Genomic DNA, 230,686 nt, shown 5'->3' with positions numbered 1-230,686 from the left:
CAAGCATCGGGCGCTGCTGGTCCGCGGCGCCAAACAGATCAGGATGATCTGGTATTTCATCGCGCTGCTCGGGCTGTTCATTCCGTTCGCGAGAAACAACTACTACGCGTATGCGACTTTCAGCGAGATGCTGAAGTTCATGCCGTTCATCCTGTCGCTGCTGATCTGCGTCAATTCGATCGAGCGCCTCAAGACCTTCGTCAAGTTCTACGTCGGCTTGATGATCTATATCTCGCTGTATGCGATGACCCATGGCGGCATGGGCTCGGGCAACTATTTCGCCGACGAGAACGACGTGTCCCTGTACATCAACATGGTCATCCCGTTCTGTTACTTCCTGTTCCTGATCGAGGAAAAGAAGTGGACCAAGGTGTTCTACGGCACGGCGCTGATGATCGGGCTGCTCACGGTCGTCATCTCGTTCTCCCGCGGCGGCTTCGTCGGTCTCGTGATCATGTTCTTCATCGTGTGGCTGGTCAGCCCGCGCAAGATGGTCACGGTCGTCGCGATCCTGTTCCTGGGCACCATCGTCTACTTCTACGCCGGCGAGACCTACCTCAACGAAATGGGCACGGTGACGGACACGAAGGAAAGCACGGCGAAGGCCCGTTTGAACTCATGGGCTTCCGGCTTGGACATGTTCCTCGACAATCCGCTTGGGGTCGGCGGCAACAACTTCCAGGTCCGCTTCCCGGAGTATCAGGGCGATCGGTTCAACCGGGGCATGTGGGGACGCGTTGCGCATTCGCTGTGGTTCACGCTCATCCCCGAGACCGGCATCTTCGGCATCGTCATCTATCTCAGGCTGCTGATCTACAACCTCAAGGATGCCCGGGCGATCAGGACCCGCAGGAAAGTGCTGAGTGGTGACGATCGCTATTTGAACGCGATGTCGATCGCGTTCCTCGCGTCGCTGGCCGGCTTCTTCGCCTCCGCGAGCTTCATCTCAGTGCTCTACTATCCGCACTACTGGTATCTCACCGCGATGATCGTCGCTACGGTGCGAATCCGAAAGAAGTTGAGCGAGGCGCCCGAGGACGACGCGCTGGAGAAGACGCCGGGCAAGCCGTTCGGCAAAGCCTTGCGCAAGGCGGTTGGTAGGACCGCCTAGCGCAGCATTTACGTCTGAGTCAGCACCTTCTCGTAGAAGTTCATCGTATTGATGAAGTGCGTCTCTTCGCTGAACTCGGTCTGACAGCGTTTCAGGCCGGCTTCGCCGAGGCGCTGCCGCAGGGCAGGATCGGACATGAGCCGATCGAGCGCGGCCGCCAGCGCGTCCGGATCCTCGGGCGGCACCAGAAGGCCGTCGACTTCGTCCTCGATCACCGTCGGGATCCCGTCGACGTTGGTGCCAATCCTGGGTTTCGCACAGGCCATGGCCTCCACCAGGATTCGCCCCATGGCTTCCGATCTCGACGGCAACACGAAAATGCCGCAGCTGCCGACGTGGGCAGGCATCTCCGGATGATAGACCGGAGGCTGGTGATAGATGCGCGGATGACCCGCCATGGCCGCATTGAGCTCGGTGGGATCGGGGAACCAGCCGAGGATCTTCAGCTTCCAGTCCGGATGTTTGTCGGAGATTTTCTTGAACGCGGCGATCAGCACGTCGACGCCCTTGCGCTTGAAGGGGAAGCCCACGAACAGAACTTCCTTTTCTTCGCGTACCGGCTTGAAGCTGCTGGTGCTTACGTGACAGGGGAAGCGGCCGATGACCTTGCCCTTCACCTTCTTGGCGAACGGATCGATCTGCGTGTCGAACAGCAGCTTGATGCCGTCAGCGCGCTTGAGCACCCAGCCCATGATCGCGGGGATGAGCACCTTTTTGACTTTCACGCTGAGCTTCTCGCCGCCATCCATATATTCGGCGTCGGAGGTGTAGAGGCCGTTGACCTCGGGTGCGAAGCGCGCGCCGAGGATCTTTGCGACGACGACACCGATCATTCCGGTCTTGATCGGATCGTAGGTGACCACTAAATCGAACTTCTCGCCGGCCAGGCGCCGCCGCAGCGCGTACATCATGCAAAACAGGGTGAACTTCAGGTTGGAATACATCCCGTGATGAAAGTGGTAGCGGGCGCACTGGAACTCGAAATCCGCCACCCGGGTCAACTCCAGGATCTTGTCGTCCATCGAGGTCGTCAGTACCGCGCCCTGGCAATACTTGCCCAGGTCCCGATAGTACTTCTCGTTGATGCTCATCTTCGGGCCGGGAGTGATCAACAGAATCTTGTGTGTCATAGGTGATTCTTATCGAGGCGCCGTGGCGGGCTGCTTTTTCAACGATCGGATGGAAGTAAGGAAGGTACGGTCGAACAGCCAGAAGAACAGTCCGTATCCCAGGGCCGAGCACAGGATCTTCACCGGTAGCATGATGCTCACGCCCAACCCCGAGTTCTGCTCGAGGCGTCCCAGGCCGTAGTCTATGGCTACGATGACGGCGACCCCGAGCACCGGCATGCGCAGGGCGCCCAGGTACCGCGAGGTGCTGATGCCGAGAGTGGCATTGGTGGTGCCGAGCCAGACCAGCGTGATCAGCAGGTAAGTCGTGAACCAGGGAATCAGGATCGCCTCTTTCTCGTAGTCGACCGCGAAAAAGTAGGAAACAGACATCAGCACGGCGCACGCCACGTTGAAATACAGTCCCTTGATCGGCTTGCCGAGCGCCATGTGCAGGAAACCCACGACCGCGTTCAGCGTGACCAGAATCTGCGCCAGACACAGGAATTTGAACAGCGTCGACATGGGCACCCATTTGTCTCCCAACAGGATGGGTATCAGCTGATCGCCGAGCAGGAAGCCCGAGACGAATATCGGAAACACCAACGCGGCCGTGAGCTTGATGGTCTTCAGATAGTAGTCGGAGAACGTGCGCAGATCGTCCTGGTAACGGGAGAACAGGGAATAGGTGACCTGATTGATGCTCGATGTGAGCTTCTCGGTCGGCACCTGGGCCAGTTGCAGGGCGAACAGATAAAAGCCCAGCGCCTCGGCCGTCCAGGCGCGCCCCGCGAAGAAGCGGTCCGCGACCTCGAACATGTAGTAGGCGGACGAACTCGCGGCCACCATGATGCCGAAGCTCAGATAACCCTTGGTCTCGGCGAAGTTCAGATTCAATTTCGGGCGCCAGGTCGTGGTGCGATAAACCAGCACCAGCCTGACCACGCCGCGGATCAACCGGCCTCCGATCAGCGTCCATACGCCGCCGCCGAAATAGGCGATGACCAGCATGCCGAGGCAGGAGATGATCGTGGTCTGCATCTCGATCAGCCCGACCGCCTTGTAATTCAAGTCGCGTTTCAGCAGCGACAGCGGCACGACCTGCAGCCCGGTGAACACGAACAGCACGGAGATGGACAGGATCAGCGGAATCACGTCCGGCTCATCGAAGATCTCGGCGGTGATGAACGCGATCGGGATGCAGGCCAGCGCGAACAGCACGCCGACGCCGAGCGAGAACCAGAAGATCGACGACAACTCGCTCTCGGTGGGCTCCTTCTTCTGGATGATGGAGGCGCCGATGCCCATTTCGCTCAGCAGCTCGGCGTAGCCGGTGATCAGCGTCGCCATCGCCGACAAAGCGTAGTCGACCGGCGAGAGCAGCCGGGCGACGACCACGGTGACGCCCCAGGAGAGCACCTGGCTGATCATCTTGAACAGTGCAAACCAGCTGGTGTGCGTTACCGCTTTTTGGGCAAGCGACACAGCCTCGGGTCCCGAGGCGAGGTCTCGTTCTGAAGCCGGAGGGATCGCAGGCGGAACCGAAGGCGGCGTGCTCACTTGGCTCGCCGTCCAGTCAGCGCCTCAGCGTGGCGCAGCAGAATGCTTGCGATGCGTGGCGCGGCCTCGCCGTCGCCGTAAGGATTGTGCGCGCGTGACATCCGCTCGTAAGCGTCCTGGTCATCGAGCAGTTCCTGTATCGACGTGACGATCTTCTCGCGGTTCGTGCCCACCAGCTTGACCGTGCCGGCTTCCACCGCCTCGGGTCTTTCGGTGACATCCCGCATCACCAGCACGGGCTTGCCCAGCGACGGCGCTTCCTCCTGGACCCCGCCGGAGTCGGTCAGGACCAGATGACAGCGATTCATCAGGAACACGAACGGCAGGTAGTCCAGCGGCTCGATCAGGTGAACGTTGGCGACGGCGCCCAGGATGTCCTTCACCGGCCGTTGCACGTTCGGGTTCAGGTGGACCGGGTACACAAAGCGGACCGACGGATTGCTCAAGGCCAGCTCGCGGATCGCTTCGCACAGCTCGGTAAAGCCGCGACCGAAGTTTTCGCGTCGATGTCCCGTGATCAGGATCATGCGGGTGCCCGGCACATCGATCTGCTCCAGCAGCGAGGGCTGCAGGTACTGGCGCCAGAAGCTCGCCGGGTAGTCCGCGATGGTGTCTCGAACCGACAGCAGGGCGTCGATGACGGTGTTGCCGGTGACGTAGATGCTGCTGTCGGCGACGTTTTCCTTCAGCAGGTTCTGGCGTGCGGTCTGCGTCGGCGAGAAATGAAACTGGGTGATGCGTCCGACGAGCGCCCGGTTGGCCTCTTCGGGAAAGGGCGCGCGCATGTTCCCCGTCCGCAGTCCGGCTTCCACGTGCGCAACCGGAATGCCCGCATAGAACGCCGCGAGGCCTGCAGCAAAGCAGGTCGTGGTGTCGCCGTGCACGAGCAGGACATCGGGCTTCAGCTGCGCCAGCGCATCTCGCATCCCGAGCAACACGCGCGCGGTGATGTCATAGAGATCCTGTCCCGCCTGCATGATGTTCAGATCGATCTGCGGCTCGAGGCCGAACAGCGTCAAGACCTGATCCAGCATCTGACGGTGCTGGCCCGTGACGCAAATCGCGCAATCCACTTCGGGTTGCTGCTTCAACGCCTTGACCACGGGGGCCATCTTGATGGCTTCGGGCCGGGTGCCGAAAGCAACGCAAACTTTAAGACTCATATCCGGGAGCGCAGCCTCGTGGTTCGATCAGTGCCCTGTCCATTACAGCGGTGACATCGGCAGGCGACGGATCGTCTGCGATCGCTGGGAGCCGCACCGCAACGGCTGCTTTGTTGTGATTCGGCCGCACTGACTGGAAGGCGCCAGGGACAGTGGTAGCCTCGCAGCAGGCCGGCCGGCCGACCCGGCCGCAGCCGCGAGCCTGGACTGCGGCTCGCCATCGGGCCGATTCTGCCATGAATTTCGCCAGTTACGTCGCATCCAGCATATTCTCAGGTATTGCGCCTCAAGTCGCGGCGGCCGAATTCTCACTTTGTGAGGCAGAGACTCGCGTGCCGAGCGGCCGATGATCCAGAGTAACTATTTTGGGCGCGCAATACCCTCGGCCATCCGGGAACGTTGGTAAATTCTCGAACCGTTGAGCCGCGGCCGGTCGCGCCTGCATGCACTTAAGTGCGGGCCGCGCCATCGTATGGAGCTGTCATAATTGCCATGGTCATTGAAAGGGGGCGCGAAGTGCCAGGAATGGCGGTCGGTCTCGCTCTGAGGTACGGATAGGCGTGATCAAATCGAGCGACAAGACCGATGTGGGCCGGATCAGAATTTGCCATGTCATATCCGCCGATTTGTGGGGCGGCGCCGAAGCTCAGGCTGCGGCGCTGATAGCCAGGCTGGCGGACCGCGCGGACGTGTGTGTGGTGGCGTTCAATCGTGGCGAGCTGTACTCCAGGATGGAAAGCGCCCGCATTCCAGTCGAGCTGGTTGACGAGAGAACTCTCGGATTTGCCGGGCTGGTTCGCCGCATGCACTCGGTGCTGGGCAAGTGGCGGCCCGATCTGGTCCACGTGCACGGTTTCAAGGAGAACCTGGTCGCAGGCATCGCGGCCCGGCTGCGCGGCATTCCCATTGTCCGGACTCATCACGGCCGCGGCATGATCGGGGCCGGCAAGCGTCATGCATACATCGAGCGATTCAACGCCGCGCTGCTCACCGATGGCTTGATCGCCGTTTCGAAGGACCTGGCCGAGTTCCTGCGCGCGAGCGGCATCTCATCGCGGAACTTGCACGTCATCAAAAACGGGATCGCACTCTCGGCGGAGGATCATGGAAGGGCGCCAGCGACGCGCACGGAGCGGCCATTCACTCTCGGCACCGTCGGCCGTCTGGTGCCCGTCAAGAATCACAAGTGCCTGCTCCACGCATTCAAGCTCATTCATGACGAAATCGATGCCGCTCGCCTGATCATCGTCGGCGACGGGCCGTTGGCGGCACAACTGGAGTCCTTGGCGGCGCAGCTGGGCATTTCCGGGCAGGTGCTGTTCACCGGCTTCCAGCGCGACGTAAACCAGTATCTGCGTGGCCTGGACGCATTCGTGCTGAGCTCGCTGCACGAGGGCGTGCCGATGTCGCTGCTCGAGGCCATGAGCATGTACATCCCGGTGGTCTGTACCCGCGTGGGCGGTATTCCGGAGGTGATCACCGACAACCACAATGGAATGCTGGTGGACTCCGACGATGCCGAGTCGCTGGCCGCGGCATTGAAGAAGCTCGCGGCCGATCGCAGCTTCGCCGAACGGCTCGCGGCGAATGCGCGGGCCACGGTAACGGGCGAGCTTTCCTTCGACAGCTGCCTGGCCAGCACGATTTCTTTGTATAGCGCGATGGTTGTGAAATGAACATTCTGTATATCTGGGACGCGGACTACCCCTGGGACGTCCGGGTCGAAAAAATATGCCATGCCCTGATGGCGGGAGGGCACGAGCTGCACGTGGCCGCGCGCAACCTGAAGAAGCGGCCGGTCTACGAAAACATCGACGGGCTGCACGTGCACCGGATCAGGAGCTGGAGCAGCGATCGATTCAACTACTTCGCCTCGTTCCCGCTGTTCTGCAGTCCTGTGTGGAAGGGCTTCCTCGATTCGATCATTCGCGAGCGAGGCATCGATCTCATCATCGTGCGCGACCTGCCGATGGCGATTGCGGGGATCTCGGCCGGCAAGCGGGCAGGCATCCCTGTGATCCTGGATATGGCCGAAGACTATGTAGCGCTGGTGCGCGATATCTGGCACGCCCGGAAATTCCAGGGTCTGAATCTGGTCGTGAGGAATCCTTATCTGGCGAAGCTCGTCGAACGCTACACCTTCAAGCACATCGACCGGATCATGGTCGTGGTCGAGGAGGCCGGCGATGTCGTGATCCGAGGCGGCGGCAAAGCGGACAAGATCACGTTGGTGGGCAATACGCCGGATCTGAAAGGCATCGAGGGCTCCCCCGGCGCCGAGCCCGAGGAGACTCTGCAGCAGATCCGCAATCACTACTCGGTGATCTACACCGGCGGCATCCAGATGGGCCGCGGCTTACAGGTCGTCTTCGACGCCATACCGCAGATCGTCCGCCACATCCCGGATTTCAAGTTCGTTGTCATCGGTGACGGCTACGCGAGCGAAACACTGAAGAAAATGATGCGGGAGAAGGGCGTCGAGCAGCATGTGTCGTGGCTGGGGTGGGTCAAGCACACCCAGTTGCCGAAGTATCTCAATGCGTGTCGTGTCGGGATTGTCCCTCACTTCACTTCCGATCATGTAAACACGACCATACCGAACAAAATCTTCGACTACATGGGTTGCGGGCTGCCCGTGCTCGCCTCGGACGCAAAGCCGATGGTGCGCATCCTGGAGCAGGAACAATGCGGCCGGACCTTTGCGTCCGGCGATGCGTTGCAGTTGACGAAGACCTTGTTGGCGATGCGCGGGCGCGAGGAAGAGCTCGGCGCGAACGGACGGCGGGCAGTGCTGGGGAAATACAACTGGCACGAAGACACCAAAAGGCTGCTGCACCTGGTCGCGGGCCTGGCATCGAAACGACCATAGATCGGAACAAACATAGGGTGGTTACGTGCACGGCGTGTACAGCACCAGGACGGCGGCCTTCGAGATCAGCGGGGAATCGGGCAAAGTCCTCTCTCCCGAAGTCGACGTTTATCTGAAGGGCAACTGCTATCTGCCGCAGCCGGAGCAACAGCAGGTGCTCGGCCGGATCGTGGCGGGCGGCGCGTCCCACGATGCGATCCGGGATCTGCCGGGCCAGTTCATCCTCGTGATCCACGACAAGAGGAACAGGAAGGTCGCGATCGTCAGGGATCACCTCGGCCAGCAGCCGCTTTATCACACCCTGGAGGACGATCGGTTGCTGTTCGCCTCCAGTGTCCGGGAGCTGCGAACGCTCGCGCGGCGCCCTTGGTCGTTCGACCGGCGTGGTGTGTACGACTATTTCGCAGTCAAGTACACGGTGCCGCCGGCGACTCTGTTCGAGGGCGTCTCGGAGCAGGTGCCAGGAACGATCGTCGAATTCTCCGACGGAAAGCTGCAGTCGGCGCACTCGTTCTTCAACCGGACGCCGTGCACGCCGTTGACGGACCAGGGCGCCAATCAGAAATGGGTGGCCCAGTTCAGTGCGGAGTTCGGCAAGAGCCTGCAGACGGTGTGCGCCGATGCGGACTCGCACCGGTTCGCGGTGCTTTCGAGCGGCGGCATGGACTCGAGCATGCTCGTGGGCGCCTATCGCAAGCTCACGCAACGGCGTTTCCCGACCATTTACGTCGGCTGCGACGGCTACAAGAACGACAAGGCGAAGGAGGCGGAGTTCGTCAGCCGGTTGTTCGACACCGATCATCGCAATGTCTACGTCAGTGCCGCCCAGTTCGCCGAGCAGTTGGAAAGAACGGTCGAGATCACGGATTTTCCGCTCGATTCGCCGAGCACGGTGCTGAGGAGCCATCTGTACGCCCGGCTTGGCGGCGAGGTCGACGTGCTGCTCTCCGGCGAAGGGGCAGACAGCCTCTACACCGGTTATTACATCTTCGATCTGGTGTACCGGTTCTATAGCAAAGCAACGGCACGCGAGCTGCTCGCCGTGCTGGTGCGTCTGCTGCCTCTGTCGATGCTTCCCGGCGACCGGGGCAGAAAGGCGCGCCTGGTCAGGCAGGCGATGATCAGTCCCCCGGATGAATACCTCCTGCAGAACGACATACTGATCAGCAACAATGCCGAGCGGCTGTCCGGCATGCTCGAGGCGTTCGACCCCGGCGATTACCTGCCGGAGTTCAAGCGGGACCTGTCGGGCCACAGCAAGGCCGACATCCTGAACCGCATCCTGGGGATCTACCGGTTTGCGTACCTGTCGGCCCAGGTCGGATCGCTGGCCAAACTGGATGACGCGTACGGACTCGAGCATCGGCATCCGTTCATCCATTGCCCGATGATCGACGCGTTCAACGAGATCTCCTGGGACCGCAAGGTGGGTGGGTTCACGCGCAAGCGCCTGGTCGCCGAGATGGCGAGGGAATACCTGCCGCCCGCGTTTTTCCGGATGCCGAAAGAGGGCTTCGGCGTACCCATTGCCGAGTGGTTTCGGGATCCGGCGAGCCTGGGGCAGTTCGTCGACCTGCTCAACAGCGCGGCGTGCCGGGAGCGCGGCATCTTCAGGAAGGCGTACATCGATCAGCTGCTCTCCGACTATCAGAACGACCGGCTCGAGGAGCCGATGTACGAGCAGGTGCTGTGGCCGATGGTGAATTTCGAGCTTTGGGCGAAGCGCGCTCTCGCCATCGGAGTGGGCGTGATCGGCACCGTCCAGAATGTATTGGCGACGTCCTGGAACTTCCTGACACTATCGACCAGCGTCAGTGCTGGCATGCTGTAGGTCGCGGCGCGGCCGCGCCCCCGGGTTATGACGAAAACGTGACTCCAACCCCGGAGGCGAGCGCACCGCCAGGTTTATTCTCATGGTGAGAGAAACGGCTTGGTGCCGGACATAAAATGCTCACCGAGTACAATTGGGTTTTTGTCGGGTTATCGACTCCGGGCGGTTCACGACATGATCGATAGATCCGCCGGACCGAACGAATAGCCCGGACATCCCAGGAATCACTGCATGCTTTCAGAGAGCCCCGTACCGGTTCGCAGCGCCTTGCGCTTTCTTGCCTTGCCGTATTGCTTTTTTTCCCTGGTGAACTGGAAAGAGTGCAGCCGATCCGCGTTCGGCGTCGTTGCCGACTTTCTCTATATCTTCTTTCGGCTGAAGTGCTACCCGGACAACTATTCGGCGTGCCGGCTCGATGAAAAGCCCCGGGACGCGTGGAGCTATTACTACGGTTCCAGCTACAACCCGCACCCCAGGAAGCGCCTCAGGAAGGAAGTTCAGCGCTACGACTATCAGGTGATCTTCAACGACAAAGCGGTGAGCGAGCTGGTCTGTCGAGGCGTGGACTTGAGGTTGCCGCGCTACTTTGGAGAGATCGAGCCGTCACAGCCGTATGCCGCCCGGATCGAGGCGATCTTCGCGGCCAATGAAAGTTTGAACAAGATCATCATCAAGCCGGTGATGGGGCACGCGGGCCGCGGCATCGAAGTCGCCTATCGCAGCGGCTCGCAGATTGTGGTCAAGACGGGGACCGGCGTCGTTTCCCTGCAGGATTATCGGTTGCAAGGCACTGCGATCGTGCAGGAATACCTGCAGCAGCATGCCAAGATCGCCGCCATCTCGAACACCTCGGTCAACACGATCCGGCTCGTTACCCTGTCGACCAAATCGGGGGAGACTATTCTGGTCAGTGCGGCGATGCGCTTCGGTGTCGGCAATGCGCACGTCGACAACTGGAGCTCGGGCGGCATCGCGGTCGGCGTCGATCATCATAACGGCCGGCTCATGGAGGTCGCCTTCGACAAGAATGGCAACCGCTTTCACGCGCATCCCGATACCAAGCACGCGTTCCTCGGGTTCGAGCTGCCGTTCTGGAAAGAAACGGTCGAGATCGCCACGAAACTGCAATCGGCCGCCAGCTTCTACAAGCTGATCGGCGTGGACGTAGCGCTCGCGCCCGATGGTCCGATACTGATCGAGATGAATGCGAATCCCGATATCGTCTTCCAGGAGCAGACCGCGGGTCCGTTGCTGCGGGATCCTCGCGTGCTGCAGGCATTCCATGAATATGGGCTGTTGTACAACGCGGCACAGCTGCGCTTGCTCGAGCGTCGTTGAGACTGGATCGCCGACCTTCACTGCCGGATCGAATATGCTCAAGCGCGCCGAAAAACTTCTTTACACGTTGCCCACGGGTTTGCAGAACGTGGCCCTGTCTCTGTACGGCATCAGCTTGCTGCGCAACCGGCATGGCGGCAACTACAAGGCCTACTATGAGCAGGCGGTAGCGAGAAGCCGCGCCAGCCGGCAGGAGCTCGACGGCTACGAAAATGAGACGCTCGTGCGCATGCTCGAGCACGCGGTCGCGACCGTGCCTTACTACCGGGAATTGCACCGGCAGGGCCAGTTTCCGATCGAAAAGGTCAAAGGCGTCGCCGATATCCAGTACTTGCCGACGGTGCCGAAGGCCGAGCTGAGATCGAATCCGGAGCAGTTCGTGAGCGAGCGCTATGCGCTCGAGGATCTGTCCGTCATCAGCACGACGGGCACGACGGGCACTCCGTTGCGGATCTTCTGCAATGCCAATGTCCGGCAGAGAAATTACGCATTTCACGACCGATTCCTGACGATGTGCGGCATCGACAAGGACGGCCTGCGGGCCACCATCGGCGGACGGATCATCGTTCCCTCGTCCGATAGGAATCCGCCGTACTGGCGACACAGCTATTTTCAGAAGAACGTACTGTTCTCCTCGTATCATCTGAATGACGGCACGATCGGGCTCTACATCGAGAAGCTGAGGGCGCTGCGGCCGGACTACATCGACTGCTACCCATCCAGCATCTATTCGATCGCAAGCCATGCAAAGAAGCACGGCATCCCGTTGCGTGGCATCACCAAGGCGATAGTGACGTCCGGTGAGACGCTGTTCGACGACCAGAAAGCGGTCATCGAGGAACAGCTGGGAGTCACGGTGTTCGACCAGTATGGCTGTGCCGAGATGAGCGTTCTGGTGACTTCGTGCGCGCACGGCAGTTATCACGTCCATTCCGATTTCGGCATCCTGGAAATATTGAATTCCAGCGGCGAGCCCGCCCGGGACGGAGAAGAGGGCGAGATCGTGTGCACCGGCTTTATCAACGACGCGATGCCGCTCATCCGTTATCGGATCGAAGATCGCGCAATCGCCGGACAGCGGCACTGTCCTTGCGGCAGCGCTCTACCGACCGTGGCGCGCGTTCTGGGCCGTGACGACGACGTGATTCTGACCCCGGGAGGGGATCGGATTGGCAGATTGAGTCCGGTGCTGAAAGGCTTTCCGGTCAGAGAAGCCCAGTACGTCCAGGACAAGCTCGGCGAGATGAAAGTCGTGCTGGTCCCCGATGCGGCCTATGGCCCGGAGGATGAAGCCAAGCTCGTCCGGGAGCTCAGGATGCGGGTGGGCAACGAGATCCGGATCGAGTTTCAGTACGTCGAGCGCATCGAGAGAGGCAAGGGCGGCAAGCTGAAGTCGATCGTGTCCAGAATCAAATGATCGTTCTCAGACTTGCTCTTTCGCATCGGCGCCCGGCGCTGCGACGGGCGTGTCCTGCCGCGAGCGTTGTTTGGAATCCCCAGGCACGAGCAGGTGCCTGTAAGTGAAGTACGGCCGCTCCAGCGCCACGAAGCTGAGTGACGACAATACAAATGTAATCGCAAACCCCACGACCAGGAGCGCGATACACCACGATACGCCGGCAAGTCCCAACGGCTCGATGGCATAGCGCGCGGCCAGCAAACCGATCGGCTGGACCAGATAAAAGCTGTACGAGACATTGCCGAGGACCCGCAGCGCGGGTCGGGAGAAAACCCGTTGCAGCACGCCTTTCGTATGCAGCGCGTGATCGACGATCAATGTTGCCGCCGGCACATAGAGCGCAGCGAACACGAGATACTTCTGCAGGTAGATCGTGCCGGTCGTGACCAGCAGATAGAATGCGATCGCGAATCGCTCGCTGGCCCAGGGTTGCGATGAGTCTCGCAGCCGAAGCCACACGCCGGCGAAGAAGAACATGAAGCGGACGAAGCGCGTGTCCAGATGGCCGAGCATGGCGATGAGCACTGCGCATATCACCATCGTGCGCGCCAGCCCGAAGTGGCGATACAGGAGCGGAAACGCTATATAAAAGCTGAACTCGAAGAACAGCGACCAGGTCACTCCGTTGATCGCCTGCACGCCGAGGCCGAACGCGCCGTTCAGAAAGAAGAGGTTGCCGACGAGGCGTTCGAAGCTGACATGCTCGCCCCGCAGCACGGCGAGCCCGATCAGACACATCAAGAGCGTTCCGAGAAACGCGGGATAGATCCGCAGCGCACGGTGGCTGAGATAAGTACCCAGTCGAAATCCCGGCTTCGAGGCGATGCCCGCGATCAGGTATCCGGACAGGATGAAGAAGATGTCGACGCCGTACTGAGAGTGCAGCATCCAGTCGATCACGGGCCCGGCGGCGTGCTGCTGCTCCTGCATGAGCAAGGCCGAATGAAACAGGAACACGATGCCAGCGGCGTAGGCGCGCAGCCCCTCCATGGCCGTCAGCCGGGACTCCGCGCCAGTTACGCTCAACCATCTCAACATCGTTCGACTCAGCGCAGTCGCAATGAGAACAGTGACTTGCTATGTGCGATATCGTCGTGAACGCCGATTCGCGCGATGGCGAACGGATCCGTCAGTTCCCGGGATTGCCGGCCGAGCTTCGTCGTGACGGCGGCCGAATATCCCGCTTCGATGACCAGCGACCGGATCTGCTCGTTATAGCGTCCGTTGGGATAACAGAACACCGGGACATAGTTCAGATCCGGCTCCCGGCTCCGCAGCTGCGTCATCGATCCTGTGATTTCCTCGGCGGCGGTGGCCAGATCGATCTGGGTCAGGATCCGGTGCTCGCAGGTATGCGAGCCGAAACTGATCCCGCTCTTGCCCATTTCACGGATTTCTTCCCAGCTCAACATCGTGCGCTCGTTCTCGAAGCTGATGCCCAGTCGCGCGGCCACGCGCTCCACGACCTCTTCGATTTGCGCAACGGGGAGCGATTTGAGGCCCTCGATGGCCGTATCGACGGCGGTCGCGGTGCCCTCCGCGGAGAAAAGATGGCGCATGAGCAGCGAGCCGGCCGCGTCGCTTTCGTGTGCCGACGGCGCCGGCTGCTTGCCGCTGCTACGGGCGAGATAAAACAGTTTGGACACTTTCTCATGCCAGAAAAGACGATGAGTGCCGACGAACGAGGCCGTGAGAAAGATCGTAGCGGGCGCCGAGAATTTCTTCAGTAGCGGGAAGGCGTATTGGTAGTTGTCCCGCCAACCGTCGTCGAAAGTGATGACGCAATACTGGCGCTCGCTCGACGCCCGTCCGGTCTCGATCAGCTCGAGCATCTCCTGCAGCGAAACGATCTGATAAGCGTCGGTAAGAAATTCCAGCTGCTTCTCGAACGAAGACGCGCGAACATACATGCCGGGCTGGATATAAGGGATGTAAGGATCGCCATCCGGCAGCACCCGGTGATACATCAGGATGACAAACTGCCCGAGATTGGCGCGCCTGTGATGCCCGCTCGCATAGTAGGCGTGCGATGCCCCGGAACGGAGGAGGCCTTTGACCCCGGACAGGGGAGACTTCAATGCCATGGCGTGATGAGTTGTTCGGTCTGTTCTGGTAGACGTCGCTGGCGCATCATACATAACGTTTCTGCGACGATTCCGTGGTCAAGTCTCGCTTTCGCGACGCATCTGTCGTCGGTCGGCGACGTCGTTTTTCGGCGCCGCCCAGTCGCCTGGGGCCGACGAATTCATAAGATTACGTTTCTGTTCTATTTTATAGACGCCGGGTTTGTGATGCCGGGATTTCAGGAGCTGTCCGATAGTGCCCCAGCGCGGAAGGGGCGTTAAATTGGCAGCACGTCAAGTGGGTGGCATGCAAGGCGTGACGCAACGCACGTCCGTAGGAAAGCCAACTGCATAGCATGAATATGTATCGAGTATGCTCGTTCGAGAGGTATTGAAAATGAAGTTGTTGAAATCCGCGCTGCTGATTGCCGTGCTGGGGCATGCATCGGGCGCCCTTGCCGCCCCGATCTTCAGCAGTGATCTGGAATCAGGCACGCTGGACTCGATTTTCTACGACGTCAACTCGTACGAGGGCGTGCAGGTTTCACTGTCGACGGAACAGGCGCACTCCGGTTCGCGGGCCGTCAAGATCGTTTACCCGAGGGATGAGGCGGGCGTCGAGCTGAAGCCGGCTGCGTTTCCCGCGACCAAGTCTCTGTACATCCGCAAGTACGAGTACTTTGGCCCGGGCTGGGAGGGCAACTGGCCGGTCGGTCTGAAGACCTCGCGCTATTTCACCCGTCCGGATTTCAGCTATGGCTCGGACGGCTCGGCATACGCCTACATGTCCGAAAAGCTGATCTGGCAGACCTATAGCGGCTCGACCAGCGACCAGTACGCCAGAGGCCTGTGCATGGCGGTCTACAACCAGGACATCGAAGCCACCTACGCCTCGAGCACGCTATTTGGCAACAATCTGCCGTACATTCGCACCGGCCATTGGTACAAGATGGAAACCTGGCTGGTCCTGAATTCGGGCGTGGATGTCGCCGACGGCGTCATGCAGGTCTGGATCGACGACAAGCTGGTCCTCGACCGCAAGAATGTGGTCTGGAAATCCTCGAGCCGTGGCGTGCCCAATGGCACGGGCTGGCAGAGCATGTGGTTCGGCGGCAATTACTCCGGCGCCGTGTTCGGCGGCCCTGGCACGTCGGTGAGCCGTTATATCGACGACCTGTACCTGTCGACGACCCTCGACCGCTCGTCGGGCCCGACCCCTCGGGCGCCTGCGAACCTGTCGGTGCAGTAACTCCAGCGCAGCGGATGCCCGGACTTCCGGTCCGGGCATCCGCGCAGGATCCGCCCGCAAAGTGTGATCCAGTTCTCGAAATCCCCTCCTGTGATGTAGCCGCTAGTCCGGCAAATCGAAGTCGACTACACTTCCGCTCCGCTTCGACGCCTCGATCAGACGCAAGAACAAGACCGATCCGGCGCAGTCTCGACGGGTCTTTTGTGCGTCCCCGATAAGCCGCCTTACAGCTACTTCGAGTGAAGACCATTTCCTATCCGGCAGGTTGTCGGGTGATGTTCCTCGCAGCGACGATTCCATGACGCTGCGTTCACTGCGTCCCGTGGGCAACCGCATCGTTTCGTCCGAGGACACGGACAGCCCCGCGGTCGAGGCGCTGGCCGAGGGCTATCGCGTCCAGCATCTGAGTTCGGGGACGGCGGCCCTGTCGTCGGCCATACGCATGGCGTGCAAGCGGGCAGGGGGGAGTAGCCCCGAAGTGATCCTGCCGGCGTATGGATGTCCCGATCTCGTCGCCGCCGCCGTGTACGCAGGTGCCCGGCCCATGCTCGCGGACCTGCGGCAGGACTCCCCGGAATATGACCTTGACGCCGTCTCTGCACTCCTGAGTTCCAACACCGCCGCGATTGTCGCCGTCACGTTTCTAGGCGTGCGCCCCGATCCCAGCAGGCTGCGTACGATCATCGGGGAGCGAAATGTTGTCCTGATAGAGGACAGCGCACAGTGGTTTCCCCGCGCGCCCGCACAGCGATTCTTCGGCGACTACGTCGTTCTCAGCTTCGGGCGCGGCAAGCCGGTCAATGTGCTTGGGGGTGGGGCCTTGCTCATCGCCGGAGGCATGGAAAGTCCGCCGGCGCCGCCGTCGCGCGCCGCAGGCGCTGTATTGGCGGATTCCGCCCAGGTGGCCATCTACAACACGTTGATCCATCCCCGGGTGTACGGCATCGCGGAGAAGTTGCCGTTCCTGGGCATCGGCCTCACGAAGTACCACCCGCTGGATGAGATCGCCGGGATGCCTCCCTCGCACCGGGAGCGACTGCCTGCCAACGTCAGGCGATATGTTTCCAGAAGACTCGACGTGCAGGAGAAGTGGCGCGAGGCGCTCGCTCGCGTGGGCCCCGATGTGATCGACCTTCCGCAGACGCACGGTGTGCCGTCCGACTACGCGCTCCTGCGTTATCCGATTCTGATGAGATCGAAGGTCCTTCGCGATGCAGCCTATGCTCGACTGCGGCAAGCCGGTCTTGGCGCATCGATCATGTACGCGCAGGCGATGCCCGACATCGAGCACGTGGGGCCGCTCGTCACGGTTCAGAGCGACGTTGCGCGCGCACGCGATTTCGCAGGTCGGCTGTTGACGCTGCCCGTGCACGAGGACGTCGACGATGTGACGATTCGGCGCGCCGCGAATCTCCTCGGGCATTGATACGAATTCTCAGAAATGACAGGAATGCCGGTGTCCTCCACTTCACCCGCCGCGCCGCGGCTGCGACTGTTACAGATCACTCACGACCTCGATCTGGGAGGGCTGCAGCAGGTCATCTACAACCTGTGCAGGACGCTGGATCGCGACCGCTTTGAAATTTTCGTCCTGTGCCTGAGATCGAAGGGCTTGTTCGCCAGCGATGTCGAGGCGCTGGGAATTCCTGTCTACCTGCTGGAGAAGAAACAGCGGGGCGCCGACTACTTCGCCTTCCGGAAAGTGGCGAAGCTGCTGCGCGAACTGCGCATCGACGTCGTTCACACCCACAATACCCAGCCGTTCTTCGACGGCACCATCGGCGCGATGCTGGCGGGAGTGCGCACCGTCGTTCACACCGATCACGCGCGCGCATTCCCGGACAAGCTGCGATACATGGTCGCCGAATGGGCGATGTCCCTGTATGCCTATCGCGTGGTCGGATGTTCCGAGCACACGTCTCAGCAGCTGATGCGCTATGAGAAGATCCCGAAGCGCAAGATCGTCACGATTCCCAACGGCATCGACGGCTCGCGGTTCGATCTCACGATCGACCGGCAGGCCAAGCGCCGCGAGTTGGGAATACACGAGCAAGGAAGCGTCATCGGGCTGGCGGTGCGCCTGAGCGATCAGAAAGGCATCACGTTCCTGCTTCAGGCGATGCCTTGCATTCTCGCGAAGCACCCCGACACGACGCTGCTCATCGCAGGCGACGGCGATCTCAGAAAGGATCTGGAGCAGGAAGCGCAGCAACTCGGCGTCGCAGCGCGCGTGAAATTCTGCGGCCCGAGAAAAGACATTCCCGAGTTGCTCAAACTGCTGGATCTGTACGTGCTGCCCTCCAAGTGGGAAGGACTGCCGATGGTCATACTGGAAGCGATGGCCGCCGGTTGCCCCATCGTGGCGACGGACGTGGGTGGAAACTCGAGCGCGGTGGTCGACGGCGTCACGGGAGCGCTGGTGCCGCCGCAAAATCCCGGCGCGCTCGCGGATGCGATCATCCGCCTGCTCGATTCGCCGGATCTGTTGCAGACCTATGCGACGAACGGCAAGAATCGCTTTCGCGAACGGTTCAGCGCCGAGACCATGGCGCGCGAATACGAGCGCCTGTATTTGCGGCGCTCCTGAGATCTCGCGATCAGGCGAGCAGCAGGATCACGGTGTTGTCGTAGCCCTGGATGACGACGCGGGCCGGATTGCCCATGCACAGCGTCTTCTCGGGAATATCCCTGAGCACGGTGGCCGCCGCGCTCACGGTGCTGCCGGTGCCGATCGTGTGAGGTCCGATGATCTGGGCATGCGCGCCCACCCAGACCCTGTCGCCGAGCACCGGCCCGACATCGCCGTCGCCGGCATGGATGCGGGTAGATTGCGAAACCGTGCAATGTTTGCCGAGCTTGCAGCGGTCGAGCAGGATGCCGCCGAAATGCCCGATGTATAGACCCGGACCGATATCCGCATTGAGATGCAGGCGGATGTCGTAGGAGACGCGGACGAAACCGGTCAACAGAAAATAGAACAGCCATCTGAACGGCAGCACCGGCCACAGGTAAGGCTTGCGTCGCGAGCGAAGCAGGAAGCGGCCCAGGCGATAGCCCATCAGCGCCTGCAGGCCGTACTCTCGCAGGACCGCTCGGATCGCTTTGCGCGCCGTCAGCTCCCGCTTGATCCCGACGAAGCGGTGGATGTCCTCGACGAACGCGTTTCTCATCGTGGTGTTTCGGAAGGAGGGGGCGGAAGCTCGGTGATGATCTCCATCGATCGCCGCAACGCCTCGTTATCGAACCCTTGGCGGATGACGCGGGCGGGATTGCCTTTGGCGACGGCATTCGGCGGTACGCTGAAAGTAAGGCAGCTGCCGGGCATCACGGTCGCGCCATCGCCGATCTCGAGCCCGCCGGCGATCACGCAGTCCGGGCCGATCCAGACGTTCTTGCCGATGGTGGGCCGGTCGGCCTTGCCATTGGCGACCGCCATGCCCAGCGTGACCCGGTGATGCAGGACCGAGCCTTCGCCGATGCCTCGGGCGCCGATCAGGAAGTAGCCCTTGTCCGAAAAAAACACCGGCCCGACGATCTCGCAATCCCCGAGCATTTCAGATCGGCACAGCAAGGCGCACAGATAGCGGCCGAAGCTTTCCAGGATGCGCGCCAGCCACCACGTCGGGCTCGCCAGATTGCGATTGAAACTGCTGTAGTGAGTGATGCGATGAAAGACCAGAAACCACCAGCCCCGGCTGGCCAGGGCAGTCGCCATCGCTCCGACACCGCCGGCGGGCTTCCCCGGATGTTTGAGCTGCCGATAGAAGCGCGCGTCCGCGCAGAACTGACGCAGCAGGGAATCGGCCATCGTCGCTACTCCGCCTGGTCGGGCCGTGCAACGTTCGCCAGGTGATGCACCAGCGCGTTGCCTATCAGGTGTTTCCCCTGGTCGTTGAGGTGCCCGCCATCGGAGGTGAGCTCGGGGCTCAGCGTCTCGACGGGCTGGCCATCGCGCTCGATGGTCACCTTGCCGAAGCCCGACTCGATCGAAGCGATGTCGAACAGCACATCGCGGTCCGCATAGTGTTGGCGCAGCGTCTCATTGAACAGCTGGCGTTTCGCGTTGGCCTCGTAGCCCGCCGGCTCCTTGCCCATCAGCTTTTTGATCAGCGCCTTGGGCCCCGTCTGTACGGTGGTGAGCGGCGCCGTGACCGGCACGAAAGTGGTCTGCGGGAAGCGCGAGGCGAGCCGATCCAACTCGGCGATGTAGTCCCGCGCGAGCTGCTGCGGATTCGGCTCCGAATCGAAATCCATGTAGCACAGCTTCATCAACGCGATATCGGCCGTGCCGGCGATGTCATTGGACATCGCCGCATCGAAGTCCTGCAGCTTGCTCTGCGGCTCGCCGTTGCGCCCGATCTTGAAATGATGGAGCCCCGGTGCGGCCAAAGCCTCGCGAGTCTCGGCGACGGAGACTGCAACGTCGTGCTCGCGCGCGAGCGCCTCGATGCCGGAGAGCACATTTTCTCCCACCGATTGATGTCCGAAGGCGATCTTCAGCTGCGAGAGGTTCTGCCAGTCCTGGGCGCTGGCCGTGGTCGGGATGGCCTTGGCGGTCGAGGAATTCGGGCGCTCTGCACCGTGCTGCCCGCAACCTGCGGCAAGAGCAATAAAGACCGCGAGCAAGTATGAAAGTGTCTTCGTCATTAGATCCCAGAAGCTTCGTCTGCGAGCCGGGGCACGCTAATCGGGAGGCAGGCCAGGCGCCGGCATTATAGCGTCGGACCGCGGATCCTGGCCAAGGGACCACGTCACGCATGCATGAGCATATGTCTGCGTGGATCGTGCGCTTCTGGTCGGATCCGTTGCCCCTCCGGGTTATAGCAAAAGAACCCGCTCGCGATAGAGTGCCCAAGCGCCGCTCGGCCATCTGCATGTCGAGTTATTTTACAGGGCGCAAATGCGTGGTTTTTTGTTCAGCCGAGGCCGGCCGCTCTGTGAGCGTCCTCACGTCTCCGGCAGGCGGAGAACCGCAGAATGGATACATTGCCGATCGGGCGACGGCGCTGCACCTACCCCGGCGGTTGAGGCCATCTGATCCACTATGTGCGGTCTTGCCGGAGTTGTGAATCTCTCTGACTCATCGCCACCGCAGAGGCGGACTCTGCAGGCGATGATCGAAACGCTTCATCATCGCGGTCCAGACGGCTACGGATTTTTCCAAGACGCCCGCTGCGGGCTCGCGCATGCGCGGCTGAGCATCATCGATCTGGCGGGCGGCGACCAGCCGATTCATAACGAAGCAGCGACGGTCTGGGTCGTCTTCAATGGCGAGATATTCAACTTCATCGAGTTGCGCCAGGCGCTGGAATGCGCCGGCCATCGCTTCGCGAGCAATTCCGACACCGAAGTGATCGTCCATGCGTACGAGCAGTACGGCATGAAGTTCGTCGATCACCTGAACGGTCAGTTCGCGATCGCGCTGTGGGATCAGACAAAACAGCGCCTGGTCCTGGCCCGCGATCGCACCGGCATCCGCCCGCTGTTCTATACCCAGGCGCGTGGGCGCTTGTACTTCGCATCCGAAGTCAAAGCGCTGTTCGCGCTGCCGGAAATCGAGCGGCGCGCGAACCTCAGCGCGATCGGCGATGTGCTCACCTACTGGTCGGCGCTCGATCCCGACACCGTGTTCGAGAACGTTTTCTCGTTGCCGCCCGGCTGCTGGATGTCGATCGAGAACGGCCGCTGCGAGATCGAGAAGTACTGGGACTGGGACTTTCCAACCACGCAGCCGAAGCGAGCGCGCACTGTCGCCGCGTATGCCGAAGAGTTACGGGAGCTGCTGATCGATTCGGTTCGTCTGCAGTTGCGTGCCGACGTTCCGGTAGGCGCCTATTTGAGCGGCGGATTGGACTCATCCGCCATCGCGGCGCTGGCCAAGATCTACAATCGCGAGCGGCTGCACACATTCTCCATCGCGTTCGAAGACGCCGAGTTCGACGAGAGCGCCTATCAACAAGAGATGGCCCGGCAGCTCGGTGCGCAGCACACGAGCGTCGTCTGCAAAACGAGCGATATCGCAGCGGCCTTCCCGAAAGTGATCTGGCATACCGAGTCGCCGATTGTCCGTACGGCGCCCACGCCGCTCATGCTGCTGTCGGAGACGGTGCGTCAGCATGGATACAAAGTCGTGCTGACGGGTGAGGGGGCCGATGAAGTGCTCGGCGGCTACGACCTGTTCAAGGAAGCCAAGATCCGTCGCTTCTGGGCGCGCTTCCCGCAGTCGAAAGCGCGACCGCGTTTGCTCGACAGGTTGTATCCGTACTTACGCAATTCTCCAACGGCAAATCGCGCCATGACGGAACGTTTCTACACTCAAGGAATGGACCGGGTCGCCGACCCATCCTTCGCGCATCTGCCGCGCTGGTCGACCACGCACCGAAGCTGGCAATTCCTCTCGAAGGAGGCACGGGCGGAGCTTGGCGACAGGGACTACGTCGCGCATCTGGGTGCTCGCTTGCCGAAGGAGGTTGCAGAGTTTCTTCCTGTCGGCCGCGATCAATATGTCGAAGCGCACACACTGCTCAGCGGTTATCTGCTCAGCTCGCAGAGCGATCGAGTGGCGATGGCGAATTCGATCGAGGGGCGCGTGCCGTTCCTGGACCATCGCGTCATCGAGTATGCGAGCCGTTTGCCGCCGTCACTGAAAATCAACGGTCTCACGGAGAAGTTCCTGTTGAAAGAGGCGATGCGAGGCTTCTTGCCCGCAGCGATCGCACAGCGCACCAAGCAACCCTACCGGGCGCCGGACAGCCAAAGCTTCTTTGCCGACGGGATCGCGTGCGATTACGTCGATGACTTGCTGAGCGCCGATCGCTTGCGCAGCGCGGGTTACTTCGATTCGGCGGCGGTTGGAAAACTGGTGGCGAAGTGCCGGGCGGGGCGGGCGAGCGGATTCTCCGACAACATGGCGTTCATCGGCATTCTGTCGACGATGCTGGTCGATGAGTTCTTCATACGTGGCCGACGTCCCGCTGACGTGGGGTCGAGCCAGGGCGTACGCTTGTCGCAGGCGATTTGATCGATGTGCGAGTAGTCAATGCTGTTGCACGAATGGTTGGAACAACACGCGCGCAATACTCCCGAGAAGGTCGCGCTCGTTTGCGAAAGCGAGCGCATCAGTTTCGGTGAGATCGACACGCGGGCACGAGCGCTCGCTGCAACGCTGCAGGCGTGTGGAGTTCAACGCGGGGACCGTGTGGCGATCTACCTGGAGAACTGCACCGAAGCAGTCGTGAGCATCTTCGCCGCGCTCAAAGCGGGTGCGGTGTTCATGCCGGTCAATCCGCAAACGAAGGCGGACAAGCTCACGTACCTGCTGAATGATTCCGAAGCCCGGGCGTTGATCACGAGCGGCGTGCTATCGAACATTGCGGGAATGGCGGTCGAGAAAGCCGCCAGCATCGCAGCATCCGTCATCGTGCAGCCGACGTCCGCCGAACCCGTCGGTGGGAGCAAGACGCTGTCCTATGAAGCAGCGATGCAGGCTTCGCATCCATGCTCGACGCCGCCGTCGATCGATCAGGATCTCGCCAGCATCATCTATACGTCCGGATCGACGGGCGAGCCGAAAGGCGTGATGGTCACGCATCTGAACATGACCAGCGCAGCAACGTCGATCAGCACCTATCTCGGATTGCGCAACGACGACGTCATCATCAATGTGTTGCCGATCGCGTTCGACTACGGGCTCTATCAGATTCTGATGGCCTCGCGGGTCGGCGCGACCGTCGTGCTGCAGCGATCGCTTGCTTTCCCAACGCGCGTGCTCGAGACCATGGTGCGCGAGCGCGTCACCGTACTGCCAGGTGTTCCCACCGTGTTCTCAATGCTGCTCAACCTGGAACGTTTGTCCTCGTACGAGCTGAGCACGCTGCGGATGGTGACCAACACCGCCGCGGCGCTTTCCGAAACGCAGATTCGCGATATCCGCAGAGCATTTCCGCAGGCAACGTTGTTTTCGATGTATGGGCTCACCGAGTGCAAGCGCGTGACCTATCTGCCGCCGGAGCAGCTCGATATCCGGCCGATGAGCGTCGGTCGCGGCATGCCGAACGAAGAGGTCTGGCTGGTTGACGAATCCGGCAAGCGCTTGCCGAACGGGCACGTGGGCGAGCTGGTCGTGCGCGGCAGCAACGTGATGCGTGGCTACTGGCGAAAACCCCGAGAGACTGCGGAGCGGCTCAAGCCCGGCGAGATTCCCGGGGAGATGTACCTGTACACCGGCGATATCTTCAGAACCGACTCGGAAGGCTGGCTGTACTTCGTCGGCAGGAAGGACGACATCATCAAGAGCCGCGGCGAGAAGGTCAGCCCGCGCGAAGTCGAAAACATTCTATATCGCCTCGACGGCGTGCTGGAGGCGGCCGTCGTCGGTGTGTCCGATCCCCTGCTGGGGCAGGCGGTGAAGGCGTTTGTGGTGCTCAAGCAAGGCTTCATCTACTCGGAGCGCGACGTGATCAAGCATTGCCTGTCGCATCTGGAAAGTTTCATGGCGCCGGCTCGCGTCGTCTTCCTGGACGCGCTGCCGCGCACCGATACTGGCAAGATCAGCAAGCGCGGACTGGACTAGTCCCGCCCATGATTATTAGAGGGCACGACGATGCATGACATCAAAAAAACGGTGCGCAGCTACATCCTCGAGAACTTTCTCATGGGCGATGGGGGTGAGCAGCTGACCGACGATCGATCCTTTCTCGATCATCACATTATCGATTCGACGGGCTTTATCGAGCTCGTGACGTTTCTGGAATCCACCTACCGGATCCGAATTGCGGATGAGGAGATGCTCCCGGAGAATCTGGACAGCCTCGAGAACGTCGCACGCTTCGTGGCGTCGAAAACCCGCGCGGCGTGAGTCGTCCCGTGTTCTCCGCAACGAGTGCCCTGGACGATGCACGGCGAGCTCTCGCCGGCCGCATCGAGTTTCTTCCGGACAAGCCGGAAGAGACGCTTGAAAGCACGATACGCGCGCTGTGGTTTGCGGCTGCTGGCATGCCGAGGTCAGCCGAAGCTGCGCTGCTCGGCGAGCCGCCGGAATTGGATGACGTCGCGGTGGCAACGTTCGAAGTGCTGCTGAACAAGCGATTGGACGGCGTTCCGCTGTCGCATCTCACGTTTCGGCAGCGATTCATGGGACTCGAGATGCTTGCGGATCCGCGCGCGCTGATCCCGCGCAAAGAAACCGAGTTGCTGGCGACGGCGGCGGTGCAAGCGACGAAGCAAAGCGCCTCTGTCCACGAGCGCCCGATCGTCGTCGATGTGTGCACCGGCAGCGGCAACGTCGCGCTCGCCATTGCTCATCATGTCGAGAGTGCTCACGTCTTCGGCGCGGATTTGAGCGGTGAAGCGGTTGCGCTGGCACGCGACAACGCGCGGCTACTGGGGCTGCAGGATCGAGTCGAATTTCGCAGCGGTGACTTACTGTCGCCGTTCGAGAGCGAAGCGTTCGTGGGGAAGATCGACGTACTGACCTGCAATCCGCCGTACATCAACTCCGCGAAAGTCAGCACGATGTCGTGCGAGATCTCGGATCACGAGCCGCGGCTCGCTTTCGACGGCGGCCCTTTGGGCATCGGCATATTGATGAAACTCACGCAGCAGGCGCCGCGCTTTTTGCGCCCTGGCGGCTGGCTCGCAATCGAAGTCGGTCTCGGTCAGGGCCCGGCGCTTGTCAAACGCCTGCAAGCGAATCCGCTGTTCACATATGTCGAGTGTCACGAGGGCGAGCACGGCGCCCTTCGTGTCATTGTTGCTCGTTGTTGATTACGAGCGAATCTGTCGATCGATTACATCCATGCCGCGCGACCAGGCGTCGTGCAGCTCTGCAAACATTGCAGATCCGTCGTAAGGCTTTTTGGAATTGACCGCGCGTGCGCCCTTGAGGATGAAGGCTTTGCAGGCATTCGAGATGTCGAGGAAAGCTTGCGCGGCAGGCTCCAGACCGGAGCGGCCGCAGCTTTCCAACCAGCGCAGGTTGAATGCCGCAAGCTCGAACGCAGAGCCGAGTTGCCGCGTCGCTGCGAACGCCCAGGCGTGATAGAACTTCAAGCCACGAGCCTGCATGGTCGGCAGGTCCGCGTTGAAGCGGTCACGGAAGCGTGCAATCGGATTCTCGCTGGGAATACGCCGGAAATGTTTGCGCAGCAACTCCCAGGACATCGCCGCGAGCTCGGCTTGTGAGCGCTGGCGCGCCCGCGTGACGCGCACGAATTCGCAGTACAGCGGCATGAACGCCGGATCTTCCGGCGCATCGAGCCGGAACGTCTTGATGAAGTCTTCGCCTTCGAGCGTGTAGTACCCGGCGTTGTGGAAATAGCTGAGGCGCTGCTGCTCCAGGTCGAGATCGTTCAGCACGATCGTCGTCTTGGTGTGCTGATTCCGATAGTCGGTGCCGGCGGTGTCGGGCAGCCAGAACGCGTCGGCTTCGGTGCTGACGAGCTTGCCGGCGCCGAGTTGTTCCTTGGCGTGCTCGAGCAGCGGGCGCCAGATCGTGAGCTCCTGCACATCGACGCCGTAGAGCTCGTAGAGCTCGTCATGCGAAGGTTTGAAGAAGGTCCATTGATCGCCTTCGAAGTCGATGGCGATCGTGAACGGCAGCATCGCGACCGGATCGAGGCGCAACGCGTGCAACAGCTCGATCCAAAGATCGGCGTAGCAGTTCTTCTCCGTCCAGACGCTCGCATCCGTGTGCAGGACGTGACGGGCGTAACGCGAGGAATCGAGATCCGGAATGACGACGCGGCGCATGAGTGTTCTAGATCGAGAGGCGGCGGCGGACGTCTGCAGGCCACTGCTCGACGTTGCAGCCGTGAGTCTTGAAAAGGGCCATCGCGATCCGCTCCAGCCCGAATCCCAGGCAGGCGGTGTTGGCGACTTCGCCGTCGGCGGTCTGGATCTCCCATTTGGAGCCGAAGTGGTCCTGATGGAAGTTGAACGAGCAACAGGCGGTGGGATTCTCGGCCGAGATCACCGGGATCAGCACTTCGAATTTCAGGCGCTGCTCGCGCTGGTTCTGCGCCATCATCTTGCCGCCGCGTCCGAAGAAGGGATCGGCCGCCACGTCTGAATTTGCATTCAGACCGAGCGAGCGCAGCAGCTCGAGGCCACGCTGCAGCCACATGTCACGCCACTCGACGACTTGGTCGGCGGTGCCGGCACGAATGAACTCGCGCATGCGGAAGGACTGCATGCGCGTCGGCTCGGTCGAAGGCTCGTGCCGATACGCCCAGCCGAGCAGCGAATACAGGCCGCCGCCGGGCGGCAGCTTGCCCTTGAGCGTCGGATACAGCGGATAGCAGATCGCCGGCGTCAGACACAGGTCGGTCACTTTGAGGTGCTCCGACCAGGTTTCGCCTTGAGCGGCCTTGCGTGCCATCTCGCGGCCTTCGAGCTCCTTGCCGAAGAAGCTGAACACCGTTCCGCACAGATGAGGAAACGATTCGAGATAGTTGTTCTTTTCGATGACCTTGCGGCTCACCACCGGCGGGTAGGTGCGCGTTTCGGCGCCGTCGTTGCGCGCGATCTCGCTGACCAGGTCGTTGAAGCGATCGACGATGCGCTCGAACACGGGACCGCGGCCGAACGCGCCTTGCACGCCGACCGGGTAGATGTGCCCGGCGGCGACCAGCTCGTCATAAAATTTCTGGGGATCGTAGTCGATGCTCATGGGCTGTTCCTGATACTCGCGGTCACTCGTCCTTGAACACCAGCAGCATGGAGGCGCTCTTGGAGAGGATGCGATCGTTGGAAATCATCAACGCGGCGGACAGAACGTCACGATAGTGGCGCGCCACGCTGAACTTCGAATCGTTCTTGTAGCCCATGACGCCGGTGATCTGCAGCGCCTGGTGCACGATCTGGGGCGCGGTTTCCGACGCGCTCACCTTGAGGCTGTTCATCTTCAGCGCCCAACCGATGCTCATCAGCTCTTCCTTGCCATCGGCGCTGCTGTCGATCTCATCGAATTCCTGGGCCAGCGCCAGCCAGTTGTGCTTCATGGTTTGCAGCTGCGTCCAGACAGCGGCCAGCCGGGAGGCGGCCGGAGGAACGGTGCCGGGCTTCTTTCGCGCTTCCCCACGAACCGTTGCAGCGGCGCGCGCAACGGCATCGGCTGCAATGCCCCACCAGAGCGAGGACCAAAGAATGTGCGAGTAGGGCACCATGCTCTGCGCCGACGAGTCGGCAAAGCTGCCCGGCACGATCTGCTGTTCGTCGCCGGACGATTCGAGGTTGAACCCGGGGCTGCACGTACCGCGCATTCCCATCGTGTCCCAGGTCGTGGTCTGAGTGAGCTTGTAGTCGCCTTCGCGCACCAGCACGAGCACCTGATCGTTGTTGGGCGCATCGGGCGCACGACGGCACGTGACCAGAATCGCATCCGCATGTCCGCAGTACGAGCCCGTGGTTGCTTGCTTGTTCAACACAAACCGGCCGTTGGAGCGCTCCACGGCACAGATGCTCGAGCGAGTGTCGCCGAACGTGCCGACCTCCGAGGTAATCGAGGCCAGCAAGTACTGGTGCTGGACCAATTCTCGCAGGTAGCTCACGAACCACGCCGAGCCGAGAGCGTGTCGCGTGAGGCAGGCGAGCTGACTGAAATGCATCGCCAGCACCATGCCGCTCGAGCCGCAGCCGTGCGCCAGTGTCGAACACAACTCGGCAGCCTCGCGCATGGAGCAGCCCGCGCCGCCCAGTTCCTTCGGAATCAGCGCCGAGAGGACGGATGCCTCCTTCAGCGCCTTGACCGATTCAATGGGGAAGCGGCTTTTGCTGTCCACATCTGCGGCGTTTTCTCGAGCCACGCCGTCGGCAATCGCCTTGACCGCGCTGAGCAGTTGTGGGAAGCCGGGATTCCGAACATTAGTTGTCATGCGCGTCACACGATGGAGAAAAGGGCGCTGTCACGAAAAGATCCGAGATCTGAAAAATGAGCAGCCGGTCGCATATTTGGCGCGCACTCTAGCATGCTGGAACGGAATGTCCGTGATCTGGTGGGCATTGTACGAGCGTCATGGCGCTGGGCGAACTGGACGGGCGTGCTAGTGCAGGCCCCGTAGGAACTGCTTGAACTGTCGCCAGACGGGCAAGGGAATTTCATGCCCGCCGTCGAACTCGACCCAACTCACCTTGGCCCCCGCGCCAGCCAGGAATTCGCGTAAGTGACAGCCAGCGTCGAACGCGAGATCGGAATCGTGAAGGCCGTGGCTGACGAAAGTCGGCAAGCCTTCGAGCCTGCTGGCGCGGGACTGCAAACGAGCTCGATCGATCAGGCACGACGAGAACAACGCCAGCGCTTCGAGCTGCGGCTGCTCCATGAGAAACAAATCCAGGGCGAGCATGCCTCCTTGCGAGAAGCCGCAAAGGATCGGGGGCCGCGCTTCACGACGCTCGATCTCGGACACCAATTCAAACATCCGCCGGCGCACGGGCTCGCGATCGGGGCAGGTGTGCGTCAGATCGCGCGGGCCCAGCGCCAGCGCTCTCGTCCGCTGCTCGTGGTCCACGGGCCACCACGTCCGACCGCCGTCCAGCGTAGGCAGCGGGGCGTGCGGAAAATAGAACGTCGCGTCGAGGCCGAGCGAGTGGGCGAAAGGCGACAGCGCCGCGGCGGACGTTGAGTAGCCATGAAGCACGATGATGTCGGTCGCCGACCGAGTCGCCGGCTCTACGACGATGGTCTCGAAGCCGGCGAGCGTGACGCGATGTTCACGCATGCCTGGGCAGTTCGGATTGCGAGGGCTCGAGGCGTGCTCGCGGAGTGAACCACGACTTCAGCCGCAGGAAATGCTTCTCATAAAGATGATAGGAGAAGAAAGCCGCGACATAGCTGGCCAGCCCCACGACGACCAGGAACGCAATCCCGGACCAGGCTGCAAAGCGCTGTTCGAACAGCGGCAGGAAGCTCTCCAGGCGCAACTGGATCGGGAAATGGAACACGTACATCGCGAAGCTGTATTTGCCGAGGGAACGCAGCAAGGACGTCGACAGGAACTGCCGACACCATCGATTGAGCTTGCTGGTGCCGATCAGGCACGCGAGCAGGATCAATGCAAAGAACACGGCCAGCAACGTGTAGCCGAGCGTCTGGGTAAACAGCAGGCTGCGTGTGTAAAGGCGCGAGAACACCGCTCCAAGCAGCACTATTGCGAACGCAGCTGGAATCAGCCGCGCAGCCGCTTTTTCCTGCAGCAGTCGGGTGCGATCCGGCGATTGCAGCCACACGGCTAGCAGCGCGCCCATCGCCAACGCGTCCATCCGGCAAAAGGTGAATTCGTAGATCATGTCCTCGGTCGCTCCGCCGAGCGCGAGAACGGTTCGAATCACGAGCGCGGCTGCGATCAGGGCGTAGCAGGTGCGTGCGAGTGTGGTCTGAGTCGCTTTGTAAACGATGAACGGCCAGATGAGATAGAACTGTTCTTCGACGGCGAGCGACCAGAAATGCGGAAAGCCGTAGGTCGGCAGTCCCAGCGGATGTACCCAGTTCAGCAGGAATGTCCAAAGCCAGACCTGGTGCGAAGTGGACGCTTCGCCGCCGGCAGGCTGCTGTGTAATGGCGGGAACGATCAGCAATCCCACGATGAGAGCGGCGTAGTAGAGCGGGAAGATCCGCAAGATCCGACGGCCGAAGAACACCGAGAAGTAGTTCGGTGCGTCTTGAGTCTCGAGCAGCTTGGCCGTGATCAGAAAGCCCGAGAGCACGAAAAACAGCTGCACGCCGACCCAGCCGATGGCGGCGATCAGCGCCGTCACCCAAAAGGCGCCCGAAGGATGGGCGCCGAAATGCCCGGCGTTGTGGATCAGGACCAGCAGGATCGCAATCCCGCGCAGCCCGTCCAGAGCGGGAATGTGCTGGAAGAAGTGCAGCTTTTGCACCGGGGCGACGGACACGCTGCTCTGTGCTGTTGTCATGGCGCTGAAAACACAATGGGCACTGCGCTCACACTGTTGAGCGCCCGAACGGTTCCTTCGATTCGTTGGCCGGCAAGGGCATGGGGGAAGCGAATCGTCCGCGATCCGCCGGGAAGAAGATGGAAGTAGTTGTCGTGAGGCACTGCGCCCGGCGTGTCGATGTACACGCTTTGAGCGAATTTCTTCGAGCTGACCCGGAGCGTCGGAACGCCCAGCTCGTCGTGCGTCAGCGCCGCGGCGATCTCGATCTCCGAGCCGCGCCGCAGGATCTCGCCACGATGGAAGTGGGCATGTTCGCTCAACAGGTCTCCACGCGGATCGCGCAACGTGGCGGCGATCACATCGTGAATCTTCGGCCCGAATCGATATGCATACGCCAGGTCGTAGAAGCCCTCGAAGAATTCGTTGGCCGCCAGCTCGAGCGTCTCATGCGCGCCAAGGGTCAATTCGCGTTGGACCTCTGCGCCGTGCGGCTCGCCATTTCGGTACAAGCTCACTGTGAGCACCGTCTTGAGCTCGTCGCGGCTGTCGTTGACTACATGGATCGCAAGTCCATTGCAGCCTTCATCACTGATAAACACGGCGACCGGCTGCAGCGCGCGACGCAGCGCATAGTACGCAGACTTCGGTTGTCCGAAAGAGTCGACGATGCCCCAGCCCGCGCCGGGGACAAGATCGCGCAGGAACCAAACGAGTCCGCCGGCACATGAAGAGCGTTTCCGGCGCCACTCGGGAAACGTCGCTGCCATGACTTCGGCAGTGGCAATCCGCCCGAGGTGAAGGTAGCGATCGTGATCGGAGTAGCGCAAGGCGGGCACATCGATGCCGAACAGCTCCTTCACGTAGTGGTCGCGTACGTCTTCGAAGTCCCAGCCGGCGCCGAGATCGCGCGGCGTGCGTGCTTTCCATTCGGGATGATGAACGCGAAGCGCCGCTCCTCTTGGCATCCGCGCGATCGTTGCATCTTCAGGAACGTTTGCGAACGCGAGACATTCGGAGGCGAACCTCACTTCGGAGCGGCGCGCATCTTCGAGCGCTCGCAAGTAAGCGCCCACACCGTAGTAGGAAGCGGTTCCAACGTTCGGTTGATGCGGAAAGGAGCCGCCGTGCGCACTGGACGGCCAGTACGGCATGTCCGGGCAGACCTCGCGCATCAACGCCGGGATGACTTCGTGAAACAGCGGCGGCGTCCATCGTTCGCGAGTGGCGCCGAACATCGCAGCCTGCTGTTCGACTTCACTGTTGCCGCATATCAGCGCGACCGAGGCATGAGAAATGAGCCGGCCGAGCTGTTGATGCAGCTCCTGCTGCACGGATCGATCGAACTTCGGGTCGCCTTGGGGGAAGTCCATGTTGGCGAACATCAGTTCCTGCCAGACCAGAATTCCGTGACGATCGCAGGCCTCGAGCAGCGCATCGTCCTCGTACACCATGGTGCCGCCGATGCGGATCATGTTCATGCCCGCAGCGCGCACCTGCTCGATCGCTTGTTCGTAGTCGCCAGCACTGGCGTGCAGCGACACGATGTCGAGCGGCGTCCAGCAGGCGCCACGGCAGAAGATCGGAACGTCGTTGACGATCACACGAAAGCCGCCGTCGCTCGCATCGATGCGCACGGCGCGGAATCCAAAATGGCCCAGGCCGATTTCTTGAGAGACCGTTTCGCCCGAGGGCGATTGCGATTCGAGAGAAAGCTGCGCCGAGTAGAGTGCCGGCTCGCCATGCGTGTGCGGCCACCATCGTTGCACATCGGAGACGACCAGATGCACATGAGCGCGGCTCTGGCCGGCTTCGATGCGCGTTGTTCCTCTGATGATCTGCTCACCTCGGCGGACCGTCAGCTGGGCTCCGATGGCCGCGGCGCTCGGCGACGCAAGCTCCAATTCGAGATCGACATTTCCGCTGCCGTTGTCGATGGACGTGCGCAGCTGCGCGTGCTTGACCGAGAGTGCCTTTCGATACTCGAGCCAGATGGTCCGGTACGGCCCGACGGCGGCAGCGGCGGGCGACCATCCGGGCGTGCGTCCGAGGACCGTCGTTCGGAACCAGCGCAGTTGCTGATTCTCGATCATGGGGGCTTTCCAGCGCGGCCGCGGGCGTTTGGCGGCGAGCGCTTTATCCAAGCTGCGAAAGCGCAGATACAGCGAGTTGTGCTGCTGGAGTCGACCGGTGACGTCGACCTCATGTGCGACAAACATGTTCTCGCTCGCGAGGATGTGCTCGCCGTTCAGCCACACGTCCGCGAGCGTCGCCAGGCCATCGAAGCCGAGCGTGCATTGCTCATTCGAGTCGGAAGCGGAAAAGTGACAGCGAAACCACCAGTCTTCCGCGTCGAACCGACGCGGCGCGCTGTCCAGGCTCCATTGTCCGAGCTCGCGCAACGCAGAGGCGGCCGTGCATGGCACGGTCGCTTTGAGCCAGGTTGTTTGTTCGCTCAGTTCAAGCGGCGAGAGCGCGCTGTCCGGCGGACGGGCGCAGAATTCCCAGCCCGAGGACAGTGATTCGCGGTGCTGCGAGTTTGGACCGCGAATCGCGCCGGGCATGGGCAACGAGGCTCAAGCTGCTTGCAGTTCGCTGACGGCTGCGCTGATCGCGGCGATCGAGCTGAATACGTTGCGCTTGAGCATCGCATCGGGAAACTCGACATCGAATTCGCCTTCCAGCGCCAACATGACGTTGACGCTGGCGTGCGAAGTCATGCCCGCCTGGTACAGATCGGCATGCGGATCGAGCGTGGCTGCATCGCCGCTCAGGCGGCCATGCTCCTTGAGAATGTTACGGATTTTGCTGACGAGATCGCTCATAGATTTACACTCTTCGACTATCGAGATCGCTCATAACGCGGCTAAGCAGACAACCACGGCGGTCGCATAGTCGCCCTCATGACTCAAGCTCAAGCTCATTTCGAGAATTCCTGCCTGGACGGCAGCCGCAAGCGCTGCGCCGTGCAGCCGCAACGTGCACGCACCGTTCGCGGCGCGCAGCACTTCGATTTGTTTCCAATCGAGCCCGTCCTCCGACAGCGACAGCGCTTTGATGGCCGCTTCCTTCGCCGAAAACCGGGCGGCAAACCGTTCGGCCTGCAAAGACTCGCTCGACGTCGCGTAGGCGATTTCACCCTCGGTGAACAACCGCCGGATGAACCGGTCGCCGAATCGCTCTATGGATTCGGCGATACGACTTATTTGAACCAGGTCCGTGCCGACGCGCAGCGTGCGGGGCCGGCCTGCGGAAGAGTCTTCCGAGCCCGAACTCATGAGCGCGCCATTTTGGTCAGCCGACCGGCCATTCACAAGACCCAAACGGACCTTGCCACTGTCAAGGAACTGTGAATCGGCACGCAAGTCCAGCCCTGACTATTCATCCAGTTCGCCCTCCAGGCTCGGCGCCGCCATCGGGGAGACCACCTGTGAGTCATTGACGATCTGGCGCAGGGCGTGCTTCAGCACGTGCGTTTGAGCGTCGTCGAGATTGCGCTGGGCATGATCTTCCGCCGCGCGGGCCGCCGCCACCAACTCGATCACGACTCTGCGGCCGGCGTCCGTGAGCTCGACGCGGGCATGCGGGTCATAGAAGCCGGCGAGCTTGACGAAGCCGGCGGCGCCGAGGCTGGCGAGCAGATCGTAAGTAATTCCCTTGCCGGTATAGGCGAGCAGCCGTCCCAGCTCATCCAGGGTGCGGTTGTTGGCGACGCCCAGCAGGCTCAGAACGAACCAGCCGTCTTCGCTGAGCCCGTAACGACGCAGGGAGTTGCGTAGCTGCAGGAACAGCTGGTGATGGGCGCGGCCGAGCAGATAGATGAGGAAGTCCTGGCTGAAGCTGCTGTCGGGCTCGGCGTCGCTCGGGGCTTCTGGAGTCTTGATTACCCGCACGGCCGACGCATACCGGCCCGCGTGGAAGACCAGCGGCGGGCGCTCCCAGTGATCGAAGGCTTCGACCTGGCCGACGAAAATCATGTGATCGCCGCCCTCGTAACGGAAGGCCGTCCGGCATTGGAAGCGCGCCGAGCAGTGTGTCAGAAGGGGGATGGCGCCGACGCCGCGGTCGATGGGGAGATCGGCGAACTTATCCGTGCCTGCGCGGGCGAAACGCGTCGAGAGCGCCTCTTGATCGGAGGCCAGGACGTGAACCGCGAAGTGCGACGAGGTCATGAAGGTGCTGAGCGCTTTCGATGTTTTCGCCAGGCTCCACAGGACCATGGGAGGGTCCAACGACACCGAATTGAAGCTGTTGGCGGTCAGGCCAACGTCGCCGCTTTCCTCGGACCGGGTCGTGACCACGGTGACGCCGGTCGCGAACGCGCCGAGCGCGTTCCGGAACGAGCGGATTTGATCGGCAGGAATACTCATGCGCTGGAACTGCTGAACTGCATCGAGTTGCTCCTGCGAGAGCAGCAAGCAGCCAAATTATGCCTTCGAGTAAACTGTGCAAACTGTGCTGCACGTCAGGTCCTCGTGCCCAGGGGCAGTATAACAAGCCCGTCGTTACGAAGGATTAGGAGACCGTAATGTCCGCCACTCTGACCGCCGCCGAGATCGCCGCCGTGGCGAGCCGACGGATCGTGTTTGCCCATCAGTCGGTGGGCAACGACATTCTCGACGGGGTGCAGGCGCTGACTCGGCAACAGGGCCAGGCCCTGCCCATCGTGGAAACCAGCCAGGCCCCCGGGCAGTGGCAAGGCATCGCGCATTTCAAGGTCGGCGAGAACGGCAAGCCGGAAGGCAAGATCGCGCACTTCGCAGCCACCCTGGGCGCCAACGCATTTGCTCAGGCCGATCTGGCCCTGCTCAAGCTTTGTTACATCGATTTCAACGGCGCCGTGGATCCGGAGAAGCTCGCGGCGACCTATGGCGAGACGTTCGGGCAGCTGCAGTCGCAGCACCCCCAAACACGCTTCGTCGCCATGACGGCGCCGCTCACGACCATTCAAACGGGCCCTAAGGCCTGGATGAAGAAGGTGCTGGGCAAGGCTCCGGCGGGCTATGAGCACAACCTGCGCCGACAGCAATTCAACCAGCGGATCCGCGAGCGTTTCAGCGCCGACGCGCTGTTCGATATCGCGCGGCTGGAAGCTGCCGCTGGCGCCCGGACCTTCGAGTACCGGTCGCGACAGATCGAGACGTTGGATCCGTCGTATACATACGACGGCGGGCATCTGGGCGAGCGGGGCAAGGAGGTGATCGCAACCGAGTTCATGCGATTCCTCGCCTCACAGCCGAAAACGAGTTGATAGACGAGGTGGGGGCCCGCATGGCGGGCCCGTCCGGACCGACGTTCACTCCACGTTCGGAGTGATCTCCTTCACAGACTCCATCAGCACCGGCGAGCGGTGCAGGTAGCGCGTCGTGCGGCGTTTGGTCTCGATATCCCGGTAGATGTACGCCGCGCGCTCTTCGGTGCAGCCGAGCACCTTGGCCAGTTGTGCCGCGGGCACCTGGTGGTTCAGCGCCCACAACGCCAGATCCATCTCGCGGTAGGGCAGAGCGAAGTAGAACTCATCCTGACCCTGCGGCAGGCTGTAGGTATCGGTCGTCGGCACCGCCGAGGTGATGCGCTCGGGCAGGCCGAGGTGCTTGGCCATCGCGTACACCTGCGACTTGTAGAGGTGCGCGATCGGCTTCACGTCCGCCGAGCCATCGCCGTTCTTCACGAAAAAGCCCTGGTCGTATTCCAGCCGGTTCGGCGTGCCGACCACGGCATAGTTGAGCCGGTCGGCATGGAAGTACTCCAGCGTCTTGCGCAGGCGCTGCTTGAAGTTGGTGGCAGCGACGATCTGCAGATAGTCGCGCAGGTTCAGGCGCTCATCGAACTTGCGTCCGTCGGGCGCCTCGGCGACTACATGGAAGGTGTTGACGCGGCCTTCGATGCCGCCGCTGATCACGATCTTCATGCGCCAGCCCGGACCATAGCCGGGCAGCGCGCGACTGATCGCCTCGTCGCGCCATTGATAGCAGCCGATTGCTTCCAGCGCTGGCGCGATGTCATGCACGTGGTACTGCACGCCGAGGTGCTCGGCCAGCAACTTGCCGCGGACCGCGCTGTCATCCGAGGAATCGCGTTCGGGCAGGATGAGGGCGAACACGCGCTCGGGGCCGATTGCGCGCACCGCCAGTGCGATCGAGCAGGAGCTGTCGATGCCGCCGGAAATGGCGACGACCAGGCCGCGACGGTTCAGCACGCGCGAAGTCACGTCGCGCAGGCGCTCCGTGATGCGCTTCGCTTCGGCTTCCAGATCGATATCGAGCACCTTCCAGGAAAAATCGTCGGCCTTGTTCGTCACGGTGAGTTCCTCTGTGCCAATTCCACACGGCGCACCTTGCCCGATGCGGTGCGGGGCAGGGCGGTTACGAATTCGATCGTCTTCGGGACCTTGTAGCTGGCGAGTCGTGCCCGGCAATGATTGCGGATCTGGAGCGCGTCGCCGCTGTGCCCGGACGCGGGCACGATGAAGGCTGCGACCGCCTGACCCAATGTTTCATCGTCGATGCCAACGACCGCGACTTCGGCAACCTGGTCGAGTTCTTGAATGACTTCTTCTACGTCATTGGGGTGCACACGATGCGCGCCCGTCTTGATCATATCGCTGCGGCGGCCGGACAAATACAGGTAGCCTTCCTCGTCCAGATGCCCCATATCGCCGGTGCGCAGCCAGCCGTCGCGGAGCACGCTGCGAGTCGCGGCCTCGTCACGCCAATACCCTTGCATGACGTTCGGTCCTCGGATCCATACTTCTCCGGGCTGCAGGCGCGGCAGTGGACTGCCTTCGTCGTTGCGGATCTCGATGCTCACGCCCTCGACCGGGATGCCCACCGACCCGAGCTTGTCCTCCAGCCGCTCGGGCGGCAAGTAGGTAAGACGTGCGGTGGCTTCGGTCTGTCCATACATTACAAACACGCGGGTGTGCGGCAATGTTTCGCGCAGCCGCCGCGTTAATACCGGCGCCATCGCGCCGCCGGCCTGAGTGAGATAGCGCAGCGCCGAGAGGTCGTACTTGGCGAGCTCGACGCGTTGGAGCAGGAGCGCGAAGGTCGAGGGAACGCCGGCGAATCCGGTAACGCGGTTGGCTGCCATGCGTTCCACGATGAGGTGCGGGTAGACCAGATTGTTTTCGAGCACGATGCGCGCGCCGGCGCGAATGTGAGTGTGAAGTACCGAGCTGCCGTATGAGTAATAAAACGGCAGGATCGAGACGATGCTGTCGGTGGCGGCCAACTCGAGGTAGCGGACGATTGCGTCCGTATTGCTCGCGAGATTGCCATGAGTGAGCACGACTCCCTTGGGATTGCCGGTCGTGCCCGAGGTATAGAGGATGCAGGCGGGCGCATCGGCACGCAGTGTCGGCAGGGCGGTTGCGACCGCATCCGATGCGAGCACGGCTTCGAGGGATTCACCATCGGCGAGCCGTTCATCGCGGCGCGCGGCGCCGGCAATGAGCAGCTTGGGCGATGTGCCAACTTCCGCGACGGCCAGCGCTGCCTCCCGGCGGTCACCTTCGGTGACCAGCCACGAGGCTTCGCTATGACGCAGCCACGTGGCAAATTCGCGGGCCTTGGCGGCGGCGTTCAAGGTCACAGCGATGCCACCCGCGAGCAGCGTGCCGTACAGCGCAGCTGCATAGTCGGGGGAATTGTCCATCAGCAATGCGACCCGTTCGCCTGGCTGCAAACCTTGCGATAGCAGGTGAGCCGCGAATGATTCGGCACGCTGGGCCAGCTGCGCGTAGCTCAGCTGGGTCTCGCCATGCTGGATCGCGCAGCGCTGTGGATGGCGCTCGGCAGTGACCCGGAGATTGTCGGTGAGCAGCACCGGTGCAGCCTCGACCGGTTACTTGCCCCGCTTGCGTTCGACGAATGCCGAGATGGCGGTGACCGAGTCGAGGTTCTGCGGAACCATCTCCTCATCGAGCACCTTGATGCCGTAGGTGTCCTCCACGTGCATGATGAGCTCGAGGATGCCGGTGGAATCCACCACGCCCTTCTGCATCAGCGAGTCGCTGTCGGCGAGCGCGGCATCATCTTCGGTGAACAGATAATTCTTGAGGATGAAAGATTTGACTTCGCTTCTGGTCGACATCCGTCCCGCCTATGCAGTCGTAGGAAACGTTTGAGGAACCGTGCTTGCGCCGGAGCGCCGGCTACGCACGAATTTGTCATCGAGCAGCATCGTCGAGAGAATCCCAACGAACGCCATGTTGTCCGCGAAGCCGATCGCACGGCCCTGCCGGCACTTCTCCAGCAGGCGCGCCACCGCCTGGGGATCGAAGTAGCCGCTCGCCGCCACGCGTTCCGGGCTGAGCAGCTCGGCGACGTAGTCGAGCGGCTTGCCGCCGGCAAAAAAGCTCATGCTGTCCGGCGCGCGGTACGGCTGCTTGACGCGGTTAAGCACCGCGTCGGGCAGCAGGCCATGCACGGCACGACGCAGAATGGCTTTCTCGTAGAGGCCACGCAGCTTGTAGCGCGCCGGCAGGCTGTTCAAGTACTCGATCACGCGATGATCGAGGAACGGAAAACGGCCTTCGATCGAATTGGCCATGGCCACGCGATCGCCCTGCGAGCTCAGCAGGTAGCCCGAGAGCAGGGTCTGGACTTCGATGTATTGATCCCGACCGAGCTCGTTCCAATTGCCGAAATCGTCGGGTAGCAGTGCACGCAGATCGGCGTGCGGGTCCCAGTCCTGCAGCGACGCACGCACGTCGGGCGCCAGGAAATTCCACAGCCGTCGCGTCGTGTTCCAGCGCGGCAAGTGCGCGTAGAACGGGTCATTCACCTCGCTGAGGCCTTGACCGTAGAAGTTGCCTGCGAACGCCGCATTGCCCACAGGAGAGTGCTTCAGATAAGGATACAGGCGAGTGAGCAGCGCCGCCCGTGCGCGCGACTCGGGCTGGCGCGCCCAGAAGCGACGCACCTTCGCTTCCTTGAACAAGTCATAGCCGCCGAAGATCTCATCCGCGCCTTCACCCGTGAGCACGACCTTGTAACCGGATTGGCGCACCAATCCCGACAACAACATCAGCGGCACAGGCGCCGTTCGTAGCACGGGCGTTTCGGCATGTTCGACCAGCCGTGGGAATTCGCGGCCGATGTCTTGTCGCGTGCAGCGTATGGTCGTGTGATCGGTGCCGGCGTAGTCGACCATCGCCTGCTGATAACTGCTTTCATCGAATTCCGCGTCTTCGAATGCGACCGAGAACGTGCGCAGCGGAGTGTCGGTGTAATTCTTGATCAGGCTGACGATGGCGGAGGAGTCGAGGCCGCCGCTCAGGTAAGCGCCCACTGGAACGTCAGCGCGCAGTTGCAGCCGGACCGAGTCGATGAGCAGCTCGCGTACGTGCGTGGCCGCTGCTTCGTAGCTGACGGGAGCTGGTGCGCCCTTCGGAGCAGCCTGCCAGTCCCAGTAGCGAGAAACACGTTCGGCGCCGTTTTCGATCACCATGACGTGACCCGCCGGCAGCGCACGCACGCCTTCGAATGAAGTTTCCTCGCCCACGGTGGACCAGAACGTAAACGTCTGGCCCAGGCCACGGGGATTCAGGCGCAGTGGAAAGTCGGCGGCGACGAAGGACTTGATCTCCGAAGCAAACAACAAGCGGCGGCCATCGCGAGCGAGATACAGCGGCCGGATGCCGACGCGGTCGCGAGCGAGCACCACGCGCCGGCGCGGGCGGTCCCACAGCACGAAGGCGAATTGTCCATTGAGTTTATCGAGAAACCGCTCGCCGTATTCCTCGTACGCATGGACGATTGTCTCGGTGTCGGAGTGCGACTTGAAACGGTGGCCGGCCTTCAGCAGCTCGGCGCGCAGCTCCAGGTAATTGAAGATCTCGCCGTTGAAGACGATCTGGATCGAGCCGTCTTCGTTGCCCATGGGCTGATCGCCATCGCTGCTCAGGTCGATGATGCTGAGCCGGGCGTGCGCCAGCCCGACGGGACCGTCGACCAGCACGCCGTAGCCGTCCGGTCCGCGATGATGCAACGCCTGGATCATGGCCTGCAGCGAGTGGCGCTGCGGCCTGTATTCAGCGTCGAGGCCGATGATTCCTGCGATCCCGCACATAATGGATTATTGCCGTAATAAATCTGCTCGTTGCGCTCGGGCGGCGCACGTGGCTCCCAGGATGCGCAAGGGCCCGGTAGCCAGGCCGCCTCTATTCTAAAGGGAAATTTATACTTGACCTGCCGAACTGCGTCACACGGGGGGGCGACGTGCCTGGCCGGCCATGCCCCGGACTTGACAGCAGAGTACCGACGCCGCCTGCGAACGCAACGCCCGTTGGTACCAGGAGCCGGGGCCGGCGCCGTTTCGAGGAACCGTTTTATCGGCGGCAGATTGTGCTTGCGAGCGGCGGCAACTCGTCGCCCCAGCAGCAGGGTCCGTCATGAAACAGCTCGACACCAAGCGCATTCTGGTCACCGGCGGGGCCGGCTTTCTGGGCTCGCACCTGTGCGAACGGCTGGTGGCGGACGGCCACGACGTGCTGTGTGTCGATAATTTTTTCACCGGCGCCAAGGTCAACCTTGCCCGCGTTGCGGATCGGCCGGGGTTCGAGTTGATGCGCCACGATGTCACGTTCCCGCTGTACGTGGAGGTGGACGAGATCTACAACATGGCGTGTCCGGCGTCGCCCATCCATTACCAGCACGATCCGGTGCAGACCACCAAGACCAGCGTGCACGGCGCCATCAACATGCTGGGACTCGCCAAGCGCGTGCACGCCAGGATCCTGCAGGCCTCGACCTCGGAAGTTTATGGGGATCCTTCGGTGCATCCGCAGGTGGAGGAGTACTGGGGCAACGTCAATCCAGTGGGCCTGCGTTCGTGTTACGACGAGGGCAAACGCTGTGCCGAGACGTTGTTCTTCGACTATCACCGCCAGCACAAGCTGCAGATCAAGGTGGCTCGCATCTTCAACACCTATGGACCGCGCATGCATCCCAACGATGGCCGCGTGGTCTCGAACTTCATCGTACAGGCGCTGCGCAGCGAGCCCATCACCATCTATGGCGACGGCAGCCAGACGCGTTCGTTCTGTTACGTGGACGACATGGTCGCGGCGTTGCTGGCGCTGATGAACAGTGCCGAGCACGTCACCGGCCCGATCAACATCGGCAATCCCTGCGAGTTCACCATGCTGGAGCTGGCGCAGGCGGTGCTCGACATCACCGGTTCGAAATCGAAGATCGTGCTGCAGCCGCTGCCGGTCGACGATCCGCGGCAGCGGCGTCCCGATATCGAAAAGGCTCAGCACCTGCTCGGCTGGGCGCCGAAGGTGTCGCTGAAGGAAGGGCTGTCGCGAACGGTGGAATATTTCGACCAGCTGTTGGGCGTGACGAAGATCGCCATCGCGTCTTCGCACGCTCCCAAACCCGTACCGGTCGAGATCGATGCCCGCGCGAGCGCGCGGGCGTGAGGATCAACGCTGCTTGAAGTCTTCCGGCGTCAGCTGGTGACGCGCGAGCAGCTTGTAGAAGTCCGTACGATTGCGCTTCGCCAGGCGGGCCGCCTGACTCACGTTGCCGCCGGTGATCTGCAGGATCTGCGACAGGTAGTTGCGGGTGAACTCGTCGCGCGCCTCGTCGAACGAGGGCAGGCGGGTCGGACCGCCGCCTAGCGCGGCCTGCACCAATTCGGCGCTGATGATCGGGCTGGTGGCGAGCGCGACGTTCTGCCGGACCACGTTTTCCAGCTGGCGCACGTTACCCGGCCAATCGGCGCTGACCAGCAGCTCGACCGCTTCCGGCGCGTAGATGTGACGTTGCTCGCCGGTCTCCTGCGCGACCTTCTCGAGGAAGTGCGACACCAGCAGCGGCACGTCTTCGCGACGCTTCGCGAGCGACGGCATTTCGATGTGCACGACGTTCAGGCGGTAGTACAGATCCTCGCGGAAATGACCGCCCATGATCAGTTGTTTCAGATCGCGGTGCGTCGCCGAGATGATGCGGACGTTGACCGTGGTCGCTTCGGTGCTGCCCACCGGACGGACCTGGTTTTCCTGCAGGACGCGCAGCAGCTTCACTTGCAGCCGCATCGGCATGTCGCCGATTTCATCGAGCAGCAGCGTGCCGCCATCGGCCGCCTGGAACAGGCCGCGATGCTCGCGGATGGCGCCGGTGAACGCGCCTTTCACGTGGCCGAACAGCTCGCTCTCGAGCAGGTTCTCGGCCATGGCGCTGCAATTGATGGCAACGAACGGACGGTTGCGGCGCGGGCTCGCCTTGTGGATGGCGCGAGCCAGCAGCTCTTTGCCGGTGCCGCTCTCGCCAGTGATCATGACGCGCGCGTCGGTGCCAGCCACCATGTGAGCCTGCGCCATGCGCTCTTCCATCACCGCGCTGCGGGTGATGATTTCGCTGCGCCAGTCTTCGGTGGTGTCGGCGAAGCCGGAAACCTTCAATGCCTTCTGCACCTGATCGAGCAGCTCCTGCTTGTCGACCGGCTTGGTGAGAAACGCGAACGCGCCGCTCTGGGTCGCCTGCACCGCATCGGGAATCGTGCCGTGGGCGGTGAGGATGATGACTCGCAGGCCGGGGGCCCGGCTCTGGATTTCCTTGAGCAGGCCGATGCCGTCCATCTGGTCCATGCGCAGATCGGTGATCACCAGATCCGGGCGGACGCGGGCGAGAGCAGCCAGAGCCGCGGCGGCGCTTTCGACCGCGTCGACTTCGTAGTTCTCGGCGCGCAGACGAATCGTGAGCAGCCGGAGCAGCCCCGGATCGTCGTCAACGACTAGCAGGCGGGCTTTGCGTTTCACTTGGGGCGGCATCGCGATTGCCAGGGGGCGTGGGACTGCGTTCAATGATAGACCTCTCGATTTCTTTGATCGCGTCCAGCTTCTGCTGGGCTTCGGCGAGGGCACGGCGCAAACGTGCGTTCTCTTCGATCTGCGCCTGAATGCGCTTATCCGAGTTTGCCTGCGACCGGTGACGGTCGTCGAGTGTCGCAAGCAACCGACGATTTTCAGCCTCGAGTTTCAATCTAACATCAGTTTCGTGCAGCAATACCGAGGCGAGCGTGCGCTCATCCTGAGTGAGCCGTTCCGGTGTGGCCAGCAGCGTTTCCAGCAAACGTTTGCCCTCCGAGGGACTACTTGCGGGATGGCCGGGCGTGACCAGTGCAACGGCATATCTCAGCGTGCTCGCGGTGGTCGGCGCGCGTGTGTATTCGCGCTCGACTTCATAAAACAAATCGGCCTGGCGCGCCGGATCCGGCGTGCTCAAGCCATTCATGATGTCCAGATAGGCAGGCGTATTGCCGCTCAGCGGCGCGGGCGAGGGTGGCACGCTCGCCGCGGAGTTTGCTGCCGATTGCTGGCGGAATTGATCCACGATCTCGCAGCCCTGTAACGACAGGGAGGCGACGCATACGCAAAGCAGCCCGATGATGTGTTTGAGCGTCATCATGCGCCGCTATGCCGGCTCGCCTTCGAGCGCGGGCGCCAGAGGCAGCCGGACGCGGAAATGGGCGCCAGGAAACATTCCATCGAGGATCTCGATGGAACCGCCGTGCGCCTGCACGAATTCCGAAACCACCGACAGGCCGATGCCGGTGCCTTTGAGATGGCCGGAGACCGGGGCACGCCCCGAATAGAAGGCGTCGAAAATCGCGGAGCGCTCATCCTTGGAAATGCCGGGGCCGGTATCCGCGACATCGAGCACCAGTTGATCCTTGTCCGCTTTGGCATGAATGAAAATGGTCCCGCCCCGGGGGCTGTATTTGAGCGCGTTCGACAGCAAGTTATCCAGGATCAGCTTGAGCTTGGCGCGGTCCGCGTGCAGCTCGATGTCTTGTACTTTCAGGTCCAGGTGCACCCGCTGCGCGAGCAGCGTCAGCTGATGCGTTTCCAGGGCCGACTTGATCAGCGGCCGCAGCCGGAACTCGGAAATCTCCAGCCCCGCGTGCCGCGCCTGCCAGGCGCTGAACTCCAACAGGTTCTCGATCAGTTGCTGCAGCTTGATGCCGTTGTCGCGCAGGATGGTGGTGACCTCCCGCTGCGCGCTGTCCAGTTCACCGACCGCGCCATCCATCAGCAGTTCCGTGCCTTCGCGAATACTGGCAAGGGGCGTCTTCAACTCATGCGACATATGTCGCAGGAATCGATTGCGCTCCTGCGCCAGCTCCAGCAAACGCACGCGCAGCCACTCCAGCTGCCGGCCGAGGTTCACCAGGTCCACCGGGCCGCGCACCGCGATCGACTTCGAGAAGGTGCCCTTGCCGAGCTGGCTGATCGCCATATCGATCTGGCGGATCGGGCGCATCAACAGGAACGTGAACACGCCCACCAGCATCGCGGTGAGCAGGATCAGCACCGCCGACTGCCAGAACAGATATTTCTGCGTATCGGAGGTCGACTGCTGCAGCCGTGACAAACCGGTCTCGACCTGCTCGCCGGTCGCCGCCGTCAGCGCGAACGCCGCCTGCCACATGGGCTGGATGGCATCGACCGCGTCGCGAATCACTTCCGGCGAGGCCGGCGTGGGCGACAGCAGGGCGGCGTCGATGCGCCGGAGCGAGTTGCGGATGGCCCGCAGCTGGACCGCGTGTTCCTGATCGGCCGCGGTCGTCTCGATACTGGCCAGCGTCGCAAGCAAGCGTTCGCGGCTGTCGCCATAAACGTCGAGCAGCCCCGGATCGTTCAGCACCTGGTACAGCTTGGCGCTGCGCTCGATGGGCGCGATCTGCTGGAACAGCTGCTGGGTGTAATGCGTGGTCTGCACGCCGCTGCGGACCAGCGTCGCGCTCTCCTCGGACAGGTTCCGCACCTTGGTTGCGGCAATGACCACCCCGAGCAGCAGCGGGATGGAAACCAGCGCGAAACCGGTCAGCATCAGGCTGTTCAGTGAGCTCGGGCGGGGCAAACGCATGGGGGCGGATTCTAGCGCTCGGAGTAAAGCGATGCGCGGAAAGTGCGTAGGAGAGAGGTGGCATCCATGTCTTTTCCAGGCCGATCTCAGGGGCGACTGCAGGGCCGGTCGCATGCCGGCTTCAGCAGTCGCCTCAGGCTCGCGCCGTCCAGTCGTTAGTTCTTCTGCAAGCCCGGTTCCTGTTGCAGGCGGCGCTCCCAGGCCAGCTGCGAGCGGATGATGGCCTCGAGGTCATCGTGCTGTGGAACCCAGCCCAGCAATTCGCGGACGCGGGTGGCCTTGGCGACCAGCGACGGCGGGTCGCCCGCCCGGCGGGGCTCCTCGAGCGTCTTGAGCGGCTGGCCGGTCAGGCGATTCATCGTCGAGATCACCTCGCGGACGCTGTAGCCGTGGCCGTAGCCACAATTGAGCGTCACCGATGCGCCATTGGCGCGCAGGTAATCGAGCGCCTTCAAGTGGGCGCTGGCCAGGTCTTCGACGTGGATGTAGTCGCGCACGCCGGTGCCGTCGGCGGTCGGATAGTCGGTGCCGAAGATCGACACGTGCGGACGTTTGCCCACGGCCGCTTCGGCGACCACCTTCGTGAGCAGCGTCGCCTTGAGCGTCGACTGGCCGATGCGCTGGCCCGGATCGCAGCCGGCGACGTTGAAGTAGCGCAACACCACATAGCGCAGCGGCGTGGCGGCGGCCAGATCGCGCAACATCCATTCGCTCATCAGCTTCGAGGTGCCGTACGGATTGATCGGCTGCGTCGGGCTGTCCTCGGCGGCCAGGCCGCCCTCGGGAATGCCATACACGGCGGCGGTGGAGGAGAACACGAAATGTTTGACGCCGGCTTCCTGGCTCGCCTGCAGCAGGTTGCGAGTCGAGCACGTGTTATTGCCGTAGTACTTCAGCGGATTCGACACCGATTCCGGAACGATCGTGTGCGCGGCGAAGTGCATGATGGTTTCGATGCGGTGCTCGCGCAGGATGCGACCGACCAGCTCGCGATCGCCGGTGTCGCCGACCACCAGCTCACCGTGCAACACCGCCGAGCGGAAGCCGGTGGACAGGTTGTCCAGCACCACTACTTTTTCCTGGCGCTCGCCGAGCTGCCGAACTACGTGACTGCCGATGTAGCCGGCGCCGCCGGTGACGAGGATGGTCATAGGTCGATGTCGATCCGATGTCGATAGGGAACGTTGCGCCGATTCTAGCAGTTGCTCTGCGTCAGTAGCTCATCGGTAGTCCATTCGTGGCGCACGCGTCGCTCGAATCAGACAGCCCGACAATCTGCAATGGACTTCAGTCGCTGTCGCCGGTCACCATGGGCACTGCCAGAGCGTTGCCTTGCCGAACTTCATGCCCAGACCCGATCCGCATCCCTACGACCGACTGACGCCCGATGTAATCATTGCCGCCGTGGAATCGCTGGGCCGCGATTCCGACCGGCGCATCCTGGCACTCAATAGTTACGAGAATCGTGTCTATCAGGTGGGCATGGAGCAGAGCGCGCCGCTGATCGTGAAGTTTTATCGGCCGGGCCGCTGGTCGGACGCCGCGATCCATGAAGAACATGGCTTCGCACTCGAGCTGGCCGCGGCCGAAGTGCCGGTGGTGCCGCCGCTGGTGCGCGATGGACGCACGCTGTTCGAGTACGAAGGCTTTCGTTTCGCGCTGTTCGAGCGCCGTGGCGGCCGCTGGCCGGAACTGGGCTCGGCCACCGAGCGCGAATGGATGGGGCGTTTCCTCGGGCGCATTCATATGATCGGCCGGCGGCAGCGCTTTCGTCATCGGGAGCGCATCGACATCGGGCGCATGGGCGAACAGTCACGCGAGTTCCTGCTGGACAACGGCTGGATTCCGCAGCACCTGGAAGCCGCCTACGAGTCGCTGACGCGCGACCTGCTCGAGGCGGTGAGTGAAACATTCGATAACGCGCACGGCGTGGCCGAGCTGCGGCTGCATGGCGATTGTCATCGCGGCAATGTGCTCTGGACCGATGACGGGCCGCACTTCGTGGATCTGGATGACTGCGCGATGGGGCCGGCGATCCAGGATCTGTGGATGCTGCTGTCCGGGAATCGCAATGACATGGGCGAGCAGTTGTCACAATTGCTCGAGGGCTATTCGCAGTTCGCGGACTTCGACTATCGCGAGCTGGTGCTGGTCGAGAGCTTGCGTACGTTGCGCATGATTCATTATTCGGCGTGGCTCGCGCGCCGCTGGTCAGATCCAGCCTTTCCCGCGGCCTTCCCGTGGTTCGTCGAGCCGCGCTATTGGGAGAACCAGGTGCTGTCGCTGCGCGAGCAGTTGGGGGCGATTGCCGAAGGGCCGCTCGACTTGCGCTGAACGCATGCTGAATGACGTCATTCGCGCCATGGATGCGCCATCGCGTCAATCGGGAATGCGAACGCATCGACTTTTTGCAGTTCCGACGCTGTGATAGCGTCCCGCGCCAAGTCGGCAGCTCGTGTGCTGATACGGGCAAGAAACGAATAGCCGTATAGGGATATCTTTTGAGCATCGCAAACATCGCCCGGCAGGGGCGCTCGAGTACCGAACCAATGCCGCAGGAATTCTCCCGTCTCGCTCGCTTGTTCACTACGCTGGCCGGTTTGACGGTGCTCGCCGCATGCGGCGGCGGCGGCGGCAGCGGCCCGGCGGCCGGCTGCGACACCGGCAGCACCGTCACGGTCAGCGGCAAGATCACCTTCGACCGCCTGGTGTTCTCGACCACGCCTGACGGCGGCTTGAACCCGAACGCTCCGGTCGAGTCGCCGGCGCGCCAGGTTACCGTGCAGGCGGTGTCCGACGGCTGCCCCACTGTGGCCACGACCACCGACGCCAACGGCGATTACTCTTTGTCCGTGCCGGCGAATAGAAACATGTTTATCCGTGCGCGTGCGGAGATGATCAAGAGCGGCAGCGCGCCGACGTGGACGTTCGCAGTTCGCGACAACACCAGCGCCGATGCGATCTATGCGCTGGATGGCTCAACCTTCAACACCGGCACCGCCAATGTGACTCGCAATCTGCGTGCTCCCTCGGACTGGAACGGCAATGGCTATAGTGCGGGCCGTCGAGCTGCGCCCTTTGCCATTCTCGACACCGTGTATCAGGCCAAACAGCTCATCCTGAACGCGAACGCGAACGCAGATTTTCCGGAGCTGAATCTGTTCTGGAGCGAGGACAACAAGGGCAGCACCGACACGTTCTGCCCCGATACCGGAGACATCGGCACGTCGTTTTATTTCCGCGACTCGACCCGCCGGACCAACGATGACTGCGCCACGCCGAGTCAGCTGCCGGACGGCATTTATGTCCTCGGTTATTATTCAGAGGACGCGCTTGGCGACACGGATGAATATGACTCGCACGTGATCGCGCACGAGTTCGGTCATTACTTCGAGGATCGTTTCAGCCGCTCCGATTCCATCGGCGGCCAGCACGGCCTCGGCGATCGTCTCGACCTGCGCGTCGCCTTTGGCGAAGGGTGGGGCAACGCGTTCGGCTCGATGTCCTTGAACGATCCGCAGTACCGCGATTCGTCGCGCGGCGTCAGCCAGGACTTCGGATTCAATCTCGAGAGCGACCAGGGCGCTCCGGAAGGCTGGTTCTCGGAAGCTTCGGTGGGCGAGATCCTGTGGGATGTGTTCGACTCGGCGGCCGATGCCGGCGATAACGTTGCGCTCGGCTTTACGCCGATCTACACCGTGATGACGGGCGAGCAGGTCGACACCGATGCGCTGACGAGCATTTATTCGTTCGCCACGGCGCTGCGCTCGCAGAATGCGGGCTCGGCTGGCGCCATCGCCGACCTGCTCCGAAATGAGGACATCGATAGCACGCCCGACGACTTCGGAACGGGCGAGTCGAATGCCGGCGGCGATATCGATCCCCGGGCGCTGCCGATTTACGACGAGCTCCTGCTGGGTCAGCAGAAAACCGGCGTATGCAGTGTCTCGTTTGCCGGCAGCAAGGACCCGAAGACCGAGCTCGAGGCCAATCCGAACAAGTTGGGCAATCACCGTTTCTTCCGCTTCGTCAACGAGACGAATCGCCTGGTGACTATCCGTGCGCAGGGTGCCGCCCGCACGGCCGCTGAGGTGGCGGCCACCGATCCGGACATCTATGTGCTCCGGCGCGGCGAGGTGGTGTTGGCGGGTACGAGCACCGGGACCAATGTGGAAACGATCTCCGGACAGCAACTGGCTGCGGGCACGTACATCATCGACGTGTCGGACTTCGACACCACCGGCATCAATCAGCCGCCGCGTTGCATGACCCTGAGCATCACCGGTAGCTGATAACAAAGGATGGCGAGCGTCGACCTTCGGGCGCGTCATAATAGAGGCATGATCAGAATGAAGCTTTCATCGCGGCGGTTGCGGGTTTGTTTGCCAATGGCCACCCTCGTCTTGCTGGGCGCGTGCGGTTCCGAGCCCGAGCCGGAAGCGGCTTCGCCCGCAGCGCCGGCCAAGCCGACCGTAGCGGTGGCGCCGAAGGATGAGACGGCGAACTTCGCCAGAGCCGTGGGCGACGGCAAGCCCGGCGCGGCCGTAAATATCCGCTACGAATTCAGCAGCAAGCCGACGATCGGCGTGCCGACCGAGCTCGACGTGGTGTTCATTCCCAGCGCCGGCGTCGATGCGATGGATGCCAAGCTCGGCGGCATGGAAGGCATCACGCTCGCGGGCACGCTGATCGCGAACTTTGCGCCGGTGGAAGCCGGCAAGTCCTACCATCACAAGATCTCGGTGCTGCCGGATCGCACCGGCGTGTTCTACATCACCGCATCGGTGAACACCCAGATCGCAGGCTCCGCGTTGAACCGCACCTTCTCGATCCCGTTCGTGGTCGGCAACGTCGCCGTACAGCAGAAGCCGACGCCGCCCAAGGATGACAAGGGCCAGTCCATCAAGTCGATGCCGGCCGAAGAAAGCACCGAGCCGAAGCAGTAATCCCGTCTCTGCAACGGACGCGGCGTCGCCGCGTCCGTTCTCATCCGTCGAAATCATTTAGCTAAAGATTTCGACAGCCCCGCCCGCGCGCTGCGTCTACCGTCCGGTCCATCTTCGGTGATGGATGCAACGCATGACGCAAAGAATCCGGAATCGCGCCCCGATCCTGACGGCGCTGCTCGCCGCCAGCCCGTTGTTTGCTGCCGATCATCTCGACACGGCCAGCGTGATCGCGGACCCGCGCGCCGACATCGGCGATCTGTATGCCTGGACGTCCTATGACGGCCGTCAGCTCAACCTGGCGATGACGATCGTCGGGCACACGTTCTCCGACCAACTGGAGTACGTGTTCCATATCGACAGCGGCAAGCGATTTGGCGAAACCACTGCAACGACCGACATCGTGTGTCGGATCGCGAATGCCAGCAACGTCCTTTGTAAGGTGGGTGATGCCGCTGTCGCGCGCGTGTTTGCCGGGCTGCGGGACGATCCGTTTTACAACAACGTGAAGGGCACTCGGGAGGCCTATGCCGTGGCGGCGGACGCGATGATGGGCAGCGCGAAGAGCGATGCGGCCGGCTGCCCGGTGTTCAGCGAGGCGACGTCCAGATCGATCCTGGAAACGTGGCGGCACACCGGCGGTGGGCCGGCGAAGAATTTCCTGGCCGGTTGGACGCCGGCGTCGTTGGTCGTCTCGGTCGATCTGAATGCGGTCAATCGCGGCGGAACGATGCTCGGCGTCTGGGCGACGACGGGGCAAGGAAACAAACAGATCGATCGCATGGGCCGTCCGCTCACCGGCAACGCGCTATTGGGTTCGTTCGCCGATGAGGCCGCGAGCGATCGGCTCAAGGAGCGTTACAACAGCGCGACTCCCGCCACGGGCGCCGAATTCATTCCCGAAATGGAAAGAACGTTGGGCATCTACGATGGCTTCGATGGGACGTGCGGCAATCAACTGCTCGCCGACCCAAAGGCTGCGTCGCCGGCGCGATATCGTGCATTGGCGACGGTGCTTGCGGATGACCGGCTGTGGATCAACAGCGAATCCAGCATCTGCGGCGAGTTCTTCTCGGTCGAGTTCGCTGCGTTGGGCGGTGACGATTCGAAAGTGATCTATTGCGGCGGCCGGACCCCGAACGACGACGCCATCGACGTGTATCGCTCGGTGTTGTCGATGGGGCAGGCGACGGGCATCGATGACGGCGTCGATCGCGACGACCGCGAGCATTCGATCAGTGACTTTCCGTTCCTGGCGGCGCCATGAAGAGCTGCCCTGGCATTGTCGCAATTGCGCTGCTGGCCGGGTTCGTCCTCACATCTTCGGCGCACGCGCACGACTTCTGGATCCAGCCGCAGGCGTACTGGTCGCAAGCCAACGCATCGATTCCAATCACGTTACAAGTCGGACACGGCGCTGAACGGCAACGATCGCAGATTCGCTCGGGCCGCATTGCTCGCGTCGTCGCCTTTGCTCCGGATGGCGCGGCGCGCGACATGCATGCAGACCTGCATCTACGTGGCGCGAGCGACGACGGTCATTTGCACGTCGAGACTTCGGGAACGTATGTCGTGGTGCTGGAAACAGACAATCGCGGTCGAAGTGCATTGCCTGCGCAGCGTTTCAACAAATACGCGCAGGAGGAGGGGCTGACGCCAGCGCTCGATTACCGGCAGCGCATGGGCAAGATGGCAACCGATGCCGCTGAGAGCTATCGCCGTGTGACGAAGGCGATCGTTCAGGTGGGAACGGCAGCCACGCAATCCGGATCTCACATTACGTCGCCGCTGGGACTGCCGCTGGAAATCGTACCGGAGCGCAATCCTTACGCAGCGTCTGGCAGCGACTTGCCAGTGCGTGTGTATTTCGAGGGGCAGCCGCTGGCGGGAGCGCTCGTGAAACTCACGCGGCTGGAACATGACGAGTTACCGGTCGAGGAGCGTCGGACGGATTCATCGGGCCGGGCCCGTTTTTCGCTGACCCGGAACGGCAACTGGTTGTTGAATGTGGTCTGGACCGAGCCCGTGACGGCGCCGTCCGAGGTAGACTTCGACACGATCTTTTCCAGTCTCACCTTCGGCTTTCCATGACGGAGCTCGCCATACAGGACTTGCTGGACACGCAGACCGTCGCGATTCGCGACGTCGTCTGCGATGGCAAGTGCCGTCACAAGAGTGCGGAGGAGTGTCCCAACTCGACCTATCTGGTGTTTCCGTATCGCGGCGTGTACCTGCGGCACCTTGGCAGTAGCGAGGCGGTTGCCGAAGCCAATCAGGTGGTGTTCTTCAATCAGAGGGAAGGTTATCGCATCAGCCATCCCGTGCAGGGCGGCGATGCCTGTCTCTCGATCTCGGTGCGCGAAGAGTTATTGCGGGAGCTTGCGCCGAAAGAGCAGTTGCAGGACAACCACGCTGTGATGTTTCGTAAGCAGCGCTGGCAAATCGATCCGCGAGCACAGGTTCTGGTCGCGCTGCTGCGTCATAGCCTGCTGAACAATTCGATCGAAATGCTGGAGGCGGAAACATTGACGTTGACGCTGATCCGACGAGCGCTTGGCGAACGGGCCGTGAATGCAACGCGCGCCACCTACGGCCGGCAGAAGCTCGTCGACCGCGCGAAGCTGGTGCTTTCTTCGGAGCTGTCGCGTCGTTGGACGCTCGCCGAGATCGCCGCGGAGGTTGGCGTATCGCCCGTGTATCTGACGCAAGCGTTCGCACAAGTCGAAGGCGTGCCATTGTATCGATATCAATTGCGCCTGCGTCTGGCGCGCGCGTTGGATCTGCTCGGCAGTTATGACGACCTGTCGGCGCTGGGCTTGGAGCTCGGGTTCTCCAGTCACAGCCATTTCACCGCCGCATTTCGGCAAGCCTACGGCCGCACGCCGGCGCAGTTTCAGCGCTCCGCGAACTTGCGCTGACGTTCAGAAAACTTCGCTAAAGATTGTGACAGCGCGGTCACGTCGCCCCGGCAAACAATGTGCCCCAGGATAGTGCGTGAGGGCGAGATCGTGACTTACAAAACTTGTGCGGCTTGTGACTGCAGGATCGAAGGCGAGTCGATCAGTGTGACGGTGGGAGGCAAGACGGTCGAGGTCTGTTGCGATGACTGCGCCCGGGCCTTGAACGAGGCCCATGCCCCGGCCCCAAACTCGGCGGCAACCGAGGCTTTGAGGGGCTGAACCGGGTAGGGAGCGGCCGTCCCGGCGTAGGGAAGCCGCCTCCGGGGAGGTCGTATCCGGGCGTCAGCCTTGAGGATTTATCTAAATAATGCGGCGGAGGTGGCCGGAACCCCCGCCGTGCCTCTACAATGCGCGCCTTTTTGCCCTCCCACCGGTTCCCAATCCCTGCGTGTCAACCTCTACGCTCCGTAATATCGCCATCATCGCTCACGTCGATCATGGCAAGACCACCCTGGTCGATAAGCTTCTGACACAGTCGGGCACCCTCGATGCCCGCAAGGCTGTGCCCGAACGAGTCATGGACTCGAACGCGCTCGAAAAGGAACGCGGCATCACCATCCTGGCGAAGAACACCGCCATCCGCTGGCGCGACTATCGCATCAACATCGTCGACACCCCGGGCCACGCCGACTTCGGCGGCGAGGTCGAGCGCGTGCTGTCGATGGTCGATTCGGTGCTGCTGCTGGTCGACGCCGTCGACGGCCCGATGCCGCAGACCCGCTTCGTGACGCAGAAGGCGTTCTCGCACGGCCTGCATCCCATCGTCGTGATCAACAAGATCGACCGCCCCGAGGCCCGGCCGAGCTGGGTGCTGGATCAGACGTTCGATCTGTTCGACAAGCTCGGCGCGTCCGAGTCGCAGCTCGACTTCCCGGTCGTGTATGCCTCGGCGCTCAAGGGCATCGCCGGCAATGCGCCGGACCAGATGGGCACCGACATGACCGCGTTGTATGAAGCGATCGTGAAGCACTGCCCGCCGCCGGACGTGAACGAGGATGGCCCGCTGCAGCTGCAGGTCAGCCAGCTCGACTACTCGAGCTACGTCGGCGCGATCGGCATCGGCCGCATCAAGCGCGGCAAGATTCGCAAGAACAGCCCGGTCGCGGTCGTCGACAAGGACGGCAAGGTGCGCAACGAGCGCATCATGCAGGTGCTGGGCTTCCTCGGCCTGGATCGCGTGGAAGTGGAGGAGGCGAGCGCGGGCGATATCGTCGCGTTCTCCGGCATCGAACATCCGCAGATCTCCGATACGATCTGCGATCCGACCAAGCCCGAGGCGCTGCCGGCATTGGTGGTTGACGAGCCGACCATCAGTATGACGTTCGAAGTAAATACGTCCCCGTTCTGCGGCAAGGAAGGCAAGTTCGTCACCAGCCGTCAGATTCGCGAGCGTCTGGAGCGCGAAGTGCGGCACAACGTGGCGCTGCGTGTCGAAGACACCGGCGATCCGGATAAATTCCAGGTCTATGGCCGTGGCGAGTTGCACCTCGGCGTGCTGCTCGAAAACATGCGTCGCGAAGGTTACGAGCTCGCCGTTTCGCGTCCCCGCGTCGTGCAGAAGGAAGTCGACGGTGTGATGTGCGAGCCGTGGGAACAGCTCGCGGTCGACCTGGATGAAGGTTCGCAGGGCTATGTCATGCAGGCGCTCGGCGAGCGCGGTGGCCAGCTCACCAACATGGTCCCGGACGGCAAGGGGCGTGTGCGTCTGGACTACAAGATTCCGTCGCGGGGTTTGATCGGCTTCCAGACCGAGTTCCGCACCATGACCTCGGGCCTGGGCCTGATGCATCACATCTTCGATCACTTCGGCCCGGTGCTGGACAAGGAAGTGGGTCAGCGCCAGAACGGCGTGCTGATTTCGAACGGGCAGGGCAAGGCGCTGGCCTATGCGCTGTTCAGCTTGCAGGAACGCGGCAAGCTCATGGCCTCGCACGGCGACGAAGTGTACGAAGGCCAGATCATCGGCATTCACAGCCGCGACAACGACCTGGTCGTGAATCCGCTCAAGGCCAAGAAGCTCACCAACATGCGCGCCGCGGGCCGCGACGAGAATCTCATCCTCGTGCCGCCGATCCGGTATTCGCTGGAGCAGGCGATGGAATTCATCGCCGACGATGAGCTGGTCGAAGTGACGCCGAATAACATTCGCGTCCGCAAACGCCTGCTGAAGGAAAACGACCGCAAGCGGGCGGGCTATAAGTCATCGTCGGAGGACGCGGACGAGTAACCCTACCGGGGGCGTCGGGGCTTTTTGCCGCCGGCGCCTCCTGTCTGCCATATCAGACATAACCCGCGCTGCGCCCTCAGTGCTTTGCCTTGCTTTCACATAAAACCGGGAGCTGTTTCACACCTCCTTCAGGGTCAACGCCTTACGATGCCTCGCCACGGTAGTGGTTCACACTAACAATGCGGGGACGAGACGACGCGCGCCAAGCGTCGTACAACGTCGGAAGGACAAATGCATCGACTGCTCGAACAGCAAGTCAGGGACGCGACGCGCTCGGACGGAGAGCTGGATCTCGGCAAGCTGCTTGCCGCGATCGGTGCTGCCTATAGCAAGACCGATGAGGAACGCCGGGGCATCGTGCGTTCCATGCAGCTCATGTCCGATGAGGCCACCGCGCTGACCCGAGAGCTGCGGGAGAGCACCGCGAGCCAGTTGCAGGCCGTGCTCGATCACGTGAAAGACGTGATCATGACGGTGGACGCTGCCGGCCACATCGCTTCCATCAACGCCACTGGCCAACGAGTGTTCGGTCACGCCGAATCCGACGCCATCGGCCGTCCGCTCAGTTTCCTGCTGCCGCAAGTCACGGCCAAACAACCCATCGCTGCCGAGCTGGAACAACTCGCCGCACGCCTCGACGATACACAGATCGACCTCGCACCCCACGAGACGCTCGGTCAGCGCGCCGACGGCACGCAGTTCTCCGCCGAAGTCGCCGTCAGCAAGACGAAGATGAACCGTCGCGAAGTGTTCGTCGTCTGTCTGCGCGATACCAGTGATCGCAAGATGGCCGAAGCGGCGCTGCGCGACAGCGAGGCTCGGTATCGCACGTTGGTCGAGCACGCCCCCGAAATCATCGTCGTCGTCGATCTGGATCAGAACCGACTGGTCGATGTGAACGAAAACGCGGTGCGTTTCTTCAAGATGGAGCGCGAGGCGCTGCTCAAGAGCAGCCCCGATACGTTGTGTCCGCCGCATCAACCCGACGGTGCGCTGTCATCGCACGCCAATCGGGCGCAGTTCGATCGCACGTTGGCGGGCGAGGCGCCGGTGCTCGAGTGGATGTTCCGGGACAGCTTCGGCAACGACATTCCTTGTGAAGTGCGCTGGGTGCGGCTGCAGTCGCATGGGCAGCGCCTGGTTCGCGGCAGCATCACCGATATCACCGAGCGCAAGCGCTCTGAACTGCTCGCTGCCGGCGAGCGTCGGGTGTTCGAGCGTCTGGCCGCCAACGTCGATCTGCGTATCACGTTGCAAGCGATCACAGACGTCGTCGAGCGCGTCGCGCTGGATTGCGTGTGTGCGATTCGCATGCTCGACGATACCGGCAAGCATCTGAATCTTTGTTCCGGGCCGCGCTTGCCGGCGGTGTACGCGCAAGCGATGGAAGGTATCGCAATCGCGGCCCGCAACGGCTCGTGTGCGGCGGCGGTTTATCTGCAACGACAAGTCATCGTCGCGGACATCGCCCGCGATGCGCTGTGGGAGAACACTCGCGATTCCGTGCTCGCCGCCGGATTGCGCAGCTGCTGGTCGACGCTGATTCATTCGTCCGACGGCCGCATTCTAGGCACGCTGGCGCTGTACTTCCGAACGCCGAAGAGCCCGCTGCGCCGGGATTTCGAATTGATGTCGCGCATGACGCAGCTGGCCGGCATCGCCATCGAGCGGCGCTTCGCCGAGAACGCGCTGCGTGACAGTGAGGCGCGCTATCGGCGCTTGTTCGACAACGTCATGGAAGGCGTCTACAGCTCGACCAGCGATGGCCGCTTCGTCTCCGTGAACCCGGCGTTGGCCCGCATGATCGGTTATTCCTCGCCGGGCGAACTGCTCGCGCTGCCGCCTGCGAGCATGTACCGCGATCCGGCCGAACGCGCAGCCATCATCGCGACCATTCAACGCGACGGCGAAGTCCGCAACGCCGAGTTCCAGTTGCAGCGCCTGGACGGCACGGTGCTCACCGTGATCGAAAGCGCCCGGGCCGTGCGCGACAAGAGCGGGCAGCTGATCGGCTACGAAGGCACGATCTCCGATATCAGCGAACGCAAGCGCGCTGAAACCGCGGTGTTCGAGGAAAAGGAAAAGGCGCAAGTCACATTGCAGTCGATCGGCGACGGCGTCATCACGACCGACGCCAACGGCTGCATCGAGACGTTGAATCCCGTCGCCGAGAATCTCACGGGTTGGGAAGCGGCCGAGGCGAAAGGGAAGAAGCTGCAGGAAGTCTTCAACATCCTGAACGAAGCGACTCGCGAGCCGCTGGAAAACCCAGTTACTCGCGCGATTCGCGAAGGGCAGGTCATCGCGGTCGCGGACCACACGGTGCTCGTGAACCGTCGTGGCCAGGAGATCGCGATTCAAGATTCCGCCGCGCCGATTCGAGACCGCAGCGGCAAGATCATCGGCGCGGTCATGGTGTTCCATGACGTGAGCAAGGAACGTCGCTTGCGTCGCGCGCTGGCGTATCAGGCGAGCCACGATGCGCTGACAGGCCTGATCAATCGGCGCGAGTTCGAGAATCGTCTCAACGAGGCGTTGCTGACCGCGCGCTCGGACGAGGGCACGACACACGCGCTGATGTACCTCGACCTCGATCAATTCAAGCTGGTCAACGATACGTGCGGCCACCAGGCCGGCGATCGTCTGCTCAAACAGATCACCGGGTTGCTGCAAACGCGGATTCGGACCAGCGACACGATTGCGCGCCTGGGTGGCGATGAGTTCGGCGTGCTGCTCCAGGACTGCACCGCCGACCGTGCGGCGAAGATTGCGGACAACCTGCGCCAGGCGATTCGCGAGTACCGTTTCGAGTGGCAGGACGGCGCGATGAACGTCGGCGTCAGCATCGGCATCGTTGAAATCAACAGCGCCAGCGAGAGCATCGCAAGCGTCATGGCTGCGGCCGACGTGGCCTGTTACGCGGCGAAAGACTCGGGACGCAATCGTGTCCACATGTATCAGTCTGGCTCGGCACCCGAGCGGCATCGCGAGATGCAGTGGGTGTCGCGCCTGACGCGCGCCTGCGAAGAGAATCGGCTCGAGCTTTATTATCAGCCGATCGTGCCGATCGGCGCGACGCGCGACACGCGTGGTCACTACGAGCTGCTGCTCCGCATGCGCGGCGAGCACGGCGAACTGGTGCAGCCGGCGGAGTTCATTCCCGCGGCGGAACGATACAACGTGATGCCGATGATCGACCGTTGGGTGGTGAGCCAGGCGCTCGGCGCGCTAGCGCATTACCGCGCCGATGGCGATCCGCGTCACGGCTATACGTTATCCATCAACCTGTCGGGCACGTCGCTGAACGACGATCGTTTCCTGGAGTTCTTGATCAACGAGCTGCAGACCTATGATCTCAGTCCGGGCGCCGTGTGCTTCGAGATCACCGAGACCGCGGCGATTTCCAATCTCGCCAACGTCGTTCACTTCATGCGTGAGTTCCGGGCGCGCGGCTGCCTGTTCTCGCTGGACGACTTCGGCAGCGGCTTGTCCTCGTTCATGTATTTGAAGAATCTGCCGGTGGACTTCCTGAAGATCGACGGCTCATTCATTCAGAACGTCACCACCGACCATGTCGATCGCAGCATGGTGGAGGCGATCACCCAGATCGGCCGGGCCATGGGCTTGAAAACAGTCGCCGAACGCGTCGAGAGCGCCGAGGTGCTCAAGTGTCTCGCGGATATCGGCGTCGAGTATGCGCAGGGTATCTACATCGCCATGCCGGAATCGGTGGAATCGCTGAGCCGGATTACGCGGACGCATCCGCAGTTGCGGTTGGTGCACTCGGCCTGACAGCAGCTCAGTGCGCCGACTCAGGAAGCCGCCGGTAATAGCGGTACTTGCCGGACTTTTCGCGAGGCACCAGCGTCACTCGCTCGATATCGACGCGGCAACTCTCTCCGAACGTCGAGTGCACGATCTGACGCAGCTGCGCCGCCAGCTCATCGTTGAAGCCGGCCGCGCTTTCGACCAGCACGTTCCAGTGCGACGCATTCTTTTGTTGAAACAAGACCTGGGCCACCGAGCCGAGCGGCGCCTGCGAAAGAAACAACTGCAGGCGGCGCCCGATCTCCGAACCGTGCACCAGCTTGCCATCGGCCGTTACAAACATATCCGCTGCGCGTCCGACGAGTTCGGATAGCACGGGATGCGGCAGTCCGCACGGACACGGGTCGGGCGACAGCCGGCCGCGGTCGCCGATGCGACAGCGCACGAGCGGCATGGCGCGATTGAACAATGACGTGAGCACCAGATCGCCGAACTCACCGGGCCGCGCCGGCTCATCGCCGTTGAATATTTCCAGATGCACGTGGTCCGCCATGACGTGACGCGAACCGGCGGGGCATTCGTGGGCAATCGGTCCCATCTCGGTCGAGCCGTACGACTCGAACACCCGGGCGCCGAAGTGTTGCGCGATCTCGTCGCGTTGGAAGGGATAAACCTGTTCGCCGCCCAGTTTGACGAACGGCACGAGTTGCGCCGGCGCTTGTGGCCGGTGGGCGCGCACGTGCCGTGCGAGCTGCGCAATCGCGGAGGGCAGGCCCATGCAAAGCATCGGACGCTGCTCCAATAGATAGTTCGTCGCGCGCTCGAGCTGGTCGAAGGTCAGGTTCTTGGTCGAGAACACCCGGCAGTTGCGCACCCAGTCGAGCAGCGGGTGGCCGCCACCCCACAGCAACAAAGTGCGGCTGCCGGTGGGGATGCCGAACCAATGCATGGAGCGATACTCCTGCGCCCAGCTCCATCCACCCGCGTGAGGGTTGTATCGGACAGTGACGACCTCGCCCGTCGACCCGGAGCTGTGTCGCGGGAAAACGCCGAGCGCGAAGCGACGCGCCTGCAACTGCTCGCGATGTGTGATCAACATTTTTCTCTCGAGCACGGGCCAGGCGCTCAACTCATCGGCGCGAGCGCGCGACAATGACGATTGCCATGCACCGGAGGAGTAGAGAGGAACCTGCGAGCGCGCATATCTCAGAGCGTCGCTCAGTAGCATCCGTGTAAGGTGCTCGAACGATGCCCGATCGAGCTGCTCCCAAGACTGCAGGCGGCGCACGAACGGGCCGACGTGCCGGCCACGCAGCGATTGCAGCGTGTAGTAGAGATTCTTGTGGAATCGTTGCTCGGCTCGGTGGTTCATCGTGTGATGAATGCAGGCATACCAGAATCTGTTCCGTCACGGTACGATGGTTCCGCGCATCGAGGATCGTTATGAAGCTGCGGATCGGACCGAGGATTCGGGTGGCTTTGCAGCTCGGCGCAAGCGTGGGATTGCTTGCGTATCTGCTCTCCCGGCTCGACTGGCAGCAAAGCCGGACACTGATCGCCGGCGCCAATCCGTTGCTGCTGGCCACGATCGTCCTGATTCACGTCGCGGACCGAGTCTTGATGGCCCTGAAGTGGCATCAGCTGCTGCGAGTGCTCGACGACCGGCTGTCGCGCTGGAGCGCGATTGGCGTCTATTACGAGAGCACGTTCATCGGTTTCGCCTTGCCGCTCGGCGGCTTTGGCCCCGACATCGTGCGCTTCCTGCGGCTGAAGACCCGCGGCATCGATCCATCCGTAACGCTGTCTTCCATGGTGATGGAGCGCCTGAACGGCGCGATTGCCACGTTGGCGCTGATCGTGGCCGGATGTGTTGTGCTTGCGAGGCTGGCGCCGCAGCCGGCCTTGCGGAATTTTGCGCTCATCGCGGCCGTTGGCGCTGGCGCTGCGGGGGCGGCTGCCGCGACGTTGATTTTCTATCCCGCACTGGGTCGGCGCCTGCTCAAGCTCATCAAGCGGCCTGCGACCCTCGAGAGCGGGCGCTTCGCCAAGTATGTGGTCGCGGCGCGCGCCTATTCCAGGCGGCCGCTCACCCTTGCCATCAATCTCGGCCTGTCGATGATCGAGCAGACGGCGCCGGTGTTTACCATGTGGGTCGCGTCGCACGCGATCGGTATGGACTTGCCATGGATGGTATGTCTCGCCGTGACCCCGGTGGCGGTGATCATTCAGCGTCTGCCGCTGACCTATGGGGGACTGGGGCTGCGCGAAGGAAGTGCGGCGGCGTTGCTGGTGGCGCTGGGCTACGATTACTCCACGGCGCTGGTTCTGCTGATGACCTTGGTCGTGATGTTCTTGATTTCGCTGTTGCCTGGAGCGATTGTGCTGGCGACGAGCGGGCGCCCGTTGCCCAAGGGCGCCTCGGCCTAGCGTCGGAGGAGCATGTGGACGAGCCTTCCTGTTTCAGCAAGCGCTTTACCGAGGAATGGTTGTTCCGTGCGACCCTGCGCAATTCGCTGCGTGCCTGGGTGGCCTCGCAGCGATCGTCCTGGCTGCGGGTCCCGCAGGTGCTGCGCGCCGACCATCGCGAGCTGCGCATCGACTATGAGTTTCTCGACGGCTGGCACCCCTTGCATACAGTGCTGCGGGATCGCGCTTTCGCCGGGCTGACGGAGGCGGAGCTGACGCGGACGTTTTGGACGGTCGGGGCGGCGTTGGAGGAGCTGCATCGGCGCACGCATCGAATTCACGGCGACTTCGATTTCGACAACATCCTGGTGAAGCGCGGCGAAGAGCGCGTCGCATTCGTAGATTTCACCCCTCCCACCTACAGCGCCTTCCGCCGCTACAACCAGGAGAATCCGTACCGGGACATCGCCACGTTCGTCATCTTCGTGCGGGCTAAGTACCCGCCGCAGCTGCTCTATCTTGCGTTCAGGCCGCTGCTGCCGGAGCTCGCGCGCAGCTTCATGTCAGGTTACTTCCGGGATGCGCCCGCGGAGTACGACCGGTGCATGCTCGAGCGTCACATGAACGAGCTGTTGCGGAACACTTATCTCGGCAAAACGTTCAGCGCTAGGTATTTGCGGCGCAGCCGACTGTTCCGAACCGACGATCTAGCACCAGAGCCGTGAAGCACGGGCAGGACTACAGAAAATCTCACATGGGGCCGGAGTCCTGGGCCAAGGACTATGACACCAAGCTGTTCTCGCCGGGGTCTTTCGACGCCGCCCTGTGGGAACGCGAACAACGTCTGCTCGATCGGATCCTGCAACAACACGTCACTGGCCGCGACAGCTATCTGGATTTCGCCTGCGGCACCGGGCGTGTGCTCGCTCATGTCGAGCCCCATTTTCAGACGGCGGTGGGCCTCGACATCTCGGAGACGATGCTGGCCATCGCGAAACAGCGTGTCCGAGCCGCGATGCTCGTGGAGGGCGATGCGACCCGGGATCCCTTGCTGCTAGGCGGACAGAAATTCGATTTCATCACCGCCTTCCGGTTCTTCCTCAACGCGCAGCCTTCGCTGCGCGAGGAAGCGATGAGCTTCGTTGCATCGGCCCTGAAGAACGACCAATCGCGATTGCTGTTCAACGTGCATGGAAATCGCCACAGCACTCGCGCGCTCGTCGCGGCGAAGGCGCACTTCACGCGCGAGCAGTTCGCCTCCATGTCGGTGCGCGAATGCATAGACTTGGTCGAACGCCATGGGCTCGAGGTGGTCGAGTGGTATGGCATCGGCTCCTATGACAAATCGCTGCTGCGACTGATGCCGCTGAGCGCATGGCGGTGGGCCGAGCAAGCCGCCGCGCTCCCGAAGCGCTTTGCCGTCTATCTGTATTTCGTGTGCCGAACTCGCAGGAGCTAGTGCATCGAGGCTTGAAGCGGGACCAACTCGTTGAATACAGCCAGCGTGCGTCGGGCCGTTTCCTTCCACGTCAACGTTCGCGCGCGCTCAACGCCCAGCTCGCGTAGACGTCCTCGTAGCTGCTCCGAACCTGTAACTTCGGCAAACGCGCGCGCGATATCTGCCTCGTCGCGCGGATTGATCAGGAACGCCGCGCCGCCTGCAATCTCCGGAGCCGAACAGGTATTCGGGACGATGGCAGGGCAGCCACAGGCGAAGGCTTCCACGATCGGGATGCCAAAGCTTTCGCACAGCGTGGCCAGCACGAAACAATCCGCCAGCTGATAGGCCAGATGCAGCCGCTGGTTCGGCACGAAGCCCAGGAACAGCACGTCCTGCAGATCCGCATCGGAGAATGACCGCGCCCTCAAGTACTCCTCTACGTGACGGCCAACCACGACCAGGGGCAGATCGCCGCCGTTGCGCCGGTAGCGCCGATAGGCACGAATCAACCGTTCGTTGTTGCCGCCCGGATACTCCCGCACCAGCTTCTGTCCGCCGTGCAAAACACGGGCGACGGTCAGGATGAAGCGCTCCGGCAAGTGATATTCCGCACGAAAGGCTTCCAGCGCGCGTGGATCGCGATCCATGGTGAAATTCGCACCGATGCCCGCGTAACTCACCACGGATTCCCGCACATCGATGGACGTGTAATTGGCGAGATCGTCGAGCGTCGTCTGCGAGATCGCCAGCGTGCGGCTCGCTTTCCTGCTGTACAGAGGCAGCATCAAGCGAATATACAAGTTGTCCCACCACGGATAATTCTGCGGGTTGACGTACCAGTCCGATCCTTGCTGCACGAATACGCAAGGCCGCCGTGTGAAGAACGGCAATGAGAATTTCGGGTTGAAGATCAGGTCCGCATCGAACTCGCGCGCCGCGCGTGGCACGCTCACCTGATCCCAGTAGAGCTTGCTTCGGGCGGGCATCACCACGACCTGGGCGTTACTGTAATCCCGGAACAGCTGCTCGCAGGCCGGGGTCTCGAGCAGGATGACGTATCTTGTCTCGGGGTCCGCCAGCAGCAGCTCGCGCAACAAGTACTGTCCGTAGATGCCTATGCCGTCCTTTTGATCCACCAGTCGGGCCATCACCGCGATCGTTCGCTTCGACATCGTCTTTTCGCTCAGTGTGCGAGATGTTGAACCGTCCCAAACCCCGCGACCTTGCGGCGTAGTGCGCCCAGGATGCTGGCGCGTTGATCTCCAGGCAAAAACTGCAGCCAATCGGATTTCAGCCGGCCGTAAGCCGGTATCGGCAGTCGGGAGCGATGCCGCTCGGCGCGATAGTCCATCGCAACACCGAAGGCGACCTGAAAGCCCGTGCGCCGGGCCTGCTGCAACGAGGGCGTCGAGCCGAGATGCCAGGGGTAGGCGATGCAGTGAGGTGCATAGCCCAGATGACGTTTGAACTCCTCACGGCACAGCTCGAACTCGGAGGCGACCAGACGTTCGAAGGCGTCCGCGTCCATGAATCGCCCGGGCGTGCGTCGCGCGTGCTCGTCGAAAATGCGATCGAGCTGCATGCGCCAGTCCGGCTGCGCGAAGAATTCGGGCCCGCCGTGGCCGTCGACAAAGTCGCGACACGCTCGAGTTATATCGCCACTTTCCAGATAGCGGCGCTGCGCCGACAGCAGCGGTGCGGCTCGATACACCGGTGTGCCCAACGCAGGCTTGCCCAACTCATCCTGGGCGTCGATGAAGCGTATGGGCCAGTCGTAAATGTCGAAGCGCGCGAGCGCCGATGGATTCGCGAAATCGACCACCTGCGGCGCGGTGGCCACGAGTGCATGGCGATGGGCGTGCGACTGCACGTCCACGTGACCCGATTCGACACAGGCACGCAGTTGCTCCCACGACATGAACAGGTCGTCCGCGGCACGCTGCGGGGGCTGCATCCAATAGGTCGGTGCGAACAGCACTGCGCGGGCATCGAATTGACGTAGCAAGGGAAGTGCGACTGACCCGAAGCTCTTGCGCGCATCATCGAACGTCAGGAGCACGGAGCGCCCGGGGCGCACGCGGCCTTCACGCGCGGCAAGGTACTCATCCAATCCCAAGGTCCGGTAGCTGTTCCGGCGCAGGAACTCCAGATCCCGCGCGAACGCGTCCGTCTCGATATCGTGATAGATGAATACGGGAATTTCCCGGCGCGAGAGCGGCAAGCCGAAAACGAATCCCGGATAACGAGTTCGCGAGATTCGCGCCAAGGTCCGCATCAACCGTCCGAACCCACTCATGGACCCGCCTTTCGTTTCGCCGCGACAGTGCGCAGGCCGGTTTGCCAGATTTAAACTTTTACGCTGCTACGCCGCCATCGGTGTAATCAAGCGGTAACGAGCGCGCCAGGTTCCGCGCAGGACGGGCGAGTGGCTTGACCCATCGCCGCAAGACCCGGAGTGTGCAGGCGGCCTGCTTGGACTTACTCTGAATGCAGTTGATTCAGCAGGATTCGACGATGGCCGCTACGGCTGCAAACAAAGTCTCTGAGGTCGCGACTCGCGGTTTGGCGGATGGGATCGATGCGCTCGATTGGCAGCGCCTGTCTGACGAGTTGGGCGGGCACGGGCATGCGATTATTCCCAGTCTACTGCAGCCGAAACAGTGCTCGGCGCTGGCCGATCTGTACGCGTCGAAAGATCTGTTTCGCAGTCGGGTGGTCATGAGCCGGCATGGCTTCGGCCGGGGCGAGTATCAGTATTTCAAGTACCCGCTGCCTGAGCTGGTCGGCTCGCTGCGACGTGCGCTGTATCCGCACCTGGCGCCGATCGCGAATCGCTGGAACGAGTTGCTGCGCATCGACGTGCGCTATCCCAGCGAGCACCAGGAATTCATCGCGCGATGTCATGAGGCGGGGCAGCTTCGGCCCACGCCGTTACTGCTTCAGTACGAAGCGGGCGATTACAACTGTCTCCATCAGGACTTGTATGGAGAACATGTGTTTCCACTGCAGGTCGCCGTGCTGTTGTCGCAACCGGGACGGGATTTCAGCGGCGGCGAGTTCGTGCTCACCGAGCAGCGGCCACGCATGCAGTCGCGGGCGGAGGTCGTGCCGCTAGAGCAGGGCGATGCGGTGGTGTTCGCGGTCCATCATCGACCTGTGCAGGGAACGCGTGGCATCTATCGAGTGAACATGCGGCATGGCGTGAGTCGTCTGCGATCGGGTCACAGGCACACGCTGGGCGTGATCTTTCACGATGCCACGTAGTGCTACGCGGCCGCTGCCGGACGATGGGTGTCTTTGAGCGCAGCCTTGGCGGTCGCGGGCTCGATGGTTTCGCCAGCCTCGCGAGCGATGGCGCATAAGAGCCGCACGGCGTCGCCGGGCTTCTTGTCCGTGCCGGCGGCGAGTTTGAGTTTGTGATGCTCGAACGTGGCGCGCAGTCCTTCGGCCGCGATTCGCAGGGCGTCGTCGGCGCCGCCTTGCTTCATTTCGATCGCGGTGGCGTCGGCGGCTTCGCTTGCGCGGGTCAGCCAGTCGAGGGCCTGCGCGCTCGGCGGCCGGGCCAGCACGGGTGAACCGTAAAGCTTCGTGCCAAAGGCATCGAAGGCTTTGCGTTCGATCGCCGTTGCCTTGCCGTTGTTTGCCTGCTCCAGCCACTCGGCGAGCGCGCTGGCGTGTTTGTGGAACGTGCGCAGCGATTGCCGCAATTCCGTCTGAGCATCGCCGATCCGCAGGGCGTGTTCGCGCCGAAAGCGCTTGGCCAGGCCGGCGACGTGCTCGACGAAGTCGTCGGCGTCCTTGATCTCCCGGGCGACCGACTCGAGGCGCTTGCCGATCTTGACGACCTTCGCGGGAGCGGCTGCCGGCTTGGCAGCGAGCGGAGCGGGACGGCGCTTGGCGGCAGACTTGGACTTGGCAGGCATGGGGCAGCGTTCGGCGGCGTAGGAAGCCGCTATTTTGCACCAAGCCTGGCGGATGTTGTTAAGCCGTCGTCCGGCAGTAGCTGTTGATGAAGTCCTGATGCTTCGGCAGCTTGGCGACGGTCTGGGCGACGCCGGCCCGGAGGCTGCTCAAGACCCGCGCCAATTCCTGCTCCTGCATGCCGCGCGGGAGCGGGTGATAGTGCTTGGGCACGATGCCCTGGCCAAGCAGCACCTGGGTCCAGGAGTCCACGCGAAAGAGCTCGCCGGCGTCCTGATAGGCGTGCGCGCCCTCCTTGAACATCTCGACGCGATGGGCGAGCGCTGCGGGGATCTCCATGTTCCTGCAGTAGCGCCAGAACGCCGAGTCGTCGCGGTCGGTGGTCTTATAGTGCAGGATGATGAAGTCGCGGATCTTCTCGATCTCGACACGCGACTCCTCGTTGAACTGATCGACCAGCGGCTGGCTGACGCCGTCGAAAGGAAACATCTGCATCAACCGGGTCGCGGCGGTCATGATGACGTGAATGCTGGTGGACTCCAGCGGCTCGACGAAGCCGCTGGACAATCCGATCGCGACCACATTCTTGTTCCAGCTCTTGCGGCGGCGGCCCGGCTGGAACTTCAGCACGAACGGCGGTCGCACCGGGGCGCCGCTGACGGCCTGCATCAGCTTTTGTTTGGCGTCGTCGTCCGAGATATAGCGGCTGCAATAAACGAAGCCGTTGCCCATGCGATGCTGCAACGGAATCATCCAGCGCCAGCCGGCTTCGTGCGCGAACGCGCAGGTATAAGGATTCGGCGGGCCGGTGATCTCGGTCTGCACCGCGGCCGCGCTGTCGCACGGAAGCCAGTGCGACCAATCCTCGAAACCGGTGTGCAATGTTTGTTCGATCAGCAGGGCGCGGAAGCCGGTGCAGTCGATGAACAGATCGCCGGGAACCACGCGATCCGAGGCCAGCGTGAGCGACTCGACGAAGCCGGTCGTGGGATGCTGCTGGACCGATTTGATCTTGCCCTCGACGCGCTTGACGCCGCGGTTCTCGGCGAAGCGCCGCAGAAACCTCGCGTAAGCGGTGGCATCGATGTGATAAGCGTAGTTGATGTCGGATTGCGGCGAGGTGCCGAAGCGGCCTTGCTTGGCGGCGAGCCACTCGACGCAATACTCGCCGAGCTCCGAGTTCATGCCCGAGCGCAGACCGTGCAGCCAGAAGTGATGAAACTCGGCGAGCCAGGTCGGCTTGCCGTGCCGGCCGAACGGATGGATGTAGCGATCGCCGATCTGGCCCCAGTTCTCGAACCAGATGCCGAGCTTGAACGTCGCCGAGACGCTGCGCATGAACTCCTGCTCGTCGATGCCGAGCAGCTGATGAAAGACGCGGATCGGCGGCACGGTCGATTCGCCGACGCCGATGGTGCCGATATCATCCGACTCGACCAGGGTGATATCGAGGATTTGACCGAGCTGGTGCGACAGGGCGGCGGCGGTGACCCAGCCGGCGGTGCCGCCGCCGGCAATGACCACTCGTTTGATTGGCGTCATGGTCGCTCCATCAGCGATTCAAATTGTTGAGCAGCATCGCCCGGATGCGACGCGCGCTGCTGTCATCCATCGGCCCGAGCGCGCCACGGGCCTGCTCGGGCAAGTGCTCGCCAGCCTGCTCGGCGCGGCCGAAGACGTAGTAATCGAAAACGCTCTGCCAGGCGCGCTTCTCGCGCTCCGGCCGGTCGCGCAAGGCCCAGATTGCGTGATAGAGCGCGTTCATCGGCGACGGCATGAACTTCGGCGCCGTGCTCCACCAATAGTTGATCAGCGTATTGAACGGGCTCAGCGCTTCGACGTGATGCCACCACAGGCTCGGAATGAACACTGCATCGCCGGGCTCGACTTCCACGGATTGTCCGGCCGCCAACGCTTCGCGGAAGCGCGGGAAACGCTCGAAGTCGGGATTCGAGAAATCCACCAGACTCACGGCCTGGCCGCCGGGCGTCGGCTCGAGCGGCCCGGGATACAGATTGAAGATCTGCTCGGGAGGAAACATCGTGAAGCGCCGGCGCCCGACTGCGCAGCACGCGAGATTGTTGGGCGCGTCGTAGTGACAGGATGCGATCGTGCGGTTGCCGATCCAGATGCTCGCCAGCGGCTCGTAGCCTTGCGCGGCGAACGGCACATCGTTGTCTCGCCGGAAGCCGGGCAGGCAAGCGTCGATGGTCGTCGACGCGATGTAGTTGGTGGGCGGGCGCTCGTCCTCGAGATGTTTCTCGATGTCCATCAGCACGTGGTCGAGCGGCGCGCGCTGACTGAGGAAATTCAGTTGTGTGTAGTCGTCGTTGTAAAACAACCGGCCCTTGATCTGCGGATCGCCGCGCGAGGTGCCGACGGTTTTACCGTTATAGAAGGAGCGCAGATAACTCATCGCCTCGTGATGCGAGCGCAGGCCGGCTTGCACCAGCGGCCACTGCGCGACGAGGCCTTTCAGCACGACCGGCTCGTCGCCAGTCAACAATTCTTGCAAGGGAAGCGTGTCGGCCGTGTAGCCGTGCAGCTCTCGGGTGCGCTTAAGTTCGCCGGTCATGATGCCGCGGCCACCCCCGCCTGCTGCTGTCGGCGCCGATGTTTCATATCGATGAGCTTCTTCATGTTGTTGAGCGAGGCGATCACCAGGAATGCGCCCTGCAAGAAGCCGGCGCCGTTCAATGCGAACAACGCGTCGCCGCTCAGGCCGCGCAGCTTCTCTTCGCTGATCGTGTACAGCCCGCGCAGGTTGAACTGCTCTTCGGCATTGAATTTGATCTCGACATTCACCGGTTCGATCAGCCCGTGCGCCGTGAACGCGTCGAACATGGCCTTGCTGACGGCGAGCCCTTGATGGATGCCGTGCAGAATGGCGGTGATGCGCTCGAGATATCGCGAGTTGCCGCCTTGAGGCAGGAACACCGGCTCGCCTTCGGTGGCGCTGATGCGGGGATTGTCCAGATCGACGTGGATCACCGGCTCCCTGCGCAACTGGCCGTCCACGTCCTGATTCTGGAAGCCGATCAGAAACGGTCCGCGGGCGACGATGCCGGGAATGTAGGCGGCATGCCAGCCATCCTTGTCGAGGAACAGGTTTTCGTCCTGCTGAAAGCCCAGCAGCGCGATCGATTGGAACTCGCCGGTCTGGGGATCTTTACGGAAGAAAATCGGGTACTCCCGCTGCACATCCCCGTATTCGGTGGGGAAGGTGAGTACCGTCCCGAGATTGTCGCCGAATTCGGCGCCGTGCCGAGCGATCACCCGCAAATCCTTGTGGGCGACGTTATTGAGCATCACATGCCTGGCCAAGACTTCCCCCAGCGTCAACTTCGGGCTCAGGCATCCTGCCACGACCGAGGGCGGCCGGGTACTGAAGAGTACCCGGCCGCTTCATCGACTTAGAACTTATAGCGCGCGCCCAGTGCGTAACGCGCTCCCTGATCTTCCACGTACCAGGGTTGGTTGATGGAACGGCCGTGCCAGCGCACGTCCTCTTCGGTGAGGTTCAAGCCTTCCAGCGACAGCGTGAGGTTCTCGTTGACCTCGTAGCCGACGCTCAAGTCGACCTGGTAGTACTCCTCCACATACTCAGGATTGTGGTCGTTGCCACGGTTGGTGTTTTGCAGGAATTCATCGCGCCAGTTGTAGGCGAGACGCACCTGGAAGCCGTAGTTCTCGTACATCAGGATCAGGTTCGCCGAGTCGCTCAAGCCGAGCAGGGCGAACTGGTTGAGGTCCTGAGCGCCGGCATCGTTGAAGCTCACGTCGCCTTTGACGATGGTGTAGTTCGCCTGGATGCCGAAGCCGGTCTGGCCGAAGAAGTGCTGGCCGCCCAGCTCCCAGCCGTGGATCTTCGCATCCTTGTTGTTGACCGGACGCGTGATGTCGAACTGATATTCCGGATCCGAGGCAGGGTCAGAGAGCAGGTCGACCTCGGTGGCCCACGCCAGGTGCTGCGCTTCGGAGCCGTTGAAGGCCCCGGCGCCGCCTTCCCACCTCACATCATTGTCATCGGTGAACCCCTCGGGGCGCGACATCATGGCCATCATCACGAACAGATTGGTGTCGTCCGTGCTGTAGCCACCAGCTTGCAGGGCGGCAACTGCCGCCTGAGCACGCGGACCGGAGGTTTGATCGGTGATGCCGAAGAGCCCTTCCGTGACCACTTCGTTGCCGATGAAGTTCGCCACCTTCTTGTGGAAGAAGCCCGCGGACAGGTAGCTGGCGTCGCCGAAGTACCATTCCACGGACAGGTCGATGTTGTCGGACTCGAGCGGTTCGAGCAGCGGGTTCGCCGCGTTCGCCGTCGGATTGAACCCGTTGAGCGACGAACCTTGCGAGCCGCCCACGTCCACAGCTGCACGCAGCTGGTTGTATTGCGCGCGGGCAATGGTCTTGCTGTAAGAGAAGCGCGCCTTGACGTTGTCGACGACCTCGATGTCGAAGTCCAGATTCGGCAGCACGTAGTCGTAGTCGTTCTCTTGCTTGACCTGCGACATGCCCGTGCCTTGCTGCTCGGAGAAGTCGTTGTTGTCTTGCCAGATCAGGCCGAGCGGCACGATCTGGTTGCTCACGGCTTCCAGGTCGGTCTTTTCGTAACGCACGCCCAACAACAGGTTGGCATTGCGCGAGAACAGATCGAAGTTCATGCCGTACTGAACGTACGCGGAGACCGTGTCCTCCGAGACGGTGTGATCCTGTTCGAAGGCGGGGTTGTAGCCCAGCACGCCGGTGGTGTTGGTGGGATCGCGCCAGTTGCGATAGGTGTCCACGGCCCACTGCGCGAGTGCGTTCGCATTGCCTTTCCAGCCTGCGAGCGGCGCGCCCGTGGTTGAGAAGTCCTCGAATTGGCCCACGAGGCTGAACGGCTGCAACAGATTGGCTGGCAATTCGCCCGGCCTTGCCACGCCCCAGTCGCCCAACGTCATCTGTGCGTTGGAAGCCCGCTGACGAGACTCCATCGCGCGCGTCTCGACACCGAACTGCACGCGGCTGTCGTTCTCGAACTTCAGGTTGCCGTCGATGCGCGCCTGCGTGATATCGCTGACCTGTTCCTGGTAGTTGATACGCAGGTATTGGCTGCCCAGGTCGGCGTTCGTGAACGCGTAGTTCGGATCGCCGCCGACGCCGTTCGTCGGTGCGGTGGTCGTCGGGTCGCGATACAGCGTCCGCTGCGCGATCGGCAGGCCATCGTTGAACCGGAACGTTTGCACGAAACGGTTGGTGCAGAGGTTCGTGACGGCGGCATCGCAGGTGCTCGGCACGCGCGCGGCGAAGCTGAACAGGGTTTCGCCGCCACCGGTCATGGGATCGTCCGGCAAGCTTTCCGCCGTCGAGTCGTGCACGTCCAGGGCCAGCGAGAAGTTGTCTGTGACGTGCCATTCGGCGTTGAAGCCGATCGACTTCAGCTCGTTGCGCTGTTCGCGATGCTGTTGCTCGAAGCCGAAGTCCTTGGCGGTGCCTTCGTCTTCCTGCAGCAGCAACGGGGTTGCGACCGCGTGGCCCGTGTCGAAATCGACCAGGCTGTAGCGGTTCGCGTTCATCCACAACGTCTGATCGCCGCGATCTTCGGTCAGATCGGTTTCTGCATACGTGTAGTCGGCAGTGAGCGTCAGCGTATCGGTCGGCGCGAATTGCACAGTCAGCTGTGCGTTCGTGCGCTCGCGCTCGCGATCGGAGAAGTGATAGCGGATGTCGTTCGGAATGGCATACAGCGCGCCCTCGGCGGGCGCATTGAGGATGACCGCGTTCGGGGCGAAGTTCGTCGTCTGGGCACCCGGAGTCCAGTTGCGGATGTTCCAGTCGTTGACGGTGGAGCTGGAGGAGCCGCTGTCGCGCTTCTGATAGCTCGCGGACAGGCCGACGCCCCAGGTCTTGTCGTCATTGGCGAAGCTGAAGATGCCGGACACTTCGGGAGTGATGTCGTCGCCGACGCGATTGGTGGTGTCGGTCACTGCCTTGACGCCGACATTCATCACCGGCTCGTCGCTGTCGAACGGACGAGCGGTGCGCACGTTCAGCGTGGCGCCGATGCCGCCGGTGGCCTGGTCGGCGCGGCCGGTCTTGTAGACCTCGATCGCACTGATGCTTTCGCTGGCGAGATTCGCGAAGTTGAAAGCGCGCGACTGGCCCGCGACACCGCCGTCACCCGAGTTGCCGCCGGCAAACGCGTCTGCCGCGGGCATCGTGCGTCCATTCAACGTCACCATGTTGTATTGAGCGCCGAAGCCGCGCGCCGTCACCAATGCGCCTTCGCCGTTGCGACGGTCGATGGAGATGCCGGTAATACGCTGCAGCGATTCGGAAAGGTTGCTGTCCGGAAACTTGCCGATGTCTTCGGCGCTGATGGCGTCGACGACGCCGATCGCGTCGCGCTTCATGTCCATCGACGTTTCCAAGCTGGCCCTCATGCCAGTGACGACCACTTCTTCCAGCTCGGTCTGGCCGGGCGTGGAAGCGCCTGCCGCGGCTTGCTGGGCGTTTGCGCCATGCAGAGGCGCAACCGAAGCCAAGGCCGCGGCGATGGCTATCGCGAGCCTGTTATTTCTCATCATCTCGAATCCCCCTGATTAACGGACGTCGAACCCAGTCACTGATTAAAAGTGGCTCCAATAAGAGTCGGCGAGGGCACGGATACCGCTACCATCGCCATTGCTGTGCCGTCCACCCATGGCTTTTGCTTCACTGGCTGCGTTGAAGAAAAAGTATGGTGCGGCGGGCAGTTACACGTTGGCTGCGCGAGGCAGCCAAGATCGAAAGAGGGTCACGGGTACAGGCCTCGGCATGGGAGGCGGAGCGGTCAGAGGCGCTTTGCAGCTCTGACATCGCTGTCAATCGGCGGTGCTCGTTTTGTCGTTCCACCCTGTACGACACGGTGTATCCCCTGGTGATACCGCTATCATTATTGGCCCATACGATGAGCCAGTCCGCGCCGGTTTGCAACACCTATTGCTACATTGTTGGCGAGCGGTGGTCATGGCGGCCCGATCCAGGTCCGACAATACGCCGTGCGAGCGACGCAAGCCTCGGGTTTTGTTGCGGTCCATGACGTGCGGCACAGTTCGTGACCGTGGCGGGAACGACGACGATGGCGTCGTCAATTTAGCGTTGCCGCGCGCTGGCCGGGGGTTCAGAATGCGCCGCCTTTTATGGATACGGAACGCTCATGACTGACGCCGCCGCCGCGCCTGCCGCGCCTTTGCCGATGTTCTATAAGAATCCCGTGCCGTTGGAGCCCGCGCGCCACGCGCAGGCCGGGCTGAAGCCGGAGGTCGAATTCAGGTTTGCCGCCGGCACCAACGCCATCCCGTTGACTGCGTCCGAGATGCCGCACGCGGCGCGCACCTATCCGATCGTGTTTTCGGTGAACGCGCCGATCGTGCCGTTCGCGGTCGTGGGTCTGCGCGACAACGAAAATCTGTTCGTCAATGCCGAAGGCGCATGGCGCGACGACAGCTACATTCCGGCTTACGTGCGCCGCTATCCGTTCATTTTTTCCGAAGTTCCCGAGTCGCAGCGCCTGGTGTTGTGCATCGACGAGGGCGCGGCCAATTTCGAGACCAGCTCCGCTCAGCCGCTGTTCACCGACGGCAAGCCGTCGGAGGCTTTGCAGCGCGCTCTGCAGTTCAACGAGACTTTCCAGCAGCACTACATGGACACGCGCCGTTTCGGCGAGTGGCTCGATAAGAACAACATGCTCGAGGACCGCATGGCGCGCGCCGATCTCGGCGGCGGTCAGACGTTCACGCTGCGTGGCTTCAAGCTGCTGAACCCGGATCGCCTGCGCACTCTGGAAGACGCGCAGGTGCTCGAGTTGCATAAGCGAGGCTGGCTGCCGTTGCTGCATTTCCATCTGCAGTCGTTGCAGAACTGGGGTCTGCTCGGTCACCTGACGCGCACGCGCGCGGGTGCCGCTGCCAACCAGCCGTCGTAATCATCGATTCGCCGCGAGTTCGGCGCGGTCGATGACTCGGCCGCGCAGAATGACCGTCACGATTTCATCGTAAGCGTCGACGGTCTCCGCGGGATTCTTTCTCGACAGCAGCAGGTTGGCGATCCGGCCAGCCTGCACGCTGCCCACCTCGCGCTCCAGCCCCAGCGCCGCTGCATTCGATAGCGTCGCGGCCTTGAATATCTGCGCGGGCGTGAGTCCGGCCTCGATCTGCCGCTTCATTTCCATCCAGCCATTGAGCCCAGGTGGATTTGCATAGGTCGGCGAGCTCGGCGTGTCGGTGCCAAACAGGAAGCGGGCATTGCGTGCGGCGAGATAGCCAGTCGCGTTTCTATTGCGTGCGATATACGGAGCGTAGTGGGCGCGAGCTTTATTCGCTGCGGCTTCGGGATCCTTTTCGCCCGAGAACAGCGCCGATGTGATGTTGTTACGGTACGTTTGGCCCTCCGAGGTGCGATACCAATCGATCAGGCTCTGGGGCAGCACACGTGACAGCCTGGGGTCTGCGAGGTAGTCCGGATCGAAAACATCGAGCTCGCCGTGCAGGACCTGGATCGTCGGTTGCCAGCCGACGTTGGCTTTGACGATGCGGTCCAGGACCGGATTGAGATCCACGCCTTCGTCTGCGTGCCAAAGGCCGTGTGCGATCACGTCGGCGCCGGCGTTGACGGCAGCTTCCTGCGCAATCAATGAATTCGCGTGCATGAAGACCGGCAGTCCGGCGGCATGGGCGGCGCCGATCAATTCCTGCAAGGTGTCGGGGCGCGGCGTGGGAAGATTTTTCTGCGGGCCGAAGCCGGTCTCGAAAAATGTTTTCACACAAGATGCGCCGTCGGCTTTCATCCGTGCGACCACCGCAGTTGGCGTGTGTTTGGCTGGATCGAATCCTTGCGGTGCCGCGGCTTCTTCGCCCCGCTGGATGATCATGTACGGTTGATGTTCATAGCGCTGGGGTTTGGGCGCCCAGTTCATCGGATAGCCATCCTGCACGGGGGTCGAGCCGCAGAAGTAGGCGTCCGGCCGCAGCTCGTGCTTCTGCCAGTGGCGCATCTCCTCTGGAGTGGAGAGCAGATCGAACAGACTCGTGAAACCAAAATAAAGATAGCTGCGGGGAATTTGTTTCTCGGCGGCGGCCACGATTTCTGGATGCGCCTGCATGTGTTCGGGAAACATGCCCGGCACGCCGGTCAGGTGCACGTGGCTGTCGATCAGTCCGGGTGACAGATACAAGCCGGCGCCATCGATGACCCTGATCGTCGACGCCGCTTTGGCGGCCTTGCCATCGGTGATGGAGACGATGCGCTCATCCTTGATGTGAACGGTGGCATGGCGTCGAGGCGTGGGTTGCTCCGGCGAGACGATGGTGACGTTGTCGATGCGTAGCTCGGCGGCCTGGGCAGCGGCACTGCCCAGCATGCCAAGGATCGTCATCGTGGCCAGGGTCCGGCCGGCGCTGCCCATGCTCATTGGTCCTGCTCCTTTGTGAGGCACGGGGCTTGCGACGAGCGTCGCAGGCAAAAGGTTGCAGCTTGGCTAGCATCCGGGGCTTTGCGACAGCTTCGAAGCGGGTAGGCAATGGGCGCGCTGACGGAAGAACAGGCCAAGTCGTATATCGTCAAGCTCTTGACGGCCATGAGCCAGGCGGGCGGTTCGGACCTGTTCGTCTCCAGGGATTTCCCGCCGTCGATGAAGCTGCAGGGCGCGATGAAGCCCATGACCAACCAGAAGCTCACCGGCGAGGTGACCCGTGCTCTGGCGCACTCGCTCATGAGCGAGAAGCAGCGCGAAGAATTCGCCCGTGACCTGGAATGCAACTTCGCGATCTCGGTGCCGGCCGTGGCGCGCTTCCGCGTGAACGTGTTCGTGCAGCAGCAGAACGTCGGCATGGTGATTCGAACCATCGCCAACGACATCCCCGATCTGGCCAAGCTCGGCCTGCCCGAAACGCTCAAGGACATCATCATGACCAAGCGCGGTCTGGTGCTGGTCGTGGGCGCGACCGGCTCTGGCAAATCGACGTCGCTGGCAGCGATGATCGATCATCGCAATCGCACGTCGCCCGGCCACATCGTCACCGTGGAAGATCCGGTGGAGTTCGTGCATCAGTCGAAGCAGTCGTTGATCACGCATCGCGAAGTGGGCATCGACACGCACTCCTGGCACAACGCGCTGAAGAACACGCTGCGTCAGGCGCCGGACGTGATTCTGATCGGCGAGATCCGCGACACCGAAACGATGGAGCACGCCATCACGTTCGCCGAAACCGGCCACCTGTGCCTGGGCACGCTGCATTCGAACAGCGCCAATCAGACGCTCGATCGCATCATCAATTTCTTTTCCGAGGATCGTCGCAAGCAGCTGCTGATGGATCTTTCCAGCAATCTGCGCGCGATCATTTCGCAACGGCTGGTCCGGACCGCGGACGGCAAAGGCCGGCGCGCCGCCGTCGAAATCCTGCTGAATACCCCGATCATCGCGGACAAGCTGCTCAAGGGCGAGTTCCACGAGATCAAGGCCATCATGGGTAAGTCGCAGGAACTGGGCATGCGCACCTTCGATGCGTCCTTGTTCGAGCTGTACAACGAAGGCGTGATTTCGTTCGACGAGGCGATCCGGAACGCGGATTCGGCGAACGAGCTGCGCCTGAACATCAAGCTCAACGGCCGCCCGCAGACCGCCGAAACGTTATCTCTGGCCCCGAGCGAGCCCGAGAAGAAGGACGACGCCGCCGCGGCTTAATTGCTTCGTGTCGACGGTGTAGTCTTGGCAGTGGCGCGGACCGGAACCAGCCTATCCGGGGCGCGTTCCACAGACATGAAGACAGTCACCGGCACCTTGATCACGGCGCGAGAGGTCGATAGCGCCGAGCGCACCAAGCGGCTGCGAACGCTGGCCTGGTTGATGGACAACTCGATTCCGCTGCCAGGCGGTTTCCGCATCGGCCTCGACGCCATCATCGGCCTCGTGCCCGGTATCGGCGACGCCATTGGCGCGGTGATCTCGGCGTACATCATCAATGAAGCCCGCAGCATGGGCGCGCCCCGCAGCGTGCTCTACCGCATGATGAGCAATGTGATGATGGAGACCGTCGTCGGCGCGATCCCGTTCGCAGGCGATGTGTTCGATGCCGCCTACAAAGCCAACATGCGCAACCTGGCGTTGCTCGCCCGGTACCAGCTGGACCCGGTTGGCAGCCGGCGGGGCAGCCGCTGGTTTGTCGCGGGCTTCTCTCTATTGCTCACCTTGGTGGTGCTGATGATGATCGCGATTCCGGTGCTGGTCATCTACGGCATCGTGCAGCTGTTCTGAGTCTCACACCAATCGAACATCGACGCCTTGCGCGCGGATCGCTTCGATGCAGGCCGCGTCCGCGCCGCTATCCGTGATCAAGACGTCCATCTGATCCACCGGTGCGATCACCGAAAGATTCCGCCGCAGCAGCTTGGATGAGTCCGTGACCGCGACGACGCGCTGTGAGATGCGGATCATCTGCGCATTCAACTGAGCTTCCAGCACGTACGGCGTCATCAGCCCGATCTGCGGGTCCAGGCTGTCCACGCCCAGAAACAACACATCGGCATGCAGCGTGCTCAGCGCTTGCTCGGCTTGCGGGCCGGATAAAGAAAACGATTTCTGACGCAGCACGCCGCCCGGAATGATCACGTTCACGTGCGAAGAGTTCGCGAGCAGCACCGCGATGTTGAGTGCATTCGTGATCACGTTGATGGAGCCGAGCTTCAGCGTTCGGATCTGTTTCGCGATTTCGGCCGTCGTCGTGCCGGAATCGAGGATGACGGTCTCGCCATCCCGGATCATTTCGGCCGCCGCCGTGGCGATGCGTACTTTCTCGGCCCGATGCAATGTTTGTTTGACGTTGATCGGCAGCTCATCGCTGTCGCCGCGGGGCAGGGCGCCGCCATGCGTGCGGACCACGACGCCCATGTGCTCGAGCGCCGTCAAATCGGTCCTGATGGTGACCGCTGAGACGCCAAAGCTCTCCGCCAGTTCGGCGACCGTGCCTTGAGTGTTCGTCTCGATGAGCGAGCGAATCCGGCGGCGGCGCTCTTCCATCGACAGAACCCCGTGGCCGGCGCGGGTGCTTTTCTTGAGCTTGGCCATGGTTGCGTTGGGCAGATGAGTAGCTTTCGTTTGTGTCACAGCCGAAAGAATAGCTCCTTAATTCTTGCGGTCAAGCTGAAAACGAAAGTAAACGAAAGTTTCTTGTACTTTCGATTTTCGTCGCATAGGATGGCTGCGCCTGGCCAAAGAACATGCGGTGAACCCATGTCACACATATATAAAGCCGTCTCACTCGCCTTGATGGGCGTCACGCTCGGCGCGGCAGCGCTGGGCGAGGAAACGTCCTCGTCGGATCCGTTGGAAGAAATCGTGGTATCCGGCACGCGTGCCGCGCTCGCCGAAAGCCTCGACAAGAAGCGCGAGGCGGCGATCGTGCAGGACTCGATCGTTGCCGAAGACCTCGGGCGATTCCCGGACGACAACGTCGCCGACTCGCTGTCTCACATCACTGGCATCACCTTGCAGCGTACCCGGGGCGGTGAAGGCCAGTACGTCAACGTGCGCGGCCTGGGGCCCGAGTTCAGCATCGTTACATTGAACAATCGCATCCTCGCGACCGACGGCGACGGCCGCGAATTCGCGTTCGACGTGTTGCCCTCCGAAATCATCGCGGGCGCGGACGTGTTCAAGTCCGCCAACGCCGTCAATCTCGAAGGCAGCATCGGTGGCGCGATCAATCTCACCTCGGCGCGGCCGCTCGATCGGCCCGGGCTGCGTACCTCCTTGTCGGTCGAGGGCGATTACAACGATCTATCCGAGAACTCGGGTTACAAAGTCAGCGGCGTGATCAGCGATACGTTCGCCGAGGATCGCATGGGCGTGCTATTCACCGCGGTGTATCAAGACACCGAAGTCCGCTCGGACGCCGTGCATGAGTTCTTCATCACGCCCGATTCGCCGGGCGAGTTCGACGCCAATGGCGATGGCGAGATCTCCGACGCCGAGAGCGAGCTGCTCGGACTGTGCTGTACCAGCTTTGGCACCCGCATCCAGGAAAGGAAGCGCACCGGTCTCACCGGCGTGTGGCAATGGCAGGTCAATGACGCCTTCCAGATGACGGTGGACGGCATGTTTACGCGCCTGGATGCGCCGACCGTCGGTTATCACCAGTCGTACTATGTCGAGGACTCCATCCTCGATGAAGACGCGGGTTTGCATCGCTGGAGCAATGTGAGCATTCGCGACCACTGGGTCACGGGCATGGATATCGACCAGCTCGTGCCGGAGGTGTCCACGATCACCGAGCATCGGGTTGTCGATACCACGCAGTTCGGCTGGAATGCGGCCTGGCAGGCGAGCGACCGACTCAAGTTCACGTTCGATGCTTATCGGTCCAAGGCCGAGCGCGACTCGGGCGGCAAGGACACTTGGATGGTGTCGGGCATCGGCGGCCATCACACCGGCCGGGTCGACATGCGCAGTGGCGGCGTGCCGAATATCGCTGTGACGCTGGAAGATGGCCGCGACCTCGCGGCGGCGTTGCAGAGCGGGGCGCTCGGGGATGCCGACTATGGCCTGCATTTCATCGGCTTGTCCGGTACGGATGTGACGGATGAGGTCACTGGCCTGTCCATCGGCGGCGAGCTGAAGCTCGAGTTCGGTGCGCTCGAAACCGTGCAGTTCGGCGTCTCGAGCACCGACCGTAACAAGGTGCGCAACACCCTCGAGAACGACACCAACGGCGGCTCGTGCCAGTACTGCGACATGTACGACACGACCTTCGAGAGTCTCGGGGCGAATGTCGTCCGGCCGGTGTCGCTGCCAAACTTCATGCGCAACGCCGGCGGCAGCTATCCGCGGCGTTTCGTGTCGATCCGGGCGAGCGAATATCTGAATGCATTGCGCGCGCTCGATGGCCAACCCATCCTCGATGAGCATGGCGAACCCACCGGCGATGTCTTCGACTCGTCCTTGACGGCGCCGGAGTTCAATCCGGTGCAATCCTACGATGTGGACGAAGAGACCACGGCGCTGTATTTGAATGCGAACTTCCGCGGCGATGCGTGGTTCGCGAGCGCGGGCGTGCGTTGGATCTCGACCGACACGACGGCCAGAACGGCGGTCGACAGCATCGAGTTCGTCGACGATCCGACGCCCGGGATTCCCACCTCCCATCCGGATGTCACATACAGCCCGGCCGAGCCGCTGACCCAGAAGGGCAGCTACGACAAGTTCCTGCCGGCGCTCAACGTCGGTTATTGGCTGCGCGACGATGTACTGCTGCGTTTTGCAACGGCCAAGGTGATGGCGCGGCCGTCGCTCAATCAGCTGGCGCCCACGCGTATCGACAACACGCTGGATCGCAGCTACCTCGTAGTCTACGACGGTAATGCGGATCTGCAGCCGGTCGAAGCGGATCAAGCCGACCTGTCGGCTGAATGGTACTTCGCGGATAAGTCGGTGCTGAGCGCGGCGGTGTTCTGGAAGAAGATTACGAACTTCATCACGACCGAGTTGCAGGAGAACGTCGACATCGGCGTCGTCGGCAACATCGGCGGTGCGGGCGAGTCGCCCGTGCTGTACGACGTGAGTCGCCCCATCAATGGCGACAAAGCCAAGGTGCTCGGCGCGGAGCTCGGGCTCCAGCACTTCTTCGACAACGGCTTCGGCGTGCGCGCCAACTACACGTACACCGATACGAAAGCCTATGTCGGCGGCGTGCACGTCGGTCCGCTCGAGAATGTTTCCGAGTCGGCGTATTCGGTTGCGCTGATGTTCGAGAACGATCGCTGGGACGTGCAGCTCGCGGCCGACTACAGCGGTGAGTACACGGAAGTGAGCGACTCGGTCGCCGACCGGTCGCAACAGGTCGAGCCCATTACGTGGGTGACCGCTTCGGTCGCTTACAAGATCACCGAAGGGCTGAGCGTGTCGCTGGAAGGTCGCAACCTGCTCGACGAGTACTACGTCGCGTATCTCGGTCGCAACGACATGCTGGCCGGCTTCGAGACCTGGGGACGTTCGTACTTGGTGGGCGCCAGCGCGAAGTTCTGACGAGGAATGTTTGTGGTCAATAAAAAGCAAAAATGCGCGGGCCTGATCTGGATGTTCGCGCTCCTGTCGGTGGCGTTTGCCAGCGCCGCGCCGGCGGCACAGCCCGCACCTCGCAGCAACGGCCTGGCGCAAACGCCGCCCGTGGGTTGGAGCAGCTGGAACAACTTCGGCGACGACATCAACGAGCAGATCGTCATCGAAACCATCGATGCCATGATCGCCAACGGGATGCGTGACGCCGGCTACGTGTTCGTCAACCTGGACGACGGCTGGCAGCGCTACAAGGGCGCACGGCGGGATCACCCGCTCGAGTTCGATCCGAAGAAATTCCCACGGGGCATCAGCTATCTCGCCGACTACGCGCATCAGCGCGGCATGAAGCTCGGCATCTACTCCGGTCCCGGGCAGACGACCTGCGCCGGCTACACGGGCAGCGAAGGGCACGAAGCCGAAGACGCCAGAATGTTCGCCAATTGGGGCGTCGATCATCTCAAGTACGACAGCTGCTGCTCGCACCGCGAAGCGCCCAAGGAAGAACTGCAAAAGATCTTTCGGACCATGTCGAACGCGCTGATGACGCAGAAGCACGGCATCGTGCTGCACGCCTGTCACTGCGGCTGGGGCGACATCTGGGAATGGGCGGCGGGGCTCGGCGTCAATCACTGGCGTATCGGCCAGGACATCTCCGATGACTTCAACTATCCGGGCAATCGCGAGCAATATTACTTCGACGTGCTCGATCAACTGGACCGCGGCGTCGGCCTGGAGAAGTACGCCGGCCCGGGCCACTGGAACGATTACGACATGCTCATCGTCGGCCTCGACGGCCAGAGCAAGCAGTTGGTCGGCACCGGCGCCTCCAACATCGAATACCGGACTCACTTCAGCCTGTGGGCCATGGTGTCCTCACCCATGCTCGTGGGCGCGGATGTGCGCAAGCTCGATCAGTACTCGCTGGAGACGCTGACGAATAAGGAGATCGTCGCTCTCAACCAGGATCCCGCCGGTAACATTGCCCACAAGGTGCGCGACGACGGCGACCTTGAAGTGTTCGCCAAGGAGCTTGCCGATGGCAGTCACGCCGTGCTGCTGCTCAATCGGGGCGCCGCGACGGCGACGATGACCTTCAGCCCGCGCGCGGATCTGCAAGCACCCATGGATCGCTACAGCATCCGTGATCTGTGGAAACATCGCGATCTCGGCACTTACGACATTCCTTTCACCACCGAAGTGCAGAGTCATGAGGCGCGCGTGTTCCGCATTCGTCAGCTGGCGACCAGCGCGAACGGCCGCTCCGTGAGCGACGCTGCCGAGCAAGAGTTAGCTCGATGAAGCCTTGGCTGCTCTATGCGTTGACCACGCTGCTCCTGTGGGGAGTGTGGGGCGCCTTCGCCGGGCTGCCGAGCGCCAATGGTCTGCCGGAGACGCTGAACTACGTCGTGTGGTCGCTGACGATGATTCCACCGGCGCTGCTGGTTTTGAGCCGCAGCGGCCAGCCGTTGCAACGTGACCGCCGCTCCGTGACCTTGGGATTGGCCATCGGCCTGCTCGGCGCGGGTGGGCAGCTGCTGTTGTTTCATGCGGTCCGGATCGGTCCGCCGTATCTCATTTTTCCAATCATTTCGTTGTCGCCGGCGCTCACGATCGCGCTCTCGTTTGCACTTCTGCGCGAGCGCACGGGCCTGCTTGGATTGGTGGGTATCGTGCTCGCATTGTTGTCGCTGCCGTTGTTCGACTATCGCGCCGATGGCGAACCCGCCGGTTACGGCAGTTGGTTCGCGATGGCGCTAGCTGTGCTCGCCGCGTGGGGTGTGCAGGCATATGTCATCAAGCTGGCGAACGCGAGCATGGATGCGGCGAGCATCTTCTTCTACATGATGCTGAGTGGCTTGCTGTTGTGCCCCGTGGCCCTGGCAATGACGGATTTCTCTCAGCCCATCAATTACTCGCTGGATGGCCCGGGCCTGGCCGCTGCGATTCAGTTCTTGAACGCCGTGGGTGCGCTCACGCTCGTGTTCGCCTTTCGTTACGGCAAGGCAATCATTGTTTCTCCGCTGGTGAATGCCGGCGCGCCGTTGTTGACGGCGCTGCTGTCGCTGTTGTTGGCGGGCGCGATACCGAGCTCATACAAGATCGCTGGGATCGTGCTCGCACTCACGGCGGCGTTGCTGCTGGCCGCGCAGCCCGAGGAGCCGGTGCAGCGATGAAGACGTTGCTCGACATCGTGGCGCGGCACAAGCGAGGAGAGCAGGCGGGTGTTTACTCCTTGTGCTCGGCGCATCCTCGGGTTATTGAGAGCGCCATGCGAGAAGCGAGCGCCAGCCATGCGCCGCTGCTCGTCGAGGCTACGTCGAATCAAGTGAATCAGTTCGGCGGGTATACGGGGATGACGCCGGTCGACTTCCGTCGCTTCGTGCTCGACATCGCGCAGCAGGTCGGCTTTCGCGAGCAAATGCTGTGGCTGGGCGGGGATCATCTGGGGCCCAACGCGTGGCGTCACGAGCCTGCGGACGTGGCGTTGGCGAAGTCCGCGGAAATGATTCGGCAATATGTCGCGGCCGGCTTCCGCAAGATCCATCTCGATTGTTCCATGGCGTGCGACGGCGATCCCGAGCCGTTGCCGGAGTCCATCATCGCGCGACGCGCGGCGCACCTTTGTGCCGTCGCCGAGAACACATGGCGCGAGGCGGGCGGTGAGCCGCCGGTCTATGTCATTGGCACAGAGGTGCCGGTGCCGGGGGGCGCAACGGAATCTCTCGGCGAGTTGGCAGTCACCAGTCCCGATGCCGCTCGCGCAACCCTCCAGGCTCATCAAGCGGCGTTTGCAGAGATCGGTCTGGATACGGCGTGGTCGCGGGTCATCGCATTGGTGGTCCAACCCGGCGTCGAGTTCGATCATCACAAGGTGATCGACTATCGGCCCCACAAAGCACAGGCCTTGAGCGCCTTCATCGCGGGCGATCGGCAGTTCATTTTCGAGGCGCATTCGACCGACTATCAAACGGCGCCGAATCTGCAGGCGTTGGTCCGCGATCACTTCGCGATCCTGAAGGTCGGTCCGGGCGCGACGTATGCGCTTCGCGAAACCTTGTGGGGCCTGGCGGCCATCGCACACGAATTGCCGGGGGGCGCCGATCGAGAAGATCTGCGCGCGACGGCGATCGAGGTCATGCGCAGCGATCCGAAGTATTGGCGCAGCTATTACCACGACGCGGAGCGCGAGACGCTCGATCTGCAGTTCAGTCTCAGCGACCGCATTCGTTATTACTGGCCGCATCCTCGAGTGAAACAGGCCTGCGACTCGCTGCTGGCTCGGCTGAGAGGGGGGTCGTTGCCGCTCACCTTGCTGAGTCAGTTCCTACCCCATCAATACGAGGCAGTGCGCGCCGGCCGAGTGCAGGCCGATGTCGACGCGCTACTCAACGAAGGCATCGCACTGGCGCTGCGCCCCTACATGCGCGCCTGCGGTGTGCCCGGTTCTCAGGAGTAATGGTCAATGGCGACTGATTTTCCCGGCGTGGGGCAGGCAGAGCTGCAAGCCCGCGGCGCCGAATGGACTGCTCGCGAGATTGCGCAGCAGCCCTCCGTGTGGCCGCAAGTCGATCGGCTCGTGTCTGAACAACGCACGCAGTTGGATCGATTTCTGCAGCCGCTGCTGACGAAGTCTTCGTTGCGCGTCGTGATGAGCGGCGCAGGCACGTCGTCGTTCATCGGCGATTGTCTGGTGCCGGCGTTGTCCGTCCGGCTGCAACGTCGCGTCGAGTCGATTGCGACCACCGATCTCGTCAGCGGCCCGCATCTGCGCCTGCAAGGCGACGCGCCAACGTTGCTCGTATCCTTTGCCCGTTCAGGCAACAGCCCCGAGAGTGTCGCCGCGGTCGATCTCGCCGAACGGGTCGTGAGCGACGTGCATCACCTCATCATCACCTGCAACGCCGAAGGCGAGCTGGCCAAACGTGCGCCCCGGCTGCGGAGCGCTCAGTTGATCGTGCTGCCCGAGGCGACCAACGATCGCAGCTTTGCAATGACGTCGAGCTTTACGTCGATGCTGCTGACGGCAGCCTTGGCCTTCGGCGTCATGCGCTCGGAAGCCGTTTCGTCGGTGGCGAACGCGGCTGCCAAGGTGTTACAACAGGCATCGCCGGTGGCGCAGCGCCTGGTCGCTCGCGAGTTTCAGCGGGTCGTGTATCTTGGCAGCAATGAGCTGCGAGGGTTGGCCTCGGAGGCGGCGCTCAAGCTGTTGGAGCTGACCGATGGTAAGGTCGTCGCGTTGGCCGATTCGACGCTCGGTTTCCGCCATGGCCCCAAGACGGTGATCGACGAGAAGACGCTGGTCGTCGTGATGGTTTCGAACGACGCATACACGCGCGCTTACGATCTGGATCTGCTTACCGAACTGCGGCGGGACAAGCGCGCCGGCGCTATCCTTGCGCTCAGTGCCCGTAACGAGGGTTTGCCCGAAGGAGACAACGTGGTCTACGACGGCTTGCGCGAGCATGGCGATTTCGAGACGGCCTTCGCGCACATTCTGGTGGCCCAGAGCTTCGCGCTATTGCAATCGCTCGCGCTCGGCCTGACGCCGGATCGTCCCAATGCGGCGGGCGTGGTGAATCGGGTCGTTCAGGGCGTGATCATTCATCCTTGGTCAGAGTAACGAGAGCATGTTTCTCGGCGTTGATGGCGGCGGCACCAAAACGGCGTATGCGCTGATCGACGCGAGCGGTCGCATTCGTGCGCGGCATGTCGGTCCGAGCGTCAGCCATCTGGCCGTAGGCTTCGCGCGCGCCACGGAGTTATTGTTCGGCGGTATCGCGACGACCTTGGAAAAGGCGGCCAGCGCGCCTTCCAACCTGACATTCTCGTTCGTTGGCTTGCCCTCTTACGGGGAAGACAGTGCGACGACCTCAACGATGGACGCAATGCCGGCGACGCTGCTCGATCCGAGCCGCTATCGCTGTGGCAACGACACCGTATGCAGTTGGGCAGGCTCCTTGGCGTGCGAGGACGGCATCAGCGTTATCGCGGGCACAGGCTCCATCGCTTACGGCGAATACGCCGCACGCAATGCGCGAGCGGGCGGGTGGGGCGAGTTGATCGGCGATGAGGGTTCGGCGTATTGGCTTGCTCGGGAAGGGCTGAATCTGTTCTCTCGCATGAGCGATGGGCGGACTGCTCGAGGCCCGCTCTATGAGCTCGTGCGTGCACGCTTTGGACTGACCATCGACCTCGATCTGTGTGCTCGCATCTACGGCGAATCGGGTAGCGTGCGCAGCGTGTTTGCTCAGTTCGCAACGTTGGTGCATGAAGCCGCTCAGGCGGGGGATCGCCAGGCATCGGCGATCTTCGATCGCGGCGCTAGGGAACTGGTCGACTGCGTAATTGCCGTGCGTCGCTCATTGGCGGTGCCGGAAGGAGACATCATCCCCGTCTCACACAGCGGCGGCGTGTTTAACGGCGCGGAATTCTCGCGCGACGCCTTCCGCTCAGCGCTGGAAGCTGCAAGCCAGAGCTTTGAATATCGCGCGCCGGTGTACTCGCCCGATGTTGGCGCTGCGTTGTATGCAGCTCAGCTCGCCGCTCAGCCGCTCAATGAAGCAGCGAAACAAGCATTGAGGCAGCAGTGCTCGCCGTAACTCAGGGAATCCTGTTCGCGGGCTTGCTCGCGACGTCATTCGCGCATGCAGAGCAGCCGCCCTATCAGGACAGCGACTTCACCGTAGTCGAAAAGATCGATGCGCACGTTCACCTGCATGGAACGCTGCCGACGTTCATGTCGCGCGCGGCCGCCGACAACATCCGACTGCTGACCATCAACGTCAATTACAGCGACTTTCCGCCGCTTCCGGAACAGAATCGCGATGCCCTGGCGCTGCGTGGCGCTTATCCCGATCGCGTGGCGTTCGCGACCACCTTCGATGCGGCCGGCAGCGATCAGCCCGGCTGGGAGCAGGGCGTAAAGCGTCAGCTGAGCGATGCGCTCGATGCTGGGGCGGTTGCTGTGAAAGTATGGAAGGACATTGGCATGCAGCAGCGAGACGCCAATGGTCGCGCGGTGATGATCGACGACCCACGCTTCACTCCGATCTTCCGCATGCTCGAGGAGCGCGGCACGGTCGTCCTCGGTCATTTAGGGGAGCCGCGCAATGCCTGGTTGCCGTTAGCGGAGATGACCATCAACGGCGATCGACAGTATTTCAAGGAACATCCTCAGTATCACATGGCCCTGCATGCCGAGTGGCCCACCTATGAGCAACAGATCGCCGCGCGCGATCGACTGCTCGACAGGCACCCGAAGCTACGATTCGTTGGCGTGCACCTGGCCTCGCTCGAATGGAGCGTCGATCGAGTCACGGAGTTCTTGAATCGTTATCCCAACGCCTCGGTGGATCTCGCCGCTCGCCTGTCGCATCTGCAGTTACAGGCGAGCGTGGATCGCGACAAGGTCCGACGTTTCTTCCTGCAGTTTCAGGATCGCATCCTGTACGCCACCGATATCGCGTGCCAGGGTCCGCAGGAAGACAGCGCCTGCGCCGCGCAGGCGGATGAGGCGTGGCATGACGATTGGCGCTTTCTCACGGGCGCAGATACGTTGCACTCTACGGAGTTTGCTGCGTCCTTCCGTGGCCTGGCGTTGCCGCGCGATGTGATCGACAAGATTTACAGCGGCAATGTTCGCCGCCTGTTTCCGAACGCGTGGCCACCGCCGACTGGCAGAGCGCCGCCAAGCGGCCGCGCTCGGTAGGCTCATTGCGGGCTGCTGCAACTACGCTTTCAGCGAGGTCGCGGTCACGGGCAATTTGCGTAGCCGCTGGCCAGTGGCGGCAAAGATCGCATTGGTCAAAGCCGGTGCAATCGCCGACGTGCCGGGCTCGCCAATGCCGCCCGGCGCGTCGTTGCTCTTCACCATGTAGACCTCGATGGCGGGCGCCTCGTTGATTCGCATCACGCGATAGTCGGTGAAGTTGTTCTGCTGCACGCGGCCTTTGTCGAAGGTGACTTCATTCCAGAGCGCGGCGCCCAAACCGAAGACGACGCCGCTTTCGATCTGCGCAATCACCGTGTCCGGATTGACGATCTGCCCGCAGTCGACCGCGCACACCACGCGATGGACTTGCACCTCGCCATCCGCGCCGACCGATATCTCCGCGACCTGACTCATGTAGCTGCCGAACGCGAACTGCACCGAGATGCCTCGCCCCACGCGCCGTCCTTCGATCGCGCGGAGTGGCTTGGACCATCCCGCTTTGTTGGCAGCGAGATCGAGCACGGTGCGCATGCGGGGCTGATCCTTCAACAAGCCGCGCCGATAGGTGAGTGGATCCTGCTTCGCCGCCGCGGCGAGCTCGTCAATGAAGCTTTCGACGACCCAGATGTTATGCGTCGCGCCTACGCCACGCCAGAAAGCGGTCGGCACGGGCGACTCATGTCTTACATACTCGACCCGCACATTGGGAATGGCATAGGGCTGATCTTTCGCGCCCTCGACGGCGTCACTGTCGATGCCATTCTGCACGGCCGCCGGCGCGAAGCGCGCCATGATCGAAGAGCCCACGATGCGGTGGAACCATCCGAGAGGTACGAACGCATCGTCCAGGCCCGCGGACATGCGATCGAGGTAGTAAGGACGATACATGTCGTGCTGTATGTCGTCCTCGCGCGAATAAACGACCTTCACCGGTCCATTCGCCTGTTTGGCGATCTCCACCGCCAACGCAATGAAGTCGGTCTCGAGCCGACGACCGAAGCCGCCGCCGAGATAATGATTGTGAACGCGCACTTTATCCAAGGCCAGGCCGGTCAGCTTGGCGGCGGTGCCTTGAGCGAGCGCGGGCACCTGGGTGCCAACCCACAGCTCGCATAGTCCATTGCGCAGATCGACGGTGCAGTTCATCGGCTCCATCGTGGCGTGCGCGAGATACGGCATTTCATAGATCGCTTCGATCTTGCGAGGCGCGGCGGCGATGGCTTTGTCCGCTTGGCCGTCGTTGCGAGCGACAGCGCCTTGTTTCTCCGAAGCGGCACGCAAGCCCGCTACCAGGCTTGCCGTCGTGAGCGTGGCGTTCGCACCCTCGTTCCATTTCGGGGACAGCGCCGCGAGTCCTTGCTTCGCGGCCCACATGTGATCGCCGAGTACGGCGACCGCATGATCGAGCTTGACCACTTGCCGCACGCCTTTGACCGCCATCGCCTTCTTGTCGTCGGCCGACTGCAGCTTGCCGCCGGGCACGGGCGAGATCGCGACGGCCGCGACACTCATGTTCGGCAACCTCACATCGATGCCGAACTGGGCCTTGCCGTCGATCTTGTCGGGCGAGTCGAGCCGATGGTGCGCCTTGCCGATCAGCGTGAAATCTTTCGGCTGCTTCAAGGCGACATCTTTGGGCACGGGGAGCTTGGCCGCCGCGTCGACCAGTTCGCCGTACTTCAGCGAGCGATTGCTGGCCCCATGGGTCACCACGCCGTTGCGAGCGACGCAGGTGCTGGGATCGACCTTCCATTGCTGGGCCGCTGCCGAGACGAGCATGGTTCGCGCGGTGGCGCCGGCCTGGCGCAGCGGTTTCCAAGTGGCGCGAATCGACGTGCTGCCGCCGGTGACCTGACCGCCCAGCAGGGGATCGCCATAGCGTTCGTTGTCCGCTGGCGCCTGTTCCAGCTTCACCTGCTGCAGATCGACTTCCAGCTCCTCGGCGAGCAGCATGGGCAGCGAAGTGAACGTTCCCTGGCCCATCTCGACTTTGTGGACGATCAAAGTCACGGCGCCGGCGCGATCGATGCGAATGAAGGCATTGGGCTCCAGGCCGGATGACTCTTGTGTCATCGCGCGTGTGGCGTGGCCGACCGCCGCCTCGGGCGGCTTTTCATTGCGAGGCTGTTCCGCACCGAAACCGGGCAATGCAAATCCGAGCAGCAGGCCGCCGCCCCCTTGCAGAAACCGTCGTCGCGAGGTGCTCTGTTCGCCGAGCGCGCGGACGACGGCGTTCATGTCGACTCCGCCGCACGTTTGATGGCGGTGCGAATGCGTCCATACGTGCCGCATCGGCAAATATTCCCGGCCATCGCCGCATCGATATCGGCATCCGACGGTCGCGGCTGGGTGGCGAGCAGGGCAGCGGCCGACATGATTTGCCCGGACTGGCAATAACCGCATTGGACGACGTCGATCTCACGCCATGCTGCCTGCACTTTGCGACCGACCGGATCCTGGTCGAGCGCCTCGATGGTGACGATCTTCTTGCCGGCGACGGCCGAGACCGGGGTGACGCAGGAACGAGTGGGCTGGCCGTCGACGTGCACCGTACAGGCGCCGCAAGCCGCGATTCCGCAGCCGAACTTCGTCCCCGTCAGTCCGATGACATCGCGCAGCGCCCATAACAGGGGCATGTCGGGCGGAACATCGAGGGAATGGGATTTGCCATTGACGGTGAGGGCGGGCATACAGACTCCCTGACGACGCCGAAGCTGGCGAGGCCCGGCATAACGACGGCCCGTGTCCCGGACTGGTTCCTGGTTTTGCCGTGGCGTGCGCCAAGTACTGAGCCTGCGATGCGCGACCTGGGCGCCACGATAGGCAATCAATGACGCTGTTGTCGGTGAACTTTCCCGGCTCGCGCCGCGTTCACCCAGATCGTCCGTGGGAGGGATCGAACATGCCGATGTCGCCTCGTCATCGTTTGCAACGGGCCTGGGGTCTCGGGCTGCTGCTGATCGTTGGCATCGCGGCTCAGGCGCTCGGCGCCGAGACCTCCCGCCAGGACTGCGAAAAATCATACAAGCCTTCCACCGGCCAGCCCGGCAAAGACGTGGTCTGGGTGCCGACCAACGATCCGCTGGTCACGCGGATGCTCGAGATGGCGCGGGTCGGCAAAAGCGATCTGGTTTACGACCTCGGCGCCGGCGACGGCAAAATCGCCATCGCGGCCGCGAAACAGTTCGGCGCTCGAGCGGTAGGGGTGGAATACAATCCCGAGATGGCGCAACTGGCTCAATGCTTCGTCCGCGCCGAAGGCGTCGCCGACAAAGTCAAAGTCATCCAGGGCGATATCTTCGAGACGGACTTCAGCGCCGCCAATGTCGTCACGCTGTATTTGCTGCCGGAACTGAATCTGAAACTGCGGCCCACCCTCCTGAAAATGAAGCCGGGTACGCGCGTCGTGTCGCATTCGTTTCTCATGGACGACTGGCGGCCGGATGAAAGCTCCGTGTCCACCGACGGCTCGGCTTACCTGTGGATCGTCCCTGCCGATGTTTCGGGCAAGTGGACGTTCAAGCAGCAGCGCGGCCAGGACAGCTTCGATGTGAAGCTGGTGCAAACATTCCAGAAGTTGTCCGGCACGGTGGGCAAGGGCAGCGACGACGTCACCAATGCCGAGGTGCGCGGCAACCAGGTCGAGATGATGTTTTCGGAGGGCGATGTGCACACGCGCCTGAAGGGCGAGCTGAAAGGCAATCGCATCGAAGCGCAGGTCACCCGCAACGATTCGACTTCGACGTACATTGGGACACGCAGCTAGCGCATGAGCATGTCCCTCGAAGGTGATCGTGCATCAGAGGGAATTGCCGCGCCGCTAGCAGACCGAGACGTTCCGACGCCGACACTGAGCGTCTTCGATGCGACCATGATCACGGTCGGCATCGTGATCGGCGCCGGTATCTTCCAGACACCTTCGCTGGTCGCCGGCATCGCAGGCTCACCGGAGCTGATGTTGTTGGCGTGGGTCCTGGGCGGGGTCCTGTCATTGATCGGCGCGCTCACGTATGCGGAGCTGGCCACGACCTATCCGAGCGCCGGCGGCGACTACACCTTTCTCACGCGCGCCTATGGCAAGAATGTGAGTTTTCTATTCGCCTGGGCGCGCAGCGCCGTGATCTGCACCGGCTCGATCGCCTTGCTCGGCTTCATTCTCGGCGACTATCTCACACGCCTGTTCAGCCTCGGCGAATACTCCTCAGCGATGTATGCGGCGCTGGCAGTCGTGCTGTTGACCGTCATCAACCTCATCGGACTGCGCGGCTCCTCGCGAATGCAAAATGCACTCACGTTGATCGAGATCACAGGCGTGCTGTTGGTGGCTGCGGCGGGGATGACGCTCGAATCGTCGGCGCCGGTCGCCGCCACGGCGTCGTCGGACGGAGCCGGTGCGTTCGGTCTTGCGATGGTGTTCGTGCTGTTGACGTTCGGTGGCTGGAATGAAGCGGCGTATGTCTCCGCCGAAGTTCGTGGCGGGCCGCGTGCGATCGTGCGCGCACTGGTCGTTTCGATCGGCATCATCACGCTCGCTTATCTGATTTTCGTCGCGAGCGTCCTGCATGGCCTGGGCTTCGAGCAGCTCAAGTCGAGTCAAGCCGTCGGCATCGATGTGATCGAGCGGGCGTTGGGGCCGTTCGGCGGGCAGTTGCTCGGCGTGATCGTCGCCGTCGCGGCGTTGACCTCGATGAATTCGACCATGATCGTCGGCGCACGCAGTAACTATTCGGTGGCGCAGGACTGGTCGGCGCTGCGCTTCATGGGTCAGTGGCAGGGCGAGCGCCATGCGCCCACCGTGGGCTTCATCGTTCAGGCTGCGATCGCGCTGGCGCTGATCGTATTCGGCGCGCTGGAGAAAGATGGTTTCTCCACCATGGTCGAATTCACCGCGCCGGTGTTCTGGTTCTTCTTCATGCTCAGCGGCATCGCGTTGCTCGTGCTACGGCGGCGAGACCCGGAGCGCCCGCGGCCGTTTCGCGTGCCGCTGTATCCAGTGCTTCCGCTGCTGTTCATCGCGACCTGCGCCTATCTGCTCTATTCGAGCATCACTTACGCACAGTCGAAGCACGCAACTTACGTCGCGCTCATCGTGATGATCAGCGGCGCGGTCGTGCTGCTGGGCTTACGCTTTCGGAAAGCTTAAGGCTTGGTGAGACCTTTGCCGGTCGCGGCCCAATAGATGCCGCCATAGAGGTGATGCGTGAAGAGCGGGTCGGAGTAGGTCGCGGGCAGATGTCCTAGCGCTGTGTAGAAGGCGCGCCCGCCGTCGTACGGCTGATACCAGCTGATCGGATGCAGCGGCACTGTCTTGGCTTCCGCCCGACGTTGCTCGGACGGCTGATACGTCGACTCATCCACCGATAACAGATACTTCAGCGCCGGTGAGCGAGATGCGTCGAACTCATACCACTCCTCGGTCGCGAGAAAGCGCGGTGCGAAGCGCTCCATGCCGGGGAAGTCGCGGCTCTCGACCTTCACCATGGCGGTTTGAATGGCCGGATGGCGACGGAACATGTGCCCGAGCATCTTGGTGTACCACGGCCATTGATACTCCGTGTCCGCGGCGCTGTGCACGCCGACGAAGCCACGACCTTGACGGATGTAGCGCTCGAACGTGGCTTGCTGCTCATCGTTCAACGCATCGCCGGTCGTGAGCAGGAACACGACGGCCGCGTGCTTGGAAAGCTCCTCGTCCTTGAACAGACGGTTCGGATCTTCGGTCCAGAACACCTCGAAGTGGTGCAGCTTGCCGAGCTCTCGTATCGCGGTCACGCCTTCATTGATGGACTCGTGATGCCAACCGGCGGTCTTGCTGAAGACCGCGACACTGAACTGCTGCGCAAACGCGATCGGCGCGATCAGACAGCCGAGCGCAGCCAACCACCAGACTCTCGAATGCTTCATAGGTAACGGCCTTAAGTCGCGTTCAGCGCCCGCTCGATGAACGTGGAGATATTGCGAATCAGTTTTGCCCGATCGATCTTCTTGCTGTCGGCGATGGCGGCATCCACGCCGCCGTGCAGGGCATGGAAGAACATGACCGCCGTGGCGCGAGGCTCCTCGGCGAGCCAGGCGCCGGCCCGGGCGCCGTCGTCGAGCAGCGTCGTCAATTGATCGATCACCGAGTTGTTGCTCATGGCGTGGCGATCGTACGGCTGGGTCTCATGGAAGATCACATCGTGCAGCCGGACATTGTCGAGGTAGCCCTCGATGACGGTGCTCACCCACGCTTGCAGCTTGGGCCGCCAACGCTCCGGGCCGCAACTTTCCATGGCTTGCTCCAGGCGCTCCAGGAAGCCGGCGACGAATCGTTCCTGGAGCGCAAGCAGCAGCGCTTCCTTGGAAGGGAAGTACAAATAGAAGGTGCCCTTGGCGACGTGGGCGGCGCTGGCGATGTCATCGATGCTGGTCGCGCCGATGCCTTTGTCGAGAAAGCGCTGTTGAGCGGCGTCGAGCAATTCTTCACGACGCAGCTCGGCAGGCTTGGTGCGGGGGCGGCCGCGCGCTCGAACCGGTGCTGCCGTCACTACGCGACACCGGCCAGGGTGGCTTCGACGGCGGCTCGATTGAACGCGAGATCGTGAGGCCGGAACGCTCGCGCTTCGAGCCAGCACAACGCGGTGCTGATCGATGCGAAGGTCGCGGTCGGGATGCCGAAGAACTCGTGCGTCCCCATGTGCGGCATCTTTTCATAATGAGCGCAGGGGATGACGGAGGCGAGGGCGACCACATTGCGCCGGATCTGGCGGCGCTGCGCATCGAGCCACCAGCTCAACACACGGTCGCGCTCGGTCAGCAGGCCTTCGTCGCAGGCACTGAAGATCTGCAGGGCCGCGAACGGCTCGTTCCAGCTCAGCCAATCGCGCCAGCGCTCGGCCACTTCGCGCAGGTCGTCCTGCAAGGTGTTGCTATCGATGATGGAAACGACCAGCGGCCACTGACTCACATCGTGCTGTGTCATGGGTAAATAATGACTGGCGGTCAGTCAGTAGTCAATCAAATGCGAACGGCTCGCATTTGATGCGACTGGAGCGTATGCTTCGCGCCGCACCTCTAGCGACCACCCGCCGGCATGTCGCGACGTCCGTTCGTGCGCAAACCTGTCGGGAGATCGCGATTTTGATCGGGAAAGAATGCGTTGCCGTGTCCGCGCTGGTCGTGACGGCATTCAGTGGCAATGTGCTCGCGGCGGACGCCGCCGGCACGGAGCTGGAAGAGGTCATGGTGACGTCGAGCCGCATCGACCGGCCGCTGAGCACCATCCCCAATACCGTGACCGTCATCAGCTCGGTCGAGCTCGCGCAGCAGCTGGCCATCCACAACGACATCTCGACGGTGCTGGGCAATCTGATCCCGAGCTATTCGCCGAGCCGTCAGAAGATGACCAACGCCGGCGAGAGCCTGCGCGGTCGCAAGCCGCTCTATATGATCGATGGCATCCCGCAGTCCAGCCCGCTGCGCGAAGGCGGGCGCGACGGACACATCATCGACTCCGCCGTGCTGTCGCGTGTTGAAGTGCTCCACGGTGCGAATGCGATCCATGGTCTGGGCGCCTCGGGCGGCATCATCAACCTGATCACCAAGCGACCGTCCGAGAAGTTCGAGCAGAACGTTCGCGTCGACAGCACATTTCAAACCGAGGACGTGGGCGAGAGCGCGGATTACGGCGTGACCTACAGCCTCTCGAATCGTTTCGGCAATGCCGATGTGCTGGCGAGCTTGAGCTATCGCGAGTCCGGCATCTCATACGACGCCAACGGCGATGTGATCGGCTCCGACAACACGCAGGGCGACACGATGGACTCGCGCACCCTGAACGCGTTCCTCAAGACAGGTTATGACTGGGACGATCAGCGCATCGAGCTGATGCTCAATCGCTACGACATCGAGGGCAACAACGACTGGATCTCGGTGCCGGGCAGTGTGGCGAACGGCGTGCCGAGCAGCGCGGTGAAAGGTTACATCGCGGGCGAGGGCGCTCGTAACAGGGTGACGAATCTCGCGCTGACTTACACGAACGAGGTGTTCCTCGGCCAGAACCTCAAAGCGCAGCTGTTCAGTCAGGATCTGGAAGCGACCTATGGCGCCGAGGCCACGCCGCTCGATACGTTCCAGGACCCGGCCTATGGCCCGAATCTGATCGATCAATCGCAGAACAATTCGGAAAAGCAGGGACTCAAGGTGACCTTGTCGAAGCGGGATGTCGCAGGCGTCCCAGTCACGCTGGTGTACGGCTTCGACGTGCTGATCGATGAGACCTGGCAGGAGCTGATCCAGACCGGGCGCAGCTGGGTGCCGAAGTCGCGCTACGAGAATTACGCGCCATTCCTGCAGCTCGATTACACCGGCATCGACCGGCTGACGGTGACGGGCGGCGTGCGTTATGAGAAAGCGAAGCTCGAGGTCGATGACTTCACGACCCTGGCCTCGGCGGGCAGTCGTTTCGTTCGCGGCGGCGAGCCTGACTTCTCGGAGACCCTGTACAACATCGGCGCCACCTATCGACTGACCGATGCATGGCGTGTGTTTGCCAATCGCGCCGAAGCGTTCTCCATGCCCGATGTGGGGCGCGTGCTCCGAGGCATCAATGTTCCCAATCAGAGCGTCGAGAGTTTTCTCGATCTGAAGCCGGTGCTGACCCGCAACGCCGAGGTCGGCCTCGAATTCAAGAACGCCATCCTGGACGCGCAGGTCGCCTACTTCCGCTCCAATTCCGATTTGGGCCAGCGCCTGCAGCGTGGCAACGACGGCATCTACACCGTTCAGCGCGAGAAGACGGAGATCGATGGTTTCGAGTTCCGCACGTCGTGGCGCGCGACGGACGCTGACACCTTCGGTGTGCGTTATGCGCAGACCGAGGGTCGCTTTGACTCCAACGCCGACGGCCGCGTCGACTCGGATCTCGGCGGCGCCAACATCGCGCCCGATCGCGTGAATGTGAGCTGGGACCGTGCCTGGACGCCGTCCATCACGTCGCGGTTGCAGGTGAATCATTTGTTGGATCGCGACTTCGAGAACCGCGCCGGCGTCACGATCAACGAATTCGACGGCTACACCACTGTCGATCTGAGCGCCGATCTCGCAGCGTTCGGGGGCACGTTCACTGCCGCCGTCCAGAATCTGACCAACGAAGACTATTTCACCTACTACTCGCAAACCAGCCCGATCGACGTGCGGTATTTCAAGGGAATTGGCCGCACCTTCCGCGTGCTCTACCAAGTAGGCTTCTGAGGGCCCATTTGACCATTGCAACCGGCGCGCGGAGCGCCCAGGCTAGCCCCCATTACAACGATGGGGGCGAGCATGGCGAATCGGCCCGACTTGCGAAAAGCGTTGTTATCGATGGCGCTGCTGGCCGCGATGGCCAGCGCCGCCGAGCACGACCATGCCTCGTCAGGCAAAGTCGACTTTCCGGTGTCCTGTTCGGCGCCGGCGCAGCAGCAGTTCAATCGTGCTGTCACGCTGCTCCATCACATGACTTACCCGCAGGCGCGCCAGGCCTTCGAACAAATCACCCAGGCCGAGCCGGGCTGTGCCATGGCGCACTGGGGCGTGGCGATGACGTTGTTTCAGCCGTTGTGGCCGACGCGTCCGAACGCCGCCGCGCTGTCTCGTGGATGGGACGAGGTGCAGAAGGCCAAGGCGTTGCAATCGAGTCCGCGGGAGCTGCGATTCATCGACGCAGTGGAGGCGTTCTACACGCAGCCCGAATCGACTGACTACTGGGCGCGCATCCGCCGTTGGGAACAAGCGTCGCGCCAGGCCTACGAAGCGCTGCCGGGAGACGACGAGGCGGCGGTCTTGTTCGCGTTGTCTCATCTGGCCACGACGCCGGCCAGCGGCAACCTTCGAGAACATGCCGACCAGTCGGCGGCGATTCTGCTCGAGGTGTATCGGAAGCAGCCGGACCATCCGGGCGTGATGCATTACCTCGTGCATGCCAACGATGTGCCGGGGCGAGAGCGTGAGCTCCTGGACATCATCAGAAAGTACGATTCGATCGCGCCCAACAATCCTCATGCGCTGCACATGCCGACGCATATCTATACGCGCCTCGGCGATTGGGACGGCGTGATCAAGGGCAATCTGCGGGCCGCCGATGCGGCGTTGTCACATCCGGCGGGCGAGCAGGGTGAGTGGGTTTGGGATGAGTTCGCTCACGCCATCGAATATCTGATCTACGCCTATCTACAGCAGGGCGCGGACAACGAAGCGGCGGCGCAGTTGCACCGATTGCAGAGCACGCCGCGAATGGAGCCGACGTTCAAGACGGCGTTTCATCTCGCCTCCACGCAAACGCGCTCCGCGCTCGAACGGCGCGATTGGAATGCAGCGTTGAAGATCGAGCCGCGCACGCCGACCTATCTCGATTGGGATCGTTTCATGTGGGCCGAAGCGACGGCGAGATTCGGCCGGGGTCTCGGTGCTGCTCATCTTGGCAAGAACGCCGAGGTGCAACTCGCGCTAACGCGGCTCGATGAGCTGGAAGGCGTCGCGAGCAAGGCCGGTGAGGATTTGTTTGCTCGCAATATCCGCGTGCTCAATCTCGAACTCGCGGCGTGGTCGGCGCATGCTCAGGGGCAGGAGGCGAAGAGCATCGAAATCATGCGGCGGGCGGCCGAGCTGGAAGTCTCGACCCCGAAACATGCCGTGACGCCCGGGCCGACGTTGCCCGCGTACGAATTGCTGGGCGATCTGTACACCGAACAAAAGAACCCCGCCGAAGCGCTCGAGGCGTATCAAAAATCGCTGCAGTTGTACCCGCGACGTTTCAACAGTCTGCTGGGTGCGGCTACGGCGGCGCGCACTGCCGGCGATACGGCGAAGGCTCGCGCTTTCTACTCTCAGCTACTTGAGCTCGCGGCGCCGGATTCGCCGCGAACGGCGCTCAAGGACGCGCGGCAGTACGTCACCAAGCGGTAGATCAAGCGGCGATCTTCGCTGCCGCGTTCCGGCAGCGCTCGAGCAGTCGCGCATCGCCGGATTGCTCGGCATAGGCGACGAATTCTTCCTTTGGGCCGCGCCACTCGATCGCGTCGACGTTATCGAACAGCGGTGCGTCCGTTCGCAGCGTCGCGAGACGCTTGAACAAGAGTGCTTCTTCCCAGCGCTCGGCGCCGAGCACGTCAGCCGGGAATTTCTCGATCGCCCCATATTTGTTGACCAGACGCGCGGCGCCGACCTTGCCGATGCCTTCGAGCCCGGGATAGCCGTCGGCCGTATCGCCGACCAGCGCCAGAAAATCCGGAATCAACGCGGGCGGCACACCGAACTTTTCCTGCACGTCCTTGGCGTTGCGGATCGCTTTGCCTTTGCGATCCATCTGCACGATCCGATCCTCCTGCACGCATTGAGCGAGGTCCTTGTCCGGCGTCCAGATACAAATCTTCTCGACGCGAGGATCCAGCGCGGCGAGGTGGGCGGCGGAGGCCAAGGCATCGTCGGCTTCCAGTTCGACCATGGGCCAGGTCGCGACACCCATTGCGAGCAGCGCGCGCTCGAGCGGATGAAATTGCGACCACAGCGCCGGCTCGATGCCTTCGCCGGTTTTGTAGCCCGCCCACAGTTGGTTGCGAAACGACTCGATGACGTGATCGGTGGCGACTCCGACGTGAGTCGCGCCTTGTTCGATCAACTCCAGCACCGTGTGCAACACGCCGTTGGCCGCGCCAAGCGGCTTGTCCTGGCCCTTGTTGAACCGGCGCAGGCCATAGAAATGGCGGAACAGCTCGTAGGTGCCGTCGACGAGGTGGATGATCATGCGTTCGCCCGAGGAGGTTTGGAGGAATAGTCTGACACGAGCGCCTCGTCTCGTCGCCCGCCGTCTACGGGGTTCCCCGATTTCGGGTTTGGATCACACTGCGAGCCATTGGTAGCGTGAACATTGCCCGGTTTGCTGGGGCTCGCGTCGGCAAACTCGCTGCCATTTTGATGGGGCGGCGCGGTCGCTCCCGAGAGGATTCGTTGTTCATGCCGAAGTCGCTGAAAGGGCGTATTGCCCTGTTCATCAGCAGTGTGCTGCTGCCCATTTCCATTGCTGTCGCGGTCTATTTCGCTGTCCATGAAGGCACGCAGCTGCGCGAACAGGCGTCCGCACAGGCAGCGCGTGAGGTCGCGAGCGTTCTCGATTTGCTGGCGATGACGGATCAGCAGTTGGGATTGCGCGTGCAGTCTGCCATGAAGCTGCTGCAGGAACGCAGCCAGGCGCTCGGACCGGCCACGGCGGGTCCCATGGTGCAAGTGGGCGAGCACACCGTTCCGAACCTGATGTTCGGCGCTCACGGTCAGGCCGAGAAATATGAGTTGGCCGATGCGGTGACCGCTGTTGCCGGCGGCACCGTCACGCTCTTCTCGAAGTCCGGCGACAAATTCGTGCGTGTGTCGACCAACGTGATGAAGGAGGGCAAACGCGCGGTGGGCACGGTGCTCGATCCGAACGGCAGCGCCATCGCCCAGATCGACGCGGGCCGGGCGTTCTACGGCCAGGTGGACATCCTGGGCACGCCCTATGTCACCGGCTACGAGCCCATCAGAAATGCCGCGGGCTCGACCGTCGGCATTCTCTATGTCGGCTATCAGGTGGACGTGAAATTGTTGGAGGACACCGTCGGCCGCGCCCGCTTGTTGAAGGGCGGCGTGGTCGCCGTGGTCGACGACAAGGGCAAGGTGCGCTTTCGTTCGTCCCACGTCGACGAACAGACCGTCGACAAGGCCGTCAACAGCAACGAACCGGGCTGGGTGCGCCTGGAGAAAACATTTCCAGAGTGGGGCTTCAAAGTCGTCGCAGCCTATCCGGCGGCCGAAGTGGCGGCAGCTCAGCGCTCGCGCGCCATGACCATCATCGCCGGCGCCATCGTCGCGGGCTGCGCCGTGCTGGGCGTGTTGATGCTGTTGCTGCAGCAGTTGGTGTTGCGTCCGATCGGCGGTGAGCCACAAACGGCGATGGATTGATGAAGCGCATCGCTGCCGGCGACTTGTCCGCGATTCGCGCAGGCGCGCCGGAAGGCAGTGTCATCGGTGAATGCGAGCGAATGAGCGCCAGGCTCGCCGAGATCGTCGGTCAGGTCCGCAGTGCTTCGAAATCCGTTGGCTTCTCCGCGGGCGAAATTTCCCAAGGCAATGACGACCTGTCGACACGCACGCAGGAGCAGGCGGCGTCTCTCGAAGAGACCGCCGCCAGCATGGAAGAAATGACCGCCACCGTGAAAGCGAACGCGGACAATGCGAGACAAGCCGATCGTCTCGCCAGCGAAGCGCGCGAACAGGCGGAACGTTCGGTGGCCATTGCCTCGCGTACTACCGGTGCCATGAACGAGATCAATCAGTCGAGCCGCAAGATCGAGGATATCATCGGCGTCATCGACGAGATCGCGTTTCAAACAAACCTGCTGGCGTTGAACGCGGCAGTGGAAGTTGCCCGCGCGGGCGAGCAGGGACGGGGTTTTGCGGTTGTCGCCTCCGAAGTGCGTGCGCTGGCTCAGCGTAGTGCCGCGGCAGCGAAAGAGATCAAAGGTTTGATCGGCGAATCCGTTCAGAAAGTCCAGGCAGGCACCGGATTGGTGGACGAATCGGCCAAAGCGCTCGATGCCATCATGGACAGCATCAAGAAGGTCAGCGGCATCGTCGCCGAGATCGCGAGCGCCAGCCATCAGCAGGCGGCCGGCATCGAGCAGGTCAACCAAGCGCTGACGCGCATGGATGAATCGACCCAGCAGAATGCGGCGTTGGTCGAACAGGCCGCCGCTGCGGCCAAGGGCATGGAGCAACAGTCGCAGCAACTGATCGCCGAAGTGGATTACTTCAACACCGGCGAATCGGTCGCAGCTCCCCAGCGTACACAGCGTCGCCGTGCGGAGTCATATCGCGACGATTCTGCCGTAATGGAGCGGGCGGCCTGAGTTGCAAGGAGCTTGCCCGTGAGCGGGCAAGCCGGGTCTTCATTCCAGCACGGTGTGTTAACTTAGGCCGGATGTTGGAGACCCGCGCTGGAATGACTCAATTCGAGGCTTTGTTCGATGGCCGCTCGTTCGCGGCCATCTTGTTCGACATGGATGGCACGCTGCTCAGCTCCATCGAGGCCGCCGAAAGGGTCTGGACTCGCTGGGCCGCGCAATTCGGCATCGACGCTCGCACGTTCCTGCATGGCATTCACGGCCAACGCGCCGTCGACTCGGTGCGTCAGCTGAATATTCCCGGTGTGGATCCCGTCGCCGAGGCGCATGCCATCACGCTTGCGGAAATCGAGGACGTCGAAGGCGTGCACCCGATTCCAGGTGCGCGGGAGTTCGTCTCGACGTTGCCGGAAGGTCGCTGGGCCATCGTCACCTCAGCGCCACGAGCGCTCGCCGTTCGGCGGCTCGCAGCGGCCGGATTGAAGCCGCCGTCCGTTTTCATCACCGCCGAGGATATTCCCAGAGGCAAGCCGGATCCGGCGTGTTATCAACTCGCCGCGCGACAGCTCGGGTGGACCGCCGACGATTGCGTGGTGTTCGAAGATGCAGCTGCCGGCATTCGCGCCGGTGAAGCAGCGGGAGCGCCAGTGGTGGTTATTACGGCCACACATCAGCGCCCCATGGACACTCGTCATCCCACCTACGTGGATTACAACGCCTTGGGCGCGACTATCCGTCCAGACGGTCGGTTGCAGATTCGTTCCCAGTCGACAAGGAAAATCTGACATGACACTTATTCCGGTGTCGCGTCTCGCGCGGCGCCCGGATAGTGCGACAATGACGGCACCTTCAGAGGACACCGTCATGGCAGATTTTTCAGCGTTCCCGATCACCAAGAAGTGGCCGCCCCGACATCCCGACCGGCTGCAGCTGTATTCGTTGCCCACGCCGAACGGCGTGAAGATCTCCATCGCGCTGGAAGAAATCGGGCTGCCGTATGAAGTGCATCGGGTCAGCTTCGACACCAACGATCAGCTGACGCCGGAATTCCTGTCGCTCAATCCGAACAACAAGATCCCCGCCATCATCGATCCGAATGGCCCGGGCGGCAAGCCGCTGGCCTTGTTCGAGTCGGGCGCGATCCTGATTTACCTGGCCGACAAGACCGGCAAACTGATCCCGCAGGATCCGATCCTGCGCTACCAGACCATTCAATGGCTGATGTTCCAGATGGGCGGTATCGGGCCGATGTTCGGCCAGGTCGGCTTCTTCCACAAATTCGCCGGCAAGGAGATCGAAGACAAGCGGCCGCGCGATCGTTACATCAACGAATCCAAGCGGCTGCTCGGCGTGCTCGACAAGCAGCTGGAAGGCAAGGGCTGGATGATGGGCGATCAGTACACCATCGCCGATATCGCGATCTTCCCGTGGGTGCGCAACCTCGTCGGCTATTACGAGGCCGGCGAGCTGGTGGGCTTCAAGACCTTCCTCAACGTGCAGCGAGTGCTGCACGCATTCCTGTCGCGGCCGGCGGTCGAAGCCGGCTTGAATATTCCGCCGACACCGAAGAAATAACGCTCGCCAGACGAGCGCTGCGAAGCGCCCGTCGATCCGCCGCGGTGTGATCGCTCCATCGTGCGCGGTTGCCATTGACAATCGCCGGCCGCGGTAGCAGTTTATTTCCGACATGAGTCGGCAGGGATGTAGCGAAGAACAAGAACAGCGCGGTCAGACAGGGCGGTCTGTCATTGCCCGGCTCGACGTCTCGAGTTTCAAGCGATCTTCCCAAACAGCTGGCGACGATTCTTCTGCGTGTCAAAAGGAGTGACGAAGTGAATATCCGTGGAGCATTGTTGGTGATGGTTGGCGGGCTGTGGGCGTCGGTCGCCGGGGCGTGGGATGCGAAAGTGTCGTTGCTCCTGCATCACGGGGATTACATGGCCGTTTATCTGACCCCGGATCCAGGTGTTGGGAGCTGTTCGGCCGGAAATCCGTATCTGGTGAGGATCGAAGATACTCTGCAGAGTAAACAGCGCATCGCCATCCTCATGCAGGCCAGCGCCACGGGACAAATGATCGGCGGGTACAGCGACGGGTGCAGTATCGGTATTTGGGGTGTATCCCGCCCGCTGATCGAGCGACTGCAGATCTACGCCAATTGAGAGTTTTCGAGATCAGCCAGTGGATGCCGGCCGTCAGGCCAGACGGGCGCTGCGAAGTGCCCGTTGATCCATTGCGGCGTGATCTTTTCCATCGTGCGGGGTTGCCATTGCGGCTTGCGGTCCTTGTCGATCAGCAGCGCGCGTATGCCTTCAGCGAGATCCGGCCGGGCGCAGCACTGGAGTGTCACGATGAGTTCGAGCCGGAACGTGTCGGCGAGGCTGAGCTCTCGCGTGCGCCGCTGCAGTTCGAAACCCAACACAGCGGAGGTCGGCGATCCCGCGGCCAGCGTGGCTGACGCGCGCTTCAGCCAATCCACATCGCCGTCATAGCGAACGATCCGAGACACCATTTCTGCGACGGACTCGCCGCGGCAGAACGATTGGATCTCTTGCTCGCAGGCTTTGAAGTTGGACGCGGGCATGACTCCCGTTGCCTGACTCGCAAACTCGCGGAGCAGGGCAGATAGCACTTCCCGATTCTCCATCGGATCGGTCGTCCAAGCCGCGTTCGGCAAGCGTGCGAACAAAGTGTCCCGGTCGGTGGATCGCAGGAGATAATCGGCGAGGCCACCCACGACTGCATCGTGACCGTTGATCTGCACGCCGGTGAGCGCCATGAACAGTCCGGTGCGCATGGCCATGCGCTGTAGAAACCAGCTGGCGCCGACATCGGGGAACAATCCGATCGTCACTTCCGGCATGCCGATGCGGGAGGTTTCGGTGACGACGCGATGACTCGCGCCGGCCATCAATCCGAGCCCGCCGCCGAGCACGATGCCGCTGCCCCAGACCAGCAACGGTTTCGGATAGCGATGGATCAGATAATCCAGCCGATATTCGTCGGTGAAGTAGACCAGCGCCGTGGGGTTGGGCACCGTGTCCGGATGTTTCTTCAGTAATTGATAGAGGCTGCGAATGTCGCCGCCGGCGCAGAAGGCTTTCTCGCCAGCGCCATGCAGGATCACGCACGCGATGTCCGGATCCGCGGCCCAGCGTCGCAGCTGAGCATCGAGCAGCCGGATCATGTCGTGCGCCAGCGCGTTCAACGATTTCTCGGCGTTGAGCCTGGCGAACCCCAGGCGAGATCCGTGTTGAGTGGGAATTTCTTCGAAGCGCACGCCGGCGATTTCGGCGGGCGCCGAGGGACTGGAACCAGAATTCATCGGTGGATTGTCAGGAACCTTTGTGCGGATTGATCAGGTACTTCTCGCCGGTCGCCCGCCGGTTGTAAGCCTGGATCACTTCGGGTTGCAGAGCCTCGATCAATGAGATCTCCGCGGTGTAATGACTGGCGAACGTGGTCTTCAGCTCGGCCACGATCCGCTCGCGCAGCTTCTGCGTGGCCTGCGGACCGATCTTCTCCAGGAAGTAGGTGAGCAGCCAGCCGCCGACGCCCCACGCCATGCCGACGTTGGTGCGATCGATTTCGATCGGGCGAGTGTCGAGCACCCCGTACGTGTACACCTGCTTGTGCACGGGCGAGCCGTATCGGTTGTAGGTGGTGAGCTTGCGATTGATGGCGGCTTCCATGGCAATCAGAATCTTATTCGCCAGCCTGCCGCCGCTGATGGCGTCGAACGCGAGCGTGGCGCCGGTCGCTGCGACGGCGTCGGTGAGCTCCTCCATGAATTTCGGCGAGGTGCTGTCACAAATGTACTTTGCACCGAGCTTGCGGAGTGTTTCCGCTTGCTCGGCGTTGCGCACGATGTTCACGAGCGGGACTCCGTCCTTCAGGCAGATCTTGTTGAGCATCTGTCCGAGATTGGATGCAGCGGCGGTGTGAACCAGCGCAGTGTGATTCTCGCGGCGCATGGTCTCGACCATGCTGAGCGCGGTGAGAGGATTGACGAAACAGGACGCGCCTTCGGCGGGTGTGGTTCCTTCGGGTAATGGCAGACACGCCGCCGCTTTCACCACGCGGTACTGCGCGTACATGCCACCGCCGAGTGCGGCGACGGTCTTCCCAACCAGCTTCTGAGCATCGGCGCCGGCTTTGACGACGACACCGGCGCCTTCATTGCCAACGACCATCGATTGGTCGATGCGCGGCGCCACGCCTGCCATGAGCTCGGGTGGAATCTTCGCTGTCAGCGTCGGACTGTCAGAGGAGCCGCCGGCTTTGGCAGTGGACATGTCCGCCGGGCCGAGCAGCAGGCCGAGGTCGGAAGGGTTGATCGGCGACGCCAACACGCGAATGACGACTTCGTCCGCTGCCGGCTCGGGCGTTTTCGCCTGACGCAACGACAGCTGCAACTCACCGCCGGCGGTGATCAGGGATCGAAGCTGCAGATTGGACTCGCTCATGGGAGCACTCGCGGATGTCAATTTGGACTCGCAGGTTACACCACCGCACGACGCGGACGCACCCGCGGATGAGGATACGCAATTTGTACCGACAGGCGAACCAATTCAAGACGGCGACAGTCGAGCGTCGTGGAGAAAGAAGAAGTCGGCAAAGAAGAAGTCGGCGAAGAAGTAGTGAGGTCGAGGTATCGAAGAAATGCGTTTGCCCGGAAACCTGTAGCCAAGTTGTCGTCCCGCAGTTTGCGTCCATATGAAGTCGCAATCGTTTCAGCGCGCCGTCCCAGATTCGGGGAAATCCTGAATCGATACGTGCTGGGCGCAGTGCTCGTTGACACCTCATTGTCGATTGCGACATTGTACGTGAGGATTCAGCGTCGCGAGAAAGTGCATGGAAGCCACGAAGAAACATATTTGTTCGCCTCGTCTGTTCGCGCTCCTGTTGAGACTTCTTCGATGACAACCCGCTCGGGTTGCCCCCGGTCTGGTCCGGTGTCGGTATTAACAAGCCGGCGGCGGCGAGGGCAATGTATGTCTACATCAGGGATGATCGGAGCAAGCCCTTTCCACGGTCGTGGTGCAGCTCTATTGCCGCTCGCATGCGTCGTTCGCCTCGTCGCGCGTGCGAAGCATTACATCCTTGACCACTGACTGATCCTCAGTCTGCCCCCGCGGCGTACGGTGCAATCACTCCGAGGGCGTGCGTTCGCATTCGGTCGATCTGGCCTCGGTTCTATGGTCCACGAATGAATCGAGCGGTCGAGCTTGTCTCGTGTCTCTAACGTAAGAGGACTCAAATAGCATGCGTGCCCCTAAGCTCCTTCGGAACATTCTGGCATCGTTGGGTTTACTCATCGCGGCCGATGCGTCGGCACTCACCGGTACCATTCAACAACTCTATTTCTCCGGTCAGGGCAATTTCCCCGTTCGCGTGTATCTGCAGGGGGTGGCGGATCCTTGCGGCAATGGAGGGTCCGAATTTGTGTTTATCGCCCCCGTCTATGACAACAATGGTCGTGAAACAGCGAACTACAACGTGTACGCGGCAGCGCTCATGATGGCCAAAGCTCAAGGCAGCACGGTGGCCATGAGTGTGGTGCCCGATAGCGCCAACCCGACGATCTGCAGACTCGTCGAATTTGCGGTGATTTGAAGCGACGCGGGATCACGGTGTCGCTCTCGATGTGGATAGTCGTCGCCAATCGACGTGCCTTTGCGAGGGTCACTCGCGACCCCCGCAACTGTGCTCGACCTTTCTGCGCGCTCATACCCATCGCGGTCGACTTTGCCGCCATCGAGAAAGTTTCCTAAGTTGACCCATCTATCTCGGAGCAATAGGCGGGGAAAACCTGAATCCTGACGACGATGGGGGGGGCTCAGCGCGACTTCATCGCGCTCTCTAAACAATTAGAAAGGGAGAGAATGAATGCGCGGACCGAGACGCTCGCTCATGACCCAAGCTATAAATACATCGCCGGATTCGTGGAAAATCCGTTGGGCCTGACGGACACCATCTGTGGCATTCAACTTCCAGTCTATGCGGATTGCTGGGGGCGCTACGAGGCGTGGGTCAGGGAAACAACGCCGGGCGGCAAGGCGATTTGTGCTGCGCTGATGTCGGCGAAGGTGCAGCAGATCAGTGTTACGTACCGCCTCGACGTATCACAAGGCGGCAAGTGCGAGATCGTGCGCGTCGAGTCATAGCGGCGCTCCGATGATCGCATCAGCGGAGCAAGTCGCTAGGCTAAACCCTGATTGTCGGTTCCGGCTCGTGAACTTTGTTGACAGACAAATTATGCGAATGCAATCTCGTGTCGCAAACTGATAAAGACAACGCTTGATCGCTCGAGGGCGTTGGCTACACAACAGACCGGTCGCACAAGGATGCAAGACATGTGCAAACGACACGCGCTGCCGCCATAGGACAACCGTCCCGGCTTCCCACTTCGAACAACGAGACTCGCGATGCATTGCTCGCGTCGTCTTGTGTTGTGCCGATTTGCTGCAGAGACATAAAAACATGACGGATAGAAAGGACGATCTACGAGCCATGAGTGCGTGTATTGGTGATGTTTCTCGTAAGTATTGCCGGTCCTGGGCCGTCGCGTTGAGCGTCATTGGCGCCGCTTTGATCGCCGGCCCGGTCCGCTCGCAAGACCGAACGGTGCTCGAGGACTACACAACACAGATGCCCGGGGCGGGTCACGAGGCGACCTTGGGGCCGGCGCTCTTCGGCGACCAGACCGATTCCTATTCGGGAGCGACCTCGTTCCTGGTCACCGATGTCGATCTGCCAGGCAATAGCGATCTGCCGGTCAAGTATCAGCGCTCGTTGGAGGCCTTCGATTCCGGCCTCGGCAATCAGCATAACAGCACCTCGCTCTCAAACATGATGACCTGGAGCCGGTACGAGGTTCCGTATGTGGGCGGCGTGTACTCCAAGAACCAATGGGTCGCGGCAACGGGGCCTCACACCAGTTCCTTCACTCAGCAGCGCTGCTCGTACGTCAACGGACCTCCAGAGATCCCCGATCCCAAGAGCGATGACAACGATTACTGGGCAGGCAATGAGTATTGGCACGGCAATCACTTGTACATGCCCGGCAGCGGCGAGCAACTGATGTTGATTGCGAACCCGGCCAATGCGCCGACCGACGGCGCGACGTATCGCTGGGCGACCAAAGACCACTGGCACTTCTCATGTCTACCATCGACCGCCAACGGATGGGCGGGCGAGGGGTTTCTGGCGCGTGCGCCGGATGGCAAGAAGTATTACTTCGACCATTTGGTTCACTGGCGGCAAGTGTCGACCTTGCGCAAGTTGAACACGCTGGGCGACATCATCACGCTTACCCGCAGCGAATGGCGGATCCTGCTCACGCGTGTCGAAGACCGTTACGGCAACTGGGTTTCATATACCTATTCGGGGAAGGATCTAACGTCGATCACGGCGAGCGACGGCAGGCAGATCACCATCGCGTATGTATCGCCCGAGGGGCCCGTGAGCTCGGTGAGCGATGGAACACGAACCTGGACCTACGACTATTCCTCCGGCTTTCGCGTCACCTTTCCGGATTCGACGACATGGCGCTCGTACCTCACGGGTAGCGTCACGCGGGGCAAGCCGACGGACTGCGAATGGCCTCCATATAGTGGCGCAGTGACGCTCACGATCGAGCACCGATCGGGAGCGGTGGGCGCCTTCGCGTTCGCGCCCATGCGCAGGGGACTCTCGCACGCGCCCTACGGAGGATATCCCGGTGTGTGCGAGCAACGACCTCGCTATTACGACAACATTGCGCTTTATAGCAAGACGATCAGCGGTCCGGACATACCCACTGCGACGTGGAGCTATGCGTACGGTCCACCGAACGGCTGTTACGTCAGCGGACCGAATGCGTGTACGGCGGCCTCCCCGACGACGCGAACGGTCGAGGTCACAGGACCGGGCGTGTTCACGCGCTACACCTTCGGCAACAAGTATCAGGATACGGAGGGGGCGCTGTTTCGGATCGAGACCGGCTCGGCCGCCGCTTCCATCCTCCGCGATGAGTCGATCACCTGGGAAACTTTCCCGGTGTCCGCCTATGTCCCGTCAGTGGCGGGATTCCTGGCGCGTATCGTTCGCACTGCGAAGACTCGAACGATCGCCCAGGAGGGCGCGACGTACTCGACGGTGTATTCCAACTGGGATAATTACTTTCAGCCGCAAACCATCGCCGAAAGCGGACCGAATGGCGGCTCGCGCACCACTCAGATCACGTACCACAACAACACATCGAAGTGGGTGCTCGGGCAGGTCGCGACCAGAACTTCGCCGGCAGGATCGTCGAGCACGACGTTCAACGCGCTGGCGGATGTCGAATCGAGCACGCAGGATGGGGTGGCGACGAGCTACACGTACCATCCGGACGGCACGACGGCGACGGTGACGTACCCGCGCTCGCTGGTTCACTCGTTCAGCGATTACAAACGCGGCGTAGCGCGTACGGAAACGCAGCCGGAAGGCATCTCCCTGAGTCGGGTCGTGAGCGACGCGGGATTCGTCACTTCGATGACCAACGGCGAAGGGCGGGTGACTGGGTTTGGGCGCGATTCCATGGGACGGATTACGTCGGTGGATGTTCCTTTGGGGAATGACCTTACGCTCGTATATAGCGGCGCTACCAAATCTGTCAGGACCACGACGCGCGGTGCGTTGGTCGAGACGGTCGAGCACGACGCACTGAGGCGTCCCACACGGATCGTGCTGGGCGGGATTGCGACCATTTATGAATACGACGCCCAGGGGCGCAAGAAGTTCGAGTCGAACCCCGGAACCATCAGCCTTGGAACTGCCTATCAATACGATGCGCTGGACCGTCTGACGCGCGTGACGAACCCCGATTCGACGTACAAGGCGTACACGTATGGCCCGGCGAACGTCACCATCCGTGACGAGCGTGGCAAGTACACGACGTACAACTATCGCGCTTACGGAAGTCCCGCGACGAATATCCTCATGGGCATCGTCGCCGCGGATTCGGCGGCGAACGTGACGATCACCCGCGGCCCGGATGACCTGGTCACCGATGTCACGCAGGCGGGACAGACTCGGAGCCTGGGCTATGACAGTCGCAAGTACCTGGTCTCGGAGACCAATCCAGAGACAGGCGCGACCGTTTTCGAGCGCGATGCGGCTGGCAACATGACGGCGCGCACCACGGGAGGGACTAGCACGAGCTTCGCCTATGACGGCCAGAATCGGCTGGTGGCCGTCACCTATCCGGCCGGCACGCCGTCGGTGACGCAGACCTATTCGAAAACCCACAAGATGCGCACCGTGACCTCTTCGGTGGCGAGCCGCGTTCTCGCCTACGATGCGAACGACAACCTGACCAGCGAGTCGCTCACGATCGGCGGCGTGCAGCTCGTGGCGCAGTATGGGTATACAGGAAACGACCAGCTTTCCTCCGTCACGTATCCGGTCTCGGGACGTGTGGTGAGCTTTGCGCCGGACGTATTGGGACGCCCCACGCAAGCGTCGGGTTACGTGAGCACCGTGAGCTACTGGCCCAGCGGAATGTTGCAACAGATCGAGTACGCAAACGGGCTTGTCACCAACTACGAGCAGAACAATCGGCTCTGGCCGAGCGCGTTTCGCACGCGCCGAGCCGGTACCTACTACGTGAGCAGCGACTACCTCTACGATGGCCTGGGCAATCTAACCACCATCACGGATGCGGCCGATGCAAGCAGGAATCGCTCGCTGGGATACGACGATCTGAACAGGCTCAACGTCGCGAACGGGCCGTGGGGGAGCGGCGCGATCACGTACGATGGCGCGGGCAACATTCGAAGCCAGGGCTTCGGCAGTTATAGCCTCACGTACGCCTATGACAGTCAGAACCGCCTCTCCGGCGTCTCCGGCAGTCACAACTCGACTTACTCGTATGACGGTCGCGGCAATGTCACTGCCGATGGCGCGGCGACGTATCAGTACGACAGCGCGCCCAACCTACGCTGCGTCAATTGTGCCGCCGGCAATAACATCGCCTATGGCTACGACGGGTTGAACAAGCGGGTGACGATCACCAAGGCGGGCACGACGTCGTATGAATTCCATGCCGCGAATGGCGATCTGCTCGTGGAGTACACGCCCACGCAGTCGAACAAGCTCATCGAGTACATATACATCGGCGGCAAGCGCGTCGCGCAGCGTGTTTCCGATTCCCGCCCCCCCACGCCCGTGACTCTGCCGAGCAGTACGGTTGTGGCGAAGCGAAACGCTGGCGTGACGCTCACCGTGAACGTCGGCGGCGCCTCACCCACCGGCACCGTCACCTTCTTGGGAGCTGGCGGCACCGTGATTGGCACCGCATATGTCAGCAACGGCCGGGCGAGTATCGATGTGCTCGGGCTCGCGCTCGGCTCACACACCATCACGGCGGTCTATTCCGGGGATGCCGCCAATTCCAGCAACACGGTCGTCCTGCAGATCAACGTCGTGAATCTGGACTGGTTGCCGGCCGTGCTCGATCTGCTTCTTGCTGATGCCGAGGGAGAAACGCCATGAAAGCGATGGACTTGCTCACTTGTCGTTTCGGTCGAGCCCTCGCGGGCGCTGTCGCTGCCTGCATAGCGACACTGTGCCTGCTCGCACCCGCCCATGCGGGCGAGACGATTACTTTCTTCCACAATGACAATGCGGGCTCGCCAGCGCTCGCGTCGGACATCAATGGCAACCCGGTGTGGAAGGAGACGTATCGGCCCTACGGCGATCGCCTCGTCGATGCCTCGACCTCGGACAACAATGCGCTGTGGTTCGCGGGCAAGCCCTTCGATGAGCAAACCGGCCTGAGCTATATGGGCGCCCGGTACTACGATCCGGCGATCGGCAGATTCATGAGCGTCGATCCGGCGCAACTCGACCTTGATCAGCTGCAAACGATCAATCGATATGCCTACGCCAACAACAATCCTTACAAGTTTGTCGATGAGGATGGTCATAGCCCGGTAGACGTGGCGTTTCTCGTCTATGACCTGGGCAAGCTCAGTGTAGCGTTGTGGACCGGCACCGGCGTCGCCGCAGCGGCGATGGATGTCGCTTGGAGCGCCGTTGGGGTTGTGAGTCCTGTTCCTGGAACAGGGCAGGTGATCAAGGCGGCGCGGGCGGCTGATCGTGCAGTGGATGCCGTGAAGGCCGCGGACAACACGGTCGAGATTACTCTGAAGTACAAGCGGGGCTGGTCCGCCGCCCAACGCGCGGCCGCGGATAAGAAGGTTGCACACCTCGATGCGGCAGCGAAACGGGGTGAGTTGAAGCCTACGGTGCCCGAGAGGTCAGGTACTTCGACAAGAAACCGATTCGAGGCAGATGGAGGACAGGTCGGTAAAGGTCAGGATGTCGATCACATGACCGATTTGCAGCTTGGCGGCAAGGATGTCACTGGCAACATGCAGGCACTCGACAGTAGCGTGAATCGCAGCCTGGGTTCTCAGATCAATCACCAGATCAAGAAGTTAGCGGAAGATAGCCAGATCTGTGGGGTCAGGATCTGTGATCCAAAGATTGTCAATCGAAAGTAGTGTGAAGCGCAGTCTGGATGCTCAGCTCAATCACCAGATCAAAGATCGACCGCAAGCAGCTAGGATCGGTATCCTGTGGGTCTGTGATTGGAGGAGTGGTTCAGCCATGCAAGAATTTGCGCAGAAATACCCGCCAGACTGCAAGCCGCGGCAGTCTGCGGAGGCGTATGCGCGTGCCCTGCTCGGATTTACTCGAGCAGCAGATCGCCTGGCGCGGTACGGTGGTTGCAGCTTTGGCGGCGGGATCTACCGGCTGTATGGAGCCGAGGAAATCGAAACATGGACGACTGCTGTGCACGAGAGTTTTCCGGAATACGCCGGCCGAGTCCGGTGCTTCGGTCGCGACTGGCTGTGCAACCAATTCTGTCTGGACAATCGGCGGCTGCAGGACGCAGAGTCCATGGTTCTTCTGTTTGAGATCGGCACCGGGAAAGTGCTAAAGATCCCAGAGACGTTTGCAGGCTTTCACTCGCAGCTCATCGTCGAAGATCCGGACGCTGCACTTGCAGAAGACTTTTTCGACAGATGGCGGACCGTTGATTCACGTCCGCTTGGTGCCGCCGAGTGTGTCGGGTACAAAGTTCCTCTGGTTCTCGGCGGGCAGGACGAAGTGAGTAACCTTGAGCGCTCGGATGCGAGCGTGTACTGGCATCTGATGACGCAGGTGCTCATGAAGACTCGCAATCTCCCTCCGGAGACCAAGGTGCGTGGAGTCTCCGGCGAGGGATGAGCTGCCCGCCCACTTGCGGCTCCCGTCGAACCGGAAGCCGCAAGCCAAAGCTTATAGGGTTATGACCGTGATCTGGCAAAAGCCCTGAGCCTTCGGCATGGAGTCATCGACGTACACCTTGACGGGTGTACCCGTGGTGCGGGAAGTGATCGCCAGTGCCAACAACTGCGGACTGCTCTTTGCGTTGAACCAGCCCCAATCGTCCGAGCAATTGACATCGCCCCAACTACCGCCAAGCCTTATCCATGCGACATCTGGCGTACCGGCGCGCTCATGACTGTCTACTTGCAAAGCTTCGATCAGTCCCTCTTTAAACAAGAATGTCGCATTCGATGAAACCGGAGAAACAGCTGCGAACATCGCCAGCCCCAGGATTGTCGTCTTCAGTCCAGTCATATCTGCATTCCCTCTGCTGTCATGAATAGGCGCGGATCGAAAACGTAAGTTGACAGTGGGGGGCAGCGGCGTTGATGTCGCCGCTAAGGATGTTGATCGGTCGTAACGAGCGGCGGTGAGCGCCGCCATACTTGGACTGCGGTACTTCCCTGGCGCCAATGATCATCAGCGGGTCAGTCATCTCCCTTTGAGCCCCGTCTTTGTCTTTGCGCAAGCGTTGCCGAGCGGCAGGTACGTTGTCAACGGTGGGCGCACGAATTCAGGGTTGAAAGAAGAGAGCATCGACCAGCGCGCGCTGGCCGATTAATTGATCCTGGATCGTGCCGCGAACGGCGAGGGCGCGAGCTCATACTGCGATACATAAAAGTCTCGCTGCGCCTTCGCGCCGCGCGGGGCAGCGCCGTCGTGCTCGCTAGATCCACGCGGGGCTGTTGATACACGCCATGCAGGATCAGGCACGCGATCTCCGGATCGGCGGCCCTGCGTCGCAGTTGACTCGGTGAAACCCTGAATCGCTTCTTGCGCCGTTGACTCAAGCGCGCTCACGCGCCAAAACTCAAGCCAGTACAGAACAGCATCGCAATGTTTCAACTATGGAGGGTTTGACAATGCCGTTGCCTCGCACCCCGTCCAGAACGATCCCGCTGAGTTTGACGTCCCGTGCCAAGGCACTGATCGTCATGTGTGCCGTACTGATCGCCGGCCAGGCGCCCGCTGCGCCGTTTGAAGGTGCGTCGGTACCCACTTCAGTTCGAACTCTGATCTGCGACTCGAATCCCCGTATCGTCGTTCTACTCGCCAATGGGACGAATATCTGGTATCCGGCCAATTGGGAGAGCAGCAAGTTGTTTCTCGCGACGGCGCTCGCGGCGAAGGCCGCGGGCCAGAACATGTACTACCTGGGCACCGACGATACCTTGTCGGTCTACTGTACCCTCAACTCGGCTCGGCAGGTTCTGGGATTTGGTATGGAGGACTAGCGATAGGGCTTTCGTTGGAAAGTCCTTCGGTGACCTTTGTTCGAAGCTATATATCGGCGCCGAAGCGCGCTGTTTGTTTGGATCGCTGAGTCGCAGAAAATTCGATGCAATGGAGAGGATGCATGCGCGAACACAATGGAATCTGGAACACCGAGAGCAAGCGTGTTGCGAGAGTGGGCGGCGCATTTCTGGCGCTTTCCCTTGTCGCTCTAGCCGTCAGCGCCGCGACGGAGACACGCACCTATGATCCGAGCTACAAGTACATCGCCGGATTCGTGGAAAACCCGTTGGGCCTGACGGACACCATCTGTGGCATTCAACTTCCAGCCTATGCGGATTGCTGGGGGCGCTACGAGGCGTGGGTCAGGGAAACAACGCCGGGCGGCAAGGCGATTTGTGCTGCGCTGATGTCGGCGAAGGTGCAGCAGATCAGCGTTACGTATCGCCTCGACGTATCACAAGGCGGAAAATGCGAGATCGTTCGCGTCGAGTCATAGGGGCGCGCTCCAAACGACACGCGCTGCCGCCGTAGGACACCGCCCCCGGCTCCCGCCGCTTTCACCACGCGGCACTGCCAAGTTCGGAAGCACTCGCCGGTGAGGGATGCGCGATTTGTACCGACCAGCGAACCAAGTCGGAGACGCGGCCGTTACCGCTGTGGTGATCACGGTCGGAGGTCGCATGGCGAGCAAGCGCAAGAATTCGTTGGTGGCGAACATCAATCGCCGGAAGCGCGCGGGGAAGAGCAGGCCGAAGTCGCGCTCGACGGTGAGCAAAGAGTCGTACCGCCAGATGCAGAAGAGCTGGCCGAAGTCGGGAACGAAGAAGGCGGCCAAGAAGCAGGCGGCCAAGAAGAAGTGAGTTGATATCGACGAATCCGTTTTCGGCATCGGTGGCCGGCACAGCGCCGGGCGGAGGTGGCCTGGCCGCGGAATTCGGATCGTCGCAGCTGGACTGCAACTTCCTTTAGTTTTTCGCTCGCGGGACGCGCCGGCCGGCGTGTCCCCGGAAAATTTCCTTTTGGGGCACGCACGGCGCCCGCCGCACCAAAACCGCTCCACTCTTCCGGCCTCGCTTTCTCATCTGAGCCACCGCGGCGCGTCGCCGATGACGGATCAACGCTGTGGCGGCGTTCATGCACCACAAAGCGTCGTGGCGCTGGCGCGGATCATGCAAACATCTCCGAGCGGCTGCCCAAAAACGGCACAGCGCCGAGCGCCGCAACTTCGCGCTCATACCCAAACGTACGCGCAACGGATAATTCGCAGCGTCCTTTTGACTAGACTTTTAAAAATCATTTGTCTATATAATTGAATCGAAGTCGCACACCGGACCAGTTCCGGTGCTGAAGGGGGACGACCGCCAAGGGGATGATCGGGGAACACCGGCCTCCATTGGACCAGCGTGCTTACTAATTCATTCTGGGGAGGTCGAGTCCAATGATTCTTATCGATTCGGGGCAGGCGCAAAATCATCGTCGATCGCTCGTGCTCGAGCGCATGGTCGCTCGCACTCTGAAGACGACACGGCGCGCTGGGAGAATCGGCGGCTACGCCGCGCTGGGCATGATGTCACTCGCTTCGCACTCGGCGTGGTCGCAGGCCGCGGCGGTCGCGGCCGATGCGGCGCCCGTCGAAGTCGTCGTCACCGGCACACGCATCGTGCGCGACGGGTACGAAGCACCGACGCCGGTCAGCGTGCTCGGCGTCGAACAGATCCAATCCTTCGGCTCACCGAACATCGCCGACGCGGTGAACACTTTGCCGGCGCTGTCCGGCAGCGTTTCTCCGGCCACGTCCGTGACGACGGCCAGCACCGGCAACTCGAACATCAACGCGCTGAACCTGCGCGCGCTCGGCGAGAACAGAACGCTGGTGCTGATCGACGGTCAGCGCTCGGTCGCATCGTCGCTGTCCGGCCTCGTCGATGTGAATTTGATTCCGCAGGATTTGATCTCGCAGGTCGAAGTGGTCACGGGCGGCGCGTCCGCGGTGTACGGCTCCGACGCGCTCGGCGGTGTGGTGAACTTCGTGCTCGACAAGAAGTTCACCGGCATGAAGACGACGTCGCAGTACGGCTCGACGACGCACGGCGACGGCGACAACTGGATGGCCGGCGCCACCTTCGGCACGCCGTTCGCCGATGGCCGCGGTCACTTCATCTTCAGCGCGAGCGCGCGCCAACAAAGCGTAATCCCCATCAATCGCCGCGATTGGAACTTGAAAGGTTGGCAGTTCATGAACAACCCGGGCTATACGCCGACCAACGGCCAGCCGCAGCGTCTGCTGCTGGATCAGGTGTCGGTGAGCACGGGCATCGCCGGCGGCATCGTCACTAACGGGCCGCTGCGGGGCACGGCTTTCGGCGTCGGCGGTCAGCCCTATACGTTCAACTTCGGCGATCTGGTGACCGATCCCGATATGCGCGGCGGAGATTGGGAACTGTCTCAGGTGCGAGGCACGCGCGCCGGTGCGAGCTTGCTCGGCGGCTCGCGTACGCACAGCGCATTCATGCGCGTGTCGTGGGATCTTACCGACGACGTCAATATCTATTTCCAGGCAGCCACTGCCCGCGACAAGAACCGCAACTACGCGTTCTCGCTCGAAGATACCGGCAGCATTCAACTCAACGTCGACAATGCATTCCTTCCCGAGTCGGTGCGACAGGCGATGCTGGATCGAGGCGTGACGACCTTCCGGCTCGGCACGATGCACCCGGACCTGGACATTGCGACTCCGGTAAACGACCGCCGCGTCACGCGCTTCGTCCTGGGCGCCACCGGCAGCCTCGGCGACAAATGGGAATGGGATGCCTACTACCAGCGCGGCGTGTCCGATCTGCACGTCATGACCGAAGGCATCTGGGTGAACTCTTATCTGGCGCTCGCCTACGACGCCGTCGTCAATCCGGCGAACGGCACGATCGTCTGCCGCTCCACGCTGACGGATCCCGGCAACGGCTGCGTTCCTTACAATCCGATGGGCATCGGCGTGAACTCGCAAGCCGCGCGCGATTACGTGCAAGGCAACGGCGAAAAGATGTGGCGCTACCAGCAGCTCACGCAGGACGTTGCGGCCGTGTCATTGAGTGGCTCGCCGTTCGCGACCTGGGCGGGCGACGTTTCCGTCGCGACCGGTGTCGAATGGCGCAAGGAGTGGATTGGCAAGGGCGAGAACGATGCCATCTCCGATCGCTTCGGCTGGTGGGTCGGCGGCTATCCGTCCACGCAGGGCAGCTATGACGTGACCGAAGGCTATGTCGAGACCGTCATTCCGCTCGCGAAGGATCTGCCGGCGCTCAAGAGCCTCGACGTGAGCGGTGCAATCCGCGTGACCGAGTACAGCACGTCGGGCAGCGTCGAAACGTGGAAGGCGGGCTTGAACTGGGCGCCGCTCGACGACGTTCGTTTCCGTGCCACGTTGTCGCACGACATCCGGGCGCCGAATCTGGAAGAGCTGTTCAGCCGAGGCAGCGGCGGCGCTCCGGCGGTCACGAATCCGTGGCTCGGCAATGCGACGGAGTACATCACTTCGCCGCGCCTCGGCAACACAGAACTGACGCCGGAAAAGGCTGACGGCTTTGGCGCGGGCCTGGTGCTGACGCCGCGCGTGCTGCCGGGCTTCGCGCTGTCGGTCGACTACTGGAGCGTCGATATCGAGGACGCGATCGGTCTGCCGACGACTCAGGACATCATCGACAACTGCTATCAGGGTCAGACGGCATTCTGCTCGGCAATCGACTTCTATCCGGACACGGACAGCCTGTTCGTGGTCCGTCGCACGCCGTTCAACTACACGTCCCAAGTCGCGCGCGGCGTCGACTACGAGACCAGCTATCGCTTCGATGTGGGCGATCTGTTCGACGGCGCCCCGGGCTCGGTGCAACTGCGCGCGCTCGCGACCAACTACAAGCGCAATGCGACCACGACCGAAGGCATCGTCGAGGATACGGCCGGCATGAACACTTCCTACGGTCCGCCGGACTGGAAGTGGAACGCGTCGATCGCTTACGCGCTCGAGTCGTTCAACGCAACGGTGACGGCGCGCGGCATCAGCTCCGGTGTCTATGACAACGACTGGATCGAGTGCAGCAGCAACTGTCCCACGTCCACCACCAAGTACGTGACGGTCAGCGACAACGATATCGACGGCGCGGTGTACTTCGACCTCGCGCTGTCGTACGGAGTCGATGTCGGGGGCATGGAGGTCGAGGGCTTCCTCAACGTGAGAAACATCACCGACAAGGATCCGGCGATCGTGGCGGCCAACCCAGGCGGCTTCAACTACACCATAGCCCCGGCGAACGCACGGCTGTACGACGTGCTCGGGCGCACGTTCACCGTGGGATTCCGTATGAACCTCTGAGCGCGCTCATCATCGCGGGCGGCGATCTGCCGTCCGCGATGTCGTGCAACGTTGTCCCTGTCGAATGTGGAGATTGTCGAGGATGCAAGGTTCATCGATCAGAGTTGCGTTGCTGATGCTGGCGCTCGCGCCGTTCGGGCTGCAGGCATCGGAGCCGGCGACGGAAAAGGTTCCTGAATACGCGCTTGACGCGAGCTGGCCGAAGCTGCCGCTGCCGAATCGGTGGGCGCTCGGTCTGATCAATGGCATTCACGTCGACGCCAACAATCATCTGTGGATGTTTCATAGCCCGGAGCTGGTGCCGAACTATGCGCGCGGCGCGGCGCAAACACCGCCGGCCGGCAAGTGCTGCGTGCCCGCGCCGGCGATCATCGAATTCGACGAGCAGGGCGAGGTGCTGCGGGCTTGGGGCGGACCCGAGCAGGCCAAGGGCTATGACTGGCCGACGGCGGGGCACGGACTGTTCGTCGACTACAAAGGAAACATCTGGATCGGCGGCAGCCAGACGCGGGTTGGCGCCGATGGCAGTCCTCCGGACGGCATGTATCTGAAGTTCGATCCGAACGGGAAATTCCTGCTGCAGATCGGCGGCCGCGGCCCTTCCAAGGGCAGTCTCGATCCGAGTCGATTGAGCGGCGCGTCGTCGGTTGATGTCGATCCCGAGACCAACGAGGCTTTCATCGCCGATGGCTATGGCAATCATCGCGTCATCGTGTTCGATGCGGACACCGGTGAGTTCAAACGGCAGTGGGGCGCGTATGGCAAGCCGCCCACAGACGAGAAGCTGCCGCGCTACGACGGTGGTCCGACGCTGCCGAAGCAGTTCAATCTGGTCCATTGCATTCGCATCGCGAACGACGGACTCGTCTACGTGTGCGACCGGCTCAACAATCGCCTGCAGGTATTCCGCAAGGACGGTACGTTCCTGGCCGAATACGTCTACGAGCCGCAGACCCGGGGCTCCGGCTCGGTTGGCAACGTCAGCCTGTGGCCCGATGCGCAGCAGACCTTCATGGTGATGAACGATCCGGGCAATTTCCAGACGGTGCTGATCCGCCGCGCCGACGGCAAAGTGCTGAGCCGTTTCGGCCACTTCGGCACCTGGGCCGGGGAATACCATCGCAATCACCAGATGGAGTTCGATCGCAAAGGCAACATCTATACGTCCGAAGACCATCGCGTGCAGCGGCTCAAGATCGTCAACGGCGTCACTCCCCGATGATCCGAGCAACATTGTGAGCAAACAAAACCTGTCGCAGGCCGAGCCCTTTTTCAATCCTCATGTCGAAGCGCTGCCGAAGTACAACGCTGGTCTCACGCTAGCCTCGGCCCGTGCGGCCAGCGGCCTGGAGCGGATCGCGCGGCTGGCGAGCAACGAGAATCCATACGGCTGTTCGCCAGCCGTCCAGCAGGCTCTGGCCGATGGCGCCGTCGAGCTCTGGCGTTATTCCGATCCAAGCTGCGAGCTGCTCCGGGCAGCGCTCGGCAAGCGCCTCGATGTCGAGTTGGGAAACATCGTGGTGGGCAATGGCTCGGAGGAGATGATCGCCGCCGCGTCGCGCGCATTCCTGACGGCGGGTGGCATTGCGCTCACCGTCGCGCCGTGTTTCGGCTTGCACGAGATCGAGCCGCTCGCGGTGGGCGCCAGTGTCACGAAAATTCCGATGACCGCCGAGCTCGACTTCGATGTGACTGGACTGGAGGCCGCGCTCGCGCAGGCTCCAAACATTCTGTTTCTGCCATCGCCGTGGAATCCGGTCGGCGCGGCGTTGGATCGCGACGGCTTGGCTCGCCTTATCGAGGCTGCGCCCGCCACGACCCTGTTCGTGCTCGACGAGGCCTATCGCGAGTTTGTTTCCGATGCGATTCCCGACGGCCTGGAAATGCTGAGGCGGACGCAGCGGCCCTACATCGTTTTGCGCACCTTCTCGAAGGCGTTTGGATTGGCCGGGCTGCGTGTCGGGTACGCGGTCTGCTCCAGTCCTAGAATCGCGAAGATGCTGGCGGCCGCCAAGACACCGTTCAATGTGAACGCCATGGCGCAGGCGGCGGCGGTTGCGGCGCTCGGCGATGAAGCCTGGATGAATGCAGCAGTGAATCGCCTGACCGTCGAGCGCGATCGCGTGTCGAAGGCGCTTCGCAATCTCGGTTTGCGCGTGGCGCGCTCGGAAGGCAACTTCTTGTTCTTCGATGCCGCTCGCGACAGCGCGCAGCTGGCGACAGCCCTGCTCAAGGCTGGTGTGGTCGTCAAGCCCTGGTTGGAGCCCGGGTATCGCACCTTCATCCGCGTCTCGACCGGCACGGTGGCCGAGAACGATCAGTTCCTCGACGCGTTGCGCGCGATCGTGCGATAGAGCTGAATCAAGAAAACTGACGCCGACGAACGCGCCGCCGAGAGCGTCAGTACGCCCGGTGGCGATTGCATCAGGACGCAATCGCGCGCGCCAAGCTGAATCTCCGATTCGCCTTCGATGGCGCAGCTCACAGCGCCATCTGCGCAGAACAACAGGGATTCCTCGGCGCGTAGGTCCAAGGTCAGATGTCGATCGACGACCAGACGATCGACGCTGTGGCGGTAGCGGCCACGGCGTGTCATCACATTCAAATCGGCGATCGTTCCGGCAAGCAGTCGCGCCTGAACTGGAAGATCGGCGGGGAAGGGGAACGGTGCGGTATCGCGGGTGACGGTGCGAGTGCCACCCGCGGCGCCGAAGTCCAGCGCCATCCCTTGCCCGTCGAGAATGCAAAGTGTCCGGTCGATGTCGGGAAATATCGAGAACGGTCCATCCTGCGCGACCACTGCCATGCTGACGCGCCAATCCAACGAATCGAGCGTCGCGCCCGGCGGCGAGATGGCAATCTCGGATGTTTCTCCGCCGCCGTTTTTCCATGGCATGCGCCGATGCGCAGCTGCCCGCAGAACATTCAAATCGATGCTCCTCTCAACGGTCGGTGATGCCGGGCAGGTCAAGGCCGCGCCCGCGTGCGCAATCGATCGCGAGGTCGTAGCCTGCGTCGGCGTGGCGCATGACACCGGTACCCGGATCGTTCCAAAGCACACGTGCAAGTCGTGCGTCCGCGTCCTTCGAGCCATCGCAAACGATGACCATGCCAGCGTGTTGCGAGAACCCCATGCCGACGCCGCCGCCATGATGCAACGAAACCCAGGTGGCGCCGGAAGCAGTGTTCAGCAGCGCGTTGAGCAGCGGCCAATCGGACACCGCATCCGAGCCGTCCTGCATCGCTTCGGTCTCGCGATTGGGTGAGGCGACCGAGCCGGAGTCGAGATGATCGCGACCGATCACGATCGGCGCCCGCAGCTCTCCGGAGGCGACCATTTGATTGAACGCGCGGCCGAGGCGGTCGCGCTGGCCGAGGCCGACCCAGCAGATGCGCGCAGGCAGACCTTGGAACCGGATCCGCTCGCGCGCCATATCCAGCCAGTTGTGCAGATGGGGATCGTCCGGGATCAGCTCCTTCACCTTCTGATCGGTGCGATAGATATCTTCCGGATCGCCGGACAGCGCGGCCCAGCGGAACGGCCCCACACCCCGGCAGAACAGCGGCCGGATGTAAGCCGGCACGAAGCCCGGGAACGCGAACGCATCGCTGACGCCGCAATCGAAAGCGACCTGCCGGATGTTGTTGCCATAGTCGAAGGTTGGAATTCCGAGCCGATGGAATTCCAGCATCGCGCGCACATGCTCGGCCATCGACGCTTTCGCGGCTGCCGCGACGCCGGCCGGATCATTGGCGCGCCTCTCGTCCCAATCTTCGACGGTCCAGCCGAGCGGCAGATAACCATTGACCGGGTCGTGCGCCGATGTTTGATCGGTGACAGCGTCGGGCCGCACGCCCCGACGCAACAGTTCCGGAAGCACTTCGGCGGCGTTGCCACGCAGCGCCACCGAAACGGGCTTGCCGGTGCGGCGAGAGTCATCGAGGATTGCGAGCGCTTCATCGATATTCTTCGCGCACACGTCCACGTACCCGGTGCGCAGACGAAAGTCGATGCTCGATTGACGACATTCAATTGCGAGACAGCTGGAGCCGGCCATGGTCGCGGCGAGCGGCTGCGCGCCGCCCATACCGCCGAGGCCCGCGGTCAGGATCCAGCGGCCACGCAGATTGCCGCCGTAATGGCGGCGGCCCATCTCGACGAATGTTTCATACGTGCCCTGCACGATGCCTTGCGAGCCGATGTAGATCCACGAGCCGGCGGTCATCTGGCCGAACATCATCAGGCCCTTGCGATCGAGCTCGCTGAAATGTTCCCAATTGGCCCAGTGCGGCACCAGGTTGGAATTGGCGAGCAGCACGCGCGGCGCATCGCGATGGGTACGGAACACACCGACCGGCTTGCCCGATTGGATCAGCAATGTTTGATCGTCCTCCAGCCGGCGCAGCGTCGCTACGATACGGTCGAAGCTGTCCCAGTCGCGGGCCGCGCGACCGATGCCGCCGTAAACCACCAGCTCTTCGGGACGCTCCGCCACGTCGGGATCGAGATTGTTCATCAGCATGCGCAGCGGTGCTTCGGTGAGCCAGCTGCGGGCGCTGAGGGTCTGGCCGCGCGGCGCGCGGATGGTGCGGGACTTGTCGGTTCTGTTCATGGCAATACCTGTTAACCGTTGACCGGCTTCAGAGCGAACTCTATGCAGCGCCCGAGCACAGTCTTCAATACGGTGCGCAGCGGGTTCGAGAAATTCGGGTCGAATTGCGGCGGCCAGTTATCTGGCGACAAGGCTCCGCCCGGCTCGTCGAGATAGCCGCGGCAGGCAAGCTCCATCTGCACTGCATGGACGCCTTCGGCGGGCTGGCCGTGGCAGCGAGTGATGTAGCCGCCCTTGAAGCGGCCATTCAATACGTGACTGAAACTGGAGCTCGCGCACGCTGCGACGACTGCCTCGCTCAATGCGGGGGCACAAGATTGGCCGTCGTTGGTGCCGATGTTGAACTGCGGCAGCTCGCCTTCGAACAGGCGCGGAATACGCGAGCGGATCGAATGGCAATCGTATAGGACGATGTTCGCATGCCGCTGGCGAAGCCGTTCGATCTCGCTTCGCAACGTCGCGTGATAAGGATCGAAATAGCGCTGCCGCCGTGCTTCGATCTCCGTCGACGAGACTGGATCGTCACGATACAAAGGTTCGCCGTCGAATGTCGTGCTCGGGCATAGCTCGGTCGTCGCGCGGCCTGGATATAAGGACCGTCCCGATGGATCGCGATTCACGTCGATGACGCTGCGAGAAACGGTCGTGCGCACAATCGTGGCGTCGAGCTCGGTCGCGAAGTCATACAGCCGATCGAGATGCCAATCCGCGTCGCGTCGCGCCAGCCAGGGCGACACGAAGCGGGGCTCGAGATTGCGCAGATCGATGCCGGAATGCGGCATGCTGAGCAACAGCGGCGCTGCGCCTCGACGGATCGATAGCCACTCTGACTGCATGTCAATTCGTCTCGCGAAGAACCTGCGGCAGGGGCAGGCCGGCCGCGGCGACGATCGCGCCGCTGCGCACGAGCGAGGTCGCCTGCTCCATGTCCGGATAGATGTAACGATCGTCGTCGAGCATCGGCACGCGTTCGCGCAGCGCGCTGTGGGCCGATTCGAGCGGCACGCTCGTCTTCAATGGCGCACGCAAATCGCAGGCCTGCGCGGCCATCAACAGCTCGATCGCGATCACGGCGGTCGCGTTGTCGATCATCGGCAACAGGCGACGCGCGCCATGCGCCGCCATCGAGACGTGATCTTCCTGGTTCGCCGACGTTGGAATGGAGTCGACGCTGGCCGGATAGGCGCGTTGTTTGTTTTCCGAGACGAGCGCGGCGGCGGTGACCTGCGGAATCATGAAGCCGGAGTTGAGACCTGGACGCGGCGTGAGGAACGCCGGTAGCCCCGACAACACCGGGTCGATCAGCATGGCGATGCGGCGTTCGGCGATCGAGCCGATCTCGCACACTGCGATGGCGATCATGTCGGCCGCGAAGGCGACCGCTTCCGCATGAAAGTTGCCGCCAGACAGCGCCACATTCTCTTCCGCGAAGATGAGGGGATTATCCGAGACGCCGTTTGCCTCGGTCGCGAGGAACGTGGCGGCATTGCGTAGCATGTCGAGGCACGCGCCCATCACTTGCGGCTGGCAGCGCAGGCAATAGGGATCCTGCACCCGATCGTCGTTGGTCAGGTGCGATGCCCGCAGGGCGCTGCCCGCCATCAGCTCTCGCAAGGCCTGCGCGGCTTCGATCTGGCCTCGATGCTTGCGTAGCGCGTGGATGCGGGGATCGAAAGGAGTGTCCGTGCCACGGGCTGCATCTGTCGAGAGCGCGCCGGTAACCAGCGCCGTCTGGTACAGAACCTCCGCTTCGAACAGCGCGACGAGGGCGACAGCGGTGGAGAACTGCGTGCCGTTCAGCAGCGCCAGGCCTTCCTTTGGCGCCAACGTCAACGGTTGCAGATTGGCGCTCGCCAGGCCCTGCTTCGCAGAGACACGGCCGGAGGGCGTGTCCACTTCGCCGACGCCGAGCATCGCCGCCGTCATGTGCGCCAGCGGAGCGAGATCGCCCGAGGCTCCGACCGAACCTTGTGCCGGTACCACCGGGATGATTTCCGCGGACAGCATCGATTCCAGGAAGCCCAGTGTGCGCAGTTGCACACCCGACGCGCCTTGTCCGAGGCTCGCGAGCTTCAGCGCCATCATCAATCGGACGATGCGGCTCGGCAATGGGTCGCCGGTGCCGGCCGCGTGAGACAGAACGATATTCTGTTGCAGGCGGCTGAGATCGGCATCGTCGATGCGCACCGTCGCGAGCTTGCCGAAGCCGGTGTTGATGCCATAAACCGGCTGGCCGCGGGCGAGAATGCTCGCGACCGCCGCCGCTCCTTTCTCGATCGCCGGGCGGCATGACGAATCGAGTCGCGGCGTGGCTCCGCGATAAACCGCACGCCAATCTTCGAGCGACGTCGAACCGGGCTTCAATACGATCGCAATCATCGACCTCTCCAGAAACGCGAATGCAGCGGGTTGCTGCCGATCCGATAAACCAGCTCAGCGGGCGCATCGATATCCCACACGGCGAAGTCGGCAAGCTTGCCGGCTTCCAGGGTGCCGATCTCGCTCTCCAGACCCAAGGCGCGCGCTGCCGCACGCGTCGTGCCGATCAAACATTCTTCCACGGTGAGCCGGAACTGGGTCGCGGCCATGTTCATGGCGAGCAGCAGGGACGTGAGCGGCGAGGTGCCGGGATTGCAATCGGTCGCGACGGCAATCGGCACGCCGTGCCGACGCAGCAGCGCCACCGGCGGCAAGGTGGTTTCCCGCAGGAAATAAAAGGCGCCGGGCAGCAGTACGGCTACGGTCGCGGCGCGGGCCAGCGCTTCGACGCTGGCCTCGTCGGAATATTCCAAATGATCCGCCGACAATGCGGCGTGCTCCGCCGCCAGGCGCGCGCCGCCGAGGTTCGACAACTGATCGGCGTGTAGTCGCACGCGAAGCCCATGCTTGGCCGCAGCTTCGAACACACGCGACATTTGCGCTGGCGAGAATGCGATGTGCTCGCAGAAGCCGTCGACTGAATCGATCAGTCCGTCGGCCGCCAGCGCCGGCAGCATGGTTCCAACCACGCTGTCGATATATGCATCGGCATCGCCCGACATTTCCGGCGGAACGGCATGCGCGCCAAGAAAGGTCGTATGAACGTGAACTTTACGCAGTCGACCCAGCTCGCGTGCGGCTTGCAGCATGCGACGCTCTGTTTCCAGATCGAGTCCGTAACCCGATTTGATTTCGATCGCCGTGACGCCTTCGTCGATGGCGGCGTCGAGTCGACGCAGGGCGTCGGCAACCAACTGTTCCTTCGTCGCGGCGCGCGTCGCTCGCAACGTAGAGATAATGCCGCCGCCGGCAGCTGCGATTTCCTGGTAAGTGGCGCCGCGCAGGCGCAGCTCGAACTCCCTGGCTCGGTTGCCGGCGTGGATCAAATGCGTGTGGCAATCGACGAGCCCCGGGGTGATCCATCGACCTTCGCAATCGATCTCATCGCGCGCTCCGCTTGCAGGCGGCAACTCGCGCTCGGGGCCGGCGAACACGATGCGCTCGCCACGGATGAGCAAGGCGCCTTGTGTGACGAGCCCGATGCCTCGCGCGCCGTGCGCCAGGGTGGCGAGTCGAGCATTGCGCCACACGCGTTCCGGCGAGGACTGTCGATCAATGGCCGTGGCGGTCATCGGGATTCGGGAGCATCGAGCCTGTCGAAGTGTTAATGTATAGTCATATAATCGATACCGAGAAAGCAAGGGTCGCGCGCATTTCGCCAGGAGTCCGCATCGATGACTGTTTTGTATACTGAGCAACTGCTCACAGCGGCGGGATGGGTGCAGTCGGCGCGCCTGCACCTTGATGGCGCGCGTATAGCAACGATCGAGCGCGATGTTGCTCCAGGGCCGGGCGACGAGCGACATGACGCGATCGTGCCGGCGATGCCGAACCTGCACAGTCATGCGTTCCAGCGCGGCATGGCCGGCCTCGCCGAAACCCGCGGCCGCAGCGAAGATAATTTCTGGAGCTGGCGCGACATCATGTATCGATTTGCGTCGCGCATGTCGCCGGAGCATCTGCAGGCTATCGCCGCGCAGGCGTACGTCGAAATGCTCGAAGCGGGCTTCGGCCGCGTCGGCGAATTTCACTATGTGCATCACGATGTAGGCGGTCGCCGTTTCGCCGACCCGGCAGAAATGGCGGCTCGCATTGCCGCCGCCGCGGGCGAGACAGGCATCGCGCTGACGCTACTGCCGGTGTTCTATGCTCATTCTTCGTTCGGCGGCAAGGCGCCGAGCGAAGGGCAGAAACGTTTCATTCACGATACTGAAACCTATGCGCGCCTGATCGAGCGCTGCCGCGAAGTGGTCGCGCCCCTGCCGGCGAGCGTGGTCGGGGTCGCGCCGCATAGTTTGCGTGCAGTGACGGCCGAAGAGCTTGCCGAAGTGGTGCGCATGTTGCCGGATGCGCCAGTGCACATTCACATCGCCGAACAGCAGAATGAAGTTCGTGACTGCCTCGCTTGGTCGGGCCTGCGGCCGGTTCGCTGGTTGCTCGGCAATGTCGCCGTGGACTCGCGCTGGTGCCTGGTGCATGCGACTCATGTCGATGCGGCCGAGATCGAGGGCATCGCCCGGAGCGGCGCGACGGTCGGTCTTTGCCCGGTGACGGAGGCGAATCTCGGCGACGGTATTTTTCCCGCAGCGGACTTCGTTGCCGCGGGAGGTCGGTTCGGCGTCGGGACCGATTCGAATGTATGCATCAGTCTGTCAGGTGAATTGTCACTTCTGGAGTACACTCAGCGCCTGTCGCTCGGCAGCCGCAATGTGATCGGCTTGCAAGGCCACTCGACCGGGATGGCGCTGTATCAACGCGCGCTGTCGGGAGGAGGGCGGGCGCTCGGTGCGCCAATGGCGAGCCTGGTCGAGGGCGGGCCCGCCGATCTGGTCAGCCTGTCACGGCAGGAACCGGCCATGATGTGTCGTTCGGGCGATGCGTTGATCGACTCGTGGTTGTTCGCCACGGCGGGCGGCGTCGTCGATTGTGTCTGGGTGAGCGGCATCAAACAGGTCGAGCGCGGCCGACATCGGTCGCGCGACGCGGTGCGCGATGCTTACGGGAAAGCGATGCAGGAGTTGTGCGCTTGAAGGAAACGAAGAAGCGGGTTTCGATGGGCAATGGCGCGGCAGCGACGGCCCGAAGTGACAAACAGAGCGGTGCGGCGACCTCGTTGCATCAGCGCATCTTGTCGGACATTCAGGGCAACATCCTGTCCGGCCGGTGGGAGCCGGGCCAGCGCATTCCGGTCGAGCTGGAGTTGATGGAGCAATACGACTGCTCGCGAATGACGGTCAACAAGGTGCTCACGCAATTGGCGCAGGCCGGCATCATCGAGCGCCGGCGCAAGTTCGGCAGCTTCGTCAGCCGGCCGCACTCGCAGTCGGCGGTGCTGTCGATCCCCGATATCAAGACCGAGGTCGACGCGCTCGGCTTGCCCTACAGGTTCGAAATATTGGAGCGACACAAACGCCGCGCGACACGCGACGACCGCGCGCTGCTGGGCAGCGACGATGCGGCGCCGGTGCTCGAGCTGGTGTGCCGGCATTTCGCGAAAGATCAGCCGTTCTGCGTCGAGTATCGCCTGATCAATCTGCAATCGGTGGCGGGCGCTGCCACGGAACCTTTCGCCGATATCTCTCCCGGCGCGTGGTTATTGCGCCAGGTTCCCTGGAACGTTGCCGAGCATCGCATTCGTGCAGCGGGCGCGAACGCCGAGGAAGCCGCGCGGCTGAAGGTCAAATCGGGCAGCCCGTGTCTGATTGTCGAGCGCACGACGCGCAGCCTCACGTCGGCGATCACATTCGTACGACTGACCTATCCCGGCAATCTGCACGAGCTCGTCGCGACGTTTACGTCACTCACGTCGCCGTCGCGCTCGGCGTAAACGACAGCGCGCTCGTGCAGAGATCCTGCTGTCGCCGGCCGGCGGCGATGAGTGCATTACGAAAATCGGCGCAGCGCTGCCGCTCCAGCGTGCCGCGCTGCCACGCCAGAAAATAAGACTCCGGCAAGTTCAGGCGTCGATCGACGGGGACCACCAGGCGTCCCCGGCGGACGTGCTCGGCGATCATCGAAACCTGGCCGAGCACGAAGCCGCCGCTGTCTTGTGCCGCATCGATCGCCGCGCTCGCGAGCGAGAATGTCAAACGCGCGGGATGCTGCGGTGGGGCGATGCCGGCCGACCATGCCCAGTCGACCCAGGTCGGCGGCGGACGGTGCCGACTGTCCCAGACAATTTCGATCAACGGACACTCGAGAATATCGGCTGCATCTTTGATCGGATGCCGGCGCAGGAACTCCGGCGAGCAGACCGGCACCACTGCGTCACAAAACAACTGCGAAAAGCGTTCGTAGCGGCGCGCATCGGCGCCATAACAAATTCGAAAGTCGATGCCTTCGTCCTGCAACACCGGCTCGCGCTCCGAGCCGATCAGCCGCAGGCTCACCGTGCCGTGACTCGTGCTCCATTCCAATAACAAGCGTTGCAACCACAGCGCGAGCGGCGGCGGAGCGCTGAGCACGATCCCCTGCTTCGCACGGGCGATGTGAAGCCGGTGCTGTGCGCGGCGTAATTCATCGAATGCCGTGCGCACCTGCTCGTAGTACATGCGGCCCCACGACGTAAGCGTGAGCGAGCGGCCATCGCGCTCGAGCAGCCGCGTACCCAACTCACGTTCGATCTTGCGCAGCTGCTGACTGACCGCACCGGAGGAAACGCCCAGCTCGTCCGCCGCCGCAGCTACGCTGCCACGGCGAACGATGGCTTCGAACGCCTGGATCGCGCGCATCGGCGGCAACGCCGCCGCGTCTGTTTCCTGCGTGTCGTACGGTCGGGTGGACATCGGATAAAACGCAACGCGATGGTGCAAACGAAATGAGAAATGCGCCGTTGCGGATCATGATCCGCGCCCGGAAAAAATAATGTACAGGCATTTGAATTGGTTTGTATAGACGTTATAGTCGGGACACATCGGCAACGAAGCCGTGCAGGGGAGTCTGACTGCGATGAATGGGGTACTGCATGGTTCTGGCGAAACTGGCCGCCCGCTCTGCGCTGGCCTTCGCGTGGGGCGCGATGTTCGGTGCGCTGCTGTCAGCCGCGCCGGTGGCAGCCGACAGCGATGAGCGCACGGAGCTCGAGCACGGCGAATATCTGGTCCGCGCCGCCAACTGCGTAAGCTGTCACACGCAACCGGGTGGAGCTGTCTTTGCAGGCGGCGTGCCATTCCCAACAGATTTCGGCACGATCTATTCGACCAACATCACGCCGGATGAAGCCACCGGCATCGGCGGCTGGAGCTTCGAGCAATTCGAGGCGGCCATGCGCGGCGGCGTACGTCCCGACGGCCAGCATCTGTATCCGGCTTTTCCTTATCCCAGCTTCACGAAGATCGACGACGCGGACCTGCGCGCACTGTACGCGTACTTCATGAATCTCAAGCCTGTGACCGCGCCGGCCAGGGAAAACGAGCTGAAGTTTCCATATAGCCAGCGCAGCCTGCTCGGCATGTGGAAGTCGATGTACTTCGACGCAGGCCGCTTCGTCGCCGACGCGGGCCGCTCGGCGCAATGGAATCGCGGCGCTTATCTGGTCGAAGCATTGGCCCACTGCAGCGCCTGCCATTCGCCGCGCAATTTCATGGGCGCCGAGCAAGCTCACTCGCTCTACACGGGCGGCGTTCTACAGGAGATCGATGAAGAACGGGGCCCTGTCGTGCGCGGTGCTCCCAATCTCACACCGTCGCCGCAAGGCCTCGGCGCATGGTCGGAAGACGACATCGCCGCTTATTTGAAGCTGGGCAGCAATACGCGCACGCATTTGATGGGGACCATGAACGAGGTGGTGTTGAACAGCACCCGACATCTCTCCGAAGCGGACACGCGCGCGATGGCCGTGTACCTGAAGAGTCTGCCGGCGAAGGCGCAAAGCAACGCTCGTCCGAGCGAGAAAGTCATGGAGCTCGGCGCCAAGCAGTACGACATCCATTGCGGCACGTGTCATCTGCCGACCGGGCAGGGCTCGGTGGACACCGGTCCTTCGCTGGCTGGCAGCGCGTTTGCACAGGCTCCCGAGGCATCGTCGCTGATCGATCTGGTGCTCAATGGCCCGCGGCTGCCGGTCGAGCCGCCGTCGAAAGAATGGCGCATGCACGCGTGGCAGGCGATGCCTGCCTTCGCTCAGAAGCTCAGCGACGAACAAGCCGCGGCTCTGCTGACCTTCGTGCGCAATTCATGGGGCAATGCCGCTGGCGAGGTCGTGCCGAAGGACATCGATAGGCTTCGATGACGTCATAAGTGGTGCGTGGCGCTTGCCATGCGCACCGCTGTTGGGCAGTCAAGCGCGGCGTTTAGCCCCGCTAAATGATGTCGGCCCGGCGCTCATTGATAGCGGCTGGCCTGTTTGAACAGACTCCAATTCGAGGCATGGGTGACGATGGATCTACTGGTAATTGCTCTGTACATGGCCGGGATGATCGGCATCGGCTGGTACGCGAAAACGCGTGCGCGTACGCAGGCCGACTTTCTCGTCGCTGGCCGGCGGCTCGGGCCCGTGCTCTACGCCGGAACGCTCGCCGCGCTGGTGATGGGCGGCGGTGCGACGCTTGGCGGCATCGGCCTCGGTTATCAGCATGGGTTGTCGGGTGTATGGCTGGTGTTCTCGATGTCCGCCGGCGTGGCGCTCATCAGCCTGGTGCTCGCGCCGCTGATCAATCGGCTGCGGGTCTACACGGTCAGCCAGATGCTGGAGCTTCGCTACGGTGAGATGGGGACCGTGGTGTCGGGCATCGTGATGTTGGCCTATACCTTGATGATCGCCGTGACTTCGACGATTGCCTACGGCGCCATCTTTTCCGTGCTGTTCGATATCGAGAAGGTGCCGGCGATTCTGATCGGCAGCAGCGTCGTGATCCTGTACTCCGTGCTGGGCGGCATGTGGTCGATCACGTTCACCGACATCGTGCAGTTCGTGCTCAAGACGCTCGGGATGTTCTTCATTCTGTTGCCGATGGCGTTGTACAGCGCCGGTGGCTTCGCCGGCTTGCAGGCGCGGCTGCCGCCCGAAGCGTTCGACTGGACCGCGATCGGCGCCGGCAAGATCTTCACCTACGTCGTCCTGTACGTGCCGACGATGGTCATCGGCCAGGATCTCTGGCAGAGAGTCTTCACGGCGCGCAGCGACTCCGTTGCGCGCTGGGCAGGCCTGGCCGCCGCCGGATATGGATTTGCGTATGGCATCGCCGGTGCTCTGATCGGCATGGCCGCGAAAGTGCTGCTCCCCGGTCTCGAAGGCCGCGATCAGGTGTACACCGAAATCGTTCGGCACGTGTTACCGGTGGGATTGGCCGGTCTGGTCGTCGCCGGCGCCTTGTCCGCGATCATGTCGACCTCGAGCGGAGCATTGATCGCCACCGCCACGGTAGCGAAAGAAGACGTGCATGGCCGGCGCCGCGACGGCGCCGGCGATCAGCACGACGAAGTGCGTCACAGCCGCATCTATATCGTCATATTCGGCGTCGTGATGGCAGTGATCGCCTGTCTGCTGCAAGACGTGATCGCCGGTTTGACGATCGCCTCGGACATCCTGGTCGGTGGATTGATGGTCGCCGTGCTCGGCGGCATGGTGTGGCGACGCGCGACGGCGCGGGGCGCGATCGCGAGCATTTTCGCCGGCGTGGCTGGCACGCTGGGCACGATGGCCGTGCTGGGCGACATCTACGCAAATCTTCCTATTTATATCGGGTTGGTCGCCAGCCTGACTTTTTTCATCGGCGGCAGCTTGTTCGATGCGCCCACACCGGCGGCGGTGCTTGCTCGCTGGGATGAGCGCGTGCGCGTGCAGTCGCGTCCGTCCGGCGAGGAAACATTGAGCGAGGGCGTCGATTCGCTGGAGCGTGCCCGGCCGTGACTGCTCCGCTGACCCGAAACAACCAGCTTCAGAGGTTTTGAATGCGGCGACGAGTGCGTGTATTTGCGGTCGGCGTGGTGGCGGTGGCGGCCATCGGCGCGACCGCTGCCGTGGGCGTAATGAACAGCAATCGCGAGCCGGAGTCGAAGGGCACGCCGGCATCGCTGCGGTTGCTGACCGAGCAGCAGTACTTGAACACGATGATGTATGTGTTCGGGCCGAACGTGCGACCGACGGCGAACTTCGCCGCCGTGCCTCGCGTCGATGGCTTGCTCAACAGCGGCACCGCCCTGGCCGGCATCACCGATACTCAACTGGAGATCTATCAAAAGACGGCGGGGAAGGTCGCGGCCGAGATCGTGCGCGAGGAAAGTCGCGGGTATCTCGTGCCTTGCACGCCGGCGGCAACCGATGCGGCCGATCCGGAATGCGCGCGAAGCTTTCTTGCGCAGGTGGGGCCGCTTCTGTATCGACGGCCGGTGCCGCCCGAGCGTCTCGAAGCGCTCGTCGCGGGAGCGAACCAGGCCGCCGACTCATTGAAAGATTTCTATCAGGGCCTGAGCGTCGCGATCGAAGGATTGTTGCTCAGTCCGAGCGTGCTGCTGGTCGCCGAGCATGCCGAGCCCGATCCCGACCGCCCCGGCGAGCAGCGCTTGGATGCTTACTCGCTTGCGACGCGTCTGAGCTTGTTCCTGTGGAATGCCGCGCCCGATGCAGAGCTGCTGAAGGCGGCCGGCAGCGGCGAGCTGCATACTCGCAAAGGGCTCGAGCGCGAGGTGGATCGCATGCTCGCGAGCCCGCGCCTGGAAACCGGTGTGCGCGCATTGTTCGACGACATGTTCGCCTTCGAGCAGTTCGCGACCCTGGCGAAGGACAATTTGATCTATCCGATCTTCTCCGGCGAGACCGCCGTCGACGCGCGCGAGCAGACATTGCGCACCGTGGTCGATCATCTGGTCACGCGCCGGCAGGACTATCGCGATCTGTTCACGTCGCGACAGACGTTCATGTCGCCGTCGCTCGCGCCGATCTATCAAGTGCCCGCGCCCGGTCCAGGTTGGGAGCCGTTCGAATTTCCGGCCGGCAGTCCGCGCGCCGGTCTGCTGACCCAGATCAGCTTCCTCGCGCTGCATTCGCATCCAGGACGCAGCTCGGCGACGATGCGCGGCAAGGCATTGCGTGAAGTGTTCCTGTGTCAGGTAGTGCCGAAGCCGCCGCCGAACGTCGATTTCTCCGCGATTCAGAATCCCGATCCAAACATCAAGACGGCGCGCGAGCGTGTGAATTTCCATCTGCAGGATCCAGGCTGCGCTGGCTGTCATCGCATCACCGATCCGATGGGACTGACGATGGAGGCGTTCGACGGCTCCGGCGTTTTCCGCCATGCCGAGAACGACGCGCCGATCGACACCAGCGGCAATCTCGATGGCGTCGAGTTCACCGACGCTGCGGGTCTCGGCGAGGCGCTGCGTGACAATGCGCAACTGCCCTGGTGCATGGTCCGCCGTGCCTTCGCCTATGGCACCGGGACGCCCAGCGATGAGAACGACCGACGCGTGCTGGAGTATCTGGCCGACGAGTTCGCGGAGGACGGCTATGTGGTGCCGGACCTGCTGCGTGAGATTGCGCTCAGCCGTGCGTTCAGCAAGGTGCATCCGCGTCGCGAGCGCGTGGTCCATCCATTGCCCGACCTGAAGTCGGCGCAGCGTCCGTCACAGCTGACGGCAGCCGCCGAGCCCGTCGCGACCGCCCCGCAAACTCTGACATCGAGGTAGCTCATTCCATGAAAGCCAAGAAGCTCAGTCGACGACGCATGCTGCGCGGGATGTTGGGCGGCGCCGCGGTTGCCGTAGGCCTGCCGCTGCTCGATTGTTTCTTGAACGATAACGCGACGGCGCTGGCCGACGGCCGGCCGATGCCGGTGCGTTTCGGTACCTGGTTCTGGGGCCTGGGCGCGACCAACAACATCTTTGTGCCGCAGAGCACTGGCACGAGCTATGACATTCCGGAGCAGCTTGCGCCTGTCGCGCGGGTGCGCGAGCACGTCAATCTGATCACGAATCTCACCGCCTTCCGCGATGGCGAGCCGAACCTTTGTCACTATTCCGGATGGGTCATCGGCCGCACCGGCGCCGCGCCGAAGTCCGGCGGACAGCGGCCGGGCGAAACCATCGACATCACGATCGCCAATCAGATCGGACGCACGACGCGGTTTCGCACGCTGACCGCGGCCGCGACCGGCGACTTTCGCAACACCGTCAGCTACGAAACGCCGAATGCGCCGAATCCGCCGGAAATCTCGCCGATGGATTTCTACGCACGCCTGTTCGGCGCCGATTTCCAGGATCCGAACTCGCCGGAGTTCAAGCCGAATCCGCGTCTCATGGCTCGTCGCAGTGTGCTCTCCGGTGTGATGGGCGAGATCAAATCGCTGGAGAAGTCCGTGGGTGCTCCGGATCGCGAGCGCCTCGATCAATACTTCAGCGGCCTGCGGCATCTGGAGCATCAGTTCGACCAGCAGCTCACCCGGCCGGAGCCGATCGCCGCTTGTCATGCGCCGCCGAAGCTGACGAGCGAGTCGGCGATGGGCGGCGAGGCGGACATGGTGAAAGTCCGGCATCGCATGATGACCGACCTGATGGTGATGGCGATCGCCTGCGATCAGACCCGAGTGTTCAACATGAGCTATTCGAATGCGCAGGCGAACACGACGCGCGCCGGCTTCGACAAGCCGCATCATACGACCACTCACGAGGAGCCCATCGACGGCACGCTCGGCTATCAACCTCACTGCGCCTGGTTCGCGCATCGCGCGATCGAGGAATGGGCTTACTTCGTCGAGGCCTTCACGAAGGTTCGCGAAGGCGCGGGCACGCTGCTCGACAACGTGCTGATCTATGCGAACACCGATCACGGCGATGCACGCATTCATTCGCTCGACAAGCTGGTGGCGTTCACGGCGGGTCGCGGCGGCGGCCGGGTGAAGACCGGCTTGCACGTGAATGCGCAGGCGACCGGCGTCTCGCGAGTCGGCTACACGATGCTGCGGACCATGGGCGTCGACGTTCCGACCTGGGGCAGCAAGAGCAATATGACTTCCAGTCCTCTCAGCGAGATCCTGGTGTGAGCGGTTCATATATTCGCAACGTGTTGCCGGTGCTCGCGACCCTTTGGCTGTCGGCCCCGGCGCTGGCGGCGACGCCGCAGACGGAATCGTACGAGCCCGTGCCGATGCCGCCGGGATTCCAGGTCGTGGTCAGCGAGCTGGAAGGCCCGGTCTTCGCGGACGCTCGAGGTCACACTCTGTATCAATGGCCTGTGAAGCCGTTGCGCAACGGCGCGGTCGGCGAGCGCAAGGGGCAGCCGACCTGCGACAACACCAGATACACGGTCAACTCCGGGCTGATGAGTCCGTATCCGCCGGGCCTGGAATTGCCGGAAGTCGAGACCCGGCCGAGCTGTCTCGAGGTATGGCCGGCGGTGATCGCCGACCAGGATGCGAAGCCGATCGGCAAGTGGACCGTCATCGGGCGCAAGGATGGGATTCGTCAGTGGGCGTACGATGGCTACGCGCTGTACACCTCGGTGCTCGACGAACAACCCGGCGATGTGAACGGCGGCACACGGCGCAAAACTGGCGGGGACGGGCCGGGCACTCGCAAGCCGGTGGGGCCGCCGCCGATGGTGCCGCCGCAATTCGAGATCGTGCCGCTGCTCTCGGGTCGCCTGCTGGTGACGAGCGAAGGCAATTCGGTTTATGCGTTCGCGAAAGACAGCCCGGGCAAATCGAATTGTTACGGTCCCTGCGCGCACGCATGGAAACCCATTCCCGCGCCGGCGTATGCGAAGGCTCGTGGCGAGTTCACGATCATCGAACGGGAGCCCGGCATCCGCCAGTGGGCGTTCCGGCAACAACCGTTATATACGCGCGTGGCGGACGAGTTCTTCCATAGCCAGCGCGGCAGCGACGAGCCGGGTTGGAGCAATGTTTATACGCAGCGTGCCCCCGAGCCACCGTCGGACTTCACGGTGCAGGACACCTACTCGGGCATCGTGTTGGCGGACAGTCGCGGCAAGACCGTCTATGTCTACAACTGCGGCGACGACGCGCTCGATCAGCTTGCTTGCGACCATCCTGACTCGCCGCAGGCGTATCGACTGACGGTGTGCGGCGGCGGCGATCCCAAGCGCTGTCTGGAGACCTTTCCGTACGTGACCGCCGCCGAGAACGCCAAGAGCACCAGCCGTTTGTGGAGCGTGATGTTCATCGACCCCGTGACCGGCAAGGTCGCGAAGCCTCAGCAGGCGGGCGCGCTGCGCGTGTGGGCATTCCGCAAGCGGCCCGTTTATACGATGTGGCGCGATCGCGGACCCGGCGAGCTGCATGGCGACAGCTGGGGCGAATTCTACGGCTACCGGAACGGCTACAAAGCATTCTGGTTGCGCGACGACTACGACAACAACGCGGAGTGACACCATGATCGACGTTCGTTCGCTGCCGAAAGTGGCGCTCGCGGCGCTGGCACTGCCGCTGTTGACAACAGCCGCGTCGCCGCCGGCCAAGGAAACAAAAACGGCGGCCGCCGTTGCCGCAGATTGGGCGCCGCCGGGCGGACGCATCGGTTATGTGCTGTGGGACGAGTACTGGGGCATCCGCGAGACCGAAGGCGGCAAGGAAGAATGTCCGAAAGGCTGGAATATCGGGCCCCGCGAGCAGTTCGCGATCCTCTATCCGGACCAGGGCAAGAAGCGCAAGTTGGTCGATACGCAGCTGGCCTATGAATCTCAGGTCTGGTTCCCGGATACCGAGCCAGACGGGTTCGAGTATCACGAGGCCACCGGCAAGTACGCGCTGGGCATCGATCTCGATGGCAAGAGCTCGCCCGAGGACTTCGTCAGCGACGACGGCCGCACCGGCATCGATAATCAGCTGTTCCGGGTCGTCGGCTGCGTGCGCAACTATCGCAAGGAAGGCGAGCTCGGCATCATCACGACCAAGTGGCGTCAGCAGAATCGCTTCAATCGGGTCGTGTTCGAGCTGAGCAACGTCGACAGCCTCAAGAACGATCCGGACGTCGATGTTGCCTATTTCCGCACGCTGGATCATTTGCTCGCCGATTCGACCGGACACTTCCTGCCCGGCGGCTCGCAACGCATCGACACGCGCTTCGGCAAGCGCTTCCAGGCCAGCACCAAGGGCCGCATCGTCGACGGTGTGCTCGAGACCGACCCGGTAGACCTGGAGCTGCCGGAGCTGGCGCTGTCCGATCCGTCCATCATCAAGTTCAAGGGCACGAAGCTGCGGCTGACCTTGACGCCGGAGAAAGCCGAGGGTGTGCTCGGCGGCTACGCGGACATCGAGCAGTGGTTCTACGCGATGAACACGTCGTGGGCGACCCACCACGCCAGTTACGGTCAGGCTTCGGCGCCCTCCATTTACCGCGCGCTACGCCGGCTCGCCGACGGTTATCCCGATCCGAAGACCGGTGAGAACACTGCGATCTCTGCGGTGATGGATATCAAGCTGGTGCAGGTATACGTGTTGCATCCGGACGCCGAGAGCCTGATGTCGGCGCGCTGAGATGCTTCAACTTCGTTTCGGCACTGCGCCGCTGCTTCGCATCTTTTCGAGCAGCGCGCGCTGCTGGTCGCGATGTGCGCGGGCCTGCGCGGCGAGTGATTGGAAGCGCGGGTCTGTGCGGATTCCAGAATAGATAGGGTCGAGCTCGGCGGTGTACCACCAGCCGGCATATCGGCCCATCTTCTGACTGGCAGCGAGCTCGGTCAGAGCTCGTTCATTCTCTCCAAGCATCGCGAAGGCTGCAGCACGTTCCCACGCGAACATGTGCGGGGGACGTCCGATCTGCTCCGCGTCCAGTTGTTCGAGCAGCGACGTCAGAACGTCACGCCCGCGACGCGCCTCGCCGGCCAATATCAGAACATGTGCATAGGTGAGCACCAGGCCGCGATTGCGCATCAGCGAAGAGCCTGAAAACTGCAGTGTCATGCGCTCGATGAGATCCAGGGCAGGGGCGAAGTTGCGCGTGAGAATCGCCTCGTCCCGAAGCGCATTGGCAGTAGGCCAATACCAACCCACCAACTCCTGATGGACCGCATGCAGCCGCGCCTCGTCGTTGAGAAGGCTGGAGGCGGACGCTGGCGGTAACCATTCACTCACGACGCTGCGAGCCATTTCCGCCGCGCGTTGGCTGTCGCGCTGATATATCGGTATGGAAAGCCACGTATCCTTCGCACCCAGCTTCGTGGGCGGCCGGGCTTCGCGCATCAATGCCGACGCGGCCGTGAGGTCGCCCACTTCCAGATACAGCTCGGCGATGAGCGCATCGGCCCAATGTGAGTCTGTATCGACCGTCTTGGCTCGCTCCATGAGTCGGATGGCGTCCGCAAAATCGCCGTGCCAGATGTATTCGGCATTCGCCAGATCGCGCAGCGCGGTCGGAAAATCAGGTTGGATCTCCAGGGCCTCGTGCAGCAGTTGCTCCATCGCTGCGAGGTCGCTTCGCGTCGCAAGAACCAGTTGCGCCTTGCGCCAACACAACGTCGCCGAAAGTGGATCGATGCGCCGAGCGCGATCGATGAGCTCCAGGGCCTCGCCGCGCCGGCCTTGGCTGAACAGAAAATCCGAGTAACGAATGTAGTTTTCGTCATAGCTCGGCGCGAGCTGCAGGGCGCGTCGATACATTTCCTCCGCTCGGACCGGATCTGGCGTGAGGCGCGCGCGCTGTGCCCAAACGGGACCGAGTGCAGGGTTCAGCTCGATCGCGCGGTCGAACGCTTGGCCCGCCTGCTGGGTAAGCTCCTCCGTCATTCTCCTTGCGCCGAGATCCGCAGCGAGCAGCAGCGCTTGGCCATACGCGAAGTAGCCACGAGCAAAGGACGGATCGAGTGTGGTCACGCGCGAGAAGATGACGGCTGCCTGCTCGGCGTCAGCAGCTCGAAACGTCGACATGAGCTGTTGCCCGCGCAGGTACAGCTCGTACGTCGACAGTTCCGTCGGAACATCCAGGGCAGTACTGCCGGCCTTGCTGAACGCAATCTGCAGTGACTTCGCCGTCTGTTCGACGACCGCCTCATGGACCGCGGCGAGTTGCTCGACCGGCTGCTCGAAAGTTCTCGACCACATCGGCGAGCCGGATTCGACATCCAAGAGCGTGACGCTCATCCGTACCCGGTCAGGTGCGCGTGACACCTCGCCTCGGAGCAAATAACGCGCGTGCACCTTGCGAGCGACGGCGTCGAGGTCTTGTTCTGACTGCATGGCGTTCACCACCGAGCCGCTCGCGATGACCACCAGGTTTTGGAGCGCCGACAGCCGGGTGCGCAGCAGGTCGGTGACGATGGGCGCAAGCGTCTGGGTCGCGGAGTCCTGGGTCACCGGCGCAAAGGGCGCGACGACAATCGCACGGCTATCGAGCGCGGCCGCGGGCGTGGATATTCCGACTGACTGCGACGGTCTGGAATTGCGAAACACCAGCGTGGCGCCGCTGCCGAGCACGACGACCAGGAGGGCGGCAATCGCCCAACGCAGATAGGTGGGCCGACGGTCTTTCAGATCTGAGATCGGCTGGACCGAGGGTACTTGTGGCTCGGCTGCAACGCTGGCGACGCGTTCGACCGGCGCGACCAGTCGATAGCCTTTTCGAGGAACGGTCGCGATGAACGTCGGTTCGGGATCCGTGTCGCCGAGCAACTTTCGCAACTGCGAGATCGCCTGGTAGACGGAGGCGGAACCGACGACCACGCCTGCCCAGACCGTGTCGAGCAATTCTCGCGAACTCACCACCTGCCCAGGGTTCTCGGCCAGGCGCACCAGCAAGCGCATGGTGCGGGGCTCGAGTCGGACGACTTCCCCGTCACGCGAAATCTGATCCAGCGCCGGCTCGACCCGCCACGCGCCCACTCGAAAGGATGCGTCGTTGAGCACCGATGAAGGCCGTTCAGCTGCCATTTGCTGAGTATACGGCTGCCGTTTCGTCCTCAGGGATCCCTCAACAAAGCCCTGAGAAATCCTTGTGCCAATCCTCAGGAAACCCTTAGGCATGGCTGAGGATTCGCGGGCGCCTCGCGCGGCACAAGTGCGCCATGAACGTCGCATATCGTGTGTTCCTGGCGGTTGTGCTGATCGCGACCGCGCCACGCAGCGGTGCGCAGAGCAATGAGTCCGAATGCTTGCGCAAAGAGGTCGAGGCTCATGTGCTGGAGCAGTTCGCCATTTACGGACCGAAGTCGGCGAATCATGAATACTTCGGCTTCGTCTACCTGCATGACGGTATCCTCAGCAGCGCCGTGACTCGCAGTCGACCGTGCCACGCTGCGAAATGCGTGGTGGACAGCGCTGAGGCGCTCCGCTCGATGCCGCGATCGGCCAAGGTGCTCGGCGAGTGGCACACCCATCCCCATGGCGGTTCGCCGGGGCTGTCCAAAGAGGACGTGCGCGGGGCTTACAACAATCGTCACATCAGTTGCTATCAGGCGTTCTACAGCGCACCTGGCGGGGCGATCTACACCTGGAGCCCGAATCAGATGTCGGTTCCAGTCGCGATGGCGTCGCGAGCGTCGGTTGGCAACTATAAGGAGGCGCCCGCAGGCCTGGCGGGCTACTCCTCGCCGGCGAGCCCACCCCCCAGTACGCGATACAACGTCACGACGTTATCGCTCGCCGTAAGACGAGCGGACACTAGCGACTTCTCCGCGTTGTACAACGTGCGCTGAGCATCCAGGGCATTGAGGAACGTATCCACGCCCTTGGTGTAACGCGCTTCCGCCAGCTGATAGCTGTCCGCGGCCGCATCGACCAACGCGCGTTGAGCGCTCAGTTGATCCTGGATCGTGCCGCGAATGGCGAGGGCGTCGGCCACTTCTTTGAAGGCCGTCTGAATCGCGAGCTCATACTGCGATACATACAAGTCTCGCTGCGCCTTCGCGTACGAGAGATTCGCGACGTTCGCGCCGCCTTGGAAAATGGGCAGCACGAGGTTCGGCGCCACCGACCAAATGGACGTACCGTCGTCGAACAGATCCGACAGCTCCGGGCTCGCCAGTCCTGTGCTCGCCGTCAGCGACAAGCGAGGAAAGAACGCCGCGCGCGCCGCGCCGATATTTGCATTGGCAGATTGCAGTTGATGCTCCGCCTGTAATACATCGGGCCGTGCCAGCAGCACCGACGACGACAAGCCCGCGGGTACATCCGCCAGCCAGTCGTGATTCTCGGGCAGCTCGGCCGGCAACAGCTCATCCGGAATGCGAGCGCCGGTCAGCAACTCCAGTGCATTTCGATCCTGCGCGATCAGCGCCGTCGTGCTCGCGAGATCCACTCGGGCCTGTTGATAAACCGTCTCAGCCTGCCGCACATCGAGTCGCGAGGACACGCCGGCTTCGAGACGCTTCTGCGTCACTTCCATTGTGCGCTGGGCGCTTTCGACAGTTCTCCGAGCCAGCTCATAGCGACTGTTATCCGCCGCCAATGTGAGATAAGCGCTCGCTGTTTCCGCGATCAAGCTGATCTGCGTCGCGCGACCCGCTTCGGCGGTGGCGAGGTAGGACTGTAGAGCTGCGTTGGACAAGCTGCGCACGCGACCGAACAAGTCGATCTCGAACGCGCTCAGGCCGACGCTGGCCGAGTAGAACTCGTTTTCGAAGGCACGGCTGCCGTCCGCGCCGCCGAGGCCACCGAACGTGTTCAGGCTCTTCTGTCGCGTGCCGCTGAGCTCGCCATCCAATTTCGGGAACAGGTCGGAGCGCTGAATCCGATACTGCGCGCGTGCTGACTGGATATTCGCCAGCGCGCTGCGCAGGTCGCGGTTGTTCGCGAGCGCCTGCTCGATGACCTTTTGTAACTTCTGATCGCGAATGAACTCGCGCCACGGCAGATCCGCCGCAGTCTTCTCGCTTGCCTGCGCAGGATCGTAAGCTGCGCCGCTGGGCCAAGCATCGGGGACCGGAGCGGCGGGGCGCTCGTAGCGAGGCGCCATCGTGCAGCCAGTCAGCACCAGCGAGATTGCGGCGGCGAGAGTGAGGGCGTGCTTACGCATGTTGAGCTCCTTCGCTCTGCACGCCACCTTCGGGCGCCGGTGCGGTGACCGGGCGATCCTTGAACAGCTTGCGGACCAGAACGAAGAACAAAGGCACCAGGAAGATGGCGAGAACGGTCGCGGTCAACGTGCCGCCGACCACGCCGGTGCCGATGGAAATGCGGCTGTTCGCGCCCGCGCCGGTCGACACGGCAAGTGGCATCACGCCCGCGACGAACGCCAGCGACGTCATGATGATGGGGCGCAAGCGCAAGCGCGCAGCTTCGATGGCTGCATCCACCAAGCCCGTGCCCCGTAAGTACGCCGCTTCGGCGAACTCCACGATCAGAATCGCGTTCTTCGCGGACAAGCCGATGGTCGTCAGCAGCGCGACCTGGAAGTACACATCGTTCTCCAGGCCACGCAGCGTCGCGCCGAGCACGGCGCCGATGACGCCGAGCGGAATCACGAGCATCACCGACAGCGGCACCGACCAGCTTTCATACAAGGCCGCGAGACACAGAAACACGACCAGGATGGAGATGCTGTAGAGCAGAGCCTTCTGTCCGCCGGCCAGGCGTTCCTGATACGACAGGCCGCTCCAATCGAAGCCCGCGCCGGGCGGCAGCTGGCCGACCAGTTCTTCCATCTTGTCCATCGCGGTGCCCGAGCTGACGCCCTGGGCGGCCTGGCCCTGGATCGAATAGGAAGCCAGACCGTTATAGCGGCTCAGATTTTCCGGACCGTAGGTCCAGTTGGTGGTCGCGAACGCGGAGAAGGGCGTCATCGTGCCGGACTCGCTGCGCACGTACCACTGCGCCAGGTCTTCCGGCGACGAGCGGAACGGCGCATCGGCTTGCATATAAACGCGCTTGACGCGGGCACGGTCGATGAAGTCATTCACATACACGCCGGCCCAGGCGGCGCTCAGCGATGTATTGACATCGGCGAGCGACAAGCCGAGCGAGCTGGCCTTCGCCTGATCGACATCGATATGCAGTTGCGGCGTGTCCGGCAAGCTGCCGAGGCGCACCGCCGTGAGCGTTGCATCCGCATGCGCGAGGCCCATGAGCTGATCGCGCATCTGTCGCAGCGTTTCGCGACTGACGCCCGCATTGGCCTGCAACTGGAACTCGAAACCGCCCGATTGACCGAGGCCGGCGATCGACGGCGGATTGAGCGAGAAGATCTGAGCATCGCGCACCGTAGACAGCGCCATGGTCGCGCGCTGCGCGATCATGTCCGCACGGTTCTTCACGCCTTTGCGGTCCTTCCAGTTCTTCAGGTTGACGAACGCCATGCCGGCGTTCTGGCCGCTGCCGCTGAAGTTGAAACCGGACACCGTGAACATCGTGTTGACGTTGTCTTTCTCGGTCTCGAGGAAATGTTTCTCGATGCGCTTGGCCACTTCGAGCGTGCGGCTCACCGAGGCGCCGGCGGGCAGCGTGAATTGCACCATCACCTGGCCCTGATCTTCGGTGGGCAGGAAGCCGGTCGGCAGGCGCAGCAGCAGCAGCGCCATCACCAGGGTGATCGCGCCGAAGACCAGCATTCCTTGCAGCGGACGCTTGAGCACTTTGACGACGCCGTGCTCGTAGCGATTGACCGCCCGATCGAAGGTGCGATTGAACCAACCGAAGAAGCCACGATGTTCCGGCTCGCCGTGATGCGGCTTGAGAATCTGCGCGCACAACGCCGGCGTGAGAATCAGCGCGACCACGACGGACAGGAGCATCGACGACACGATCGTGATCGAGAACTGCCGATAGATGACGCCGGTCGAGCCGCTGAAGAACGCCATTGGCAGGAACACCGCCGACAGCACGGTTGCGATGCCGATCAGCGCGGGCGTGATTTCGCCCATGGATTTCAGCGTGGCCTCGCGCGGACCGAGGCCTTCCTCGCGCATGATGCGCTCGACGTTTTCCACCACCACGATGGCGTCGTCCACCAGCAGACCGATGGACAGCACCATCGCGAACATGGTCAAGGTGTTGATGGAATATCCGAACACCTCCAGCACGCCGAACGTGCCGAGCAGCACGACCGGCACGGCGATCGCGGGAATCAATGTCGCGCGCCAGTTCTGCAGGAACACGAACATCACGATGACCACCAGGACGATGGCTTCGACCAGCGTCTTCACCACTTCCTCGATGGAGATCTTGATGAACGCCGTGCTGTCGCGAGGGAACGAAACTGCGTAGCCCTGCGGCAGGGCGGACTTCAATTCCTCAACCACCTGGCGGACGCCTTCGGCAGTGGTGAGTGCGTTTGCACCGGGGGCGAGTTTCACCGCGAGACCCGACGCGGGATGGGCGTTCGCACGAGGCACGGCATCGTAACTTTCGCTGCCGAGCTCGACACGCGCGACATCGCCGAGCCTTACAGTCGCGCCGCTGGGATCGTGCTTGACGATGATGGCGCGGAATTGATCCGGCGTTTGCAGCTTCGACTGCGCCGTCACGGTCGCATTGAGCTGCTGTTCGGGGGCCGATGGCATGCCGCCGATCTTGCCCGCCGACACCTGGGTGTTCTGCGATTCGATGGCCGAGCGCACATCGCTGGGCATGAGGTTGTAGGAAAGCAGCTTGTTGGGATCGAGCCAGATGCGCATCGCATACTGCGCGCCGAACACCTGCACGCCGCCGACGCCGTGCACGCGGGCGATCGGATCCTGCATGTTGCTGACGAGGAAGTCGGCGAGGTCGCTGGCGTGAGCGGTATCGGTCAGGTCCGAGACCGCCACGATCATCAGAAAGTCATTCTGCGACTTGGTGACGTTGACGCCTTGTTGCTGGACCGAGGAGGGCAGACGCGGCAGCGCCTGTTGCACCTTGTTCTGAACCTGCACCTGCGCCGTATCCGGATTGGTGCCTTGCTCGAAAGTGACTTGAATGCTGGATTGACCGTTCGAGCTGCTCGACGACGAGAAATACAGCAGGCCGTCGAGACCGGTGAGCTGCTGCTCGATGATCTGCGTGACGCTGTTTTCGACCGTCTCCGCCGAAGCGCCGATATACGTCGCGTTGATGGCGACGGTCGGCGGCGCGACGTCCGGATATTGAGCGACCGGCAGCGTGGTGATCGCCGCCGTGCCGGCCAACATGATGACGATGGCGATCACCCACGCAAAGATGGGGCGCCCGACGAAAAATTTGGCGAGCATGATCAGCCTCCGGAGGTGGGGGAGGCGGCTTCAGCGGACGCTGCTTTGGTACCCGAGCCCACATCCACCGGATTGACGGTGTCGCCGACGCGAACCTTGCTGGTGCCTTCGACGATCAAGCGATCGCCTTCGGCCAGGCCGTTGCTGATCAGCCAGCGATCGCCGATGGCTCGTTCCGCGACCAGCGTGCGCTGCTCGACCTTGTTATCTGCGCTGAGCACCAGCGCGGTCGCGTTGCCTTTCACATCGCGAGTAATGCCTTGCTGAGGCGCGAGGATCGCAGTAGTGCTGACCGCTTGATCGAGCACCGCGCGCACATACATGCCCGGCAGCAGCATGCCGTCGGGATTCGGGAACTGGGCACGCAAGGTCACCGAGCCGGTGGATTCATCGACCGCCACTTCCTGGAATTTGATCGTGCCCGCCTGTTTGTATTGCGACCCGTCTTCGAGCTTCAGGCGCACCTTGGCCTGGCCCGACTTCATGCCGGCCTCGCCGATCAAGCGGCGCAGCTTCAGGAGCTCGGCGCTCGACTGAGTCATGTCCACGTAGATGGGATCGAGCGTGCGAATCGTCGCGAGCGCGGTTTCCTGATTGGCCGTCACGAGCGCGCCAGGCGTTACCGTCGACTTGCCGATGCGGCCGGAGATCGGCGCGCGCACCTTGGTGTAGTCGAGATTGATCTGCGCACTCGCGAGCGACGCCTGCATCTGAGCGACGGAGGCGAGCGCCTGCTGATAGGCCATGCGCGCGTCGTCGGCTTCCTGTTGGGAAACGCCTTCGATGGCCAGCAGCTCGTCGTAGCGCTGGGCTTTCAAACGAGTGGCATCGACCGACGCTTTGGCGTTCGCGAGCCCGGCCTTCGCTTCGGCGGCCGCGGCTTCGTACGGCGCCGGATCGATTTCATACAACACCTGGCCGGCCTTCACCTGCGTGCCTTCTTCGAAGCGCCGGAACTTCACGATGCCGGAGACCTGGGGGCGCACGTCTGACACCAGATAAGGCGTAGTGCGGCCGGCGAGCTCGGATTGCAGCACCAGCGGCTGCGGCTGAACCGTGATGAATCCCACCTCGGTGGCGGGGCGCTTGCCACCGGCCGCCTGGTCTTTCGAACAGCCGGCGAGCACCAGGGCCAGCGCCGCGACCGAAATTGCAAAGCCCGCTCGGAGCTTGGAGACGGAGGGAGTCGTCGGACTGGACACGCTAAAAGACATTGGACTAATCTGCGGCCGATCTTGAGTGTGAACGTTCATTCTCAACCATTATGCCGAGCCCGGAGGCAAACGCCCAGGGTGCAATTGTGAAAACAATGTGAACATGTCTGTGCCGAAGGAAAAGAAGCGTCCGGTCAAAGAGTTGCGGGACCAACTCCGGCGCGATCAAATTGTTTCCGCGGCGCGTGTCTGCGTGGTCCGCCATGGCTTCCACGGCGCCAGCATGGGGCAGATCGCGGCCGAGGCTCAGATGAGTGTCGGGCAAATCTATCGCTACTTTCCCAGCAAGGAAGCCATCGTCCACGCCATCGTCGAGCGCATCGTCGCCCGGCGGCTGGAATGGATGGTGGATGGCGAGAAACAGATCGATTTCGCGGCCCGCTTTGCCAATCGCCGTCATGTCGATGCCTCCGACGAGGAACGGTGCGAGCGCGTCCTGCTGCTGGAAATCACAGCGGAGGCGACTCGCAATCCGGCGGTCGCCGAAATCGTGCGCGCAGCCGACCGGCGCCTTCGTGGGCAGGCGGTGGAGCTGGTCCGCGGCAATTATCCAGAGCTTTCCGAGGAAGAGGCGGCCGCGCGCGTCGAGTTCGTGACCGTGCTGTCGGAGGGTAGCGCGTTTCGCAGCGTCACCGAGCAAATTGCCTCGCCGGCGCTGCTAGAAGGCATTTATCGCGACGTGCTCCAGAAGCTATTTCCCCGTAGCACTGAGAGCGGATTGAGCTAAGAAGTCCCGGCGCGCACGCGCTACAATCTCCGACCCGAATAACGAAATCAGCCGGTGTCGACCGGCCCGGAGGGCGTGAACGAATGATCTCGGCTCAAGAATCCCTGCAGCGCTTGCGCGACGGCAACCGTCGCTTTGTGGCCAGTCTCGGCAGCGGTGAAACGCAGCTACACCTCGCACGCGGCGTGGAGCTGACGCAGGAACAATCGCCGTTTGCCATCATCCTGGGCTGCTCGGATGCACGGGTGCCGGCCGAGATCGTGTTCGATCAGGGGCTCGGCGATTTGTTCGTAATTCGCGTCGCCGGCAATGTCGTCGCGCCGTCGCAGGTCGGCAGCGTCGAGTTCGCAGCTTCGCGCTTCAACACTCGTCTGGTCGTGGTGCTCGGCCATTCCCGCTGTGGCGCCGTGCTCGCGACCATCGAAGAGCTGCAACGCCCGGCGGAAAATCAGTCGCTCAATCTGCGCTCCATCGTCGATCGCGTGCGGCCTTCCGTCGAAGGCCTGATGCGCACCGAGCTCAAGAACGATCTGCAGACGCTGGTGGGCCACGCCGTGCGCTCGAATGTGCGGGCGTCGGTCGATCATTTACGCCACGGCTCGGCGCTGCTGGAGAATCTGATCCGGCACGAAGGCCTGATGGTGGTCGGCGCCGAATATTCCCTCGAAACGGGCGTGGTCGAATTCTTCGATGGCGTCTGATGCCGATGCTGTCTTCATGGCGCGAGCGATCGAGCTCGCGCGTGAAGCTGAACGCGCCGGCGAGGTGCCGGTCGGGGCGGTGGTCGTCAAGGACGGGGTGATCGTCGGCGAAGGCTGGAATCGCCCCATCAGCACCAACGATCCGACCGCGCATGCCGAGATCGTCGCCATGCGGGCGGCGGCCCAGCACCTTTCTACCTATCGACTGTTGGATACGACGCTGTACGTTACGCTCGAGCCCTGCGCCATGTGCGCGGGCGCGATGGTTCATGCTCGCGTGAAGCGCTTGGTGTACGCAGCGACCGACCCGCGGGCCGGCGCGTCCGGCTCCATCTTCAATATCACGCAGCACACGGCGCTGAACCATCGGCTCGAATGTGAATCCGGCGTGCGGGCGGAGGAATGTGCCGCCATGCTCAGAGCATTCTTCGTCGCGCGCCGCTGATGCGTTAGACTGCGCCGATCCAAGCCAGCAAGCGGTTCACTCGAACCCAGCCAGCCAAAGAATCTAGAAGCTGGGAGAGTGACATGGGAATTTCGTTGAGGAAGGCAGTAGCGCTGTCCGTCGCTGCTGCAAGCGGTGTCGTACACGCGCAGGATTTTTCCGGGCAGACGCTCGAGACGGTGCTGATCACCGCCAAGCGCGACGACCGCGTCAGCAAGGGCGCCACCGGTCTCGACCTGGACATTGCCGATACGCCGCAATCCATCAGCGTGGTCACCAGCGAGCAGATGGACCGGTTCGGCGCCGACAACATCAACGACGCCCTGCGGCTCGCCACCGGCATCAACGTCGAACAATGGGAAACCAACCGCACCAACTACATGGCGCGCGGCTTCGAGATCAAGAACACGCAGATCGACGGCGTGGGCCTGCCGAATGACTGGGGCATCGTCACCGGCGCGATGGACACCTTCGGTTATGAGAAGTTGGAAGTCATCCGCGGCGCGAACGGCTTGCTCACCGGCGTCGGCAACTCGGCCGGCACGATCAACTACGTTCGCAAACGTCCGACGAACGACGCTCGCGGCAGCATCGATGTGAGCGCGGGCTCGTGGGATCGCCGGCGCGTCGAAGCCGACTACTCGACGCCGTTTACCGCCGACGGCAAATGGGCCGGTCGCGTCGTGGTGGCGAGCGAAGAGCAGGACTCCTATGTGCGCGGCCTCAGCAACGATCGAACGTTTGTTTATGGCGTCATCGACGGCCAGCTCGGCGAGCGTTCCACGTTGACGCTCGGCGCTTCCTATCAGGATGCGAACACCGATGGAAACATGTGGGGCGCGCTCGTGCTGGCATATGCCGATGGATCGCAGGCCGAATTCGGCCGCAGCGCTTCGACCGCGCTCGACTGGACGTTCTGGGATACGAAGAACACCGCCGCCTTCGCCGAATACACCTTCAAGCTGGCCGAAGCGTGGGATTTCAAGCTGACTTACAACTATCGCAAGTACGAAGACGACAGCAAGTTGTTCTTCGCGTGGACGCAGACGGGCATCGATCGCGACACGGGCCTGGGACTGATGGGCAATCCGGGCAGCTGGCCGACGCAGGACGAGGCGCATTTGCTCGAAGCATCCTTGAACGGCCGATTCGAGCTGTTCGGGCGCGAGCACGAGGCGATGGTGGGCGTCAGTTATGGCACCAGCGAGCACACCCAGGAGTTCCGGCCGACCGATCCGGACGATCCGAGCTGGGGCGCGCTGCCGGCCTTTCCCTATCCGGGCAATGCCTTCGACGAGCCCACCTGGGGACCGGTGGAGACAGACAGCTTCGCCGATCAATGGCTCAAGCGCGCATTCGGCGCCACGCGCCTGAGTGTCACCGACAAGCTGAAAGGCATCGTCGGCTTCAACTACGCCGAATATCATCGCGACGGCAGTCTGAGCGGCGCAGTGGCGTTCGATCAGACCGAAAGCGAGATCAGTCCGTACGCCGGCCTCACGTATCAGGTGCTCGATCAGCTGATGCTTTACGGCAGCTACTCCGATATCTATCAGCCCCAGGATCAATACGACATCGATGGCCAGTATCTGGTCGCATCGAAAGGCCTGAACTACGAGATCGGCGTGAAAGCCGAGTTGCTGGAGAAGCGGGTGCTGGCGACGGTGGCGCTGTTCAAGGCGGAGCAGGAGGATCTCGCGACGTTCGCCGGCATGAGCGATGGCGGGCAGTACTACTACGAAGGCGTCGATGTGAATTCCAAGGGCATCGAGCTGGAAGTCGTCGGCCGCCTGAGCCAGCACGTCGATCTGGTCTTCGGCTACACGTCACTGCAGCTCGAAGGCTCGCAAGGCGAGGACATCTACGAGTGGGTGCCGCGTCGGACCGCCAACCTCTCGCTGACCGCGCAGTTGCCGAGCTTCACGGCGGTTTCATTCGGAATCAACGGCCGCTGGCAGAGCGATATCTCCAAGCTGGATGAATACACCAACGTGATCATCCGGCAGGACAGCTATGCGACGTTGAATGCGTTTGCACGTTGGGATGTCACGGACAAGCTGCACGTGCGCGCGAATGTTCGCAACATCACCGACGAGAAGTACATCACCAGCTTGTATCAGGTCGGCTACTACGCTGCGCCTCGCAATTACGAGCTGGGCGTGGGCTACAAGTTCTGACGAGATGCAAGGGCGGGGCGGCGTTGAGCCGCTCCGCCGTCTATCGACTGAGCTGATTCGCCGTCTCGCGCACGATCGTCAGCAAGCGCGCCTGCGCCTGCGTCGGGCGCCAATCATCCCGCACCGTCAGTCCGATCCGTCGCATCACCTTGCCGCCGGGGTGGGGCAGGCATACCAGCATGCCCGCTTCCAGCTCATAGTGAACTTGATTGATCGACGACAGCATCATGTGATTGCCGCCCATCAGGAAGGCGCGCGCCGCGCCGAGTGAATTGCATTCGATAAAACGCTGCGGCGGCTCGATGCCCATGTCTTTGAACAGTGCTTCGAAATGCGCTCTGAGCGGCGAAGTGGCGCGCGGCGCGATCCATGGATGACTCGCCAGGTCGGTCGCGGTCAGCTTGCGCTTCTTCGCCAGTGGATGCCCGGCGCCGACCACGATGGACAATGGATCGTCGAACAAATGTTCCTGCACGATGCCGCCGCTCACGCGGATGTCACGCAGCGCGCCGACGAGGAAATCGGCCTGACCCGACTGCAGCGCGCCGAGCAAATGCTCGTAAGTGCCTTCCATGATGGAGACGGCGTGCTCGGTATGTTCGCGCGTAAACCGAATGAGCGCGTTGGGAACGAGGAAGCTGCGAGACAGCGGCATGGAGCCAATGACAGTGCGGCCTGTTTCACGCCCATGCAGCGCGTCGATATCGGCGCGTGCCTGAGCAATTTCCACGAACGCGAGATGCGCGCGGCGAGACAGCTTTTCCGCTTCGCGAGTGGGAACGACGCCATAGCTGGTTTTCTCGAACAGCTGCGCATCGAGCAGCCGTTCCAAAGTGCGGGCCGCGCGATGCATGGTCGGCTGTGACACGCCGGTGGCGCGCGCGGCGTGCGTGAAATTGCGAAACTCGACCAGCTTGATCAACGAGCTCAGCTGCGGAGCGCTGATCCGTCGGAACAATTGCTCGCGTCGGGCGGCATTCATGTCCGAGCCGGCCAGTTCCTGAATCCCATCGCGCAATTGTCTCAGCGCTCGCTCGACGCGCTCGGCGCAGGCGGTTCCCGCCGGCGTCGGGCGCATGCCATACGGGCTGCGTGTGAACAGGGGAGCATTGAAGTAACGTTCGATCGCAGCGATCGCTTGAGTGAGCGCCGATTGCGTTAAATGCATTCTGAGCGACGCCGCGCTGATGCTGCCACTCGTCATGACTTCATGGAACGCCTGCAGATGGCGTAGATTGGGCACCGTCATGACTGCATCGTGGCACGCGCCGGTGGGGTTGGCTATAGCAATCTCTAATACTGGGGGCGTCAATTTGAATTGGCCCAGGGACGGTTGCGGTCCCACAATCGTAGTAACGAGTCAGCTTGGGGGATGGCATGCTTCAAGAGCGGACCGCGCTGGTTCAGACGCCCAACGTGGCGATCACCGTGGCGCTGTGCTTTCTGGTCGCGGTGGTCGAAGGCTTCGACATCCAGGCCATGGGCGTGGCCGCGCCCAAGCTGGCGCCGCAGTTCGGTTTCGATCCCAAGCAAATGGGCTGGATCTTCTCGATCAGCAACATCGGCCTGGTCATCGGCGCCGCTCTGGGCGGCCGCCTCGCGGATCGGGTCGGGCGCAAGCCGGTATTCATTGGCGCGGTGCTGGCCTTTGGCCTGTTCACCTTGCTCACATCGCTGGTTGGCACGTTCGAAGCGTTGTTCGTCGTGCGCTTTTGCGCCGGCCTCGGCTTCGGCGCGGCGTTGCCGAATATGATGGCGCTGGCCGCCGAGGTCAGCGCGCCGGAGAAGCGGGCCTCGACCGCTGCCCTGATGTTCGCGGGCATGCCGCTGGGCGGTGGCACGTCGGCATTGCTGACTCAGTTGCTGCCGCCGGATTTCGACTGGCGCCTGCTGTTCGAGATCGGTGGAGTCTTGCCGTTGCTGCTCGCGCCAACCATCTATTTCCTGATGACCGAAACGCTGACGAAGAGTGCCGCAGGAGCGCCGCGCACCAACATCGTGTCCGCCTTGTTCGCGGACGGACGCACGCCGGCGACCTTGTTGCTGTGGCTCGCCTTTCTGCCGACGCTGTTGATCCTCTATCTCATCTTGAATTGGCTGCCGACGCTGGTCGTTGCGAATGGCCTGGATCGCGCCGTCGCGCCGCAGGCGTCGCTGGCATTCAACTTCGCGAGCGTGGCCGGTGCGCTGTTCTTCGGCCACCTGGTGGATCGCATGGATACGCGCTGGCCGATGACGTTCGCGTACCTCGGCTTGATCGTCGCACTGGTCGCGCTGAGCGCATCTAGCGGGTTGGCGATGACCGTGGCGCTCAGCGGCGCCGCTGGCTTTTTCCTACTCGGTGCGAACTATGCGCTCTATGGGGTCGCAGCCACTTACTACCCATTGGCCGTTCGCGGCACCGGATCGGGCGCGAGCGTCGCCGTCGGTCGCATCGGTTCGATCATCGGCCCGTTGCTGGCCGGTCTGCTGTTGGGCGGCGGGATGAGCGCAAGTGGCGTCGTTCAATACATGGTGCCGGTGGCCGCGGTCGCTGGCGCCGCGGTGTTTGCCCTGAGTTTTTGCCGTCGGCCGCAAGAGTGAGCTTTGTCTATAGCGTCGCCTAATAGCCCGGCGCGAAATTGAATTGGCCGCGCGCGGCGGCGAGCGTCACACTGCCATGACGCGTTGGAGGATTTCCGAATATGTCCGTGGTCGTCAGAAACATTCAGCGGGCCGAGCGTCGGACGATCGACGGCCTGGCCGAGTCGGGCGTTGCGACCGTGCACGAAGCGCAAGGCCGCACCGGGTTGCTGGCGCCTTACATGCGTCCGATTTATGCCGGCGCGCGCATTGCCGGATCGGCGGTCACGGTGAGCATTCCGCCGGGCGACAACTGGATGATTCATGTCGCGGTGGAGCAATGTCAGGAGGGCGACATCCTGGTCGTTTCTCCAACCTCTGCATGCGATGCAGGTTATTTCGGCGAGTTGCTGGCGTGCTCGTTGATGTCGCGCGGCGTTCGCGGCCTGATCATCGAAGCCGGCGTACGTGACGTGAAAGATCTGACGGCGATCGGGTTTCCTGTGTGGTCGCGCTATGTGTCCGCGCAAGGCACGGTGAAAGAAACGTTGGGCAGCGTCAACGTACCCGTCGTGTGCGGGGGCGCTTCAATCAAGCCGGGCGACGTGATCGTCGCCGACGACGACGGCGTTTGCGTCGTGCCTCGCGAGAAGGCCGCGACTGTGCTGGAGCAATCCACCGCCCGTGAGAAGAAGGAAGCGGGCGTGCGAGCTCGGTTGAAGGCAGGCGAGCTGGGGCTGGATATCTATGGCATGCGTCAGCGCCTGGCGGAGAAGGGCCTGAAGTACGTCGATTCCTTGGAATGACCCGCGGCCGCGGAGTCTTGCGCCATGCTTAAGTCCATTCCTTGTACCTTGATGCGCGGTGGCACCTCGAAGGGCCTGTACTTTCACGAGTCGGATCTTCCCGCCGACCGCGCTCTGCGCGATCGAGTGCTGCTCGCGGCCATGGGGTCGCCCGATGTGCGACAGATCGACGGCGTCGGCGGCGCGCATCCGCTCACCAGCAAGGTCGCTGTGATCCGCCGCTCCAGCGTTTCGCACGCCGATGTCGATTATTTGTTTCTGCAAGTGGTCGTCGACAAGGCGGAGGTCAGCGACAGCCAGAACTGCGGCAATATTCTCGCCGGTGTCGGTCCCTGGGCGATCGAGAATGGCTTGGTGCCGATTGCGGGGGAGGTCACGCCCGTTCGCATTCACATGCTGAACACCGCCAGCATCGCCGTCGCCTACGTGCCGACGCCGAACGGGGCCGTGGAATACGAAGGCGAGGCGCGCATCGATGGCGTTCCTGGAACCGCCGCGGCGATTCCGCTCGAGTTTCTCGATGTCGCCGGGTCGAGTTGCGGCTCGCTGTTGCCGACGGGCGCGGCGGTCGATGAGATCAACGGCGTTTCCGTCACCTGCATCGACAACGGCATGCCCGTCGTGATTTTGCGTGCCGAGGACTTCGGTCTTTCTGGCGATGAAACGCCCGGACAGCTCGAAAGCAATCAGACGTTGAGGGAGCGTGTCGAAGCCATTCGGCTCGCGGTCGGTCCTCGCATGAATCTCGGCGACGTAACGAAAAAGACCGTGCCGAAAATGTGTCTGGTGTCGCCGCCCAAGCAAGGCGGCGCGATTTCCACTCGCACGTTCATTCCGCATCGTGTGCATGAGTCCATCGGCGTGCTCGGCGCAGTCAGCGTTGCCACGGCTTGCGTGACACCCGGCTCCGTCGCGGCGCAGGTCGCGAAGCTTTCCGGCAGGGGGGCGGCGCAGCGGCTCGAAGTCGAGCATCCGACGGGCTTCTTTACGGTCGACATTGAAGTTGCGGTGACGGATGGGAAGGTCGACGTGCGTCGCTCCGCTCTTCTACGAACGGCGCGCAAGCTCATGCGCGGCGAAGTGTTCGTGCCCGGTCGCGTCTGGAGCGGATCGTGAGCGCGATCGAGCACATTTGTCTAATCGGCTTCGGAGAAGTAGGGCAGACGCTGGCGGCTGATTTCAAGGCGGCCGGTATCACGCAGCTCACGGCTTTCGACCTGCTGTTCAAGGATCGCGAGAGCACCTGCACGCGCGCGGCCGTCGAGGCCAATGTGCGCGTCGCGAGTAGCGCGGTTGAGGCGGTAGCGACGGCCGATCTGGTCGTGAGTGCGGTGACGGCTGCGCAAGACGTGGCCGCCGCGCGTTCTGTCGCGGGATCGATGAAGCCCGGTGCCTATTTCCTCGATGTGAACTCGGTGTCGCCTGGAGTGAAGGCCCAGTCGGCGGCGTTGATCGATGGCGGCGGCGCCCGCTATGTCGAAGCAGCCATCATGTCGCCGATCAATCCAAAGCGGGTCGGCTCGCCCATGTTGTTCGGAGGCAAGCACGCAGCAGCGTTTCTGCCATTGGCGCAACAGCTCGGATTCAGCGGAGCCGAAGTGTTCTCGGACCAGATCGGTCGAGCCTCGGCCGCCAAGATGTGCCGCAGCGTCATGATCAAGGGCATGGAGGCGCTGCTGACGGAATCGTTGCTGACGGCGCGTCACTACGGTGTCGAGTCGACCGTGATCGATTCGCTGCGCAATTTGTTTCCGACATCGGACTGGTCGACGCTGGCGCGCTACATGATCTCGCGCTCGCTCGTGCATGGGCGGCGTCGTGCCGAAGAGATGCGCGAAGTCGCGCAGACGGTGAGTGAAGCTGGGCTGCAGTCTCTCATGAGCTCGGCCTGCGCGCAGCGTCAGGACTGGGCGGCCAGCTTCCGCGACGCTGCGTCGATCGAAGAATTGGAAGCGATGCTCGACGCGGTGCTGAGCCGCGCCAAGGCGGAGAAATCCTCATGCTGATTATCGATTGCCACGGTCACTACACGACCGCGCCGGATGCTCATCAGAAGTTTCGCGATCAGCAGCTCACGAAGCTGAAGGATCCGCTGGCGCCCACGCCGACGCCGGCGAAGATCAGCGACGACGAGATTCGCGAGACCATCGAAAAAAATCAGCTGAAGCTGCAGAAAGAGCGGGGCGCGGACATCACGATTTTCTCGCCGCGCGCTTCGGCGATGGCGCATCATGTTGGCGATGAGACGGTATCGCAGCAGTGGACACGCGCCTGCAACGATCTGATCAAGCGGGTCGTCGATCTATATCCGGAGAATTTCGTCGGTGTGTGTCAGTTGCCGCAGTCGCCCGGCGTGCCGATCTCGCACTCGGTGGCGGAGCTCGAGCGCTGCGTGAAGGAGCTTGGCTTCATTGGCTGCAATCTGAATCCCGATCCGTCGGGCGGCCACTGGACCGCGCCGCCGCTGACCGACAAACACTGGTATCCGTTCTACGAGAAGATGGTCGAGCTCGATGTGCCGGCCATGATCCATGTATCGGCCTCGTGCAACCCGAACTTCCACGCCACCGGCGCGCATTACATCAATGCCGACACGACGGCGTTCATGCAGTTCATCGAAGGCAACCTGTTCAAGGATTTTCCGACGCTGCGCTTCATCATTCCTCACGGCGGCGGCGCCGTGCCCTATCACTGGGGCCGTTATCGCGGTCTCGCGGACATGCTGAAACGCCCACCGCTGGCTCAGCACGTCATGAAGAACGTGTTCTTCGACACCTGCGTGTACCACCAGCCCGGCATCGACCTGCTGGTCAAGGTGATCGACCTCGACAACATTCTGTTCGGCTCGGAAATGGTGGGCGCGGTGCGTGGCATCGACCCCGAGACCGGCAACTACTATGACGACACCAAGCGCTACATCGACGCATTGAGCATTTCGGCCGCGGACAAGCGCCGCATCTTCGAAGGCAATGCCCGTCGGGTGTTCCCGCGCCTGGATACGATTTTGAAGTCCCGCGGACTGTAAGAGACAACCATGGCAGCGTTTCAGATGGACCGCGATTGGCTGGTGTTTCACCCGTCCCCGAGCAAGCCGACCTTCCGGCCGCCAGCGGGGGCAGTGGACGCTCATTGTCATGTGTTCGGTCCGGGCGATGTGTTTCCGTACGCACCCGAGCGCAAGTACACGCCGTGCGACGCGCCGAAGGAAAAGTTGTGGGAGCTGCGCGATTATCTCGGCTTCGAACGCAACGTTATCGTGCAGGCGACTTGCCACGGCGCGGACAATCGGGCGCTGGTCGACGCGTTGAAGGCGTCCAATGGACGCGCGAAAGGCGTTGCCACCGTGAAGCACGACGTAACGGATGCTGAACTCCACGCGCTCGATGCAGCCGGCGTTCGTGGCGTGCGCTTCAATTTCGTCAAGCGGCTGGTCGATACGACGCCGCGCGAAGTGCTGCTTTCGATCGCTGAGCGCATCAAGCCCCTCGGCTGGCATATCGTCATCTACTTCGAGGCGCAGGAACTGCACGAGCTGTACGACTTCTTCACGTCCTTGCCGACCACGGTGGTGGTCGATCACATGGGGCGGCCCGATGTGACGAAGTCTGTCGACGGCCCGGAGTTCGAGCTGTTCGTTCGGCTGATGCGTGAGAACACCAATTTCTGGTCCAAGGTCAGCTGCCCGGAGCGGCTGTCGAAGACCGGGCCGGATACTTATGACGACGTGGCGCCTTTCGCCCGGCGCATCGTCGAGACCTTTCCGGATCGAGTGTTGTGGGGCACCGACTGGCCGCATCCGAACATGAGGTCGCACATGCCGGACGACGGCAAGCTGGTGGATTTCATTCCACGCATTGCGCCCACCGCCGAATTGCAGCGTAAGCTGCTGGTCGACAACCCGATGACGCTGTACTGGGGTCGCTGATATGGCTCTGGATAAACCGTACAAAGGCATTCCCGGCACGACCATCTTCGATGCCGATCTGGCTCGCAAGGGCTATCACCTCAATCAGTTCTGCATGTCGCTGATGAAGGCGGAGAACCGCGAGCGCTTCAAAGCGAACGAGCGCGCGTATCTGGACGAGTGGCCGATGAGCGAGGAGCAGAAGCAGGCGGTGCTGGCGCGCGATCTGAATCGCTGCATCGAGCTTGGCGGCAATATCTATTTCCTCGCCAAGATCGGCGCCACCGACGGCAAGAGTTTCCAGTTCATGGCGGCCAGCATGACCGGCATGACGCAGGAGGAATACGCGAAGATGATGTTGCAAGGTGGCCGTGCGCCCGGCAGTCCCGTGCGCGATCCTCGGGAGAAGCAATGATGGCCAGGATCACCGCCAGTGTTTACACCTCCCATGTTCCGGCCATCGGCGCGGCGCTGGATCTCGGCAAGAGCGGCGATGATTACTGGAAACCTTTGTTCGCTGGCTATGAGCCGTCCAAGGCGTGGTTCAAGGAGAACACGCCGGATGTGATCTTTCTGGTTTACAACGATCATGCGACGGCGTTCAGCCTGGACATGATTCCGACGTTCGCGATCGGCTGCGCCGCGGAGTACAAGCCGGCGGATGAAGGGTGGGGGCCGAGGCCGGTGCCGACGGTCAAAGGCCATGCGGAACTGGCGTCGCACATCGCGCAGTCGGTGATTCAGGACGATTTCGATCTGACCATCGTCAATCGCATGGATGTGGATCATGGCTTCACGGTGCCGCTGTCGCTGATCTGCGGTCAGGTTGCGGAGTGGCCGTGTCCGGTCATCCCGTTCGCGGTGAATGTCGTGCAGTACCCGGTGCCCTCGGGTCGCCGTTGTTTCAATCTCGGCCGAGCGATTCGCAAGGCGGTGTCGCTTTATGACGAGCCGTTGAAAGTGCAGATCTGGGGCACGGGCGGCATGAGTCATCAGTTGCAGGGCCCGCGGGCCGGGCTGATCAATCGTGAGTGGGACAATCGATTCCTCGATCGGCTGATCGCGGAGCCGGAGAAGCTCGCGGATACGCCGCACCTGGAATACGTGCAGCAGGCGGGCTCCGAGGGCATCGAGCTGGTGATGTGGCTGATTGCGCGAGGCGCGATGAGCGACCTGCCGCCACGAGTGGCTCACCGCTTCTACCACGTGCCGGCCAGCAACACGGCCGTCGGTCATCTGATTCTGGAGAATTCGCAATGAGCACCATCAAAGTCGCGCTCGCCGGCGCCGGCGCGTTCGGCGTCAAACATCTCGAGGGCATCCAGAAGATTCAGGGCGTGCAGGTCACTTCGCTGGTCGGGCGCGAGCTGGATAAGACGCAAGAGGTCGCGAAGAAGTTTTCGATCGGGCACGTGACGACGGAGTTGTCGGAGAGCCTGGCGAGGCCGGATGTCGATGCGGTCATTCTGTGCACGCCGACGCAGATGCATGCGTCGCAGGCGCTGGCTTGCATGAAGGCCGGCAAGCACGTGCAGGTCGAAATCCCGCTCGCCGATAGCTGGGGCGACGCTCAAGCGGTCGCCAATCTGCAGAAGCAGACCGGCCTGGTGTGTATGGTCGGTCACACGAGGCGGTTCAATCCGTCGCATCAGTGGTTGAATAAAAGGCTGCGAGCCGGAGAGCTGAAAATTCAGCAGATGGATGTGCAGACGTACTTCTTCCGTCGCACCAACACGAACGCGCTGGGTCAGCCGAGATCGTGGACGGATCACCTGCTGTGGCACCACGCGGCGCATACGGTGGATCTGTTCCGCTATCAAACGGGCGAAGAGGTCGTCATTGCGCATGCCGTTCAAGGGCCGAAGCATCCGCAGTTGGGTATCGCGATGGATATGTCGATCCAGTTGAAGACGAAGGGCGGGGCGATTTGTACGCTGTCCCTGTCGTTCAACAACGATGGTCCGCTGGGGACGTTCTTCCGGTACATCTGCGACAACGGAACTTACATCGCGCGGTACGACGATCTGGTCAACGGCAAGGAAGAGAAGATCGATGTGTCGAAGGTCGACGTGTCGATGAATGGCATCGAGCTGCAGGACCGCGAGTTCTTTGCCGCTATTCGCGAGAAGCGAGAGCCGAATTCGAGCGTGCATCAGGTGTTGCCGTGTTATCGGACGCTGCAGGAGTTGGAGCAGCAGTTGAAGGCGCAGGGCTAAGGGCTTCCGGAGAAGAGGCGTCAGTTCTCGCGCCGCCCGAGGTGCCGTCTCTCCTTCCGGCACCGGGCGCCGGCCGGAGCGCACTGCGCTCCTCGCCGCACGTCCATGGTGAGCCCTGCTGTTTCGGCCCCTTCCCTGTGCCGAAAAGCTGCCGGAAGGAGAGACGTCACCTCGGACGACGCCGATGCGTGGATGTACGATCTGCCGTAAGAGGAAGAGGGCGAGCGACCTCGACGGCGCAGATTGATATTCTCCCTCCCTTGGAAAACCTCTTCTCTTCCAACCCATGAACCACCGCAAACTCGCCAACCAATCCGTCGTCGAGATCGGTCTCGGCGCAATGAATCTCAGCCACGCCTACGGCACTCCGCCAGAGCCGGCGGCGGCCAAAGCGTTGCTGCACGCCGCGCTCGATCTGGGCATCAATCACATCGACACCGCGGCGCTCTACGGCTTCGGGCGAAATGAAGAGCTGGTCGGTGAGACTTTGCAGCCGTTCCGTCAGCGCTTCTTTCTCGCCAGCAAATGCGGCATGACCGGCGTCAATGGAAAGCGAGTCATCGACGGTCGGCCCGAAACGTTGAAGCAAACCTGCAAGGAAGCCCTGCGTCGCCTGCGCACGGACGTCATCGATCTGTACTACTTGCATCGTTGGGACAAGAAGGTGCCGGTGGAAGACAGTGTCGGCGGACTGGCTGACCTGGTTCGCGAAGGTCACATTCGCGCCATTGGTCTGTCCGAAGTCTCCGCCCAAACACTTCGCAAAGCGCATGCCGTGCATCCAATCGCCGCCGTGCAGAGTGAATATTCGCTGTGGACTCGCAACCCTGAAATCGGGCTCCTTACCGTCTGTCGCGAGCTAGGCACCGCGCTCGTAGCGTTCTCGCCGCTGGCGCGAGGGTTTCTCGCGAACGGCGTTCCGGATCCTCGCGACTTCGTTGAAAAGGACATCCGTCGCGGGATGCCGCGGTTCCATCCGCCGCATTTCGGACGCAATCGCAAGCTGCTCGATCAATTCAATCGAATCGCATGGGAAGCAGGCTGCACGCCCGCACAGCTGGCGCTGGCGTGGTTGTTGGCGAAGGCGCCGTTTGTATTGCCGATCGTTGGGACGACGTCGATTGCGCACCTGGAAGAGGACATAGCCGCATCGAAAGTGCGCCTATCGGCCGACACGCTTGCGGCGCTCGAGAAGCTGATCAATGCCGACACCGTGAGCGGGTCGCGATATCCGCCGGAGACGCTCGCCGAGATCGATACGGAGGAGACGCCGAACGCGGGCTAAGCAGCCACATCCACCGAGCAATTCGCCGGTCTAGTTCTCTCGCGCGTACGCCCGTTGTTGCTTCGTCCGATAGGCCATCGGCGACACGCCGGTTCGCTGCGTAAAGAAGCGGGAGAAGTACGCCGGATCGGGAAAACCGCACGCCTCAGCAATCAACCCAACGCTCATCCCCGTATAGAGCAGCGACCGCTTCGCCTCTAACAACCGGCGAGCATTGAGCAAGGCGAGCGGCGAGCTCGCCGTACTTCGCACGCACGCTTGGCGCAGGCGTTCCGAGCTGACGCACAGGCGCTTCGCATAATCGGCAACCTTCAACGTCGTGCGGAAGTGTTCTTCGATCAGTCCCCGGTACTTCGAAGCAAGCAGAGAATCCGCCCCCGTCTTGCTCTGCCTGTTCGGCAGGAGCTGCAGCTTGCGACGCAGTGCCGCCACCAGAATTCCGATCAACAACGCTTCGGCTGCCGTCCGGCGGCCGGGCAAGTTGCTCCGAAACTCCATCATCAGCGATTCGAAGTTCGTCACCATGCCTGCCGTGACATCCGCCGGCAGCGGCATGGCATTCGCTTCGGTGAGCACCGGACGCAGCTCGGCATTCTCGTGAGCGATGCGCTCGATCAGTGCGCCCGAGGCGGTGAGGATCCAGCCATCCGTGCCGGGCTTGAAATCGAAGCCGTGCACGCACGCCAGCGGCACCGAGATCAGCGCGTTGTGATTGAACGGATTGAGCTCGCCCTCGGCATAGAAAACGCCGCCGCCGCGAGTGACGAGCAGGAAATGATGCAGATCCTGGTGGGCGTGCGGACGAATTTTCCAATCGTGCAGGCGGCTGCGCTCGGCGATGGATTCGACGTGCAGAAAGCGCTCGTCGACGTCGTGAGTCGCCTCGCCGTACAGGAAATATTGGGGAATTCCACGCCGCGCCACACTGCGCTCCCGGACCGTGCCTGCGGTCATCCTACCGCGAGGCGCCGCGGGCGGGTTGGGAAAAATCCAAGAAGTTGTGTTTTTTCTCCATCGTCACCCGACCGCCCGGCGCGGCATCTTGTGCGTGACTCGAGGGGGACGGACGTTGCGGGCACAAGTTGCGATCATTGGCGCGGGACCGGCGGGGCTGTTGCTGGGTCAGCTGTTGTACAAGGCGGGCATCGACGCGGTCATTCTCGAACAGCGCACGCCGGAATATGTATTGGGCCGCATCCGGGCCGGCGTGCTCGAGCAGGGCACGGTCGATATTCTCGATCTGGCGGGCGTCGGCGGGCGCCTGCATTCCCAGGCGATGACTCACGACGGCGTGGAGATCGGCGCGAGCGGTCAACGGCGTCGCATTCCCTTCAAGGAACTCGTCGGTAAAGTCGTTACGGTGTATGGCCAGACCGAAGTCACGCGAGATCTGATGGACGCTCGCGCCGCCTGTGGCGCGCCGTCGATCTACGAAGCCGAATCGGTCGAGCTGCACGACATCACTACCGCACGGCCCTGGGTGACATTCGTTCACAAGGGCGTCAAACAGCGGCTGGATTGCGACTTCATCGCGGGCTGCGACGGTTATCACGGCGTCAGCCGACGCTCCATTCCCGCCGAGGCGCTGTCCGTTTTCGAGCGCACCTATCCCTTCGGCTGGCTCGGCGTGCTGGCCGATGTGCCACCGGCATGGGATGAGTTGATCTATGCGGACTCCGAGCGTGGCTTCGCGCTGGCGAGCATGCGCTCGGAGACTCGAGTGCGTTGTTACGTACAGTGTTCGCTCGACGACAAGGTCGAGAACTGGAGCGACGAGCAGTTTTGGGCGGAGTTCAAGCGGCGCGTGGGCGACGATGTCGCCGCACGCATGACTACCGGCCCGTCCATCGAAAAGAGCATCGCGCCGCTGCGCAGCTTCGTCGCCGAACCCATGCGATACGGCCAGCTGTTCCTGGCCGGCGATGCCGCTCACATCGTGCCGCCGACCGGTGCTAAGGGTCTCAACCTCGCGGCCAGCGACGTGTTCTATCTGTACGAGGCGCTGACTGGCTACTACAAGAACGATTCACGCGCGGCGCTGGATCAGTACTCAGACCGGGCCCTGCGCCGGGTGTGGCAAGCGGTGCGCTTCTCCTGGTGGATGACGTCGCTGCTGCATCGATTCCCCAATGAAGATCCGTTCTTCGGGCGCATTCGCGGCAGCGAGCTGGAGTATTTGTTCAAGTCGGACGCCGCGCAGCGGACGCTGGCCGAGAACTACGTCGGCCTGCCGTTGTAGTCTTGTCCATGAACAGCTCCGCCACCACCGAGCGGAGCCAACGGTTCGCGCCATCGTGCTGGAATCGCGAGTGCCAGTGCTGCCGGATGATGCGCGGCTTCGCCTTGAACGGCGGCTTCACCAATTTGATGTCCGCCAGTTTCGCCAGTCCCTCGCCGATCGCGTAGGGCACCGTGAAAATCAGATTGGACTGGCTGAGGATGGTCGGCACGGCAAGGAAATGCTCGATGCGCACCGACACCTTTCTGGTCAGCCCTTGCGCCTGCAATTCCGCTTCCAATGAATCGTTCATATGCCCGGCCGGATGCACGACCGCGTGCAGGCCGTCGAGGAACTGACGACGCGTCATCTCGTCCTTGATGGTCGGATGATCGGCTCGCACGATGCAGACGAACGAGTGCGAGAACAGCCGCTGCTGAAACAACGCCGCGCCGGCCAGGTCCGGGAAATGTCCAAGCGCAATATCCACCTCGCCCGAGCGCAATGCCGGCTCCAGGAGCGGCGCCGGCAGATTGACCGTGCGCAGCTGCAGCCCCGGGGCGATCTTGTTCAAGCGGCCGAGGATGCGCGGCAGGAACACCAGCTCGCCGATGTCCTGCATGTTGAACGTCACCGAGCGCCGTTCGGTCGCGGGATCGAAGGTCGGCTGTTGCAGCAGGTCGGAGCGGATCCGATCGAGGATCGCTTCCAGCGGCGCGGTCAGACTCTCGGCAAAGGGCGTGGGGTGGATGCCCCGCGAGGTACGCACGAACAGCGGCTCGCCAAACATTTTTCTCAGCCGATTCAACGCGAAGCTGGTGGCCGGCTGGCTCATTTTCAGGGCCCGGGCGGCGCCGCTCACGCTGCGGTTGCGGAGCAGGGCGTCGAACACCACGAGCAGGTTCAGGTCGACATCGGCGATATCCATGGTGCTTATATCTTATATACCTGTTACCGGTCTTTCCAAATGACCGGGATGCGGGCGAAATCCCCCTCATCGCTGCTATTACGGTAAGGTTTTAGGGGGTGCCATCGTGTCATCGTCCAGCGTCGTGCGCGTCGAGCGCGACGGCGAGCTTGCGTCAGTCATCGTCCACAATCCGCCCGTCAACACCATCACCGCAGAGGTCCGCAGCGGCCTGCGACAGGCTCTCGAGCAGATCCAGGCCAGCAAGGACGTCCGCGGCGTCCTGTTGCTGTGTGAAGGCAGCACGTTCTTCTCCGGCGCCGACATCGGCGAGTTCAGCGGTCCGCCGAAGGAAGAGGAGTACCGCCGCCTGTTCAATGGCTACGAGGCGTTGAGTGTCCCGGTGGTCGCGGCCATGCATGGCACCGTGATGGGCGGTGGGTTGGAGATCGCGCTCGCGTGCCATTACCGAATCGCTGCGGTCGGCACGCGCTTCGGCATGCCCGAAGTGACATTGGGCATCATCCCTGGGGCCGGCGGCACGCAACGCATGCCTCGACTGATTGGCGCCGATCAGGCGCTCGAAATGATCGTGACCGCGCGCCCGGTGGACGCTGCCAAAGGGCTCGAGCTGGGCTTCATCGACCAGATCGTCGACGGCAATCTGCGCTCCGGTGCGATCGCTTATCTGCGCTCGTTGATTGCTGCCGGCAAAGGTCCGCGTCGCACGGGCGAGATGACGATCTCAGCGGCAAGCGCGACGGCGGAGGTGTTCGAGCGTCAGCGTCAGCAGGCGCGCAAACTCTATCCCAATCGCAATGCTGCTCAGGTCGCAGTCGACGTCGTGCAGGCGGCGACGCAGATGGCGTTCCAGCAAGGGTTGGAGTACGAAACCAAACGCGTCAACGAGTGCAAGGACAGTGTCGAATCGAAGGGCGCGGTGCATGTGTTCTTCGCCGAGCGCGAGACGCGTCGCATCCCCGGTTTGCCCGAGAGCCTCAAGGCGCGCCCGATCAAGAGCGCCGGTGTGATCGGCGCGGGCACGATGGGCGGCGGTATCGCGATCTGTTTCGCGAACGCGGGTATTCCAGTCATCCTGATCGATGCGAACGAGCAGGGCCTGACCAAAGGCGTCGCCAACGTCGACAAGACCTATCAATCGATGGTGGACCGCGGCCGCTTGAGCGCCGAGGACAAGGCGAAGCGAATGGCGCTGATCGGCACTTCGCTGTCTTACGACGCGCTCGAGAACGTGGATGTGATCATCGAGGCCGTGTTCGAGAACATGGACCTGAAGCGCAAGATCTTCACCGAGCTGGACCGTGTGGCCAGGCCCGGCGCGGTGCTCGCGACCAATACGTCGACCTTGGATATCGAGCAGATTGCCGCGGTCACCCAGCGTCCTCAGGATGTCATCGGCATGCACTTCTTCTCGCCGGCGAACGTCATGCCGCTGCTCGAAGTCGTGCGCACGACCAAGACATCGGACGAGACGATTCGCACCGTGATGGACCTCGCCAAGCCGCTGCGTAAGACGCCGGTGCTGGCGAAGGTCTGCTACGGCTTCATCGGCAATCGCATGATGGAAGGCTATGCTCGCGAAGCCGAGCGCATGGTGCTCGAAGGCGCAACGCCCCGGCAGGTTGATTCGGCGCTGGAAGAGTGGGGCATGGCCATGGGCATTCTCGCTGTGTTCGACATGGCGGGCATCGATGTCGGCGTGAACGTTCACAAGGCGAACGCCTCGCAGTTCCCGCCCGATCCGGCCTATTACCAGGCGGACTTCGCGTTGCATGACGCCGGCCGTCTCGGTCAGAAGAACGGCAAAGGCTATTACCGCTACGAGCCGGGCAATCGTTCGCGCTTCGACGACCCCGAAGCGATCAACATCATCGCCGAGCGCGCCCGGCAGCTGAAGGTGCCGCAGCGTCAGCACACCAAGGAGGAGATTGTCGAGCGTTGCCTGTATCCGCTGCTGAACGAGGGGCTGCGCATTCTGGGTGAAGGCGTGGCACTGCGTGCGTCGGACGTCGATGTCGTTTGGGCGGCGGGCTACGGATTTCCGCGCTATCGTGGCGGCCCGATGTTCTATGCCGAAACCATCGGCCTCGATGTGCTGCTCGCGGGCATGCGCAAATATCAGGACATTTTCGGTCCCATGCATTGGCAACCGGCGCCGCTGCTGGTGGAATTGGTGGAGCGAGGGCTTACCATCGGGCAGTGGGAAGCTCAGCAGCGGGGGACGGCGCGATGAATATCAACGACCTGATCGCCATCGACGTGCACACGCACGCCGAAGTCTCGTGCCGGCAGGAGCCGGACGAAGCCTGGAAGCCGTTCGAGGAAGCCTCGGCCAAATACTTCAAGGCCGGCAAGCGACCCAACATCCACGAGACCATCGCGTACTACCGCGAGCGCAAGATCGGCCTGGTGATGTTCACCGTCGATTCGGAGTTCCAGATCGGCGCGAAGCGCATCCCGAATGAGGAAGTGGCGGATGCGGCGCGCGAGAACAGCGACATCATGATGGCCTTCGCCAGCATCGATCCGCACAAGGGCAAGATGGGCGTGCGCGAGGCGCGTGCGCTGATCGAAGACGGCGTCATCAAGGGCTTCAAGTTCCACCCGACGCTGCAGGGTTTCTTCCCGAACGATCGGCTGGCCTATCAGCTGTACGAGGTCATCGCCGAGTACAAGTTGCCGGCGATCTTCCATAGCGGTCACTCGGGCATGGGCACCGGCATGCCGGGGGGCGGCGGGCTGCGGCTGAAATATTCCAATCCCATCCACCTCGACGACGTGGCGGCGGACTTCCCGGACATGACCGTCATCATCGCCCATCCGTCCTGGCCCTGGCAGGACGAGGCGCTGTCGGTGTGCCTGCACAAGCCCAATGTCTATATCGACCTGTCGGGCTGGTCGCCGAAATACTTCCCGCCGCAATTGATCCAGTATGCGAACTCGCAGCTGAAGACCAAGATGCTGTTCGGCTCGGACTATCCGTTGATCAGCCCGGACCGCTGGATCAAGGATTTCAAGGAAGCGGGCTTCAAGCCCGAGGTGCACGATCTGATCCTGAAGCAGAACGCGATCCGCGCTCTGAAGCTGGCGTAGCGGGACTGTCACAAGTGGCCATGCAAGCCGAACCCTTGCCGAGGCAACTGTCGTGGACCGCGGATCCGTTCCACACGGAGGTGGAGCGTCGCGCGGATGGAACGTTATATCTGCGGCCGACCGAGGCGCTTTCGGCGTTTCCTGAACGGCTCATGGATTCGCTCGAGCACTGGGCGAAGATCGCGCCACAGCGCGTGCTCGTTGCTCGCCGAGTCGCGGGCGGTGAGTGGCAAGCCGTCACGTATCAGCAGATGCTCACGCGCGTGCGACGGATTGCCGCCGGCTTGCTGACGCGGGATCTTTCCGCCGAGCGTCCCCTTGCGATTTTCTCCGGCAACAGCATCGAACATCTGACGCTGGCGTTCGCGGCGATGTGGGCGGGTATTCCCTATTGCCCGGTGTCGCCGTCGTATTCGCAAGTCTCCACGGATTTGCAGAAGCTGCGTTATGTGTTGGACCTGCTCACTCCCGGGCTCATCGCGGCGTTCGACACACCTGTGTTTGCTCGAGCGTTGCAGCTCGTGCCGAGTTCCATCGAGATCGTGGGTGATGCCGACGTTGAAGGTCGGAAAATAACATCGCTCGATGCATTGGAAGTCGAGCCGACCGCCGCACTCGACGTCGCGCACGCTGGCACCAATGCCGACACGATTGCGAAGTTTCTGCTGACCTCGGGCTCCACCGGCCAGCCCAAGGCGGTGATCACCACGAATCGCATGCTGTGCAGTAACGCGCACATGCTCAAGCAGCCCATGCCGTTCCTGGTCGATGAGCCGCCGGTGCTGCTCGACTGGCTGCCCTGGAATCACACGTTCGGCGGCAGTCACAACGTAGGATTGGTGCTCTGTAACGGCGGCTCGCTGTACATCGACGATGGCAAGCCGACCCCGTCGGGAATTCAGGAAACCTTGCGCAATCTGCGCGAGATCGCGCCGACCGTGTATTTCAATGTGCCGAAGGGCTTTGAGATGCTGGCGCATCACCTGAACGCGGATGCGCAGCTTCGTCGCAATTTCTACAGCCGCCTGCGGGCGTACTTCTTTGGTGGCGCGGCGCTGGCTCAGCACACATGGGATGCGCTCGACGAAGCCGCCTTGAAGGAAGTCGGCGTGCGCATTCCGATGCTCGCCGGGCTGGGCGCAACCGAGACCGGACCGTCTGTAACTTTCACGACGCCAGCCGCAGGGCGCGCCGGACTCATCGGTCTGCCTGCCAAAGGCAACATCGTGAAGCTCGCACCGGTGGCGGAGAAGCTGGAACTGCGCGTGCGTGGCCCGAATGTCACGCCGGGATATTGGCGCCAGCCCGAGCTGACGGCCGCGGCCTTCGATGAAGAGCAGTTCTATCGTCTCGGCGACGCCGTTCGTTTGCTCGACGACAACGATCCCACGCGGGGCCTGGCGTTCGACGGCCGTATCGGCGAAGACTTCAAGCTGTCCAACGGCACCTGGGTCAGCGTCGGTCCGCTGCGTGCGGAACTGATCGCCGCGCTGTCGCCGATTGCGCAAGACGTGGTGATCGCCGGGCTGAATGCCGAGTATCTCGCGATCTTGATCATTCCTGACCTGCGCGGCTGCGGGCAGGTGCTAGCCTCGAGCGAAACACCTGCCTATGACGCGGTCATTGCGAATCCAGCGCTGTTGGCTGCGATTCAGCAGCGGCTGATTGCGCACGCCAGGCAGAATCGAGCCAGCACTCGCTGCGTGTGTCGAGCCCTGGTGCTGCCGACACCGCCGTCGCTCGACAAGGGGGAAATCACCGATAAGGGATCTATCAATCAGCGCGCCGTGCTGAACCATCGCGCGTCGTGCGTCGATGCGCTGTACGCAGCCGAGCCACCGCCGCAGGTGGTGCGGATCGAATGATGAGATCGGGCCGTGAGGGGGATCGATGATTGTCGAGACAGCGCGTGAGGTCTGGGGATGAGCCGCACGGCCGAGCAGTCGGCGCGCAGCAAGTTTCAGTGGCGCGTGCTCGCGCCCATCGTAGTGCTGATTGTCCTGAGCTCGCTGGACCGCGTGAACATCAGTTTCGCGGCCCTGCAAATGAACGCGGATCTCGGCATCTACCCGCATGCTTACGGCGTGGCGGTCGGCATGTTCTTCGTTGGCTATCTGCTATTTCAGTTTCCCAGCACCTGGGTGCTCACACGAGTTGGCGCACGGCGCTGGATCACGGGCTGCGTGGGCATCTGGGGCACGGTTGCCGCGGTGATGGCCTTCGTTCGCAGCGTCGAAGAACTGTTCCTGTTGAGATTCCTGTTGGGTTGCGCCGAGGCGGGCTTCGCGCCTGGCATTGTTTACTACTGCAGCGGCTGGATGCCGAAGCGATATCGAGCCAACTCCATCGCAGTGACCATGCTCGCCATCCCGGCGTCCGTGATCATCGGCGGGCCGCTGTGTGGCTGGCTGATGGGCGTGAGCAATCCGCTCGAGATGACGGGCTGGCGCTGGATGCTGCTGATGGAAGGGCTCGTGACCGTCGCGATGGCGGCGGTGGCGTATTTCGTATTCGTCGACAAGCCGAGCGATGCGCGTTGGTTGAGCGATGCGGAGAAAGACTGGATCGCAAACGCATTGGCCGAAGAACAGAACGAGGCGAAGGCGCCGGTGCAATCTTCCATCAAGACGGCGCTCATCGATCCGCGTGCGTGGCTGGCGGCAGGCGTCTGGTGCACGACGCTGATCGGCGCGAACGGCATGATGTTCTGGTTGCCTCAGGTGATCAAAGCGATGTCGTCGCTGAGTCCACTGGCGGTCGGCGTGCTGGCTGCGTTGCCCTGGGTGGGCGTTGCGCTCGGCATGGTGCTCAACTCGTGGCACTCGGATAAGACGCAGGAACGTTATCGTCATCTCGGCATCGCGTTGGCGATGGGCATGATGGCGCTGTTGCTCGCGTCCGCGATCCCGCCGAGCCCGTGGTCCTTGTTGCTGCTGTTCATCGGTGGTGTGGGACTGGGCGGCGCTCAGGGCGTGTTCTGGTCCATTCCCACAGCGTTCTTCCATCGCTCGGCCGCGGCGGCGGGCATCACGCTCATCAACCTCGTCGGCAATATCGGCAGTCTTGCCGGGCCGTACGTGATCGGAATCATTCTCCAGCAAAGCGGCTCGTTCTCGGCGCCGATCTGGTTTGTCGCCGCCGTCATGGGCGCGGGCACGCTGTTGCTCGCGTCGTTGCGATTCAGTGAGAGGAGGGCGATCAGTGGATAGCCGACGCCTGAAGTACTTCGTGCAGATCGTCGATAGCGGCAGCATCACTCGCGCGGCCGCCGTCACTGGCATCGCGCAGCCCGCCTTGAGCCAGCAGCTCGCGGTGCTCGAGAACGAGCTCAAAGTGAAGTTGCTCGACCGCTCGGTGTCCGGTGTGACGCCGACGCCGGCCGGCAAGATTCTGTACGCGCACGCGCAGACCATTCTTCGACAGGTCGAAGACATGCGGCAGGCGGTTCATCGCGAGATGCAGCCGCTGTCCGGCGCGGTGAATCTCGGCATGTCGCCGACCATGGTGACGCGCTTCGCCTTGCCGTTGATCGAGAAGGTGTGCAGCCAGCATCCCGAGATGCATTTGCAGATCCGTGAAGAAGGCAGCGCGGTGTTGAATGAGCTGCTGATCAATGGTCGCATCGAGCTGTCCATCTCGCCGACGCGCCCGGATAACGACGTGATCGTCGGCGAGGAGTTGCTGAGCGATCCGCTGATGTTGATGTATCCAGCGAGCTGGAGCATCGCCAACGATGCGCCGCTGGAGGATCTGGCCGCGCTGCCCTGGATCGTGCCGCGTCGTCCGCATTCGATTCGCGCCGTCGTGGACGGTGTGTTCGCGGCGGCCAGCCTGTCGCCCTATGTCGTCGTCGAGCTCGATTCGCTGCAGAACGTGATCGAGACGGTGCGCCGCGGCCTGGGGGTTGCCGCGATGGTGTCTGACGCAGTGAAAGCCGATCTCGACGCCGGCACCGTGAAATGCAGGCCGCTCGGCACGGTGTCGCCGATGCGTCCGATGTTTCTGGCGCATCGGCGCACCCCGGCTTTGTCGCGACCGGCGCAGTTCGTTTATGACGTGCTGCGGGAAATCGCGGCCGATGTCCGCATGGACGAGCCTCACAAAGTTGAACAACCGGCCGCGCATTAGCCAGACCTGAGACATCGGCGTGGCTTATGCCATCAGTCAAATTCGGTGTTACTCCTGCGGGGATACGCCTTTTTAGAATCGCCCTGCGGGCGCGCGCCCGTTTCGGTATGGGGCGGCCGATCAGATCAATGCCCGGGGGGAATTATGGTAGGCAAAAGCAAGACGGCGCACGCGCTGCTCCGTCGTTCAACAACGCTGACAGTCGTCGTGGCCGCGGTTCTGAGCAACGCAGCGCAGGCACAACAGGCGGCAACGCCCAGCACGTCAGTGCTCGAAGAAGTGCTGGTCACGGCCGAGCGTCGCGAAGTCAGCTTGCAGGACACGCCCGCATCCGCAACCGTGCTGACCGCCGATGCGATCGCCGCTCAAGGCATCGACAACGTCTCCGAGATTCAGCAGGTGGCGCCGAGCGTCGCGATCAACACTTACAACCGCTCGACGTTCATCAACATCCGCGGCGTGGGTATCAGCCAGTCGGCGCCGACGTCCAATCCGGGTGTGGCGTATTACATCGACGGCGTGTTCATTCCGCACGAGCAATTCATCGGGCAATCGTTCTTCGATTTCGAGTCCATCGAAGTGCTGCGGGGCCCGCAGGGAACGTTGACCGGTCAGAACTCCACCGGCGGCGCGATCTACGTGCGCACGCCGACGCCGGATTTCGATGAGTTCTCCGGTTACATCGACCAGACCATCGGTGACTATGACTGGTATCGCACGGTCGCGGCGTTGAACATACCGGTCACGGACACACTGGCCGTGCGCGTCTCCGGTGTTTACGACGATCGCGGCGGCTTCACCGACAACATCGGCCCGAGCTCCGCCGAGCCGGGCAGTGGGACTGACCAGGCGGTGCGCGCGGCCGTGCGCTATCAGCCGGTGGAAGGCGCGACCTTCGATCTGCGCTATGAATATTTCAAACGCGAGACCGACAACAACGCGGTCAAGAATCGCGCGGACCTGGTAACGCGTGATCCGTTCACCATCGAAGAGGATGCGCTGTCGTTCCTGGATCAGGATGGCTATCGCGCCTCGCTGGAAGGTCGCTTCGATCTGCCGGCCGACACGCAGTTGCGCGTACTCACATCGTACTTCGATGCGGAGACGACCGATCAGGCCGACGGCGATCGCACGGCGACCGCTCCTGCGGTTCCGGCAAACTTGCCGACCTCTGGCGCGAATACGACGATCTATCCGGGGCGCATCGGCTTCACGCACCAGGAGCTGGAAACATTCGTCACCGAAGTGAACTTCCTGTCGCGCGGTGAGGGCGCGTTGCAGTGGGTGGTCGGCGGCTTCTACATGGATGAGACGAGCCCCGTGCAGGTGTATCGCGACAATCGCAGCACCGTCACCTACACGCAGTCGAACTCGACGATCGACACCGAGCTCACCAACGAATCGATCTCGGCGTTCGGCCAGGTCGACTATCGTTTCAACGATCGTTGGGCGGTGGACGTGGGCTTGCGTCAGTCCAAGGACAAGCAGGAATACACTCGTTTCGTGATTCCGGGGCCACCGCCTCCGGGCTGCTTTCCGTGCACCACGGATGTGGAGTCCGATGAGACGACGGGCCGCGTAGGCGTGAAGTACTTCGCCAACGACGACGTGATGATGTATGGCACGGTCTCGCGCGGTTACAAGGCCGGTGGCATCAACCTCGACCCGCGCCTGCCGAACTACGATCCCGAAACCAACGAAGTGGCCGAGCTGGGTATCAAATCGACGGTCGCCGACGGGCGCCTGCGCATCAACGGCGCGGTGTTCTATTCGGAGTACGATGGCATTCAGCTGTCGGCACTCGTGCCGCTGGGCACGACATTCATCCCGAACACGTTGAATGCGGCGCCAGCCGAGATCTACGGCGCCGAGCTCGAGCTCACCGGGCAGTTCGGGGGGCTGGGGTTCAACCTGGGCCTGAGCGCCTTGCAGAGCGAGTTCACCGAGGACGCGATGCTCACCGACTCGCAGACCAACACCAATCGCCTGGTGCCCGAGGGCTCGATTGTGCCGTTCGCGCCGGAGATGACTGCGAACGCCGGCATCCAGTACGAATTCCTGATCGGGAACATGACACTGACGCCGCGTGTGCAGGTGTCCTACCTGGATGAGCAACTCGCGACGCCGTTCCGCTATCAGGCGACGACGGTGCCCTCGCGTACCATCACGGATCTGCGCGTGACGCTCGTACCCATGGATAACCTGCGCCTCGAGGCATTTGCGACGAACGTGTTCGACAAGGAGTACATCTCGGCACAACTGCAGGATGCGAGCAGCGCGCGAGGCGGTATGCTCTATGGAGCACCGAGACAGTATGGTGTGCGCGCCAAGTTCGACTTCTGAGTTGCGTCTCATTGTTGAAAAACATCGTTAAGTTCATGGTGGGGTGCGGCGCTGGCTTCTTGGCCAGCGCCGCGCTTGCCGACCAGCCCGCCCCGGGCCATGTGCCCAGGCAAAAGCAGCAGGCACAGCAGGCGCCGGTGATTGACGCCAGATCGCCGCCGGCGAATCGCTGGTGGACGCCGGGCGAGGGCACGCCGCTGCCGCCGGTGATTGCCTATCCCAATTCGTTCGGCCAGGTCGGTGTGTTGAACGACGCCGGCGTGATCGATACCCAGGATCATCCGTTCTTCGAGCCCATCGGCGAGAACGGCCGTGCTTGCGTGAGCTGCCATCAGCCGGCGAATGCGATGTCGCTGTCGGTCGAGATGATCCGGCAGCGCTGGCACGAGACGCAGGGCAAGGATCCCATCTTCGCGCCCATCGACGGCATGAACTGCCCGGACCTGCCGCCCGGCGATCCGAAGTCACATTCGCTGTTGCTGGAGCGGGGGCTGTTTCGCATCTTCCTGCCGTGGCCGCCGAAGGCTGCCGACGGCTCGAGCATCGATCCCGAGTTCACGATCGAAGTCGTGCGCGATCCGACCGGCTGCAACTTGCATCCGCAGTACGGCTTGAAGAGTGCGAACCCGATGGTGTCGGTCTACCGCCGGCCGCGCGTGGCCGCGAACACCAAATATTTCACGCACCAGGGCTTCGGCGTGTTTTCGTTCATCGGCAAGAATGGTTTGCCGGCCACTCGCGATCCGGAGACGGGCCTGCCTTCGGGCATGAATATCCTGTCCGATGCGCGTCAGCCCACGCTGAAGACTCAAGCCGTCGAAGCGGCCGTGACGCATTTGCAGTTCAACGGCAAGCTCGACGAGGAGCGTTTGACGAAGATCGTCAGCTTCGAGAGTCAGGTCTATACCGCACAGGTCTCGCACACTGGCGCGGGCAGCCTGATGGAATCCGACACGCCCCCAGGATTCGGTGTTCTCAATCTCGCCAAGGGGCGCGAGGGGCTGCTCGGCAATAACGTAACGAACTTTGTGTTCCCGATGAGCGAAGCGTGGCGGAATCCCGCGCCGTCCCCGGATCCGGAAATCACGCGTCGAAACGAGATGCGTGCATCCATTGCCCGTGGTCACGACGTGTTCATGTTCCGGACGTTCTGGATCAAGGACGCCATGCATTTGAACACGGTCGGTCTGGGCAATCCGACCAAGCGCACGTGCTCGACGTGTCACGGCATGCACATGATGGGCATGGACATCGTGAATGGCTGGATGGACCTCGGCACGACCAACCTGCCGTGGGCTCGTGAAGAGCCATTGAATCCATGGAACGAACGCAAGCCGCAGATGCCGCTGTTCAAGATCACGTGCAAAGCCAACGTGCCGCCGCATCCGTTCCTCGGCCGAGTGTTTTATACGCAGGATCCGGGGCGAGGTCTGATCTCCGGCAAGTGCAACGACGTTGGTGCCATAGTGATGCAACAGTTCCGAGGCCTGGCCGCCCGCGCGCCGTACTTTTCGAACGGCTCGGCAGGCTCGTTGCGCGAGCTGGTCGATTTCTACGACCGCCGCTTCAACATCGGCTACACCGATCGGGAGCGCGAGGACCTGATCAATTTCCTGAGCGCGTTATGAGGCAGGTTGTCACCTTCGCGATGTTGAGCTGGGCCGCCTCTGCCATGGCAGCCGAGCCGCCAGCCACTCATCGCAATTTCGTCGCATGCCCGATCGTGCGCGACACGAGCACCGTGCCGTGCTGGCTTGCCGAGTACGAAGGGGAGACGTACTTCCTCACGATCCAGACCGACGTGAGCGCGCCCGTGAATCCACCGTGGCTCGGACACAAAGTGCTCGTTGAAGGCACGGTGAGCGATGAGCCGCGCATCTGCGGCGGCATCGTGCTCAAGCCGGTGGCGCTGTCGGTGATGCAGGAGTTGGATGGTTCTTGCAACACGATGCTACCCGCGGAGGAGCGCTACAACCTGCCGTTCGAGCCGCCGCGACCGCCGGGGCCGAGCAAAGGCCGTCTCGCGTTCGGCGATCCGGTGACCAAGCCCAAATCCCAGGAAGTGGCGGCCTCCAAGTCATTCGAGCTGCGTTATGAGTTCGACTCGCTCGTGATGTTCCGTCACGCGCAGCCGCTACAACAGATCTTCGAGCATGCCCGGCAAAGCAAGGCGACCAAGGTCCAGATCACTGGCTACCGCGCGGCGACGCTGCTGTCGAACGGTCAGCTGATGCAGGAGGACAAGGAGATCGGCCGTCGCCGAGCCGAGCAGGTCGCCGACTTGCTGCGTGGCGCTGGCCTGACGGAGCTGCGGTACGACGTGAAGTGGCAGGATGAGACGAAACGCGCCAAGGGCGTCGAGGACGCCGCGAGGCGCCGGGTGCAGGTGGTCGTTTCGCGCTAGAGAGCATCTAATTATCGGCAGGCGTCGTCCGCTTCGAGCAGCGAAGCATCGCGGCGCGCGGTAGTCTGGGCCGAATTCAGGAGGACTTGGCGCGCGTCATGCGCAGCGGCACGTAGAGCGGCCCGACTTCCGGCATGCCGCTCATGCGCACGTCGCCGCTCAGTTCGAAATGGCTCGTTTTCAGTAACAGCGCATCGAGCGAGACACGCAACAGCTGACGGGCGAGAGGAACACCGGCGCACATGTGCGGGCCGCGGCCGTACGCGATGTGTTGATTGATGTTCGGTCGACGCAGGATGAACTTGTCCGGCTCGGGGAACACGGCTTCGTCCCGATTCGCCGACGCATACAACAGTGCAATGGGTTCGTCTTTGGGAATCGTACGGCCGCGAATCGTGACGTCCTCACGAGCCGTTCGCGCGAACCCGCGATAGGGCGTGTACAGACGAACGAACTCCTCGACGGCATCCGGGATCAGCGACCGATCGGCACGCAACTGCTGTTGCAGTTCCCGATCTCGAGACAAATGGACGGCGATGCTTCCCAACAGAATGGGCGGCGCGACCAGGCCGACGACCAGCACCTGACGCACACAGCCCGCCAACAGCACGTCCGGGAACGGATTGCCGTCCGCATCGCGCTCTGAGAGCAGCGAGCTGGTGGGATCGATGGTGGGATCCAGCGGATGCAGGCGACGCTGTTCGATCAGTTCGCGCGCCAGTGTCGCCAAACCTTCGCCCGCCACGACCACGCCGGGCTTGTCGAAGGCCTCCCAGGCTTTGATGTAGGCGCGCGAGTTCGTGGCGAGATGTTCCGTCTGCTTGTCATCCAGGCCGAGCCACTCGCCGAACAGTCGCACGGGAAGGACGGCCGAGAAGTGCTCGACCAGGTCCGTTTCTTCGCGCGCCACGAGGTCTGTCGCCAGCTCGAGCGCTATGCGTTGTGTCGCCGGCAGCAACGAAGCGACGCGGCTCGCACTGAGCGCACGATCGATCGCGCGTCGATAAGGCGTGTGCTCGGGCGGATTCAGATGCAGCGGCGGCCGACGACCCGTCGTCGACGAGCCGGGCACCACGTTGCGCACCGACGTGATGTACATGTCCGGATCGCGCAGGACGTTGACGATGTCCTCATAGCGCGCCAGCGTCCAGAAGCCATCGAATTGCGTGCTGTGCGCGACCGGGCAGCGGGCGCGCAGGTCGGCAAATGTCGCATGCACGCTGTCAAACGTTTCGGGGAGCGTGGGATCGTACTCGTTGAGGAGCGACGGATCGGTGGGCATGTTCGTGCGGTTCAAAAGTCGTCTGGCCTGAGGCCGGAACACTAGGGCAGAAGCGGCCCGGTGAGGTAACACCTTCTGTATCTCCCGGCTATAAGCAGCATGAATGGATCCGCTCGGTGGGCCGTCCGAGCCACTATTGACGGAATCGTCCAATAGTGACGTAATGGTTCAAAATATAACGTCGCAGGGGGCTGCCGATGGCTGTGAAAGGAAGATTCACTGGCGCGCGCGTGTGGGCGACTGCATGGCAGGTCCCGTTCATCATGGGCCTCGCGGCGCCGAGCATCGCGGCGAATGCCGCCGACGAGGGCCGCCAGGCGGGCGCGTTGGAAGAGGTGGTCGTCACCGCCCGCAAACGCGAGGAATCCCTGCAGGACACGCCGATTGCCATCTCGGCCTTCTCGGCCGCGGCGCTGGAACGTCAGCAAATCGCCAGCACCGAAGATCTCGATCAAGTCGCGCCGAACTTGCAGTTCGCCAGCTACGGCCCGCTCACCGGCAACAATTCCGCCGCACAGGTTTACATCCGAGGCATTGGCCAGAGTGACGGCTCGTCCGGCGTCGATCCGGGGGTGGGTTTATATATCGACGATGTTTATATGGGCCGCTCGGTCGGCGGCGTGCTCGACTTTCGCGACATCTCGAACGTTCAGATCCTGCGTGGCCCCCAGGGAACATTGTTCGGTCGGAATACCATCGGCGGCGCGGTGCTATTGACGACAACGCTGCCCGGCAAGGAATTCGGCGGCACGGCGCGCGTCGGGATCGGTGACGATAATCTCTACGAAGGCTTCGTGGCCGTCGACGTGCCGATCGCCGATACCCTCGCTGCGCGATTCTCCGTCGGCGCGCGTCAGCGCGACGGCTATGTCACGCGTGTCTTCGATGGCGTCGATCTCGGCAATGAAGATACTTACACCGTGCAGTCGTCTCTGCAGTGGCTGCCGAATGACAGCCTCACACTCACTCTGCGGGGGGACTACACCAAGGAAGACGAAAACGGCTCGCCCTTCGTTTTCGCGGCGATCAATGAATCGCAAGTGTTTCCTGCGGCGATCAGCCGGGGCAATGGATGCCCGGGTGCGACGTTCCCACCGCCGTCCGTGCCACAAAACATCGTCGATGAGCGTTGTGCGAACGATGCCACTTGGAATCTCGGCAAGTATCGTAACGGCGGCAATGCGCCCGCCGAAAGTAGCTTGGAAAACTGGGGAACGTCCGCGACGCTGCAATGGGAGCTGACCGACGCTTTCGCGCTGAAGTCGATCACCGCGTATCGGGAGCTGGAATGGAGTGGCAGTCGTGACGCGGACAATACCGGGTTGCTCGTGCTGCACACGGATTATTCGAGTGCCGGCGATCAGTTCAGCCAGGAGCTGCAAGCGCTGGTCGAGACCGAGCGTCTGCGGGGCGTCGTCGGTGCTTTCTATTTCGAAGAGGCCATCGACGACTTCCTGCTCGTACCGTTCGCCGCGCCGCCGCCGCTAGTGGCGAGCGGGGCGATCCCGGGCTCGCTCGACTATCAGCGGGCGCTCATCGACAACGACAACTTCGCCTTGTTCACGCAGTGGACCTACAACGCCACCGAAGCATTGAGCCTGACTGCGGGGGTGCGTTACACCGAGGAGACGAAGGGCATCCAGATCACCTCATTCACGGTGACGCCGCTGACCGCGCCGGTGCGCATCCCAACCACACTGAATACGCCGTTCGTGGCAGGGCCCGGCCTCAACGTCATCCCGCAGCCGTTCGAGAATAAATACGAGTCCACGACCGGATCCGCGAGCATCCAGTATCGCTGGAACGAAGCGGTGATGACGTATCTGAGCTGGTCGCAAGGCTTCAAGAGCGGCGGCTTCAATCAGCGCTACAACGTCGCACCGCCGGGCAATCTGCCGGTGGCGTTCGATGAAGAGACCGCCGAGACGTTCGAGCTGGGCTTCAAATCGGAGCTGGGCGCCAACCTGCGTTTGAATGCGGCGGTGTTCAGCACCGACTACGAAAACATGCAGTTGACCTACCGGCTAGGCATCGTGCCGCTGCTGTTCAATGCCGGCAAGTCGTCGATCGAAGGCGCGGAGCTGGAGCTGACCTATGCGCCGGGCCAGTTGCTGGTCGAGGCCAGCGCCGGCTATCTGGACAACCAATTCGATGAAATCGCCGTCGTGCCGGGCACGACGCAAACGGTCGGTCCGAACAACACGCTGCCGTTCGCACCGGAGTGGCAAGCCAATCTCGGCGTCGGTTACGACTTCGAAGTCGGCAACGCCACGCTGACGCCGCGAGTCAACGTGAGCTACACCTCGGAGCAGTTCTTCGATGCGGCGAATTCCATGGAAGTCGCGCAGCTCGACGACGTGACGCTGCTGAATGCTTCGCTCACGTTGGAGCTGGGTGCGTGGCGTTTGCGAGCGGGCGTGAACAATGCGACCGACGAGCAGTATCGGGTGGCCGGCAACTCATCGTTCAGCACTTCCGCGGGCTACGCGGAAGTCATCTACTCGCGCCCACGAAACTATTTCGTTTCGGCGAGCGTGGATTTCTGAGGCGCCAGGATATCGTTGGCCGCTTCGCCAGCGAGGCGGTCGGATTGAGCGGCGGGCACGCCGAGTGAGCGTAACAGGCCGGCCGCCATGCCTTTGGCGATGTCGATGTGCGGTGTCACGAGCCGATCTTCCAGGGCGTGACGCAACGAGATGACGATGGTGCCCATCACCAGCAGCGCGGCGACTTCGATGTCCACATGCTTGAAGCGCTGCTGATCGATGCCTTCCTGCACGTTGTTGCGCAGGTTTCGATTGATCGGCGCGTCGACCATGGTGGCGCCGGCGTTCAGACGCCACAGCACTTGAGCGCTTTCGCGATGCTCGATGGCAAAGCGCATGAACACGCAAAGCGCACGGGCCAGATGCGCTGCCGGATCGGTCACGTTGGCGTTTGCTTCGTTGACCGCCTGCTCGGCCTGCCGCCGCACGGAGCTTGCGATCTCGCGGGCGAACACGTCCTTGTCGACGAAATGATTGTAGAAGCTGCCCTTGGCGACTTCCGCCGTCGCGACGATCTGATCGACGGTGACGCCCTCGACATCGCGCGAGGCGAACAAAGTGCGACCGGCGCTCATCAACGCCGCGCGGGTGCGCTCCCAACGGCGATCCATTTTGGGCGCGAACTTGTCGCCCGTGATTCTCTTGGAGCTCACTGCTGCAATGCCTTGGGGGCGGTCATGGCACGATGTTATGCCCCGGTTGGAAATTGGCAATAGCCCGCGTGGGGGCGGTCCTAATCCTCGATGTGAAGTGCTCGAATCTCGGCGGCCGAGAATCCCAGCGACTTCAGGATCTCCTCGCTGTGCTGACCGTGCTGGGGCGGCGGCGAGGCGACGCCCGGTTGATCTTCGCTGAACAGAAAGCCCGCGTTCACGATTTCTACCTGTTCGCGGTCGGGCAAGCCCGGAACCTTCAAACCGAGCTTCAGTCGGCGTGATTCCAGCGCCGGCAGAGAGACGGCTTCGGCAACATTGCGAATCATGCCGCAGGGAATGCCGGCGGCGCTGAGCCGGGTCTCCCAGTGTTCGGCAGGCGCCTCGGCAAACACTCTGTCGAGCTCGTCGCGCATCTCGGCGGAATGTTTGCGTCGCAGATCCGGCGTGAGGAAACGAGGATCTTCCAGCCAGCGTTTGCGTCCGACTTCGCGGGCCAGCGCCTCGAACTGCGCCTGCTGTACGACGCCCAACGATATCTGCCGGCCGTCGCTGGCGGCGAACACGGCGGAGGTGGGTTGTCCGCTGTAGCCGATGTTTCCGGTGCGCTCGGGCGGATTGCCAGTGACCAGATAGGGCACGATGGCCGAAGTCATGAACGCCATGCTGGCGTCGAACATGGCGACATCGATGTATTCACCCCGACGTTCGCGCTGCCGTCGTAGCAGAGCGGCAAGGATCGCGAATGCTGCTGTCTGGCCGGTGAGCGTATCGACCACGGGGAAGCCGACTTTCGCGGGAGCATCACCCGCCGCGCCGCCGAGTGTCATCATTCCGGTCGTGGCCTGCACGATGTTGTCGATCGCCGGCCAGTCGCGACGTGGACCGTTTTGTCCGTAGCCGGAAATGGAGCAATAGATCAATTCGGGACGCAGCGAGCGCACCGATGCGTAATCGAGGCCGAACTTCGCCATCACGCCGGGGCGAAAGTTTTCGATCAGCACGTCGCACGTTGCGATCAAGCGGCGTGCCGCTTCCTGCGCCAACGGTTGTTTGAGATCGAGCACGAGGGACTTCTTGCCCGCGTTCACGCCGATGAAGGCGGGGGCCATGCCGTCGTAGCGACGATCGGCGCCGTAGTTACGCATCGCGTCGCCCCGGCCGGGGGCTTCGATCTTGATGACTTCCGCGCCGAGCATTCGTAGCAGATGAGTGGCGAACGGTCCGGCCATCACATGGCTGAAGTCTGCGACGCGAATTCCTTCCAGGGGTAGGCTCATGTTTGATCTCTGCTGCAGCGGATGCCGCCGTCGTCCATGACTTGCGCGGCGACCGAGCGCGCCAGCCTGTAAGTGGGTAGGCCGTCGATGCCAAAGCGGGCGAGGGCGCGGGCTCGCACTTCGCCATCGCGTTCGTAAATCGCGTCGAACCTCGCCTGCTCAGCCGCGGGCATGTCGTGAAATTCGACGTGATGTTCGCGGCCGGCGGCGAGGCCGACGTCGTTGGCGACCAGCAGCTCCGCTGCCAGGGATTGTTCCCAAACTTCGGTGCTGCGTTCGAGCAAGTCGCGTTGCTCGGCCGTCAGGCTGCGCCAGCGACGCTCACCGATGGCGCGGGCAGCGTAAGCGCCTCGAGGAATTCTGATCGTGTTGAAATACTTCGCGACCTCCGCGAAGTGCAGCGACTTGAGAGTGTCCGGTGGCGCGACCACGCCATCGAGCACGCCTTTGGCAAGCGCCGAATACACTTCGCCCATCGGCATGTCGATGGGATCGGCGCCCAGGTCTTTGAGGACCGCCAGCAACTCCGAGGGCGCACGCAATCGCAGCCCGCGCAGGTCATCGAGCGTGCGTATCGCTCGATCCCGCGTGACGATGCCCGGAAGATTGCCGCCCTGGACGGCGAGAATCTTCAAGCCATGCAACTCGCGTCCGAACTGCGGATCGGCGGCGGCCATGCAGCGCCAGAGTGCGGTTTGCTGCTCGAACGTGGTGAGTCCGCCGTAGAACCCCGCCTGCGCTCGAATGAGATGAGCGCCGCCTCGCGCATAGATCGGTGTGATCAAACCGATATCGGCGACGCCATGTCGCAGCTCGTGCATCGAGTGCTCGGAAGACAGCAGCGATCCGGACCAGTACGGCTGAATCTCGATGCGGCCGTCGGATTGCTGTTCGACCCATTTCATCCAGGCGATATCGGCCCGGCTGAATGGGTGGCCCGGACTGAATGGGCTTGCATAGGTCAGCACCGTCACGCCCGGCGTCGGCTGGGTGCAGCCGGCTATACATATAATAAGCAGGGCAAGAAGCACCCTCACAAAAGACCCTCTTGCCGTAGGAAACCGGCGACATGCTGCACCATGCGCTCGTGGCTCCAATCCTTGGCGCTGACCATGTCGGCGGACAAGGCCAGGGTCGGAATGCCGGCGCGAGCCAGCGCATGTTCGGTGATCTTTGTGCCCGACTGCGACAGACGATTGTCCGGTGGCACGAGCATCACGGCCGCGTCGATGTCGCAGCGCTGCGCTTCGCTCACCATCCACTCATTCATCCAGGGCGGGAGATGCAGCACTTCATTCATCGAGCAGATGCGGCTTGCCAGCGCATGCATCGGCCGGTCACGCAGCTCGCGAATGTACTGCGGTCCCGCGAACGGCATGTACATCGACCACACGAACACGGCGCCGTATTGATCTTCGAGCGCGCTGTAGAAGCCGGGGTCGTGCCACAGCCCAGCGCCGATCCACATCAATCGCAGGCGCTCGCGACTGCCGACACCGACGCCAGCGGCAATGCGTTGTTTCACTTCGTCACGGAAGCGGCGTGCATGGGCCACGGCCCAAGGCGAGCCGCGATGCCACTGCGGAATCATCGTGTTTGGCATTTGCTCTGCGATCGAGACCGGGCAGGGGCGTGCGGCGCCGATCATTTCGGCGGCTTCCGCGATGTAACCTTCCTGCTCGTTGATCGCGAGCATGAGCTGCAGAAACTTGTCCTCATCGAACTTGCGGCCGGTGCGGGCTTCGAGCAATGCGATCAGCTCGCGCATCTCGCGAACCAGCAGCTCGATGCGGCGCTGTTCGAATACTTCATCCCAGCGCTCGTTGGAGTTGCGAAACCATTGGGGATCTTTGTGTTGCCAGCCCGGCGCCTCCAGCGGGAAGAACTCGCTGCCGAGCGCCGTTGCCCACTGACTGAAGACGTGCTCGATGCACTCGCAGGTGAGACGAGCCACGAGCACCGTCGGCTTCGGCAGTCCGCCCCAGGGCGCGACGCGAGGATTGTTGTCGAGCGTGCAGGCGAGCCCGAGCGAGCAGTAACGGCATCGATTCGCCGGATAGCCCAGCTTGCCGAGCACCTGATCGTAATGATTCGACAGCTGCTTGGCGGAGATATAGGCCGACCACCATTGATTGGTGACCAGCGGAATATCCATCACGTGGAAGATTTCGTGCGGCGTGTCGGCCTGCGCGATGGCGAACGGCTCGCCCGCGTCGATGACGCGCTTCTTCAGTTCGGTGACAAACTCGCGTTGATACGCGGTCGCCGCGGCCGTGCATTCCAGGTCTTTGCGACTGCGTTGGCCGCTGCTGTGGGTAATGGTGCTCATCGAAACACTCCGAGCCGCTCCAGCTCTTCGATGCGGGACGCGCTCAGTCCGCACAGGTCTCTGGCGATGGCGAGGCTGTGCTCGCCGATCGACGGTGCGCGATAGGGGGACGTGACGGCTGCGGAGAAACTGATGGGCGTTCGCACGTGGCCAAAGGCTCCTAGCAGCGGGTGTTCCAGATTCATCAAGGCGTGTCGAGCCGCGATTTGCGGGTCGTGCTCGATGAGATCCTCGATGTCCTGCACGACGCCCGCGGCGATGCCGGCTGCTTGCAGACGTTCCATCAGGACATGCGCTTCGTGCTGACGGAACCATGCTTTCAGAGCGGACTCGGCGTCGCGCGGGGATTGTTCGGCGTTGAAGTTCGCGTCCGTACAGAGTCGCTGCCAATCCGATTGCGCCGCCAGTGTGATCGCAATCCACTGGTCATCGCCTGCGGTCGCGTAGACGCCTTGATGGAATATCTTCGGATCGTCGTTGCCGTTGCGCATCGGTCGGTTGCCGCGCTCGGCGGAGATGATTGCCTCATGCATCTGCTGGACGCAGATTTCGTACATCGCCGCGTCGATGTGACAACCCTTGCCGGTGCGACGGCGATGCTCGACAGCGGCGGCCGTCGCGGCTGCCATCACGTAAGGAACAATGACGTCGCCATAGGGGACAGCGCCCGGAATGACCGGGTTTCTGTCGGGCCAGCCCGTCAGGAAGGTGCGGCCGGAGAGGGCGGCGCCGGTGCCGTCCACGCCCCACGATTCGGCGAGCGGACCGGTTTGTCCGAACACGCTGCCGGAAACCATGATCACGCCAGGGTTGCGCTTCTGCAGCGATGCGTAGTCGAGGCCGAGCTTCGCCATCGTGCCGGGCGAGAAGTTCTCGACCACGATGTCGGCCCAGTCGAGCAACGGGTCGAGCACGTCGCGACTGTGCGGCAGCTTCAGGTCGAGCGCGAGGCTGCGCTTGGATGTGTTCAAGTGCGCGAACCAGGGCTTGTCGTCGAAGCTGTCGGCGCGCGAGGCGTTCACTTGCACGTCGATGCGGGACAGGCAGGGGCGGCTGCGTGTTTCGACTTTGATGATGTCGCAGCCCAGATCGCCGAGGACCTTGGTGGTGATCGAGCCGACCAGGGCCCAGGAGAAGTCCAGGACTCGGAGGCCTTTGAGTGGACCGGGGCGTTCGGGAAGGCGAGCATTGTTTCGAGTGGGCTGCGCCGGTTGTGAGCCTTCCTTCATTGAAACGAAGCGCGAGGGCTTGCGTTTGCCGTTCGCGTCGCTCGTCCAGAAGTTGCGGGCTTTCAGGTGTGAATCGGCGAGCACGTCGCTGGGCTCGGCGACGACGGTTGCATTGATGCCGCGGCGGCGGCCGTCCGTCGAGATTTCCTCTCGTGTGCGTGTCGAGAAGAAGGCTTCGATGGCTTGCTCCCATTCGCGCCGCGTTTGCGGATCGAGCGTCGAGCGGTTGTAGCGCGTCCAGTCGACGCCTCGCAGCGGGTTGGATAAGCCGGCTTCGTCGATCCAGTCGCTCAGAGCCTGATTGGCTGGTGCGCCGAAACGGCCCGTCATCAAAGTGTGGAAGCAGAAGCCATCGGCGAGTGGCCAGATGCAGCGGACGGTCGCGCGTCCGTAGTTCAGCGCGCCGCCGACGCGATGTAACTTGCGACGATCGAACTGCCAGACGAGGACGCCATTGACGTTGCGAGAGAACGCGACTTCCTGCACGGAGACATCGACGTGCTGGCCGCGCCCGGTGTTTGCCAGTTCTACCAGCGCTGCCATCGCGCCGGCTGCGCCGACCATGTCGGCGTGAAACCAACAGGCGTCCAGGGCTTCTTTCACGGGTGAGCGATCGACGTCGCCGGTCACTCGAAGGGTGCCGCCCATGGCGGATGCGACCAATTCACCGCCATGCCACTCGGCGCGTGGACCTTCGCTGCCGAAAGTTGTGACGGATACGTGGATCAGGCGGGGATTGATGTGCTCGATCTGCTCGCGCGAGAGACCCGCACGTCGCAAAGCGGGCAGGCCCATGCCTTCGATAAGAAAATCGGCGCGCGGCAGCTCGTCCGCCAGGGTTGGAAGCTGAACGGGCTTAACCCGCGCGCCAAAACTAGTTAGCAATCGGGCGAGAGCGCCGTCTTGAGCGCTTCCGAGTGCAAGCACGAGCATGCCGGCGAGCGGGCTCATTGAACCTCCGCAGCGAAATGAGCCAATGCGCCCGCCTTGCGCATATTTGCGGCGTCGCTGGATTTGCGGTGTTCGTGCTGCGATCTCATCGAGCCTCCAGCGTGCGACGGAACTGCGCGATCTCAGTGAGCGCTTCAGCGCTGAGCGTCTCAGGCTGCGAGGTCAGCATGAGCGTCGGTAACGACGCCTCACGCAGCGCGCGCTCAATGCGAGGTGCTTCCCAGGCCAAGCCGGTGTCGGTGGCGAGCATCCAAACGATGACGCCGTCAGCCCGCAGGGCTCGGGCGGTTTGGACGATGTCGGCCGGGGATTGCAGCAGCGTGCTGATCGCGTTTGTTTGCTCGTAGCAGCGGCGTGCAATGAGTTCGAGCGGCGATGACGAATCCCGGCCAGGGGCCAAGCTGCCGGTCGGCGCGCTCCCGGCAGAGAGTCTCGACGGTGAGCCATTGCCTTGATTGGCGTGCAAGGAGAGGGAGGCTACCGAGCAGGCGTCATTGATCTCGCCAACGACGACGGTGCCAGCCACTTCAATCGCTGCGTGGACGTGATCGTCGAACGGCACGCTGCCGACCAGCAACACTCGCTTGGACGGCCCGACAGTCGCGGGGCTTGCAAGCCACTCCCGCATCGATCGATCGAACTCTTCAGACCAATCTGTACGCGCACCCCGCACGATTCGATATGCCACAGATCCCAGCGGCACATCGTCTGCGGTTCGCAGCTGCGCAAGCTGACTCAGTAGCACCTGTCGAGCAACAACCTGCTCGATCGCCGCGCTCAGCCTCGACTCATCCACACCCACAGCAGACGCCAACGCCTGCGTGGACTCAATCGTGTGCGCCACACTCGATCCACGATGAATTCGAGCGAGGTCGTAGAGCAGAGGCCGTGGCCCTTTGCACTCACCCATGCGCTGCAGCTCACAAAGGTAGTAGTACAACCTTTGAGCGTTGTCATCGCTCCGGGAGAAGATCACGGCGTCCAGGCAATCCAGATCTCCCGCAAGCCACCGATCCGCCATCACACGGCTCTGCGCGGAAAAGCTGCTCTCGAGAAAGCGATCAGCCAATGTCGTGTCGCCCGAGTGCGGAAGCGCACTCAACTGCACTGGCACCGCGCCGGCGGCAAGAATCAGTTCGACCGGAACATCCCACCCCAAATAGCCAATCGCGCGCTGCGACCGTGCCGCCTGCATGGGATCGCCTGAGCTGCGATTCAACAACGTCAACAAACTCATTGGTTCAACCACCCTGGCAGCGCCAACGCCATCGCCGGCAAGGCGATCAACAGCGACAGATGTAACAAGTCGGCCGCCAGGAACGGCACGACGCCCTTGAAAATGCGGATCAGCGGCACGTCCTTGGCGATGCCTTGAATCACATACAGGTTGATGCCGATCGGCGGATGGACGAAACCGATCTCCATCGTGCGCACCAGGTAGATGCCAAACCAGATCGGCGACAGGCCGAGATCGGTCACGATGGGCAGCAGGATGGGCGTGGTCAGCAGCATCAGCGCCAGACCGTCGAGCACCGAGCCAAGCAGCAATAGCAAAACGGTCATGATGATGATGGCCGTCAGCGTGCCGCCGGGTAGTCCTTCCATGAAATCGGCGACCTGTTCGGCAAGACCGGTGTAGCTCATGAACACGGCGAAGATCAGCGCGCCGATGATGACGACATAGATCATTCCCGTCGTGCGCAGCGTCTGCGCCAGCGCCTCGCGCAACGAGTCGCGATTCAACTTGCGACGCCAGGCGCAGAGAAGCAACGCACCCGTCGCGCCTACGGAGGCCGCTTCGGTCGGCGTGAACCAACCAAAAGCAATGCCGCCGAGCACGACCAAAATCAACGCGCCGAGATCGAGGATGCGGAACAGCGCCGCACGCCGCTCAGTCCACGGAGCGCGGGCCGTGGCAGGTCCAATCGACGGCCGCCACCGACACAGCAACACAATGGTGATGATGTAGAACAGCGCCTGCGACAGGCCGGGAATGATGGCGGCCGTGAACAGCTTTCCAATGGACTGCTCGGCGAGAATGCCGAACACGATCAAGGCGCCCGACGGAGGAATGATCGAACCGAGCGTGCCGCCGGCAGCGATCGATCCGGTCGCGAGCGCATCGGAGTAACCGCGTTTGCGCATCTCGGGCAGACCGATCAATCCAATGGTGGCCGCGGTCGCGAGGCTCGAACCACTGATTGCACCGAAGCCTGCGCAACCCGCCACCGACGCAATGGCGAGACCTCCGCGACGGTGTCCGACCATTCGTGCGGCCGCTTCGAAGAAGTCACGACTGGCGCCCGCGGCAAAACAAAGGTGGGCCATGAACAGGAACAGCGGCAGCACGCCCAACTCGTAGCGGGTGATTGTTTCGAACAGCACGACACCCGACTTGATGATGGCGGGCTCGGGGCCGAGCAGCAGCATCAGACCGACCATGCCGACCACGCCCATCGAGATGCCGATAGGAACTCCGAGCGTCAGCAGGACCAGCAGGGCGATGACGCCGAGGAGGCCGTTCATGCACGCACCCGAAGCGAGCGCCACATATCGCGCAGGAACACCAGTACGATGGCGATGGCCGCGACCAGCGACACGATGCGAAGCGGACGGAAAGGAATATGCAGCAGCTCGCTTTGCTCGTAGTCGTGCCACGATTCGGCCGCGAGCCACAGCACGCCCGCCGCCAGCCCAACGAAGAACAGCGCCGACAGCAGATTGGCGAAGGCGTGCAGATAGCTGCGTGTTCGATCGCCGACACGAGCTGTGAGCAACGTGACAGTCGCATGCCCCTTGTTCAACGTCGCCGAAAGCATCGCCGCCGAAGCCATCAGCAGAATGCACGCCTGGATGATTTCCAGCGCACCCAGCAAGGGAATGCCCGCATGACGCCCAAGCACGGCGAGCGCTTCGACCGCCATCGCGAGCATCAGGCCACCGGCGCCGATATAGAACAAAGGCCCGCGGGTCTGGCCGCTGTTGTCGCGTTCGATCAATTCAGCCACACGCCCTCACTTGTGATTTGCATGGTCAGCGGCGGCAGACCGGCTTCGATACCGATGGTCTGTATGTAATCGGCGATGCGCTGAGCGGCCTCTGGCGCAAGGCGCGGCCGGCCCGGTGGATCGACATGCACGGGAATGAATCCGACACGGATCTTGCCCGCCGCGTCGATGCGCATCCGACCCAACAGCGCGTTGACGGCCTCCGGATGAAACGGTGCGAGCACATACGCTGGATCGGGCTCGAAGCCGAACAACTCCTTGCGTTTGCGAGCCCAGGCAGCACGCTCTGGCGAGGCTTGATCGGGGCTCAGCGCGCGAGTGACGACGCATCCGTTGCCGAGACCGTGGAAGATGGGCACGCCGCGATGAAACTCTATCCCGCGCACGATGTGAGCGTGATGACCGATGACGACATCGCAACCGGCTTCGACGGCCGCGTGGGCGAGGGGACGTTCGTAGGGAGCGAGCCTGGCTCGTGTATGCACGATGCCTTTGTGAAAGGCGACGACGACGAAATCCGCCAGCGCCTTGGCGTTCCTGATGTCTTCGGCGAGGGTGACGAACGATGCCGGGTCGATACGCTCGAGCGCCGCTGCCGGTCGAATCGGACCGCCATCGGCGGGCTCGACCCGAATGTATGAACAGCCGGCATGAGAGGGGCCGGCCCACCCGCTCTCCGGGCCGACACAGTTGTAACTCAGGACCGCGATGCGTTTGCCGCCGCGATAAGCGATCGCAGGTTTGCGAGCCTCAATGAGGTTTGCGCCGGCGCCGGTGTACGCAATGTCCGCGTGGGCCAGACCGCGAATCGTATCGGCAATGCCGATTTCACCCAGATCTGCGATGTGATTACCGGCCAGCGTCACGATCCCGACTCCTGCTCGCGCCAGTGCCGGAAGATGAGTCGGATCGGCGCCGGGGGCGGGCACATCGTCGCGGCTCGCAGCGATGTGAGTTGTATGCGGGACTTCCAGATGCCCGATGGTCAGATCCGCGCTGCGCAGCGCTGGCGCAATGCCTCCCAGCCAGTGATCGGGCTGGGGCTCATCGAGAATCAGATCGCCGGTGAAGATCAGCTCCATGACGCGATCAGTCCCGGTTGATTGTTGACCAAAACATCGATCATATTGTCGCCAGGACCGCCGTCGCGGTCACCAGGATTGATGCCGCGCCGTCGCGGCCATGAGCCCGCATGCCAGCCAAGACTGACAATCGCACTGTGACCAAAGCACGCGCCGCTGCACGGACCGAGCCGCTGAGCGTGAGCGACATCGTGGAGTGGATTCGCGAACGGATTCGCCGGGGCACCTTCGTGCCGGGCCAGCGTCTGGTCGAGGCAGACATCATGCGCGAGCAGCCGACCGCAACGCGTACTCGCGTGCGAGAGGCATTGCAACGGTTGTCGAGCGAAGGGCTGGTGACCATCGAAGAATTCCGGGGCGCGTCAGTGAAGCGCTTCACGCACGACGACCTGCGTCAGATGTATCGGGCGCGCATGGCGCTCGAAGGCATGGCGGCGGCGGACTTCGCGGCGGCGGACAAGCCGGAGCTGAAGCGGAAGCTGCAGAAGATCCAGTCCGAGTTGAACGAAATCGAGCACACCATCGATCACGAGCGCTTCGCGCGCCTCAACGACGAGTGGCATCAGCTGATCATCGAAGGCTCGGGCAACGAGTTCATCCGCATGTTTCTGGAGCGGCTGCGCATTCCCATCTATCGGCTGTTGATCACGACCTTCTACAGCGCCCGGCGCATCGACAACGCCAACGCCGGTCATCGCAAGATCACCGACGCCATCGCCCATGGCCGGGCCAAGGATGCGGAGCGGCTGATGCGCGAGCATATCGCCGAGGGTCTGGAAACGTTGGCCGCGATGGACCTGGACCTCAAGTAGCCTCACTCGCCGCGCACCTCGGCAGTGAATGCACCGACGATGGGCAGCGTCAGCTGTGACGCATGCTCCCGGTCGTGATGGATCGTGAGCGTCGGCGCTGGATCGAACTGCACATTGCGTGAACGCTGACGCGGATCCGCGCCCGCGACCGTCAAGCGCACGCGATGGCCAGCCTTGATGAACGTGGAGGTCGGCAACAGATCCAATCGTAGCCGCGCAGGCTTGCCGGGAACCAGAGGCTCGGCATCGCCTCGTTCGCCGCGGTGATAGGGCAGACCCATGAAGTTGCGATAGGGCGCGGGCTGCTCGCCGCGATGGGAGGCTCGCAGGCGCCCATGAGTCACGATGGACGCCGTGCCGTCCGGCGCCACATCTTCCAGATAGACGAAAACGTCGGCGTCATTGGTGGTCGATGAGAGCCACAGGTCGACGATGGGATGACCGGCGATGTGCGCGTCGGCGGTGAGTGGCGGCGTTGTGTAGCCCAAGCCATGGTTATCGACGCCACAAGGCCACATCAGGAAGTACAGGTCGGGCTTGCCGGTGCACTTGGGATCGTAGTTGACCACGAACTTGTCTGCGGCGGTCGCGGTGCTGTCGAGCTTACCCGTCAGCTGACCCGCCACGCCAGGCGACGCCGCGCCGCCGAAGTGCAATGTTTGGTTACGCGCGTTCGCCAGGGGCCACCTATCCGTGCTGCTCCATTCCTTGCCCCTGGGTGCATTGACGGTTCGGTAATAGATCGGCGCCTCGCGCTGCCAGCCGTTATCGACCTTCTTCAGGAAATGATCGAAGAAGCGCAGGAACTCGGTCGCCATGGGAAAGTCGCCGACCTCGCAATGGCCCCATTCACCCATCCACAGTTTGCGCGGGTTGTTGAGATTGTTATAGGCGAGCGTCGCTTCGAAGCTGCCTTCGTCCAGCCAATTGCCCCAGATGAAGATGCCAACGCCGGAGCGCTCGATCTCTTTGGCGTAGGTGGCGACGCTGGATTCGCGCCAGAACGGCACGTTGAGCAGCGGCGAAACATCGTCGCGATAGCGCATGCCCGCCCACAGCTCCGCCATCGGCGTGCCCTTGGTGTGCTCGGCGATTGCCGCCGCTGCTTGCTTGCCGTCGGCATCGGATTGTACCGGCACGACGCCTTGTCCGTAGTCCTGACCGGGATTCTCCGGGCGAGTGTTGAACTGCGCCGTGATGCCGCCGCGGCTGACGAATCCATACTTGTCGAAATCGGTGCAGCCCGGTGCGATGGCTTTCAAGTGCGGCGCCATCATCGTGGCTGCGTGCCAGGTCGTGCCGCCTAGATAGGAACATCCGGCGACGCCGATCGCACCCGTGCTCCACGGCTGCGAGGCAAACCATTCGGTCATCTCGTAAGCATCGCGAGCTTCGCTGCGATCCTGGAATCCGCGACGAGCACCGAAGGACGCGCCCCGTCCGCGAGTATCGACGGCCGCGACCACATAGCCGTGGTTCAGCAACGGCATGAGGTTCAAGCGCTCGAGAGGATTGACCAGAGTGCCCTTGGAGTCGGTGTAGGCGCGTCGATACGGCGTGTGAATCCAGACGACCGGAAACTTCTCATCGACCGCACGGCCATTCACGGCCGGACGATAGATATCGACAGCGAGCTTCACGCCATCCGACATCGCGACGTACTGAGACGTCTTCTGCCATTCGTTGAAACGAGCTTCCGAATAGCCGCGATAAACACCGGGCCGCGACTCCTTGGCCTCGCTCGCGTGAAGCGGATGAAAGGGCAGCAGCAATACGCCCGCTGCCCAGATGACTCGAAACGTTGACTGGGTCGCTCGCATGATCACCAGCGCTTTGTGAGCACGAAGGAAACAAACCGGCCGAGCGGCGAGACGTTCTGGTTGTCCCACGACACGATGCCGTTCAACACCACCGGCGGATCCTCATCGAGCAGGTTCTGGCCGTTGACCGACAGGCTCACGCCGCTGAGCGCGCCGCGTTCCTCGCCGAAGTCATAGACGATCGAGGCATCGACGGTCTTGTAGCTGTCGACCTCGACATTGGGCGTGATCGCCGTGTTGCGATAGCTGTCGACGTAGTTGAGATACGCGTTCGCCGACCAGCCATTCAATCGCCAGCCTACCGATGCGCGTGCTCGCAGGTCGACGGGATTGCTGTACGTGTCGAGCACATCGACGTAGGGCAGGCCCGGCGCGATGGAACGAGTCAGGTCGAGGATCTTCGCGGCATCGAAGCCCATGCGCCAGTCGCCGAACGAGGTGTTGAAGCTGTAGCCGAGGTTCAGATCGATGCCTTGCTGCTTCATGCTGCCGAGATTCGCGCGGCGGCCGTCGATGATGGCATTGATATTGGAAACGGGTTCGGCCGGGCTCTGCAGGTCCGGATTGCTCAGGAAGGACTGCACCAGCGCATTGAAGGCGGCGGTGGCCGTGGCATCGCTCGCGGGTGGCCGGCGAATGACATAGGGACCGTACACCGACGCATTCGTGAGCGCCGTGTTCAGCACGACGTCGATGCGGTCGGTGTAGTCCACGTCGTAGTAGGTGAGCGATGCCGTGAGGCCCTGTAGCGCGCCCATCGGAGCCCAGTCCAGACCCACGGACCAGGTCGTCGCTTCTTCGGGTTTCAACGAAGCGCGTCCGCCGTTGTGATAGATGCCGCGAGTGACACCAGTGCCGCTGGCGGGATCGGTCAGCGTCTGAATGAAAATGTTGTGGATCTGCTCGCTGGTGTCGACGAGCGATGGCGCGCGGAACGATGTGCCGTAAGTGGCTCGTGCCGTCAGGGACGAAATGGGTCGCCAGATCACGCCAACCTTCGGATCGGTGGTCGAGCCGAAGTCGGAATACTCCTCGCGACGCCCCGCCACCGACACGCTCAAGCTGTGAATGCCCGGAATCGACTGCTCCTCGCTCACCACGGGCACGAACACTTCGCCGAAGAACGAGGTGTTGTGACGACGATTCAGGATGTTCTTGGTCGTGACTGCGCCGGACGCGAGCACGTTGTTGGCGTCGAGCCGCTGACTGAACTCGTTGTCGTGCCGCTCCATACCCACGGCCACTCGCACATCGCCGCCTGGCAGCGAGAACAATGGACCATCGGCCTTCAACGCCAGATCGCGTGCTTCGCTCGTGGCGTGAGTGTCGCGATTGGCAATGATCAGATCGACCAGCGCCGGATTGTTGGTGACGTTGAATGTGCCGTCGCCAAAGGGATTGAACGCGGTCGCCGGGTTGTTGCTCGCCAACGCTGCGGTCAAGGCGGCACCGTTGGTGATCGCGCCACGACGCTGGAAGCCGCGATTCTTGCTGAGATTCGCGTAGCCTTCGATGCGCCAGTCGGCGCCCAGATCGTAGCCCGCGCCGATTGCGTTCTGCTGGGCATTCTCGTAACCCGACAGACGGGGATCGGCATCTTCGGCGAGGAAGCGATACTCGACGTTGACGAACGCCGGCGGGGCGATGCCCGCGGGAGCGACGAAGAACGCATTCGTGTTCGGCACACGCAACTGTCCCGAGGCGGGCGCGACGCGCTCATCGAACTCGCGCTCGGAGAGCCAGCCTTGATACCAGACGTCCAGCCTGCCGAATGCCTGACGCGCATCCAGGAAGAAGCTGTCGCGTTCCTGATTCGGCAGCAGATCGGCGAACGAGCCTTCGTCGAATCGGTTCGGCGCGCCTGCGGTCAGTTGCGCCGGATCGAGGCCGGTGCCCGGGCCGGCCGGCAGCGGGTAACGGGTCGTGCCGATCACGATATTGCCTGGTGAGGCGAGGCCCGGCCGTGCGTCCGAGCCGCCACGTGCGCGACGATCGTTGGATGCGAAGTCGCGATCGGCGCCCGACAGATTGTCACGCTCGTTGTGCTCGTACGCCGCGAACACGCTGCCCGTGTCCCAGGTGAAGCCGAAGTTCTGGCTGATGATCTTCTGACTGGTGCCATCGGCGACGCCGTAGCGGGCCATCGTTTCGGCGCCCTCGAAGTCGTTGCGAGTGATGATGTTGACGACGCCGGCGACGGCGTCGGAGCCGTAGATGGCCGAGGCGCCGTCGACCACGACTTCCAAACGCTCGATTGCGGCCGATGCGATGACGTTGGGATCGTAGAGCGACTTGATGACGCCGGCGGGCGCGAGACGCCGGCCGTTGATGAGGAGCAGCGTCGCTTCGTTGCCGATGCCGCGCAGATTGATGCCCGAGACCCGCGTGGCATTCGCAGCGCCGTCCTGCGCACCGCCGAGTCGGCTTTCATCGGCGCCGAGATTCAGCACCTGGGGAAGGGCGCGGGCGAGATCGCTGCTGGTTGCGAGGCCCGTGGCGACGAGCTCTTCGCGATCCATCGCGATTACCGGTGCGCCGGCACTCGCCACGCCACGAATGCTCGTGCCCGTCACGACCACCTGCTCCACGACCTGTTCGGTGTCCGCCTCCTGTGCCGCTGCGGTTGTCACCGCGACCAGTGCACAGGCGCCGAATAAAGCTGGACGTCGTCGCATGGATCCCCCCTTGCTGACCGAGTCATGCCCGGCTCGTGCCGGACTGTTTATGGTGTGCCCGGCAGACTAGGAAGTGCCGATGAAATTGTCAACAATTTGGCAGATGAAACCTCGACATCAAGTTATTGTTTCATGGGATAAAAATCGCGTATGCCGGGCAACGCTTCTGCTTATGAAAGCCCGGGCGGGAAGATCTGCCGGGGCGGGCGGGCTAGACGAAGCCGATCCAGCGGCCGCAGATCACGACGCCGATCCATAACAGCATCGACATGCCGCCGGCGGCTTTGGCGAGTGCCGGCGTGGTGTCAGGCGTTTGCCATTCGGACATATCGTGGGCGATGAGGTGATGGAACGCGAACATGTTCACGCCGGCGAGCAGGATCAGCACCAGCTTGATCTGGAAGAACACGTTGTCCCAATAGGAGACCGCGTTCGAGATGAACAGCAGCGCGCCTGATATCACGGCGACGATGAACGCGCCCCAGGTCATCGGCAGCGCATTGCTGGCGAGTTGCGCGACGCCGCGCTTCTTCGAGGCGAGCCCGATCAGTCGCAGATCGACGATCAGGATGAAGCCGACGACCAGCACCAGCGCGAGCACGTGAATCGATTCGATCCAGGGAAACAGCACGCCTTCCTCGCGGATCGCCGTGGCCAGCCGCGTGTTTTCGATCATCATGAGTGTGTCTTCGAGCATGGGTGCGGTCCGGTCAGAAGGGCTCGACGTAAGCGATCCAACGACCGCAGAACACGATGGCGACCCAGATGATGAGGGAGGCGATGGCGATGCCTGTCGAGAGCTGGCGTCGCCGAGCGAGGTCATCCCACCAGGATGGATCGCGTCGCAGGGGACGGGCGTAAGCCAAGGTGATGACGATACCGGTGAGCAGCAGCCCCATCTTCCAATAGAACGCCGGATTGCGCAGCGAGCGCGCCGGCTCGGCGATGATCAGCACGGCGCCGGTGGCGAGCAGCACGGGCAGGGCGAGCCATAGCGCTGGCAGAAATCGGTCGGCGATATCGACGCGGGTTTGATCGCGGGCCAGTACGCCGATCGATCGCAGATGGATCATGAGCAATGCCGACATGGCGATGGCAATCGCCAGGATGTGAATGCTCTGCGCCGCAGGCACGATCCACAACACTTCCTGAAACAAATGGCTGACCGGCGTGTCGCCGAGCCAGGTGCAGAAATTCGTCAGTGACGGCAAGAGCGCTTCCTCAACGGGGTGCCGCGGTCCGGTCCGAGACAGCAGCACTGATATCACCAACAAATGCTCGGTATATGGACAGGCGCGCGCGCACGCGCAGCGCCGGCGAGCGCGCATAGTTCAGCGACGGCAGGCTCGCCGTGTGGCGCTCGATGTGCAGCAAGGTGCGGACATGGTGCGCCGGCGTAGAGCCAGTTGAGCCCTTGGGTGCTTCAATGACTGCGATCATCATTGAGATCCGCCAGGAAGAAGTTGCTTTCGGTCGCAGCTGGAGTGTTCGAGGGATGGCGCTCCGTGCTGCCGAGCGCGGCGCTGAAAAGTAATCGGCCGCTGAGATTGGAGCGGTTCAGCCCCGCGACTTCATACAACGCTTCGAACGATTCGCCTTGCGTCGAGCGGGCGAGCTCGGCGAGCGGCCACGCGCGCGTGAGTGCTTGCGCTGTTTCCATCACGGCGACATCGCGCGTTCCGGCGATGATCACGAAGCGATTGCCGGTCGGGCCGGGAAAGCTGGCGAAGAAGCCATAGTCACGATACATCGTGCCCGCTTCTGGCAATTGCCCGGCCTGGCTGACGTAGCGCTGGCCGGTGCGTTTGTCGATGAGCTCGTCGAAGGACGCGCCCACGCTCAGGCGGGAGTGCTGGAACGCCAGCTCTTGCAGCTGACGCATGCCGCTGATGTAACCGATATAAATGACGTGTGCCGTCCGCAGCATGTCGGTCGTGAGCTCGGACGCGAGCACGACCTGCACGCGGTGTTGCGGCTGACCGGGAGCGGCCAGCGTCGTGAGCACGTCACGCATCGCGAATGCCGTTGAGGTCGGCAGATAAGCGAGTTCCAGATCTTCGTAGCGGCCGTTCAGCCGCGGATCGGATTGCAGTTGTTCTTCGAGCTCGCGGGCCGAGTTGATCGAGAACTCGCGCACCATGCGCTTCACCGCCCCGGAGCGGGGATCGGTCTCGCCGAAGATGTAGTAGTCGCCGACGACCACGACAATGGGCCGGTCGTCATCCAGCAGCTTGGCCCAGACGGGATTGCCACGAACAGTGTCCAGCTCGCTGGCAGGCGCGCCCGGGCGCAAGTTGAAGCCGAGCAGACCTGCACACAACAGTAAGAAACATCCCGCCGCGGCAGCCAGTGCGCTTCGCACACGGAACCGGCTGCGTTGCTCAACGCGTGGTGGCGTCGGTTGGTCCGTGATCTTTGCCGCCGGCGCGTCGACGCCTTCAATGACGATCCGATATTCACCCTTGGGCAGCACCAAACGCGCTACGTCGTCGCGTCCGGCCTGCGCATGAAACTCTTCGAGCTTGCGCCGTAACTTGTGGACGTACACCCGAACGGTCGAGTCCTGGGCGACGGCGAACGATTCGTCCTTGCCGAACACATCGATGGCGATCTCGATTTCCTTCGGCGGGGTGCCGGCGATGGAGCGCTCGAGCAGATAATCGAACAGCCGGCTGAGCATGCCGGGTTTGCCAAGGAGGCCAGTGGCGCGAAAGCGCTCGGCCAGCTGCTGGATGTCTTCGGGCAAGATCATGGGGGCGAGTTTGTCGTTCTCTCAACGCATCTAACGTTGCGCAAGACTCTTTTAGACATTTTTGGCGCGGACATTAAATGTCGACAGCGCGCCGCCGCCTGCGTTTCAACCGCAAGACACGACGACACTGGGATGCTGATCCTATGCAGAGAAGAATCGCGGGGGGACTGCTGGCGCTGGCGTTGATCGCCGGGCCGGCGTCGGCGGAGCTCGACCTCACCGGAGCCTGGGGTCAGAAGATGCACGAGGACCGGCTCGACCGCGGCGGCGGCCCGGACATCGGCGACTTCACCGCTTTGCCGATCAACGATGCGGCGTTGTTGCGCGCCCAGACCTGGGACGCGAACAAATGGTCGGTGCCCGAACATCAATGCGCGCCCCATCCCGCGGACTACGGTCCGCACGGCCCGGCGCACATCCGCATCTGGACCACGACCGATCCGAACTCATTCAAGGTCGTCGCCTATCACATCATGCTGGGCTGGATGAACCCGGTGCGCACCATCTGGCTCGATGGCCGTCCGCATCCGTCGCCGAACGCGCCGCATACCTGGGAGGGTTTCTCCACCGGGGTGTGGGACGGCGATACGCTCGTCGTGAAGACGACCCACTTGAAGGAAGGCTGGATTCGCCGCAACGGCATTCCGCGCAGTGCGAACGGAAAACTCACCGAGTTTCTGATCCGCCACGACAACGTGCTGACGTGGGTCAGCGCCGTCGAAGATCCGGTGTATCTCACCGAACCCTACGTGCGCAGTTGGAATTGGGTGCTCGCGCCAGGCTTGTGGATCAATCCATACACCTGCGCCGCGCGTGTGGAAGTGGAGCGTCCGCAAGGCTTCGTTGCGCACTGGCTGCCTCCCGGCATGAATCCCATGCTCAAGGAGTTCAGCGACAAGACCGGCTTCCCGACGCAGGTCACCAACGGCGGCGCGAACCAGCTGTATCCGGAATATCAGCTGGAGCTGAAGAAACTGTTGCCGGCGCAGCTGCCCCAGTGGGGCGAGCCGGCGAGCCCTTTCTGACCGCGACTAGACCACGGAGCGCATTGTGAGTTGTAACACTAAGCCCGCATCGGCGGTCGGACTGTGCCGCCTGGCCGCGACGGTGATGTTGTCGGTTGGTTTGTTTGGATCGCCTGCACACGCGCAGAAGGCGCGCGCGACGAAGAACGCGAAGAGCGCGCAGCCCGCGGAATTCGCCGGCGAGCTCGACGTGATGCATGTGAAAGGCAACGTGTATCTGATCGGTGCGGCCGGCGGCGGCGCGCACTCGGTGTTTCAGATCGGGCCCGACGGTGTGGTCGTCGTCGATACGCAAACGCCTGCGACCAGTGCGAAGCTGATCGCGGCGATCCGCAAAGTGACGCCGGAGCCGATCCGGATCATCTTGAACACCAGCTCGCTGCCGGATCACACCGGCGGCAATGTGCCGGTCACGAAGGTCGGCAAGTTCATTGGCGATCGCGGCGAGATCAATGTGGCCTCGATCAAGGGACACGAAGGCGTGCTCAATCGCATGAGCGGCGTGCTCGGCACCACGACCAGCCCCGAAGAAGCGTGGCCGACCGATGTTTATTACACCGGCACCATGGACCTGCACATGAACGGCGAGCCGGTGATTCTGATTCATCACCCCGCGGCCGCGACCGATGGCGACAGCGTCGTGTTCTTCCGCGGCTCCGATGTGGTCGTTGCGGGCGAGATCTTCACCCCCGACAGCTATCCCGTCATCAAGCCGGAGGAGCGGGGCGGCAGCCTGCAGGGCACGATCGACGCATTGAATCGCATCATCGATCTCGCGGTGCCGGTGATGAACGCGCAAGGCGGCACGTTGGTCGTGCCCGCCTACGGCGCGATCGCCGATGAGTACAGCGTGGTCATCTATCGCGACATGCTCACGATCGTCCGTGACCGCATCGCCGACCTGGTCAAACGCGGCATGACGCTCGATCAGGTGAAGGCCGCGCGGCCCACGCTCGATTACGACGGCATCTATGGCACCGCCCCGCGCGGCTGGACCACCAACCAGTTCGTCGAAGCCGTGTATCGCGAGCTGAGTGCGACGGTGGACAAATCCAGCCCCGATCACGCGACCGCGTCGCCCTGACATGACTACGGAGATTGCTATGAGCTCGATGCCGATTCGCGGCACTGGTTGGATGGTCATGGGCGTGCTGTCGCTGGCGTTGGCGATGCCGACTGGCGATGCGTTCTCGCAGAATCGAAACCGAGGATCGGGGGCGGCAGGTGCGCCGGGTCAGCCCGCGCCACCGAAGTCCGCACGTGAGGCGGCGCCGTTCGATCTCACCGGTTATTGGGTTTCCGTGGTGACCGAGGATTGGCTGGAGCGCATGACCATGCCGCCGAAGAACTTCATCGGCAGCTTGCCCGTCAACGAGGCGGCTCGTAAGGCCGCGGCTTCGTTCGATCTCGCGGCCGACAAAGCAGCCGGGCAGGAATGTCGGCCGCACGGCGCTGCCGCCAACATCCGCTCGCCGGGTCGCTTGCACATCTCTTGGCAGAATGACGACACGCTGCAGATCGATTTCTCGGCGGGCACGCAGACCCGAACGATTCCGTTCAAGCCGGCCGCGCCGCCCAGCGCGGAGTTGACCTGGCAGGGGCAGTCGGTCGGCAGCTGGAACGAAGCGGTTCATCTCCGACAGTTCGCGGCCCCCGCCCGGACGGGGCGGCCGGCATTGCGCGTGATGACGAAGCAAATGAAGCCCGGCTATTTGCAGAAGAACGGCATGCCCTATAGCGAGCAGGCGGTCATGACCGAGTTCTTCGATCGCTTCGAGCTCAACGGCACGCCGTGGATCGTGGTCACGACGCAGATCGACGATCCGCAGTTCCTGCGCGAGCCGCTGATCTGGAGCACGCAGTTCCGCAAGGAGCCGGACGGCTCGAAGTGGCGGCCGACGGCTTGCGGCGAGACTTGATCGGTCCAGCAACGGTGCAGGGTTTGGAGGGTTCTGTTGCCCGATTAATGAGTGTATGTTGTGGCTCGAGCCGCCGCTGACGATTGCACGCGACTTTGCATAAGCAACGCAGACGCCGGCCCTAACGTCGGGGGATACGTTGCGTCGAGGCGATCGGTCACGTCACGGGACGGCCGGCGGCGCAGGGAGCGTGCGCGCGCTGGCAGCCGTGATGCTGCTGGCTGTGAGTTCTGTTGGGTTTCCTGACAGCGCCGGCAAGCTGCGCTTCGACATTCCATCGCAAAGTCTCGACGACGCCTTGCGCGAATTCTCGCGCCAGGCCAAACAGCATTTGCTGTATCCATCGGACGTCATTGGCGCCGATCTGCGACGTGGCCTGCGCGGCTATTACACCGTCGAAGAAGGGCTCGCTCAACTGCTCGATCAGACGGATCTGGAGTTCGTGGTCGACGGTCATGGCAGCGTCGCGATTCGCCGGCGCACGCGAGCGGTGAAGGCAGAACAACCGACGCTCGTATCCGCGACGGCAGACGCGCACGATCCCGTTGCCGAGGACATCTGGCGCAGCGTGTCGATTGCGGAAGTGATCGTGACAGCTCGCCGGCGTCAGGAGAGCCTGCAACAGGTGCCGTTGGCGGTCACATCCATCGATGCCGATGAGATCGAAGCGCGCGGCATCCAGAGCACCGAAGACCTGAACGCTCGCGCCCCCGGGGTCGCCGTGAATGGCGGCAACTTTTTCGGTCGAACCAGTGGCGCATTTCGCGTTCGCGGTGTGCCGGGTGTTGCCGTGTATGTAGACGGCGTCGTTCGCAGCGGCTCGGCCGGATTGTTGATGAATGTGGTGGAGATCGAGCGTCTCGAAGTGCTGCGCGGTCCGCAAGGAACGACGTTCGGTAAGAACGCCATCGGCGGCGCCATTCAATACGTCACCCGCAAGCCGCGCGAAGAGCAGGGGCTGCGCATCAAGGCGACGACGGGCTCGGCGAATCGAACGGATCTGCTCGTCGATATGGACTTGCCGCTCAGCGAGACTCTGCTGAGCAAGTTCACCGCGGCGACGCTGAATCGTGACGGCTACGTCGACAGCATCGATGGCGACTTCTCCTTCGGCGACCAGCGGGATCGGGTGCTGCGCGCGGATTTGCTGTGGCGACCGAACGAAGCTTTCAACGCCTTGCTGATCGGCGAGTACGCCGTTCAAAAAAGCAATGGCACGCCCGGCGTCACCTGGCAGCTCAATCCGGTGTGCCCTGGGGATCAACTGCCACGCAACTTCGTCGGGCCGGTGCCGAACAGCACATGCATCTACGAGGCCGTCGGTATGCCCATCGATCCTGCGTGGCTTTATGGCGCGTCCGAGCAGTGGAAGTCCGCGGCGAATCGGCCCATTCGTCAGAACAGTCTAGTGTCCAGCGGCGCCACGCTCGAACTGAACTGGGACGTGAACGAGCGGCTGCACGCGAAGTCGATCAGCGGCTATCGAGAGATCGATTCGTATGTGGGCCATGACTTCGACGGCACGCCGTATCACTTGTATCAAGCGTTCTCCGCTGCCGATCGTCAGGAGCTCAGCGAGGAATTGCAGCTGCTCTATAACGGCGAGCGGCTCACCGGCACGAGCGGCATCTACTACTACGCGGACCGCAACTGGTCGCGTCGGCAGAACTGGGTCGCGAACGAGCTGCGCTTCGACCCCTATCTCAGTGCGCGTCAGGCGTTGGGCGATCAGTACGCGGCGTACGATCCGATGATCATCGATTCATTGACCGAGGCGCGCAGCGAAGGCTGGGCCGCCTTCGCCGAATGGACGGCGCGGCTCACGGGGAAACTGTCCGTCAGCGTGGGCGCTCGCTACACGCAGGATGACATCACGCAAAATTACTATCGCCCGCGTCAGCCGCTGGCCGAGGAGTGCTGTACGCCGACGCGCTCGCTGCGTCCGAACGGTCCGAAGCTCGAGGACAATTCTGGAAGCGCGACGTTCGATGAAGTGTCGCCGCGCATCTCGATTCAGTATCGATGGTCGCCGGATTTGATGACGTACTTCACCCGCGCGTCCGGCTTCAGCGCCGGCGGTTTCAGCGGCGGCAACGTGCCGTTTCTGCCGAATGGCGGATTCCTGCCGTTCGGGCCGGAAACGCTGATCTCGAACGAGATCGGCATCCGCGCCGATCTGCTCGATCGTCGGCTGCGCCTCAATGCCACGTTGTTCGATGGGGAATACGACGACGTGCAGATCACGGAGGAGTTGCAGGAGGCGCCTGGATTTCCCGTCACCACGAATGCCGGCGAGGGACGCATTCGCGGTCTGGAGCTGGAAGGGGCATGGAACATCACCAAGCAGCTCACGTTGCAATATGGCGCGAGCTGGCTGCACACCGAATTCACCGAAGTGGGGCGCGCGAAGAATCTGGAGCTCGGGTCCGAGTTCGCCTATGCGCCCGAGTTCGCCTATTCGATTGGCGCGCAATATGACTGGAGCTTGCCGGCCGGCAGCGCCCTGAGCGCGCGCTTCGATTACGGCTGGCAGGATCGGGTGTTCACGCAGTCGGATATCAACACACGATCCCGGCAGCGCGCCTACGGCGTCGGCAATGCTCGACTGTCCTATCGGGACGCGCGCAATCGCTGGGAAGTCTCACTGTTCGGCAGCAATCTGTTCAACGAGTTCTATCGCATCAACGGCTTCTTCCTGCCCGCCGATCAAATCGACACCGGCACGCCGGGACGGCCGCGCGAGTGGGGGCTCTCGGTGCGTTATGCCACCAACTGAATTGTCGACGCTCGCTGCCCTGCAAAGTATTAGCTTCGGTGGAGCGTCAGCTGGAGGGTCGAGTGCCACCCTTTGTATTTGAAATCGCACGTCTCAGAGTGGTCTCGGGCAGGGGCAGTCGAGCGCGTGTTGGCGAAGAGGCTACGGTGCTCGATCGCCGACGGCTGCTCATCATCGTCAGCCCCAGTCATGCAGAGACTGCCGCGCAGGTCGCCGCGTCGCTGGGTGATCGTTGTGTTGGCATTTACGACAAGGTCGTTCAGCACGTGCCCGCTGCCGTGGCCGCCGCCGGCGTTGCTCACGCACGCAGTGTCGAAGCGGACGGTTGTGTCGCAATTGGCGGCGGATCGGCCATTGGGCTGGCGAAAGCCATCGCGCTCGACACGGGATTGCCCATCATTGCCGTGCCCACCACGTATTCTGGCTCGGAGATGACGGCGGTGTGGGGCATCACGACCGATGGCGTGAAGCGCACGGGCAAGGACGAAAGAGTTCTGCCGCGCTCGGTCGTCTATGACGCCGGGTTGACCGCGACGTTACCGCCGAAGATCGCCGGGCCGAGCGGACTGAATGCGCTGGCCCATCTCGTCGAAGGCTTGTACGCGCAGAACGCCAATCCAATGATGTCGACGCTCGCGCAGGAAGGCGTTCGCGCCATCGCGCGTGCATTGCCCAGGGTCTGTGCGAATCCGGCCGACCTGGATGCGCAGGAAGAAATGCTCTACGGCGCTTGCCTTGCCGGCATTCTGCTCGGCTCGACCGGCATGTCCTTGCATCACAAGCTGTGTCACACGCTGGGCGGAACGTTCAACACGCCTCACGCCGAAACGCATGCTGTCGTGCTTCCGTATGCCACAGCCTTCAATTTGCCTGCCGCGACGGATGCTCGTCATCGCTTGACGGTCGCGTTGGGCACCGAGGCGATTGCCAGCACCATTCATGCCTTGGGCGGCGCCGTCGGCGCGCCGCGCTCGCTGCGTGAGCTGGGACTCAGTCGTGAAGATCTGGATCGTGCCGCCGAGATCGCGACGCGCACGCCTTATTTCAATCCGCGTCCGGTTACGCGCGATGCCATCCGGCAGTTGCTCGAGGACGCCTACCACGGGGTCGTGCCCAGCCCATGACTCAATTCAATTCAAATCAGCTTCTGCTCGATCAAGTCATCGCCGCTTACAGCCGGACGGATAACGAACGCTGGAACACAGTGATCGAGAGTCTGTTGCGTCACCTGCACGGCTTCGCCAATGAAGTCGAGCTGCGTCCGGAGGAGTGGTGGATGGCCATTGATTTTCTGACGCGCACCGGTCAATCGTGCGTCGGGCCGCGGCAGGAGTTCATTCTCTTGTCGGATGCGCTCGGGCTGAGCTCGGCGGTCGACAATCTCAACAACGCGACGATGGGTGGCGCGACCGAGTCCGCTGTCACCGGTCCGTTCTATGCGCCCCATTCGCCGCACATCGAGAACGGCGGCAGCATTGCACTCGCGGGCGAGGGCGAGACGGTGTTGATTCGCGGCCGGGTGCTCGCAACCGATGGCAAGCCCATCGCGGGCGCCGAGCTGGACATCTGGCATACCTCGCCGAATCAGCTGTACGCAGTTCAGGACAAGAACCAGCCGGAGATGAATTTCCGCGGCAAGCTGCGAACGACCGCGGACGGTGGCTTTGCGTTCCGGACGATCAAGCCGATTGCCTATCCAGTGCCGGTGGACGGGCCCGTCGGTCAGCTGTTGGGCAAGGCAGGGCGGCATCCGATGCGCCCGGCGCACATTCATTTCATCGTCAGCGCCGAGGGCTATCGGTCTGTCACGACGCAGCTCTTCACCCGGGGCGATGAGTACATCGGCTCGGATGCGGTGTTCGGCGTCAAAGACTCGCTGCTCATCGATTATCAGCGCAACACCGACCGCTCGTTGGCGGTGGACTGGCTGCTCGAGCACGATTTCGTGCTGGCTGGGTAGCCTCATGTCGCACGATCAGGAGGTCTTCGAACCGATGCTGGCCGGCGGCCCGACCGGCCAACCGACTTACTTCGTGTACGAGGATGGCGGTCAGCGGTGGCGCTGGTTCCTGCTGGATGCCCAGCGGCGCAAGATCGCCAACTCCGGGCGGGGCTATCGAAGCCGCGCGGACTGCCTGGCGAGCATCGATCTGGTGCGCCTGTCGGCCGATGCCGGTCTGCGCGAGCCGTAGATTTGGAAAAAATTGTCGGCACGGGACCGTCCGCTACGTATGTACCGATGTCCGCGTCGAAATACGGGTCCTGAACGTACCGTCCAATGAGTTTTGCCAAGGTCAAGCTGCAGCTGGTGCGCGCCATCAAGCCCCAGGCGAACGAGCCGGGCGGGGCGCCCATCGCGGGACCCGAGGCCGATGCCGAGGCCGCGGCGATGACCGACGCCGAGCGGGCCGCGCTGGTCGAACGGCTCTTCAGTCATCACCGGACCGCTTTGCTCCAGTACCTCACGCGGCTGCTGTCCAACAGCGATGACGCCGAGGAGGTGCTGCAGGAAACCTACATCCGGCTGTTGCGGGTCGAGCATCTGGATCATCTGGACGACCAGGTGCGCCGGTTCCTGTTCAAGATTGCCACCAACCTGGCGCGAGACCGCTTTCGCCAGCGCAAGTCGCGCTCGTACGCGACGCACATTCCCTACGAGCTGGTGGATCTGGTCGGCGAACAGGAGTCGCCCGACGAGATCATCGATTGGGATCACGGCATGCAGGTCGTGAAGCAGGTGCTGCTGGATCTACCGCCGCGGCACCGGCAAGTGTTCCTGCTGCACGTCACACAAAATATGAGTTATCGGACGATCAGTCGTCATCTGGGGGTCAGCACAAAAACAGTGGAGCGCGATATCGCCATGGTGTTGGAACTATGTCAGAGCCGATTGAGGACGACGGAGCGATGAGCGACCGCGGCCTCAAAACCAATAGCTCATCGGACATCCGCGCGGTGGAAGCCGCCGCGGCCCGTTGGTTCGTCCGGCTGCACGATCATCCGGTCAGCCGCGAGACCGAAGCTGAATTCGATGCCTGGCTCGACCAGGCCGCCGAGCATCGCGAGTGTTACATGCGATGCGAGCTGGTGATGGCGATGGGGCGCGGCCTGGCCACCGAGGCCGAATTGCAGGCCGATATCGATTTCGTTGCGGCGATTGCCGCCCGCGAGGCGGCCGCTCAGGAACGTTCACGTCGTTTCCGGGAAAAGCGCTCGATCTGGTTCAGCGCCGCGGCGACGGTGCTCCTGATGGTCGCGACCGGTGCGTATTTCTTCACGCACCACGTCGAGACGCAGATCTATCAGACGCAGGTGGGCGAGCAGCGTCGCGTCGTGCTGGCCGATCACTCGACCGTCACGTTGAACACCGACACGGTGCTGACCGTGAAGCTCTCCGACCAATCGCGCCGGATCGAGATGCAGCGGGGCGAAGCCTTCTTTTCTGTCGCACATGACACCTCGCGTCCGTTTGAGGTGATAGCGGCGGGTGGATTGGTGCGCGCCGTGGGGACCGAGTTCGGTGTTCAGATGAAACGCGATGGCGTGACGGTATCGGTGCTCGAAGGCGCGGTCGTGGTGCTGCCCAAAGCGTCCGATCCGGTCGCGGGTGTGCCGCATCTGACCGCCAACATGGCGGTGAGCTATCGCGGCGGCGGCGGGATCGGCGAGGTGCAAGCGGCTGACGTCAGGCGCATCACCGCGTGGCGCGAAGGCAAGCTGGTGTTCGACCAGGTGCCGTTGGCCGATGCCATCGCCGAGTTCAACCGCTACTCGCCTCGGAAGGTGCAGGTGAGCTCCGCGAGCGTCGGCAGCCGGCCCGTGAGCGGGGTGCTGCAGATCGGCGATATGAGCTCGTTGCGCTTCCTGCTGCAGGAGTCGCTGGGCCTGAAACTGATCGATCAGGGCGACACGCTGCTGCTGCAGGCCGCACCGGAAAGCAACGAAACAGGGGATGCCAGACGATGACTGCGGAATTTCAAACGGTATTTGGTTCGCTGCAGGACTACGCCAAGGGCGAGCTGGAGATCATCAACGACAGCCCGAAGAACTACGCGTTCTCGAACGTCTTTGACGTTGCCGCGCGCTCGGCTGCGTATGAAAAGGTGGTGGTGGCGATCAACCTGGGCTACGTGCTCGAGACGCTGCGGGCCGAAGGCACATCGCCCTGGTTCGCGGCCTCGCATGACGAGTTCGCGATCGTGATGGACGGCGAGGTGGAGGTGGAGCTGGTGAAGCTCGATGCTCCGGCGGGGCCGCCCTCGAAGAAGGGCGCCATCCTGCTGCCTGGCAATCCGGCCGGACGACGGATGGGACACGTCAAGTGCAAGCGTGGCCACCAGGTGTTGCTGCCGCAGGGCGCGGCTTACCGCTTCAAGGCGGCGCGCCCCGGCGTGATTCTGCTGCAGACCATCGAAGGCGAGCTGTCGAAGCAGAAGTGGCGAGAGATTTGTTACACCTGAGGGCGAGAGAATGAGTGCATTGGACGTGGTGGCGTCACCCGCGAGCAACGAAACCGGCTATCGCAGTTTTCAGCTCGGCAGCTTCTCGTTCAGCCGCGACGAATATTTCGTGCGCGTCGGCTGGGAGGCGAACGGCCAGCAGCTCTCCCACAAGATGTCGGCCGATGCGTTCCTCCGCGCCGTCATGCGCGACGTCGCTTGGGGCTTCTTCTACGGCTGGGTGAATTTCGATGCGATGATCGGTACGCGCAATCTCTACGGCAAAGTGGAGTTCTACGCCGGCACCTACAACCCGGCGTACAAAGAGCGCGGGCTCGATCACATGGAGACGTTCGATTCGCGCCAGATCATGGCGACCTTCAAGGCCATGCTGGATGACTGGACCAACGAAGGCTTCGATCCATTCGCCGCGCCGGATGAGACGAGCAAGAGCTGGCTCGGCAAGAAGCGCGGTAACAATCGCGGCGCGATCGAGCGTGAGCGTCAGGCCTGCAAGCGCATGCCAGGCTTGCCGGGCGATGCCGAGCTGCGCACCGATGCGAATGGCTATCCGGTGAATCGCGCGTTCGCCGATGTTTCTCAGGAAGAGCCGGAGATTCACGCCGAGCCTGGGTTCGAGAACGAGCTGCATGCGTTCAGCTTGTTCGCTTATCTGTCGCGCTCCGATGTGACCTGGAATCCTTCGGTGTCCTCCGTGCTCGAGCGCAGCTTGTGCTGCCCGACGACCGAGGAATACATCCTGCCGATCAAGCACGGCAACGATCGCGTCGAATGGTTCATCCAGCTGAGCGATGAGCTGGAATGGCAGATCGAGGACAAGAACACCGGTGCGCCGCGCGCCAAGGTGATCATGAAGGCCGGCGATGTCGCGGCCATGCCGGCGGACATCCGTCATCAAGGCTTCTCCAAGAAGCGCTCCATGCTGCTGGTGTGGGAGAACGCCACGCCCGAGCTGCCGCAGCTGTACGAGAGCGGCAAGCTGAAGCCGTACCCGGTCGAGTTCTAGACCGGAGGCCCTTCAGCCGCAGCTCTGTTCCGAGCCGTACGGCGATTGAGGGCTTCCGACTCCGATTGTTTTCCGAATCGAAGCACGACACACCGTTGCCGCTGGTGGCAACGGCAACGGGGCGCTATTGCCCACGAGTTGACCATGACAATGCAGACCAAACTGTACATCGGTGGCGAATTCGTCGACGCGCTCGATGGCGCGACCCTGGACGTCATCAATCCCTTCGACGGCTCGGTGATCGCGAGCGTCGCGGAGGCCAAGGCCGCTGACGTGGATAGAGCGGTCGCGGCGGCGACGAAGGCGTTTCCAGCGTGGCGCGCAACGCCGGCCATGCAACGCGGCCGCTTGCTCGGCAAACTTGCCGATGCGATCGAAGCGCACGCGGAGGAACTCGCGGAACTTGAATCGATCGACACCGGGCATCCGATTCGCGACACCAAAGGCCTCGACGTGCCGCGCACGGCCGTGACGTTTCGTTACTTCGCGGGCATGGCCGACAAACACCAAGGCAGCGTGGTGCCGGTCGAAGCCGGTTTCCTGAATTACGTGCAGCGTGAGCCGGTCGGCGTCGTCGGGCAGATCGTGCCCTGGAATTTCCCGCTGATGTTCACCAGCTGGAAGATGGGGCCGGCGCTCGCGGCGGGCAACACGGTCGTCTTGAAGCCGGCGGAGATCACACCGTTGTCGACGTTGAAGATCGCGCAGCTCATGGCGGAGGTTGGTTTCCCGCCGGGCGTGGTCAACATCATTCCCGGCTTCGGTCACACCGCCGGTCAGCATCTGGCCGAGCATCCGGGAGTGCAGAAGATCGCATTCACTGGCTCGACGGCTGTCGGTCGTCGCATCGTGCAGGCGTCGGCCGGCAATCTGAAGCGCGTGCAGCTGGAGCTGGGCGGCAAGGGCGCGAACATCGTGTTCGCCGATGCGAACCTGCCGGCGGCCATCAATGGCAGCGCCTTCGCGATCTTCCACAATCAAGGGCAGGCATGTATCGCGGGCTCGCGACTGCTGCTGCAGGAAGACATCGCGGCGCCGTTCCTCGAAGGCTTCGTCAAGCTGGCCAAGTCCATCAAGCTCGGCAACCCCTTGGATTCCACGACCGAGATGGGGCCGCTCACCTCGCAGAAACAACAGCAGAGCGTGCTCACTTACTGCGAAGTGGCCAAACAGCAGGGCGCTGAAGTCATCACCGGCGGACGCAAGCCGGACGCAGCGGCATTGTCGAAAGGGTTCTTCGTCGAGCCCACGATTGTCAAAGCGCAGCCGAAGGATCGCGTGTGCCAGGAAGAAGTGTTCGGGCCGTTTGTTTCGGTCACTACGTTCAAGGACGAGGCCGAGGCGATCGCGATCGCCAACTCGACCGAGTATGGCCTCGGTGGCGGCTTGTGGACGACGAACCTGCAGCGGGCGCATCGCATGGCGGGCACGATGCGGGCGGGCATGGTCTGGATCAATAGTTACAAGCGCGTCAATCCCGGCTCGCCCTTCGGCGGCGTCGGCAGCTCCGGTTATGGACGGGAGATGGGCTTCGAAGCCATGCACGACTACACCGAAGCGAAGTCGGTGTGGGTCAATGTGGACGCGCAGATTCCTCCTCATTACCCGCGCTGAGCGTGAGTTGGCAGTCACATCCGCAGGCCCCGGCAGCGGACACTGAAGTGTGTTCGCTCGATTCGGTGCCGGATGGCGGGTGCATCGAGGTTGGCTTCGGTGTCGATGCGCAGGCGTTACGGCTGATCGTCCTGCGCAGCGGCGGCGAGGCGTGGGCATACGTGAACCTGTGTCCCCATTTCTCGCTGCCGCTGAATTCTCGTCCGGGCGAGTTTCTCGTTACCGAGGACCGGCATCTCATGTGCGCGTATCACTGCGCCTTGTTTCGATTCCATGACGGACTGTGCGTGGATGGGCCGGCGAAAGACCGTAGCCTCGAAGCGGTGCCTGTGACCGTCGTCGACGGTGTCGTGCGGATTGGTGTGGCGGGATGAGCGACGATGCTGAACTGTTCGCGCTGCCGGATACAACGGTGTCGCTGCGGACGGCGTTTGGCATCGACCGTGATGGCGTCGTGCCGGCGTTCAGTCGGCGCAACGATCATGTGCCGCCGGTCGATACTTCCTACCGCTTCGACCCGGAGACGACGCTGGCGATTCTCGCCGGCTTTGTTCACAACCGGCGTGTGCTGGTGCAGGGATATCACGGCACGGGCAAGTCGACGCACATCGAGCAAGTGGCGGCACGGCTCAACTGGCCGTGCGTTCGGATCAACCTCGATGGGCACGTCAGCCGGATCGATCTGATCGGCCGCGACGCCATCGTCATTCGCGATCACCGGCAGGTGACGGAGTTTCAGGAAGGGATCTTGCCCTGGGCGCTGCGCCGGAACGTCGCGTTGATCTTCGATGAGTACGACGCGGGGCGGCCGGATGTGATGTTCGTCTTGCAGCGGGTGCTGGAAGCGGAGGGCTCACTGACGTTGCTCGATCAGAATCGGGTCATTGCGCCGCATGCGTGCTTCAGGCTGTTCGCCACGTCGAACACGATTGGGTTGGGGGACGCGAGCGGGCTGTATCACGGCACGCAGCTCATCAACCAGGGGCACCTGGATCGGTGGCATATCGTCGCGGTGTTGAACTATCTGCAGCCGGTCGTGGAGATGGCCATTGTGCGTGCACGGGTGCCTGCTCTCGCGGACAGGTGGCCGCAGGCGATCGAGGCCATGGTGACGCTCGCTGGATTGATCCGACATGCGTTCGTGGCAGGAGATATCTCGACGGTGATGTCGCCGCGGGCGGTGCTTTCGTGGGCTGAGAATGCGGTGATCTTCGGCGATCTCAGGCGCGCGTTCGAGTTGAGCTTCTTGAATAAATGCGATGAGTCCGAGCGGGTGGCGGTGATGGAGCTGCATCAGCGCTGCTTCGGAGAGGCGTGATGATTGCGTCGGCCGCCGCTCTGGATAGCCGCACCGACGTTGGCGAGGAGGAGAGGCTCGGGCGGCTCAAGCAAGCGTCTTTGACGACGCTGAAGGCGATCAGCGATGCTGCTGATCCGCCGGGAGCGGCGGCGCTCATTGGCGCAATCCGACAGCTGCCGAGCGATTCTTCGACGCTTGCCATCTGGCGCGGCCGCGTCGATGCGCACGCCTTCCGATTGAGATTCAGCGACCCCGCGCTCCACGCGGAGCTGCGCCCCGCCGGCGCTGCCGCGCCGTTGTATGATGCGCTCGAGCAGTGTCGAGTCGAGGCGCTCGGCATGCGGCTATTTCCAGGCGCGCGCGCGAACCTCGCCGCGCTATATCGAGCGCAGCAATCGGATAGTACGCAGCACGCATTGATCGAGGCTGCGAGGAACTGCTTCGAACAAGGCTCGGAGGCGCAGCCTCATCGAGCGCAGCAGTCGGAGAGTACGCAGCAAGCATTAATCGAGGCGGCGACGAGCTGCTTCGATCAAAGGTTGCCGCCGCATTCTCACGATGAACGGTCGGTGAGTTTGGCGCTGTCGCGGCTGGCGAAACTGCTGCATGACCAGCGAGCGTTTGGGATTGAGGCGGCGAGGTTCGCGGAGGAGATGGCGCGCGGCGAGCGGAGCGAGGCCGAAGCGGCGGCGCAGCCGGAGCCGAGCGGACGATCCGACGCGAACGAAGAAGCGCAGCGACCGCAGTTCCCCGAGTCGGCGGTAGTGCAAGCCGAGGCCCTGCACGTCGACATCCTGCGTCGAATCAGCAATGAACCTCGCGGCCGGATCGTGCCAAGAGCAACGGGCAGTGAAGCAGGCGAGGCCGGCTATCGCGTCTTCACCCGAGAGTTCGATGCCGTCGTCGATGCATCGTCCCTGATCGACGACGCGAAGCGTCGGGAACTGACGCATCGGTTCGAAGATCTGTCAGCAGCATCGCGCGGAAACATCAGCCGCTGGGCCCATCGCCTGCAACGCTACCTGCTCTCACGCCAACGCCGATCCTGGACCTTCGATTGTGAAGAAGGGCTGCTCGACGCCGGCCGGCTCGCTCGCGTGGTCTGCGATCCATTACTGCCGTTGTTATTCAAACAGGAAACCGACACCGACTGGCCCGAAACCGCCGTCACGATCCTGATCGACAACTCTGGCTCGATGCGAGGACTGCCCATCGTCATCGCATCCGTCTGTGCCGAGCAGTTGGGCGCCGTGCTCGAGCGCTGCGGAGTCACGACAGAAATCCTCGGCTTCACAACTCAACGTTGGCGGGGCGGGCGCAGCCGCGAACGCTGGATCGCCGAGCGCCGGCCACCGAACCCGGGTCGCCTCACCGACCTGAATCACATCATTTACAAATCCGCCGACGTGCAATGGCGGCACGCGCGCCGCAAGCTCATCGCCATGCTCGACGAATCCCTGCTCAAGGAGAACGTCGACGGCGAGGCGCTGCTCTGGGCTCACCAGCGGCTCCGTCGCCGGCCCGAGCGCCGAAAAATCCTGATGGTCATCTCCGATGGCGCGCCGCTCGACGACGCCACGCTGTCAGCAAACGATTTCGGTTACCTCGACCGCCACCTGCGCTCGGTCATTGAATCGTTGGAAACCGACGGGAGCATCGAGCTGCTGGCCATCGGCATCGGCCACGATGTCGGTTCCTACTATGCCAATGCGTTTACTGTTACCGAGCCCCAAGAACTCGGCGAAGCCATGGTGAGGCAGCTCGTTGCACGCCTGAAGGCCGGCCTATGAAGACAAAGTACGAACAGAGTTCCGCGATGGTAAAGCACCTGGTGATGTGGCGCTTGCGAGCCGCCGAGAATGGCGAGCGCGCCGAGCAATTGGCATCGATCGCGCGGGCCATCGAAGCCATGCGCAACGGCATTCATGGTCTGCAGCGGGTCGAGCTGGGGCGCGATCAGTCGCAGGTCTCCGATTCGGCCGACCTGGTTCTGTACTGCGAGTTCGACAGCTGGGCGGCGCTGCAGGCCTACGAAACCCATCCGCTGCACGAGCAGCTCAAACGTTTGATCGGGCCGCTGCGCGTCGAGCGCCGCGTGGTCGATTACGAAACCGGCATGACATTGGACGCATGACATTCGGGGGAACAATGAGAAGTCGATTGGTTCATGTGCTCGCGACGCTGCTCTCGGGCGCGCTGACACTCGGGGCGCTGCAGGCGCGGGCATCGAGCGACGACAAGGCAATCGTGACGGCCGCGGCCGAAGCGTTGGGTGGACTCGACAGGGTGCGCTCGGTTAAAAACATCACACTGTCCGGCTATGGCCAGTACGCCTATATGTTCGGCGGCGGCAATATCAGCGGCTCGCCCGAGGCGCCGCAGAAGTATCAGGCAGCGAACGATCTCAAGCGTGTCTACGACCTGGAGCACGGCCGCTTCCAGCAGCTGGAACGGCGCAATTTCCTGTTCCCGTTCGCGGCAATCTTCGGCCATGCCTATGCACAGTCCAATCTGGTGCTCGACGGCGACATCGGTTACGAGACCGGGCGCGAGGGCCAGTTCGTCCGCTCGCGCAAGTGGATCGAAAGCCCGCTGCATATCGATGGCGTGCACATGCGCCGCATGTGGATGTTGAACAATCCGGTGGCGTTGGTGCGTGCGGCCCTCGACCCGGCCAACCAACTCAGCGCGCCGCGTAAGGAAGGCGATCTCACCGTGCTCGATCTCACCCTGAAGCAGGGTGACAAGCTGAGCTTCGCCATCGACAACCGTTCCAAGCTGCCGACCTGGGTGCGCTGGAAAAATCCGCACAGCAATCTCGGCCAGGTGACGCTCACGACGCACCTCAGCGGCTACGCGCCGTATGGCGGCCTGAAGATGCCGCTGGGTTACGTGACGCGCATCGACTGGCGCAACGTCGACTACTTCAAGATGTATGTCGATGACTATGTGGTCGACACCCAGATCGCCGATCTCGCAGCGCCGGAGGCTCTGCGCTCCGCATCCGATGCGGATCCCGTCGTCACATCCGAAGCGACGCAGGTCGCCCCTGGTGTATGGCGTCTGACCCCCTATGGCAATACCGTGTTCGAGTTCGCCGATCATCTCGCGATCTATGAGCTCGGCGGCAGCCACGCCGCAGCCAAGGCGGCGATCGACAAGGCGCGCACCCTGGTGCCGGGCAAGCCGCTCACCGAATATATTCCTTCGCATCATCACTTCGATCACACGGCGGGATTCCGCGTCGGCATTGCCGAAGGCCTCACCGTCGTTTCCCGCTTTGGCAACGAGGGCATCTTTCGTGAGATGGCCGAGCGGCGTGCGCCGGATTATCCGGATGCGCTGGAGAAGAACCGCAAGCCGTTCAAGTTCCGCGGCTTCGACGATCACCTGCGCATGTCGGATTCGAAGGCGACCGTCGATTTGTATTGGGCGCGAGCCAACACGCACATGGCCGACGCGGTGTTCGCGTATGTGCCGGCGTCCAAGGTGTTCGTGGAAGGCGACATGGCCACGGCCGCGAAGGACTATCAGTTCTGGGGCGACAACTACATGGACACTGTCGAGCACTACAAGCTCGATGTGGAAACGCTCTCGACCGTCCACATGGGCATCATGAAGCCCGCAGAGGTGATCGAGATGGTGAAGGGCGGTGTGCAGCGGGCCCGCGAGCGGTGCGCGGCCGAGCTTGCGAAAGGCAACTACTTCCCGGGTTGTCCCATCGTCAGCAATCGTTATTGATCGACAGGTCACGGGGCAGCGACGGCGCTGCCCCGTGATGCATTCAGATCATGCCGTTCTTGTTGCGAGATTTCTCCTCCGGCGGAATGGCCTCGGTCACCGCCCAGTGCTCGGCGATCTGGCCGTCCTGGATCCGGAAGATTTCCATGGTCGCGACCGGGCCGTTGGGATCTTCCCGGCGAAAGTGCACGACGACCAGGTCGCCCTCGGCGACGACCCGGGCGAACTTCGGCATCGCGCCTTTGCCCTTGGGCGTCATCATGTCGATGTAATTGAGGATCGCCGCCCGCCCGGACGGAATATTCGGCATGTGCTGGATGTAGTCCTCGCGCACGATCCTGGTCACGGTCTGCTTGTCGCGCGATTCGACGGCACGGAAGAACTGCTCCACCAGCGCCTTGTTGGCGGGCAGGTCGTTGGCGCCGCCGGCCAGGCCGACGCTGGCGGCCAGCAGCAGGCCCGCCGCGCCTGCGATCAAATATTTCATCGGGATCTCCGGGTAGGGCGTGATTGCCTGGAGTTAATACGTTGCACCGGTCCGCGCCCGGACAAGAATTGTCGACACGGCCCCGAGTGTTTCGTTTAACGCTTCAAGCAGATCGCTTCGAAGAGGAAACACCATGGGTTCGATCTCACGCATTGTGAGCGGCTGTGTCGCCGCCGCCTTGCTCTCGGCCGCCGTGCCTTCGCTGGCGCATCACTCCTTCCCGGCGACGTACTACATCGACAAGTCCGTCACCATCAAGGGCAAGGTGGTGCAGTTCATGTTCCGCAATCCGCACTCGATGATCATCGTGCTGGCGCCCGGACCGGACGGCAAGGACGTGCGCTACGCCGTCGAATGGGCCGCGGCCGGCGCGCTGGCCAAAGATGGCCAGGCCTCGCGTGAGTCGCTGAAGCCCGGCGATGTCGTGATCATCACCGGCGCTCCGGGCCGGCAGGAGACCGATCACAAAATCCGTCTGAACCAGATCGAGCGGCCCGCCGACGGTTGGAAGTGGGGCGGCACGTTCGAGTAACGCTCATCGCAGATGGGCGCCGGCGACCAATGACATAAGGGCGGCGCAAGGTCATGCCGCCTCCATACAACAGCTTTCGGGGGATGCGCGATGACCAATTCGCAAGGGCAGTGGGACACGTCGTATGAATGGAAGGCCGTCACGCTGCTGACGCTGGCGTTCGGCCTGGTGGGACTGGATCGATGGATCATCGCGCCGTTGTTTCCATCGATGATGCAGGATCTCGGCCTGGACTATCAGGCGCTCGGCAATCTGATCGGCGCGCTCGGGCTGGCGTGGGGTGTGTTTGCAATCGTGGCCGGCGGTCTCTCCGATCGGCTCGGTCGTCGCAAGATCCTGGTGCCCGCCATCATCGGCTTCTCGTTGCTGTCGGGCATGAGCGGCTTCGCGCAGGGCCTGACCAGCTTGATCTTCATTCGCGCGCTGATGGGCATCACGGAAGGATCGTTCTGTCCCACCAGCTTCGCCGCGACCGCCGACGCCTCGTTGCCGAAGCGTCGTGGTTTCAATCTCGGTGTACAGCAGAGCGCGTTTCCGCTGCTGGGTCTGGCGCTCGGTCCCATCATCGCCACGCAACTGCTGCAAGTCGTGAATTGGCGCTGGGTGTTCGTGCTGGTCGCGATTCCCGGCTTGATTCTTGGCTTGCTGATGTGGCGCACGATTCGTGAGCCGGCGACTGTCGGCGCGAATGCAAAAGCGGAGCGTGCGCCGCTCGGCGATCTGCTGAAACATCCGAACGTGAAGCTCGGCATGATCGCGCTGATGTGCGCGATGAGCGGCATCTTCGTGTTGAGCGCCATGGTGCCGAACTACCTGGTCGACTACCTGAAGCTCACGACGGTGCAGATGGGCTTTGTAACGTCGGCCATCGGCTTCGGCGGTTTCCTCGGTCAGGTCGTGTTGCCCGGTGCGTCGGATCTGCTTGGAAGGAAGCTCGTCGCTGTCGGCGGCTTCGTCCTGGGCGCCGCGTTCCTGTACGCCTTCATGCACGTCGGTCCGAATCCGGCGCTGTTGTTTGCGCTGCTGTTCGTCTGCTGTTTCTTCTGTTTCGGTTTGCTGGGATTGATCACGGGACCGATCGCAGCCGAAGCGGCGCCTCGCGGACTCATCTCTTCGACCGCCGGCGTCATCATCGGCACAGGTGAAATCTTCGGCGGCGGCATTGCGCCCGCAATCGCCGGCAATGTCGCGCAGACCTACGGAATCCAGCACGTGCTCACGATGGCGCTGATCGGTCTGTGCGCCGGCGTCGTGGTCAGTTTGTTTCTACGCGAGACCGCGCCTCGCAAGCTCGAGGCCGCGTTGGCGGAAGCTTGAAAACATCGCCGACCAGAATGTCGGTGACGGAGCGAACCATACGTTTTTGTTTCCAGTAGCTCCGAAAACATCTGTGATCATGGGGGAAACGCAATGCTTCGCATGCCAAGAAAATCGCTGAGCCTGTGTGGGCTGGCGCTGCTGACCGCATCGTCGGGCCTGGCTGCAGCGCCGCAGGATACGGTCGCTCCAGTCAACGACACGGCCGAATCCGGCGGCAGCCTGGAAGAAGTGATGGTCATGGCCCGCCGCCGTGAGGAGAGCCTGCAGGAAGTGCCGATCGCCATCACCGCGATGGGCACCGAAGATCTGGAGATGCGCGGCATCGATTCGACTGAAGGCCTGAACCGCATGGTGCCGAACGTCGTGATCGCCAGCACCAACTTCTTCGGCCGGCAGGGCGGCAGCTTCCGCATGCGTGGCTTGCCGAACGTCGGCGTCTATGTCGACGGCATCGCGTCGAACAGCAGCGCCGGCACACTGATGAACATCGTCGAAGTGGATCGCGTCGAAGTGCTGCGCGGTCCGCAGGGCACGCTGTTCGGCAAGAACGTGATCGGCGGTGCGATTCAATACATCACCAAGCGGCCTCAGGACACGTTCGGCGCGCGCGTGAAGTCGACGGTCGGCTCGTACGATCGCTTCGATGTTTCCGCGAACGTCGATCTTCCCCTGAGCGAGACGTTCCTGACCAAGATCACCGCCGCCAAACTGTCGCGCGACGGTTTCGTGCCGAGCACGACCGTCGACAAGCGCTTCGGCAGCCAGAACGATACGACGGGCCGGTTGGATCTGCTGTGGCAGCCCTCGGATTCGTTCAACTGGCGCTTTGCGGCGGGCTACGACGACATGCGCACCAACGGCAATCCCTCGACGGTGTGGGCATTGAACCCGGTGTGCCCCGGCGATCCGAATCCGCCGGCGAACTTCCCGGGCGGCGCGCCGAACTTCCCTTGCATCTATGAAGCGGCGGGTCTGCCGATCGATCAAGAGTACGTCTATGGCGCCCGCGAGGAGCGCAAGACGGCCAGCGACTACAACGGTCCCGAGCTCTACACCAAGGTCAAATCGTTTTCCACGGAGATCAACTACGAGTTGAACGACACCTGGGCGTTGAAGGGCATCGGCAGCCGCCGTGAGATTCGCACGACCGCCTATGCGGACTTCGACGGTACGCCGTATCACATCTTCGACGGCGCGAATTACAGCGAGCCCGAAGAAACCAGTGCGGAGCTGCAGTTCCTGTTCAGCGGCGACCGTTTTCACGGCACCAACGGCTTGTACTACTACAACAACGAAACCTACGGTCGCCGCATCAACTGGCTGGCGAACGATCTGAAGCGCGAAGTCGATCCGGCTCGCAATGCGCTGGCCTCGGCGTATGTCGGCGGGTTCTTCTTTGCGCCGGTGATCGACCAGCTGTCCTACACCAAGACCGAAGGTTGGGCGGTGTTCGCCGAGTGGACTTACGACGTGACCGACAAGTTCTCGATTACGGCCGGCGCGCGCTACAACGAGGACGAAGTCACCAACGCGCAGTACACGCCGGAGACGCCGGTGTCCGTGGCTTGTTGTTCGCCGGTGCTGAGCGTGGAGACCAACGGTGGTCCGGCTCGCCCGGGCACGGCGCTGGGCGACAAGTGGACCAACATCGCGCCACGTCTGTCGTTCCAGTACCAGTGGAACGACGACATCATGACTTATCTGACGTATTCGGAAGGCTTCAACCAGGGCGGCGTCAACAACGTCAACGGCCTGGCGATCGGCTTCGATCCGGAAACGTTGAAGAACTACGAGGTCGGTCTGCGTTCGGATCTGTTCGAGCGCCGCCTGCGCTTCAATGCCTCGGTGTTCTATGGCCAGTACCAGGACATCCAGGTCAGCGAAGAAATCATTCCGCGCTTCCCGACCACCACCAACGCCGGCGAGGCGGAAGTGAAGGGCGTGGAGATCGAAGGCGTCTTCCTGGTCAGCGACAACTTCTCCATCAACTACGGCGCGGGCTGGATCGATTCGGAGTACACCGACCTCGGCACGTCGACCGCGATTCCGCTCGGCGCGCGCTTCCCGTATGCGCCGGAGAAGTCGTACAGCATCGGCGGTCAATACGACCTGGCTCTCGCTTCGGGCGGTCTGACGTTCCGCGCCGATTACGGTTGGCAGGACGAAGTGGATACGGCTGCTGACATTCAGAAGTCGGTGATCCCAGACTACGGCTTGCTCAGCGCCCGCATCATGTATGCCGCGCCGAATGGCAAGTGGGATGTGTCGCTGTTCGGCTCGAACCTGACAAATGAGTACTACCGCATCAACGGTTTCTACATTCCGACGGATCAGATGGACAACGGCACGCTCGGCCGGCCGCGGGAGTGGGGCCTGACGTTCGGCTTCCGCTTCGAGTAATCCATGTTTATTTAGGAATGGCCCTGCGGGTTGGCGCCGGGTACGAGGGTGCCCGGCCTGACTCGACTTTTCCTGATCGATCCTGGTTGGAGTGTCGATGCGAGCGAACGCGCTGCGATTAATTTTGGCAACGCTGTCAGTGGCGGCGACGGCGAATGCGAGCACGCTGGATGCAACGGGCGGCTTCTCACCGGCCGTGCAAGCGCTCGTGTCGCAGATGACGCTCGATGAGAAGCTGACGATGGTGCAGGGATCGCGCGATCCGGCATATAACGGCGGCGCTGGTTACATCGCCGGCGTGCCGCGTCTGGGCATTCCGCCGCTGCGCATGGCGGATGGTCCGGCAAACGTCTATGTGAGATATGAAACGACGGCGCTGCCTCAGCCCATCACGCTCGCAGCGACGTTCAGTCGAGAGTACGCGAAGCAGTATGGCGAGATTCTCGGGCGCGAGTCGCGCGCCACTCGCAACGATGTGCTGCTTGGACCGATGGTCAATCTGTCGCGGTTGCCGAATTGGGGCCGCAACGTCACGAGCTTCGGCGAGGATCCCTTCGTCATTGGCCAGCTCGCCGCCGCGGAGATCGGCGGCATTCAGTCGACCGGCACGATGGCGAATGCCAAACATTTCCTCGCCAACAATCAGTCGCTGAATCAGGGCGGCGGCATCCATGGCGCCGAGGGGTTCGACTTCATCGTCGATCAGCGCACCCTGCATGAAATCTACCTGCCGGGCTTCGAGGCGTCGCTGCGGGCGGGAGTGGCTTCGGTCATGGCCTCGTATAACAAGACGAATGGGTTCTGGAACGCCGAGAACCCGGGAAATCTCACCGGCCTGTTGCGCGATGAGTTGAAGTGGGATGGCTTTGTCGTTTCCGACTGGCACGCCAATCGGAGCACGCCGTCCATCGTGGCGGGCCTGGACATGGAGATGCCCGGCGTGGGGCCGCAATATCCCACCGGTCGTGAAGGCGCCAAGTGGGGCCCGCGATTGAAGGCTGCGGTGGACAGTAAACAAGTCCGCACCGAGGCGTTGGATCGTGCGGTCGGGCGTGTGCTCACGCAGATGGAGAAGTTCGGTTTCTTGAACGGTACTCGTGTGCCGGGGCCGACCGAGATCGATGTCGAAGGCCACGCCGCCTTTGCTCGCAAGCTGGCGGGCGAGGGCGCAGTGCTGCTCAAGAACCAAGGAAACATTCTGCCGTTGAGCGCCGAGGCCGTGGGCGACGTGCTGCTGATCGGTCCGACGGCGGAGCAGTTGGCCATCGGTCCGGGCATCTCCGGGTTTGAGTCGCGCTTCATTTCGCCTCGCGAAGCATTACAGCGCTCGCTGGGCTCGAGCACGCCGTTGAAGCACGTCGTTGGCGATGAGCTGACGGGCGCGGCGATCCCGGCCGAGTTCCTGACACCGGAAGGTGCGCAAGGCTCTGGGTTATTGCGTCGTGCCTCGGACTCGACGCCGATGGGCGTGGATGCGGGTGTGAGCTTCACCGGAGACAAAGCTTTGCCCGTGGGGCGCGGCTATTCCTGGCGCGGGACGCTCAAGGTCAATGAGAGCGGCACATACGCGCTGCAAATTCATAGCTGGGGTGGCACGGGCGTGCTCAAGGTCGATGGACAGCCTCGCGCGTTCTCGGCGGCTGTGCGTTTCGGGCATGGCATTCCTCGCAAGTATTCGAGCGTCGTGCCGACCAATGATGGATTGGACAACGCGCAGTACAGCGTGGAACTCGTCGCCGGTAAGTCATATGCCATCGAAGTCGAAGGCCAGGCCGAGCCCGATTCGAAACTGCAGGTGCGGTTGGCTTGGGTCACCCCAGCCATGCGCAAACAAAACATCGCCGACGCCGTGGCGGCTGCGAAGCAAGCGCGCACAGCGGTGATATTCGCGTGGGCTCGCAGCGGTGAGTTCGACGATCCGGATCAGGCGCTGCGATTGCCGAACGATCAGGACGAACTGATCTCCGCCGTCGCGCGTGTGAATCCGCGAACCATCGTTGTGTTCAACAGCGGCAGTCCGCATGACATGCCTTGGCGCGATCGGGTCAAGGGCATCGTGTACATGGGGTATCCGGGGCAGGAGGGCGGCTGGGCGACGGCGGACGTGCTGCTCGGCAAGACCAATCCCGGTGGCCGATTGGCAATGACGTTCCCGAAGAAGTTCTCCGATGTCGCGGCGTTCGATCCGAAACATCCGGAGCGCTACGCCGGCGTGAACAAACAGGTGGTGTACTCGGAAGGCATCTTCACTGGGTACCGTCATTTCGATGAACTCGAGATCGCGCCGTTGCATCCTTTCGGTTTCGGTCTCTCATACACGACGTTCGCCTACTCGAACTTGAACGTCACGCCGCGCGGCGACGGCTTCGATGTCAGCTTCACCGTGCGGAACACGGGCAAGGTCGCCGGCGCCGATGTGCCGCAGGTTTATCTCGAGCGTCCCGCAAAAGCGCCGGTGCCGATGGCGCCGAAGACGCTGGTTGGGTTCGATCGAGTCGCGCTCGCGCCCTCGGAACAGAAGTCGGTGACGGTGCATGTGACGCCGCGCCAGCAATCGTACTGGTCTGAGGCGGATCGCGGCTGGCGCAAGGCCGAGGGCGCGAGGGGCGTCCTCGTCGGCTCGTCGTCACGCGATATCAAGCTCTCCGGCCAGCTGCCGCAGTAATCGAGGACATCATGAGCATTAGAAACAAAGTCATGTCCCGCTCGCTCGCGTTGGGACTGATCGCGCTGGGCACGGCTGGCATCGCAGTCGGTGCGACGCCGGATCTGTCGGGCTTCTGGGAACTGAAGCACGATAGCAAGAAGGTCACCCCGGCCGAGGTGACTGCCGAAGGCAAGCGCCTGGCCGAAGCGAATCGTCCGAAGGTCGAGGACGGCATGATCATGACGTATGCATCGCGCTGGTGTCATCCGCTCGGCACGCCGTTCATCATGGGCGACTCCGCGCCGCTGGATCTGATTCAGTCCAAGAAGGAGCTGGCGATCACGGCGGAAGTGCAGTCCTCGGCGCGTCACATCTATCTCGATGGCCGTCCGCATCCGGACATGGATGCTTTCGATCCGACCACCAACGGCCATTCCATCGGGCACTGGGAAGGCAACGTGCTGGTCGTGGACACCGTCGGCTTCAACGATCGCGGCAATCCCATGGTGCCGGGCGGTGGCGTGCGCGGTGAGAGCTCGCATCTCGTCGAGCGCTATGAGCTCGTCGATGGCGGTGAACGTTTGAAAGTGACGTTCACCTGGACTGACCCGAAGATTTTCGTGAAGCCGCACACGTATTCGTTCACGTACTACAAGGCGTCGCCGGAGGCGTATGCGTTGGAGTACTTCTGCGATTCCAGCGACCCGGAGCGTGCGAAGACGGCCGAAGAGCCGCCGCAGATCCAGAGTAAAGAATGAATATGCAGCGACGCGACTTTCTACGTTGCGCGGGCGCAGCTGCGGTCGGCGGAGCAAGCGCGGCCGCAACGGCGATCGGCGGCCTGGGCGCGGCGATGATGACGTACTCGAGCGTCTCGAGGTCGGATACGCGTCGCTATGAGCTCGGCATTCAGTTCTTCACGTTCAATGCCCTGGCGACGCAGGGCTGGGATAAGTTTTCCGAAGCGATGGTAATCGCGCGCGGGCTCGGCTACGAGGCGATTCAGTTCGCAGGTCTGATGGGGCACTCACCGGCGTTGGTCCGAAAGCGTGCGGCGGAGTTGGGCCTGGCCCTGCGAACGATGCACATTGGCAACGATCAGGTGCGCGCGTTTCGTGCACCGGGCGGTTCGATCAGCGAAGCGCAGGACGCCGTATATACGCCGACCGGCATCGTGCAACTCACGCGGGTCAACGTACCGCTCGCTCGCGATCTGGGTTGCGAATGGGCTGTCGTCGCAGCGTCGGGTCCAACGAACATGCAGTCGTTGGATAACGTGCGGCGCATGTGTGACGCGCTCAATGCGGCGAACGAGATTGCGCGCAAGGCGGGCATCGGCCTGTCGTATCACGGTCATGGTCCGGACTATCGGTCGCTGCAAGGGCAGAACGTATTCGAGTTCATGCTCGCCCACACCGAGCCGACGATTCGGTTCGAGCTCGATGTCGCCTGGGTCGCCGCTGGCGGCGCGGATCCGGTGGCTTTGATCGATAGGCATGCGGCGCGCATCGTGAGCTTTCATTTGAAGGATTGGACCCAGGCGGGCAAGGCGGCGACCGTTGGCGACGGTCAGATCGACTTCGCAGGCATCTATCGCGCCGCTGCGCGCATCGACAAGCCCATTTTCAACGTGGAATGCGAAGGCGGGCCGGGCGTGGATCTCACGCGCGAAGCCAGGCGCAGCCTGGAGCATCTGCGCCCGTTGGGCTGGACGTTGACGGCATGAGAATTTGCTTTGGAGTGACAACATGAAATTTCGACTGTTCCTTGGCATGGGGGCGCTTCTCGCCGCGTCGGCGACGCTGGCTCACCATTCGTTTGCGATGTTCGATCAGAAACAGGTGTGGACCTGGGAAGGCACAGTGGTCGAGTACAGCTGGCGCCAGCCTCACGTGCACATCATCGTGCAGGTGCCCGACAACCAGAAGAACCCGAAACTGGGCGGCACGTGGGACTTCGAAAGCTCCGGCCCGAACATCGGCGCGCGCCAGGGGTGGTCCCGCACGACGTTCAAACCGGGCGACAAGATTACGGTGGTCGGCAATCCCAAGGTCGACGGCAGCAAGGGCGCTTCGTTGAAATATGCGAAGACCGCATCGGGGCAGATCCTGTATCACGACGTCGAACGCAAGGTCACACCGGAAAACACTCCGGCGACATGAGGTGAGTTGTCATGCTCGGGCGATGGCAATGGGCGATGGCTGTGGGATTGGTGGCGGGCGTTTTTTCGGCTGGCTGTTCTAAACCCGCACCGGTTAGGTCTGAGGCGGCTCCGGCTGCGGGTGCGCCTTCGTTCAAGGTGGTCGGGCCGAGTCGTCAGGTGATGGTGGCTATTACCATCCCTGCGTCGGAGGCGGTCTTCAATGCGGCTGCCGAGCCGCCGACGACGGATGAGCAGTGGGTGAGTGTGGAACGGGCGGCGCTTGCACTCGCTGAGTCGGGGAATCTGTTGCTGATCCCGGGGCGTGCGGTTGATGAGGGCGAGTGGTCGCGCTTCTCACATATGTTGATTGATACGGCGGCTCAGGCGTACGCGGCTTCGCAGGCGAAGGACATCGAGGGTGTTTCGGAGGCGGGAAACGCAATTTACGAGGCTTGCGAAGGGTGCCATAAGAAATATTTGCCGCAGCCGGCGGCTCCTTAGCTTTTCGGAGAAGAGGGCGTCGGTGGTTCGGCAGCGCCAGGGCCGGGGGTGTTCTCCCGGCACCGCGCACCCGCCTGCGCACGCTTCGCTCCCGCTGTCGCGGGCGCCCTGCTTGTACGTCCCTGTAGCGCTGCTACGAAAGGTCCATGCTTTTCGAAGCTGCCGGGAGAACACCCCCGGCCCTGACGCTGCCCGAGATGTGGGCTGCGCTTTGAGACAAAGAGCAGAGCTCACAACGAAGCACGCTCTTTGCCTTTCGACGCTTCAAGCTCATCTACGATATCGGGCAGCTTCCGAGCACATCCAAACCCCGCCATCGTTTGCTAGTGCTTGCCTCTCAAGCCTGCAAGCTCATCCGCGACATCGGGCGGCGGCGGAGGCTTGTTCAGGGAGCTTCTCGGCGCAGCGGACAAATGCCCACCATCGTTTGCTAGTGCCTGCCTTCGCGATATCGGGCGGCGTCAGGGTGGGGGTGTCTCCTTCCGGCAGCTTTTCGGCACATGGATGGGGCCGAAACAGCAGGGCTCATCATGGACGTGACGCGAGGAGCGCAATGCGCTCCGGCGGGCGCCCGGTGCCGGAAGGAGACACCCCCACCCTGGCGCTGCCGAGCCACCGGCGCGTCAAACGCACTCTTCGGCGCGACGCCGAGCCACCGGCGCGTCAAACGCACTCT

The 230,686-nt window shown here is 62.6% G+C and carries 190 protein-coding genes (1 of these 190 only partly in view); 116 read left to right on the top strand and 74 right to left on the bottom strand.

Features of this window, described 5'->3' with window-relative positions; translation table 11 throughout:
- On the top strand, positions 1 to 1,111 hold the 3' portion of the coding sequence (locus GYH35_RS02085; protein WP_161827540.1) for an O-antigen ligase family protein. The gene continues 173 nt to the left of window position 1, outside the view; only the last 1,111 of its 1,284 coding nucleotides appear in the window; its start codon lies beyond the left edge, outside the window; its stop codon occupies positions 1,109 to 1,111.
- An 8-nt stretch (positions 1,112 to 1,119) separates the two neighbouring features.
- Here the strand turns inward: GYH35_RS02085 and GYH35_RS02080 are convergent, their stop codons facing one another.
- The 3 genes from GYH35_RS02080 to wecB all read right to left on the bottom strand — a co-directional run bounded on the left by GYH35_RS02080 (position 1,120) and on the right by wecB (position 4,943).
- A complete protein-coding gene (locus GYH35_RS02080) occupies positions 1,120 to 2,241 on the bottom strand; it encodes a glycosyltransferase family 4 protein (RefSeq protein WP_161827539.1) in 1,122 nt (373 codons plus the stop codon).
- 9 nt (positions 2,242 to 2,250) lie between these two features.
- Positions 2,251 to 3,705: a lipopolysaccharide biosynthesis protein gene (locus GYH35_RS02075; protein ID WP_161813819.1), complete on the bottom strand. Its 1,455-nt coding sequence runs from the start codon at positions 3,703 to 3,705 to the stop codon at positions 2,251 to 2,253.
- A gap of 71 nt (positions 3,706 to 3,776) precedes the next feature.
- Entirely contained in the window at positions 3,777 to 4,943 is a 1,167-nt protein-coding gene (gene wecB / locus GYH35_RS02070; RefSeq protein ID WP_161813820.1) for a non-hydrolyzing UDP-N-acetylglucosamine 2-epimerase, read from the bottom strand.
- A 560-nt stretch (positions 4,944 to 5,503) separates the two neighbouring features.
- On the opposite strand from wecB, the gene GYH35_RS02065 reads away from it, so the two are divergent.
- The 5 genes from GYH35_RS02065 (at position 5,504) to GYH35_RS02045 (ending at position 12,398) form a co-directional block, all read left to right on the top strand.
- Positions 5,504 to 6,619, top strand: a complete 1,116-nt coding sequence (locus GYH35_RS02065) for a glycosyltransferase (protein ID WP_161827538.1) — start codon at positions 5,504 to 5,506, stop codon at positions 6,617 to 6,619.
- Entirely contained in the window at positions 6,616 to 7,812 is a 1,197-nt protein-coding gene (locus tag GYH35_RS02060) for a glycosyltransferase family 4 protein (protein ID WP_161813822.1), read from the top strand. Before GYH35_RS02065 ends, GYH35_RS02060 begins: the two co-directional genes overlap by 4 nt.
- A gap of 34 nt (positions 7,813 to 7,846) precedes the next feature.
- The gene (locus tag GYH35_RS02055; RefSeq protein WP_161827537.1) at positions 7,847 to 9,643 is read left to right on the top strand and encodes an asparagine synthetase B family protein; all 1,797 of its coding nucleotides are present in this window, start codon (positions 7,847 to 7,849) and stop codon (positions 9,641 to 9,643) included.
- A gap of 231 nt (positions 9,644 to 9,874) precedes the next feature.
- Positions 9,875 to 10,981 carry a sugar-transfer associated ATP-grasp domain-containing protein gene (locus GYH35_RS02050; protein ID WP_161813824.1) on the top strand — a complete coding sequence of 369 codons (1,107 nt, stop codon included), beginning with the start codon at positions 9,875 to 9,877 and terminating at the stop codon, positions 10,979 to 10,981.
- Positions 10,982 to 11,015: 34 nt separating this feature from the next.
- On the top strand, positions 11,016 to 12,398 hold the full coding sequence (locus GYH35_RS02045) for a phenylacetate--CoA ligase family protein (protein ID WP_161827536.1): 1,383 nt from the start codon (positions 11,016 to 11,018) through the stop codon (positions 12,396 to 12,398).
- A gap of 6 nt (positions 12,399 to 12,404) precedes the next feature.
- On the opposite strand, the gene GYH35_RS02040 is transcribed toward GYH35_RS02045, so the two are convergent.
- Both GYH35_RS02040 and GYH35_RS02035 read right to left on the bottom strand, forming a co-directional pair.
- Entirely contained in the window at positions 12,405 to 13,478 is a 1,074-nt protein-coding gene (locus GYH35_RS02040; RefSeq protein ID WP_161827535.1) for an acyltransferase family protein, read from the bottom strand.
- Between the two features lie 8 nt (positions 13,479 to 13,486).
- A complete protein-coding gene (locus GYH35_RS02035; protein WP_161827534.1) occupies positions 13,487 to 14,524 on the bottom strand; it encodes a polysaccharide deacetylase family protein in 1,038 nt (345 codons plus the stop codon).
- 376 nt (positions 14,525 to 14,900) lie between these two features.
- On the opposite strand from GYH35_RS02035, the gene GYH35_RS02030 reads away from it, so the two are divergent.
- The 3 genes from GYH35_RS02030 to GYH35_RS02020 all read left to right on the top strand — a co-directional run bounded on the left by GYH35_RS02030 (position 14,901) and on the right by GYH35_RS02020 (position 18,339).
- Positions 14,901 to 15,752, top strand: a complete 852-nt coding sequence (locus GYH35_RS02030; RefSeq protein WP_161813828.1) for a polysaccharide lyase — start codon at positions 14,901 to 14,903, stop codon at positions 15,750 to 15,752.
- Between the two features lie 322 nt (positions 15,753 to 16,074).
- Entirely contained in the window at positions 16,075 to 17,178 is a 1,104-nt protein-coding gene (locus tag GYH35_RS02025) for a DegT/DnrJ/EryC1/StrS family aminotransferase (RefSeq protein ID WP_161827533.1), read from the top strand.
- 30 nt (positions 17,179 to 17,208) lie between these two features.
- Positions 17,209 to 18,339, top strand: a complete 1,131-nt coding sequence (locus GYH35_RS02020; protein WP_161827532.1) for a glycosyltransferase — start codon at positions 17,209 to 17,211, stop codon at positions 18,337 to 18,339.
- A gap of 10 nt (positions 18,340 to 18,349) precedes the next feature.
- Here GYH35_RS02020 and GYH35_RS02015 read toward each other — a convergent pair whose 3' ends face one another.
- From GYH35_RS02015 to GYH35_RS02005, 3 genes are read right to left on the bottom strand one after another with little or no spacing between them, the layout of a single operon-like run.
- Entirely contained in the window at positions 18,350 to 18,922 is a 573-nt protein-coding gene (locus GYH35_RS02015) for a serine O-acetyltransferase (RefSeq protein WP_161827531.1), read from the bottom strand.
- Complete coding sequence (locus GYH35_RS02010; protein ID WP_161813832.1) at positions 18,919 to 19,560, bottom strand: serine O-acetyltransferase; 642 nt, start codon at positions 19,558 to 19,560, stop codon at positions 18,919 to 18,921. Before GYH35_RS02010 ends, GYH35_RS02015 begins: the two co-directional genes overlap by 4 nt.
- A gap of 5 nt (positions 19,561 to 19,565) precedes the next feature.
- A complete protein-coding gene (locus GYH35_RS02005) occupies positions 19,566 to 20,399 on the bottom strand; it encodes a hypothetical protein (RefSeq protein ID WP_161827530.1) in 834 nt (277 codons plus the stop codon).
- A gap of 397 nt (positions 20,400 to 20,796) precedes the next feature.
- On the opposite strand from GYH35_RS02005, the gene asnB (GYH35_RS02000) reads away from it, so the two are divergent.
- The 4 genes from asnB (GYH35_RS02000) to GYH35_RS01985 are packed head-to-tail and all read left to right on the top strand — an operon-like array spanning position 20,797 to position 25,517.
- Positions 20,797 to 22,773, top strand: coding sequence for an asparagine synthase (glutamine-hydrolyzing) (gene asnB, locus GYH35_RS02000; protein WP_161827529.1), 1,977 nt, complete (start codon positions 20,797 to 20,799; stop codon positions 22,771 to 22,773).
- An 18-nt stretch (positions 22,774 to 22,791) separates the two neighbouring features.
- Entirely contained in the window at positions 22,792 to 24,324 is a 1,533-nt protein-coding gene (locus tag GYH35_RS01995) for a class I adenylate-forming enzyme family protein (protein ID WP_161827528.1), read from the top strand.
- Positions 24,325 to 24,354: 30 nt separating this feature from the next.
- Positions 24,355 to 24,609 carry an acyl carrier protein gene (locus GYH35_RS01990; protein WP_161813836.1) on the top strand — a complete coding sequence of 85 codons (255 nt, stop codon included), beginning with the start codon at positions 24,355 to 24,357 and terminating at the stop codon, positions 24,607 to 24,609.
- A gap of 8 nt (positions 24,610 to 24,617) precedes the next feature.
- Positions 24,618 to 25,517, top strand: a complete 900-nt coding sequence (locus tag GYH35_RS01985; RefSeq protein WP_202624025.1) for a N5-glutamine methyltransferase family protein — start codon at positions 24,618 to 24,620, stop codon at positions 25,515 to 25,517.
- Here GYH35_RS01985 and GYH35_RS01980 read toward each other — a convergent pair whose 3' ends face one another.
- From GYH35_RS01980 to GYH35_RS01940, 9 genes are all read right to left on the bottom strand, one after another.
- Positions 25,518 to 26,501 carry a DUF1839 family protein gene (locus GYH35_RS01980; protein ID WP_161827527.1) on the bottom strand — a complete coding sequence of 328 codons (984 nt, stop codon included), beginning with the start codon at positions 26,499 to 26,501 and terminating at the stop codon, positions 25,518 to 25,520.
- Between the two features lie 7 nt (positions 26,502 to 26,508).
- Positions 26,509 to 27,420: an amino acid--[acyl-carrier-protein] ligase gene (locus tag GYH35_RS01975; RefSeq protein ID WP_161813838.1), complete on the bottom strand. Its 912-nt coding sequence runs from the start codon at positions 27,418 to 27,420 to the stop codon at positions 26,509 to 26,511.
- 22 nt (positions 27,421 to 27,442) lie between these two features.
- On the bottom strand, positions 27,443 to 28,624 hold the full coding sequence (locus GYH35_RS01970; RefSeq protein ID WP_161813839.1) for an acyl-CoA dehydrogenase family protein: 1,182 nt from the start codon (positions 28,622 to 28,624) through the stop codon (positions 27,443 to 27,445).
- 168 nt (positions 28,625 to 28,792) lie between these two features.
- A complete protein-coding gene (locus GYH35_RS01965; RefSeq protein ID WP_161827526.1) occupies positions 28,793 to 29,467 on the bottom strand; it encodes an alpha/beta hydrolase in 675 nt (224 codons plus the stop codon).
- Positions 29,460 to 30,662 carry an acyltransferase family protein gene (locus GYH35_RS01960; protein ID WP_161813841.1) on the bottom strand — a complete coding sequence of 401 codons (1,203 nt, stop codon included), beginning with the start codon at positions 30,660 to 30,662 and terminating at the stop codon, positions 29,460 to 29,462. The genes GYH35_RS01965 and GYH35_RS01960 overlap by 8 nt, the downstream gene beginning before the upstream one ends.
- Positions 30,659 to 33,205: a beta-mannosidase gene (locus tag GYH35_RS01955; protein WP_161827525.1), complete on the bottom strand. Its 2,547-nt coding sequence runs from the start codon at positions 33,203 to 33,205 to the stop codon at positions 30,659 to 30,661. The genes GYH35_RS01960 and GYH35_RS01955 overlap by 4 nt, the downstream gene beginning before the upstream one ends.
- A gap of 12 nt (positions 33,206 to 33,217) precedes the next feature.
- Positions 33,218 to 33,466 carry an acyl carrier protein gene (locus GYH35_RS01950; RefSeq protein ID WP_161813843.1) on the bottom strand — a complete coding sequence of 83 codons (249 nt, stop codon included), beginning with the start codon at positions 33,464 to 33,466 and terminating at the stop codon, positions 33,218 to 33,220.
- A 30-nt stretch (positions 33,467 to 33,496) separates the two neighbouring features.
- Entirely contained in the window at positions 33,497 to 33,919 is a 423-nt protein-coding gene (gene acpS / locus GYH35_RS01945) for a holo-ACP synthase (protein ID WP_161813844.1), read from the bottom strand.
- Positions 33,920 to 34,018: 99 nt separating this feature from the next.
- A complete protein-coding gene (locus GYH35_RS01940; protein ID WP_161827524.1) occupies positions 34,019 to 35,011 on the bottom strand; it encodes a flavin reductase in 993 nt (330 codons plus the stop codon).
- Between the two features lie 158 nt (positions 35,012 to 35,169).
- Here GYH35_RS01940 and GYH35_RS01935 point away from each other — a divergent pair, with 158 nt between their 5' ends.
- Positions 35,170 to 35,892 carry a hypothetical protein gene (locus GYH35_RS01935; protein WP_161827523.1) on the top strand — a complete coding sequence of 241 codons (723 nt, stop codon included), beginning with the start codon at positions 35,170 to 35,172 and terminating at the stop codon, positions 35,890 to 35,892.
- Between the two features lie 45 nt (positions 35,893 to 35,937).
- On the opposite strand, the gene nadE is transcribed toward GYH35_RS01935, so the two are convergent.
- Genes nadE through asnB (GYH35_RS01915) form a run of 4 tightly spaced genes read right to left on the bottom strand, consistent with a single transcriptional unit; the run spans position 35,938 to position 40,715 of the window.
- Complete coding sequence (gene nadE, locus GYH35_RS01930) at positions 35,938 to 36,942, bottom strand: NAD(+) synthase (protein WP_161813847.1); 1,005 nt, start codon at positions 36,940 to 36,942, stop codon at positions 35,938 to 35,940.
- The gene (locus tag GYH35_RS01925; RefSeq protein ID WP_161827522.1) at positions 36,939 to 38,468 is read right to left on the bottom strand and encodes a class I adenylate-forming enzyme family protein; all 1,530 of its coding nucleotides are present in this window, start codon (positions 38,466 to 38,468) and stop codon (positions 36,939 to 36,941) included. Before GYH35_RS01925 ends, nadE begins: the two co-directional genes overlap by 4 nt.
- Before the next feature lie 18 nt (positions 38,469 to 38,486).
- The gene (locus GYH35_RS01920; protein ID WP_161813849.1) at positions 38,487 to 38,735 is read right to left on the bottom strand and encodes an acyl carrier protein; all 249 of its coding nucleotides are present in this window, start codon (positions 38,733 to 38,735) and stop codon (positions 38,487 to 38,489) included.
- Between the two features lie 9 nt (positions 38,736 to 38,744).
- Entirely contained in the window at positions 38,745 to 40,715 is a 1,971-nt protein-coding gene (gene asnB, locus GYH35_RS01915; RefSeq protein ID WP_161813850.1) for an asparagine synthase (glutamine-hydrolyzing), read from the bottom strand.
- A 322-nt stretch (positions 40,716 to 41,037) separates the two neighbouring features.
- Here asnB (GYH35_RS01915) and GYH35_RS01910 point away from each other — a divergent pair, with 322 nt between their 5' ends.
- Positions 41,038 to 42,069 (top strand): UDP-glucuronic acid decarboxylase family protein, encoded by a 1,032-nt coding sequence (locus GYH35_RS01910; protein WP_161827521.1) that lies wholly within the window; start codon positions 41,038 to 41,040, stop codon positions 42,067 to 42,069.
- Positions 42,070 to 42,072: 3 nt separating this feature from the next.
- On the opposite strand, the gene GYH35_RS01905 is transcribed toward GYH35_RS01910, so the two are convergent.
- The 4 genes from GYH35_RS01905 to galE form a co-directional block, all read right to left on the bottom strand.
- On the bottom strand, positions 42,073 to 43,410 hold the full coding sequence (locus tag GYH35_RS01905; protein WP_235936683.1) for a sigma 54-interacting transcriptional regulator: 1,338 nt from the start codon (positions 43,408 to 43,410) through the stop codon (positions 42,073 to 42,075).
- Positions 43,379 to 44,059: a hypothetical protein gene (locus GYH35_RS01900; protein WP_161827520.1), complete on the bottom strand. Its 681-nt coding sequence runs from the start codon at positions 44,057 to 44,059 to the stop codon at positions 43,379 to 43,381. The genes GYH35_RS01905 and GYH35_RS01900 overlap by 32 nt, the downstream gene beginning before the upstream one ends.
- Positions 44,060 to 44,065: 6 nt before the next feature.
- Positions 44,066 to 45,520 carry a sensor histidine kinase gene (locus GYH35_RS01895; protein ID WP_161813854.1) on the bottom strand — a complete coding sequence of 485 codons (1,455 nt, stop codon included), beginning with the start codon at positions 45,518 to 45,520 and terminating at the stop codon, positions 44,066 to 44,068.
- Positions 45,521 to 45,675: 155 nt separating this feature from the next.
- Complete coding sequence (galE, locus tag GYH35_RS01890; protein ID WP_161813855.1) at positions 45,676 to 46,671, bottom strand: UDP-glucose 4-epimerase GalE; 996 nt, start codon at positions 46,669 to 46,671, stop codon at positions 45,676 to 45,678.
- 193 nt (positions 46,672 to 46,864) lie between these two features.
- Between galE and GYH35_RS01885 the strand changes: the two genes are divergently transcribed.
- The 8 genes from GYH35_RS01885 to GYH35_RS01850 all read left to right on the top strand — a co-directional run bounded on the left by GYH35_RS01885 (position 46,865) and on the right by GYH35_RS01850 (position 59,445).
- Entirely contained in the window at positions 46,865 to 47,854 is a 990-nt protein-coding gene (locus GYH35_RS01885) for a serine/threonine protein kinase (protein WP_161813856.1), read from the top strand.
- Positions 47,855 to 48,021: 167 nt separating this feature from the next.
- A complete protein-coding gene (locus tag GYH35_RS01880; protein ID WP_161827519.1) occupies positions 48,022 to 49,812 on the top strand; it encodes a hypothetical protein in 1,791 nt (596 codons plus the stop codon).
- A gap of 96 nt (positions 49,813 to 49,908) precedes the next feature.
- Complete coding sequence (locus tag GYH35_RS01875; RefSeq protein WP_161827518.1) at positions 49,909 to 50,466, top strand: hypothetical protein; 558 nt, start codon at positions 49,909 to 49,911, stop codon at positions 50,464 to 50,466.
- A 133-nt stretch (positions 50,467 to 50,599) separates the two neighbouring features.
- Positions 50,600 to 51,733 (top strand): DUF4331 family protein, encoded by a 1,134-nt coding sequence (locus GYH35_RS01870; protein WP_161827517.1) that lies wholly within the window; start codon positions 50,600 to 50,602, stop codon positions 51,731 to 51,733.
- Complete coding sequence (locus tag GYH35_RS01865; protein ID WP_161827516.1) at positions 51,730 to 52,557, top strand: DUF4198 domain-containing protein; 828 nt, start codon at positions 51,730 to 51,732, stop codon at positions 52,555 to 52,557. The genes GYH35_RS01870 and GYH35_RS01865 overlap by 4 nt, the downstream gene beginning before the upstream one ends.
- Positions 52,554 to 53,384, top strand: coding sequence for a helix-turn-helix domain-containing protein (locus GYH35_RS01860; RefSeq protein ID WP_161813861.1), 831 nt, complete (start codon positions 52,554 to 52,556; stop codon positions 53,382 to 53,384). The genes GYH35_RS01865 and GYH35_RS01860 overlap by 4 nt, the downstream gene beginning before the upstream one ends.
- A 430-nt stretch (positions 53,385 to 53,814) precedes the next feature.
- Positions 53,815 to 55,653: a translational GTPase TypA gene (gene typA / locus GYH35_RS01855; RefSeq protein WP_235936682.1), complete on the top strand. Its 1,839-nt coding sequence runs from the start codon at positions 53,815 to 53,817 to the stop codon at positions 55,651 to 55,653.
- 231 nt (positions 55,654 to 55,884) lie between these two features.
- Positions 55,885 to 59,445 (top strand): PAS domain S-box protein, encoded by a 3,561-nt coding sequence (locus GYH35_RS01850; RefSeq protein WP_161813863.1) that lies wholly within the window; start codon positions 55,885 to 55,887, stop codon positions 59,443 to 59,445.
- Between the two features lie 7 nt (positions 59,446 to 59,452).
- Here the strand turns inward: GYH35_RS01850 and GYH35_RS01845 are convergent, their stop codons facing one another.
- Positions 59,453 to 60,793: a phenylacetate--CoA ligase family protein gene (locus GYH35_RS01845; protein WP_161827515.1), complete on the bottom strand. Its 1,341-nt coding sequence runs from the start codon at positions 60,791 to 60,793 to the stop codon at positions 59,453 to 59,455.
- 71 nt (positions 60,794 to 60,864) lie between these two features.
- On the opposite strand from GYH35_RS01845, the gene GYH35_RS01840 reads away from it, so the two are divergent.
- From GYH35_RS01840 to GYH35_RS01830, 3 genes are read left to right on the top strand one after another with little or no spacing between them, the layout of a single operon-like run.
- Positions 60,865 to 61,848 carry a lysylphosphatidylglycerol synthase transmembrane domain-containing protein gene (locus GYH35_RS01840; RefSeq protein ID WP_161827514.1) on the top strand — a complete coding sequence of 328 codons (984 nt, stop codon included), beginning with the start codon at positions 60,865 to 60,867 and terminating at the stop codon, positions 61,846 to 61,848.
- 14 nt (positions 61,849 to 61,862) lie between these two features.
- Positions 61,863 to 62,552, top strand: coding sequence for a lipopolysaccharide kinase InaA family protein (locus GYH35_RS01835; protein WP_161827513.1), 690 nt, complete (start codon positions 61,863 to 61,865; stop codon positions 62,550 to 62,552).
- A 29-nt stretch (positions 62,553 to 62,581) separates the two neighbouring features.
- The gene (locus GYH35_RS01830; RefSeq protein ID WP_161813867.1) at positions 62,582 to 63,286 is read left to right on the top strand and encodes a class I SAM-dependent DNA methyltransferase; all 705 of its coding nucleotides are present in this window, start codon (positions 62,582 to 62,584) and stop codon (positions 63,284 to 63,286) included.
- Here the strand turns inward: GYH35_RS01830 and GYH35_RS01825 are convergent.
- Both GYH35_RS01825 and GYH35_RS01820 read right to left on the bottom strand, forming a co-directional pair.
- Entirely contained in the window at positions 63,283 to 64,440 is a 1,158-nt protein-coding gene (locus tag GYH35_RS01825) for a glycosyltransferase family 4 protein (RefSeq protein WP_161813868.1), read from the bottom strand. The genes GYH35_RS01830 and GYH35_RS01825 overlap by 4 nt on opposite strands.
- 11 nt (positions 64,441 to 64,451) lie before the next feature.
- The gene (locus tag GYH35_RS01820; protein ID WP_161827512.1) at positions 64,452 to 65,564 is read right to left on the bottom strand and encodes a polysaccharide deacetylase family protein; all 1,113 of its coding nucleotides are present in this window, start codon (positions 65,562 to 65,564) and stop codon (positions 64,452 to 64,454) included.
- Between the two features lie 218 nt (positions 65,565 to 65,782).
- Here GYH35_RS01820 and GYH35_RS01815 point away from each other — a divergent pair, with 218 nt between their 5' ends.
- A complete protein-coding gene (locus tag GYH35_RS01815) occupies positions 65,783 to 66,532 on the top strand; it encodes a 2OG-Fe(II) oxygenase (protein WP_161827511.1) in 750 nt (249 codons plus the stop codon).
- Between the two features lie 2 nt (positions 66,533 to 66,534).
- Here the strand turns inward: GYH35_RS01815 and GYH35_RS01810 are convergent, their stop codons facing one another.
- From GYH35_RS01810 to GYH35_RS01790, 5 genes are all read right to left on the bottom strand, one after another.
- A complete protein-coding gene (locus GYH35_RS01810; RefSeq protein WP_161827510.1) occupies positions 66,535 to 67,191 on the bottom strand; it encodes a hypothetical protein in 657 nt (218 codons plus the stop codon).
- Positions 67,192 to 67,249: 58 nt separating this feature from the next.
- Positions 67,250 to 68,731: a tryptophan halogenase family protein gene (locus GYH35_RS01805; RefSeq protein WP_161813872.1), complete on the bottom strand. Its 1,482-nt coding sequence runs from the start codon at positions 68,729 to 68,731 to the stop codon at positions 67,250 to 67,252.
- A 10-nt stretch (positions 68,732 to 68,741) separates the two neighbouring features.
- Positions 68,742 to 69,764: a cupin-like domain-containing protein gene (locus GYH35_RS01800; protein WP_161827509.1), complete on the bottom strand. Its 1,023-nt coding sequence runs from the start codon at positions 69,762 to 69,764 to the stop codon at positions 68,742 to 68,744.
- Complete coding sequence (locus GYH35_RS01795) at positions 69,761 to 70,513, bottom strand: SapC family protein (RefSeq protein ID WP_161827508.1); 753 nt, start codon at positions 70,511 to 70,513, stop codon at positions 69,761 to 69,763. The genes GYH35_RS01800 and GYH35_RS01795 overlap by 4 nt, the downstream gene beginning before the upstream one ends.
- A gap of 89 nt (positions 70,514 to 70,602) precedes the next feature.
- On the bottom strand, positions 70,603 to 73,758 hold the full coding sequence (locus tag GYH35_RS01790) for a TonB-dependent receptor (RefSeq protein ID WP_161813875.1): 3,156 nt from the start codon (positions 73,756 to 73,758) through the stop codon (positions 70,603 to 70,605).
- 611 nt (positions 73,759 to 74,369) lie between these two features.
- On the opposite strand from GYH35_RS01790, the gene GYH35_RS01785 reads away from it, so the two are divergent.
- Complete coding sequence (locus GYH35_RS01785; RefSeq protein WP_161827507.1) at positions 74,370 to 75,137, top strand: SapC family protein; 768 nt, start codon at positions 74,370 to 74,372, stop codon at positions 75,135 to 75,137.
- On the opposite strand, the gene GYH35_RS01780 is transcribed toward GYH35_RS01785, so the two are convergent.
- Positions 75,138 to 76,622 (bottom strand): amidohydrolase family protein, encoded by a 1,485-nt coding sequence (locus GYH35_RS01780; protein WP_161827506.1) that lies wholly within the window; start codon positions 76,620 to 76,622, stop codon positions 75,138 to 75,140.
- Between the two features lie 165 nt (positions 76,623 to 76,787).
- On the opposite strand from GYH35_RS01780, the gene GYH35_RS01775 reads away from it, so the two are divergent.
- A complete protein-coding gene (locus GYH35_RS01775) occupies positions 76,788 to 77,894 on the top strand; it encodes a PilT/PilU family type 4a pilus ATPase (protein WP_235936714.1) in 1,107 nt (368 codons plus the stop codon).
- Between the two features lie 75 nt (positions 77,895 to 77,969).
- Positions 77,970 to 78,464, top strand: coding sequence for a DUF4112 domain-containing protein (locus GYH35_RS01770; protein ID WP_161813879.1), 495 nt, complete (start codon positions 77,970 to 77,972; stop codon positions 78,462 to 78,464).
- A 3-nt stretch (positions 78,465 to 78,467) separates the two neighbouring features.
- Here the strand turns inward: GYH35_RS01770 and GYH35_RS01765 are convergent, their stop codons facing one another.
- Entirely contained in the window at positions 78,468 to 79,313 is an 846-nt protein-coding gene (locus tag GYH35_RS01765; RefSeq protein ID WP_202624023.1) for a DeoR/GlpR family DNA-binding transcription regulator, read from the bottom strand.
- 126 nt (positions 79,314 to 79,439) lie between these two features.
- Here GYH35_RS01765 and GYH35_RS01760 point away from each other — a divergent pair, with 126 nt between their 5' ends.
- From GYH35_RS01760 to GYH35_RS01730, 7 genes are read left to right on the top strand one after another with little or no spacing between them, the layout of a single operon-like run.
- Complete coding sequence (locus GYH35_RS01760) at positions 79,440 to 82,229, top strand: TonB-dependent receptor (protein ID WP_161827505.1); 2,790 nt, start codon at positions 79,440 to 79,442, stop codon at positions 82,227 to 82,229.
- Between the two features lie 12 nt (positions 82,230 to 82,241).
- Complete coding sequence (locus GYH35_RS01755) at positions 82,242 to 83,561, top strand: glycoside hydrolase family 27 protein (protein ID WP_161827504.1); 1,320 nt, start codon at positions 82,242 to 82,244, stop codon at positions 83,559 to 83,561.
- Positions 83,558 to 84,436, top strand: a complete 879-nt coding sequence (locus tag GYH35_RS01750; protein WP_161827503.1) for an EamA family transporter — start codon at positions 83,558 to 83,560, stop codon at positions 84,434 to 84,436. The genes GYH35_RS01755 and GYH35_RS01750 overlap by 4 nt, the downstream gene beginning before the upstream one ends.
- Positions 84,433 to 85,719, top strand: a complete 1,287-nt coding sequence (locus GYH35_RS01745; protein ID WP_161827502.1) for a D-tagatose-bisphosphate aldolase, class II, non-catalytic subunit — start codon at positions 84,433 to 84,435, stop codon at positions 85,717 to 85,719. Before GYH35_RS01750 ends, GYH35_RS01745 begins: the two co-directional genes overlap by 4 nt.
- Positions 85,720 to 85,725: 6 nt before the next feature.
- Positions 85,726 to 86,883 (top strand): SIS domain-containing protein, encoded by a 1,158-nt coding sequence (locus tag GYH35_RS01740; protein ID WP_161827501.1) that lies wholly within the window; start codon positions 85,726 to 85,728, stop codon positions 86,881 to 86,883.
- A 7-nt stretch (positions 86,884 to 86,890) separates the two neighbouring features.
- On the top strand, positions 86,891 to 87,862 hold the full coding sequence (locus tag GYH35_RS01735) for a BadF/BadG/BcrA/BcrD ATPase family protein (RefSeq protein WP_161827500.1): 972 nt from the start codon (positions 86,891 to 86,893) through the stop codon (positions 87,860 to 87,862).
- Entirely contained in the window at positions 87,850 to 88,971 is a 1,122-nt protein-coding gene (locus GYH35_RS01730) for an amidohydrolase family protein (protein ID WP_161827499.1), read from the top strand. The genes GYH35_RS01735 and GYH35_RS01730 overlap by 13 nt, the downstream gene beginning before the upstream one ends.
- Positions 88,972 to 88,992: 21 nt before the next feature.
- Here the strand turns inward: GYH35_RS01730 and GYH35_RS01725 are convergent, their stop codons facing one another.
- On the bottom strand, positions 88,993 to 91,212 hold the full coding sequence (locus tag GYH35_RS01725) for a xanthine dehydrogenase family protein molybdopterin-binding subunit (RefSeq protein ID WP_161827498.1): 2,220 nt from the start codon (positions 91,210 to 91,212) through the stop codon (positions 88,993 to 88,995).
- Positions 91,209 to 91,664, bottom strand: a complete 456-nt coding sequence (locus tag GYH35_RS01720) for a (2Fe-2S)-binding protein (RefSeq protein WP_161827497.1) — start codon at positions 91,662 to 91,664, stop codon at positions 91,209 to 91,211. Before GYH35_RS01720 ends, GYH35_RS01725 begins: the two co-directional genes overlap by 4 nt.
- A 212-nt stretch (positions 91,665 to 91,876) precedes the next feature.
- On the opposite strand from GYH35_RS01720, the gene GYH35_RS01715 reads away from it, so the two are divergent.
- Positions 91,877 to 92,740, top strand: coding sequence for a class I SAM-dependent methyltransferase (locus GYH35_RS01715; RefSeq protein ID WP_202624022.1), 864 nt, complete (start codon positions 91,877 to 91,879; stop codon positions 92,738 to 92,740).
- Between the two features lie 3 nt (positions 92,741 to 92,743).
- Entirely contained in the window at positions 92,744 to 94,117 is a 1,374-nt protein-coding gene (locus GYH35_RS01710; protein ID WP_202624021.1) for an APC family permease, read from the top strand.
- Here the strand turns inward: GYH35_RS01710 and GYH35_RS01705 are convergent.
- The 3 genes from GYH35_RS01705 to GYH35_RS01695 are packed head-to-tail and all read right to left on the bottom strand — an operon-like array spanning position 94,114 to position 95,935.
- Complete coding sequence (locus tag GYH35_RS01705; protein WP_161813889.1) at positions 94,114 to 94,878, bottom strand: ThuA domain-containing protein; 765 nt, start codon at positions 94,876 to 94,878, stop codon at positions 94,114 to 94,116. The genes GYH35_RS01710 and GYH35_RS01705 overlap by 4 nt on opposite strands.
- Before the next feature lie 11 nt (positions 94,879 to 94,889).
- Complete coding sequence (locus tag GYH35_RS01700) at positions 94,890 to 95,501, bottom strand: TetR/AcrR family transcriptional regulator (RefSeq protein WP_161813890.1); 612 nt, start codon at positions 95,499 to 95,501, stop codon at positions 94,890 to 94,892.
- The gene (locus GYH35_RS01695; protein WP_129645624.1) at positions 95,501 to 95,935 is read right to left on the bottom strand and encodes a hypothetical protein; all 435 of its coding nucleotides are present in this window, start codon (positions 95,933 to 95,935) and stop codon (positions 95,501 to 95,503) included. Before GYH35_RS01695 ends, GYH35_RS01700 begins: the two co-directional genes overlap by 1 nt.
- A 182-nt stretch (positions 95,936 to 96,117) precedes the next feature.
- On the opposite strand from GYH35_RS01695, the gene GYH35_RS01690 reads away from it, so the two are divergent.
- Both GYH35_RS01690 and GYH35_RS01685 read left to right on the top strand, forming a co-directional pair.
- Positions 96,118 to 98,205: a TonB-dependent receptor gene (locus GYH35_RS01690; RefSeq protein ID WP_202624020.1), complete on the top strand. Its 2,088-nt coding sequence runs from the start codon at positions 96,118 to 96,120 to the stop codon at positions 98,203 to 98,205.
- Between the two features lie 72 nt (positions 98,206 to 98,277).
- Complete coding sequence (locus GYH35_RS01685) at positions 98,278 to 99,897, top strand: tetratricopeptide repeat protein (RefSeq protein ID WP_161827495.1); 1,620 nt, start codon at positions 98,278 to 98,280, stop codon at positions 99,895 to 99,897.
- 1 nt (position 99,898) lies between these two features.
- Here GYH35_RS01685 and GYH35_RS01680 read toward each other — a convergent pair whose 3' ends face one another.
- Positions 99,899 to 100,735 (bottom strand): 5'-3' exonuclease, encoded by an 837-nt coding sequence (locus tag GYH35_RS01680; RefSeq protein ID WP_161827494.1) that lies wholly within the window; start codon positions 100,733 to 100,735, stop codon positions 99,899 to 99,901.
- 209 nt (positions 100,736 to 100,944) lie between these two features.
- Here GYH35_RS01680 and GYH35_RS01675 point away from each other — a divergent pair, with 209 nt between their 5' ends.
- The 5 genes from GYH35_RS01675 to GYH35_RS01655 all read left to right on the top strand — a co-directional run bounded on the left by GYH35_RS01675 (position 100,945) and on the right by GYH35_RS01655 (position 105,028).
- Positions 100,945 to 101,925, top strand: coding sequence for a Cache 3/Cache 2 fusion domain-containing protein (locus tag GYH35_RS01675; RefSeq protein ID WP_161827493.1), 981 nt, complete (start codon positions 100,945 to 100,947; stop codon positions 101,923 to 101,925).
- Positions 101,925 to 102,872, top strand: a complete 948-nt coding sequence (locus GYH35_RS01670) for a methyl-accepting chemotaxis protein (RefSeq protein ID WP_161827492.1) — start codon at positions 101,925 to 101,927, stop codon at positions 102,870 to 102,872. Before GYH35_RS01675 ends, GYH35_RS01670 begins: the two co-directional genes overlap by 1 nt.
- A 92-nt stretch (positions 102,873 to 102,964) precedes the next feature.
- Positions 102,965 to 103,651 (top strand): HAD-IA family hydrolase, encoded by a 687-nt coding sequence (locus GYH35_RS01665; RefSeq protein WP_161813894.1) that lies wholly within the window; start codon positions 102,965 to 102,967, stop codon positions 103,649 to 103,651.
- Positions 103,652 to 103,730: 79 nt separating this feature from the next.
- A complete protein-coding gene (locus GYH35_RS01660) occupies positions 103,731 to 104,441 on the top strand; it encodes a glutathione S-transferase N-terminal domain-containing protein (RefSeq protein WP_161813895.1) in 711 nt (236 codons plus the stop codon).
- Between the two features lie 257 nt (positions 104,442 to 104,698).
- Entirely contained in the window at positions 104,699 to 105,028 is a 330-nt protein-coding gene (locus tag GYH35_RS01655) for a hypothetical protein (protein WP_161813896.1), read from the top strand.
- Here the strand turns inward: GYH35_RS01655 and GYH35_RS01650 are convergent.
- Positions 105,016 to 106,191, bottom strand: a complete 1,176-nt coding sequence (locus GYH35_RS01650) for an enoyl-CoA hydratase/isomerase family protein (protein ID WP_161813897.1) — start codon at positions 106,189 to 106,191, stop codon at positions 105,016 to 105,018. The genes GYH35_RS01655 and GYH35_RS01650 overlap by 13 nt on opposite strands.
- A gap of 10 nt (positions 106,192 to 106,201) precedes the next feature.
- A complete protein-coding gene (locus GYH35_RS01645; protein ID WP_161813898.1) occupies positions 106,202 to 107,332 on the bottom strand; it encodes a zinc-binding dehydrogenase in 1,131 nt (376 codons plus the stop codon).
- A 799-nt stretch (positions 107,333 to 108,131) separates the two neighbouring features.
- Here GYH35_RS01645 and GYH35_RS01640 point away from each other — a divergent pair.
- The 5 genes from GYH35_RS01640 to GYH35_RS01620 all read left to right on the top strand — a co-directional run bounded on the left by GYH35_RS01640 (position 108,132) and on the right by GYH35_RS01620 (position 115,127).
- Positions 108,132 to 108,482: a hypothetical protein gene (locus GYH35_RS01640; RefSeq protein ID WP_161827491.1), complete on the top strand. Its 351-nt coding sequence runs from the start codon at positions 108,132 to 108,134 to the stop codon at positions 108,480 to 108,482.
- 269 nt (positions 108,483 to 108,751) lie between these two features.
- Positions 108,752 to 109,033: a hypothetical protein gene (locus tag GYH35_RS01635; RefSeq protein ID WP_161827490.1), complete on the top strand. Its 282-nt coding sequence runs from the start codon at positions 108,752 to 108,754 to the stop codon at positions 109,031 to 109,033.
- 316 nt (positions 109,034 to 109,349) lie between these two features.
- Complete coding sequence (locus tag GYH35_RS01630) at positions 109,350 to 113,384, top strand: Ig-like domain repeat protein (protein WP_161827489.1); 4,035 nt, start codon at positions 109,350 to 109,352, stop codon at positions 113,382 to 113,384.
- On the top strand, positions 113,381 to 114,397 hold the full coding sequence (locus GYH35_RS01625; protein ID WP_202624019.1) for an RHS repeat domain-containing protein: 1,017 nt from the start codon (positions 113,381 to 113,383) through the stop codon (positions 114,395 to 114,397). Before GYH35_RS01630 ends, GYH35_RS01625 begins: the two co-directional genes overlap by 4 nt.
- Before the next feature lie 106 nt (positions 114,398 to 114,503).
- Positions 114,504 to 115,127: a T6SS immunity protein Tdi1 domain-containing protein gene (locus tag GYH35_RS01620; protein WP_161813902.1), complete on the top strand. Its 624-nt coding sequence runs from the start codon at positions 114,504 to 114,506 to the stop codon at positions 115,125 to 115,127.
- Positions 115,128 to 115,178: 51 nt separating this feature from the next.
- Here the strand turns inward: GYH35_RS01620 and GYH35_RS01615 are convergent, their stop codons facing one another.
- Positions 115,179 to 115,523, bottom strand: coding sequence for a hypothetical protein (locus GYH35_RS01615; protein ID WP_161813903.1), 345 nt, complete (start codon positions 115,521 to 115,523; stop codon positions 115,179 to 115,181).
- 608 nt (positions 115,524 to 116,131) lie between these two features.
- Here GYH35_RS01615 and GYH35_RS01610 point away from each other — a divergent pair.
- The 6 genes from GYH35_RS01610 (at position 116,132) to hisC (ending at position 123,221) form a co-directional block, all read left to right on the top strand.
- Positions 116,132 to 116,503: a hypothetical protein gene (locus GYH35_RS01610; RefSeq protein WP_161813904.1), complete on the top strand. Its 372-nt coding sequence runs from the start codon at positions 116,132 to 116,134 to the stop codon at positions 116,501 to 116,503.
- Between the two features lie 122 nt (positions 116,504 to 116,625).
- On the top strand, positions 116,626 to 117,000 hold the full coding sequence (locus tag GYH35_RS01605; protein ID WP_161813905.1) for a hypothetical protein: 375 nt from the start codon (positions 116,626 to 116,628) through the stop codon (positions 116,998 to 117,000).
- Between the two features lie 184 nt (positions 117,001 to 117,184).
- Positions 117,185 to 117,364 carry a hypothetical protein gene (locus GYH35_RS01600; RefSeq protein ID WP_161827488.1) on the top strand — a complete coding sequence of 60 codons (180 nt, stop codon included), beginning with the start codon at positions 117,185 to 117,187 and terminating at the stop codon, positions 117,362 to 117,364.
- 578 nt (positions 117,365 to 117,942) lie between these two features.
- On the top strand, positions 117,943 to 120,867 hold the full coding sequence (locus GYH35_RS01595; protein WP_161813907.1) for a TonB-dependent receptor plug domain-containing protein: 2,925 nt from the start codon (positions 117,943 to 117,945) through the stop codon (positions 120,865 to 120,867).
- A gap of 82 nt (positions 120,868 to 120,949) precedes the next feature.
- Entirely contained in the window at positions 120,950 to 122,089 is a 1,140-nt protein-coding gene (locus GYH35_RS01590; RefSeq protein WP_161827487.1) for an NHL repeat-containing protein, read from the top strand.
- Positions 122,090 to 122,102: 13 nt separating this feature from the next.
- Entirely contained in the window at positions 122,103 to 123,221 is a 1,119-nt protein-coding gene (gene hisC / locus GYH35_RS01585; RefSeq protein ID WP_235936681.1) for a histidinol-phosphate transaminase, read from the top strand.
- Here the strand turns inward: hisC and GYH35_RS01580 are convergent.
- Genes GYH35_RS01580 through hutI form a run of 5 tightly spaced genes read right to left on the bottom strand, consistent with a single transcriptional unit; the run spans position 123,185 to position 129,091 of the window.
- A complete protein-coding gene (locus GYH35_RS01580; RefSeq protein ID WP_161813909.1) occupies positions 123,185 to 123,796 on the bottom strand; it encodes a HutD/Ves family protein in 612 nt (203 codons plus the stop codon). The genes hisC and GYH35_RS01580 overlap by 37 nt on opposite strands.
- Positions 123,797 to 123,809: 13 nt before the next feature.
- Complete coding sequence (gene hutU / locus GYH35_RS01575; protein ID WP_161827486.1) at positions 123,810 to 125,480, bottom strand: urocanate hydratase; 1,671 nt, start codon at positions 125,478 to 125,480, stop codon at positions 123,810 to 123,812.
- Between the two features lie 11 nt (positions 125,481 to 125,491).
- Positions 125,492 to 126,316, bottom strand: coding sequence for an N-formylglutamate deformylase (hutG, locus tag GYH35_RS01570; RefSeq protein WP_161827485.1), 825 nt, complete (start codon positions 126,314 to 126,316; stop codon positions 125,492 to 125,494).
- A gap of 1 nt (position 126,317) precedes the next feature.
- Positions 126,318 to 127,859 carry a histidine ammonia-lyase gene (hutH, locus tag GYH35_RS01565; protein ID WP_161813912.1) on the bottom strand — a complete coding sequence of 514 codons (1,542 nt, stop codon included), beginning with the start codon at positions 127,857 to 127,859 and terminating at the stop codon, positions 126,318 to 126,320.
- Entirely contained in the window at positions 127,856 to 129,091 is a 1,236-nt protein-coding gene (hutI, locus tag GYH35_RS01560; protein ID WP_161813913.1) for an imidazolonepropionase, read from the bottom strand. The genes hutH and hutI overlap by 4 nt, the downstream gene beginning before the upstream one ends.
- A 102-nt stretch (positions 129,092 to 129,193) precedes the next feature.
- Between hutI and GYH35_RS01555 the strand changes: the two genes are divergently transcribed.
- Positions 129,194 to 130,549, top strand: a complete 1,356-nt coding sequence (locus GYH35_RS01555) for a formimidoylglutamate deiminase (RefSeq protein ID WP_161813914.1) — start codon at positions 129,194 to 129,196, stop codon at positions 130,547 to 130,549.
- A 23-nt stretch (positions 130,550 to 130,572) separates the two neighbouring features.
- Positions 130,573 to 131,346 (top strand): histidine utilization repressor, encoded by a 774-nt coding sequence (hutC, locus tag GYH35_RS01550; protein WP_161814282.1) that lies wholly within the window; start codon positions 130,573 to 130,575, stop codon positions 131,344 to 131,346.
- Here hutC and GYH35_RS01545 read toward each other — a convergent pair.
- Positions 131,321 to 132,304, bottom strand: coding sequence for a LysR family transcriptional regulator (locus GYH35_RS01545; protein ID WP_161813915.1), 984 nt, complete (start codon positions 132,302 to 132,304; stop codon positions 131,321 to 131,323). The two genes, hutC and GYH35_RS01545, sit on opposite strands and share 26 nt — an antisense overlap.
- 179 nt (positions 132,305 to 132,483) lie before the next feature.
- Between GYH35_RS01545 and GYH35_RS01540 the strand changes: the two genes are divergently transcribed.
- The 6 genes from GYH35_RS01540 (at position 132,484) to GYH35_RS01515 (ending at position 140,950) form a co-directional block, all read left to right on the top strand.
- Positions 132,484 to 133,749 (top strand): cytochrome c, encoded by a 1,266-nt coding sequence (locus GYH35_RS01540; RefSeq protein WP_235936679.1) that lies wholly within the window; start codon positions 132,484 to 132,486, stop codon positions 133,747 to 133,749.
- 147 nt (positions 133,750 to 133,896) lie between these two features.
- On the top strand, positions 133,897 to 135,369 hold the full coding sequence (locus GYH35_RS01535; protein WP_161813916.1) for a sodium:solute symporter: 1,473 nt from the start codon (positions 133,897 to 133,899) through the stop codon (positions 135,367 to 135,369).
- A 41-nt stretch (positions 135,370 to 135,410) separates the two neighbouring features.
- Positions 135,411 to 137,144 carry a DUF1592 domain-containing protein gene (locus GYH35_RS01530; RefSeq protein WP_161827484.1) on the top strand — a complete coding sequence of 578 codons (1,734 nt, stop codon included), beginning with the start codon at positions 135,411 to 135,413 and terminating at the stop codon, positions 137,142 to 137,144.
- A gap of 8 nt (positions 137,145 to 137,152) precedes the next feature.
- Entirely contained in the window at positions 137,153 to 138,496 is a 1,344-nt protein-coding gene (locus GYH35_RS01525; RefSeq protein ID WP_161827483.1) for a DUF1552 domain-containing protein, read from the top strand.
- Positions 138,493 to 139,842: a COG4315 family predicted lipoprotein gene (locus GYH35_RS01520; protein WP_235936678.1), complete on the top strand. Its 1,350-nt coding sequence runs from the start codon at positions 138,493 to 138,495 to the stop codon at positions 139,840 to 139,842. The genes GYH35_RS01525 and GYH35_RS01520 overlap by 4 nt, the downstream gene beginning before the upstream one ends.
- A 4-nt stretch (positions 139,843 to 139,846) precedes the next feature.
- The gene (locus tag GYH35_RS01515; protein WP_161813919.1) at positions 139,847 to 140,950 is read left to right on the top strand and encodes a site-specific integrase; all 1,104 of its coding nucleotides are present in this window, start codon (positions 139,847 to 139,849) and stop codon (positions 140,948 to 140,950) included.
- 6 nt (positions 140,951 to 140,956) lie between these two features.
- Here the strand turns inward: GYH35_RS01515 and GYH35_RS01510 are convergent, their stop codons facing one another.
- On the bottom strand, positions 140,957 to 143,338 hold the full coding sequence (locus tag GYH35_RS01510) for a winged helix-turn-helix domain-containing protein (RefSeq protein WP_161813920.1): 2,382 nt from the start codon (positions 143,336 to 143,338) through the stop codon (positions 140,957 to 140,959).
- Positions 143,339 to 143,472: 134 nt separating this feature from the next.
- Here GYH35_RS01510 and GYH35_RS01505 point away from each other — a divergent pair, with 134 nt between their 5' ends.
- Complete coding sequence (locus tag GYH35_RS01505) at positions 143,473 to 144,102, top strand: hypothetical protein (RefSeq protein ID WP_161813921.1); 630 nt, start codon at positions 143,473 to 143,475, stop codon at positions 144,100 to 144,102.
- Here the strand turns inward: GYH35_RS01505 and GYH35_RS01500 are convergent.
- From GYH35_RS01500 to GYH35_RS01490, 3 genes are read right to left on the bottom strand one after another with little or no spacing between them, the layout of a single operon-like run.
- Positions 143,988 to 145,421, bottom strand: coding sequence for an efflux transporter outer membrane subunit (locus GYH35_RS01500; RefSeq protein WP_161813922.1), 1,434 nt, complete (start codon positions 145,419 to 145,421; stop codon positions 143,988 to 143,990). The two genes, GYH35_RS01505 and GYH35_RS01500, sit on opposite strands and share 115 nt — an antisense overlap.
- Positions 145,414 to 148,569 (bottom strand): efflux RND transporter permease subunit, encoded by a 3,156-nt coding sequence (locus GYH35_RS01495; RefSeq protein WP_161827482.1) that lies wholly within the window; start codon positions 148,567 to 148,569, stop codon positions 145,414 to 145,416. The genes GYH35_RS01500 and GYH35_RS01495 overlap by 8 nt, the downstream gene beginning before the upstream one ends.
- Positions 148,570 to 148,571: 2 nt before the next feature.
- Positions 148,572 to 149,783 carry an efflux RND transporter periplasmic adaptor subunit gene (locus GYH35_RS01490; RefSeq protein WP_161813924.1) on the bottom strand — a complete coding sequence of 404 codons (1,212 nt, stop codon included), beginning with the start codon at positions 149,781 to 149,783 and terminating at the stop codon, positions 148,572 to 148,574.
- A gap of 103 nt (positions 149,784 to 149,886) precedes the next feature.
- Between GYH35_RS01490 and GYH35_RS01485 the strand changes: the two genes are divergently transcribed.
- The 4 genes from GYH35_RS01485 to GYH35_RS01470 all read left to right on the top strand — a co-directional run bounded on the left by GYH35_RS01485 (position 149,887) and on the right by GYH35_RS01470 (position 153,833).
- Positions 149,887 to 150,510 carry a TetR/AcrR family transcriptional regulator gene (locus GYH35_RS01485; protein WP_161813925.1) on the top strand — a complete coding sequence of 208 codons (624 nt, stop codon included), beginning with the start codon at positions 149,887 to 149,889 and terminating at the stop codon, positions 150,508 to 150,510.
- Between the two features lie 83 nt (positions 150,511 to 150,593).
- Positions 150,594 to 151,211: a carbonic anhydrase gene (locus GYH35_RS01480; protein ID WP_129645642.1), complete on the top strand. Its 618-nt coding sequence runs from the start codon at positions 150,594 to 150,596 to the stop codon at positions 151,209 to 151,211.
- Positions 151,201 to 151,656, top strand: coding sequence for a tRNA adenosine(34) deaminase TadA (gene tadA / locus GYH35_RS01475; RefSeq protein WP_161813926.1), 456 nt, complete (start codon positions 151,201 to 151,203; stop codon positions 151,654 to 151,656). Before GYH35_RS01480 ends, tadA begins: the two co-directional genes overlap by 11 nt.
- Positions 151,657 to 151,739: 83 nt before the next feature.
- Positions 151,740 to 153,833 (top strand): TonB-dependent siderophore receptor, encoded by a 2,094-nt coding sequence (locus tag GYH35_RS01470; RefSeq protein ID WP_161813927.1) that lies wholly within the window; start codon positions 151,740 to 151,742, stop codon positions 153,831 to 153,833.
- A gap of 40 nt (positions 153,834 to 153,873) precedes the next feature.
- Here the strand turns inward: GYH35_RS01470 and GYH35_RS01465 are convergent, their stop codons facing one another.
- Entirely contained in the window at positions 153,874 to 155,082 is a 1,209-nt protein-coding gene (locus GYH35_RS01465) for a LysR family transcriptional regulator (protein WP_161813928.1), read from the bottom strand.
- A gap of 128 nt (positions 155,083 to 155,210) precedes the next feature.
- Between GYH35_RS01465 and mhpT the strand changes: the two genes are divergently transcribed.
- The 10 genes from mhpT to GYH35_RS01415 all read left to right on the top strand — a co-directional run bounded on the left by mhpT (position 155,211) and on the right by GYH35_RS01415 (position 164,606).
- The gene (mhpT, locus tag GYH35_RS01460; RefSeq protein ID WP_161827481.1) at positions 155,211 to 156,416 is read left to right on the top strand and encodes a 3-(3-hydroxy-phenyl)propionate transporter MhpT; all 1,206 of its coding nucleotides are present in this window, start codon (positions 155,211 to 155,213) and stop codon (positions 156,414 to 156,416) included.
- Positions 156,417 to 156,517: 101 nt separating this feature from the next.
- Entirely contained in the window at positions 156,518 to 157,201 is a 684-nt protein-coding gene (locus GYH35_RS01455) for a 4-carboxy-4-hydroxy-2-oxoadipate aldolase/oxaloacetate decarboxylase (RefSeq protein ID WP_161813930.1), read from the top strand.
- Between the two features lie 24 nt (positions 157,202 to 157,225).
- Positions 157,226 to 158,317 (top strand): 4-oxalomesaconate tautomerase, encoded by a 1,092-nt coding sequence (locus GYH35_RS01450; protein WP_161813931.1) that lies wholly within the window; start codon positions 157,226 to 157,228, stop codon positions 158,315 to 158,317.
- Complete coding sequence (locus GYH35_RS01445; protein ID WP_161813932.1) at positions 158,314 to 159,207, top strand: NAD(P)-dependent oxidoreductase; 894 nt, start codon at positions 158,314 to 158,316, stop codon at positions 159,205 to 159,207. Before GYH35_RS01450 ends, GYH35_RS01445 begins: the two co-directional genes overlap by 4 nt.
- Entirely contained in the window at positions 159,204 to 160,226 is a 1,023-nt protein-coding gene (locus GYH35_RS01440) for an amidohydrolase family protein (RefSeq protein ID WP_161827958.1), read from the top strand. The genes GYH35_RS01445 and GYH35_RS01440 overlap by 4 nt, the downstream gene beginning before the upstream one ends.
- A gap of 9 nt (positions 160,227 to 160,235) precedes the next feature.
- The gene (locus GYH35_RS01435; protein WP_161827480.1) at positions 160,236 to 161,126 is read left to right on the top strand and encodes an amidohydrolase family protein; all 891 of its coding nucleotides are present in this window, start codon (positions 160,236 to 160,238) and stop codon (positions 161,124 to 161,126) included.
- Between the two features lies 1 nt (position 161,127).
- Positions 161,128 to 161,520: a protocatechuate 4,5-dioxygenase subunit alpha gene (gene ligA / locus GYH35_RS01430; RefSeq protein ID WP_161813934.1), complete on the top strand. Its 393-nt coding sequence runs from the start codon at positions 161,128 to 161,130 to the stop codon at positions 161,518 to 161,520.
- On the top strand, positions 161,520 to 162,365 hold the full coding sequence (locus tag GYH35_RS01425) for a class III extradiol dioxygenase subunit beta (RefSeq protein WP_161813935.1): 846 nt from the start codon (positions 161,520 to 161,522) through the stop codon (positions 162,363 to 162,365). The genes ligA and GYH35_RS01425 overlap by 1 nt, the downstream gene beginning before the upstream one ends.
- Positions 162,362 to 163,321 carry a Gfo/Idh/MocA family oxidoreductase gene (locus tag GYH35_RS01420; protein ID WP_161827479.1) on the top strand — a complete coding sequence of 320 codons (960 nt, stop codon included), beginning with the start codon at positions 162,362 to 162,364 and terminating at the stop codon, positions 163,319 to 163,321. Before GYH35_RS01425 ends, GYH35_RS01420 begins: the two co-directional genes overlap by 4 nt.
- Positions 163,322 to 163,607: 286 nt before the next feature.
- Positions 163,608 to 164,606 (top strand): aldo/keto reductase, encoded by a 999-nt coding sequence (locus GYH35_RS01415; RefSeq protein WP_161827478.1) that lies wholly within the window; start codon positions 163,608 to 163,610, stop codon positions 164,604 to 164,606.
- Between the two features lie 30 nt (positions 164,607 to 164,636).
- Here the strand turns inward: GYH35_RS01415 and GYH35_RS01410 are convergent, their stop codons facing one another.
- On the bottom strand, positions 164,637 to 165,530 hold the full coding sequence (locus GYH35_RS01410) for a helix-turn-helix domain-containing protein (protein WP_161813938.1): 894 nt from the start codon (positions 165,528 to 165,530) through the stop codon (positions 164,637 to 164,639).
- A 145-nt stretch (positions 165,531 to 165,675) separates the two neighbouring features.
- On the opposite strand from GYH35_RS01410, the gene pobA reads away from it, so the two are divergent.
- Positions 165,676 to 166,845 (top strand): 4-hydroxybenzoate 3-monooxygenase, encoded by a 1,170-nt coding sequence (pobA, locus tag GYH35_RS01405; protein ID WP_161813939.1) that lies wholly within the window; start codon positions 165,676 to 165,678, stop codon positions 166,843 to 166,845.
- Here pobA and GYH35_RS01400 read toward each other — a convergent pair.
- Positions 166,787 to 167,752, bottom strand: a complete 966-nt coding sequence (locus GYH35_RS01400; RefSeq protein WP_161813940.1) for a LysR family transcriptional regulator — start codon at positions 167,750 to 167,752, stop codon at positions 166,787 to 166,789. The genes pobA and GYH35_RS01400 overlap by 59 nt on opposite strands.
- 106 nt (positions 167,753 to 167,858) lie before the next feature.
- Here GYH35_RS01400 and GYH35_RS01395 point away from each other — a divergent pair, with 106 nt between their 5' ends.
- The 8 genes from GYH35_RS01395 to GYH35_RS01360 all read left to right on the top strand — a co-directional run bounded on the left by GYH35_RS01395 (position 167,859) and on the right by GYH35_RS01360 (position 179,720).
- Positions 167,859 to 169,985: a 3-hydroxyacyl-CoA dehydrogenase NAD-binding domain-containing protein gene (locus GYH35_RS01395; RefSeq protein WP_202624016.1), complete on the top strand. Its 2,127-nt coding sequence runs from the start codon at positions 167,859 to 167,861 to the stop codon at positions 169,983 to 169,985.
- A complete protein-coding gene (locus tag GYH35_RS01390) occupies positions 169,982 to 170,845 on the top strand; it encodes an amidohydrolase family protein (RefSeq protein ID WP_161827477.1) in 864 nt (287 codons plus the stop codon). Before GYH35_RS01395 ends, GYH35_RS01390 begins: the two co-directional genes overlap by 4 nt.
- A 20-nt stretch (positions 170,846 to 170,865) precedes the next feature.
- Positions 170,866 to 172,710 carry a feruloyl-CoA synthase gene (locus GYH35_RS01385; protein WP_161827476.1) on the top strand — a complete coding sequence of 615 codons (1,845 nt, stop codon included), beginning with the start codon at positions 170,866 to 170,868 and terminating at the stop codon, positions 172,708 to 172,710.
- A 57-nt stretch (positions 172,711 to 172,767) separates the two neighbouring features.
- Entirely contained in the window at positions 172,768 to 174,054 is a 1,287-nt protein-coding gene (locus tag GYH35_RS01380) for an MFS transporter (RefSeq protein ID WP_161827475.1), read from the top strand.
- Complete coding sequence (locus tag GYH35_RS01375; RefSeq protein WP_161813944.1) at positions 174,047 to 174,973, top strand: LysR substrate-binding domain-containing protein; 927 nt, start codon at positions 174,047 to 174,049, stop codon at positions 174,971 to 174,973. Before GYH35_RS01380 ends, GYH35_RS01375 begins: the two co-directional genes overlap by 8 nt.
- A 144-nt stretch (positions 174,974 to 175,117) precedes the next feature.
- Entirely contained in the window at positions 175,118 to 177,316 is a 2,199-nt protein-coding gene (locus GYH35_RS01370; protein ID WP_161827474.1) for a TonB-dependent receptor, read from the top strand.
- A 137-nt stretch (positions 177,317 to 177,453) separates the two neighbouring features.
- Positions 177,454 to 178,944, top strand: a complete 1,491-nt coding sequence (locus GYH35_RS01365; RefSeq protein ID WP_161827473.1) for a hypothetical protein — start codon at positions 177,454 to 177,456, stop codon at positions 178,942 to 178,944.
- Positions 178,941 to 179,720, top strand: coding sequence for an OmpA family protein (locus GYH35_RS01360; protein ID WP_161827472.1), 780 nt, complete (start codon positions 178,941 to 178,943; stop codon positions 179,718 to 179,720). Before GYH35_RS01365 ends, GYH35_RS01360 begins: the two co-directional genes overlap by 4 nt.
- Positions 179,721 to 179,796: 76 nt before the next feature.
- Here GYH35_RS01360 and GYH35_RS01355 read toward each other — a convergent pair whose 3' ends face one another.
- Positions 179,797 to 181,017: a cytochrome P450 gene (locus GYH35_RS01355; protein ID WP_202624015.1), complete on the bottom strand. Its 1,221-nt coding sequence runs from the start codon at positions 181,015 to 181,017 to the stop codon at positions 179,797 to 179,799.
- Between the two features lie 182 nt (positions 181,018 to 181,199).
- Between GYH35_RS01355 and GYH35_RS01350 the strand changes: the two genes are divergently transcribed.
- The gene (locus GYH35_RS01350; protein ID WP_161813949.1) at positions 181,200 to 183,548 is read left to right on the top strand and encodes a TonB-dependent receptor; all 2,349 of its coding nucleotides are present in this window, start codon (positions 181,200 to 181,202) and stop codon (positions 183,546 to 183,548) included.
- On the opposite strand, the gene GYH35_RS01345 is transcribed toward GYH35_RS01350, so the two are convergent.
- From GYH35_RS01345 to GYH35_RS01305, 9 genes are all read right to left on the bottom strand, one after another.
- Positions 183,518 to 184,201 (bottom strand): TetR/AcrR family transcriptional regulator, encoded by a 684-nt coding sequence (locus GYH35_RS01345; protein WP_161813950.1) that lies wholly within the window; start codon positions 184,199 to 184,201, stop codon positions 183,518 to 183,520. The genes GYH35_RS01350 and GYH35_RS01345 overlap by 31 nt on opposite strands.
- An 80-nt stretch (positions 184,202 to 184,281) precedes the next feature.
- Positions 184,282 to 185,481, bottom strand: a complete 1,200-nt coding sequence (locus GYH35_RS01340) for a CaiB/BaiF CoA transferase family protein (protein WP_161813951.1) — start codon at positions 185,479 to 185,481, stop codon at positions 184,282 to 184,284.
- Positions 185,478 to 186,449 carry a TRAP transporter substrate-binding protein DctP gene (dctP, locus tag GYH35_RS01335; RefSeq protein ID WP_202626851.1) on the bottom strand — a complete coding sequence of 324 codons (972 nt, stop codon included), beginning with the start codon at positions 186,447 to 186,449 and terminating at the stop codon, positions 185,478 to 185,480. Before dctP ends, GYH35_RS01340 begins: the two co-directional genes overlap by 4 nt.
- A gap of 65 nt (positions 186,450 to 186,514) precedes the next feature.
- Positions 186,515 to 187,810 carry a 2-hydroxyacyl-CoA dehydratase subunit D gene (locus GYH35_RS01330; protein ID WP_161813953.1) on the bottom strand — a complete coding sequence of 432 codons (1,296 nt, stop codon included), beginning with the start codon at positions 187,808 to 187,810 and terminating at the stop codon, positions 186,515 to 186,517.
- Positions 187,807 to 189,990: a CaiB/BaiF CoA-transferase family protein gene (locus tag GYH35_RS01325; RefSeq protein WP_161827471.1), complete on the bottom strand. Its 2,184-nt coding sequence runs from the start codon at positions 189,988 to 189,990 to the stop codon at positions 187,807 to 187,809. The genes GYH35_RS01330 and GYH35_RS01325 overlap by 4 nt, the downstream gene beginning before the upstream one ends.
- A gap of 85 nt (positions 189,991 to 190,075) precedes the next feature.
- Entirely contained in the window at positions 190,076 to 191,227 is a 1,152-nt protein-coding gene (locus GYH35_RS01320; RefSeq protein WP_161827470.1) for a 2-hydroxyacyl-CoA dehydratase family protein, read from the bottom strand.
- The gene (locus GYH35_RS01315) at positions 191,224 to 192,516 is read right to left on the bottom strand and encodes a TRAP transporter large permease (protein WP_161813956.1); all 1,293 of its coding nucleotides are present in this window, start codon (positions 192,514 to 192,516) and stop codon (positions 191,224 to 191,226) included. Before GYH35_RS01315 ends, GYH35_RS01320 begins: the two co-directional genes overlap by 4 nt.
- Positions 192,513 to 192,998: a TRAP transporter small permease gene (locus GYH35_RS01310; protein ID WP_161827469.1), complete on the bottom strand. Its 486-nt coding sequence runs from the start codon at positions 192,996 to 192,998 to the stop codon at positions 192,513 to 192,515. The genes GYH35_RS01315 and GYH35_RS01310 overlap by 4 nt, the downstream gene beginning before the upstream one ends.
- The gene (locus tag GYH35_RS01305; protein WP_161827468.1) at positions 192,986 to 194,080 is read right to left on the bottom strand and encodes a CapA family protein; all 1,095 of its coding nucleotides are present in this window, start codon (positions 194,078 to 194,080) and stop codon (positions 192,986 to 192,988) included. Before GYH35_RS01305 ends, GYH35_RS01310 begins: the two co-directional genes overlap by 13 nt.
- A gap of 110 nt (positions 194,081 to 194,190) precedes the next feature.
- On the opposite strand from GYH35_RS01305, the gene GYH35_RS01300 reads away from it, so the two are divergent.
- Positions 194,191 to 194,892, top strand: coding sequence for a GntR family transcriptional regulator (locus tag GYH35_RS01300; protein ID WP_161813959.1), 702 nt, complete (start codon positions 194,191 to 194,193; stop codon positions 194,890 to 194,892).
- Positions 194,893 to 194,894: 2 nt separating this feature from the next.
- Here GYH35_RS01300 and GYH35_RS01295 read toward each other — a convergent pair whose 3' ends face one another.
- The 6 genes from GYH35_RS01295 to GYH35_RS01270 all read right to left on the bottom strand — a co-directional run bounded on the left by GYH35_RS01295 (position 194,895) and on the right by GYH35_RS01270 (position 202,139).
- Positions 194,895 to 196,712, bottom strand: coding sequence for a CocE/NonD family hydrolase (locus GYH35_RS01295; RefSeq protein WP_161827467.1), 1,818 nt, complete (start codon positions 196,710 to 196,712; stop codon positions 194,895 to 194,897).
- A gap of 2 nt (positions 196,713 to 196,714) precedes the next feature.
- A complete protein-coding gene (locus tag GYH35_RS01290; protein ID WP_161827466.1) occupies positions 196,715 to 199,387 on the bottom strand; it encodes a TonB-dependent receptor domain-containing protein in 2,673 nt (890 codons plus the stop codon).
- A gap of 211 nt (positions 199,388 to 199,598) precedes the next feature.
- Positions 199,599 to 200,084, bottom strand: a complete 486-nt coding sequence (locus tag GYH35_RS01285) for a DUF6644 family protein (RefSeq protein WP_161813962.1) — start codon at positions 200,082 to 200,084, stop codon at positions 199,599 to 199,601.
- A 13-nt stretch (positions 200,085 to 200,097) separates the two neighbouring features.
- Positions 200,098 to 200,598 carry a DUF6644 family protein gene (locus GYH35_RS01280; RefSeq protein ID WP_161813963.1) on the bottom strand — a complete coding sequence of 167 codons (501 nt, stop codon included), beginning with the start codon at positions 200,596 to 200,598 and terminating at the stop codon, positions 200,098 to 200,100.
- Between the two features lie 10 nt (positions 200,599 to 200,608).
- Complete coding sequence (locus tag GYH35_RS01275) at positions 200,609 to 200,830, bottom strand: hypothetical protein (protein ID WP_161827465.1); 222 nt, start codon at positions 200,828 to 200,830, stop codon at positions 200,609 to 200,611.
- The gene (locus GYH35_RS01270) at positions 200,811 to 202,139 is read right to left on the bottom strand and encodes a helix-turn-helix domain-containing protein (protein ID WP_161813965.1); all 1,329 of its coding nucleotides are present in this window, start codon (positions 202,137 to 202,139) and stop codon (positions 200,811 to 200,813) included. The genes GYH35_RS01275 and GYH35_RS01270 overlap by 20 nt, the downstream gene beginning before the upstream one ends.
- 143 nt (positions 202,140 to 202,282) lie before the next feature.
- Between GYH35_RS01270 and GYH35_RS01265 the strand changes: the two genes are divergently transcribed.
- The 17 genes from GYH35_RS01265 to GYH35_RS01185 all read left to right on the top strand — a co-directional run bounded on the left by GYH35_RS01265 (position 202,283) and on the right by GYH35_RS01185 (position 219,980).
- Positions 202,283 to 203,164: a hypothetical protein gene (locus tag GYH35_RS01265; protein WP_161813966.1), complete on the top strand. Its 882-nt coding sequence runs from the start codon at positions 202,283 to 202,285 to the stop codon at positions 203,162 to 203,164.
- A gap of 25 nt (positions 203,165 to 203,189) precedes the next feature.
- Positions 203,190 to 204,248 carry an MBL fold metallo-hydrolase gene (locus GYH35_RS01260; RefSeq protein WP_161813967.1) on the top strand — a complete coding sequence of 353 codons (1,059 nt, stop codon included), beginning with the start codon at positions 203,190 to 203,192 and terminating at the stop codon, positions 204,246 to 204,248.
- 19 nt (positions 204,249 to 204,267) lie between these two features.
- Positions 204,268 to 205,083 carry a hypothetical protein gene (locus GYH35_RS01255; protein ID WP_161827464.1) on the top strand — a complete coding sequence of 272 codons (816 nt, stop codon included), beginning with the start codon at positions 204,268 to 204,270 and terminating at the stop codon, positions 205,081 to 205,083.
- Positions 205,084 to 205,273: 190 nt separating this feature from the next.
- Positions 205,274 to 207,859: a TonB-dependent receptor domain-containing protein gene (locus GYH35_RS01250; RefSeq protein WP_161827463.1), complete on the top strand. Its 2,586-nt coding sequence runs from the start codon at positions 205,274 to 205,276 to the stop codon at positions 207,857 to 207,859.
- 38 nt (positions 207,860 to 207,897) lie between these two features.
- Positions 207,898 to 208,983, top strand: a complete 1,086-nt coding sequence (locus tag GYH35_RS01245; protein WP_407700184.1) for a maleylacetate reductase — start codon at positions 207,898 to 207,900, stop codon at positions 208,981 to 208,983.
- On the top strand, positions 208,980 to 209,819 hold the full coding sequence (locus GYH35_RS01240) for a dioxygenase family protein (RefSeq protein WP_161827461.1): 840 nt from the start codon (positions 208,980 to 208,982) through the stop codon (positions 209,817 to 209,819). The genes GYH35_RS01245 and GYH35_RS01240 overlap by 4 nt, the downstream gene beginning before the upstream one ends.
- A 4-nt stretch (positions 209,820 to 209,823) precedes the next feature.
- Positions 209,824 to 210,051 (top strand): YegP family protein, encoded by a 228-nt coding sequence (locus GYH35_RS01235; protein WP_202624013.1) that lies wholly within the window; start codon positions 209,824 to 209,826, stop codon positions 210,049 to 210,051.
- A gap of 86 nt (positions 210,052 to 210,137) precedes the next feature.
- The gene (locus GYH35_RS01230) at positions 210,138 to 210,770 is read left to right on the top strand and encodes an RNA polymerase sigma factor (protein ID WP_161813972.1); all 633 of its coding nucleotides are present in this window, start codon (positions 210,138 to 210,140) and stop codon (positions 210,768 to 210,770) included.
- Positions 210,767 to 211,825 carry a FecR family protein gene (locus GYH35_RS01225; RefSeq protein WP_161813973.1) on the top strand — a complete coding sequence of 353 codons (1,059 nt, stop codon included), beginning with the start codon at positions 210,767 to 210,769 and terminating at the stop codon, positions 211,823 to 211,825. The genes GYH35_RS01230 and GYH35_RS01225 overlap by 4 nt, the downstream gene beginning before the upstream one ends.
- Positions 211,822 to 212,319: a cupin domain-containing protein gene (locus tag GYH35_RS01220; RefSeq protein WP_161827460.1), complete on the top strand. Its 498-nt coding sequence runs from the start codon at positions 211,822 to 211,824 to the stop codon at positions 212,317 to 212,319. Before GYH35_RS01225 ends, GYH35_RS01220 begins: the two co-directional genes overlap by 4 nt.
- 10 nt (positions 212,320 to 212,329) lie before the next feature.
- The gene (locus tag GYH35_RS01215; RefSeq protein WP_161827459.1) at positions 212,330 to 213,325 is read left to right on the top strand and encodes a hydroxyquinol 1,2-dioxygenase; all 996 of its coding nucleotides are present in this window, start codon (positions 212,330 to 212,332) and stop codon (positions 213,323 to 213,325) included.
- Positions 213,326 to 213,475: 150 nt separating this feature from the next.
- Positions 213,476 to 214,939, top strand: a complete 1,464-nt coding sequence (locus GYH35_RS01210) for an aldehyde dehydrogenase family protein (RefSeq protein ID WP_161827955.1) — start codon at positions 213,476 to 213,478, stop codon at positions 214,937 to 214,939.
- Positions 214,940 to 214,941: 2 nt separating this feature from the next.
- A complete protein-coding gene (locus GYH35_RS01205) occupies positions 214,942 to 215,313 on the top strand; it encodes a Rieske (2Fe-2S) protein (RefSeq protein ID WP_202624011.1) in 372 nt (123 codons plus the stop codon).
- Entirely contained in the window at positions 215,310 to 216,257 is a 948-nt protein-coding gene (locus GYH35_RS01200) for an AAA family ATPase (RefSeq protein WP_161827458.1), read from the top strand. Before GYH35_RS01205 ends, GYH35_RS01200 begins: the two co-directional genes overlap by 4 nt.
- A complete protein-coding gene (locus tag GYH35_RS01195) occupies positions 216,257 to 218,029 on the top strand; it encodes a cobaltochelatase CobT-related protein (RefSeq protein WP_161827457.1) in 1,773 nt (590 codons plus the stop codon). The genes GYH35_RS01200 and GYH35_RS01195 overlap by 1 nt, the downstream gene beginning before the upstream one ends.
- 26 nt (positions 218,030 to 218,055) lie before the next feature.
- Positions 218,056 to 218,373, top strand: a complete 318-nt coding sequence (locus GYH35_RS01190; protein ID WP_161813978.1) for a Dabb family protein — start codon at positions 218,056 to 218,058, stop codon at positions 218,371 to 218,373.
- Positions 218,374 to 218,387: 14 nt separating this feature from the next.
- The gene (locus tag GYH35_RS01185) at positions 218,388 to 219,980 is read left to right on the top strand and encodes an MBL fold metallo-hydrolase (RefSeq protein ID WP_161827456.1); all 1,593 of its coding nucleotides are present in this window, start codon (positions 218,388 to 218,390) and stop codon (positions 219,978 to 219,980) included.
- A gap of 43 nt (positions 219,981 to 220,023) precedes the next feature.
- On the opposite strand, the gene GYH35_RS01180 is transcribed toward GYH35_RS01185, so the two are convergent.
- Positions 220,024 to 220,467, bottom strand: a complete 444-nt coding sequence (locus GYH35_RS01180; RefSeq protein ID WP_161827455.1) for a nuclear transport factor 2 family protein — start codon at positions 220,465 to 220,467, stop codon at positions 220,024 to 220,026.
- Positions 220,468 to 220,600: 133 nt separating this feature from the next.
- Between GYH35_RS01180 and GYH35_RS01175 the strand changes: the two genes are divergently transcribed.
- From GYH35_RS01175 to GYH35_RS01140, 8 genes are all read left to right on the top strand, one after another.
- Entirely contained in the window at positions 220,601 to 220,999 is a 399-nt protein-coding gene (locus GYH35_RS01175) for a DUF6152 family protein (protein ID WP_161813981.1), read from the top strand.
- Between the two features lie 90 nt (positions 221,000 to 221,089).
- Positions 221,090 to 222,316: an MFS transporter gene (locus GYH35_RS01170; RefSeq protein ID WP_161813982.1), complete on the top strand. Its 1,227-nt coding sequence runs from the start codon at positions 221,090 to 221,092 to the stop codon at positions 222,314 to 222,316.
- 93 nt (positions 222,317 to 222,409) lie between these two features.
- A complete protein-coding gene (locus GYH35_RS01165; RefSeq protein WP_161813983.1) occupies positions 222,410 to 224,719 on the top strand; it encodes a TonB-dependent receptor in 2,310 nt (769 codons plus the stop codon).
- 124 nt (positions 224,720 to 224,843) lie between these two features.
- Complete coding sequence (locus GYH35_RS01160) at positions 224,844 to 227,384, top strand: beta-glucosidase (protein WP_161827454.1); 2,541 nt, start codon at positions 224,844 to 224,846, stop codon at positions 227,382 to 227,384.
- An 11-nt stretch (positions 227,385 to 227,395) separates the two neighbouring features.
- Entirely contained in the window at positions 227,396 to 228,124 is a 729-nt protein-coding gene (locus tag GYH35_RS01155; RefSeq protein WP_161813985.1) for a hypothetical protein, read from the top strand.
- The gene (locus tag GYH35_RS01150) at positions 228,121 to 229,092 is read left to right on the top strand and encodes a sugar phosphate isomerase/epimerase family protein (RefSeq protein ID WP_161827453.1); all 972 of its coding nucleotides are present in this window, start codon (positions 228,121 to 228,123) and stop codon (positions 229,090 to 229,092) included. Before GYH35_RS01155 ends, GYH35_RS01150 begins: the two co-directional genes overlap by 4 nt.
- A gap of 22 nt (positions 229,093 to 229,114) precedes the next feature.
- Positions 229,115 to 229,528, top strand: a complete 414-nt coding sequence (locus tag GYH35_RS01145) for a DUF6152 family protein (protein ID WP_161813987.1) — start codon at positions 229,115 to 229,117, stop codon at positions 229,526 to 229,528.
- A gap of 11 nt (positions 229,529 to 229,539) precedes the next feature.
- Entirely contained in the window at positions 229,540 to 230,010 is a 471-nt protein-coding gene (locus tag GYH35_RS01140) for a hypothetical protein (protein WP_161827452.1), read from the top strand.
- Positions 230,011 to 230,686: the final 676 nt, after the last annotated feature.

Origin of the sequence: Steroidobacter agaridevorans, assembly GCF_009932555.1 — a bacterium.
Lineage (GTDB): Bacteria > Pseudomonadota > Gammaproteobacteria > Steroidobacterales > Steroidobacteraceae > Steroidobacter > Steroidobacter agaridevorans.
This window is presented reverse-complemented; position numbering and strand designations above follow the sequence as displayed.

What these genes read in the sequence shown, in the direction of transcription:
- GYH35_RS01195 (WP_161827457.1), top strand. Translation starts at nt 216,257, where the DNA reads ATGATTGCGTCGGCCGCCGCTCTGGATAGCCGCACCGACGTTGGCGAG.
- GYH35_RS01220 (WP_161827460.1), top strand. Translation starts at nt 211,822, where the DNA reads ATGACTGCGGAATTTCAAACGGTATTTGGTTCGCTGCAGGACTACGCC.
- GYH35_RS01785 (WP_161827507.1), top strand. Translation starts at nt 74,370, where the DNA reads ATGACTGACGCCGCCGCCGCGCCTGCCGCGCCTTTGCCGATGTTCTAT.
- asnB (WP_161827529.1), top strand. Translation starts at nt 20,797, where the DNA reads ATGTGCGGTCTTGCCGGAGTTGTGAATCTCTCTGACTCATCGCCACCG.
- GYH35_RS01705 (WP_161813889.1), bottom strand. Translation starts at nt 94,878, where the DNA reads ATGAAGCATTCGAGAGTCTGGTGGTTGGCTGCGCTCGGCTGTCTGATC.
- GYH35_RS01270 (WP_161813965.1), bottom strand. Translation starts at nt 202,139, where the DNA reads ATGATCTTGCCCGAAGACATCCAGCAGCTGGCCGAGCGCTTTCGCGCC.
- GYH35_RS01495 (WP_161827482.1), bottom strand. Translation starts at nt 148,569, where the DNA reads ATGCTCGCCAAATTTTTCGTCGGGCGCCCCATCTTTGCGTGGGTGATC.
- GYH35_RS01360 (WP_161827472.1), top strand. Translation starts at nt 178,941, where the DNA reads ATGAGGCAGGTTGTCACCTTCGCGATGTTGAGCTGGGCCGCCTCTGCC.
- GYH35_RS01525 (WP_161827483.1), top strand. Translation starts at nt 137,153, where the DNA reads ATGAAAGCCAAGAAGCTCAGTCGACGACGCATGCTGCGCGGGATGTTG.
- GYH35_RS01710 (WP_202624021.1), top strand. Translation starts at nt 92,744, where the DNA reads ATGAGCATGTCCCTCGAAGGTGATCGTGCATCAGAGGGAATTGCCGCG.
- GYH35_RS01470 (WP_161813927.1), top strand. Translation starts at nt 151,740, where the DNA reads ATGGGAATTTCGTTGAGGAAGGCAGTAGCGCTGTCCGTCGCTGCTGCA.
- GYH35_RS01875 (WP_161827518.1), top strand. Translation starts at nt 49,909, where the DNA reads ATGGCCACCCTCGTCTTGCTGGGCGCGTGCGGTTCCGAGCCCGAGCCG.
- GYH35_RS01265 (WP_161813966.1), top strand. Translation starts at nt 202,283, where the DNA reads ATGCAGAGAAGAATCGCGGGGGGACTGCTGGCGCTGGCGTTGATCGCC.
- GYH35_RS01165 (WP_161813983.1), top strand. Translation starts at nt 222,410, where the DNA reads ATGCTTCGCATGCCAAGAAAATCGCTGAGCCTGTGTGGGCTGGCGCTG.
- GYH35_RS02005 (WP_161827530.1), bottom strand. Translation starts at nt 20,399, where the DNA reads ATGACGAAGACACTTTCATACTTGCTCGCGGTCTTTATTGCTCTTGCC.
- GYH35_RS01625 (WP_202624019.1), top strand. Translation starts at nt 113,381, where the DNA reads ATGAAAGCGATGGACTTGCTCACTTGTCGTTTCGGTCGAGCCCTCGCG.
- GYH35_RS01145 (WP_161813987.1), top strand. Translation starts at nt 229,115, where the DNA reads ATGAAATTTCGACTGTTCCTTGGCATGGGGGCGCTTCTCGCCGCGTCG.
- GYH35_RS01860 (WP_161813861.1), top strand. Translation starts at nt 52,554, where the DNA reads ATGACGGAGCTCGCCATACAGGACTTGCTGGACACGCAGACCGTCGCG.
- GYH35_RS01845 (WP_161827515.1), bottom strand. Translation starts at nt 60,793, where the DNA reads ATGAACCACCGAGCCGAGCAACGATTCCACAAGAATCTCTACTACACG.
- galE (WP_161813855.1), bottom strand. Translation starts at nt 46,671, where the DNA reads ATGACCATCCTCGTCACCGGCGGCGCCGGCTACATCGGCAGTCACGTA.
- GYH35_RS01210 (WP_161827955.1), top strand. Translation starts at nt 213,476, where the DNA reads ATGCAGACCAAACTGTACATCGGTGGCGAATTCGTCGACGCGCTCGAT.
- GYH35_RS01900 (WP_161827520.1), bottom strand. Translation starts at nt 44,059, where the DNA reads ATGATGACGCTCAAACACATCATCGGGCTGCTTTGCGTATGCGTCGCC.
- GYH35_RS01380 (WP_161827475.1), top strand. Translation starts at nt 172,768, where the DNA reads ATGAGCCGCACGGCCGAGCAGTCGGCGCGCAGCAAGTTTCAGTGGCGC.
- GYH35_RS01290 (WP_161827466.1), bottom strand. Translation starts at nt 199,387, where the DNA reads ATGCGACGACGTCCAGCTTTATTCGGCGCCTGTGCACTGGTCGCGGTG.
- GYH35_RS01815 (WP_161827511.1), top strand. Translation starts at nt 65,783, where the DNA reads ATGGCCGCTACGGCTGCAAACAAAGTCTCTGAGGTCGCGACTCGCGGT.
- GYH35_RS01325 (WP_161827471.1), bottom strand. Translation starts at nt 189,990, where the DNA reads ATGAGCCCGCTCGCCGGCATGCTCGTGCTTGCACTCGGAAGCGCTCAA.
- GYH35_RS01295 (WP_161827467.1), bottom strand. Translation starts at nt 196,712, where the DNA reads ATGCGAGCGACCCAGTCAACGTTTCGAGTCATCTGGGCAGCGGGCGTA.
- GYH35_RS01155 (WP_161813985.1), top strand. Translation starts at nt 227,396, where the DNA reads ATGAGCATTAGAAACAAAGTCATGTCCCGCTCGCTCGCGTTGGGACTG.
- GYH35_RS01975 (WP_161813838.1), bottom strand. Translation starts at nt 27,420, where the DNA reads ATGAGCATCGACTACGATCCCCAGAAATTTTATGACGAGCTGGTCGCC.
- GYH35_RS01670 (WP_161827492.1), top strand. Translation starts at nt 101,925, where the DNA reads ATGAAGCGCATCGCTGCCGGCGACTTGTCCGCGATTCGCGCAGGCGCG.
- GYH35_RS01610 (WP_161813904.1), top strand. Translation starts at nt 116,132, where the DNA reads ATGCCGTTGCCTCGCACCCCGTCCAGAACGATCCCGCTGAGTTTGACG.
- GYH35_RS01400 (WP_161813940.1), bottom strand. Translation starts at nt 167,752, where the DNA reads ATGGATATCGCCGATGTCGACCTGAACCTGCTCGTGGTGTTCGACGCC.
- GYH35_RS01300 (WP_161813959.1), top strand. Translation starts at nt 194,191, where the DNA reads ATGCCAGCCAAGACTGACAATCGCACTGTGACCAAAGCACGCGCCGCT.
- GYH35_RS01175 (WP_161813981.1), top strand. Translation starts at nt 220,601, where the DNA reads ATGGGTTCGATCTCACGCATTGTGAGCGGCTGTGTCGCCGCCGCCTTG.
- GYH35_RS01665 (WP_161813894.1), top strand. Translation starts at nt 102,965, where the DNA reads ATGACTCAATTCGAGGCTTTGTTCGATGGCCGCTCGTTCGCGGCCATC.
- GYH35_RS01485 (WP_161813925.1), top strand. Translation starts at nt 149,887, where the DNA reads ATGTCTGTGCCGAAGGAAAAGAAGCGTCCGGTCAAAGAGTTGCGGGAC.
- GYH35_RS01225 (WP_161813973.1), top strand. Translation starts at nt 210,767, where the DNA reads ATGAGCGACCGCGGCCTCAAAACCAATAGCTCATCGGACATCCGCGCG.
- GYH35_RS01320 (WP_161827470.1), bottom strand. Translation starts at nt 191,227, where the DNA reads ATGAGTTTGTTGACGTTGTTGAATCGCAGCTCAGGCGATCCCATGCAG.
- GYH35_RS01675 (WP_161827493.1), top strand. Translation starts at nt 100,945, where the DNA reads ATGCCGAAGTCGCTGAAAGGGCGTATTGCCCTGTTCATCAGCAGTGTG.
- GYH35_RS01935 (WP_161827523.1), top strand. Translation starts at nt 35,170, where the DNA reads ATGTCCGCCACTCTGACCGCCGCCGAGATCGCCGCCGTGGCGAGCCGA.
- GYH35_RS01725 (WP_161827498.1), bottom strand. Translation starts at nt 91,212, where the DNA reads ATGAACGCCGTCGTCCGCGCGCTCGGCGAACAGAGCACCTCGCGACGA.
- GYH35_RS01645 (WP_161813898.1), bottom strand. Translation starts at nt 107,332, where the DNA reads ATGAGCGAGTCCAATCTGCAGCTTCGATCCCTGATCACCGCCGGCGGT.
- GYH35_RS02040 (WP_161827535.1), bottom strand. Translation starts at nt 13,478, where the DNA reads ATGTTGAGATGGTTGAGCGTAACTGGCGCGGAGTCCCGGCTGACGGCC.
- GYH35_RS01515 (WP_161813919.1), top strand. Translation starts at nt 139,847, where the DNA reads ATGATCGACGTTCGTTCGCTGCCGAAAGTGGCGCTCGCGGCGCTGGCA.
- GYH35_RS02060 (WP_161813822.1), top strand. Translation starts at nt 6,616, where the DNA reads ATGAACATTCTGTATATCTGGGACGCGGACTACCCCTGGGACGTCCGG.
- GYH35_RS01615 (WP_161813903.1), bottom strand. Translation starts at nt 115,523, where the DNA reads ATGACTGGACTGAAGACGACAATCCTGGGGCTGGCGATGTTCGCAGCT.
- hutC (WP_161814282.1), top strand. Translation starts at nt 130,573, where the DNA reads ATGGGCAATGGCGCGGCAGCGACGGCCCGAAGTGACAAACAGAGCGGT.
- GYH35_RS01805 (WP_161813872.1), bottom strand. Translation starts at nt 68,731, where the DNA reads ATGACGCCAATCAAACGAGTGGTCATTGCCGGCGGCGGCACCGCCGGC.
- GYH35_RS01150 (WP_161827453.1), top strand. Translation starts at nt 228,121, where the DNA reads ATGAATATGCAGCGACGCGACTTTCTACGTTGCGCGGGCGCAGCTGCG.
- hutG (WP_161827485.1), bottom strand. Translation starts at nt 126,316, where the DNA reads ATGCAGTCAGAGTGGCTATCGATCCGTCGAGGCGCAGCGCCGCTGTTG.
- GYH35_RS01830 (WP_161813867.1), top strand. Translation starts at nt 62,582, where the DNA reads ATGGGGCCGGAGTCCTGGGCCAAGGACTATGACACCAAGCTGTTCTCG.
- GYH35_RS01965 (WP_161827526.1), bottom strand. Translation starts at nt 29,467, where the DNA reads ATGCGTGAACATCGCGTCACGCTCGCCGGCTTCGAGACCATCGTCGTA.
- GYH35_RS01800 (WP_161827509.1), bottom strand. Translation starts at nt 69,764, where the DNA reads ATGACCGGCGAACTTAAGCGCACCCGAGAGCTGCACGGCTACACGGCC.
- GYH35_RS01540 (WP_235936679.1), top strand. Translation starts at nt 132,484, where the DNA reads ATGGTTCTGGCGAAACTGGCCGCCCGCTCTGCGCTGGCCTTCGCGTGG.
- GYH35_RS01305 (WP_161827468.1), bottom strand. Translation starts at nt 194,080, where the DNA reads ATGGAGCTGATCTTCACCGGCGATCTGATTCTCGATGAGCCCCAGCCC.
- GYH35_RS01720 (WP_161827497.1), bottom strand. Translation starts at nt 91,664, where the DNA reads ATGCCCGCCCTCACCGTCAATGGCAAATCCCATTCCCTCGATGTTCCG.
- hutU (WP_161827486.1), bottom strand. Translation starts at nt 125,480, where the DNA reads ATGAACAGAACCGACAAGTCCCGCACCATCCGCGCGCCGCGCGGCCAG.
- GYH35_RS01620 (WP_161813902.1), top strand. Translation starts at nt 114,504, where the DNA reads ATGCAAGAATTTGCGCAGAAATACCCGCCAGACTGCAAGCCGCGGCAG.
- asnB (WP_161813850.1), bottom strand. Translation starts at nt 40,715, where the DNA reads ATGTGCGGGATCGCAGGAATCATCGGCCTCGACGCTGAATACAGGCCG.
- GYH35_RS02030 (WP_161813828.1), top strand. Translation starts at nt 14,901, where the DNA reads ATGAAGTTGTTGAAATCCGCGCTGCTGATTGCCGTGCTGGGGCATGCA.
- acpS (WP_161813844.1), bottom strand. Translation starts at nt 33,919, where the DNA reads ATGAGTTCGGGCTCGGAAGACTCTTCCGCAGGCCGGCCCCGCACGCTG.
- GYH35_RS01240 (WP_161827461.1), top strand. Translation starts at nt 208,980, where the DNA reads ATGACTCAATTCAATTCAAATCAGCTTCTGCTCGATCAAGTCATCGCC.
- GYH35_RS01865 (WP_161827516.1), top strand. Translation starts at nt 51,730, where the DNA reads ATGAAGAGCTGCCCTGGCATTGTCGCAATTGCGCTGCTGGCCGGGTTC.
- GYH35_RS02010 (WP_161813832.1), bottom strand. Translation starts at nt 19,560, where the DNA reads ATGGCCGATTCCCTGCTGCGTCAGTTCTGCGCGGACGCGCGCTTCTAT.
- GYH35_RS01510 (WP_161813920.1), bottom strand. Translation starts at nt 143,338, where the DNA reads ATGGCAGCTGAACGGCCTTCATCGGTGCTCAACGACGCATCCTTTCGA.
- GYH35_RS01780 (WP_161827506.1), bottom strand. Translation starts at nt 76,622, where the DNA reads ATGAGCATGGGCAGCGCCGGCCGGACCCTGGCCACGATGACGATCCTT.
- GYH35_RS01385 (WP_161827476.1), top strand. Translation starts at nt 170,866, where the DNA reads ATGCAAGCCGAACCCTTGCCGAGGCAACTGTCGTGGACCGCGGATCCG.
- tadA (WP_161813926.1), top strand. Translation starts at nt 151,201, where the DNA reads ATGGCGTCTGATGCCGATGCTGTCTTCATGGCGCGAGCGATCGAGCTC.
- GYH35_RS01745 (WP_161827502.1), top strand. Translation starts at nt 84,433, where the DNA reads ATGAAGACGTTGCTCGACATCGTGGCGCGGCACAAGCGAGGAGAGCAG.
- GYH35_RS01750 (WP_161827503.1), top strand. Translation starts at nt 83,558, where the DNA reads ATGAAGCCTTGGCTGCTCTATGCGTTGACCACGCTGCTCCTGTGGGGA.
- GYH35_RS01185 (WP_161827456.1), top strand. Translation starts at nt 218,388, where the DNA reads ATGAGAAGTCGATTGGTTCATGTGCTCGCGACGCTGCTCTCGGGCGCG.
- GYH35_RS01330 (WP_161813953.1), bottom strand. Translation starts at nt 187,810, where the DNA reads ATGAGCACCATTACCCACAGCAGCGGCCAACGCAGTCGCAAAGACCTG.
- GYH35_RS01760 (WP_161827505.1), top strand. Translation starts at nt 79,440, where the DNA reads ATGTCACACATATATAAAGCCGTCTCACTCGCCTTGATGGGCGTCACG.
- GYH35_RS01825 (WP_161813868.1), bottom strand. Translation starts at nt 64,440, where the DNA reads ATGTCGAAGCGAACGATCGCGGTGATGGCCCGACTGGTGGATCAAAAG.
- GYH35_RS01465 (WP_161813928.1), bottom strand. Translation starts at nt 155,082, where the DNA reads ATGACGGTGCCCAATCTACGCCATCTGCAGGCGTTCCATGAAGTCATG.
- GYH35_RS01235 (WP_202624013.1), top strand. Translation starts at nt 209,824, where the DNA reads ATGTCGCACGATCAGGAGGTCTTCGAACCGATGCTGGCCGGCGGCCCG.
- GYH35_RS01370 (WP_161827474.1), top strand. Translation starts at nt 175,118, where the DNA reads ATGGTAGGCAAAAGCAAGACGGCGCACGCGCTGCTCCGTCGTTCAACA.
- GYH35_RS01630 (WP_161827489.1), top strand. Translation starts at nt 109,350, where the DNA reads ATGACGGATAGAAAGGACGATCTACGAGCCATGAGTGCGTGTATTGGT.
- GYH35_RS01950 (WP_161813843.1), bottom strand. Translation starts at nt 33,466, where the DNA reads ATGAGCGATCTCGTCAGCAAAATCCGTAACATTCTCAAGGAGCATGGC.
- GYH35_RS01530 (WP_161827484.1), top strand. Translation starts at nt 135,411, where the DNA reads ATGCGGCGACGAGTGCGTGTATTTGCGGTCGGCGTGGTGGCGGTGGCG.
- GYH35_RS01850 (WP_161813863.1), top strand. Translation starts at nt 55,885, where the DNA reads ATGCATCGACTGCTCGAACAGCAAGTCAGGGACGCGACGCGCTCGGAC.
- GYH35_RS01970 (WP_161813839.1), bottom strand. Translation starts at nt 28,624, where the DNA reads ATGACAACTAATGTTCGGAATCCCGGCTTCCCACAACTGCTCAGCGCG.
- GYH35_RS01680 (WP_161827494.1), bottom strand. Translation starts at nt 100,735, where the DNA reads ATGATCATCCACCTCGTCGACGGCACCTACGAGCTGTTCCGCCATTTC.
- GYH35_RS01955 (WP_161827525.1), bottom strand. Translation starts at nt 33,205, where the DNA reads ATGCCCGGCGCGATTCGCGGTCCAAACTCGCAGCACCGCGAATCACTG.
- GYH35_RS01980 (WP_161827527.1), bottom strand. Translation starts at nt 26,501, where the DNA reads ATGCGCCGCGTCGTCATTCCGGATCTCGATTCCTCGCGTTACGCCCGT.
- GYH35_RS01590 (WP_161827487.1), top strand. Translation starts at nt 120,950, where the DNA reads ATGCAAGGTTCATCGATCAGAGTTGCGTTGCTGATGCTGGCGCTCGCG.
- GYH35_RS02080 (WP_161827539.1), bottom strand. Translation starts at nt 2,241, where the DNA reads ATGACACACAAGATTCTGTTGATCACTCCCGGCCCGAAGATGAGCATC.
- GYH35_RS01650 (WP_161813897.1), bottom strand. Translation starts at nt 106,191, where the DNA reads ATGAATTCTGGTTCCAGTCCCTCGGCGCCCGCCGAAATCGCCGGCGTG.
- GYH35_RS01910 (WP_161827521.1), top strand. Translation starts at nt 41,038, where the DNA reads ATGAAACAGCTCGACACCAAGCGCATTCTGGTCACCGGCGGGGCCGGC.
- GYH35_RS01505 (WP_161813921.1), top strand. Translation starts at nt 143,473, where the DNA reads ATGAACGTCGCATATCGTGTGTTCCTGGCGGTTGTGCTGATCGCGACC.
- GYH35_RS01770 (WP_161813879.1), top strand. Translation starts at nt 77,970, where the DNA reads ATGAAGACAGTCACCGGCACCTTGATCACGGCGCGAGAGGTCGATAGC.
- GYH35_RS01255 (WP_161827464.1), top strand. Translation starts at nt 204,268, where the DNA reads ATGAGCTCGATGCCGATTCGCGGCACTGGTTGGATGGTCATGGGCGTG.
- GYH35_RS01660 (WP_161813895.1), top strand. Translation starts at nt 103,731, where the DNA reads ATGGCAGATTTTTCAGCGTTCCCGATCACCAAGAAGTGGCCGCCCCGA.
- GYH35_RS01200 (WP_161827458.1), top strand. Translation starts at nt 215,310, where the DNA reads ATGAGCGACGATGCTGAACTGTTCGCGCTGCCGGATACAACGGTGTCG.
- hutH (WP_161813912.1), bottom strand. Translation starts at nt 127,859, where the DNA reads ATGATTGCGATCGTATTGAAGCCCGGTTCGACGTCGCTCGAAGATTGG.
- GYH35_RS01595 (WP_161813907.1), top strand. Translation starts at nt 117,943, where the DNA reads ATGATTCTTATCGATTCGGGGCAGGCGCAAAATCATCGTCGATCGCTC.
- wecB (WP_161813820.1), bottom strand. Translation starts at nt 4,943, where the DNA reads ATGAGTCTTAAAGTTTGCGTTGCTTTCGGCACCCGGCCCGAAGCCATC.
- GYH35_RS01480 (WP_129645642.1), top strand. Translation starts at nt 150,594, where the DNA reads ATGATCTCGGCTCAAGAATCCCTGCAGCGCTTGCGCGACGGCAACCGT.
- GYH35_RS01740 (WP_161827501.1), top strand. Translation starts at nt 85,726, where the DNA reads ATGGCGACTGATTTTCCCGGCGTGGGGCAGGCAGAGCTGCAAGCCCGC.
- GYH35_RS01600 (WP_161827488.1), top strand. Translation starts at nt 117,185, where the DNA reads ATGGCGAGCAAGCGCAAGAATTCGTTGGTGGCGAACATCAATCGCCGG.
- GYH35_RS01435 (WP_161827480.1), top strand. Translation starts at nt 160,236, where the DNA reads ATGGCAGCGTTTCAGATGGACCGCGATTGGCTGGTGTTTCACCCGTCC.
- GYH35_RS01545 (WP_161813915.1), bottom strand. Translation starts at nt 132,304, where the DNA reads ATGTCCACCCGACCGTACGACACGCAGGAAACAGACGCGGCGGCGTTG.
- hutI (WP_161813913.1), bottom strand. Translation starts at nt 129,091, where the DNA reads ATGACCGCCACGGCCATTGATCGACAGTCCTCGCCGGAACGCGTGTGG.
- GYH35_RS01695 (WP_129645624.1), bottom strand. Translation starts at nt 95,935, where the DNA reads ATGACACAGCACGATGTGAGTCAGTGGCCGCTGGTCGTTTCCATCATC.
- GYH35_RS01275 (WP_161827465.1), bottom strand. Translation starts at nt 200,830, where the DNA reads ATGATGATCGCAGTCATTGAAGCACCCAAGGGCTCAACTGGCTCTACG.
- GYH35_RS01735 (WP_161827500.1), top strand. Translation starts at nt 86,891, where the DNA reads ATGTTTCTCGGCGTTGATGGCGGCGGCACCAAAACGGCGTATGCGCTG.
- GYH35_RS01500 (WP_161813922.1), bottom strand. Translation starts at nt 145,421, where the DNA reads ATGCGTAAGCACGCCCTCACTCTCGCCGCCGCAATCTCGCTGGTGCTG.
- GYH35_RS01420 (WP_161827479.1), top strand. Translation starts at nt 162,362, where the DNA reads ATGAGCACCATCAAAGTCGCGCTCGCCGGCGCCGGCGCGTTCGGCGTC.
- GYH35_RS01775 (WP_235936714.1), top strand. Translation starts at nt 76,788, where the DNA reads ATGAGCCAGGCGGGCGGTTCGGACCTGTTCGTCTCCAGGGATTTCCCG.
- GYH35_RS01810 (WP_161827510.1), bottom strand. Translation starts at nt 67,191, where the DNA reads ATGCCTGCCAAGTCCAAGTCTGCCGCCAAGCGCCGTCCCGCTCCGCTC.
- GYH35_RS01555 (WP_161813914.1), top strand. Translation starts at nt 129,194, where the DNA reads ATGACTGTTTTGTATACTGAGCAACTGCTCACAGCGGCGGGATGGGTG.
- GYH35_RS01455 (WP_161813930.1), top strand. Translation starts at nt 156,518, where the DNA reads ATGTCCGTGGTCGTCAGAAACATTCAGCGGGCCGAGCGTCGGACGATC.
- GYH35_RS01450 (WP_161813931.1), top strand. Translation starts at nt 157,226, where the DNA reads ATGCTTAAGTCCATTCCTTGTACCTTGATGCGCGGTGGCACCTCGAAG.
- GYH35_RS01390 (WP_161827477.1), top strand. Translation starts at nt 169,982, where the DNA reads ATGAATATCAACGACCTGATCGCCATCGACGTGCACACGCACGCCGAA.
- GYH35_RS01285 (WP_161813962.1), bottom strand. Translation starts at nt 200,084, where the DNA reads ATGCTCGAAGACACACTCATGATGATCGAAAACACGCGGCTGGCCACG.
- GYH35_RS01180 (WP_161827455.1), bottom strand. Translation starts at nt 220,467, where the DNA reads ATGAAATATTTGATCGCAGGCGCGGCGGGCCTGCTGCTGGCCGCCAGC.
- GYH35_RS01415 (WP_161827478.1), top strand. Translation starts at nt 163,608, where the DNA reads ATGAACCACCGCAAACTCGCCAACCAATCCGTCGTCGAGATCGGTCTC.
- GYH35_RS01490 (WP_161813924.1), bottom strand. Translation starts at nt 149,783, where the DNA reads ATGTCTTTTAGCGTGTCCAGTCCGACGACTCCCTCCGTCTCCAAGCTC.
- GYH35_RS01990 (WP_161813836.1), top strand. Translation starts at nt 24,355, where the DNA reads ATGCATGACATCAAAAAAACGGTGCGCAGCTACATCCTCGAGAACTTT.
- GYH35_RS01535 (WP_161813916.1), top strand. Translation starts at nt 133,897, where the DNA reads ATGGATCTACTGGTAATTGCTCTGTACATGGCCGGGATGATCGGCATC.
- GYH35_RS01995 (WP_161827528.1), top strand. Translation starts at nt 22,792, where the DNA reads ATGCTGTTGCACGAATGGTTGGAACAACACGCGCGCAATACTCCCGAG.
- GYH35_RS01350 (WP_161813949.1), top strand. Translation starts at nt 181,200, where the DNA reads ATGGCTGTGAAAGGAAGATTCACTGGCGCGCGCGTGTGGGCGACTGCA.
- GYH35_RS01605 (WP_161813905.1), top strand. Translation starts at nt 116,626, where the DNA reads ATGCGCGAACACAATGGAATCTGGAACACCGAGAGCAAGCGTGTTGCG.
- ligA (WP_161813934.1), top strand. Translation starts at nt 161,128, where the DNA reads ATGGCTCTGGATAAACCGTACAAAGGCATTCCCGGCACGACCATCTTC.
- GYH35_RS01885 (WP_161813856.1), top strand. Translation starts at nt 46,865, where the DNA reads ATGCCCAGACCCGATCCGCATCCCTACGACCGACTGACGCCCGATGTA.
- GYH35_RS01170 (WP_161813982.1), top strand. Translation starts at nt 221,090, where the DNA reads ATGACCAATTCGCAAGGGCAGTGGGACACGTCGTATGAATGGAAGGCC.
- GYH35_RS01140 (WP_161827452.1), top strand. Translation starts at nt 229,540, where the DNA reads ATGCTCGGGCGATGGCAATGGGCGATGGCTGTGGGATTGGTGGCGGGC.
- GYH35_RS01635 (WP_161827490.1), top strand. Translation starts at nt 108,752, where the DNA reads ATGAATGCGCGGACCGAGACGCTCGCTCATGACCCAAGCTATAAATAC.
- GYH35_RS01840 (WP_161827514.1), top strand. Translation starts at nt 60,865, where the DNA reads ATGAAGCTGCGGATCGGACCGAGGATTCGGGTGGCTTTGCAGCTCGGC.
- GYH35_RS02050 (WP_161813824.1), top strand. Translation starts at nt 9,875, where the DNA reads ATGCTTTCAGAGAGCCCCGTACCGGTTCGCAGCGCCTTGCGCTTTCTT.
- GYH35_RS01425 (WP_161813935.1), top strand. Translation starts at nt 161,520, where the DNA reads ATGGCCAGGATCACCGCCAGTGTTTACACCTCCCATGTTCCGGCCATC.
- GYH35_RS01820 (WP_161827512.1), bottom strand. Translation starts at nt 65,564, where the DNA reads ATGAGTGGGTTCGGACGGTTGATGCGGACCTTGGCGCGAATCTCGCGA.
- GYH35_RS02045 (WP_161827536.1), top strand. Translation starts at nt 11,016, where the DNA reads ATGCTCAAGCGCGCCGAAAAACTTCTTTACACGTTGCCCACGGGTTTG.
- GYH35_RS01640 (WP_161827491.1), top strand. Translation starts at nt 108,132, where the DNA reads ATGCGTGCCCCTAAGCTCCTTCGGAACATTCTGGCATCGTTGGGTTTA.
- GYH35_RS02035 (WP_161827534.1), bottom strand. Translation starts at nt 14,524, where the DNA reads ATGGCATTGAAGTCTCCCCTGTCCGGGGTCAAAGGCCTCCTCCGTTCC.
- GYH35_RS01715 (WP_202624022.1), top strand. Translation starts at nt 91,877, where the DNA reads ATGCCGATGTCGCCTCGTCATCGTTTGCAACGGGCCTGGGGTCTCGGG.
- GYH35_RS01870 (WP_161827517.1), top strand. Translation starts at nt 50,600, where the DNA reads ATGACGCAAAGAATCCGGAATCGCGCCCCGATCCTGACGGCGCTGCTC.
- GYH35_RS01340 (WP_161813951.1), bottom strand. Translation starts at nt 185,481, where the DNA reads ATGAGCCTACCCCTGGAAGGAATTCGCGTCGCAGACTTCAGCCATGTG.
- GYH35_RS01685 (WP_161827495.1), top strand. Translation starts at nt 98,278, where the DNA reads ATGGCGAATCGGCCCGACTTGCGAAAAGCGTTGTTATCGATGGCGCTG.
- GYH35_RS01230 (WP_161813972.1), top strand. Translation starts at nt 210,138, where the DNA reads ATGAGTTTTGCCAAGGTCAAGCTGCAGCTGGTGCGCGCCATCAAGCCC.
- GYH35_RS01790 (WP_161813875.1), bottom strand. Translation starts at nt 73,758, where the DNA reads ATGATGAGAAATAACAGGCTCGCGATAGCCATCGCCGCGGCCTTGGCT.
- GYH35_RS01215 (WP_161827459.1), top strand. Translation starts at nt 212,330, where the DNA reads ATGAGTGCATTGGACGTGGTGGCGTCACCCGCGAGCAACGAAACCGGC.
- GYH35_RS01895 (WP_161813854.1), bottom strand. Translation starts at nt 45,520, where the DNA reads ATGCGTTTGCCCCGCCCGAGCTCACTGAACAGCCTGATGCTGACCGGT.
- mhpT (WP_161827481.1), top strand. Translation starts at nt 155,211, where the DNA reads ATGCTTCAAGAGCGGACCGCGCTGGTTCAGACGCCCAACGTGGCGATC.
- GYH35_RS02015 (WP_161827531.1), bottom strand. Translation starts at nt 18,922, where the DNA reads ATGAGAAACGCGTTCGTCGAGGACATCCACCGCTTCGTCGGGATCAAG.
- GYH35_RS01920 (WP_161813849.1), bottom strand. Translation starts at nt 38,735, where the DNA reads ATGTCGACCAGAAGCGAAGTCAAATCTTTCATCCTCAAGAATTATCTG.
- GYH35_RS01315 (WP_161813956.1), bottom strand. Translation starts at nt 192,516, where the DNA reads ATGAACGGCCTCCTCGGCGTCATCGCCCTGCTGGTCCTGCTGACGCTC.
- GYH35_RS01960 (WP_161813841.1), bottom strand. Translation starts at nt 30,662, where the DNA reads ATGACAACAGCACAGAGCAGCGTGTCCGTCGCCCCGGTGCAAAAGCTG.
- GYH35_RS01190 (WP_161813978.1), top strand. Translation starts at nt 218,056, where the DNA reads ATGGTAAAGCACCTGGTGATGTGGCGCTTGCGAGCCGCCGAGAATGGC.
- GYH35_RS01940 (WP_161827524.1), bottom strand. Translation starts at nt 35,011, where the DNA reads ATGAGTATTCCTGCCGATCAAATCCGCTCGTTCCGGAACGCGCTCGGC.